This is a genomic window from Pseudoxanthomonas sp. Soil82 (genome assembly GCF_040446535.1).
GTDB lineage: Bacteria > Pseudomonadota > Gammaproteobacteria > Xanthomonadales > Xanthomonadaceae > Pseudoxanthomonas > Pseudoxanthomonas kaohsiungensis.
Map to the genome: position 1 here is coordinate 337610 of NZ_JBEAAK010000002.1, position 220708 is coordinate 558317.

Genomic DNA, 220708 nt, shown 5'->3' on the forward strand with positions numbered 1-220708 from the left:
AGCAGCGCGGCCACCTCGGCGAGCACGCGATCGCCCTCGGCGTGGCCGTTGACGTCGTTGATGGTCTTGAAATGGTCCAGGTCCAGCAGCGCCACCGACAGCGGCAGGCCCTCGCGTTCGGCCCGCTCGATCGCGGCGGCCAACGCCACCGCGTATGCACGCCGGTTGGGCAGGCCGGTCAGCGGATCGGTGCGGGTCTGCTCGGCCAGGTCGGCGTTCTGCTGTTCCAGCAGGTCCGAATACTGGGTCAACTGCTGCTCGTACCAGTCGCGGTCGCGCATGTGGCGGTCGAGCTCGCGCGCGGCCCGGCGCAGTTCGATCAGGTGCGCGGCCTGGCGCGCCAGCGCGCGCAAGGCTTCGGCCTGGCTCCCGCTCAGCGTGCCCGGGCGGTCGTCGAACACGCACAGGCTGCCCAGCGGCAGGCCCTCGCCGTCCAGCAGCGGCACGCCCGCATAGAAGCGCACGCCCAGCTCGCCGGTGACCGCCGGATGGTCCACGAAACGGGCATCGCGCAAGGTGTCCTCCACCAGCATCAGGCGTCGTGGCTCGAGGATGGCGTGGGCACAGAACGATTCGTCGCGCGGGGTCTGCTCGGTGTCGAACCCGTAGCGCGCCTTGAACCACTGCCGGTCCGCGTCGACCAGGGTCACCGCGCCCCTGCCCGTCCCGGCGAGGGTGGTGGCCAGCCTCACCAGGTCGTCGAAGGCCTGGTCGGGCGGCGAGTCCAGCAGGCGCGTGGCGCGCAGCGCGGCCAGGCGTTCGGCTTCGTTGTCCGGCTTGGCGGGTCTGAGCATGCGTCCCCCGGGGATTGGTGGGCGCAAGTATGCCAAGCGCGGCGGGCGCCGGCGTCAACGGCGCGCACGCGCTGCGCTCAGTGCACGACCAGCACCGGCACCGGGCTGAGCGCGATCACCTTCTGCGTCACCGAGCCGACCAGCAGGCTCTTCAGCGCGCCCTTGCCATGGCTGCCGATCACGATCATGTCCGCCTTGGCGGCCTTGGCTTCCGCCAGCAGGGTGGGCACGATGTCGCCGGTTGCGGTGCGCTCCTGGAACGGCAGCCGCGTGCGCTTGAGCAGCGGCCGCAGCGGCGCCAGCGCGGCCTCGAACTGCGCCTGGTAATAGCGGTCCGGCCCGGCCTTGCCGAACTCCTTCTCGGCGGCCTTCGACAGCCGCGGCACGACGTTGAGGACATACAGCTGCGGCGTGGCCTTCAGCGCCTTGGCCAGCTTGGCCACGTGGCGCACCGCCGCCGCGCCGATCGCACTCTCGTCCACCGCCAACAGGATCTTCATGGCCTGCTACCTCCGTCGGGACTGTCGGAAGGATGGTAATGCGGACTGCGCCCGCCGCCTTGATCCGCATCAAGCCCCGGGCCGCGGCCCGGCACCCCTACCAGTCCTGCCGGCCCGGCAGCAGGCCCTGCAGCTCGGCCTCGGTCAGGTTGCGCCACTGGCCGGGCTTGAGCGCGCCGAGCTTGACGTTGTCGATCCGCACCCGTCGCAACTGGGTGACCCGGTAGTCGAACGCGGCCGCCATCAGCCGGATCTGCCGGTTCAGGCCCTGCTCGAGCACGATCCTGAAGCCGAACTTGGCGATCCGCGTGGTCCGGCACGGCAGGGTCATCTGGCCGTGGATGCGCACCCCGCGCGCCATGCCGCGCAGGAATTCGTCGGTCACCGGCTTGTTGACCGCGACCAGGTACTCCTTCTGGTGGCGGTTCTCCGCGCGCAGGATCTCGTTGACGATGTCGCCGTTGCTCGTCAGCAGGATCAGGCCTTCCGAATCCTTGTCCAGGCGGCCGACCGGGAAGATCCGCTGCTCGTGGCCGACGAAGTCCACGATATTGCCCTTCACCGACGACTCGGTCGTGCAGGTGACGCCGACCGGCTTGTTCAGGGCGATGTAGACGTGGCGGCGCTTGCCGGCCTTGGCCGTACGCGCCTTCAGCGGCTGGCCGTCGACCAGCACGGTGTCGCCCTCGCCCACCACCGCACCGACCCCGGCCGGCTGGCCGTTGACGGTGACGCGGCGCTCGAAGATCAGGCGGTCGGCCTCGCGGCGGGAACAGAAGCCGGTTTCGGCGATGTGCTTGTTGAGGCGGACGGTCATGGCGCCATTATCGGCGATGCCGCGCCTGCACAGGCGCGGCGATGGCCGCCGGCTTCTGCGTCGATGGCGCGGCGGCCACTGTGAAATCGAGAAGCAGGCCGAGCGATGGATCGGCCGGCGCCGAAGGGCCGACTCAGCCGTGCGGCTTCGGCGGTCCCTTGCGGTGCGGCCTGGGCGCCCCGGCACCCGGCTTGCCCGGCCGGGCGCCGGGCGGACGCGGGCCGTGCGGACGCGGACCCGGCCGGAACCCGGCCTTCGGCGCGTCGGCCGACGGCGCATGGCTGCCGTCCCAGCGGCTGATCCGCAACTGCTGGCCCACCACCCAGGTCTTCTGCAGGTGCGACATGACCTCCGGCGGCATGCCCTCGGGCAGGTCCAGGATCGAGTGGTCGTCATGGATGTCGATGCGGCCGATGAAACGGCTCTCCAGGCCGGCCTCGTTGGCGATCGCACCGACGATGTTCCCGGGCTTGACCCCGTGCATGTGCCCCACTTCGACCCGGTAGGTCTCCATGCCGGCATCGGGAGCGGCGCGCGGTGGCTTGGGCGTGCGTGGCGGGCGGGCGCCGAACTCGGCGTCGTGCGCACGCGGCGCTCGCGGGGCGAAAGCGTCGCCCGGGTCGCGCGCCGGATGCGCCCGGCGCTCGCGCTCCTGGAACGGGCGCGGCTCGCGCTCGGCGCGGGCCGGGCGCGGCGGCGGCTCGTCGCGCGCCTCCAGCAGCAGTGGCGTGCCGCCCTGCAGCAGCTTGGCCAGCGCGGCGGCGATCTCGCTTGCGGCCACGTCGTGCTCGCCGGCGTAGCGGTCCACCAGCTCGCGGTAGTCCTCCAGCCCGCCGCTTTCCAGCACGCCGGAGATCTTCTCGAAGAAGCGCGCCACGCGACGGTCGTTCACCGCCGCCACCGACGGCAGCCGCATCTCCTCGATCGGCTGCCGGGTGGCGCGCTCGATCGCGCGCAGCATGCCCTTCTCGCGCGGGGTGACGAACAGGATCGCCTCGCCGCTGCGTCCGGCACGGCCGGTGCGGCCGATCCGGTGCACGTAGCTCTCGGTGTCGTACGGGATGTCGTAGTTGAGCACGTGGCTGATGCGCTCCACGTCCAGGCCGCGCGCGGCCACGTCGGTGGCCACCAGCACGTCGAGCTTGCCGTCCTTGAGCTGCTGGATGGTGCGCTCGCGCTGCTGCTGCTGGATGTCGCCGTTGATCGCGCCGGCGGCCACGCCGCGCGCCTGCAGCTTCTCGGCCAGCTCCTCGGTGGCGGCCTTGGTCCGGGCGAACACGATCATCGCGTCGAACGGCTCGGCTTCCAGGATGCGGGTCAGCGCATCCAGCTTGTGCATGCCGGTGACGAACCAGTAGCGCTGCCTGATGTTGGCCGAGGTGGTGGTCTTGGCCGCGATGGTGACTTCGGCCGGATCCTTGAGGTAAGTCTGGGCGATGCGCCGGATCGGCGGCGGCATGGTCGCCGAGAACAGCGCGACCTGGCGGTTCGGCGGGGTTTTCTGCAGCACCGCCTCGACGTCGTCGATGAAGCCCATCCGCAGCATTTCGTCGGCTTCGTCCAGGACCAGGCACTGGAGCTCGGACAGGTCCAGGGTGCCGCGGTTGAGGTGGTCGATCACCCGGCCCGGGGTGCCGACCACGACCTGCACGCCGCGGCGCAGGGCCTGCAGCTGCGGGCCGTAGCCCTGGCCGCCGTAGATCGGCAGCACGTGGAAGCCCGGGATCCGGGTCGCGTAGCGCTGGAACGCCTCGGCGACCTGGATGGCCAGCTCGCGCGTGGGCGCCAGCACCAGCGCCTGCGGCCGGGGGCGGGACATGTCCAGCTTGGCCAGCACCGGCAGCGCGAACGCGGCGGTCTTGCCGGTGCCCGTCTGGGCGGTGCCGAGCACGTCGCGCCCGGCGAGCAGCGCCGGGATGGTCGCGGCCTGGATCGGCGAGGGCGATTCGTAGCCGACGTCGGACAGCGCGGCCAGCAACGGCTCGGGCAGGCCGAGGTCGCCGAAACGCGGCGCGGCGGGGGATTCTTGGTCGGGGGCTGACATCCGAAGGCTCCGGCGGCGCGCCAGGGCGGCGCGGCGAACGTGCGGAAAAAGGGGCCGGCTATTGTGCGCCCATGGCCGGGCCTTGTCGCGCCGGAGATGAATACGCCCCCCGGCGCCGTTCAGCCGCCTTGGCCCTCGTCCACGCGTGCCGCATCGGACGGCACCGGTTCGGCGGCCACTACCGGCGCCTCGACGGCGCCGGTGGCCGATACGCCGACCGGCGCGGCGACGGGCGCGTCGGCGGGCGGCCCCTCGGGCAGTTCGTTGAACTCGGCCAGCGGGCTTTCCGCCGGGCAGTCGTCGTCGGGGAAGCCGAAGTCGCGCCGCAACTGCAAACCGCAGGTGTTGAGCGCGTGGACCTGCCCCTGTTCGCGGCATTGCTCGTCGAACGCACGCACCCACGCATCGCGACGGCGCATGAAGTCGTCACCGCACTTGTCCAGCAGGCGCACCCGGTCCAGGTCGTCTTGGGCGGCATTGTTGCCGTCGAGCCCGTACAGGCGCAGTTCGTCGCCGGTCAGCAGGCGCAGGCTGCGGTTGGGCACGGTCTTCATCACGTCGGCCAGCAGCGGCGAAGCGCCGTTGCGCTCCAGGTACTCGCGCACGGTGGCGTACACGGCCTGCAGCTCGGTGTTGAGTTCGGTCCGGCTGGTGGCGGTGGAACTGAGCCGGATGATCCGGTGGATGCCGACCTGGCCGGCCAGGCGGCGGCTGTCGCCGCCGGCCAGTACGAACACGCAGGCACTGTGGCAGACCGAATCCTCGCGTACCCAGATCGTCCAGCGGTTGGCGCCGATCCAGTCGCCCACGCGGATCGCGTCCTCGACCTGGCCACCGGTGGAATCCAGGTCCAGCACGCGGCTGCCGATGCCCAGGCTGTCGGCGACCCGGGTCACCCGTTCGACCAGCGCCGTGAAGTCGCTGGCGACCTTGCCGCGGTAGCGCAGGCGCAGCGCGTCGCCGGCCAGGCACGGTTCAAGCAGGTGGCGCAGGTTGGCGCGGCTCGGCACCGTGAGCGTTTCGCCGTCGCCGTGCCGGTAGTCGAGCCCGCAATCGATCCACGCCTGGCCGGACGACAGCTCGAGCGGCGACCAGTCGGGCGCCTTGCCCACCGGCGGTACGGCTGCGGCGGGCACCGGGGCGGCCGGAGGCTGCGCCGGCGGCGTGGCCATCGGCGCGCGGCTGACCGCCCCGCCCTCTTCCGGCGAGGCGACGGTCTGCGTCTTGACCGCGTCGGTCGGCGCCGGTGGCGGTTCGCGTCCGCAACCGGCCAGCAGGCCGACGCAGGCGAAGAACAGGCAGGAACGCAGGAGGGGCATCACGGACCATCAAGACGGGCGACGCCCCAGTCTAGGCGCAGCCCCGCCCGTGCGGACAACCTGCGATGAACGCGGCGCGATTCAGTGCAGCAGCGGCGACAGCACCAGCACCAGCCCGGCCATGGATACGACCCAGGCCAGCGAGCGCACGTAACGGATCGCCCCCAGGTACAACGGCACATAGGCCACCCTCGCCCAGAAGTACAGCTGCACGCCCAGCACACTGTTCTCGTCGGCGCGGCCGGCCACGGTCACGGCCAGCACCGCGGCGGCGAAGAACGGGAAGGTCTCGAGGAAATTGCGGTAGGCGCGTTCGCTGCGCCCGGCCACGCCGGTCAGCGGCGGCGACGAATCGCGCGGTCCGGTGTTCCACGCCAGCCCGCGCTGGCGGGTGACCAGGGCGTCGGCCAGCAGCAGCTGGACCAGTCCCAGCACGATGGCCCACACCAGGAACTTCAACTCGATGCCCATTTGCGGCCTCCACCGGATTCGGCCGCAGCGTAGCAGGTCCGCAGGCCGCGCCAGCCGTCGCAGCCCTGCGGGCGCGGATCGGCCGCGGCGAATAGCCGCAACTGCAGGGGACCAGACCGGGTATCCCAAGCCGGGTCGACGCAACGATCCCGCGCCCCACCGCTCTTCGCGCTTGCGGCGGCTCAGGCGGCCGCGTCCGGCGGCGGTTGCGGATCCACCGCGCCGGCCCACCCCAGCGCCGCTTCGACCTCGTCCTCACCGAAGCTGCGGATCTCGGTCTCCGGGAAGAACTTCGCCGCGAAACCGGTCACCGTCGCCAGCCAGTGCCGGTCGGTCACGATCGCGCCGCGCGCGAAGCGGTCGAACTGCCCGATCTTTCCCAGCGTGTAGCGCAGGTCATGGGCGATCGCCGCCGGAGTGACGCCGGTGAAGCCGCGCAGGTCGCAATACAGGCCGATGCGGGCGAACCGCGCCAGTCGCGCCTCGATGTCAGCGATGCAGCGCTCGTAGTCCGCCGCGGTCAGGGTGCCGGTGAAGCGGTAGGCGCCCAGTTGCGGCGGCGATGGCAGGATCTCGAACATGGTCAGGCTCCGGGCCAGGGCCCGCCCAGCGTACGGCATTCGGTCGCGGCGCCGCGACGGACCCTTGCCATGTCCTGAACATGCGCGGATGCAACGTAGCCGGCGCCCGTCGATACGCGGCGCCCCCATCCGTCGTATCGGCAAGGGCCAATAACGGTCCGCCAGCAGAGGAGCTGCAGCATGCCTTACATCGATGGCTTCGTGATCGCCGTTCCCACCGCCAACAAGGAGGAGTTCCTGGCGCACGCGCGCCAGTTCGATCCGATGTTCCTGGAATTCGGCGCCACGCGCGTGGTCGAAGGCTGGGGCGATGACGTCCCGCACGGCAAGGTCACCGACTTTTTCCGCGCGGTGGCTGCAAAAGACGACGAGACGGTGGTGTTCTCGTGGGTGGAGTGGCCGGACAAGGCCACCCGGGATGCCGGCGTGAAGAAGATGATGGAGGATCCGCGCATGGACCCGAACGCCACGCCGATGCCGTTCGACGGCAAGCGCATGATCTTCGGCGGGTTCGACCTGTCCCTGGAACTGACCGGCTGACCACCGCACGCGCGGCCGGGGCGCCATGGCTGCACCGCGCGCCCCGGTGCGGCTAGAGTGGCTCCTGTCCTACACGACACGGAGCCTGCGATGACCCGGACCGGCGGCTGCCGCTGCGGTGCGATCCGCTACACCCTTTCGGCCGAGCCGCTGGCCACGCGCCTGTGCTGGTGCCGCGATTGCCAGTACTGGGCGCTGGGCAATGCGGCGGTGAACATCATGGTGCCGCGTGCGGCGGTGGCCGTGGCGGGCACTCCACGCCATTACGACAGTGTTGCCGACAGCGGCAACGCGATGCGCCGCTCGTTCTGCGGTGATTGCGGGACGCATCTGTTCAGCGAATCCAGCGGCAACCTGCTGAAGATGGTCGTGCGGGTCGGCACCCTCGACAACGCCGGCGGCATCGCCCCGACCATGGTGATCTGGACCGCGTCGGCACCGGCCTGGGCGCATATCGATCCCACGTTGCAGGCCTTCCCGGGGCAACCGGGCTGACCCTGTCGAAGGCGGCGGCGATCGTGCCGCCGGCTAGCGGACGCGCACGCCGAAACCGTTCGCGAACTCGGCCTCGTCGAGGTTGCCGTCGCCATCGCGGTCCATCGACGTGAAGCGCATCTCGGCGGCGTCGCGCAGTTCGTTCTCGTCCAGCTTGCCGTCGCGATCCAGGTCGGCGACCACGATCCGCTCCGATGCCGACGGCCCGTCCTTGGCCAGGCGGCCCAACACCGCATCGAGCTCCGCGGCGGAGAGGCGCTGATCGCCGTCGGCGTCCAGCACGGAGAAGACGTCGCCGTCGTATTCGTAGCGGCTGACGACGCCGTCGCCGTTCGCATCCAGCGCCGTGAACCCGGCCGCCGGGGTCACGGGCGGCGGCGATGCTTCCTGCGCCGCCAACGGCAAGGCCGGTGCGAGGACCAGCAGGAGGACGGTGCGGCGGGCGAGGCTCATGGAAGGCGCTCCAGTGACGGTTCGCCGGCAGCATAGGCATGCCCCCGCGGATGGCGAAGGGGACTTTGGACCTATGCGGCGGTCGGCGAACCGGGGCCGTCGGCGGGCATCCTTCCGCGACGGGCGGCGACCTCCCCCGCCCCGCGTGGGACCGGCGTCGGCCCGGTCAGGCCATCGGCAGCTTCAGCCCCTGCTCGCGCGCGCATTGGCGCGCGACCTCGTAGCCGGCATCGGCATGGCGCATCACCCCGGTGCCCGGGTCGTTCCAGAGCACCCTTGCGATGCGCCGGTCCGCATCCTCGCTGCCGTCGCAGACGATGACCACGCCCGAATGCTGCGAATAGCCCATCCCCACGCCACCGCCGTGGTGCAGCGACACCCAGGTCGCACCACCGGCGACGTTGAGCATGGCATTGAGCAGCGGCCAGTCCGACACCGCGTCCGAACCGTCCTTCATCGCCTCGGTCTCGCGGTTGGGCGATGCTACCGAGCCGCTGTCGAGGTGGTCGCGGCCGATCACCACCGGCGCCTTCAGTTCGCCGTTGCGGACCATCTCGTTGAATGCCAAGCCCAGCTTGTGGCGCAGGCCCAGGCCGACCCAGCAGATCCGCGCCGGCAAGCCCTGGAAGCTGATCCGCTCCCGCGCCATGTCCAGCCAGCGGTGCAGGTGGGCGTCGTCCGGAATCAGCTCCTTGACCTTCGCGTCGGTCCGGTAGATGTCCTCCGGATCGCCGCTCAGCGCGACCCAGCGGAAGGGACCGACCCCGCGGCAGAACAGCGGCCGCACGTACGCCGGCACGAACCCGGGGAAGTCGAACGCGTTCGCGCAGCCCTCGTCGAAGGCCATCTGCCGGATGTTGTTGCCGTAGTCCACGGTCGGGATGCCGCGCGCGTGGAAGGCCAGCATCGCTTCCACGTGGGTCCGCATCGAAGCCTTGGCCGCGTCGCGCACCTTTTCCGGCTCGCTGTTCTGCGCCGACAGCCACTGCTCCACCGTCCAGCCGACCGGCAGGTAGCCGTGCACCGGATCGTGCGCGCTGGTCTGGTCGGTGACGCAGTCCGGGCGCACGCCGCGACGCACCAGCTCGGGCAGGATCTCGGCGGCGTTGCCCAGCAGCGCGATCGATTTCGCCTCGCCTGCCGCGGTGTACCGGGCGATGCGCGCCAGTGCGTCGTCCAGGTCGGCCGCCTGCTCGTCGACGTAGCGGGTGCGCAGGCGGAAATCGATGCTGGACTGGCGGCATTCGATGGTCAGGCTGCTGGCGCCGGCCAGCGAGGCGGCCAGCGGCTGCGCGCCGCCCATGCCGCCCAGGCCGGCGGTGAGGATCCAGCGCCCCTTGAGGCTGCCGCCGTAGTGCTGGCGGCCCATCTCCACGAAGGTCTCGTAGGTGCCCTGGACGATGCCTTGGGAGCCGATGTAGATCCACGAGCCGGCGGTCATCTGCCCGTACATCATCAGGCCCTTGCGGTCGAGCTCGTTGAAGTGCTCCCAGGTGGCCCAGTGCGGGACCAGGTTGGAATTGGCGATCAGCACCCGCGGCGCGTCGGCGTGGGTGGGGAACACGCCGACCGGCTTGCCCGACTGCACCAGCAGGGTCTCGTCGTCGCCCAGGTCCCTGAGCGTGGCCAGGATCGCGTCGTAGCTGGCCCAGTCGCGCGCGGCGCGGCCGATGCCACCGTAGACGACCAGGTCCTCCGGGCGCTCCGCCACGTCCGGATCCAGGTTGTTCTGCAGCATCCGGTACGGGGCTTCGGTGAGCCAGCTGCGGCAGTTCAGCTGGGCGCCGCGCGGGGCGCGGACGACGCGCGATGGGTCGTGGCGTGGATCGTGGCGCAGGTCGGACATGCCGGGGAACCTCCAATGACAGGCCGGCATTATCGCAGGGCGCCGCGCGCGGGCGTCGGGCCTGTCCGCGCGATGCGGCGGCGGCCGAATCCGCGTCGGTATGGCCCCTCAGGGTTCCGGCGGTGCCGGCCGCGCCTCCGAGGCGGCCCGCTGGCGCTCGAGCTCCTCGCGCTCGCGCTCGGCGGCCTGGCGCCGCTGCTCGAACTCCTGGCGCATGCGTTCGGACTCCGCCGGGTTCGCTGCCGCCGCTCGCTGCCGCTCGGTCCTTGCACGATCGGCTTCGAGCCGCTGGCGGTTGGCGTCCACGGCCATGCCGATCCGGTCCTGCTCGGCCCGGCGCGAAGCGGCATCCTGGTTGCGCTGGGCTTCAGCGGCGGCTTTCTGCTGCCGCTCCAGCGCGCTGTCATTGGCGACCGGTGGTACCGCGGGCGTGCCGTAGCGATTGGGCGCCACCGACTGTGCCTGGGTCAGGAATGCGGATCCGCCCAGCAAGAAAACGAGCAGCGCCCGGGTCGCGGTGCCAGCATGGCGACTGCCCGACGGGGCCCGGCGTGATGAATCGTGCTTCGTGTCCATACGGCATTCATACGTGCCACCCGCTTAGGCCGCGATGAAGACACGCGTACCGCTTCAGCCGATGCTCATGCCGGTGGACAGGCGGTGACGCGCCCGGCGTGGAACGCCTCGACCTGCGCCGCCTCCACCGGCCGGGGAGCCAGGCCGTCGTCGAACACGACGCGCCAGGTCCCGTCCTCGACGCGCTGCCAGACCGAGCTGAAGCGCCCGAGGCGGTACTGGCCGCTGGCCACGTCCTGGTAGAGCGCCGGGCCGCTGGAAGACACGATGCTGGCGTCGCCACCGGCATGGACGTGTTCCGGATACCACCACAGCCGGGTTTCGCGCCCGACGATGAGCCCGGCCCATGCGTCGAGGATTTCGCGCTTGCCGCGCTGCGGATTGGGGCGGGTCACGCCGAAAACGGCGAGCGGGTGCAGGTGCGCCGCGAATGCGGCGGCGTCGTGGTCGGCCACCGACTGCGCGAAGGACAGCTCACGCGCCCAGACTTCGCAGCGGGCGACATCGGCCGGGGTTGGCGGCGCGACAGCCTGCGCCGTGGGCGCCAGCACGAGCAGCGCCAGGCCGGTCCACCGGAGCGCTGCGCCGCCGACCGACATGGATCAGCGATCCGGCGGGACGAAGATCTGGCCGTGGCCCTGGCACGAGGAGGCCTGGTTTTCGCGCTTGAGCCGGCTGCCGGTGCCCTGCAGGCAGTTGTCCTTGGTGGCGGGCTTGGGCCCGACCTCCCGGTACATGGCCGAGAAGCGCATCACCGGCCGGTCGTCCAATGTCGCTTCGACCATGCGGCTGCGGCGCTCCGTGCGCTGGCCGGCGTTCTGCGTCGCAGCGCCTTGCGCAGGCGCCGCCGGTGCGTCGACCCGCAGCGGCGCAGCCTCCTGTCGCGCGGGACTGCCCAGCGAAGCCTGGGCCTCGGAGAGCGGCACAAGGGCGAGCACGGCAACCAGAACGGGCATGGGCTTCAAGGCGGCATCTCCTGGGTTCCTGGCCCGAGCATCCGCGCCCGGGCTGGACAGGTCAAGTCCCTTCGCATCCGGTGTCATGTGCATTGCGCGCGGGTCTGCCAAGCTGTGACGGTCGTCGCCAAGCGTTGCCCCATGTCCGATCGCCCGCTCCGCCTTGCCAGCCTCGTCCTGCTGCTGTCGCTGTCCGCCTGCGCCGCGCCGCCCCGGCACCATGCCCCGCCGCCGCCTTCTGCCGCCCCTGCGCCTTCCACCCTGTTGCTGGTGTCGATCGATGGCCTGCGTGCCGACGCGCTGGGCCGTGGCGACACTCCGCACCTCGACCGGCTGGCGGCCGGTGGCGTGCGCGCGCAGTGGATGCGGCCGTCGTATCCGGTGCTCACGTTCCCGAACCACTACACCCTGGTGACCGGCCTGCGCCCGGACCACCACGGCATCGTCCACAACTCGATGAACGATGCCGCCCTCGGCCGCTTCGTCGTCGCCGACAACGACGCAGGGCGCGTGCCCGGCTGGTGGCAGGGCGTGCCGTTGTGGACCAGCGCCGAACGGGCCGGCATCGCCACCGGGGTGTGGGCCTGGCCGGGGGTGACGGCGCCGCGCGACGGCGTAATGCCGCGGGATTGGCAACGGTTCGATGCGGGGGTTCCGCTGGAGGCGCGGGTGGAGCGCATCGCCGGCTGGCTTGGCACGAGCGGACGCCCCCCTCCGGGCCTGCTCGCCGTGTACCTGGAGAACGTCGACGGTGCCGGCCACGACCATGGTCCCGACGCGCCTGAAACCCGTGCCGCGATCCGCGCGGCCGACGCGATGGTGGGCGCGCTGCTTGCGCGGCTGGAGGCGGCCGGCCTGGCGGAGCGGACCAACGTGCTGGTGGTGTCGGACCACGGCATGGCCGAGGTGCCGGAGGGCCACTACCTGGCCGTCGAGGACATGGCGTCGATGGAGGAAGCCGAAGTGGTGAGCATCGGCCAGGTGGTCGGCCTGGTCCCGCGGAGCGGCCACGAAGCGCAGGTCACCGCGCGCCTGGTTGGCCGCCACGCGCACTACCAGTGCTGGAACAAGGCCGCGATCCCGGCGCGCCTGCAGTACGGCAGCCATCCCCGCGTCCCCCCCATCGTCTGCCAGATGGACGAAGGCTGGAACGCACTGCCGCGCGCGACCGTCGACAGGCGCAACGCCAGCGGCACGCATGACCGCGGCGCGCACGGGTACGACCCGGACTCGCCGGCGATGCGCGCGGTGTTCATCGCCGACGGCCCGGCGTTCGGCGACGGCGTGGTGCTGCCGCCATTCGACAATGTCGATGTCTATCCGCTGCTGGCGCGCCTGCTGGGCATCGCCCCGCAGCCGAACGACGGCGACCCGCGGACGCTGCTGCCGGCGCTGCGGCAGCCATGAAGGCACCGGGGCGGGCGGCACCGGCGGCGGCGTGCGGTGCCCCCGCCAGCGATGTCCGAAAACGGCCAGTCCGCTGCCACCGGTGGTGCTAGCCTGCTCGCATGTCGAACCGGCCCGCCCCGCTTGCCTCCTCCAGCGCAGCCCTGCCCCCGCTGCGCATCTGCGAACGCGCGCGGCTGAGCCGGGATGCGCGTTTCGACGGACTGTTCTTCACCGCCGTGCGCAGTACCGGCATCTACTGCCGTCCGGTGTGCCCGGCGCCGGCCCCGAAGCCGCAGAACGTGGACTACTACCCGAGCGCGGCGGCGGCCGAGTCGGCCGGCTTCCGTCCGTGCCTGCGCTGCCGCCCGGAACTGGCGCCGGGCGACGGCGCCTGGCGTCGCGGCGACGAAACGGTGGCGCGCGCGCTCAAGCTGATCGACCAGGGCTTCCTCGCCGGGCGGTCGCTGGCGGAGCTGGCCGAACGCGTGCACCTGGGCGAGCGCCAGCTGCGGCGGCTGTTCGTCGAACGCCTGGGCGCCGCGCCGATCGGCGTACATGGCACGCGGCGCCTGCTGTTCGCCAAGCAGCTGCTGACCGAAACCCCGTTGCCGGTCACGGAAGTCGCGCTGGCGGCGGGCTTCGCGAGCCTGCGCCGCTTCAATGCCGCCTTCCTTGACGCCTACGGCATGGCACCGCGCGACCTGCGCCGGCGCGCGCCGGAAGAACAGCCGGTCGGCGATGCCACCCAGCCGCTGGTGCTGCGACTGGGGTACCGGCCGCCGTACGACTTCACCGCCATGCTCGATTTCCTGCGCGGCCGCGCCTTGCCCGGCGTGGAGCGGGTGGATGCGCGCAGCTATGCGCGCGTGATCGGGTCGGCGGCCGCGCCCGGCTGGCTGCGGATCAGCGCCTGGCCCGCCGGGCGTGCCGAGCGCAGCCATGCGCTCAAGCTCGAACTGCGCGGCGCCGCGCCCGCGCAACTGGCCGACATCGTCCAGCGCGTGCGCCGCATGTTCGACCTCGATGCCGATCCGAACGCCATCGCCGCTGCGCTGTCGACCGACCCGCGACTGCGTCCGCTGCTGCGCAAGCGGCCCGGGCTGCGCCTGCCCAGCGGCTGGGACGGCTTCGAGATCGCGGTGCGCGCGGTGATCGGCCAGCAGGTGAGCGTCGCCGCCGCGCGTACGTTGACCGCGCGGCTGGCGCAGCGCCATGGCCATGTGCTGGACGCACCGCTGCTGGACGGCCTGACGCACCTGTTCCCCACCCCCGCCGCGCTGGCCGACGGCGACCTCGACGGCCTGGGCCTGACCGGCGCGCGCGTGGCCACGGTGCGCGCGCTGTCGGCCGCATTGCTCGACGGACGCGTGGGCTTCGAGCCCGAACAGACGCTGGACGATTTCGCCGCCGCCTGGAGCGCCCTACCCGGAATCGGCCCGTGGACGGCGCAGTACCTGGCGATGCGCGCGCTCGGCCATCCGGATGCGTTTCCGGCCGAAGACCTGGTGTTGCAGAAGGCCGTGCCCGGCGATGGTAGCCGGCTGACCGCGCGCGGCCTGCGCGAACGCGCCGAGGCCTGGCGCCCCTGGCGCGCCTACGCCGTGATCCACCTCTGGCGCGATGCGATGGCATGGCCCACACCCGCGGAGAAACCATGATGGGCACGATCCACTATCGCCGCATCGCCAGCCCGGTGGGTGCGCTCACCATCGCCGCGTCCGATGCGGGGCTGCATGCGATCGAGTTCCCAAGCAACCGCCACCCGCAACCCCGCGGAGGCTGGCGCGAAGGCGACCATCCGCTGCTGGACCAGGCGCAGGCGCAGCTGGGCGAATACTTCGCCGGCAAGCGCGAAACGTTCGACCTGCCGCTGGCGCCGCGGGGCACGCCGTTCCAGCGCGAGGTGTGGTTCGCTCTGGCGTCGATTCCCTACGGCCAGACCGCCAGCTACGCGCAACTGGCCCTGCGCGTGGACCGTCCGGCGGCCACGCGCGCGGTCGGCGCGGCCAACGGCCGCAACCCGCTGCCGATAGTGCTGCCCTGCCACCGGGTGATCGGTGCGGACGGCTCGCTCACCGGTTTCGGTGGCGGCCTGCCAACCAAGCGCTTCCTGCTGGAGCTGGAGGGCGCGTTGCCGAGGGAAACGCCGGCGACCGACCTGTTCTCCTGAGGTTGCGCGGCTGCGGCCGCGGTTGCCGTTGCGACCTCAACTGCAACTGCACTGCAACTGCGAAAAGCATCTTGCGGCGTTGGCTCCGGAAGGAGTCCGCCGTTGCCGCAGGGGATGGCCCACCCTTCGGGACGACGTCCTGTCTTTACGAAGGGCCGTGGCACATCCATGTGCCACTTGGGCCATCCCCTGCGGCAACGACGGCCGTCGGCGGCGTCCGGGTGGGTGTCTTCGGCGACGTCCTTCAAAGCGGCAAGACCATAGCTTGTTGTCCATGACGCCAGCGGCCCCCTCCCAACGAGCAGGACGGTGTCGGTGTCGGTGTCGGTGTCGGTGTCGGTGGCCGTGGCCGTGGCTGTGACCACCGAGGATTCTTCGTGCAGGACGAAGTGACGAGCCGGAACCCCACGGAAGTCCGTCGTTGCCTGGGGGAATGGACCAAGTGGCACATGGATGTGCCACGACCCGAGTAAAGACAGGATGTCGTCCCGAGGGATGGGCCATTCCCCCAGGCGACGGCGGACTCCCTCCGAAGCCCGCGCACCCCACTGCAGTTGCTACTGCATCCGCTCCCTCAGGCTCAGCCCGCGTCCACGGCCTGCCGCAATGGCGCCAGGAACTCGCGCGCCCGCCCCGCGGCCGCCTCCGGATCCGCCGCATCGGCCAGCATCGACACCAGCGCGCTGCCGACCACCACGCCATCGGCGTCGACCGCCATCGCCGCGGCGCTGGCGGCATCCTTGATGCCGAACCCGGCCACCACCGGCACCTTCGCCGCGGCGCGCAGCTCCTGCAGCCGGCGACCGGCAACCTGCGTGTCCAGGCGATCCGCTCCGGTCACGCCGGCGTAGCTGACGTAGTAGAGATAGCCTTGCGCGTTCGCGCTCAGCATCGCCGCGCGCGCCGGCGAGGTCGTCGGCGAGGCCAGCATCACCAGGGCCAGGCCGGCGGCATCGAAGGCCTGCTGGAATTCGCCCGCCTCTTCCGGCGGCAGGTCGACCAGCAGCACGCCATCGACGCCGGCGGCGACCGCCTCGCGGGCGAAGCGCGCCGCGCCGCGGATCTCCAGCGGATTGAGGTACCCCATCAGCACCACCGGCGTATCGGCATCGCGCTGGCGGAAGCGGCGCACGCATTCGAACACGTAGCCGGTACCCGCACCACGCGCCAGCGCGCGCTCGGAGCTGCGCTGGATCACCGGGCCGTCGGCCATCGGATCGGAAAACGCCACGCCCAGCTCGATGACATCGGCGCCGGCCTCCACCAGCGCGTGCATCACCGGCACGGTCGCTTCCAGCGACGGGTCGCCGGCGGTAAAAAAGGGGATCAGGGCCTTGCGGCCGGCGGCGCGCAGTTGCGCGAACTTGTTCTCGAAGCGGCTCATGGGTGGCCTGTGGGTCCGGGGTCGCGCCTGTCGGGGCACGGGTGGACGCCTGTTCGCCAGGCGTCGCGTTGGGTGGCGGCGTTGGAGGGGGATCGGGTCGCCGATGAATCGGCTCCTACAAGGTGATGCCTTCGCGTGCGGCGATGGTGTGCACGTCCTTGTCGCCACGACCGGACAGGTTGCACAGCACCAGCGCATCGCGCGGCAGCTCGCGCGCCAGCTTGATCGCCTGGGCGACCGCGTGGCTGGATTCGAGCGCCGGCAGGATGCCCTCGGTCCGGGTGAGCCTGTGGAACGCGGCCAGCGCCTCCTCGTCGGTGACGCCGACGTACTCGGCGCGGCCGCTGTCCTTCAGGAACGCGTGCTCGGGGCCGACGCCCGGATAGTCCAGGCCTGCGGAGATCGAGTGGGTTTCGATGATCTGCCCGTCGTCGTCGCAGATCACGTAGGTGCGGTTGCCGTGCAGTACCCCGACCCGCCCGGCAGCCAGCGACGAGGCATGGCGCCCGGTCTCGATGCCGTCGCCCGCCGCCTCGGCCCCAACAATCCGCACCGGGGCGTCGTTGAGGAAGGCATGGAACAGGCCGATCGCGTTGCTGCCGCCGCCGACGCAGGCGGTGATCGCGTCGGGCAGGCGGCCGTAGTCGGCCAGCATCTGCGCCCTCGCCTCGCGGCCGACCACCGCGTTGAAGTCGCGGACCATGCGCGGATACGGATCCGGGCCCGCGACCGTGCCGATGATGTAGAACGTGTCCTGCACGTTGGTCACCCAGTCGCGCATGGCCTCGTTGAGCGCGTCCTTGAGCGTGGCCGAACCGCTGGTGACCGGGACCACGGTCGCACCGAGCAGCTTCATCCGATAGACGTTGATCTTCTGCCGCTCGATGTCGGTGGCGCCCATGTAGACCACGCACTCCAGGCCCAGGCGCGTGGCCACGGTGGCGCTGGCCACGCCGTGCTGGCCGGCGCCGGTCTCGGCGATGATCCGCTTCTTGCCCATCCGCGAGGCCAGCAGCGCCTGGCCGATGGTGTTGTTGATCTTGTGCGCGCCGGTGTGGTTCAGGTCCTCGCGCTTGAGCAGGATCTGCGCGCCGCCCACTTCCCGGCTCAGGCGCTGGGCGTGGTAGATCGGGCTGGGGCGGCCGACGTAGTGCTTGAGGTCCTTCTCGAAGGCGGCGATGAACTCCGGGTCGACCCGGGCCGCGTCGTAGGCGGCGGCCAGCTCCTGCAGCGGGCCGACCAGGGTCTCGGCGACGAAGCGGCCACCGTGGCGGCCGAAGTGGCCGGCGGCGTCGGGATAGGCGTGGTAGTCGGCAGGCGACGGCATGAAGAGTCCGGAGGGGCGCTACGGGATGTCAGCCTAGCGCACGATTCATCGCCTGGAAACCGATACTATTGGCACGACTCTTCAGGAAAAGTCACATGTCGCGGACCCTGCCCCCGCTCAACGCCCTGCGCGCCTTCGAGGCGGCGGCCCGGCTGGGCAGCCTGAGCCGGGCGGCGGCCGAACTGCACGTCACCCACGGCGCGATCAGCCGCCATGTCCGCAGCCTGGAAGAGGCGCTCGGCGCGCCACTGTTCGAGCGGGAGGGGCGCGGCCTGGCCCTGACCGCGCGCGGCCTGCGCCTGCGTGATGCCGCCGGCGATGCGTTCGCCACCCTGCAGGCGACCTGGGGAGCGCTGCAGCGTGCGCGCGAACCGGCGGCCGCGCTCGTGCTGGGCTGCCCGGGCAGCCTGTTGGCGCGCTGGGCGATCCCCCGCCTGGAGCGGCTGTCGGCCGAGCTGCCGGCGCTCACCCTGCACTTCTCCGCGCGCGAAGGCTTCGATCCGGCGCTGTCCGGACTGGATGCGGCGCTGCTGCTCGGGGAAGCGCCGTGGCCCTCGTCCTGGCAGGTGCATGCGCTGGCGCCGGAGCGGATCGGTCCGGTCCTGAGCCCGCGCCATGCGCAGCTGGCGGCGTTGCAGGACGCGCCGCCTTCGGCATTGCTGGGCGCGCCGCGGCTGCACACACGGTCGCGGCCGCAGGCATGGCCGCGCTGGTTCGCCGCGCACGGCCTGGAAACTGCCGATGCCAACGCCGGCACCGGGTTCGAGCACCTGACCTACCTGCTGGAGGCTGCCGTGGCCGGGCTGGGGGTGGCGATCGCGCCGCTGGAGCTGGTCCAGGCCGACCTCGACCAGGGCCGCCTGGCCGCGCCCTGGGGCTTCGTCGAAACAGGCGGGCAGTGGGCCCTGTGCACGACGCGCGGCAGCGACGACGCGCGGATCCCGGCGCTGGCAGCGTGGCTGCGCACGGAGCTGCAGCCAGGCCGGTGAGGTGTCCGAACGGTGCGCGGGGCTGGAGACCTGCCCGGCTCAATCGAGCTCGGCGCAGTCGGCGCGGCGCACTTCGGCGACGAACCGGCGCATCTTCTCGCCGTCCTTGATGCCCGGCGACACCTCGATGCCGCTGGCCACGTCGACCGCCCACGGCAGGGTGGCGTGGATCGCGTCGAAAACGTTGTCCGGCGTGATGCCGCCGGCCAGCACGAACGGCCGGTGCAGGCCGGTCGGAATGCGGCTCCAGTCGAACGCCTTGCCGGTGCCGCCACCCTTGCCCCCGCCATGGCTGTCGAACAGGAAGCCATCGGCATGGGGCCAGCGCTGCTGCAGCGTGCGCGCATCCCAGGCGTCGCCGTTCGCCATCGGGATCGCCTTCATCCAGGGCACCCGGAACGCGCGGCAAAACGCGTCGTCCTCGTTGCCATGGAACTGCAGCACCGACGGACGCAACTGGCGCACCACCTCGCGTACCTCGGCGGCGGAATTGTCGCGAAACAGCGCGACCACGCTGACCATCGGCGCCAGCGCCAGCCGCAACTGGCGCGCCTCGACGGCGGTCAACCGGCGCGGGCTGTCGGGGGCGAAGACGAAGCCGACCGCGTCCACGCCGAGTTCGCCGGCCAGGCGCACGTCGCCGGGGCGGGTCAGGCCGCAGAACTTGATCCGGGTTCTGTACAGCGTGCGGTTCACAGGCTCACCTCCTCGGGCAGGCCCCATTCTCGTGGATACAGGGGGTGCAGGAACACCAGCCCCTGCGGCGGCGCGGTCGGGCCGGCCAGGGTGCGGTCGCGCCCGGCCAGCAGGCGGGCGATCCAGCCCTCGTCACGCACGCCCGCGCCCACTTCCAGCAGCGAGCCCACGATATTCCGGACCATGTGATGGAGGAATGCGTTGGCCTGGACTTCGATCTCGACCACCTCGCCGACCCGGCGCACCAGCACCTCCTGCAGGTCGCGACGGGCGTGCGGCGCCTGGCAGTGCACGGTGCGGAAGGCGCTGAAGTCGTTCTCGCCCAGCAGCGCCTGGGCGGCGCGGTGCATGGCCTCCGCATCCAGCCGCCGCCGCTCCCACGCCATCATGTGCCGATAGAGCGCCGGCCGGACCTGGCGGTTGACCAGCCGGTAGCGGTAGCGGCGCGCCCGCGCCGAGAAACGCGCGTTGAATTCCAGCGGCACCGGCACGCACCAGCGCACGCACACGGCCGGCGGCAGCCGGCCGGTGACGCCCAGGGTCCACGCGCGCGGATCGCGCTGCGCGGTGCTGTCGAAGTGCACGACCTGGCATTCGGCATGGACGCCGGCATCGGTGCGACCCGCACAGGTCACGGTGATGGCCTGGTCGGCCACCGAGGACAGCGCGGCCTCGAGCGCGGCCTGCACGGTCGGCGGCCCGGACGGCCCCAGTCCCTGCCATCCCTGGAAGCCGCTGCCGTCGTACTCGACGCCCAGCGCATAACGCATGGCTGACGCTTCCCGCTCAGCCGATCTCGCGCAGCAGCTGCGCCGCTTCGTCGCGCGCGGACGGGTCATGTCCGGCGGCCACTTCGTGCAGCAGCGAGCGCGCGGTCTCCACGTCGCCCAGGTCCAGGTAGGCGATCGCCAGTTCCAGGCGCTCGCGGCCAGCCGGGGACGGATTCAACGAAGCCAGGCCGATCCCCGCGCCCGCGGCGGCACCGGTGTGCCATGCCGGCACGGCGCCGTCGTCGGGATGTGCCTGGGCCGGGTAAGAGACGTCTTCCGGTGCGTGGTGTGCCTCCTCCGGGGCGTCGACCGCCAGCGCCGGGTCGGACGCCGGTTGCGGCAGCGCCGCGGCCAGCGCCGCGGCATCGAAACCGCGGCCACGCGAAGACGGAATCGGACTCGGCTTGGGCCGGCGCGCGAACCACCAGGCCAGTGCGGCGAGCACCAGCAGGCCGGCACCGGCCCACAGCCAGGCAGGGGCGGCGGAATCGCCACCCTGGGCGGCGCTGGCGGCGTTGGTCCGCGCCAGGGTCTGCTGCGCGGCCGCCAGCTCGCTGTCCTTGAGCTCGATCAGCTTGAGCTGCTGCTGCTGCATCTTCTCCAGTTCCTCGACCCGGCTGCGCAGCTCCGCCAGTTCCGAGTCGCGCGTGGCCAGGTCTTCCTGGGCCTGGCGCAGTTGTTCGTTTGCCAGCATGTCGCCCTCGCCACCGGTACCGAGTCCGGATTCTGTTGCCTGGGTACCCGACGCCGCGACCGCCGGTGCGATTTCGAGCCGCGCACCGGAAGGCGCATTGGCCGACGGCGCCGCCGGGCTGTCGGCAACCGACGCGGTCGCCGTCGCCGCGCCTGCCTCGGCCGGTTGCAGGACCGGCCGCGCAGCCTGGCGCCACTGCGCGGTCTGTTCGCGGACCAGGGCCGCGGCGCCGGCCGCATCGGCCTGGCCGAAATCGGCATCGCCGGGCATGCGCAATTCGGCCCCTGCGCGGACGCGATGGATGTTGCCGCCGATGAACGCCTCGGGATTGGCGCGCAGCAGGGCCACCATCGCTTCGTTGATGGTGCGTCCGCCGCGGTCCATGCCGGCGGCGACCTGGGACAGGGTCTGGCCACGCTCGACCCGCACCAGGAGCTCCCCGGGGGCGGCGGGCGCGACGGGGCTCGCCATGGCGCGGGGCGCGGTGGGCGCCGCCGGCGCGGGGGCGACGGGTTCCGCGGGCACGGCCTCGGCCTCGGCGGCTACGGCCGCCGGCTGCGGTTCGCGCACGATCGCATCGGAAGGCATCGCGCGCGGCGCCTCGATCACCGGCGCTTCGATCGCCGCGGCGGTCTGCGGTGCGGACACCAGGGCCGAGTATTCGCGGACCAGCCGGCCCTGGCCCCAATCGACCTCGACCAGGAAGCCCAGCGACGGCACGTCGACCGGTGCGCTGCTGGTGACGCGGACCACCGCGCGCCCCTGCGCGTCGGCGACGATCTCGAACTGCAGGTCGCTGACCAGGCCCGAAGGCGGCTGCAGGCCGACCCGGGCGAAGGTTTCCGGCGAAGCCAGCCGCGCGCGCGCGTTCTCCAGCTCGCCCGGCTCGTTGGAGATGATCGGGATCTCGGCCAGCAGCGGCTGGCCGGGCGCCGACAGCACCCGGATCTGGCCCAGTCCGAGCGCCATCGCGCCGCCGCTGAGCAGCGACAGGCCGATGGCCAGCAGCCAGTGCCATGGGCGCGTGGCGCCCGGTCCCCTGATTCTCATGCGGCGCACTATAGCGGACACCCCGCCTGGTTAGCAGCCGACCCCCGGCACCCGGCCAGGAGGTCGCCCGGCGGCCGGTGCCGTCGTAGAGCGGGGCTCGCCCCGCTGCGCTTGCCGTTATGTCGCCATCGAGAGCAGCGGGGCAAGCCCCGCTCTACATGATGGCGCCGGATCGCTGCCTGGGCCGGGCCGCGCTCAGCCTTCCTGCGCGACCAGCTCGGCCACCTGCACCGCATTGAGCGCGGCGCCCTTGCGGATGTTGTCCGAGACGATCCACAGGTTCAGGCCGCGCGGGTGCGAAAAGTCCTCGCGGATCCGGCCGACGTAGACCGCGTCGTTGCCCGAGGCATGGGTCACCGGGGTCGGGTAGCCCCCGGCCTTGCGCTCGTCGACCACTTCCACGCCGGGCGACTGCTCGAGCAGCGCGCGCGCGGCCTCGGGGGTGACCTTCTTCCTCGTCTCGATCGCCACCGCCTCGGAGTGGCCGAAGAACACCGGCACGCGCACGGCGGTCGGGTTCACCTGGATGCTGTCGTCGCCGAGGATCTTGCGCGTCTCCCAGACCAGCTTCATCTCTTCCTTGGTGTAGCCGTTGTCCTGGAAGTCGTCGATGTGCGGGATCAGGTTGAAGGCGATCTGCACCGGGAAGCGCTGCGGGTCGGCGTCCTGGAAATTGAGCAGCGCGCCGGTCTGGCGGCCCAGCTCCTCCAGCGCCGAACGGCCGGCGCCGGACACCGACTGGTAGGTGGCCACGTTGATCCGCTCGATGCCGTACTCGCGGTGGATCGGCGCCAGCGCGACCAGCATCTGCATGGTCGAGCAGTTGGGGTTGGCGATGATGCCGCGCGGGCGCTGCTTCGCCGCCTCCGGGTTGACCTCGGAGACCACCAGCGGCACGTCGTCGTCGTAGCGGAAGGCCGAGGAGTTGTCGATCACCACCGCGCCGGCGGCGGCGAACTTCGGGCCGTACTCCTTGGAGACGCTGCCGCCGGCCGAGAACAGGGCGATATCCACGCCCGTGGGGTCGAAGGTGGCCAGGTCGCGCACCGGCACCTTGCGGCCGCCGAAGTCGACCTCGCCGCCGGCCGATCGCTCCGAGGCCAGGGCGACCAGCTCGCCGACGGGGAACTGGCGCTCGGCCAGGATGGACAGCATGGTCTCGCCGACTGCGCCGGTGGCGCCAACGACGGCGACGGTGAAACGACGTTCTGCAGTGCTCATGGGTGTTCTCGGTTCCGTTCTGTAATCGGGATCGTTGGATGCGGTGTCGCGCGGTGCGCGCGTGCGGGCCGGGTTCGGGGAACCTCTTCCGGGGATGCGGCTCGGCTGTGTCGTCGAGCGCCTGGGAGGTTCCCTACCGTTTGCCGGCCGCGGTTTTGCCCGCGCCGGTAATGCCGGCAGTGGCGATGGTCGTTTTCTTGGCGGTGACCGGCGTGGGCGGATTGCCCGCGTTCGGGCCGAACCCCAGCGCGGCGACCAGGTTGTCCGCCGCCAGCTGCACCATCGCCCGGCGCGTGGCCAGGCTGGCGCTGCCGATGTGCGGGGTCAGCACCACGTTGCGCAGCGCCAGCAGCTCCGCACGCACCGCGGGCTCGCCTTCGTAGACGTCCAGTCCGGCCGCGGCCAGGCGGCCGTTGGCCAGCGCATCGGCCAGGGCCAGTTCATCGACCAGGCCGCCGCGGGCGATGTTCACCAGCGTGGCGGTGGGCTTCATCTTCGCCAGTGCGGCGGCATCGATGATGTGGTGGCTGGCCGCCGAGTACGGCAGCACCAGCACCAGGTGGTCGGCCTGCGCCAGCAGTTCGTCGAATCCCACGTGGCGCGCGCCGACCTGGCGCTCGACTGTTTCGGGCAGGCGCGACCGGTTGTGGTACAGCACCTTCATGCCGAACCCGTGGTGGCCGCGGCGGGCGATGGCCTGCCCGATCCGGCCCATGCCCAGGATGCCCAGCGTGCTGCCATGGATGTCGGCGCCGAGCATGGTCGAGAACGACCACTGCTTCCATTGCCCCTCGCGCAGCCAGCGCTCGGATTCGGTGATCCGGCGCGCGGCCGCCATCAGCAGGGCGAAACCCAGGTCGGCCGTGGTCTCGGTCAGCACCTCGGGCGTGTTGGTCGCGATGATGCCGCGCGCATCGAGCGCATCGATGTCCAGGTTGTTGTAACCGACGCCGACATTGGCGATCGCGCGCAGTCGCGGCGCGGTGGCCAGCTCGGCCGCGCCAATGCTTTCGTTGAGGGTGACCAGCGCGCCGTCGGCGTCGCGCAGCGCCGCGGCCACGTCGGCCGGCGCGTGTTCGGTGACCGTCGCCACGGCGTCCACGTCGCAGTGCGCGGCCAGCTGGTCGACGATGTCGTCGAACAGCGGCTGCGACACCCAGACACGGGGACGCGCGACGGCCATGGCCTAGTCCTGCCCGCCTTCGCCCAGGCCGGAACCGGCCGGGATCCGCGGGGCGACCTCGCCGACATCCCCGCACTGGGCGCGGTGGCGCAGGGCCTGGTCCATCAGCACCAGCGCGACCATCGCCTCGGCGATGGGGGTGGCGCGGATGCCGACGCAGGGATCATGGCGGCCGGTGGTGACCACTTCGACCGGATCGCCGTGCACGTCGACCGTTGGCCCGGGCAGGCGCAGGCTCGACGTCGGCTTGAGCGCGATCGAAGCCACCACCTGCTGGCCGGTGGAGATGCCGCCGAGGATGCCGCCGGCATGGTTGCTGGCGAAGCCCTCCGGCGCGATCAGGTCGCGGTGCACGGTGCCCTTCTGCGCGACGACGTCGAAGCCGTCGCCGATCTCCACGCCCTTGACCGCGTTGATGCTCATCAGCGCGGCGGCCAGGTCGCCGTCGAGCTTGCCGTAGATCGGCTCGCCCCAGCCCGGCGGCACGCCGTCGGCCACCACGGTGACGCGCGCGCCGACCGAATCGCCGGACTTGCGCAGCGCGTCCATGTACGCCTCGAGTTCCGGCACCTGTGCCGCATGCGGCCAGAAGAACGGGTTGCCCTCCACCGCGCTCCATTCGAAGCCCGCGGGCCTGACCTCGCCGAGCTGGGCCAGGAAGCCGCGCACGGAGACGCCGTAGCGCTGGCGCAGCCACTTCTTGGCGATCACCGCGGCGGCCACGCGCATGGTGGTTTCGCGCGCCGAACTGCGGCCACCGCCGCGAGGGTCGCGGATGCCGTACTTCTGCCAGTAGGTGTAGTCGGCATGGCCGGGGCGGAACTGCGCGGCGATGCTGGCGTAGTCCTTGCTGCGCGCGTCGGTGTTGCGGATCAGCAGCGCGATCGGCGTGCCGGTGGTGCGGCCTTCGTAAACGCCGGACAGGATCTCGACCTCGTCGGCCTCGCGCCGCGCGGAGGTGTGGCGGCTCTTGCCGGTGGCGCGCCGCTCCAGATCGTGGGCGAACTCCTCCGGCGCGATCTCCAGCCCGGGCGGGCAACCATCGACGACGCAGCCGATGGCCGGGCCATGCGATTCGCCGAAGGTGGTGACCGACAACAGCTTGCCGAAGGTGTTGCTGCTCAAGACGCCGCTCCGCGGAGGGGAACCGGTGGGAAGACGGGCAAGGATCGCATATCGGGCGCCACTGCTGCAGTGCGGCAGGGCTGGCGGAAATGTTGCCTTGGCAACGGTTTTCCGCAGGCCACGTACGCCAGGAGCAAATGCGCGGACTCCGGAAGGGCGTCCGCCGCCGCATGGGGGATGGCCCACACCCCCGTGCGCTGGCGGACGCCCTTCCGGAGCCCGCTCTCCTGCTTCTAGACCATGGGAAGCAGGCGGTACGGCCGCAGCCGACGCACCACCTGCCCGCCTCAACCCCGCGCCGCAGCCAGCTCGGCGATGCGCGCGTTGTGCGCGATCAGCTCGCGGCATTCGACCGCGAAGATGCCCATCTGCCCGACCTTGAACTCGATCCAGGCCAGGTCCAGCTCCGGCAGCAGCCTGACCAGGTGCCGCTCCGATTCGCCGACCTCGCAGATCAGCAGGCCGTCCTGCGACAGGTGCAGCGGCGCGTCGCGCAGGATCTTCAGCACCAGGTCCAGCCCGTCCGGGCCGGCACGCAAGCCCAGTTCCGGCTCGTACGAGTACTCGCGGGGCAGCGCGTCCGTCTCGTCGTCGGTCACGTACGGCGGATTGGTGACGATCAGCTCGTAGTGGCGCCCGGTCAGCCCGGCGAACAGGTCGGACTTGAGCAGGGTCACGTTGTCGGCGTGCAGGCGCGCCTTGTTCTCGGCGGCCAGGGCCAGCGCGTCGTCGCTGATGTCCACGCCGTCGACCTGCCAGTCCGGGTTGTGGTGGCCCATCGCAATGGCGATGCAGCCCGAGCCGGTGCACAGGTCCAGCGCGTGGCGCACTTCGCGCCCGCCCAGCCACGGCTCGAAGCCCGACTCGATCAGCTCGGCGATCGGCGAGCGCGGCACCAGCGCGCGCGCATCGCTCTTGAAGCTCAACCCGGCGAACCAGGCCTCGCCGGTGAGGTAGGCGGCCGGTACGCGCTCGTCGATGCGGCGCTGGAACAGGGCCAGGATCCGGTGCTTCTCGCGCGTGGTCAGCCGCGACTGGCCGTAGACCGGGCTCAGGTCGTGCGGCAGGTGCAGCGCGTGCAGGACCAGCTGCGTGGCCTCGTCCATCGCGTTGTCGTAGCTGTGGCCGAAGGTCAGGCCGGCCTCGTTGAAGCGGCTGCCGCCGTAGCGGATCAGGTCGATGATCGTGTGCAGCTCAGCGGCCGGATCGGCGGTCATGGCGCGGCGCCGCGCATGGCGGCCGGGTCGGAAACGGGCCGCGATTATAGGCCATCGACGGCCCGCACCCGCCCCTGCCGCTATCATGGCCGGCACGAAAACCCTTTCCGGACGCTGGACCGCATGTTCAACCGCACCTTCGGCTACATCCTGGTCGCCGCACTGGCCGCCGGCCTGGGCCTGCTGGCAGCCTTCCATTTCCTCGGCGCCGAGCGCGCGCCGGAGGCGCCGCCGCTGCAGGCGGTGACCCTGCTGCCGCAGCCGCGCGAGCTGCCGCCGTTCAACCTGCGCCAGTCCGACGGCACGCCGCTGGTGCCGGGCGAGCTCGCCGGGCATTGGACCCTGGTGTTCCTGGGCTTCACCTTCTGCCCGGACGTGTGCCCCACCACCCTGGCCGAACTGGCGCAGGCGCAGAAGCAGTGGGAAGCGCTGCCCGAATCGACCCGCCCGCGCGTACTGTTCGTGTCGGTGGACCCGGAGCGCGACACCCCTGGCAAGGCCGGCGAATACGCCCACGCCTTCCACCCGGACACCCTGGCCGCGACCGCCGACGTGCCGGCGCTGGAGAAGTTCGCCACCTCGATCGGCTTCGTCTTCATGAAGGTGCCCGGCAAGGGCTTCGACCAGAACCCGCAGGACTACAGCGTCGACCACTCGGCCAATATCGCCTTGCTCGATCCGCAGGGCCGCCTGGCCGGGCTGATCCGCCCGCCGTTCAAGCCGGCGGCCATCGCCGACGACCTGGCTCGCCTGACCTCCGCGGACCGCGCGCCATGAGCCTGCTGACCACGCTGAGCTGGGCCCTGCCGCACCGGCTGCTGTGCTCGATCGCGCGCAGCGCCGCGTATTCGGAGAATCCCTGGCTCAAGCAGCGCTTCATCGACACCGTGGTGCGCCGCTTCGACGTCGACCTGGCCGAGGCGGCGCAGCCGGACCCGGGCGCCTATCCCAGCTTCAATGCGTTCTTCACCCGCGCGCTCAAGCCGGGTGCGCGCACCCCGGATCCGGATCCGCGCGCGCTGCTGATGCCGGCCGACGGGCGGATCAGCCAGCTCGGTGCGATCGAGGCCGACGGCCGCATCTTCCAGGCCAAGGGCCAGTCGTTCACCGCCGCCGAGCTGCTCGGCGATGCCGAGGCCGCGCGCGTGTTCGCCGGCGGCAGCTTCGCCACCGTGTACCTGTCGCCGCGCGACTACCACCGCGTGCACATGCCCTGGACCGGGGTCCTGCGCGAAACGGTGCACGTGCCCGGCCGACTTTTCAGCGTCGGCCCGGCCGCCGTGCGCGGGGTGCCGCGGCTGTTCGCGCGCAACGAGCGGCTGGTTTGCCATTTCGACACCGACTTCGGACCGATGGCCTCCGTGATGGTCGGCGCACTGCTGGTCTCGGGTGTGGAAACGGTGTGGAGCGGCGAGGAGATCCCCGCCTACGGCGACGACGTCACCCGCAAGGACTGGCGCGGCAAGGGCATCGTGCTGGAGCGCTTCGCCGAGATGGCGCGGTTCAACTACGGCTCCACGGTGGTGGTGCTGTTGCCGCCGGGCGCGGCGACGCTGGCACCCGGCCTGGCGGCCGAGTCACCGGTGCGGCTGGGGCAGGCCCTGGCGTATCGACCCTAGACGCCGGTCCGTCCGCGGCGCGGGCGCACTGGCGACGCCCTTGCGGGCCGACACCCGGTCGCCCATGAGGATGGGCTCCTACAGGGAGTGCAGCGGCTTCTCACCATGTGGGAGCCGATTCATCGGCGACCCGACTGCGTCGGCACGGACGACGCCCCGTTGGTCGGATGCCCGCGGTCGCCCATGAGGATGGGCTCCTACAGGAAGCGCGGCGGCTTCTGGCCATGTAGGAGCCGATTCATCGGCGACCCGACGGCGTCGGCATGGACGACGCCCCGTTGGCCGGATGCCCGCGGTCGCCCATGAGGATGGGCTCCTACAGGGAGCGCGGCGGCTTCTGGCCATGTAGGAGCCGATTCATCGGCGACACGACGGCGTCGGCACGGACGACGCCTCGTTGGCCGGATGCCCCGGTCGCCCATGAGGATGGGCTCCTGCAGGAAGCGCGGCGGCTTCTGGCCATGTAGGAGCCGATTCATCGGCGACCCGACGGCGTCGGCACGGACGACGCCCTGTTGGTCGGATGCCCGCGGTCGCCCATGAGGATGGGCCCCTACGATCCGCAGCCTTCCAGCTTCAGTTGCTGGCCCTGGCGCACGCTGTAGGCGGGCGCCTTGAGCCCGTTGGCCCGGGCCAGCGCCTTGACTTCGCAGTCGTAACGCTGGGCGATGCGACCGAGGGTGTCGCCCTTGGCCACGCGATGGGTACGCGTCCTGGCCTTGGCCGGGGCCGGGGCCAGGGCCGGCGCGGCGACCTCGCCCGGCAGGCTCACCAGGTCGCCCACCGCGACGTTGCCGGCCGGCGTGTCGCTGACGATGGCCGCATTGACGTTGGCCGTCACCAGCGCGCGGGCCAGGTCGGCACGCGGGCCGTGCTCGCAATGGCGGTGGTACAGGCCGACGATGCGCGTGGTCGCGCTGAGCACGGTGCCGGCCGGGATCCAGGCCTCCGCTTCATAGCGCGGATTGAGGTTGCGCAGCGCGCGCATGTAGCCGTCGCGGTTGCCGCTGTTGCCCAGGCACACGGTCAGCTCGTAGATGCTGGCCGGGCGCGTGAGCCTGAGCTGCGCCGGCTGCGCATCGACCTTCGGGAAGACCACGCCGTACTGGCGCGGGTGCAGGTAGATCCACGCCGCGGCGATCACCATCGGCACGTAATCGCGGGTCTCGGCCGGGAACTGGTCGTAAACCGAGGCGTTCCAGAAGCCGGTGCCGCCGCTCTGCCGGTGCACGCGCAGCGCCCGGCCTTCGCCGCCGTTGTAGCCCGCCAGCGACAGCTCCAGGTCGTTGTTGAGCTGGCGCAGCCGCTCGTTGAGGTAGGCGGCGCTGGCCATGGCCGCGCTGCGCGGGTCGTAGCGGCTGTCGAAACCGCTGTCGTCCGGGCCGAGCCCGAAGCGGCGCCCGGTGGCCGGCATGAACTGCATCGGCCCGGCGGCGCCGGCGCGCGAGACCGCATGCACGCGGCCGTTGGATTCCTTGGCCATGATCCCGAACAGCAGCGCCTCCGGCAGGCCGCGGCGTTCGAACTCCGGCCACATCAGGTGGCGCATGGTCCGGTAGTTCTCGTAGCTGGTCATCAGCTGCGGGCGCATGTCGGTCAGCCAGCGGCGGATGCCGGCCTGAACCGCCGGGTTGAACTGGACCATGCGGTCGAAGGTGTGGCGATGGTCGTCGCCGAGCAGCCGCGCCGCGCGCGCGGCCTCGGGGATGTCGGCGGCCAGCGCGGTATCGGCCTCAAGCAGGCCTTCCTCGCCGGGATCCTCGTCCAGCTCCTCGCCGGCGGCGTCGACCTCGGCCTTGAGCAGGCGCTTCCAGGTCGCCAGCACGTCCGACAGCGGGCAGCCCTTCTGCTTCACGCAGGCGTCGACCACGTCCTCCATGTCCTCCAGCGCCGCGTTGCTCTCGGTGGTGCCCTTGGGATCGCCATTGGCGGCCAGCACCAGGGCGTCGCGGTAGCGCTGCTCGGCGGCGGACATGCGCTGGACCAGCGCGTCGGAGGCGGCCCTGTCCTTGGCCGAGACCCGCTGCGCGTGGGCGGCGGGAACGATGCACAGCAATGCGGCGGCGGCCAGCGGCCAGTATTTCGGAAGGCGGGGGGACATCGTGGTTGCAACGGACGAAGCGACCGGCAGGGTAGCCGCGGGGGACCTCATGCGGCAACCCGCGACGCGGGCGCGCGCCTCCGGCTAGCCCTGCCGCCGGCCGTGCCGCTAGGATCGGCGGCGAGCCAGACCTTCCTCACCAGGACATACGCATGGACCCGATCCTGCTCGGCAAGGGCCTCACCGACGACATTCCGGTCACCCTGCTGCCGAAGTATGGCAACCGCCACGGCCTGGTCGCCGGCGCCACCGGCACGGGCAAGACCGTGACCCTGATGACCCTGGCCGAGGGCTTCTCGCGGCTGGGCGTGCCGGTGTTCATGGCCGACGTGAAGGGTGACGTGGCGGGCCTGGCGGTGGCCGGCGACGGCAACGAGAAGGTGCTTCAGCGCGCCGCGCAGATCGGCGTGGCCGACTACGCCCCCGGCGCCAGCCCGGTGGTGTTCTGGGACCTATACGGCAAGCTCGGCCACCCGGTGCGGACCACGGTCAGCGAGATGGGCCCGACCCTGATCGGCCGCATCCTGGAGCTGAACGACACCCAATCGGGCGTGCTGGACATCGTATTCAAGCTCGCCGACGACCGCGGCCTGCTGCTGCTGGACCTGGATGACCTGCGCGCCCTGCTCAACCTCGTCGCCGAGGAGCGCAAGGCGGTGTCCAGCGAATACGGCCTGGTCAGCGCGCAGTCGGTCGCGGCGATCCAGCGTGCGCTGCTGCGCCTGTCGCAGGACGGCGGCGAAGGTTTCTTCGGCGAGCCGGCCCTGGAGCTGGCCGACATCATGCGCGTGAACCACGACGGCCGCGGCGTGATCGGAATCCTGGCGGCCGACCAGCTGATCCTCAAGCCGCGCCTGTACGCAACGTTCCTGCTGTGGCTGCTGTCGGAGCTGTTCGAGAACCTGCCCGAAGTCGGCGACCTGGAAAAGCCCAAGCTGGCCTTCATCTTCGATGAGGCGCACCTGCTGTTCGACGATGCGCCGGCGGCGCTGCAGCAGCGCATCGAGCAGGTCGTTCGCCTGATCCGCTCCAAGGGCGTAGGCGTGTATTTCTGCTCGCAGTTCCCCGACGACGTGCCCGACAACATCCTCGGCCAGCTCGGCAACCGCGTGCAGCACGCGCTGCGCGCCTACACGCCGCGCGACCAGAAAGCGGTGAAGACGGCGGCCGAGACCTTCGTCCCGAACCCGAAGCTGGACGTGGCCGCGACGCTGGCGCAGCTGGGCACCGGCGAGGCGCTGGTGTCCACGCTGCAGGACAAGGGCGTGCCCTCCCCTGTCCAGCAGACCATGGTCGCGCCGCCGCGCTGCCGGATGGGTGCGATCAGCGAGGCCGAACGCAACCAGGTCCGCGCCGCCAGCCCGCTCGGTCCCCGCTACGACCAGGCGGTCAACCGCGAATCGGCCACCGAGATGCTCGCCGCACGCGCGCAGGCCGCCGCCGACGGCGCGCAGGCGCCGCCGGCCCGGCGCGGCGGCGGCAAGCAGGCGCCGGCGCAGGAGGAAGGCGGCTTCGGCAAGGCGGTGAACGACGTGCTATTCGGCACCGGCCGCCGCCAGGGCGTGATCGAGGCCTCGAGCAAGCAGGCCGCGCGCACCATCACCAACCAGATCGTGCGCGGCATCCTCGGCGGGCTGTTCGGCGGCAGGAAGCGCTGAACCGCGCCAGACCGCCCGGCCATGACGACCTCCCCGCGCCGCCTCGCGTTCGCGCTCGCATTGGCCGCCACCGTTCCGGTCGCGGCGCCGGCCAGCGATGCCCCTGATCCCCCGGCGGCCTCGGTCCCAGGCCTGTTCTTCGGCACCCTGCCCCTGGCCGGCTGCGCCGGGGCCGACGTCCTGCTGGAGCTCGGCGGCGATCATCGCTATGCCTTGCAGGCGCATTGCCGCGCCACCCTGGTGGATTTGCCGGTCGAGCGCGGCCAGTGGTCGCTGGAATGGAACGGCACGTGCGTACGGCTTGTTCCCGAAGGCGCCTTGCCTGGCGCGGGCCCGCGGCCGCGCGAGTTCGCGCTCGCCCTGGACGACCTGATGGTGCTCACCGAGGGCAGCTGCATCGAACCGGTGGACGATCCGCGCGGGCGCAGCCTCCACCGCGCGCACGAGGTCGAATGAACGTGGCGCGTCGCGTGCGTGCTGACCGTGCCAGCGGCAGGCGCTAGGATCACGCCCCTTCCGCTGATCCACTCCATAACGCATGAGCCGCTGGCGCCCGCCCCCCGAGAAAAGCACCGCCCTGATCACCCGCGGCGGCCACGACCGGCTCAAGGCCGAGCTGGACGACCTGTGGCGGGTCCGGCGCCCGGAAGTGGTCAAGGCGCTGGCCGCGGCCGCGGCCGAGGGCGACCGTTCGGAGAACGCCGAATACACCTACCGCAAGAAGCAGCTCGGCGAGATCGACCGGCGCGTGCGCTACCTGAGCAAGCGCGTGCCGGCGCTGCGCGTGGTCGACGAGGCGCCCGCGGACCGCGACGCGGTGTTCTTCGGCGCCTGGGTCGAGCTGGAGCGGATCGACACCGGCGAGTCGAGCCGCTACCGCATCGTCGGCCCGGACGAGACCGATGCGTCGACCGGCTGGATCAGCATCGATTCGCCGCTGGCGCGCGCGCTGCTGAAGAAGCGCGTGGACGACGAAGTGGAAGCGCAGCTGCCCGGTGGCCCGGCGCGCTTCGCGGTGGTGGCGGTCGAGTACGGCGATTGAACGGGCTGGTGCGCCGGAGAGGCGATGGCGATGGCAATGGATAGGCCGCCGATCGTTGGGCGCGCGGGGCCGGACCCGCGTAGAGCGGGGCTTGCCCCCCTGCGTGTGCGTCGGAAAGGCGGCAGCGGGGCAAGCCCCGCTCTACGGATGCGGCGCTGAGCAGCGGGGCAAGCCCCGCTCTACGGAAGCCGCCGGACCTGGCGCGGCGAAGCTCAGACCAGGCGCAGGCCCAGCGGCGAGGTGTCGCCGGTTTCGGCGTACTCGACCTCGCCGTACAGGTCGTGCTCGTCGCTGCCCATGATCCGCACGTCGACGAACTCGCCGACCTGCAGGCCGGCGTCGCGGCCATCCTGGATCTGGACCACGCCGTCGATCTCCGGCGCGTCGGCCATCGAGCGGGCGATCGCCAGCTCGCCGTCGAGCAGGTCGACCAGGCAGCGCTGCACGGTGCCGACCTTGGCCTCCAGGCGCGCGGCGGAAATCTCGCCCTGGCGTTCCATGAAACGGGCCAGGCGTTCCTGCTTGAGCTCTTCGGGCACCGGGTCGGGCAGCGCGTTGGCCGCCGCGCCGTCGACCGGCGAATAGGCGAACGCACCGACCCGGTCCAGCTGCGCTTCGTCGAGGAAATCGAGCAGCTCCTCGAACTCGGCCTCGGTCTCGCCGGGGAAGCCGACGATGAAGGTCGAACGCAGGGTCAGCTCCGGGCACATCGCGCGCCAGCGCTGCACGCGCTCCAGGGTCTTGTCGACCGCGCCGGGCCGCTTCATCAGCCTGAGCACGCGCGGGCTGGCGTGCTGGAACGGGATATCCAGGTACGGCAGGACCTTGCCTTCGGCCATCAGCGGAATGACATCGTCCACGTGCGGGTACGGGTAGACGTAGTGCAGGCGGGTCCAGGCGTCGAGCTCGGACAAGCCCTCGCACAGCGCCTTCATCCGCGTCTGGTACTCGCGGCCGCGCCAGGTGCGCGCGGCGTACTTCAGGTCCACGCCGTAGGCCGAGGTGTCCTGCGAGACGACCAGCAGCTCGCGCACGCCGCCCTTGACCAGTCGCTCGGCCTCGCGCAGCACCTCGTCGACCGGGCGCGAGACCAGGTCGCCGCGCATCGACGGGATGATGCAGAAGCTGCAGCGGTGGTTGCAGCCCTCGGAAATCTTCAGGTAAGCGTAGTGATGCGGGGTCAGCTTGAGTCCGTAGTCCGGCACCAAGTCCAGGAACGGGTCGTGCTTCGGCGGCAGCGCCTTGTGCACGGCTTCCATCACGCTGCCGTAGTCCTGCGGACCGGAGACCGACAGCACGTCCGGATACTGCTCGCGGATCAGCGCCGAGCGCTTGCCCAGGCAGCCGGTGACGATGACCTTGCCGTTCTCGTTCATCGCCTCGCCGATCGCATCCAGCGACTCGGCCACGGCCGAGTCGATGAAGCCGCAGGTGTTGACCACCACCACGTCGGCGGCGTCGTAGCTGGGAACGATGTCGTAGCCCTCCACCCGCAGCTGGGTGAGGATGCGTTCGGAATCGACCAGCGCCTTCGGGCAGCCGAGGCTGACGAAGCCGACTTTGGGGTTCTGCAGGGACATGGGAAGAACTCGGGAGGAACGGGCTGCCGCGCATGGGCGGCCCGGCGTGGCCGGGCGCGGAATTATACGCGGCGCCCCGCGGCCCCCGGCGGGCGCCGGGCGCGGCGTTCAGGATGGGCCTGCCGCCCGGCGCCTCCACCGGCGCTGCACCGCGAGCGCCTACACTGGCGCCCCACCCGACCGGAACGCAGGCATGGGCCAGTGGATCGAGCTAGACACCCCGCAAGGCGCAGTCGCCGCCTGGCAGGCCGAACCGCCCTCGTCGCCGAAGGCCGGCCTGGTCGTCGTCCAGGAGATCTTCGGCGTCAATGCGCACATTCGCGATGTCGCCGACGGTTACGCCGCCGAGGGTTACGCCGTGCTGGCGCCGGCCTTCTTCGATCCGGTCGAGCGCGGCGTGGAGCTGGCCTATGACTCCGCCAGTTCGCTGCGCGGCCGCGAGCTGGTCGGCCGGCTCGGCCTGGATGCGGCACTGGACATCGTCGCCAGCGCCGCCGCGCACCTGCGCTCGCGCCTGGCCGCCTTGCACCAGCCCGAGGCGGTCGGCACGGTCGGCTACTGCTGGGGCGGCACCGTGGCGATGCTGTCGGCACTCAGGCTCGGGCTGCCCTCGGTCAGCTACTACGGCGCGCGCGACCTGCCCTTCCTGGAGGATCAGGCGCTGACCACGGCGCCCAGGGCGCCGGTGATGTTCCACTTCGGCGAACACGACGCCTCGATCCCGCCATCGGCGGTCGAGGCGCACCGGCGCGCCCTGCCGGCCATGGCGGTGCATACCTACCCGGCCGGGCATGCGTTCAACCGCGACGTGGATCCGGACGCCTACGGCAAGGGCAGCGCCACCCTGGCGCGGGCCCGGAGCCTGGCCTTCTTCGCCGAGCACCTGCGATGAGCGCCGGGTTCGTCCTCGATCCACGCCTGGCCGCCGACAGCGTGTTCATCGCCGATGGCCCGCTGTCGCAGGTCCGGCTGATGGACGACACGCGCTTTCCGTGGCTGCTGCTGGTGCCGCGCGTGGACGGCGCGGCCGAATGGATCGACCTGGACGGCGGCCAGCAGCGCCTGCTGCTGGCCGAGCTCAACCAGGCCAGCCAGCTGCTGCGCGCCGAGCCGGGAGTGGAGAAGGTCAACATCGGCGCGCTGGGGAACATCGTCCGCCAGCTGCACGTGCACATCGTCGGCCGCCATGCGGGCGACGCCGCCTGGCCAGGCCCGGTGTGGGGCAGCGGCACGGCGGTGCGGCACGCGGCCGACGCGCTGGCGCAGCGTGCGGCGATGTGGCGTTCACGGCTAGGATAGGCGCCCCGACCCCGACCACCGACCACACCACGCCATGGGCTCCAACGTCTTCGCCGCGCTCGTCCTGATCGTCCTGGGCCTGTTCTTCCTGGCCCGCAACCTGGGATGGATCGACAGCGGCCTCGGCAGCCTGCTGGCGACCTGGTGGCCGGCGGTGCTGGTCGCCGTCGGCGTCGGCATGCTGCTGCGGCGCAAGTAGCCGGGAAAACCGCGGCACGAGGGCCGGCCTCCACGCGGCCACGGTGCCGTCCGGCAGGTCGAAAAGCTGACTTCCGGCACCTGTTCCGGAGACGGCAGGCATCGACCATGGCACCACACCCTGCCGAGGTCGCCACGATGCATCGCCGCCTGATCCCCGCCCTGGTCCTGATCGCGCTGGGCAGCCTGTTCCTGCTGGACAACCTCGGCCTGGACATCGATGCCGGCCGGCTGCTGGCGACCTGGTGGCCGGCGCTGCTGATCGCCGCGGGCGTCGGCAAGCTGTTGCCGGCCGGGCACGCGGCCCGGACCGGTTGACCCGTTCGTCGCCGGGCGGCCGACGCGCGCGTTCATCGCCCACCGCGCCGGCGACGAGCCGGCGGCCTTCGCCGGCCTGGCATGCAAAGGGCGCGGATATCCGCGCCCTCCTTCGTTGCCCGCCGCGGCGGGCCGCTCCGCCTCAGGTGCGCGGCAGCGTGACTCCGGTCTGTCCCTGGTACTTGCCGCCGCGGTCCTTGTACGAGGTCTCGCAGACATCGTCCGCGTCGGACTGGAAGAACAGCATCTGCGCCACGCCCTCGTTGGCGTAGATGCGCGCCGGCAGCGGCGTGGTGTTGCTGAATTCCAGGGTCACGTGGCCTTCCCACTCCGGCTCCAGCGGGGTCACGTTGACGATGATCCCGCAGCGCGCGTACGTGCTCTTGCCCAGGCATACCACCAGCGTATCGCGCGGGATGCGGAAGAACTCGACCGTGCGCGCCAGGGCGAAGGAGTTAGGCGGGATGATGCACTCGTCGGCCTCGATATCCACGAAGCTCTTGGGGTCGAAGTGCTTGGGATCGACGATCGTCGAGTTGATGTTGGTGAACACCTTGAACTCGCGCGAGCAGCGCACGTCGTAGCCGTAGCTGGAGGTGCCGTAGCTGACGATGCGGTTGCCGTCGGCCGCATGCTTGACCTGGCCCGGCTCGAACGGCTCGATCATCCGGTGCTGCTCGGCCATGCGGCGGATCCAGCGGTCGCTCTTGATGCTCATGCGCTATTCCCTGGGCCGCAGCGGCCCGTGACCGCGGAATTGTAGAGCGGGGCTCGCCCCGCTGCCCACCCGCCGCAGCCCTGGCATGCGCCGTCGCGGCGCGAGCGTCGCTGCCACGCCCCCCCCCCCCTGGGCCGGATATCAGGCCAGGCTCGAGGCGATCGGGATGGAGGCCCGCGGCCGCCCCGCCAGGTGCGCGGCCAGCGCCTGCGCGGCGGCCAGGTAGGCCTGCGCGGGCGCCGAGTCCGGCGCGGCGGCGACCACCGGCGTGCCGGCGTCGCCCTGCTCGCGGATGCGCAGGTCCAGCGGCAGCGACCCCAGCAGCGGCACGCCGTACTGCGCGGCCATCGCCTGCCCGCCGCCCTGGCCGAACAGGTGCTCGGCATGGCCGCAATTCGAGCACACGTGCACGGCCATGTTCTCGACGATGCCCAGCACCGGCACGTTGACCTTCTCGAACATCTTCAGCGCCTTGCGCGCATCGAGCGTGGCGATCTCCTGCGGCGTGGTCACGATCACCGCGCCGGCCACCGGGATCTTCTGCGCCAGGGTGAGCTGGATGTCGCCGGTGCCCGGCGGCAGGTCGACGACCAGGTAGTCCAGGTCGCCCCAGCGGGTGTCGGTGAACAGCTGGGTCAGCGCCGAAGTGGCCATCGGTCCGCGCCAGATCATCGGCGTGTCGGTGTCGACCAGCAGGCCGATCGACATCGCCTCCACCCCGAACGCGCGCATCGGCTCGATCGACTTGTCGTCCGGGCTCTCCGGGCGCCCGGACAGGCCGAGCATCGCCGGCACGCTGGGGCCGTAGACGTCCGCGTCCAGCACGCCGACCCGGGCGCCCAGGCGCTGCAGCGCCAGCGCCAGGTTGACCGCGGTGGTCGACTTGCCAACGCCGCCCTTGCCGGAACCGACCGCGATCACGTTGCGCACGCGCGGCGCGGGCGACAGGCCGGGCTGGACCGCGTGGGCGGCGATGCGGGTGCGGACCTGGATGGCGTTCGGCGCGAGCGGCACTCCGAGTTGTTCCGCGGCCAGCACCGCCTGGGCGCGGATGGCCTCGAGCGTGGCGCCATCCAGGGCGTAACCCAGCTGCAGGTCGAGGCTGCAGTCCCCGCCATGCATGCGCACATCCCAATGCGCGCGGGGCGGGGCCAGAGGCAGCTGCGAAACAGGGTCGATGTGCGCCTGCAGGGCGGTGGTCAGGGCTTTCAGACGGTCCATTCCTTGGGGCCTAGCAGATAGGTAGGTCGTCATTGTGACAAATGGCGCGCAAATGGATTCAAACGGAATTAAAAGCATGTTAAGTTCCGCCCGGACCTACCGCATTATGTCTGCGTTCAGGTTCAGCCAGGGGTTGGCTTTCTAAAAATTTCAATGACTTAGGGGATTCTCGTGATGCGAACGCATGACGCTGTTCACAAGCGCAACCGTCTGTAGGCTGCCTTGCTCACCGCCCTCATCCTGCCCGTAGCCGGCCAAGCCTTGGCTCAGGAAGAGACCCAGGAAAAGCAGCAGACCCAGACAGCGGAACTCGACCGCGTCACGGTCACCGGCTCGCGCATCGCCCGCGTCGGATTCGTCACCCCGGCGCCGGTCACGGCCATCAACGCCGAGGAGATCCGCGCAACCGGCGCCGTCAACATCGGCGACCTGATGACCAAGCTGCCGCAGCTGTCGCCGAACTATACCCTTGGCAACTCCACCCGCTTCATCGGCACCGCCGGCCTGGGCCTGCTCGACCTCCGCGGCATGGGCACCGCCCGCACGCTGGTGCTGGTCAATGGCCGCCGCCATGTGGGCTCCAGCCCTGGTTCGACCGCGGTGGACGTCAACACCATCCCGGTGGAATGGATCGAACGAGTTGAAGTGATGACCGGCGGCGTGTCGGCCGTCTACGGCGCCGACGCGGTGGCCGGCGTGGTCAACTTCATCATGAAGAAGTCGTTCGAAGGCTTCGACCTGCGTGGCCAGGGCGGCATGGCCAGCGAAGGCGACTTCAACCGCTCCTTCGCCAGCTTCTCGGCAGGCGACAGCTTCGCCGACGGCCGCGGAAACGCGGCGTTCTCGATGGAATACAGCAAGCAGGACCGTTTCGGTCGCGGCAACCGCGACATCGGTCGCGAGTACCTGGTTTCGGTACCGAACCCGAGCTACGACCCCACCCAGCCCCCGAGCCAGAGCAATCCGCAGACCGTGGTCAGCGGTCCGGGTGGCAATCACTCGATCTCCTACGGCGGCACCTTCACCATCGGCACCTTCAACCCGGCCAATCCGGCTACGTGGGGCAATCGCTACCTGTTCAATCCCGACGGCACCTTCCGCCGTAACCGTTACGACGGCACCGTCGTCAGCGCCACCTCCTGCGTGGACTGCGACTTCGCCGACCTCAACGCCGTGGCCGACCTGCAGCCTGCATTCGACCGGTTCAGCACGAACTTGATGTTTAACTTCGATCTGAACGAGAACCACCGGATGTTCTTCGAAGGCAAGTACAGCAAGACCGAGTCCCAGTTCTACGGGCAACCGGCGTTCGACCAGCCGATCCGCATTCGCCGCGACAACGCCTACGTCTCCCCGCAGTTGGGCGCGCTGATGGACGCTTCCGCGCTCACCGTGCAGGACGGCCAGAAGATCCTGCAGGTCTCGCGCTTCAACGTCGATGCGGGCCGGCGCGGCGAGAACATCGAGCGGCAGACTGCACGCGCCGTATTCGGCTTCGAGGGTTACCTGGGCGACTGGAACTACGAGGCTTCGGCCAACTATGGCCAGACCACCATCGACCGCCTCAACATCAACAACCGCATCAACGAGCGCTGGCATGCCGGCATGGACGCCGTGCGCGACCCGGCGACCGGCAACATCGTGTGTCGCACGACCCTGAACCCGAGCGCGATCAACCCGCATACCAATGCGATCTATTCCTCGTTCGCACGCACTGGCTGCGTGCCGTTCAGCACGTTCGGCAACGGTGCGGTGAGCCAGGAGGCGGCAGCTTGGTTCAACACCAATTCACTGAACACTTCCAAGCTCCAGCAGACCGTCCTGGAAGCCTCGATCGCGAATAGCGCAGTGTTCTCGCTGCCGGCCGGTGACGTCGGCTTCGCGGCGGGCATCGAGTATCGCGAGGAGAAGAGCCAGGAGAACACCGATCCGCTCGCCGCGCTCGGCCTGACGTTCCTCAATGCGATCCCCAGCCGGGGCGGCAAGTACGACGTCAGCGAGTTCTACGCCGAAACGTCGGTTCCACTGCTGGCCGACCTCCCCGGCGTCGACATGCTGTCGCTGGACCTCGCCGGCCGCTTCTCCGACTACAGCACCATCGGCAACACCTTCACCTGGAACGCCGGCCTGAACTGGCAGATCATCGATTCGCTCCGCTTCCGCGGCACGCTGGCGCATGCCGTGCGCGCGCCGAGCATCGGCGAGCTGTACAACCCGCAATCGCAGAACTTCGCCACCATCGCGGATCCCTGCAACTACCAGGCCACCAACACCAACCGTCCGTCCACCGCCAAGGACCCGGCCCTGCGCCAGGCCAACTGTTCGGCGCTGGGCATCCCGGTCGGCTGGGTCGACACGTACAGCGCAAACCGCCCTGGCGTGAGCGGCGGCAACCCGGACCTGGCGGAGGAGAGCGCCGACAGCTGGACCTTGGGCCTGGTATGGCAGCCTGAGTTCATCGAAGGGCTGGGCGTCGCCGTGGACTACTGGAACATCCGCCTGGAGGATGCGATCGGCGCGGTTACCGCGCAGACCAACGCGACCCGTTGCGTCGATTCGCCCGGCGGCATCGACAACGAGTTCTGCAGCTTCATCACGCGCGCTCCGACTGCCGGCTACACCGACTCGCAAGGGCGCGTGTTCCCGGCCTACAGCATCACCAACTGGGTGGCTCTGAACGAGAACCTGGCGAAGTCCCGCCGCGTTGGTGTCGACCTGGAAGTCGACTACAGCTTCGGCCTGCTGGGCGGCAACACCCAGCTGCGCTTCGTCGGCACCCGCCTGATCCAGTCGCGCGAGTGGCCGTTCCAGGACTTCCCGGAAGAGTTCAACGAGTACGTCACCTACGTGACCGATCCGCGTTGGCGCGCCAACTTCGAGACCGGCTACACCTGGAACGACTGGCGGGCCACCTGGACCATGCAGTACGTCGACGGCAACCTGCGCGTCACCCCGGCCAGCTATAACAGCAATCCGGGTTCGGCCGCGCCGATCGCCAACGGCTCGTACACCTACCACAACTTCCAGTTCGGCTATACGTTCCCGGGCGAAGACAGGCTCGACGTCTACCTGGGCGTGGACAACGCGTTCGACAAGGATCCGCCCCTGAACTACTTCGGCGCCGACATCGGAAGCGCGATGTATGACAGCGTGGGTCGCTACATGTACATCGGCGCGACCTACCGCTTCTGATCCCATCAATCGCGAGCGTTGCCCGGGGCCCGGCGAAAGCCGGGCCCTTTTTTGTCCGTGACGCCTCCATACGCAGGCGGATGCGGTATAAACGCAGGTGCCCTACAGGCACACGCCGCACCGATCAACCGAACGCCCCTCGGGAGGGGACCATGCGCATTACCCTGTTCGCCCTGCTTTCGGCCACCTTGCTGGCCGCCCCCATTTCCGCCCTCGCCGCCGACCCGGTGGTCGGCCGCTGGAAGACCGTCGACAGCGAGACCGGCAAGCCCAAGTCGATCGTCGAGATCACCCAGGCGCCCAATGGGGCCCTCAGCGGCCATATCGTCGAGCTGCTCAACCCGAGCAAGCCCAATCCGGTCTGCGACAAGTGCAGCGACGACCGCAAGAACAAGCCGATCACCGGCATGGAGATCATCCGCGGCATGAAGGCGTCCGGCAGCGGCAAGTACGCCGGCGGCACCATCCTCAAGCCCGACGAGGGCAAGGTCTACAAGTCGAAGATGGAACTGGTCGAGGGCGGCAAGAAGCTGGAGGTGTCCGGCTGCATCGCCTTTATCTGCAAATCGCAGACCTGGCTGCGGCAGTAGTCCCGCCCCGCCAGGCGTGCCTGCGACCCGGCTTCGGCCGGGTCGTCGCTTTTCCGGGGGCATGGGCCCGTGCGTCGCCAGTGGCGGCGGGCCCCGCACCGGCCGCGTGCGATAATCCCCGCCCCCTCGCATCGTGCCCGCCATGACCCGCCCTGCGCTCGTCACCAACGCCCTGCCCTACGCCAATGGCCCGCTGCACCTGGGCCACCTGGTCGGCTACATCCAGGCCGACATCTGGGTGCGGGCGCGGCGCATGCGCGGGGACACGGTGCACTACGTGTGCGCCGACGACACCCATGGCACGCCGATCATGCTCGCCGCCGAGAAGGCCGGGGTCACGCCCGAAGCCTTCATCGCCGGCATGCAGGCGAGCCATGAGCGCGACTTCGCCGCGTTCGGCGTGGCGTTCGACCATTACGACTCGACCAACTCCGCCGCGAACCGCGAACTGACCGAGCAGTTCTACGCGCGCCTCGAGGCCGGCGGCCACATCACGCGGCGCAACGTGGCCCAGTTCTACGACCCGGCCAAGGGCATGTTCCTGCCCGACCGCTACATCAAGGGCATCTGCCCCAATTGCGGGTCGCCGGACCAGTACGGCGACAACTGCGAGGTCTGCGGCGCCACCTACGCGCCGACCGACCTGAAGGAGCCGAAGTCGGTGCTGTCCGGGGCCACCCCGGAGATGCGCGAGTCCGAGCACTTCTTCTTCGAGGTCGGGCGCTTCGAGGGCTTCCTGCGCGAGTGGCTGGCCGGCGACGTGGCCCTGCCCGGGGTGAAGGCCAAGCTGATGGAGTGGCTGGACGCCGATGGCGGGCTGCGCGCGTGGGACATCTCGCGCGATGCCCCGTACTTCGGTTTCCAGATCCCCGGCCAGCCGGGCAAGTACTTCTACGTGTGGCTGGACGCACCGATCGGCTACCTGTCCAGCTTCCGCACCCTGTGCGCGAAGAACGGCGCGGACTTCGATGCCATCCTCCAGGCCGGCAGCGACGCCGAACTGCACCACTTCATCGGCAAGGACATCGTCAACTTCCATGGCCTGTTCTGGCCGGCGGTGCTGCATGGCGCCGGCCTGCGCGCGCCCACCCGCCTGCACGTCAACGGCTACCTGACCGTGGACGGAGCCAAGATGTCCAAGTCGCGCGGCACCTTCATCATGGCCCGCACCTACCTGGACGTGGGCCTGGCACCGGATGCGCTGCGCTACTACTTCGCGTGCAAGTCCTCCGGCGGCGTCGACGACCTGGATCTCAACCTGTCCGACTTCGTCGCCCGCGTGAACAGCGACCTGGTCGGCAAGTTCGTCAACATCGCCAGCCGCTGCGCGAAGCTGCTGGAGACGCATTTCGGCAACGTGCTGTGGGCCGCGCCGGCGCTGGCCGCGGACGCCGAGGCGCTGGGCGACGCCTGGCGCCAGCGGGTCGAACTGCTCGGCAGCGTCGGCGCACATACGCACGACGTGGCCGCCGCCCTTTACGCGGAGGACAACTTCGCCGCGGTGGCGCGCAATGCGATGGCCGCTGCCGACCAGGTCAACGAGTACATCGCCCAGGCGGCGCCGTGGGCGCTGGCCAAGGACCCGGCGCGGCGCGACGAACTCCACGTGGTGCTGGGCACCGCGCTGCAGGCGTTCGCCGACATCGCCGGCGTCCTCAAGCCGATCGTGCCGTCAACCATCGGCCGGGCCGAGGCCTGGCTGGGGGTGGAGCTGGCGGTGGACCGCCGCATCGACCTCGATGGCCGCACCCTGCCCTCCGGCTACGTCCCGCTGTTCACCCGTATCGACCCCAAGCTGATCGACGCCATGACCGACGCCTCCAAGGACACCCTCGCCGCCGCTCCGGCCCAGCCCGTCGAGGCGAAGAAGGCCGATGCGAAGAAGCCGGAAGCCGCGCCGGCGCCTGCGGGCGAGGCCACGGCCCACATCGGCATCGAGGATTTCGCCAAGCTCGACCTGCGCATCGGCAAGGTCGTCGAATGCGGCTTCGTCGACGGCTCCGACAAGCTGCTGCGTTTCCTGCTCGACGCCGGCGAGCTGGGCCAGCGCCAGATCTTCTCCGGCATCCGCGCCAGCTACGGCGAACCGGAGAAGCTCGTCGGACGCAACGTGGTGTTCATCGCCAACCTCGCCCCGCGCAAGATGCGCTTCGGCGTGAGCGAGGGCATGATCCTCTCCGCCGGCTTCGACGGCGGCGCGCTGGCCCTGCTCGACGCCGATCCCGCGGCGCAGCCTGGCATGCCCGTCCGCTGAAGCGGACGTTCCTGGCGTTGCGGACGCGCCGCGGGCAGGCAGCGCCGTTGTCGCGGCACCACATCCACCCTGCCCCCAGGCACCCGTGCGCCGGCGACACCATGGATCTGGCCCTGGTCGACTTCGACCACACCGTCACCACCTGCGACACCTACGCCCGATTCCTGCGCGGCATCGCCACCCCGGAGCAGCGTGCGGGCGAAGCCTGGCGGGTCGGACCCTGGCTCGCCGGCTACCGGCTGGGCCTGGTGTCGGCCACCGCGCTACGCACGCGCGTGACCCGGCTGGTCTTCACTGGCGGCGATCCGGCGGCGGTCGCCGCCGCCGGCCGGCGCTATGCCGACGAAGCGCTGCCTGGCCTGCTGCGTCCCTGGATGATGGAACGCATCGCCTGGCACCGCGCGCGCGGCGACACCCTGGTCCTGGTATCCGGCTCGCTCGACCTTTACCTGGCCCCCTGGTGCCAACGACATGGCATGGAGCTGCTGTGCAACCGGCTCGAAGCGACCGAGGGACGCCTCACCGGCCGCTACCTCGGCGGCGATCGCGGCGCGCACAAGGCCGCCGACATCCGCGCACGCTACGACCTGTCGCGGTACCGGCGCGTCCACGCCTATGGTGACAGCGCCGAGGACCGGCCGATGCTGGCCCTGGCGCACGAACGCTGGTACCGCGGGCGTCGCCTCGCCTGACGCCCGCGGATCGCCCTGCGGCGGCGGCGCGCTGGTGGATAATGCAGCGCCGGCGTGACGCCGGACACGACGTCGCCGCCGCCCCATGACCACGCCTCCCATCGCCGCAACGGACCTGGTCGAGCGCCTCGACCGCCTGCTGCCGCAGACCCAGTGCGGCCAGTGCGGCTACGCCGGCTGCCGTCCCTACGCCGAAGCGATGGCCAGCGGCGAGGCGGGCATCGATCGGTGTCCGCCCGGTGGCGACGCCGGTGCGCGCGCGCTTGCGCATGTGCTGGCGGTGCCGGAGGCGCCGTACGACCGGACCCGTGGTGAGCACAAGCCGCCGCAGGTGGCCGTGGTGGTGGAGGCCGACTGCATCGGCTGCACCAAGTGCATCCAGGCCTGCCCGGTCGATGCGATCATCGGCGCCAACAAACTGATGCACGTGGTCCTGGACCCGCTGTGCACCGGCTGCGAGCTGTGCGTGCCGGCGTGCCCGGTGGACTGCATCGTGATGGAATTGCGCCCGGACGCGGCCTGACCCGTCCTGGCTGGAGATCCCGCTGCCGCGCGCGACGCGGGCAAGGCCGGCTCCTACGAAGAGGTCACGGCCTGCAGGCCGAGCAGATCCGCTCGACGGTGTAGCCCTTCGCGCGCAGCTTCTCGACCACGCCATCTTCGCCGAGCAGGTGCAGCGCGCCGACCACGACCAGGGTGTCGTCGTCCTTCCGTGCCAGGCGCTGCTCCAGCTTCGGCAACCATGCGTCGTTGCGCTGGACGTTGATGCGGCGGTACAGCGCCGGATAGTCGCGCTTCATCTCCGCGGCCATTTCCTTCCACATGCGCTCCGCATCGCCTGCACGCCAGGCCGCATGCAGGTCGCGGTAGCGATCCTGGCCTTCGCCTGCCTGCTGCAGCGCGTCGGCCAGCATCTGCCGCTGTTCGTCCAGGCTCATGCCCGCGAGCACCGCGATCTGCTCGTCGCCGCGTTCCAGGCCCGCGGTCGGCTTGCCCGCGCGCGCGGCGCCGTCCATGAAGTGGCGATCGAGTCCCAGGGCCGGATCCAGCCCCTGCTTGCCCATTTCCATCAGGGCGATGGTCAGGCCGATGAACCACGGGTCGAACGCCGCCAGTCGCGCCAGCGGCAACTGGTTGGTCGCCGCGTAGCCCTGCAGTTTCCCCCAGAGCACCGGCCCGAGGTCCTGCTCGAGGGTGCCGGCACGGGTCCGCATCGCCGCCTGCGCCATCCTCGCCGGCAGGTCCGGCGCGTTGGCCTCCTCCGGCGCCAGTTCGAACACCAGCCCTTCGGCGTCGGCGAAGGCGGCGTCGACATCGGCGGACAGCGGGTAGTCCTCGCGCCTGAGCAGGTGGAAGGAACCGAGCAGGTACACCGCATTGTCGGCGTCGGAGACCTTCCAGAGCAGGGGAACCGGCGGACCGGCGTGGGCCGGCGCGGCACCGGCGAGCAGCAGCGACAGCGCGGCCGCCAGTCCGCTGACGAAACGCTTCAGTGGCATCGCGTGGAGACTCCCAGAGGCCGGCCGGCGCTCACTGCACCGGCAACTTGTAGTTCTTCTCGCCCGCATCGATGGCCAGGTCGAGGCGGTTGCCCGCCGGCGGCAGCGGGCAGGTGGCGAACAGCGTGAACGCGCAGGGCGGGTTGTAGGCACGGTTGAAGTCGAGCACGACCTTGCCGTCGGCCTCGGGCCATTCGGCCTCGAGGAACCGCCCGGCCGGGTAGCTGCCGTGGCCGCTCGTCCCGTCGGCGAAGACGAAGAACAGTTCGCGGCCCGCCTCGCCCAGCGCTTCGAGCCGGAAGGTCCGTCCGTCGCGCTCGAACTCGACCACGCCGGGGCTGGGCGAATCGCTCTGGGTGCCCACGATGTCGGCGATCGGCAAGGTCTTGCCGGGCGGGTGCGGCACGAACCGGGCCTGGATCCGCCAGGACGGATCGGTCGGCCAGTAGCTCAGCCCGCCGAACTGCAGCCGGGTACTGGCTTCGGCATGCCTGACCCGCAGCGCATGCCGGTCGCCGCGCTTGAGCAGGGTGACCAGGCCCTTGCCTTCGTCGAAGCCGATCACGCCCGGCTCCGGATCCTGGTCGCTGGGAAGCGCCACGCGGCCCTTGAGCGGCTCGCCGTTGAAGGTCAGGGCGACCCCGCTCTCCGGCGTGAACCACCACTTGCCGGCATCGTCGCGCGTCACCATGCCCATCTTCTCCGGGCCGAACGCGAAGCGCACGCCGTTGCCGATGCGCGCGCCACTGCCGATGTAATGCGCCTTGAGCTCGAGCCAGTGCAGGCCGACCAGGCTGGTCCAGCCATCGGGCCGCAGCAGGTCTTCCACCCGCTGGTTGCGCCAGGCCTGCTGCTCGGCCATGAACGCCTGGTCCACCTTCGGCGCGGCCTGCCGGTCCGCATCGCCGCCGCCCGATCCACCGCAGCCGGCCAGCATCGCCGGCAGCATCGCCATCCCCATGGCGACGCCGACCCACCTTCCGAACCTCATCTTCCCCTCAGGAACCATCGATCCATCTCCCCCAGGCTGAAGCGCGCCCAGGTCGGGCGGCCGTGGTTGCATTGCCCCGAGCGCTCGGTGGCTTCCATGTCGCGCAGCAGGGCGTTCATTTCCGGCACCGTCAGGCGCCGGTTCGCACGCACCGCTCCATGGCACGCCATCGTCGACAGCAATTCGTCGCGTGCGGCGGCGACCCGGCGCGTGGCGCCGTGTTCGCGCAGGTCGGCCAGTACGTCGCGCAGCAGGCCCTCCGGCTCGGCATGCGCCAGCAGCGCCGGTACGCTGCGCACGCTCAGCGCCTGCGGACCGCTGCGGGTGACGTCGAAGCCCAGTTCGGCCAGGGTCGGCGCTTCGCGTTCGGCCACGTCGGCATCGCGCTCGCCCACCGCCAGCACCAGCGGCACCAGCAACGGCTGCGCACGCAGGCCGATGCCGTCGTGCGCGGCCTTGAGCCGCTCGTAGCCGATGCGCTCGTGCGCCGCATGCATGTCGACCACCACCAGGCCTTCGGCGTTCTCGGCGAGTATGTAGATGCCATGCAGCTGCGCGACCGCATAGCCCAGCGGCGGCACCTGGCCATCGCCGGCCGGCAGCGTGGCGTCCTGGCGCGGCATGGCCGGCGCGAATGCTTCCGGCGGCGCCTCCGCCCTGCCGTAGAGCGCCGCGTAGGCGCCTGCCGCCTCGTCCACGCGCAGGCCCAGCGACTGCGGCTGCGGCGTCCACGCCGTCATCGTCGCCGCGCCCTGGATCGCACCCGCGGATCCGAAGGCGGGCGATCCGCCTGCCGCCGGTGCGCCCGGCATGGAGGCGACATCGGTGCCCGCGCGGGTCTGCGCCAGCGCCTCCTGCAGCGTGCGGTAGACGAAATCGTGGATCAGCCGCGAATCGCGGAAGCGCACCTCGTGCTTGGCCGGGTGCACGTTGACGTCGACGCGGGTCGGATCGAGTTCCAGGAACAGTACGTAGGCCGGCTGGCGGCCGTGGAACAGGACGTCCTGGTAGGCCAGCTTCACCGCATGGGCCACGCTGCGGTCGCGCACCGAGCGGCCGTTGACATAGAGGTACTGCTGGTCGGCGCTGGAGCGCGAGTAGTGCGGCTGCGCGATCCAACCGTGCAGGCGCAGGCCGGCGCCGCTGTGGTCGATGCGCAGCGCGCTGCGGGCGAAGTCCTCGCCCAGCGTCTCGCCCAGGCGCGCGGCGGCGTCGAGGTCGCCGGCCTTGTAGCGGCGCGATGGCTTGCCGTTGTGGCTGACCCGCAGCTCCACGTCCGGGCGCGCGAGCGCGAGCGACCGCAGCCACTCTTCGATGTGGCCCAGCTCGGTGCGCTCGGCGCGCAGGAACTTGCGCCGCGCCGGCACGTTAAAGAACAGGTCGCGAACCTCGACGGTCGTGCCCGGCGCGTGCGCCTTCGGCGCGATCTCGCCCACGCGGCCGCCATCGACCTGCAGCGACGCGCCATGTTCGTCGCCGGGCCGGCGCGAGGCGAGCTGGAAGCGGCTGACCGAGGCGATCGAAGGCAGCGCCTCGCCGCGGAAACCCAGCGTCGCCACCGCCTCCAGGTCGTCGAGCGAGGCGATCTTGCTGGTGGCATGCCGGCTGACCGCCAGCGGCAACTCGTCGGCGGCGATGCCGCCGCCGTCGTCGCGGATCCGGATCAGGCGGACGCCGCCTTCCTCCAGGTCGATGTCCACGCGGCGCGCGCCCGCATCGAGTGCGTTCTCGACCAGTTCCTTGACCACCGAGGCAGGTCGTTCGACGACCTCACCGGCGGCGATCTGGTTGATGAGGGTGTCCGGAAGCGGTCGGATCGGCACGGCGTCGCGGCGTCGGGCGCCGGATCGGAAGACATGCGCGTGATGATAGCCGCAGGCGGGTCGCGGCGGTTCGCGGAGCGGCGCCCGGGGCGTTGCAGTAGCGGCGCTTGCGCGCGACACGAAGCCGCCTGCCCGCGGCGAACCAGGCGCCCCGGCAGGACGCCCGAGGCCATGGGAACAGCCAGGGCAGCGGCATCAGTCGTCCCGCGCATGCGCGGGCGCGCACGCGGTCAGGGGGTGCCGCCCCCGGCCATGGCCACGCTTTCGGCCTCGGCGCGCGCGGCGAACAGCGTGCCCGGTGGCGGCTGCCGGGTGAAGAAGGTATTTATCCCGTCGACCACTGCGCCGGCGACCTTGCGCTGGTAGGCCGGGTCGATCAGCCGCTTCTCTTCCTCGGCGTTGGAGATGAAGGCGGTCTCCACCAGCATCGCCGGCATGTCCGAGGTCCGCAGTACGGCGAAGTTGGCGCGCTCGATGTTCGGCTTGTGGTTGTTGCCCACCCGCTTCAGGCCGCCGAGCACATGGTTGGCCGCATCCTCGGACGCACGCATGTGCCCGCTCTGGGCCAGGTCGAGCAGCACGCCGGCGAGCACGTTCTCGGTCTGCTGCAGGCGCACCCCGCCGACCAGATCGGCGGCGTTTTCCTTGTCGGCCAGCCAGCGCGCACGCTGCGAGGAGGCGCCCTTGGTCGACAGCACGTAGACCGACGAGCCTCGCGCGCTGCGGTTCTCGGCCGCGTCGGCGTGCAGCGAGACGAAGATGTCGGCCTTGGCCGCGCGCGCGCGCTGGGCGCGCATCGGCAGCGGGATGAAGACATCGCTGTCGCGCACCAGGAAGGCCTTCAGCCCCGGCGTGGCGTTGATCTGGCGCGCCAGTTCGCGGGCCATGGCCAGGGTCACGTCCTTCTCGCGCTTGCCGGTCGGGCCGATCGCCCCGGGATCCTGGCCGCCATGCCCGGCGTCGATGGCCACGACCAGCGGGCGCATGCCGGCGGCGGAAATCGACGGACGCGGCGCCACCGGAACCGGCGCGGCGGCGGCGACGGGGTTGGCCTGCGGCGGCGCGCTGGCGACTGGCGGGGTTTGCGTGGCAGCCACCGCGGGGCCCGGCGCCGCTGCGGCACCTGCCGCCGTGGCCGGCGAGCGGCCTTCGAGGATCGCCTGGGCGGAGGCGGCGGCCACGGGTGCGGGCACCGTCTGCGGCGCGGCGGGCGCCGGGGTCGGCGGGCGGTTCAGCGCTTCGGTGACCTGCGCGGTCAGCAGGGCGGTGGCGCGTGCGGCTTCGGCACGGCTGTCGGCCGATGCGGCGGCCGATGGCGTCGTCGCTGCGGCAGGCACGACGGCCGGCGCCGCCGCAGTCAACGCCGGGGCGCCGTCGCCGGGCCATTCGATCAGCAGCCGCGCGCCGTCGCGCGAGGGTTCCATGCGCAAGGGCAACGCGGCCACCGGCGCGGCCAGCTCGAAGACGATGCGAAGCGTGCCGGGCACCGGCTGTCCGGTGCGCACGGAGGTCACCACGCCGGCCGGGGCCGGCAGGCGCATGCCACGGGCCGCCTGCGAATCCGGCAGGTCGACCACGAGCCGGTGCGGTGCGGTGAGCGACAGGGTGCGGTACTGGCCGGCGCCTTGCAGCTGGATCTCGGCGCGGGTTCCGGTGGCGCCCTGCTCGAGTCCGACCGCGCTGACCTGGCCGGCCCAGGCGGCGCCGCAGCACAGCAGCGCGGCGAGCACGAGGCCCACGCTCAACCATGGCTGGATCCGGGACGTCCCCTGGCGCATGGGCCGGATTCAATCACCGTGCGCCAAGGAATGCAAGTATTTTTCCCTTAATAATCCGGAGCCTGAAGGATGTTCCTAGGGTCAGCCGGCAGAAAGGGGCTGCAACCCGGCTTTTTTCCGCAAGGCCTCCAGCCATGCACGTCCGGTCGCCGTCCCCGCCTCCAGCCCCGCCTCGCGCCCGGTTCCGGCCTGGGCCAGGTCGATCCGCAGGTCGGGCGCCGGCAGCGCCTGGCCGCCGCGCTCGGGCCATTCGATCAGCCAGAGCGTCGCCTCGTCGCCATCCAGGCCCAGGAAGTCCAGCTCGGCGGCGTTGCCGATCCGGTACAGGTCGAGATGCCAGGCCTCGCCGCCCGGTATCGGATAGCGCTCGACCAGGGTGTAGGTGGGACTGCGGATCGGCCCCTGCACGCCGAGTTCGCGCAACAGCGCGCGCGCCAGTGTGGACTTGCCCGCGCCGAGCTCGCCGCGCAGGTGGACCACCGCCCGGGCCGGCCGCGTGCCGGCGAGCGCGCGGCCCAGGGCCTCGGTGGCCTGGCTGTCAGCGAGCGGGATCGACATCGGTGTCCTCCGGGTTGGCATGGCGACGCAGCCAGGGCAGCAGGTCGGAGGGCAGCATTCCGCGCTGCCCGCCTTCGGTGGCCGCGGCATCCCCGGCGAGGGCATGCAGCAACGCGCCGGCACAGGCCGCATCGAAGGCAGCGAGCCCCTGCGCCCGCAGCGCCGCGATCGTACCGGTGAGCAGGTCGCCCATGCCGCCGGTGGCCATGCCGGGGTTGCCCGCCGCCAGCACGCAGGGCAACTGCGCCGGTGCGGCGATGACGGTGCCGGCGCCCTTGAGCACGACGGTGCAGCGGTAACGTTCGACCAGTGCGCGCGCCGCGGCGAGTCGATCGCGCTGCACGGTCGCGACGTCGGTGCCGAGCAGGCGCGCGGCTTCACCGGGATGGGGGGTCAGGATCGCGTCGTCGAGCGCGCGGGGCGTCGCCGCCAGCAGGTTGAGCGCGTCGGCGTCGAGCACCCGCGGCGCGGCGCTCGCCAGCACGCGGGCGAACAACGCCCTGCCCCACTCTCCCTGCCCCAGGCCCGGCCCGCAGGCGATGACGGCGACGGGTTCGAGCATCGCCGCGAATTCCCCGGTTCCTTCCACACCGCGCACCATCGCTTCCGGGCGCCTGGCCAGCAGCGCGGCGACGTGGCTTTCCCGCGTGGCGACCCGGACCAGCCCGGCGCCGGCTCGCAACGCCGCCTCGGCGCACAGGACGATCGCGCCCCCGCCGCCATGGTCGCCCCCCACGCACAGCACACGCCCCGATTCACCCTTGTGCGTGTCGCGATGGCGCGGGCGCAGCCAGCGGCGCAGCGCGGCGGCGTGCAGGCGCCGTGCACAAGGCGGTGCCGCATCGGCATGCGCAGCGGCATCGATCTCCAGCGTATCGAGCAGCAACTCTCCCGCATGGTCCAGCGCCGTGCCCGTATGCAGGCCAGCATGGGCGACGATGAACTGCAACGTGCATTGCGCATGCACCGCCCTGCCCGGTGCACTGCCACGATCGGCGTCGATGCCGCTGGGCACGTCCAGCGCGAAAACCGGCACGGCCGAGGCGTCCAGCGCCTCGATCAGCGCGGCCGCGTCCGCGCGTGGCGCTTGGTCCAGGCCGATGCCGAACAGCGCATCCACCAGTACGTCGGCATCGTCCAGCGGCGTGGGAAACAGGTCGACCCGGCCGCCGGCGGCGACGTAGTCGGTGCACGCACGTTGCGCCAACGCGGCGCGCGGCCCGCCGCCGGGCGGGTGCACCACGCGCACGCGTCGCCCGGACTGCAGGGCGAGCCGCGCCAGCACATAACCGTCGCCGCCGTTGTTGCCGCTGCCGCAGGCGACGGTGATCCGCTGCGCCTGCGGCCAGCGCTGCAGCAGCACGCGCCATGCCGCCCGGCCGGCACGCTGCATCAGCGCATAGCCGTCGCCGCCCAGCGCCGCGGTGGCGAGGCGGTCGATCTCGCGCGCGGCGCTGGAGTCGTACAGGGCGGGCATGTCGGGCATCGAGGCGATTCTAGCCGCGCCGCGCCTGGCGCAGGCGCCGGCGCGCGCCATCCCTATAATTCCGCCATGGATCCCGTCCCGCCTCCTCCGGTGCCCGTGGGCGCCGGCGCCGATCCGGCAACGATCGCCCGGCGCGTGCGCGAGCTGGCCGCCGGGCTCGGCTTCCAGCGCTGCGGCATCGCCGGGATCGAGCTGGGCGCGGACGAGGCGCACCTGCGCGACTGGCTGTCCGAGGGCCTGTACGGGACGATGGACTGGATGGCCGCGCACGGGCAGAAGCGCTCGCGGCCGCACGAGCTGGTCCCGGGCACGCTGCGCGTGATCTCGGTGGGCCTGGACTACGGCCGTCGCGACGACGAGGAAGCGTGGGAAACGCTGGCCGACGGCGCGCGTGCCTACGTGGCGCGCTATGCGCTGGGACGCGACTACCACAAGCTCATGCGCAACCGCCTGCAGAAGCTGGCCATGCGCGTGCAGCAGGAGATCGGCCCGTTCGGCCACCGGGTGTTCGTCGATTCGGCGCCGGTGCTCGAGCGCGCGCTGGCGCGCAACGCCGGCCTGGGCTGGATCGGCAAGCACACCTGCCTGATCGACCGCGACGGCGGCTCGTGGTTCTTCCTCGGTGAGATCTACGTCGATCTCCCCTTGCCGGTCGACGAGCCGGCGAGCGCGCACTGCGGCACCTGCACCCGCTGCATCGACATCTGCCCTACCCAGGCGATCCTGGCGCCCTACCGGCTCGACGCGCGCCGCTGCATCGCCTACCTGACCATCGAGCACGAGGGTCCGATCCCGGAGGAACTGCGCCCGGCGATCGGCAACCGCATATTCGGCTGCGACGACTGCCAGCTGGTCTGCCCCTGGAACAAGTTCGCCAGGCGCACCGACGAGCCCGACTTCCGCGCGCGCAACGACCTGGATACCGCATCGCTGCCGCAGCTGTTCGCGTGGGACGAGGACGAGTTCCTGCGCCGCACCGAGGGCAGTCCGATACGCCGCAGCGGCCACGAGCGCTGGCTGCGCAACCTGGCCGTGGCGCTGGGCAACGCGCCTTCCACGCCGGAAGTGCTGGCCGCGCTGGAATCGCGTCGCGACGACCCCTCGCCACTGGTGCGCGAACACGTCGCCTGGGCGCGGGCGCGGCATGGCGTGTCTGGCTGAGCGAAAGGCCCGCGACGTCCAGAGTCAAAGGCGATCGCTTCGGGGGAGTCCGCCCACTCCCTGGAGCGAATCCCAATCGAAGGCACAAACCCGGACGCGCCCGAAGGCCGCCTTCGCGTGGGGGCAGGGTACGAGTGGCACATGGATGTGCCACGACCCTTCGTAAAGACAGGATGTCGTCGCGGAGGGGCGGACCCTGCCCCCAGGCGAAGGCGGACTCCTCCCGAAGCCGACGCCACATGCCTTGTCCTTTGCCGTTGCGGTTGCGGTTGCGGTTGCGGCGATTTCCCCCAGGCCAGCGCACACCCATACCCCGCCCGCGCTATCCTGTCCCGCCGCCCCGCGCGTACCGATGCCCGAGCAGAATCCCGTCCTGACCCCGAGCCAGCTCAACACGCTGGCGCGCGACCTGCTGGAAAGCGCTTTTCCGCTGGTCTGGGTCGAAGGCGAGCTGGGCAACATCACCCGGCCCGGCTCCGGACACCTGTATTTCACCCTGAAGGACGCGCGCGCGCAGGTGCGTTGCGCGATGTTCAAGCCCAAGAGCCAGTGGCTGAAGTTCGTGCCGCGCGAAGGCCTGAAGGTGCTCGGCCGCGGGCGGCTGACCCTCTACGAAGCGCGCGGCGACTACCAGCTGGTACTGGACCACATGGAGGAAGCCGGCGAAGGCGCGCTGCGTCGCGCGTTCGACGCGCTGAAGGCGCGACTCGAGGCCGAGGGCCTGTTCGATGCCGCGCGCAAGCGGCCGCTACCGGCGTGGATACGGCGCCTGGCGGTGATCACCTCGCCCACCGGCGCGGCCGTGCGCGACGTGCTGAGCGTGCTGTCGCGCCGCTTCCCGCTGCTGGAAGTGGAGATCCTGCCCAGCATGGTCCAGGGCGAAACCGCCGCGGCGCAGATCACGGACCTGCTGCGCCGCGCCGGCGCCAGCGGCCGTTACGACGCGGTGCTGCTGGCACGCGGTGGCGGCTCGCTGGAAGACCTGTGGGCGTTCAACGACGAGCGCCTGGTGCGCGCGATAGCCGCCTCGCCGGTGCCAGTGGTCTCGGCGGTGGGGCACGAAACCGACTTCACCCTGGCCGACTTCGCCGCCGACGTTCGTGCGCCCACGCCCTCGGTGGCGGCCGAACTGCTCGTGCCCGAACGGCGCGACCTGCAGGCGCGGCTGGCCGCGAACGCCGCGCGCCTGCTCTCGCTGCAGCGCCAGCGCCTGCGCCAGGCGATGCAGCGCGCCGACCGCGCAGAACTGCGCCTGCAGGCGCAGTCGCCGCACGCCAGGCTGCGCCTGCTGCGTCAGCGCCACGGCGACCTGCTGCGCAGGCTGCACGCCTCGTGGCGCGAGCGCCAGCAGCAGCGTGGCGCGCGCCTGCGCCATGCAGAAGCGGTGCTGCGCGCGCACCATCCCAGGCGACGGCTCGCGCTGTTGCAGGCCCGCTTGCAACGGCTACAGACGCGCCCGCAAGCGGCCATCGCCCGCATCCTGCAACGCGACACGCTGCAGCTGCGTGCGCTGGCCCGTTCGCTGGAGGCCTGCAGCCCGCTGGCCACGGTCGCGCGCGGCTACGCGATCCTGGCCCGCGAGGACGACGGCCGCCTCGTCCGGTCCGTGGCGCAGGCCGCTCCGGGCGACCGCCTGCAGGCGCGCCTGGCCGACGGCACGCTGGCACTGACGGTCGATGCGGCGACACCCGGCCTACCCGACCCTGCCCCATAGCCGCCGCGCGACCGGCGGCCCGGCCTCCCGCCCCGCCCGATCCCTGGAGCGCGTCGTGGCAGGCCACGCGACGCGTAATCGGGCGGTCATCCCGACGTAACGGCACCTGCATCCGCGCGACGGAGGATGGGCAAAACCCGGAGCCGGACGCATGCGCTACGCCCTCGTCACTGAAACATGGCCGCCGGAAATCAACGGCGTCGCGTTGACCGTGCAGGCCCTGGCCCATGGGCTGCTTGCGCGCGGCCATGCGGTGGAAGTGGTGCGCCCACGGCAACCCGGCGACTGCCACGACCCGGCCGGCGAACGCTCCGACGGCGCCCTGGCGACCCTGCTGATGCGCGGCGCCGCGCTGCCGCGCTACCCCGGCCTGCGCTTCGGGCTGCCGGCGATGCGCGCGCTGGGCCGGCATTGGCGCCAGTCGCGGCCGGATGCGGTGTACGTGGCCACCGAAGGCCCGCTGGGATGGTCCGCGGCGCGCGTCGCCGCCCGGCTGGGCATCCCGGTGGCGACCGGCCTGCACACCCGCTTCGACCAGTACATGCGCGACTACGGGATGCCCTGGCTGGAAGGCACCGCCCTGGCCTGGATGCGGCGCTTCCACAACCGCGCCGACGCCACCCTCGTGCCGACCCTGGAGCTGGCCCGGTTCCTGCGGGCGCACGGCTTCGAGCGCGTGGTCCGGCTGGCTCGCGCGGTCGACACTGCGCAGCTGTCCCCGGAAAGGCGCGACGAAGCGCTGCGCGCGACGTGGGGCGCGGGTCCGGATACGCCCATTGCGATCCACGTCGGCCGGATCGCGCCGGAGAAGAACCTGGCGCTGGCGGTGCGCGCATTCCGCGCGATCGGCCGGCAACGCCCGGACGCACGCTTCGTCTGGGTCGGCGACGGCCCGGCGCGCGACGCGCTGGCCCGCGAGAACCCCGACTTCATCTTCTGCGGCGTGAAGCGCGGCGCCGAACTGGCGCGGCATTTCGCCAGCGGCGACCTGTTCCTGTTCCCCAGCCTGAGCGAGACGTTCGGCAACGTCACCCTCGAATCGATGGCCAGCGGGCTGGCCACGGTGGCGTTCGACACCGGCGCGGCGCGCGAACACCTGCAGCACCAGGTCCACGGTGCGCTCGTCGCGGACGAATCCGGCTTCATCGACGAAGCGGTGCGACTCGCCGGCGACCACGACCGCCTGCGCGCCATGGGTCGCGCCGCGCGCGCCGCGGTGCTTAAGCTGCGCCCCGAGCAGGTGGCGGCCGAGTTCGACGCATTGCTGGCAGGGCTGGCCCGGCAAGGAGACCGCGATGCCGCACTCGCCGCCTGACCGACTCCCCGCGCTGGCGCCTTCGCGCCGCCGTGCCGCGCGCCTGCGCGCCCGCGACCGCGGCTGGTGCGTGCGCGCCAACCGCTGGGGGGCGCGTGGCGCGGTACGACGCTACTTCGCCACCGTCAGCCGGCTCGGTGACGGGGTGTTCTGGTACTCGCTGATGGCGATGCTGGTCGTCGTCGATGGCATGGCCGGCCTCGCCGCCTCGACGCACCTGGCCGCGACCGGCGTGGTGGCGCTGACCCTGTACCGGCACCTCAAGCGCTGGACGCGGCGGCCGCGCCCGTTCGCCGCCGACGGCCGCATCCGTGCCTGGGTCGCGCCACTGGACGAGTTCAGCTTCCCGTCCGGCCACACCCTGCATGCGGTCGCGTTCACCGTCGTCGCACTGGCCTACTACCCGTGGCTGGCGGCGCTGCTGGTGCCGTTCACCGCCTCGGTGGCGGTGTCGCGGGTGGTCCTGGGCCTGCACTATCCCAGCGACGTGCTCGCCGCCACGGCGATCGGCTCGGCGCTGGCCGGCGTCTCGCTCGCGCTCGGCACGCTGCTGTCGTTGTAGGAGCCCATCCTTATGGGCGACCCGGCGACGCTGCCACAGGCAACACGCTCGTGGTTCCGACGCCCCGGTCGCCCATGAGGATGGGCTCCTACAGCGGCTCGAAACCCTCCACGCGCGCCCGTACCAGCGACGGTGCGTGCTGCCCGGACCAGTCGCGGTCGTTGGCGACCTGGGCACGCCCGCGCGTGGCTTCGAGCAGGCCGAAATCGAGTTCGGCGATGGCCCAGGCCTCGTCGCCGCGCGTCCGCGCGAGGATGCCGTCGTCGGGAAAGCCCGCATCCATCGGCGCGTACACGGTGGCCTCGCCGGTGTTCTCGTCCAGGGCCGGACTCCAGGGGGAGCGGCCGGCAGTCACCGCCTGGACGACGAAGAGGCGGTTCTCGAGCGCGCGCGCCAGGCAGCCGACCTGGACCCGGGTGGCGCCGGCGGCGGTGTCGGTGCAACTGGGCACCAGCAACAACCGCGCCCCCGCTTGGTACTGCGCGCGCACCGGCAGCGGGAACTCGCTGTCGTAGCAGACGGAGATCCCGCAGCGGACGCCATCGATCTCCGCCACTTTCAGCGCGCCACCGCCCTCGATCACGCCGACCGCCTTCTCGAAGCCGGTCAACTGCAGCTTGTCCTGCCACAGGTGGCCGCCCCCGGGCGCGAACAGGTCGCTGCGGTTGCGATAGCGTCCCCCGGCCTGCGCGAGCAGGAAGCTTCCGGCGACCACGTACATGCCGGTGTCGCGCGCGATGCCGGCGAACAGCTCGAGCCAGTCACCGCGCAGGGACTGGATGGCGGCCAGCGAGGCCCGAAGGTCGCCATGGACCGCCGGCGGGAACAGCGCCGCCAGCTCCAGCGACAGGTACTCCGGCAACACGGCGACCCGCGCTCCGAGGCTGGCCGCCTCGCCGAGCAGGCGCCGCTGCTTGTCCGCGAACTCAGCGAAGTCGGCGGGGCGTCCGACCGGATACTTGCATGCCGCGACTTTCATGCCGCTTCCTCCTTCCAGTCGCGCAGCCAGACCGTGAGCGCGTTCTCGACCTCGCCGCGCCCGGCTTCGTTCCAGGCCAGGCGCATCGCCATGCCCGGCTGCCGGACGTAGCCGCGCTTGCGCCAGAACGCGTCGTTGCCACGGTGGCCCGCGGGCCGCCGCGGGTCGTCGTCCACGCGGTCGACCGCGCAGAACGCGGTCCAGCGGAACCGCCCCAGCGCGCGCGCATGCGCCTCGCGCCGGTCGAAGAACGCGTGGCCGAGGCCGCGTCCGCGATAGGCCGGCAGCAGCACCGATTCGCCGAAGTAGAACACCTGCTCCACCGGCATGCCTGCTGCGCGGAACGGTGCCGAGAACGCCTCGCCATCGTCGGCCAGCGGCAGGCCGGTGGACGCGCCGACCACGCGACCTGCGTCCAGCGCCAGCACGAACACGCTGTCGGGCGAATGCGCGTAGGCCGCCAGGTAGTCGCGCTCGTAGGCGACATCGCCCTCGTAGAGATAGGGCCAGTCGCGGAACACCGCGAGGCGCAGACGGGCCACGTCGTCCAGCCACGGCGCGATGTCCGCACCGCGGCAGTGGCGTACTTCAGGAGTCGCAGGCATGCGCGGATTCTATCCGTCGACGCGGTTGCGGCGCGCGGCGCGTCGGGCCTGTCCGGGACTGACGCCCGCCGCACAACCTGCGCATGCCGCGCCCTGTGCGGAAGCCATCGCCGGCGACACCGGCGCCGGGCGCGCGACGGCATCGTCTGTGCCGAAGGTGTCGCGTCGCGGGCAAGCCCGACCCGGCGAGTCAGCGCGCGGGCGCCAGCCTGCCGAGCGCCGCCGCCATCTCCCACGACTTCAACCCCCGCGGCCCGAGATGGTGCGCGAGCACCGACCGCAAGGGCAGGCGCAGGCTGGCCAGGTCGGCGGCTTCCGGCCGTTCGTCCAGCCCCAGCGCCAGCAGCGCACGTCCGGTCGCGGCCGCGCTGCGCTCGCCCTGCCCGCGATCGGTGAGCAGGCGCCTCGGGCCGTGCTCGGGGTCCAGCCGGTAGCGCGCGGCCGGATCGATCGCCTCGCCGTCGCCATCGCAATGCAGTTCGAAGCCCACGCCGAGCGCATCGAGCAGGTCGCGCTCGAAGCGGCGCAACGTCCATGCCAGCGGTTCGCCGCCGCGCAGACGCTCGCGGGTGCGCGCGTAGGCGGCACTCAGGCCGGGCAGCGGGTCCTGCCGCGGCGCCAGGCGCAGCACCAGCTCGTTGAGGTAGAAGGCGGCCAGCAGCGCGTCGCCGGCCAGCACGGGCGCGGCGTCCAGCGACTCGGCCGCGCGCAGCTGCGCCAGTTCGCCGGCGAGCACGGCATCGAAGCGGATGTGCTGCAGCGGCTGCAATGCGGCGCGCAGCACCTGACGCCTGGGCGAATGCACGCCACGCGCGACCAGGCCGATGCGGCCGTGGCCGTCGCCCAGCACTTCCACCAGCAGGCTGGTCTCGCGCCAGGGCCGCGCGTGCAGGACGAAGCCGGTCTCGCCTTCGATCCGCATCCGGGCTCCGGTGAGGCGCGCCGCGCCTCAGTTGTCGCCGTAGCCGAAGGCCTTCAGCGCGGCTTCGTCGTCGGACCAGCCTTCACGCACGCGGACCCAGGTCTCCAGGAACACCTTGCGGCCGAACAGGCGCTCCATGTGCTGGCGCGCCTTGCTGCCGATCTCGCGCAGGCGCGTGCCGCCCTTGCCAATCACGATCGGCTTCTGGCCTTCGCGCTCGACCCACACCACCGCGCCGATCCGCAGCAGCTCGCCGTCCTCGGCGAAGCGCTCGATCTCCACCGTGGTCGCGTACGGCAGCTCGTCGCCGAGCTGGCGCATCAGCTGCTCGCGGACCAGCTCGCCGGCCAGGAAGCGCTGGCTGCGGTCGGTGATCTCGTCGTCCGCGTACACCGGCGGTGCCTCGGGGACCAGCTTGAGCAGGTCGCCGACCAGCGCCTCCAGTCCCTTGCGCTTGAGCGCCGAGACCGGGTGGATCGCGGCGAAGTCGCGGCCCTCGCTGACCTGGGCCAGGAACGGCAGCAACGCGCTCTTGTCCTTGAGCCGGTCGACCTTGTTCACCGCCAGCACCACCGGGATGCCGCCGTCGCGCAGGACGTTGAACACCAGGGTGTCCTCCTCGTCCCAGCGCCCGGCCTCGACCACCATCAGCGCCGCGTCGACGTCCTCGACCGCGCCGCGCGCAGCCCGGTTCATCACCCGGCTCATCGCCGACGCCTTGAACCGGCCCTCGCCACGGTGCAGCCCCGGCGTGTCGACCAGCAGCAACTGGCCGCCCTCGACCGTGGCGATGCCCAGCAGCCGGTGCCGGGTCGTCTGCGGACGGTTGGAAACGATGCTGACCTTGGCCCCGACCAGCGCGTTGACCAGGGTGGACTTGCCGACGTTGGGCCGGCCGATCACCGCGACGCTGCCGCAGCGGTGGGAATCTTGGATGGGTTCGGAATTCACGTGGTGACCGCTTATGGCTGCCGGGGCGAAGGCTCCAGCCGTTCCAGCACCGCCGCCGCCGCCGCCTGTTCGGCCAGCCGGCGCGAGGTGCCCTGTCCCTCGGCGATGACCGCGGGCTCGCTCAGGGTACACCGTGAGAGGAAGACCTTGGCATGGTCCTCGCCGCTCTCGGAGACCAGTTCATACGCCGGCAAGGGCTTCTGCCGCGCCTGCAGCCATTCCTGCAACCGGGTCTTGGCGTCCTTTTCGGGCTTGCCGACCGGCAGCGCGGCCAGTGCCGGCTCGAACCACGGCACCACCACGCGCCGGCAGGCTTCGTACCCGGCGTCCAGGTAGATCGCCGCGACCACCGCCTCGAGCGCGTCGGCCAGGATCGAATCGCGCCGGAAGCCCCCGGACTTGAGCTCGCCCGGGCCCAGGGTCAGGCGCTCGCCGAGCTCGAGGCGGCGGGCGATGGCAGCCAGCGAAGCCTCGCGCACCAGTTCGGCCCGGGCGCGGGTCAACACGCCTTCATCGGCCCCCGGCCAGCGCTGGTACAGGGCCTCGGCGGCGAGCAGGTTGACCACCCCGTCGCCGAGGAATTCCAGCCGCTCGTTGTGCGGCGTGCCGGCGCTGCGATGGGTCAGCGCCTGCGCCAGCAGCGACGGATCGGCGAAGCCATGGCCGATCCGGTCGCGCAATACCGTGCGGTCAGTCCCCACCACCACGCCGGGTGAGTTCCTGGGTGCTGTCGAAGCGGCCGACCACGTCCAGGTTGCCGACCAGCGGCCGGCGGACCTCGTAGTTCACCCGCATCTTCCAGCCGCCCTCGGTGCGCTCGAACTTCACGTTCTGCGGCTTCACGTTCTCGGAGTAGTTGATGTACAGGCGGCGGAAGAACAGGTCCTGGACCTTGGCCGGGTCCATGTCGGCCACGCCCGGCTCGTTGGCCAGGCCCTTCATCGCCGAACGTACCGAGTAGTACTCCTGGTACATCGGGAACAGCTTCATGCCGACGTAGGCGGCGAAGCCCACCACCGCCAGCACCACCAGGAACCCCAACAGGCTCAGACCGCCTTGCTTGCGCTTCATTGCCATTCCCCTTGAATTCGGCTGCTTGAATCCGGATGCACGGACGGATGGCAGTTGTATGCCAATCCCGCTCCGCGTTACTTGATCGGCGTCCCGATCCGCGAAGGATCGAAACTCCCCCTGCAGAACCACCCCTCGCAGTTCAGCCAGATCAGGAACGCCCTGCCCCGCAGGTTCTCCTCGGGCAGGAAGTGGGTCTGGGCCCAGAACCGGCTGTCCTCGCTATTATCACGATTGTCGCCCATTACGAAATAGTGGCCGGCCGGGACCGTCCACTCGCCCTGGCCGGCCGGGTTGGCCCGGTCCAGCCACTCCAGCACCTTGTGCTCGCGCCCGGGCAGCTTCTCCAGCAGCAGGGAAGCGCCGGTCATCTCCGCGCCACGGCCCTGGCCGATGAACTCGCCCAGCTTCTCGTACTGCACCGCCTCGCCGTTGATGTACAGGGTGTCGCCGTGGAAGCCGATCCGGTCGCCCGGCAGGCCGACCACGCGCTTGATCCAGTTCTGGTCCGGCGCATGGGGCGGCTTGAACACGACCACGTCGCCCCGCACCGGCTCGCCCAAGGCGACGAACTTGTGGTTGTTCACCGGCAGGCGCAGGCCGTAGGCGAACTTGTTGACCAGGATGAAGTCGCCGATCAGCAGGTTGGGCATCATCGAGCTGGACGGGATCTTGTACGGCTCGGCGACGAAGCTGCGCAGCACCAGCACCACCGCCAGTACGGGGAAGAAGGCGCGCGAGTAGTCGACGACCATCGGCTCCTCGGCCAGCAGGCCGTCCCTCTCGGCACGGCGCCTGGCGAAGAACAGGCGGTCCAGCAGCCAGATCAGGCCGGTGGCGAAGGTCAGCACGACCAGGCCGAGCTCAAACCATTTCATTCGTAGTCCTTGGCGACGGGAACGGGAACACGGTAACGACCAGCGACGGAAGCGGCGGCTGCGCGCGGGACGGCGCCCGCGCCGGACTCACTTGCTGTCCACCTGCAGCACGGCGAGGAAAGCCTCCTGCGGGATCTCCACCCGCCCGACCTGCTTCATCCGCTTCTTGCCTTCCTTCTGCTTCTCCAGCAGCTTCTTCTTGCGCGAGATGTCGCCGCCGTAGCACTTGGCCAGCACGTTCTTGCGCAGCGCCTTGACCGTGGTGCGCGCGATGACCTGCGAACCGATCGCCGCCTGGATGGCCACGTCGAACTGCTGGCGCGGGATCAGCTCCTTCATCTTCTCGGTCAGCTCGCGGCCCCGCCGGTCGGCGTGGGTGCGGTGCACGATGATCGACAGCGCGTCGACGCGGTCGCCGTTGATCAGCGTGTCCACGCGAACGAACGGGCCGGCCTCGAAGCGCAGGAAGTGGTAGTCCAGCGAGGCGTAGCCGCGGCTGACCGACTTGAGCTTGTCGAAGAAGTCGAGCACCACCTCGGCCATCGGCAGCTCGTAGCTGATCTGCACCTGGCTGGCCATGTAGGTGATCCCCACCTGCACGCCGCGCTTGTCCTCGCACAGTTTGATGATCGCGCCGATGTAGGCTTCGGGCGTGAGGATGTTGGCGCGGATGATCGGCTCGCGGACCTCGTCGATCAGGTTGGCCTGCGGCAGCTTGGCCGGGTTGTCCAGCGGCATCACCGTGCCGTCGGTCTTCAGCACTTCGTAGACCACGGTCGGCGCGGTGCTGATCAGGTCCAGGTCGTATTCGCGCTCCAGGCGCTCCTGCACGATCTCCATGTGCAGCATGCCGAGGAAGCCGCAGCGGAAGCCGAAGCCCATCGCCTCCGAGCTCTCCGGCTCGAAGCGCAGCGCCGCATCGTTCAGGCGCAGCTTCTCCAGCGCCTCGCGCAGGTCGGGGTAGTCCTCGGCGTTGACCGGGAACAGGCCGGCGAACACGCGCGGCTGCATCTCCTGGAAGCCGGGCAGCGGCTTCGGCGCCGGGTCGCCAGCCAGGGTCAGGGTGTCGCCGACCGGGGCGCCGTGCACGTCCTTGATCGAAGCGGTGATCCAGCCGACCTCGCCGGCGCGAAGCGCGGCAAGCTCCTTGCGCTTGGGGGTGAACACGCCGACCTTGTCGACCTCGTGCGTGCGCCCGGTCGACATCACCAGGATCTTGCTCTTGGCCTTGATCTCGCCCTGCATCACGCGCACCAGCGAGACCACGCCCAGGTAGTTGTCGAACCAGGAGTCGATGATCAGCGCCTGCAGCTTGTCGGTGTCGCGCGGCACCGGTGGCGGGATGCGGTGGACGATGGCCTCCAGCACCTGGTCCACGTTCAGGCCGGTCTTGGCGCTGACCGCGACCGCGTCGTCGGCGTCGATGCCGATCACCGCCTCGATCTCGGCCTTGGCCTTTTCGATGTCGGCGGTAGGCAGGTCGATCTTGTTCAGCACCGGCACCACTTCCAGCCCCTGCTCCACCGCGGTGTAGCAGTTGGCGACCGATTGCGCCTCCACGCCCTGGGCGGCGTCGACCACCAGCAGCGCGCCTTCGCACGCGGCCAGCGAGCGGCTGACCTCGTAGGAGAAGTCGACGTGCCCGGGCGTGTCGATGAAGTTCAGGAAATAGGTGTTGCCGTCCTTGGCCTTGTACGGCAGCGAGACGGATTGGGCCTTGATGGTGATGCCGCGTTCGCGCTCGATCGGGTTTGAATCGAGCACCTGGGCTTCCATCTCGCGCGCCTCGAGGCCACCGCACAGCTGGATGATGCGGTCGGCCAAGGTCGACTTGCCGTGGTCGACATGGGCGATGATGGAAAAATTGCGGATGAACCGCATCGAATCGGAAGACATGGGGGAGCGGCGGTCTCGGCCGTCGTCGGATAACGGCGGATTATCGCACGCCGGGGCCGGTTGCAGGCCCGGCCTGCCTGCCGCCGGGCGCGCCACGGCGGTGGAGGCGCCGCCACGGGCGCCCCGACCGCCATCGCGATGCCTCAGGAGGCGACGGTCAGGGCGACGAAGCTGGTCTGGCCCGAGGGGCTGCGGACCAGCAGCATCACCGCATCGCCGGCACCGACCCCGCGCAGCTGCCGCTCCAGTTCGGCGACGCTGCCGACCGGGGTGCGGCCGACCCGCAGGATCGCCATGCCCGGCTGCAGCCCGGCCTCGCGCGCCTCGGCGCTGTCCACCGCGGTGATGCGCACGCCCTCGCCCGCCTCCAGGCCCAGCTGGTCGCGCGACCGCGCGTCCAGTTCGGCCACGCGCAGGCCCAGCTGCGACACCGCCGAGGCCGTGCCCGGCGTCGCGTCGCCGCCGTCGGCCACGCTCGCCACGCGCTGCGCGTCGCTGGGCAGCTCGCCCAGGGTGACGGTCAGCTCGCGCGGCTTGCCGTCGCGGACCACGCCGACCTTGGCCCGGGTGCCCGGCGGCAGCATGCCGACCATCGGCGGCAGGTCGGAACTGGTGGCGACCGGACGGCCGTTGACCGAGACGATCACGTCGCCGACCTCGATCCCGCCCTTCTCCGCCGCGCTGCCCGGCTCGACGCTGTTGACCAGCGCGCCGTCGTTGCTGGCCAGGCCCATCGCCCGCGCCTGCCCGGACTGGATGCCCTGGATCTGCACGCCGAGCATGCCGCGGCTGACCTTGCCGTTCTTCTTGATCTGGTCGACCGCGCCCATCGCCAGGTCCATCGGGATGGCGAAGCTCACGCCCATGTAGCCGCCGGAGTTGCTCAGGATCTGCGAGTTGATCCCGACCACCTCGCCGGAGGTGTTGAGCAGCGGGCCGCCGGAATTGCCGCGGTTGATCGCCACGTCGGTCTGGATGAAGGGCACGTATTGCTGGCCCGGGCCGCCGGTGCGGCCGATCGCGCTGACGATGCCGGCAGTCACCGACTGGTCCAGGCCCAGCGGCGAACCGATCGCCACCACCCACTGGCCCGGCTTGATCGCGCCGGAGCGGCCCTGGCGCAGGGTCGGCAGGCCCTTGCCCTCGACCTTGAGCAGGGCCACGTCGTAGGTCTCGTCGCTGCCGACCAGCTTGGCGGTGAATTCGCGGCGGTCGGACAGGCGCACGGTGATGCTGTCGGCGCCGTCGACCACGTGGTGGTTGGTCAGGATGTAGCCGTCGTTGGAAATGATGAAGCCCGAACCGACCGAGCGGCCCGAAGGCGCGTCCGGTCCCGGACGGCCAGGCTGGCCGGGCATGCCGGGGAAATCCGGACCGAAGAAGCGGCGGAAGATTTCCGGCAGCTCCTCGTCGCCGGGCATGCCGCCGCGACCGGCATAGCGGGCCGGAACCCGCGCCTCGATGTTCACCACCGCCGGGCCGACCTGCTCGACCAGGCGGGTGAAATCGGGCAGGCCGGTGACCAGCGGCGCGGACGGCGCCGCAGGCGTGGCGGCCGGCGCGGCCTGGGCCACGGGCGACGGGCTGGCCTCGGGCGCGCGGGCGCAGGCGGCCAGCGGCGCGGTCAGCACCAGGGCGGCAAGGAGACTGGGACGGACACGGGAATTCATCGGGATCAGGCCTTCAGGGCAGTGGAAGTTCGGCCACGGTCATCCGGGCCGCGTAACGCGGAAACAGGGTGAACAGCAGGCGCGACGCTCGCGCGGCGGGCACCGGCCCGGGCAGTCGGGCCGCTCAGCGCCCGCCGCCTTCATCCGGCGGTGCCGGCAGGGCGTCCGGATCGATGGCTTCGGGCGCGGCCGGTGGCGCCGGCAGGCTCGGCTCGAATGGATAGAACGCGCGCGCCGAACCGGATTCCTCGAAGCTGGCGGTATAGCCCGAGCTGGCCCCGGGCATCGCCGCGCGCGGCCACGGCCGGGCCTGCAGCGGTGCGGAAGACGCGAACGGATCGCTGGGCAGCAGCGGTGCGGCGGCTACCGCATCCGGTGCCGCCTGGATTTCCGGCACTGGTGCCGCCCCGGTCGACTGTGCCGGGCGGTTCGGCCGCGCCTCGGCCACGGCGGCGACCATCGGCCCCACCGGTTCACGCTGCACGCGCGGCGTCACGGCCGGACGCGGCGTCGATGGCACCGGGTCGGCAACGACCGGGCTGCGTGCCGGCGCGACCTCCGCCAGCACCGCTTCGGTGGAAGGCAGGGCCTGCACCGCCAACGCGGGCGCGGCGACCGGCGCCTGTTCGGGCGCACCGGGACGCCCGACCAGCATCGCCACCGCCGCGACCGAGGCCGCCAGCGCCGCGCCACCGCCCCAGCGGGCGATGGCGAACCGACGACCGCCACCGGCGGCAGCCTGCACGGACGCATCGGGGGAGGCCGCGATCGCCGCGGCCACCCGTGCGCCCAGGTCCGGGGCGGCGGCGCGGGCGACCCGCCCGCGCAGGACGTCGCCGCACAGCTGCCAGCGCTCGAAGCTGCCGGACAGCTCGCTGTCGTGCTCCAGCCGGCGCAGCAGGAAGCGCGCCTCGTCGGGCGAGAGCTCGCCATCGACCAGCGCCGACAGCTGCTGGCGGGCGTGGAGTTCAAGCTTGTCGATGGCGGGGCGTGGATCTTGGCTCATGGGCGGTTTCGCTCGCGGGTAGCACTTTGGACATCAAGCAACGGTCGAAGTTCGAGGTCGATGGCCTCGCGCGCCCGGAAGATGCGCGAGCGCACCGTTCCGATCGGGCAATCCATCTTCTGCGCGATCTCGTCGTAGCTCAGGCCCTCCACCTCGCGCAGGGTGATGGCGGTCCGCAGTTCCTCCGGCAGCGCGTCCACCGCCTTCATCACGGTCCGCTCCAGCTCCTCGCGCATGGCTTCGCGCTCGGGCGTGTCGTTGTCGCGCAGGCGCGCGCCGGTCTCGTACTGCTCGGCGTCGCTGGCGTCGATGTCGTCCGTGGGCGGACGGCGGTTGTGGGCGACCAGGTGGTTCTTGGCGGTGTTCACGGCAATGCGGTGCAACCAGGTATAGAACTGGGCGTCGCCGCGGAAATTCCCCAGCGCGCGGTAGGCGCGCATGAAGGTCTCCTGGGCCACGTCCTGGCATTCGCTCCAGTCCGCGATGTAGCGGCCGATCAGCCCGGTGATCCGGTGCTGGTACTTGCGCACCAGCAGGTCGAATGCGGCGCTGTCGCCACGCTGCACGCGGCGGACCAGTTCGAGGTCCAGCTCCTGGGTCGGATCCTTCGGCGTTCCTTCGGCCATGCCGGGCCACACTCCTGTCGTCCCGGCGTTCCGGGCCTTGTGACCGCCGTGGCCGGAAAAAGTTCAGCGGCCGGCGGAAGCCGCTGTCCGGATGGGCCGGACGGGGGCGTCGTGCCCGTCCGCGCGCCGCGCCGCGCCACCCGCAGGCGCTTCATGCGTGACCTTAACCGCGCGCCCAGTATGGTCGGGCACGCCGCCGTCCGCGATGGGCCGGATCCCGGGATCGGGATTTGACGCCGCCGAAACAACCTCGGGATGATAGCGGCCTACTCCATACACAACCGGATGGTCAGGCCATGCTCCCAGGCTTCGATGGACTGCGATTCAGCCACTGGCAAGCCGCGCAGCGCGACGACGGCGTGGTGGTGCTGTCGCTGGACCGGCAGGACGCGCCGGTCAATGCGCTCTCGCAGGACGTGCTGATCGAACTGGGCGACATCCTCGAGCGGCTGGCGATCGACCCGCCCCAGGGCGTGGTGTTCCGCTCGGCCAAGCCCTCCGGCTTCATCGCCGGTGCCGACCTGAAGGAGTTCCAGGACTTCGACCGCAAGGGCACGGTCAACGACGCCATCCGCCGTGGCCAGGTCGTGTTCCAGAAGGTCGCCGAGCTGCCCTGCCCGACGGTGGCGGCGATCCACGGCTTCTGCATGGGCGGCGGCACCGAGCTGTCGCTGGCGTGCGACTACCGGGTGGCGAGCAATGATCCGTCCACCCGGATCGGGCTGCCCGAGGTCAAGCTGGGCATCTTTCCCGGCTGGGGCGGCAGCGCCCGCCTGCCGCGCCTGGTCGGTGCGCCGGCGGCGATGGACATGATGCTGACCGGCCGCACGCTGTCTGCCGCGGCCGCGCGCGGCATCGGCCTGGTCGACAAGGTCGTCGAACCGGCGCTGCTGGAGGACTCGGCGGCGGCGCTGGCGCTGAAAGGCACGCAACGGCCGTTCAAGCAGCGCTTCATGGGCTGGGCGACCAACAGCTGGCTGGCGCGGAAGATCCTTGCCCCGCAGATGGCCAAGCAGGTCGCGCGCAAGGCCAAGAAGGACCAGTATCCGGCGCCTTACGCGCTGATCGGCGTGTGGGAGCGCGCCGGCGGCAGCGGCATCCAGGCCCGGCTCGATGCCGAACGCAAGGCGGTGGTGAAGCTGGCCGGCACGCCGACCGCGCGCAACCTGATCCGCATCTTCTTCCTGACCGAGCGGCTCAAGGGCCTGGGCGGAAAAGACCATGGCATCCGCCACGTGCACGTGGTCGGCGCCGGGGTGATGGGTGGCGACATCGCCGCCTGGTCGGCCTACAAGGGCTTCGAGGTCACCCTGCAGGACCGCGAGCAGCGGTTCATCGACGGCGCGCTTGATCGCGCGCAGGAACTGTTCGCCAAGCGGGTGAAGGACGAGGCCAGGCGCCCGGCCGTGGCCGCGCGCCTGAAGGGCGACCTGGCCGGCGCCGGCGTGGCCGAGGCCGACCTGGTGATCGAGGCGATCATCGAGAACCCGGAAGCCAAGCGCGACCTGTACCAGGTGCTCGAGCCGCGGATGAAGGACGACGCGCTGCTCACCAGCAACACCTCCTCGATCCCGCTGGACGAACTGCGCGAGCACATCGCCCGCCCGGACCGCTTCGCCGGCCTGCACTACTTCAACCCGGTGGCGCAGATGCCGCTGGTGGAGATCGTCCAGCACGACCGCCTCGATCCGGCGGTGGTCAAGCGCCTGGCCGCGTTCTGCAAGGCGCTGGACAAGTTCCCGGTGCCGGTCGCCGGCACGCCGGGGTTCCTGGTCAACCGCGTGCTGTTCCCGTACATGCTCGAGGCGGCCACCGCCTATGCCGAGGGCATCCCCGGCGTGGTGATCGACAGGACCGCGGTGAAGTTCGGCATGCCGATGGGCCCGATCGAACTGATCGACACCGTCGGCCTGGACGTGGCCCAGGGCGTGGGCGCGGAGCTGTCGCCGTTCCTCGGCCTGCAGGTGCCTGCGGCGCTGGCTTCGGTCGAGCCGGGCAAGCGCGGCAAGAAGGACGGCCAGGGCCTCTACAAGTGGGAGCAGAACGAGAAGGGCAGCAAGCCGGTGAAGCCCGAAGCGCCTGCCGGCTACCAGGCACCGTCGGACCTGGAGGACCGCCTGATCCTGCCGTTGCTCAACGAGGCGGTGGCATGCCTGCACGATGGCGTGGTCGCCGATGCCGACCTGCTCGATGCCGGGGTGATCTTCGGCACCGGTTTCGCGCCGTTCCGTGGCGGCCCGATCCAGCACATCCGCGCCACCGGCGCCGAGGCGCTGGTCGAGCGGCTCAAGGCACTGCAGGCACGCCACGGCGACCGCTTCGCGCCGCGTCCCGGCTGGGACAATCCGCTGCTGCGGCAACCGGTGGAGTAGCCGACGTTCCGCGTAGAGCGGGGCTTGCCCCGCTGCAGTTTTGGATGCCCGTGCCGGGGCAGCGGGGCAAGCCCCGCTCTACTCGACGCCGGCCTCGGCCAGCATCCGCTGCAGGAAGGCGACCTGCGCGTCGCGCCGGTCGGGGCCGTCGTAGCGACGCACCACCCACCACTCATGCGCGGTGGTCGACTCCCCGGGCGCCAGGGTCGCGTACGGAGCGTGCACTTCCAGCTCGAGCACGCCGGTGTCGGCCATGCCCGGGCGCCAGTCCAGGTAGAGCTCGACCTGGCCCTGGTCCGGATGGATCCGCGCCAGCGGCTCGAGCTCGAAATGGATCAGGAAGGCCTGGCCGGCATTGAACCCGGCGATCCAGCCGGCGCGCGGCTGGATGAAGACCTTGCCGCGCCGACCCTGGCGGCCATCCGAGGGCGGCAGCAGCTCCAGCGAGAACAGGCCGTCGGCGGCGCTGCTGACCAGGCCGTCGAAGCCGTCGCCGGTATCCGAGCGTACCCGCACCCCTTCGCCATCGGCGGCGACCGGCACGAACACCCGCGTTTCCGGGTGCACCCGGGTGTTGAACCAGATATCGCGCGACACCGGCTGCTTGCGCACGTTGCGCATCTCCACCGCCAGCTCCGCGGTATCGGGGCGGTCCGGCGCGATCGAGAAGGACTGCTGCAGGCGCACGCCACTGACCGGGCTGGCGGCGCCTTCCAGCACCAGCCGGGTGTCCTCGTGCGCGATCACCTTCGCCGGCGCATGCGCCAGCCACGGATCCGGCGGCCATTGCGCGGCGGCCTTGCGCCGTGCCGGATTGAGCGCCTGGTCCAGCCACCAGCCGGCCTGCGGACCGGCCCAGACCTCGTGCCCCAGGTAGGGGATGTTCTCGCCAGCGGCGCTCACCTTCGGATCCGGTTGCGACGTCACCGCTTCGCCGATGCGCAGCAGGTTCGGGGCCCCGGGCAGCGAGAAGTGCAGCACGCGTCCGCCCAGGCGCGGCGATATCTCCATCTGCAGCTTCGGGCTTTCCAGCCGCACCACGCCCGGCGATGCACCGGTTTCATCCGCGTGGGCAGGGGACGCGCCGGCGGCCGCCGCGAGCAGGACCACGGCCAAGCGCAACATGGGTCGCATCGCACTCTCCCGCTATGTTCCGTCGGGGGCACGCCGGCGCGCGGCGGCGTTCACATCGTCTGGGTCGGCTTGTCGGCGTTGAGCGTGCCGGCCAGCAGGGTCTCGATCCGGTTCTTGACCGCCTCGCCCTCGGCGCCTTCGGGGAACTGCACGCCGATGCCGGCGGTGCGGTTGCCCTGGGCGCCGGCAGGCGTCACCCAGACCACCTTGCCGGCGATCGGCAGGCGGTCGCTGGAGTCGGGCAGGGTCAGCAGCAGGAACACCTCGTCGCCGAGGAAGTAGCGCTTGGGCGTGGGCACGAAGATGCCGCCATGCCGGATGTAGGGCATGTAGGCGTTGTACAGCGCGGCCTTGTCCTTCACCGCCAGCGACAGGATGCCCTGGCGCCCACTTGCAGCACTCATCGATTGTCCCCTTTGCCCGCCTGCTGGCGCGACGCGTCGCGCCAGGCCAGCAGCAGGTCAGCCATCACCAGGTCGGCGCGTACCGTGCTGCGCAGCAGTTCGCGGGCACGGTTGGCGTCGTCGAACCAGGCCGCCAGCTTGTTCAATCGGTCCGGATCGGTCAAGCCGGCCGGGCTCCGGGCCCGCTCCAGCACGTGCTCGGCGGCATGCCGGAGGCGCTCGACCGCGAGTTCGTCGGCGCTCCAGCGCAGCGCGGTCTCCAGCGGGTCGGCGCGCCCGGCCTCCACCGCGGCCAGGTCCGCGGCGATCCCGCGCCGCAGCGCCAGGCCGTCGCCCCCAAGCCACTCGGCGGCCAGGCCCGGATGGCCACCAGCGGCGTCCAGCGCCTCGGCGGCGGCCTGGGCGTCATGCCCCTGTTCGCACAGCCAGGCCAGCGCCTCGTCGCGTGGCGGCAGGCGGAACTCCAGGCGCTGGCAGCGGCTGCGGATGGTTGCCGGCAGTCGCGCCGGGCGCGCGCTGACCAGCCACAGGTAGCGGGCCGGCGCCGGCTCCTCGAGCGTCTTGAGCAGCGCGTTGCAGGCCGCGGTGTTGAGTGCGTCGGCGGGCTCGACCACGGCGACCTGGGCGACCCCGTACTGGGGCGTCAGCGCCAGTTGCTGGCCAAGTTCGCGGATCTGGTCGATCACGATCTCGGTGCGTAGCCGCGTGCCTTCCTTGTTGGGCACGAACGACACCACGTGCAGGTCCGGATGCGTGCCTGCGGCGATCAGCGCCCGGGTGCGGGCCTGCGCACTGGCGTCTCCGCCGGCGGACAGGATGTGCGCGGCGAGGCGGTCGGCAACCGCGCGCTTGCCCAGGCCGGCCGGGCCGCACAGCAGCAGCGCGTGGCCCAGGCGGCCGGCGGCCAGCGACGCCAGGGCCTGGTCATGGGCGCGCTGCTGCCAGGGGGCCATCGACGTGCTCACCGCGGCGGCGACTCCAGCCATTGCTCAACCGCCGCTGCGACCGCCAGGCCCACCTCGCGCGGCGGCAGCGCCGCGTCGATCACCCGGAAACGCTCCGGCTCGGCGGCGGCGCGGCGGCGGAACCCGGCACGCACGCGCTCGAAGAAGTCGTCCTGCTCGCTCTCGATCCGGTCCGGCCATAGGTCGCGGCCACTGGTGCGCGCGCGCCCCTCGCGCACGTCCAGGTCCAGCAGCAGCGTCAGCCCCGGACGCAGGCCGACCGCACGCCGCTCCAGCGCCGCGATCCAGGCGGGGTCCAGGCCGCGGCCATCGCCCTGGTAGGCGTAGCTGGAATCGGTGAAGCGGTCGCTGACCACGAACGCGCCGCGCTGCAGCGCCGGCCGCACCACCTGGCGCACGTGCTGGGCGCGCGCGGCGAATGCCAGCAGCAGTTCGGCCTCGGCGCACAGCGGCTCGTCCTCGTCGCCCTCGCCGCGCAGCGACTGCCGGTTGTCGAGCATCAGCGCGCGGATCTTCTCCGCCAGCGGCGTGCCGCCGGGCTCTCGGGTCAGCACGACTTCATGGCCCCGCTGCAACAGGACGTCGCGGATCGAGGCGATCGCGGTACTCTTGCCCGCGCCCTCCCCGCCTTCGAGGCTGATGAAGCGCGGGTGGGTCAGGATCGCCTCGGTCATGGCGACTCCGTGGACGCCGGCACGTCGCGCTTGCCGGCATCGGCCTTCGGCGCCGGACCGGCACTTTCCGGTGCGGCCGCACCCGTGTCGTTGCCGGCCTTGCCAGGCGGCGCCGCGCTCCCGTCGTTGCCCGCCTCGCCAGGCGATGGCGCGTTGTTGCCCGCCTTGCCAGGCGATTGCGCCTTGTTGTCCGCCTTGTCAGGCGATGGCGCCTTGTTGTCCGCCTTGTCAGGCGGACAGCGCCGCCGCTGGTAGCAGTCGACCGCGGCATTGTGTTCGGCGTAGGTGGCCGAGAAGACGTGGCTGCCGTCGTTGCGCGAGACGAAGTACAACGCGTCGCCCGGCGCCGGATCGACCGCCGCCTGCAGCGCGGCGCGGCCGGGCATGGCGATCGGCGTGGGCGGCAGGCCCGGCCGGGTGTAGGTGTTGTAGGGCGTGTCGGTGGTGAGGTCGCGCTTGCGGATGTTGCCCGCGTAGGTGCTGCCCATGCCGTAGATCACGGTCGGGTCGGTCTGCAGCAGCATGCCCTTCTGCAACCGCCGCGAGAACACGCCGGCGATCTGCGGGCGCTCCTGCGCCTGGCCGGTCTCCTTCTCCACGATCGAGGCCAGCACCAGCGCCTCTTCGGCGGACTTCAGGGGCACGTCAGGCGCGCGCGACTCCCAGGCCTGCGCCAGTGCCTGTTCCATCGCCGCGTGCGCGCGGCGCAGGATGTCCAGGTCGCTGTCGCCGCGCTGGTACAGGTAGGTCTCCGGCAGGAAGCGGCCTTCCGGATGCTGGCCGGGATGTCCGAGCGCGGCCATCAGCGCCGCGTCGTCCATGTCGCCGGTCTCGTGCCGCAGCGGCTGCGCGGCGGCAAGGGCGGCGCGCAGCTGGCGGAAGTTCCAGCCTTCGACCAGGGTCACCCGGTACTGGAGGACGCGGCCATCGCGCATGCGCTGCAGCAGTTCGCGCGGGGTCAGCTCCGGCGTCAGCGCGTACTCGCCGACCTTGAGCCGGCCTGCGGCGTCCATCTGCCGTGCCAGCAGGCGCCATTCCAGGTCCCGGCCGGCATCGACGCCCGCCTCACGCAGGCGGGCGAGCACCGTGGTGAATCCGTCGCCACGCTCGATCCGCACGCTGTCGGCGGTGCCGGCGCTGGCGACCGGTGCGTCGGCGAAGCGCTGGTAGTGCATCCAGCCCCACCCGGCCGCCGCGGCCACGGCGAGCAGCAGCAGGCACAGCAAACCCAGGCCCCAGCGCAGTGCGCGTCTACGTCCGCCAGCCACGTCCACCTCGTCGATCGTGTTGCCGTCCAGCATACCGCGCCGGCGCGGCGGGCTCGCAGGCGCTCATGCCGACGGGTCCAGCGCCCGCAGCAGGCCGCGCGCCTTGGCCCGGGTCTCGTCGAGCTCGCGCGCAGGTATCGAGTCGGCGACGATGCCTGCCCCGGTGCGGAACACGGCATCCCTGCCCTGCACCTCGGCGCTGCGGATGAGGATGTTGAGGTCGAGGTCGCCGTCGCGGCCGAGCCAGCCGATCGCACCGGTGTAGGCGCCGCGCGGCGTACGCTCGAGCTCGGCGATGATCTGCATGCAGCGCACCTTCGGGCAGCCGGTGATGGTCCCGCCGGGATACACCGCGGCGATCACCTCGCCCGGCGTGGCGTCCTCGCGCAGGATCCCGCGCACGTTGCTGACGATGTGGTGGACGTGGGCGTAGCTCTCCACCGTCATCAGTTCGTCGACCTGGACACTGCCCGGTTCGCAGACCCGGCCCAGGTCGTTGCGTTCCAGGTCGATCAGCATCACGTGCTCGGCGCGCTCCTTCGGATGGCCGACCAGTTCGCGGATCCGGGCCGCATCGTCATCGCCCTCGAAGCGCGGACGGGTGCCGGCGATGGGCCGGGTCTCGACCACGCGCCCGCGCACCGAGACCAGCCGCTCCGGCGAGGAACTGGCCACCGCCCAGCCGTCGCCGGCGAACAGCCCGGCGAACGGGGCGGGGTTGGCCTGCCGCAGGCGGGCGTAGAGCGCAGCCGGGTCCAGCGGCGCGTCGAAGCGCGCCTGCCAGCCGCGCGACAGGTTCACCTGGAACACGTCGCCAGCGCGCAGGTAATCGAGGATCCGCTCGACGCCCTCGAGGAAGCGCCGGGGTTCGTCTTCCACGATCGACGCCGGCGGCTGCCAGCCCGGCAGCGGCGGCAGCGCGCGCGCGCCGGCGATGTCGCCGGCGATCGCGGGGAGCAGCGCCGCATGCGCGGGCTCGGCCACGGCGATGCATTCGCCGCTGGCGCGATCGCGCAGGATCGCGGCCGGGCAGCGCAACGCGAGCGCCAGCGGCCGATGGCCGGCCGGTCGCATGGGCAGCGCGAGCACCGGCTCGACCTGCGCGGCCAGCTCGTAGTCCATCAGCAGCGCCCAGCCGCCATGGAAGGGCCAGCGCGGCTCCTCGGCCACGGTGCGCAGCGGGCGCCACGCCGCGTCCAGCGCCTCCAGGAACGTGCCCGCCAACGCCTGCCCCGCCAGGTCGCGGGTAACGCCGTCCGGATCCAGCCGCAGGCCACTGCCGTCGCCGGCCAGCAGCAGGTCCCAGCGGCCCTGGACGGTGCCGGAAGCGACGGACTCCAGCAGCAGGGGATAGCGCGACGGTGCCTGCCGGTGCAGCGCCAGCAGGTCGGTGTCGGCAGGGAGCGGAAGGAAATGCAGCATGCAGGCCTGTGGGATGGCGGGCGGACGCGGAAACAGCTCGAGCCGGTACCGTTCCGCCAAGGCCGGCGGCGCCGGCTACCAGGCGGCGCCAGCCCCGGGCGCGACGGCTCGCCCGTCCGCGGCGGCCGTCATCGCCGGTCGATCCCGTTCAGAGCCGCCTGAACACCAGGGTGCCGTTGGTGCCGCCGAAGCCGAAGCCGTTGGACAGCGCCACGTCGATCCGCTTCTGGCGCGCCACGTTGGGCACGTAGTCCAGGTCGCAGCCTTCGCCGGGCTCGTCGAGGTTGATGGTCGGCGGGATGATGTCGTCGCGCAGCGCCAGCACCGAGAAGATCGCCTCGACGCCGCCGGCCGCGCCGAGCAGATGCCCGGTCATCGACTTGGTCGAGCTGACCATCATCCTGTAGGCGTGGTCGCCGAAGGCGCGCTTCATCGCCAGGGTCTCGGCCAGGTCGCCCAGCGGGGTCGAGGTGCCGTGCGCGTTGAGGTAGTCCACCTGCTCGATGTTCAGGCCGGCGTCCTTGAGCGCCGACAGCATGCAGCGGGCGGGACCGTCGCCATCCTCGCTCGGCGCGGTCATGTGGAACGCGTCGGTGCTGGCGCCGAAACCGGCGAGCTCGCAGTAGATGCGGGCGCCGCGCGCCTTGGCGTGCTCGTACTCCTCGATCACCAGGATGCCGGCGCCGTCGCCCATGACGAAGCCGTCGCGGTCCTTGTCCCACGGACGCGACGCCCGCGTGGGGTCGTCGTTGCGCGTGGACATGGCCTTCATCGAGCAGAAGCCGCCCATCGAGGTCGGCGAGGAGCCGCGCTCGGCGCCGCCGGCGACCATCACGTCGGCGTCGCCGTACTGGATCATGCGCATGGCCATGCCGATCGAATGGTTGGAGGTGGCGCACGCGGAAACGGCGGAGAAGCCCGGCCCCTTGAGCCCCTTCATGATGCTCAGGTGGCCCGGCAGCATGTTGATGATGGTGCTCGGGATGTAGAACGGGGAGATCTTGCGCGGACCGCCCTCGATGAACTTCTCGGTCTGCTGCTCGATGCCCAGGATGCCGCCGATGCCCGAACCGATGATCGCGCCCACGCGCTCGGCGTTGGCCTCGGTGATCTCCAGCCCGGAGTCGTCCAGCGCCATCAGCGCGGCCGCCATTCCGTAGTGGATGAACGCGTCCATCTTCTTCGCGTCCTTCGGATTGACGTACTGGGCGATGTCCAGCCCGCGCACCTCGCCGACGATGCGGGTGGCGAAGCTGGACGCATCGAACGAGGTGACCTCGCCGATGCCGGAGCGGCCGTTGACGATCCCGTCCCAGCTGCTGGCCATGTCGTTGCCCAGCGGCGAGACCATGCCCATGCCGGTAACGACGACGCGACGCTGACTCATAGACGGCTCCCTGCTTTGCTGCGGTATGGATTCTTCGAAGCGTTGCCTGTTGCGGCGCCACCTGGCGCCATGGCGCCAGACGCGCACGGGGCCGCACGCAGCGGCCCCGGTTGTATTGCAGCTCCGCGGGCCGGCGAGCGGCCCGTGGTCGCGACGCGCATCAGCTCTTGACGTGCGTCTTGATGTAGTCGATCGCCTGCTGGACGGAGGTGATCTTCTCGGCCTCTTCGTCCGGGATCTCGCACTCGAACTCTTCTTCGAGCGCCATCACCAGCTCGACGGTGTCGAGCGAATCGGCGCCCAGATCGTCGACGAACGATGCGCTGTTGGTCACTTCCTCTTCCTTGACGCCGAGCTGTTCGACGACGATTTTCTTGACGCGCTCTTCGATGGTGCTCATGGGTTTGCTGCTCCAGGCGGAGTGGTTGTCGATACGAGCCGCCGGCGATGCGGCGGCACTGGGTTCACTGTCCACAGGGCGGATAGTGTAGTCAAAAGCCGCGGCAGCGGGCACTGCCCTGCAACCGCAACCAGATCAAAAGCTTACGCGGCTTTTGAAATCCTTCATCTTGGCTCGGCGCCCGGCGGCGCTCAGGCCATGTACATGCCGCCGTTGACATGCAGGGTCTCGCCGGTGATGTAGCCGGCATCCGGGCCCGCCAGGAACGCGACCGCGCGGGCGATGTCCGCCGGCTCGCCGAGGCGGCCCAGGGCGATCTGGCCGAGCATGGCGTTCTTCGCGTCCTCGGGCAGGTCGCGGGTCATGTCGGTGTCGATGAAGCCGGGAGCCACGACATTGACGGTGACGTTGCGGCTGCCGATCTCCTTGGCCAGCGACTTGGAGAACGCGATGATCCCGGCCTTGGCCGCGGCGTAGTTGGCCTGCCCGGCGTTGCCGGTGGCGCCGATCACCGAGGCGATGTTGACGATGCGACCCTTGCGCGCCTTCATCATGCCGCGCATCACCGCCTTGGACGTGCGGTAGACGCTGGTCAGGTTGGTGTCCAGGATCGCCTGCCAGTCCTCTTCCTTCATCCGCATCAGCAGGTTGTCGCGGGTGATGCCGGCGTTGTTGACCAGGATCGAGACGGGGCCGAAGTCCTTGGCGATGGCATCGATCAGCGCCTCGACCGCGGCCGCGTCGGTGACGTCCAGCTTGCGGCCGTGGCCGCCGGCGCCGGCCAGGCGCGCGCCGATCGCCTCGGCGCCGCCGTCGCTGGTGGCCGTGCCGATGACGGTGGCGCCACGCGCGGCCAGTTCGTCGGCGATGGCCGCGCCGATGCCTCGGCTGGCGCCGGTGACCAGCGCGACTTCACCGCTCAGGGGCAGGTTGCTCATGTGGACCTCGTGTTCCGGTTCGGGGGCGGGCCGGGCATGGCCACGGCCGCGCCGCAGGGTATCAGCGCCAGTCGGCCAGTGCCGATTCGAAATCGCCGACCGCGCCGATCGCACGCGCGTCGAGCGACTTGTCGATGCGCTTGGCCAGTCCGGCCAGCACCTTGCCCGGGCCGCATTCGGCGACGCGGGTGGCGCCGTGCGCGGCCAGCGCCTGCACGCAACCGGTCCACTGCACCGGCAGGTACAGCTGGCGCACCAGCGCATCGCGGATCGCATCGATGCCGGCATGCGACTGCGCGTCGACGTTCTGCACCACCGGCAGCGCCGGCACGCGCCAGGCCATGCCGGCCATCGCCTCGGCCAGGCGGTTGGCGGCCTCGCGCATCAGCGGCGTGTGCGAGGGCACGCTGACCGCCAGCTTCACCGCCTTGCGGACGCCGCGTTCGGCCAGCAGCGCCAGCGCGCGGTCGACCGCGGCCGCGTCGCCGCCGATCACGATCTGCCCGGGCGAGTTGTAATTGGCCGGCACCACGACCTGGCTGCCGGAGGCCTCCTCGCACACCGCGCGCACCACGTCGTCCTCGGCGCCGAGCACCGCGGCCATCGCGCCGGTGCCCGCGGGGGCGGCGTCCTGCATCAGCTGGCCGCGCAGGCGCACCAGGTGCGCGCCATCCTTCAACGACAGCGCGCCGGCGGCGACCAGTGCGGTGTATTCGCCCAGGCTGTGCCCGGCCAGCAGCGCCGGCTGCGCGCCGCCCTGCGCCTGCCAGGCGCGCCACACCGCGATGCCCGCGGCCAGCAGCGCCGGCTGGGTGTACTCGGTGCGGTTGAGCATTTCCTCGGGACCGCCCTGGGACAGCGCCCACAGGTCGGTGCCGGCGCCGTCGGAGGCTTCGGCGAACGCATCGCGGACCTGCGGGTGCAGTTCGGCCAGTTCGGCGAGCATGCCCACGGACTGGGAGCCCTGGCCGGGGAAAACAAAAGCGAGCGTCGGATCGGTCACGCGCAGTCGCACAGCGGGAAAGAGCGGCGATGATACGGGCGATCCGCCGCGTTTGTCTGTACTTGGCCGTATGTGCTGGCGCGGCTGGGAGCCGCCGGACGGATGGCCGGAAAAGGCGAAGGCCGCGCACCGCGCGACCTTCCGGAAAACACCAGGCGGCGACCAGAGTGGTCGCGCGCGATTCAGTAGCGCAGCAGCGCCGAACCCCAGGTGAAACCACCGCCGAACGCTTCCAGCAGCAGCAGCTGGCCGCGCTGCACGCGGCCGGAACGCACCGCTTCGTCGAGCGCCAGCGGCACCGAGCCGGCCGACGTGTTGCCATGGCGGTCGACGGTGACGATCACGCGGTCCATCGGCATGTCCAGCCGCTTGGCGGTGGCCTCGATGATGCGCAGGTTGGCCTGGTGCGGGATCAGCCAGTCCAGGTCGTGCTTGTCGAGGCCGTTGGCCTCGAGGGTCTCGTCGACCACCGAATCCAGCGCCTTGACCGCGTGCTTGAACACGTCGTTGCCGGCCATCTGGATGCGCACGCCGGCATTGGGCTCGTTCTCGCTGAAGCCGGCGGACACGCCCACAGGGCAGCGCAGCAGGTCCTTCTTGCTGCCGTCTGCGTGCAGGTGCGTGGACAGGATGCCGGTCTCGGCGTCGGCCTTGAGCACCACTGCGCCAGCGCCGTCGCCGAACAGCACGCAGGTGGTGCGGTCGGTCCAGTCGACCATCCGCGTCAGGGTCTCGACCCCGACCACCAGCACGGTCTTCGAGGTGCCGGTGCGCACGAACTTGTCGGCCACGCTCAGCGCGAACACGAAGCCCGAGCAGGCCGCGTTGACGTCGAACGCCGCGCAGCCGGCCACGCCCAGCTTCTGCTGGATCAGGCAGGCGGTGGACGGGAACACATAGTCGGGCGTGGTCGTGCCGACCACGATCAGGTCGATCTCGTCGGCGGCGATGCCGGCGGCCTCGATCGCCTTCAGCGCGGCCTGGTAGCCCAGGTCGCTGGTGGTCTGGCCTTCGGCGGCCACGCGCCGTTCGCGGATGCCGGTGCGCGAGTGGATCCATTCGTCGCTGGTGTCGACCACCTTGGCCAGGTCGTCGTTGGTCACCACCTTCTCCGGCAGGTAGCTGCCGGTTCCGGCGATGCGCGAATAGATCCGCTCGCTCATGCGCGTTCCCGCTGGAGGCTCCGCGGAGCCGGGATATTCAGTAACGCAGGCGCGGCGCGCGCCGGCAGCGCGCGCCGCCGGTCACGCTCAGTCTTCTTCGACGACCGAAGACTTGGTGGCGATGACCTTCTTGCCGCGGTAGTAGCCGTCGGCGGTGACGTGGTGGCGCAGGTGGGTCTCGCCCGTGGTCGGGTCGGTCGCCAGCTGCTTGGCCGTCAGCGCGTCGTGCGAACGGCGCTGGCCACGGCGGGACGGGGTGACACGGGATTTCTGCACAGCCATGGGATTGCTCCAAACTCGTTAGATTGCGTGTTCTTGTGGGACCTGCAAGCCACCCGCCGGTGTTATTCCAGGGCGCCTTCGGCGGCGGCGCGGCCGTCTACTTCTTCTTCAGCGATGCCAGCGCCGCGAACGGGCTGGCCGCCTGCATTTCCTCTTCGCCCGCCGACCAGGTCCGGTCGACCGGTGCGGCGTCCGGCGCCAGCGGCACCACCGGCACGGCCAGGACCAGTTCGTCCTCGACCAGGTCGGCCGGCCGCAGCAGGCCGTCCTCCGGCACCAGCAGCGCCTCGTACCCGGGCGGCAACGCGGCCTCGTCGGCCTCGTCGCGGATCAGGCCGAGCCGCTGCACGGTCTTCACCGGGAACACGAACCGCTCCAGGCTGCGCTGGCACACCAGCGGCAGGCCTGCTTCGATCGACAGCTCGACGTAGGGCACCTGCAACGCATCCTGGCCGAACTCCAGCGCGAAGCGGCATTCGCCTTCGCTGTCGGCAAGACTGCCACCGAGCCGGGGCATCGCCGACAGCGGCAAGGACCCTTCGAACTGCCGTCTCGCAGCGACCATGCGCCAGGCATCCAGTGTTTCGGGAAGCTGCACGACGGACGCACCTGCGGACATAAGCCGCTGAATGTTAAGGATCCGGCCGCGACCTGTCAAACCAGGCAAGCGGCCGCCATACAGCATTGCCGCCGCGCCGGCCCGGGCCGACACTGGCCTGCCCCGCCGGTGCCCCGTCCATGCTGATCCTGGCCTCCACCTCCCCCTACCGGCGCGAGCTGCTGCAGCGGCTGCGGCTGCCGTTCGAAACCGCCCGCCCGGAGGTCGACGAGACCCCGCTCCGGGGCGAGAGCCCCGGCCAGCTGGTCCGCCGCCTGGCCCGGGCCAAGGCCGACGCGGTGGCCGCCCGCCATCCCGGGGCCTGGGTGATCGGCTCGGACCAGGCCGCCGACCTGGACGGCCGGATCCTCGGCAAGCCGGGGGGACGCGAGGCCGCCCTCGCCCAGCTCGCCGCGATGGGCGGGCGCAGCGTGCAGTTCCACACCGCGGTCTGCCTGCGCCGAGGCGACCACGAACTGGCCGCGGTCGACACCACCCGGGTCCGCTTCCGCGCGCTCGCCGCCGCGGAAATCGAACGCTACGTCGACGCCGAGCAGCCGTTCGACTGCGCCGGCAGCTTCAAGTGCGAGGGCCTGGGAATCGCCCTGTTCGAGGCGATCGAGACCCATGACCCGACCGCCCTGGTCGGCTTGCCGCTGATCGCGCTGGCCGGGCTGCTGCGCCAGGCCGGCTACGCGGTGCCCTGAGCCGGCTTCAACCGCCGGCGCCCGGCGCCACGACGACCAGCGGGCACCAGCGGTACGGATGCGGCTGCGTGCCGATCCAGCTCTCGCGCTGGACGCAGGCCGCCGGATCCAGCTGCAGCCCGTAGCGCGCCAGCACCGGAGCCGCATCGGCCACGATCGCTTCGTTGGCCCGGTCCGTGGCCAGCACGCGATCGGCCGCCAGCGCCAGCCGGCAGCGGCCACTGGGCGACTGCGCGGGCTCGACCAGCTGCAGGCTGCGGCTGCGCCCGGCGAGCCGGCGCAGCAGCGGGCAGTCGCCGGCATCGAGCCCCAACCGCCCGGCCCAGAGGTTGCGACGGTCGATGCTGTCGGCGCGCCGGTCCACCACCACCGGCAGGATCGCGGCGATGCCTCCGCCCCCGCTGCGCGCCAGCTCTCCGATCCGCGCCACATAGGCCGGCGATTCCGGGAAATTGGAACCCACCGACGCATAGGCCGGACCCGGCGGCAGGTACGGGATGCGCCAGGCCTGCGGCTCGCCGCCCACCAGCAGCACCGTGCCGACCGGTGGGCCGGGCGGGGCCTGCACGCGGAAGGCGGTGCGCGACCAGCCGGCGTGCCCCCAGTCGTTCCACCCGGCCAGCGCGACCAGCGAGGCCAGCACGATCGCCACGGCCGCGCCACGCGCGGCCGCGCGCGCCGGCAGCAGGTAATGGAGCAGCAGCCACAACACCAGCGGCGCCAGCAGCTCCAGCACCACGAGGTAGCGGTGGATGCTGAACATCGCCAGCCACACCACGAACGCCACGGCGAAGAACACCGCAAGGATGCGCCGCACCGCCGCCTCGGCCGCAGGCGCAACCGCCCGCCCATCGCGCCGCACCAGCGCCCAACGCACCAGCGCACCGATCGCCGCCAGGTACAGCAGCGCCCAGGTCACCTGCAGCAGCGCGATTTCGCTGACCAGGTACGGATTGGCGGTGAACAGCAGCGGCCGCAGCAGCGCCTCGCCCCAGCCCTGCGGCAGCCAGCGCGTGTCGGCGACCGCCACCGGCGTCGCCAGCGGCGCCTGGAACCACGCATTGAACTGCGGGAACAGCGGATTGCCGAACGCGCTCCACACCCGGTAGAGCCACGGCCCGGCCAGGACCGCGAACGTGGTCAGCGCCACCAAGGTCAGCCACGTGGCCATCCGCAGCCGCGCGCGCCATGGCTGTGCCGGCACCAGCATGGCCACGCCAAGCGCCACCGCGTAGATCGCATTGGTCAGCTTGAACGCCACCGCCATGCCCAGCAGCACGCCGGCCAGCGCGACCGGGCCGCTGCGCCATCGGCCATCGGCGCGCGGCATTGCCAGCGCCAGGGCGCCGAGCACCAGCACGGCGGTGCTCGCATCGCCCATCGTGTTGCCCAGTTCGGACAGGAACGCGGCGCTGGCCAGCCCCGCCAGCGCCAGCAGCGGCGCGAGCCAGTCGCGCCGCGGATCGGCGGCCAGCGCGCGCCAGGCGATCCAGGCCACCGGCAGGAACGCCAGGCCGTGCAGCAGGCCCAGCAGGATCCCGGCCAGCGGTGCCGGCGCGTGCTGCACGAGCAGGAAGTACGGCACGTCCAGCAGCGGCACGAAGTAGCTCTGCATCTGCGCCGGCGCCAGGTCGATGCCGAGCCGGCCTTCGAGCAGCGCCCAGGCGTTGTGGACGTGGTAGTTGCGCAGGTCCCAGTTCGCATCCTGTCCGCGCAGCAGCGACACCAGCGCGCATAGCAGCGACACCGCCACCGTCGCATTGACCACGCCGCGGCGGGTGCCGAAGCCGAAGCGGTGGCGCAGCCGCGCGCGCACCGGGGCCAGGCGCGTACCCAGCCCGCGCAGCCACGCCACTCAGCGCACTCCTTCGCCGGCCGGGACGGCCAGCGCTTCGCGCCCCGCCCCGCCTGGCGCCCGCAGTCGCCCGCGCGTGGCCGGGATGGCGAGGTAGGCCAGTCGCTTGGCCTCGATCCGGCCGCGGGTGACGGTATCCAGCACCAGGCCGCAGGCCAGCAGCACCGCCGACAGCAGCACCAGCGCCGAGCACAGGATCGCGGTGGGGAAGCGCGGCACCAGCCCGGTCTCGAAGTAGGTCACGAACAGTGGGATGGCCAGCAGCACCGACAGCAGCAGGCTGGCGCCGGCGCCCAGCGAAAAGAACAGCAGCGGCCGCTCGGCCTTGAACAGGCGCACGATGGTGGCGAGGATGCGCGCGCCGTCGCGGTAAGTGTTGAGCTTGCTGGTCGAACCTTCCGGCCTCGCGCCGTAGGCGGTCGGCATCTCCGCCACCGGCATCCGCAACTGCAGCGCGTGCACCGCCAGTTCGGTCTCGATCTCGAAACCGGCCGCATGCGCGGGGAACGACTTCACGTAGCGGCGCGAGAACACCCGGTAGCCGGACAGCATGTCGTCGAACGTGTCGCCGAACAGCCGTGCCACGCAGCGCGTGAGCAGCCGGTTGCCGAAGCGGTGGCCGGCACGGTACGCGGCCGGATCCTGGTCGACGCGCGCACCGACCACCATGTCCAGGCCCTCGTCCAGCAATCGCTGCACCAGCACCGGGGCCGCCGCCGCGTCGTAGGTCGCGTCGCCATCGACCATCACGTAGACGTCGGCTTCGATGTCGGCGAAGGCGCGGCGGATCACGTTGCCCTTGCCGCGCAGCGCGACCGCGTGCACCTGCGCGCCGGCGGCCCGCGCGATGGCCGCGGTCGCATCGTCGGAGCGGTTGTCGAACACGTGGCAGCGCGCCTGCGGCAGGCTGACGGCGAAGGCGGCGACGACCGCGGCGACCGTCGCCGCTTCGTTGTGGCAAGGCACCAGCAGCGCTATCCGCAACGGGCCGGCAGGGGCGCCGCCGCGGGAAGGATCGTGTGGGGTGTCCTGCATGCCGAGGCGTTCCGTCGTCGAGTGGGGGCGCATGTTACCCGCCGCCGCCGCCGCGGACGATCCGCACCGGCTGCGCCGGCCAGTCCTCGACGCTGCCGTCGGTGCCGTGCAGGCGCAGGCCAAGCCAGCGCCGCCCAGCCTGGCTGGCCGGCAGGTCGATCTCGGCGCGGAAGCCGACGTGCGGCTGGTGGGGATCGCGCGACTCCGGGAAATGGCCGCGGACGTTGAATGCCGATCCGTAGTCGGCTTCGGCGACCACCGCGCCATCGAGCAGGATCTCGACCCGCGCCAGTCCGGCGCCCTCCTTGAACGCCCAGCCGTCGACCTGGAACCTCGGAGGCCGCACCTGGTCCGGCAGGGGCGCGTCGATCCAGGCCAGGGCCGGGGTGACGCAGGATTCCGTTCCGGCCGGCGGGTGTTCGCGCGCCGGCAAGCGCAGCAGCAGGAAGCGCTGCGCGCCATGGTCGACCAGCACGCTGCGCGCCGGCGGCAACGGACCCAGCCGCCGGCACAGCGCATGGTAGCGGCGCAGCAGGTCGCGGAAGGCAACATCGCCCGGCGCCAGCACGAGCAGGGTCTGCGCCTGCGGCGCCGCATCGCGCTGCAATCCCCACAACTGCAACTGCGGGGCGCGGCCGTGCGCATGGTTGAGCGGGTGGTCGAGCACTTCGATATCCGGGTCGCCGAGCAGGAAACCGAGCTGGGCCCCGACCTTGAAGTCGTCGGCCAGCAGGCGCGTGCCGGCCGGCATCGTCTCCAGTTCCTCCCGTACCACGCGGGCCAGCGCATCCCAGCCGGCGAAATTGCGCGGATAGTGCTTGGAACCGGCGCTGGCCAGGCGCAGCGACGGCGAAGCCACCATCGACAGCCACGCCAGGGCGGCGCACAGGCCCAGGGCCGCACCCACCCAGGTCAGGCGCCGCCAGAACCGGGGCCAGCCACCGACCAGCATCGCCGCCGCCGGCAACAGCGCCAGGTAGGCGGGCACCGGCCAGTGGAAGCTGACCCGCTCGTTGTCGGTGACGAAGCCGAGCAGGAAGATGCCACCCAGCACCACGGTGCCGAACAGTGCCAGGAAGCGCCATTGCGGACGTGCCGGCCGTCGCTTCCAGCCGGTGAGCCAGCCGGCCTGGAGCATCGCCCAGCCCAGCAGCGGCGTGACCAGCAGCGCCTGCAGCGGCACGAACGCCAGGCCGCCGGCATGCAGCGCCCAGGGATGTCGCTCCACCAGCTGGAAGCGCAGGCCGGCCTCGCCGTTCTCCAGGTTCCAGAACAGCAGCGGCAGCCAAGCCAGCAGGCCCACCGCCACCGCCACCAGGGCGCGCGGATCGCGCAGCAGGCGCCGGCCCTGCGGCAGCCACAGCATCACCATCGCGCCGACCACGACCACCCCGGCGAAGCGGTAATGGCTCAACGCACCCAGCGCCAGGCCGAAGGCCAGCTCCACCGCGGTGAACGGGGTGGGCTCCTGCAGCATCCGCGCACCGGCGTGCAGGCACAGCACGGTGGCCAGCGCCATCGGTACGTCCGGCAGCGCCAGCACGCCCAGCGTGCCCACCAGCGGCAGCAGCACCGCCAGGGTGCCGGCGCGCCAGCCATGGATCGCGCCGAACCAGCGCCGCCCGATCCGCGCCACCCACCACGGCACCAGCGCACCGATCACCAGGAACGGCAGGCGCACCGCGAGCGCGTTCTCGCCGCCCAGCGCGGTCCCCAGCCGGACCAGCCACGCGGTCATGCCCGGCAGGTCGGAATAGGCCGACGCCAGGTGCCTACCTTCCTGCCAGTAGAAGGCCTCGTCGACGAACAGCGGCAAGCGCGCCGCCACCGCGAGCTTGAGCGCACAGGCCAGCGTCCACCAGAAGAAGAAGGCGCGACGCGCGCGCTGCTCAGCCTCCATCTCTACCGCTACACTCCAGGTTCGAAACCCCAGGGACTTTCCAGACGATGACGCGCACCGCGGAAGCATCGGCCCCCATCCTAACCGACGCACTGCGCGGCTCGCTGTCACAGGCCCAGCGCCAGGTCAACGCACTGGTGCTGGGCAAGCCGCAGGAAGTGCGGCTGGCCTTCGTCGCGCTGCTGGCCGGCGGCCATGTCCTGATCGAGGACCTGCCTGGGCTGGGCAAGACCACGCTCGCGCACGCGCTGGCGGCGACCGTGGGGCTGGGCTTCCAGCGCATCCAGTTCACCTCCGACCTGCTGCCGGCCGACGTGCTCGGCGTCTCGGTCTACGAGGCCGGCTCGCGCCAGTTCCAGTTCCATCCCGGCCCGGTGTTCACCCAGGTACTGCTGGCCGACGAGATCAACCGCGCGCCGCCGCGCACGCAGAGCGCGCTGCTGGAAGCGATGGCCGAACAGCAGGTCACCGTCGATGGCACCACCCACCCGCTGCCCGATCCGTTCTTCGTGATCGCCACCCAGAACCCGGTCGACTTGTCCGGAACGTTCCCGCTGCCCGACTCGCAGCTGGACCGGTTCCTGCTGCGCTTCTCGCTCGGCTACCCCAACGCCGAATCCGAACGCGCGCTGCTCACCGGCGCCGACCGCCGCGAGCTGATCGCCCAGGCGGTGCCGGTGCTCGGCGACGGCGAAGTGCAGGCGCTGCGCCGGGCCGCCGAGCAGGTCCACGCCAGCGAGGCGCTGGTCGGCTACGTGCAGGCGCTGCTGGCGCGCAGCCGCCAGCTGCCCGGCGTGCGCGTGGGCCTGTCGCCGCGCGCCGGCCTGGCCCTGCTGCGCGCCGCGCGCGCCTATGCACTGCTGCTGGGGCGCGCGCACGTGCTGCCGGAAGACGTGCAGGCGCTGTTCATCGCCGTGGCCGGGCACCGCCTGGTCGGCGAGGCCGAGGCCGGCAGCGGCGCGGCGCTGGCCAAGGCGGTGCTGCACGCGGTGCCGGTGGACTGATGCGGCAGGCCTTGCGCGACCTGCGCCACTGGCTGCAGGCGTTCGAGCGCCCGCGTGCGCCGGAACGGATGCCGGTGCGGATCGGCCGCCGCCGCATCTACGTGCTGCCCACCGCCTTCGGCCTGTTCTACGGCGTGCTGGTGCTGGCGATGGTGCTGGGCGCGTTGAACTACAACAACAACCCGGCGCTGATGCTGGCCCTGCTGCTGGGCGCTTCCGGCCTGGCGAGCCTGATCGCCGCCCACCTGCAGCTGTCGGGACTGCAGGCCGAAGCGCTGTCGGCCGAACCGGTGGCCGCCGGCGAGCTGCTGTGGCTGCGCCTGTCGCTGGCCGCCCGCGACGGCCGCCGCCGGCGCGGGCTGCGCGGCGAGCTCGACGGCGCCAGCGCCTTCACCGGCACCGGCGAGGACGGCACCGCCGAGCTGACCCTGCCGCTGCCGACCCGCCGGCGCGGCTGGCTCGAACCCGGGCGCCTGCGCCTGTCGACGACCCAGCCGCTCGGGCTGGCGCGCGCATGGACGCGGGTCTGGCCGCAGCAGCAACTGCTGGTCTATCCGCGCGCCGAGGCCCATCCGCCGCCGCTGCCCGACAGCGGCGGCGACAGCGAACACAGCCGCGTGCATCCGCTGGGCGAGGAACCGCACCAGCTGCGCGCGTACCGCAGCGGCGACGCGCCGCGCGCGATCGCCTGGAAGCACAGCGCGCGCCGCGACAGCCTGGTGGTGCGCGAGTACGAGCGCGCGCTGCAGCAGGACGTCCTGCTGGACTGGAACGCCGTGCGCGCGCTGCCCTACGAGGCGCGCATCTCGCGCCTGGCCGCCTGGGTCGACCAGGCCGAACGCGAAGGCCGCCGCTACCGCCTGCGCCTGCCGGGCCAGCCCCAGCTCGGCCCTGGCCGCGGCCTGGAGCACCACCACGCCTGCCTGCGCGCGCTGGCGCTGCTGCCCGACGCATGAGCCGGCCCGCGCCCGTTCCGCCGCCGCTTCCCGCCGATCCGCAGCCGGTGCTGCTCGACGGCGGCAGCCGTGCCTGGGCGCTGGCCGCGGCCGGCCTGGCGCTGCTGCCGCTGCTGCTGACCCTGCCGCCGCAACTGGGCGCCGGCTTCGGCGTGCTCGCGCCGGTGGTGGCCCTGCTCGCCTGGCGCCGGCCCCTGCCCGGCTGGCTGCGCGGCGCGATGGCGCTGGCGGTGGTCCTGGCGGTGGTCGCGGTCATGGGCACCCGCCTGGGACGCGACACCGGCAGCGCCCTGCTGGCGGCGATGCTGGCGATCAAGCCGGCCGAACTGCGCAGCCTGCGCGACGCGCGCAGCCTGGTCGGCTTCGCCCTGTTCGCCCCGTTCGCCGCGTTCCTGCTCGACCAGGGACCGCTGGTGATGGGCCTGGCGCTGGCCGCGGTGCTGGCCGGCCTGCTCACCCTGCAACGCCTGGCCGACCTGGAAGCAGCGGTGCCGCCGTCGCCGCTGCGGCAGCGGCTGGGCACCATCGGCCGGCTGGTGGCGATCGGCGTGCCGCTGGCGCTGATCGCGTTCTGGCTGTTCCCGCGCCTGGCCTCGCCGCTGTGGGGCGTGCCCGAGCGCGCCATCGCCACGCCCGGCCTGTCCGACAGCATGAGCCCCGGCGGCTGGCTCGACCTGATGGCCGACGACACCCCGGCGATGCGCGCGCAGTTCCAGGGCCCGGCGCCGCGGCTGGAGCAGATGTACTGGCGCGGACCGGTGCTGCTCGACTACGACGGCCGCACCTGGACCCGCAACCGCTGGCTGGAATCGCTGCCGGTGCCGGCGGTGGAGCCCGGGCCGGTGCAATGGCGCTACCAGCTCGACCTGGAGGCGACCGACCGCCGCGACCTGCCTGCACTGGACCTGGCCATCGACGCGCCCGACGGTACGCGTGCGTTGCACGGGGCCAGCCTGGAAACGCTGCAGACCCTGTCCGGGCCGACCCGCTGGCAGCTGCAGTCGGCCGCGCCGCTGCGCTTCGAGCCGCAGCTGCGCGCGCTGGTGCGCCAGCGCGCGCTGGCGCTGCCGCCCGACCACGATCCGCGCACCCGCGCGCTGGGCCGGCAATGGCGCGCCGAGGCCGGCGCCGACGACCAGGCCATCATCGACCGCGCGCTGGACATGGTCCGCCGCGACTTCATCTACACGCTCGACACCGGCCTGCCCGGGCGCAATGCGGTCGACGAGTTCCTGTTCGACACCCGCCGCGGCTACTGCGAGCACTTCAGCTCGGCCTTCACCGTGCTGATGCGCTCGGCCGGCATTCCCGCGCGCGTGGTCACCGGCTACACCGGCGGCTACCGCAATCCGTTCGGCGACTACTGGATCGTGCGGCGCATGGATGCGCATGCCTGGGTCGAGGTCTGGCTCGACGGCCGCGGCTGGGTGCGGGTGGATCCGACCGCCGCGGTCGCGCCCGAGCGCATCTACGACACCCTGGAGCAGCGCGCCGGCAGTGCCGGCGGCGACCTGGGCATGCTGCGCCTGGACGGTATCGGCGACCTCACCGACTGGCTGCGCCGCGGCTGGAACGACCTGGTGCTCGGCTTCGACGCGCGCCGCCAGCAGGAGCTGCTGAGCCCGCTGGGCCTGCACCGGCTCGAGCCCTCGCAATTGCTGCTGCTGTTCACCGCCGCCGCGGCGCTGGCGCTGGCCGGCATGGTCTGGCTGCTGGCCCGCGGCGAGCGCGAACGCGACCCGCTGCTGCGCGCCTGGCACCGGCTCGGCCGCCGCTACGCGCGCCTGGGCCTGGGCCGCGCCCCGCACGAACCCGCGCTGGCCTGGGCTGAACGGGTCAGCGCGGCGCACCCGCGGACGGGCCAGACCCTGCTCGCGCTCAGCCAACGTTTCGCCGATGCGCGCTACGCTGGCCTCAACGGGGGAACACGCCAGCTGGTGGAAGACCTGCGGCGGCACCGCCCCTGAACCTTCGGAGGCTGCCATGTCTGTCCGCGATCCCTTCACCGTCGTCCTCGCGCTCGCGGCGGTCGCGCTGCTCGGCGCCTGTGCCAGCGCACCGCAACCGCTGCAGGGCAATTTCCTCGCCGTCACCCCCGAGCAGGCCGTCGCCGGCCAGCAGATCGGCGCCGCCGTGCGCTGGGGCGGCCGCATCGTCGAGACCAAGCCCGGTCCCGACGGCACCTGCTTCCAGGTGGTCGCCACCCCGCTCAACGCCACCGGCCGCCCGGACAGCGACAACGCCGATGCCGGCCAGGGTCGCTTCGTCGCCTGCCGCGCCGGCTTCTACGACCCGGCGATCTTCACCCCCGGCCGCGACGTGACCTTCGTCGGTCGCGTGCAGAGCACCGAGACCGTGCGCATCGGCGAATACGACTACCGCCTGCCGATGGTCGCCGCCGACGTGGTCTACCTGTGGCCGGTGGTCAGCGAGGTCCGCGTCGTCGCCGATCCGTGGGGCCCCTGGGGACCCTGGGGCCCGTGGGGTCCATGGGGCGGCCCGTGGGGCCGCTGGGGCTACTGGGGCTGGTAAGCCGGCCGCCCGCAGCACGAACGCATGCGAAAACGCCGCCCCGGGCGGCGTTTTTTGTTGGCCGATGACGACGTGGGACCCATTCGCCGGCGACCTGCAACCGCGACGGATGGCTTCCTGTAGGAGCCGATTCATCGGCGACCCGAGGGCGGCAGGGATGCGACGTTCAACGTCGCCCTGATCGAGGCCCTCGCGTCGCCCATGAGGATGGGCTCCTACAAATGCAACGTCGCGCGCCGCTCAGGCGGCGCCGAAGTGGCCCAGCGGCGCGCCGGCGAGCAGGTGCAGGTGCACGTGGTACACGGTCTGGCCGCCGTGGTCGCGGCAGTTCATCACCACCCGGTAACCGTCCTTCGCCAGGCCCTCGCGCCGCGCGTATTCGGCGGCGGCCAGCATCAGCCGGCCGAGCAGTCCGGCCTGGTCCGGCGTGGCGTCGTCGAGGGTCGGGATCGCCTCGCCCTTCGGCACGAACAGCACGTGCACCGGCGCCTGCGGGGCGATGTCCTTGAAGCCGAGGATGTCATCGTCCTCGTAGACGACGGTGGCGGGAATTTCGCGGCGGATGATCTTGCCGAAGAGGGTGTCGTTCATGGGATGCCCGGTTGCTCGCGATGGCGGAGAAGCCTGTGCCCCATTGTAGGAGCCCATCCTCATGGGCGACACGAGGGCCTGGATGGTGCGACGTTGAGCGCCGCGTCCCTGCCGGCCTCGGGTCGCCGATGAATCGGCTCCTACAGAAAGCGGCCGTCACGCGTGGACGGCATCGGACGCCACTGCTCCTGTAGGAGCCCATCCTCATGGGCGACGCGAGGGCCTTGATCGGGGCGACGTTGAACGTCGAGTCCCCGGCGTCCCCGGGTCGCCGATGAATCGGCTCCTACAGAAAGAGAGGCGTCCCAGGTCGCGATGCATCCTGACCGTCACCGCGCGCGTGCGCGATGTCGCCGGACCGGCGCCTACAGCGGCATTTCGCCGCGGGTGCCGAAGGCGTGCGAGAGGGTGCCGCGGTCGACGTATTCCAGTTCGCCGCCCAGCGGCAGGCCCTGCGCCAGCCGGCTGGGGCGGGCGCCGTGCTGGCGCGCCAGCTGGGCCAGGTAGTGCGCGGTCGCCTCGCCTTCCACGGTGGCGCTGGTGGCCACGATCAGTTCGGTGACCTCGCCGGCGGCCAGCCGCGATGCCAGCGCATCCAGCCCCAGCTCACGCGGGCCGATCCCGTCCAGCGGCGACAGCCGCCCCTGCAGCACGTAGTACAGCCCGCGGTAGCCGGTGGCGGTCTCGATCGCGAGGCGGTCGGCCGGCGATTCGACCACGCACAGCTGCTGGCGGTCGCGGCCGGGGCTGGCGCAGGTGGCGCACACCTCGGTTTCGCTGAAGTCGCGGCACTGGCTGCAGTGGCCGATCTTCTCCACCGCCTCGGCCAGCACCTGCGCCAGCTGGCGGCCGCCGTCGCGGCCGCGCTCGAGCACGTGGTAGGCCATGCGCTGGGCGGTCTTGCGGCCGACTCCGGGCAGCACGCGGAAGGCCTCGATCAGCTGTTCGAGCAGGACGGACATGGGCGATGCAGGCCTGGATGGCGAGGGCGCTGGCGGGCGTCGATCCCGGCGCGGGCACCGGCATGGCCGGCCCCCGCGACCGCACGCGCCCGCAGGTCAGAACGGCAGCTTCATCCCCGGCGGGATCGGCATGCCGGCGGTGGCCGCGCCCATCTTCGCCTTGGACTCGGTGTCGACCTTGTTGGCCGCGTCGTTGAACGCCGCCGCCACCAGGTCCTCGATCATCTCCGCGTCCGGCTCGGTCAGCAGGCTCGGGTCGATGCGCACCTTGCGGCACTCCTTGGTGCCGGACAGGGTCACGCTGACCATGCCGCCGCCGGCGCCGCCGGTGACCTCGAGCTGGGCCAGTTCTTCCTGGGCGCGCTGCAGGTTCTCCTGCATCTTCTGCGCCTGTTGCATCAGCTGGGCGATATTGCCGCGCATTTCGTCAGTTCTCGTCTACGGGTCGGATGGAATCGGGCACCACGCGGGCGCCGTGCTGTTCGACCAGGCGCTTGACCGCCGGATCATTGAGGAAGGCCGCCTCGGCCGCGCTCTGGCGCGAGTCGCGCTCGCGGTCGCGGCGCGCGTTGAGGGTCTCGGCCTGGACCGCCTCGCCGGTCTGGATCACCACCTGAGGTTCGGCGCCGAGCGAAGCGGCCAGCGCCGCGGCCAGCGCCCCGATCGAGCGCTCGGTGCGCAGGTATTCGAAGCCCGGCGCCAGCACCAGGGTCAGCACGCCGTCGGCATGCGAGACGAAGGCGGTGTGCGCGGCCAGTTCGCGTGCCGGGCCGCGCAGGTCGCAGGCGGCCACGCGCCGCAGCCAGTCCTCGGCGTCGTCGATGGCCGCGCCGGGGCGGGACGCACGGGGCGTCTCGTTCGAGGCCAGGTTCGTGCTGGTCGGCGCGTTCGCCGGGGTGCTCGCCAATGCGTGGGCGGTCGTGTCGGCTGTCCTGTTGGCCGATTCGTTTACCGATGCGTTCGCCGCCACGCCAGCCGGCGACGCCGTGGCGGTGTCCGCCATCACTGGCGCCGCGGCGCCGGGCGCGCGCGGCGGCATCACGATGCCGTGGTCCAGCGCCTGCGCGGCGGCCGGCAGTGCATGACCGGTGGCCGGACGCGCCGCCTCCGGGGTCGCAACCGCTGACGTGCGCGGCGCCGACGGCACCTCCCACGGCGGCGGATCGGACGCATCGGCGACCGGCCGGGCCGCGGCCTTCGGCGTGGCGGCGTCCGGGCCAGCGGCCTTCGGCGATGCCGCGGCCACCGCAGCCGGCGTGGCTGCCGCAGCCGCCTGTGGCGCCGCCGCCACCTTGCTGCCCGCCGCGGCCTGCGCACCCGCACCCGCCCCGGCGCCCTGCCCGCCCGCCAGCGGACCAGCATCGGCCTCCGGACGGAACGCCAGCATCCGCAGCACGCTCATCTCGAACCCCACCCGCGGCGCCGGCGCCAGTTCCAGGTCGCGGCGGCCGTTGACCGCCATCTGGTACCAGAGCTGGACCACCTCCGGGCGCACGCGGCCGGCATAGGCCGCGACGTCTATTCCCTCGTCCTCGCGCACCGCGCCGGGCACCAGCTGTTTGACCTGGATCCGGTGCAGCGCCTCGGCCAGCGCGTCGAGCACGTTGCCCCAGTCCGGGGCGAACCCGGCCAGGGTCTCGACCGTGGCCATCAGCCGGTCGCCGTCGCCGTCGGCCAGCGCATCCAGCAGCGCGGCGACCTGGGTGCGGTCGACGCTGCCGAGCATGGTCCCGACCACGTCCTCGCGCAGCGCCCCGCCGGCGTAGGCGATGGCCTGGTCCAGCAGCGACAGCCCGTCGCGCAGGCTGCCGTCGGCCGCCCGCGCCAGCTGCCGGATCGCCGCCGCATCGGCCTCGATCTGCTCGGCGGCCAGGATCTTCGTCATCTGGCCTTCGATCTGGCCCTCGTCCAGCCGCTTGAGGTTGAACTGCAGGCAGCGCGACAGCACCGTCACCGGCAGCTTCTGCGGATCGGTGGTGGCGAGCAGGAACTTCACGTGCCCCGGCGGCTCCTCCAGGGTCTTGAGCAGCGCGTTGAACGCCGCCTTGGACAGCATGTGCACCTCGTCGATCAGGTACACCTTGTACTGCCCGCGCGAGGGCATGTACTGCGCGTTCTCGATCACCTCGCGGACGTCGTCCACGCCGGTATTGGAGGCCGCGTCGATCTCCAGCAGGTCGATATAGCGCCCGGCGTCGATGTCCATGCAGGCCGCGCAGACCCCGCACGGCTCGGCGCTGGTGCCCTTCTCGCAGTTCAGCGACTTGGCGAAGATCCGAGCGATGGTGGTCTTGCCCACCCCGCGGGTGCCGGTGAACAGGAAGGCGTGGTGGACCCGCCCGGTGTCCAGGGCATTGCCCAGCGCGCGCACGACATGTTCCTGCCCGACCAGCTCGGAAAACCGCTTCGGGCGCCACTTTCGGGCCAGGACCAGGTAGGACATCGGAGGACCGTTTCGACCAGGACCGGCATTGTGCCACGGCGGCCACGAACCCCGGCCCAACCCGCGCCGGCACCGCCCCCGCGCTTGTGGCAAGTGCCCGCGGGCGCTAGAATTCGCGCCCCTGACCGGGCTCCGAGCGAGCCCGGCCCAGGTTCCGGAGAGGTGTCCGAGTGGTTGAAGGAGCACGCCTGGAAAGTGTGTAAGCGTCTAAACCGCGCTTCGGGGGTTCGAATCCCCCTCTCTCCGCCAGATACGCAAAAGGGCTCCCGCAAGGGGGCCCTTTTGCGTATCTGGCGGAGAGAGGTGACTTAGATTCGAACCCCCCGGTTCGACCACCCGCGCAGCGGGTGGACACGACGGCGAAGCCGTCGCCCCGAAGGGGCAAGGCGCGAAGCGCCGCAGTGAATCCCCCGCTCTCCGCCCGCCCGATCGGAACAGAACCTCACCCCATTCTTGCCGAGATAACGCCACCGCGCCTGACGTGGGGGCCGTGGCGGCGAGAAGGCCAGCTCACAGACCGGCATTTTCCTAGGGACGGAGTGGGCAAAATCGCGCGACGGCCCACTAGCAGGCATGTAAGCTTCTGCCTCAGCACCCTGAGTGCCGGCCTACCCATTGGAACCGCGAATGATCGACACCATCTGGGGCACTACCACCAAGCCCATAGCGAGCAAACAACTCGCAGAAGCGCTTGAGAAGATCAATAACCTAGAGGGCACCCTTTACATCGGCTACCCGGTGATAGGCACTCCGGATGGAGCGTATCCGTTTGATGCGCTGTTGCTTAGCCCTACCAAAGGGCTGGTCACCTTCCATCTTGTTGAAGGCAAAACCTTGGATGACTACGTATCGGTTCTTGACGAGAACTACAATCGACTTCAAGCCAAGCTTTTGCACTACAACGCGCTCACGAAGAAGCGCAAGCTAGCTGTACAAATTTCTACGATTGCCTTTGCTCCGGCAATCAACGTAGACGCCCATGAAACCGACGACGACCACCCCCTAGTCGGCATCGACTCCCTGCCAAACGCGCTCGAACAAGTCGCCTGGGAAACGCCCGAGCTTTACGCCGCATTGGCCTCGACTATTCAGGCCATCTCAAGCATTCGCCGCGGAAGAAAGCGTAGAGAAGTTAAGAAGGCGGACTCTCGCGGCGCCCGTCTTAAGGGCGTCGAGGACTCAATAGCGAATCTTGACTCCCATCAAAGCGCCGCCGTCATCGAGACGGTGGACGGTGTCCAGCGCATTAGAGGACTGGCGGGCTCAGGCAAGACAATCGTCCTCGCGCTCAAGGTCGCTTATCTCCATGCCCAGCACCCTGACTGGAAGATCGCCGTCACCTTTAATACCCGCTCGCTCAAAGGCCAATTCGAGCGACTCATTAACACATTCGTCAACGAACAGACGAATGAGGAACCAGACTGGGATCAGATCGAGATCATCAACGCGTGGGGCGCGCCTGGCGACAAGCAGCGGGACGGCGTCTATCACAAGTTCTGCGCACTAAATGGACTCAACTATCTCGATTTTAAATCTGCCGAGAACGAATTTGGCCCCAAGAAGAGCTTTGAAGGAGCATGTGAGAAAGCGCTGACCGAGGCGAAGAGCATCAAGCAGGTGTTTGACGCGATTCTTGTAGATGAAGCCCAAGACTTTTCGCCAAGTTTTCTGCGACTTTGTTATGCATTTTTGAAGCCGCCGAAGCGCCTGGTCTATGCATATGACGAACTGCAAAGCCTTACGAGGAATTCACTTCCTGCGCCGGAGGAAATCTTCGGCAAGAAGGCAAATGGCGATCCAGTAGTGACCTTTGCCACGCCAGCCGCCGGCGTGCCTCGCCAGGACATTATTCTCGAAAAGTGCTATCGCAATTCGCGCCCCCTACTTGTCACCGCCCATGCGCTGGGATTCGGCATCTACCGTGAGCCCCAAGGACTCATCCAAATGTTCGAGCAAAAGGAGCTTTGGCAGGACGTTGGATACCGTGTCCACAGTGGAACCCTAGAGGACGGAAAATTCGTATCCCTGGAACGCACTGAAGAAACTAGCCCAAAATTTCTTGAGTCCCACTCTCCCATCGAAGACCTGATCCAATTCAAGACCTTTGGCTCGGAGGAGGAACAGACTGAATGGCTTGTAAGCGAAATCCGAAAGAACATCCACGAAGATGAGCTAAATGCCGATGACATCATCGTTATCAATCCGGACCCGGTGAAGACAAGAAATGCCGTTGGCAAAGCACGGGCATTGCTCCTCAAAGGCGGGATCAATTCTTGTATCGCAGGCGTAACCAACTCAGCAGACGTGTTTTTTGAAAGCGACTCCGTAACCTTCACGGGGGTGTTCCGAGCAAAAGGCAATGAAGGCGCCATGGTCTACGTAATAAACGCGCAGGATTGTTGCTCGACATTCCTACCCAGCGAACTCGGAACAGCCAGAAACCGCCTTTTTACGGCCATTACTCGTAGCAAAGCGTGGGTTCGAGTTCTAGGGATAGGACCCAATATGGCGAAGCTTGAACAGGAGTTTGCCCGAGTCAAAGAGCATGAATTTCGCCTAGAATTCAAGTACCCGAACGAGGAGCAGAGGAACAAGCTTCAGATCATTAATCGCGACATGACCGCCGCAGAGCGAAAGCGCCTTCAGCAAAAACTTGGCGAAGGAGCGAGCTTCATTGAAGCCCTCGAAAGCGGAGAGATTGAACTCGAAGACCTATCTCCGGACCTCATTGATCGGCTGAACAAGGTTCTGAAGGGACGATAAGTCATGAATTCGGAACAGGTCCGCGCACAGATCGAGAGCATCACCACGCTACTTGTAGAGTGCAGCTTATGCGATGAGCAAAATTATCCATCGATCAAGTCGGCGGGCACCCACACCCTCATCACCATTCCAAACGACCCAGACCTCTCAATAGCCCTAAAAAGCAGCATCGACTACCGGGAGATCTATCGTCGACTTGAGGAAACGCGAGCATTCAACTTCCGAATGCTGGATGGGGCCATCGTACAACTGCTCTATGACTTCGCCGGCAATGAACTGGCCGGGCATAGACTTTCATACTTCCCGTCACCCTCGCTAGAACCTTTTCAGAATGAGCCCGAGCTTTATGAGGACGATGAAGTCTATGCCGACATTTTGAGAAAGAACGTCGTACCCTTCCCCATACGCTTCGACTATTCGTCTGATGACGCCAAGCATGTCGACATGCATCACGCAAGATCACACCTTACGCTGGGGCAGTATCAAAATTGTCGAATCCCAGTATTCTCACCCATCACTCCGATCATATTTGTAAAGTTCTTGCTCAGAAATTTTTATAACACGGCTTACTGCGCATATGAAGCCAGAATTGCCATCCCCATGACCTCCTTCGCTTCTTGCATTACTGACAACGAGCAGAGCATTCCACACCTCGTCCTAAATCGGCAGGCGGCATAGAGGTGGCAGGAACGGGGTCAGGTTCACTTACCAGATGAAGCTGTGTGTGCTGACCGGTGAGGTTTGGCCGGTTCCGGCGAAGCCTGGGGCCTTGACCTCGAGGATGGCGCGAGAGGCGTCATTATCGAGGGCGCGTTGCGACTGAAGGCAGGAACTAAACCTAGCCCCGTTCCACTTGTGTCATGCCTTCAGGCGGCCCTTGAGGAATTTGCCAGCCCTTCCCTTGAGTTCGCTCCTGTTAAAGAGCTTCCCCTGGAACTGGAAGTCCTGATCAATCCGGACGATGAGCAGCTGCTCGAAATCCCCTTGACTCTTCACTATCACCCGATCGCTGGACTTCTCGGGGGAGATGGTCTTCACCTCAACGAGCTTCCCATTGATCGTGCCATCAGATCCGGCCTTGTGGGTGCCGTGGCGACGAAGTCCGAACTTGATCTCGGCATAGATTTCACCAAGCTCGCCCCAGACCTGCAAGTACCTGCCGGTGTTTTCAAAGTGGCGTATGGCACACTCAACAAGGTCTTGGAATATCTCCGTTTGCTGCAAGATGCTGTAGGGAAACCCTTCTCTGCTCGCAAACGGCTCACTTGGCTCTATGGAATAAGCGTCATCTTCCGGCGTGTCATTGAACTGGGAGTCAACCCAGTCTCGGTCAACATACTTCCACTGCCACGGTGCTACTCCGCACCCAGCAGCGTCGGCTATTTCCTCGGCGCTATAGCCAAGCTCCCTCATCTCATAAAGAAAATCCCAATCACCCATAATCATTCGCCTCGCCCAACTATCAACGCCCCCGCGAGCGTGCGGCACTGAGTCTGGATGACTATCTAGAAAGGCGTCAATCGATCGCCGAAGAACGGGGTGAAGAACGCGGACAGGATCACTTCCACAGAAACTTCACCGCTTCAACCCCGCCACAATCTCCGAAACACCAAGCCCGATCTCCAGCTGCACGCGCACGTAGTCGCGCTCCTTGCGCGACAGCGGGCGGCCGACCTCCAGGCGGACGTCCTCCGCCTCCAGGATGCGCATGATCCGGGGGAGCGCCGAGCCGATGGCGTCCTGGCCGTAGCCGGCTTCGCGCAGGGCGGTGCGGATGAGGGATTCAGCGTCCATGGAGCGTCCGGAAGTGGGTCGGGCGCCGCATTGTGCGCCATCGGCGGAACAGGGGTCGGAGCGCGCCGCCCTCATCGCAGCCGCTCGCAAGGCTTTGAGCCTTGCGCGCAACCCTCCGAGCCTTGCGCGCAAGGGTCCAGGCCTTGCGCGCAAGCCCCAAAGCACCGCCGCCGGAGCTCCCGGGCATCGACGCCGGGGCTTTTTGCCCCGACCGCGGGGCTCCCCAGCATCGACGTCGAGGCTTTTTGCCCCGCCCCCGGAGCTCCCGAGCCTCGAAGCCGGCCCTTTTTTCCCCGACCGCGAGGCTCACCAGCCCCTGCAGCGGGGCTTTTCAGCCCGATCGCGCAGCCCCCGGGCACCGACGCCGGGGCTTTCAGTCTCGCCGCCGGTGCTCCCCAGCCCCGCCGCCGTTGCTTTCCGCCCCGATCACGTACCTCCGGCACTCCGGTCACCGACATTCAGTAACCCTTGCAACGACCCAGGCGACCCGACGGCGTGCCCGCCACCCCACCCGCCTCCCCGTCTACCCCGCCCCCGGCCTTTTCCTACCCACCCGTCAGGAAATTCCTACCCCGCACCGCGCCCTCCACCGATAGCCCGGCATGCCCGCCCACGCCAGCGTGTCCCCGCCGGCCACTCCCGGCCGGCCCACTGACAAGGACGCTGCTGCCATGACCCAGAACCTGATCGACCTGAACCTGTCCGCCGAATCCCTGGCCGCGATCGACGCGGCACTGGCCACCCTGGAGACCGAGCTGGCGCCGCTGCTCGGGCTGGACCCGGAGCTGCGCCGCGACCTCACCAAGATGGGCGCCAAGTCCGAGGCGTTCTGCCGCCAGGCGGTGGCCGCCTTCAGCGAGCACGCCCAGGTGTTGCCGCGCAATTTCGACGTGGCCGCCTACCGCGGCGACCTGGCCGCGCTCGACGCGCTGCGCCCGCGCCGGCAACGGCTGGAACGGCTGCGCGAACTGCTCGAGCACACCGAGATGGCGCTGGGCAGCGACCTGATGACCGCCTCGCTGGAGGGCTACGCGGTGCTGAAGGTGTCGGGCAAGAGCGCCGGCCTGGACAACCTGCGCCAGGCGCTGTCGGCGCGCTTCCGCAGCCGCCGCGGCGAGGCGGCGCAGCCGGCGGCGGTCGCGCCGATGTAAAGCGTCGTCGCCGCGTTGCTCGAACAACGCCCCGGTTCGCCGGGGCGTTCTTCTTTGGAGACCGGAACCGGAACGCACGTTCCCGCTGCACTCCCCGAAGTCCACGCTGGCCCCGGCTTTTGCGCCGGTGACGAAACCCGGCCTCAGCCAGCCTCGGGCAGCGCGTCCCCCGCCCTGCGCGGGAGCAGGATCTCGAAGCAGGTCCTGCCATCGCCGGATCGCGCTTCCACCGCCCCTCCGTGGGCCAGCACCACTTCCCGCACGATGAACAGGCCCAGTCCCATGCTGGTGGCTTCGCCCGTCGCGGCCGCCGTGGGCCCTCTCTTCAACGGGTCGAACAACGCGGCCTCGGAGCCGGCCGGAAGCGCGGGCCCGCGGTTGGTGACCGCGATGGCCAGGTGCTGCGGCTGGCCGACGATCGAAATCCCGATCTCCGACTCCGGATCGCCGTACTTGGCCGCGTTGGTCACCAGGTTGTGGATCGCCTCGCGCAGTCTTGACGCGTCGAAGTGCCCCCTGGCGGAGCCCTCGTGGTCGAGGGAGATCGCCACGTCCGGCAGCGCGGCCCGCAGGATCTCCGTTTCCTCCCGCAGCTCATCGCGCAGGTCGCACTCGCGCCGATCGATGGACATGCCTACGCCCAGGCCGCTGCGGCTGTACTCCAACAGCTCGTCCAGCAACCGGGTGGTGCGCGCCGCACCGCTGGCGATGCGTTCGACCAGCGGGGCGAGCCGGGGATCCTGGAGCTTCGTCGCCAACACGTCGGTGGTCAGCACCACCGCGGCCAGCGGGCCGCGCAGGTCATGCCCCAGGGCACCGAGGAAGATGTTGCGCCACTTGTCGACCTCCGCGGTGAACTCCACCAGCGATTCGGCGAGCGCCTGGTCGATGGCTTCGTTGAAGCGGACCATGTCCTCGATCGAATCGGCGGTCAGTGCCCGGTCGGCGGTCCACAGCCGCAGCACGGACGCGCGCATGGCGCGGTATTCGGCGACCATCTGGTTCACGCCGAACCCGGCCTGGGCCCGCATCCGGCCGTGGCCGGCGGCCGCCGACTCGGGACCTCCCGGCACCGGCGCCCGCCCCTCCGACTTGACCCGTTGCTGGCCGGGCGTCTGCGGCGTGCGCAGATCCCGTACGAAGGCGGCCAGGATCAGTGGTATGTGGTTGCGCAGCGCGGCCGCGTCGAGCTGCATCCCCGGCGTCAGCTGCGTACGCGCGAAATCCTCCGCGGCATCCACGATCCGGGTCGAGTTGGCCTCGATGAAGTCTGCGAGTCTCAAGTGCTGGCCCCTCCAGCAAGCGGCCGCTCCGCCGGCCCGTTGCGATGCTACTTCACGAAGCTATCGCCTCAGGCCACTCGACTGAATCATTCATCGGCGTTTCCACGCCGATCGTCATGCGCGCGAGTCGCGCACCGGAGCGGCGGCGGCGGATCCGGCCGCCGGGCGGCCGCCGCTGCGACCACCGAAGCCAAGGTCCGCGGGTGCCCGAAGCGACCTCAGCCGTCGGGAGGCATCCGCGCATGCTCCTCCAGAGGCAACGCCAGCGTTGCCCACGGTGGGCGCTGGCTGACGAAGAGCGCAGCCTCCGGCATGAAGGCCAGGGAATCGTCGAGGCTGCCCGCGTAAATGGTCACCAGGTCGGGAGCCGACTCCGGCGTGCCGAACAGCAGGCTTCCGCACTCGATGCAGACGTTGCGGACAGCCGGTTCGCCGCTGCCGCCCGTCGTTCGAACCGCCCTGACCGGCCCGGACGCCGCGAACGATGCGCGCGGCACGCCCAGCACCGGTACGCCACCGCTCCCGGACGCACGCTGGCAATCCCGGCAATGGCACACGATCGAGAACAGGCGCGGACCAGGCGACTCGTACCGGACCGCACCGCACAGACATCGACCCGTGATCACCTTGTTCCTCCCTCGCCCCAAAACCCCCGGTCGGCGTCCACCCCGGAACGCGGCGCGACCTCCACGATCGGCCGGGATCGAGCATAACGGGTGCCGAAACCGGGGTCAGAGTGCACTTCTGAAACCCCGGCTCGTCATGCACATTCGGTCGAGCCCGGAAGGTGCACCCTGTCCCGGCCTTCACGCGCACTTAGCAAACCCGCGTGTCCACTCCCCCACAGCCGCGGCACCCTGCCGCCGGCCCTACGGGGAGTCACGCCATGCGCTTGCACCAGCCCGCCGTGCTGATCCTTGCCCTCGCCTGCGCCGCCTGCGGCTCGCGCGATGCGGCCGAACCCGCCGCACCATCCGCCGCCGATGCCGCCGCCCCGACTGCGGCCACGCCAGCCACGCCCGCTGCCGAACCGGCGCCCACGCCCGGCGGCACCGTGGTCACCCCGGACAACTTCGTCCGCGCCGAGTCCGACATGTACATGGCCAACCTGGCCAAGGAAGCCGGCGGCATCGGCAAGCTGTTCCACCACCGCGAACCGGCCTCGATCGACCACCAGACCGTGATCCGCCTCAACCGCGACACGCTCTACTCGCAGGCCGTGTTCGACCTCGACGCCGGACCGGTCACGGTGACCCTGCCCGACGCCGGCGACCGCTTCCAGTCGCTGATGTTCGTCAACCAGGACCACAACACCTGGACCGAATACGGCGCCGGCCCGCACACCGTCACCCGCGACAAGGCCGGCACCCGCTACGTCATGGCCGGCATCCGCACCCTGGTCGATCCCAACAACCCGAAGGACCTCGAGGACGTGCACCGCCTGCAGGACGCGATCACCGTCGCCCAGGAGGGCGGGCCGGGCCAGCTCGAGCTGCCAGCGTGGGACGCGGCCAGCCAGAAGAAGGTGCGCGATGCGCTGCTCGCGCTGGCGAGCACCACTTCCAACTTCAAGGGCGCGTTCGGCCTCAAGGACCAGGTCGACCCGGTGCACCACCTGATCGGCACCGCCGCCGGCTGGGGCGGCAACCCCGACAAGGACGCGATCTACCTGGCCGTGACGCCGCCGAAGAACGACGGCGCCACCGTCTACCGCCTGCGGGTCAAGGACGTGCCGGTCGACGCGTTCTGGTCGGTGAGCGTGTACAACGCGCAGGGCTACTTCGAGAAGAACGACCTCGGTGCCTACACCGTCAACAGCCTCACCGCGAAGAAGGAAGCCGACGGCACCGCGGTGATCCAGTTCGGCGGCTGCGACGGCCAGGTCCCCAACTGCATCCCGGTGGTGTCCGGCTGGAACTACACCGTGCGCCTGTACCGCCCGCAGCAGGCGATCCTGGACGGCAGCTGGACGTTCCCAGAGGCCGAGCCGGTGTAAACGCGGGTAGCGCCGGAGAAGAACCGGGGCGGCTTTCAACTCTCTTCAAGCCTGCCTGTCGCGATCTTCACTTTGCGCCGTGCGCGCGGGCGGCTACGGTCGCCCTCCCGCCCTCGCGATCCGGCCTGCCCATGCGTTCGCTGCTGTCCGCGCTCTGCCTCCTGCCCGCCGTCGCCTGCGCCACCGCGCCGGCCGGCGACCTCGACCTGCCGGCGCCGCCGCTGCGCTGGACGCCGCCGGCGCTGGCCAGCGACCAGTACGAGTCCTCGCCGGTGTTCTCGCCGGAGGGTGGCGAGCTGTTCTTCTTCCGCGCGCCGCCGGCGTTCGACCGCTACCGGCTGCTGTATTCGCACTGCCGCGACGGGCAATGGGGCGCGCCGCGCGAGCCTGCGTTCGCCGGCCCGGCCACGGCCCTGGAAACCGATCCGGCCTACAGCGCCGATGGCGCCTGGCTCTACTACGCCAGCGACCGCGCCAGCGCCGGCGACCTGGACATCTGGCGCGTGCGCCGCGACGCCAGCGACGGCTGGGGCGCGCCGGAGCGGCTGCCGGCGCCGGTGAACAGCGCGCAGACCGAACTGCTGCCGCGGCCGCAGGCCGACGGCAGCCTGCTGTTCGGCTCGGCGCGCGAGGGCGGCGCGGGCGGACGCGATGTGTACCGGGCGACGCCGCGCGCCGATGGCGGATGGGACGTGGCGCCGTTGCCGGCGCCGGTCAACACGCCGGCCGACGAATACGAGGCCGACCTGTCCGCCGACGGCCGCGTGCTGGTGGTGGTCGCCCATCGCGGCGCGCGCTCGCACCTGTACGTGTACGACCGCCAGGGCGAGGGCTGGCGCGAACGCGGCCGCGTGCCGGCCCGCAGCGATGTGTTCCAGGTCGGACCCTTGCTGTCGCCGGACGCCAGGCGCCTGCTGTTCGCGCAGGCCGATGGCGAGCGCTCGGGCGAGTTCTTCCTGGTCGAGCTGGACGCCAATGCCGATGCGCGGTGGCCGCCGGCGTGCGTGGGCTAGCCCGCTGTCGCACGTCGGCCTGTCATAACCGAGGCGGAGGACTGCCCGCTCTCCCAACCGGGGAAGCGAGAGTCCCGGTTCCCGTCACCGCCCCTGGTAGAAGTCCAGCGGCACCAGCTCCACGGCCCAGCCGCCTTCCTCGCCGATCGTGGCGGCCGGATGCATCGACGCGATCGCCAGCGCCTCCTCCTCGCTGTCGGCCTCGATGACGAACAGGCCGCCGACCACTTCCTTGGCCTCGCTGTAGGGGCCGTCGCTGACCTGGGCCTTGCCGCCGCGCGGCCGCAGGGTCTTGCGCGCGTGCGGTTCGCCCAGCGAGGCCGACACCAGCATCCTGCCGGTGGCCTGCATCTTCGCGTCCAGGGCCGGGCACTGGCTGACGAGGGCTTCGACCGCCTCGGGCGTCATCGCCGCGAAGGCGTCGGGGGAGTAGTAGGCCAGGCCGAGGTATTTCATGGGAACTCCTTGGAGGGGATGTTGTAGCGACGAGGCGCCGGCCGCGGAATCGACAGGTCCGTCGCGATCGCCACGCGCCGGCCGCCCGCCACCGGCCTTGTACCCCGGCGGCCACGCGCCGGCCAGCCGCCCTCCCCGCGCGGGCCCGGCGCCGGTATGCTCGCCGTCCTGGGAGCCACATCGAGGACATGCCTGCCCTGGCCGGGGCGGCGCGTCCCTGCCCAGAGGGGAACCGCATGCAGAACGCCACCTACACCCCGCGCATGGAAGGCCTCGACGCCCTGCGCGGCTTCGCCCTGTTCGGCATCTTCATCGTGCACATGCCCGAGCTGTTCGAGCTGTACTGGGCGCACCCGGCGACCGATCCGCTGCAGCTGGCCGTGCACGACGCGGTCTGGCTGGTGTTCGCCGGCAAGGCGTTCGCGCTGCTGGCGCTGTGCTTCGGCGTGAGCTTCTTCATCATGATGGACCGCGCCGCGCGCCGCGGCGTGGACTTCACCGGGCGCTTCGTCTGGCGGCTGGCGCTGCTGGCGGCGATGGGCCTGCTGCACGGGCTGTGGTACCGCGGCGACGTGCTCGAGGTGCTGGCGGTGATGGGGTTGTTCCTGCTGCCGTTCTACCGGGTGCGCTCGAACCGGGTGCTGCTGGCGGTGGCGGTGTTCTTCCTGCTGCAGCCGCTGATGCTGGTGCGGATTGCATTTGCGCTGGGCGGCGCCGGCTGGGCCAACCAGCCACTGGGCTACTGGAGCGCGACCATCCCGCAGGTGTACCTGGACGGCGGCTTCCTCGACACGCTGCGCATGAACGTGGTCGACGGCCACGGCTTCAAGTGGCTGTTCATGTACGAGTCCGGGCGGCTGAGCCAGATCGTGGGCCTGTCGCTGGTCGGCATGGTGCTGGGGCGGATCGGCTTCTTCAGCCGGCCGGAGGCGTTCGCGCGGGCGCGGGTGGCGGCGCTGCTGGTCGCGCTGGTTGGCGCGCTGGCGCTGTACTTCGGTCGCGAGCCGCTGGCGCAGCTGGTGCCGGCCAGCGCGGCGATGGTGATGCCGCGCGCGCTGGCTGGCGCGGTGCTGGGCAGCCTGTTCGACCTGGCGGTGATGGCGGTGCTGATGCTGGCCTTCACCACCGCGTACTACGGCGGCGCCGGGCGAGCGCTGGGCGTGCTGGCGCCGGCCGGGCGCATGACCCTGACCCTGTACGTGCTGCAGTCGCTGCTGTTCGTGCCGGTGTTCTACGGCTACGGCCTGGGCCTGCACGCGAGCATGACCCAGGTGCAGGCGCTGGCGTTGGGACTGGTGGCGTTCGCCGCGCAGGTGGTGTTCGCGCACCTGTGGTTCCGGCGCTTCTATTACGGGCCCCTGGAGTGGCTGTGGCGTGCCGGCACCTACCTGACCCTGGACGTGCCTTTCGTGAAGCGGCGCGGGCGGGTGGAGGAAGGAGTGGCGGCGTGAAGACCGCGGCGACCATGCGGGCCCGATGGCGGGCCGGAACGATCCCGGGCTGAACCGCGCGAACGTCGCGAACGGCCGTCGCCATGGCGGCGCGTCGGCGGGATCGGCTAGAATTCGCGTCCCGCGTGAGCGGTGGCCGCCGCAGGTGGCCCCGCCCCGCCGGATCCAGGGATCGCCCCGCGCGACCCGCACCTATGGTGGCCCCGTCGGCCCCTCGCGACGCTAGATCGAAAATCCCGCCAGGGCCGGAAGGCAGCAACGGTATCGATCGACGCGGGCGCCGAGGCCAGCCGGCGGGGCCGCCACCTTTTTGGGGCGCACCCCGGCGCTAACCCGATGCAGGATGGCCCGGGCCGTCGCCACGGCGTGCGTAAAGGAGAGGCTTGCGCGCTTCCCCGCCCCGCGCGCCGGGAAAGCGCAGCGGGGCGAGCCCCGCTCTACGAGCAGCGCATCGACGTAGAGCCGGGCTTGCCCGGCTGCCGGCAGCGTCGGGAAAGCGCAGCGGGGCTAGCCCCGCTCTACGAACAGCGCATCGACGTAGAGCCGGGCTTGCCCGGCTGGCGGCAGCGTCGCGAGCGCAGCGGGGCGAACCCCGCCTCCCGGGTGTTGACACAATTCCATAATTCCGAAATTATGGAATTATGGAAACCCGCACCGCCCTCGCCGCCCTCGGCGCGCTCAGCCACGAATCACGTCTCTCGGCCTTCCGCGCGCTCGTGCAGGCCGGGCCCGATGGCCTGGCCGTCGGCGAACTGCGCGAACTGCTCGACCTGCCGCCGGCCACGCTGAGCGCGCACCTCAACGTGCTGCGCGCGGCGGCGCTGGTCCGCGACGAGCGCGAGGGCCGGGTCATCCGCGTCCGCGCCAACTACCTGCAGATGAACGCCCTGGTCGCCTACCTGACCGAGAACTGCTGCGCCGGCGCGGCCGACTGCGGCCCGGCCGCCACCTGCACCCCGAAGAAGAAAGGAGCCCGTGCATGAACCGCTTCCACGTCCACCTCAACGTCGCCGACCTCGACGCCAGCATCCGCTTCTACTCGGAGCTGTTCGCCGCGCAGCCGGCGGTGCTCAAGCCCGACTACGCCAAGTGGATGCTCGACGATCCGCGGGTGAACTTCGCCATCTCCACCACCGGGCGCGCGCCGGGCATCGACCACCTCGGCTTCCAGGTCGCCGATGCCGAAGGCCTGGCCGCACTGGGCCGGCGCCTGGACGCGGCCGGCGGCACCGTGGTTCCCGAAGAGGCCACGGTGTGCTGCTACGCGCAGTCGGACAAGCTGTGGACCGAGGACCCGCAGGGCACGCGCTGGGAAACCTTCCACACCACCGGCGAGGCCACCACCTACCACGCCGGCGAGGCCGCCTGCGCCACCGACGGCGCCAGCTGCAGCCCGGACGTGGCCGCGATCAAACCGCGCCCGGCCGGCACCACGTCCTGCTGCAGCCCGCAGTCCGGTTGCTGCTGAGCCATGGACCTGCGCCCGGCCACCAGCGACGAACACGCCGCGATCCGCGGCCTGCTGCGGGACTCACGTTTGCCGGTCGAGGACCTCGACACGGCGGCGATTGACTTCATCGTCGCCTGCGAGGGCGGCGCGCTGGCCGGCGTGGTGGGGGTCGAAGCCTTCGAGGGCGCCGGCCTGCTGCGCTCGCTGGCCGTGCGTGGCGACCAACGCGGGCGTGGCCTCGGCGGCCGGCTGGTCGAGGCCATCGAAGCGCGCGCGGCGGCGCGGGGACTGACGCAGCTGGTGCTGCTCACCGAAACCGCGGCGCCGTTCTTCGCCCGGCGCGGCTACGCCGACATCGCGCGCGAACACGCGCCGGTGGCGGTGCAGTCCAGCACCGAGTTCCGCTCCCTGTGCCCGGCATCGGCCCGGTGCATGACCAGACGACTCGACCCCCACGATGACTGACTCCCGCACCTTCAACACCTTGTTCCTGTGCACCGGCAACTCGGCGCGCAGCCAGATGGCCGAGGCCCTGCTCAACCACCTGGGCCAGGGCCGCTTCCGCGCCTACAGCGCCGGCAGCCACCCGGCCGCGGCGGTGCAGCCGCTGGCGGCGGAACTGATCGCCGCGCTCGGACTGCCTGCGGCCTACCTGCGCACCAAGAGCTGGGACGAGTTCGACATGCCTGGCGCGCCGGTGATGGATTTCGTCATCACCGTCTGCGACAACGCCGCCGGCGAGGCCTGCCCTGTATGGGCCGGGCATCCGGTCCTGGCCCACTGGGGCGTGCCGGATCCGGCCAGGACACCGGACGATCCGAAGGGCTTCAGGGATGCCTGGATCACGCTGCGGCGGCGCATCGAACTGCTGCTGGCGCTGCCGCTGGACAAACTCGACCACCTGGCACGCGAGCAGGAGCTGCGTGCCATCGGCCAGCAGGGGGGCCAGCCATGAAGCGCGTGCTGTTCGTCTGCGTCGAGAACTCCAACCGCAGCCAGATGGCCGAAGCCTTCGCCCGCCTGCACGGCGGCGGCGACGTCGAGGCGCTGAGCGCCGGCTCGAAGCCCTCGGGTCAGATCAACCCGAAGGCGGTGCGCTTCATGGCCGAGCTGGGCTACGACCTCACCGCCCACGCATCGAAGTCGCTGGACGAGATCGACGGCGAGTTCGACGCGGTGGTCACCATGGGCTGCGGCGACAACTGCCCGTGGGTGCCGGCGCGGCTGCGCGAGGACTGGGCCCTGCCCGACCCCAAGCACATGGACGACGAGGGCTACCGGGCGGTGCGCGACGAGATCGGCCGCCGGGTCCAGGCGCTGCTGGCGTCGTTGTGATGGCGCTGGGGCGCAAGCTGCTGGCCGAGTTCCTCGGCACCGCGCTGCTGCTCGCCTGCGTGGTGGGCTCGGGGATCATGGGCGTGAACCTGGCCGGAGGCAACGATGCGATCGCGCTGCTGGCCAACGCCGGCGCGACCGCCGGCATCCTCTACGTGCTGGTCACCGTGCTGGGTCCGGTCTCCGGCGCCCACTTCAATCCGGCGGTGACGCTGGCGATGCGCCTGCGCGGGCAGCTGCGCACGCACGAGGCGCTGGCCTACGCCGGCGTGCAGGTGGTGGCCGCGATCGCCGGCGTGCTGCTGGCCCATGCGATGTTCGACCTGGCGACGCTGCAGCCCGGGACGCGCGTGCGCACCGGGCACAGCCAGTGGCTGAGCGAGGGCGTGGCCACCTTCGGCCTGGTGCTGACGATCCTGCTGGGCGCGCGGCACCGGCCGGCGGCGATCCCGGCGCTGGTGGCCAGCTACATCTTCGCCGCCTACTGGTTCACCGCCAGCACTTCTTTCGCCAACCCGGCCGTGACCCTCGGCCGTGCACTGACCCAGACCTTCTCCGGGATCCGGCTGGCGGACGTGCCCGGGTTCGTGCTCGCGCAGCTGGCCGGCGCGGTGGCGGCCACGTTCGTGGCCAGGCTCCTGGCCGGACGTCGCACGCCCGTCGTAGAGCCGGGCTTGCCCGGCTGATCGGCGCGTCGGTAAAGCGCAGCGGGGCGAGCCCCGCTCTACGCGGCGCGGCAAAACTTCATGCGTGCAACCGGCCCGTCGTAGAGCCGGGCTTGCCCGGCTGATCGGGGCGTCGGTGAAGCGCAGCGGGGCGAGCCCCGCTCTACGCGGCGCGGCGAACCCTCACGCGTGCAACCGGCCGGACGTAGAGCCGGGCTTGCCCGGCTGATCGGGGGCGTCGGTGGAGCGCAGCGGGGCGAGCCCCGCTCTACGCGGCGCGGCAAAACTTCATGCGTGCAACCGGCCCGGACGTAGAGCCGGGCTTGCCCGGCTGATCGGGGGCGTCGGTGAAGCGCAGCGGGGCGGGCCCCGCTCTACGGGGCGCGGCGAACCCCCACGCGTGCAACCGGCCCGGACGTAGAGCCGGGCTTGCCCGGCTGATCGGGGCGTCGGTGGAGCGTAGCGGGGCGAGCCCCGCTCTACGGGGCGCGGCGAACCCTCACGCGTGCAACCGGCCCGGACGTAGAGCCGGGCTTGCCCGGCTGCGCGTTTACGGCGCCGGCACGATCCCCAGCGCATCCGGCTCGTCACCGGTCGGCCAGCGCTCGACCACCGTCCAGCTCGCCGTGTCCACCACGGCGATCTCGTTGCCGCCGCTGATGGCGACGTAGACGCGTTCGCCGGAGGGATCGGCGATCGCGCCGATCGGCAGCGCGGCGCGGCCGAGCATCGTTTCGCGGTACTCGGCGCCGGGCCTGGCCAGCTCGACCAGCGCCACCGGCTTGCGCGAGACGCTGTCGAACACCGCCAGGGTCGCCGCACGCGCGTTGGTGACCAGCGCGTGGCGGCCGCTGGGGGTGAACACGACCCGGATCGGGAAGCCGTCGCTGGCCAGGGTGTCGAGCACGTCCAGGGTCACCGGGTCGTGCACGGTCACCGAACCTTCCTCGCGGTTGCTGACCCACACGCGGCCGTCGCTGGCGACCGCGATTCCTTCGGCCCCCACGCCGGCCGGTTTCTCCAGCACGCTGCCGTCGGCCAGGCCGACGCGCACCACGGTGCCGGCGCCGACCTTGCTGACATAGGCGACGGCGCCGTCGCGCGACAGCGCGACCATGTGGCCCTTGCCCGGGCCAAGGTCGATCGCGCGCTCGACCTTGCCTTCGACATCGACCACCAGTAGCGCATCGCTGCCTTCGGTGGTGACCAGCAGGCGCCGGCCGTCGGCATCGAAGCGCATGCCGTGCGGCCGGGTGTGCGTACCCAGGTCGATCCGGCGCAGCAGCCGGCCGTCGGCGCTGTCGTACACGCCCAGGGTGTTGCCCGGGGCCTGGCGGCCGTACTCGCTGACCACCGCGAGCTGGCCGTCGGGGCTGACCGCGATCTCGTGCGGACCGGGCGCGGTCGGCGCTTCGCCGAGCTTGCGGCCGTCGGCCAGCGACAGGCGCCACAGCGTGTCGGCGGACTTGTTGCCGACCAGCAGTTCGGCGCCCCGTGCCGGCGCGCTACCCGCCTGCGGATCGAAGGCGTGCGCGTCGAAGCCGGGCGCGGCCAGCATGGCCAGCAGCATGGCGGGTGTGGCCGCAAGGCGGCGGAATGGCATGCAGCTCATCGATCCTCCTCCCGTCCGTTGCTTTCGCCGGCGACGGTGGTGTCCGGATGCAGCCATTGCACGTCGCCGTCGGCGTAGCGCTCGTGCTTCCAGATCGCCACCCGCGACTTCACCTCGTCGATCACGAAGCGGCACGCATCGAACGCGGCGCCGCGGTGGGCGGCGCCCACGCCCACCCACACCGCCAGGTCGCCGATCGCCAGCTCGCCGGTGCGGTGCACGCAATGCACGCCGGTGATGGCGAAGCGGGCCGCGGCTTCCTCGACGATGCGCTGGCCCTCGGCCGCGGCGAGCGCGGCATAGGCTTCGTAGCGCAGCCCCAGCACCGGACGGCCGTCGTTGTGGTCGCGCACCCAGCCTTCGAAGCTGGCGTAGGCGCCGGCGGCGTCGTGCAGCAGTCGCGCGCGCAGGGGCTCCACCTCGAAGCGGTCATCGGCCAGTTCGAAGCGGACCACGACCGGGGCGGCAGCGTGCGCAGCCATCTCAGCCTCCCGAGACCGGCGGGATGAAGGCGACCTCGCTGCCATCGGCCAGCGCGTCGTCCCAGCGCGCAAACGCGCCATCCACCGCCACCCGCAGGCGCTCGCGCGGCCAGCCCAGCGCGTGGCGGGCGGCGGCCTCGGCGTACAGCGCGGCCAGGTCCGGCGCGGCGCTGTCCACCACCTCCACGTCCCGGCCCGCAGCCTCGCGCAGGCTGGCGAAGTACAGCAGCCGCACCGTCGCCATCACCCTTCCCTGCCGAAGTCGCGCTTGCCGCCGCGCTTGCCCAGCAGCCTCGCCGGACCCAGCACGATGGCGTGCGACAGCGCCTTGCTCATGTCGTAGACGATGAGCGCGGCCACGGTGGCGCCGGTGAGCGCCTCCATTTCCACGCCGGTGCGGGCGGTGGTGCGGGCGGTGCACTCGATCCGCAGTTCGCGCTCGCCGTGCCAGTCGATGGCGATGCGCACGCCGTCCAGCGGCAGCGCGTGGCAGAACGGAATGAGTTCGTGCGTGCGCTTGGCCGCCATCGTGCCGGCGATCACCGCGGTTTCGACGATCCCGCCCTTGCCCGCACGCAGGCCGCTGGCGCGCAGCTGCGCGGCCACCGTCGCCGGGAACTTCACCCGGCACTCCGCGGTGGCGCTGCGCGCGGTGACGGCCTTGGCCGAGACGTCGACCATGGCCGGGCGGCCATCGGCGTCCAGGTGGGTCAACTGCGGGATGGACGACTTGCGCGTGGCCACTCAACCTCCGATCAGGTACATCTCGATGTGCTTGCGGGGCGCCTGCGGCTGGCTGCGGATCTCGCTGTAGCGGTCGCCGCGGCGCGACCACAGTGCGGCCACATGGTCGGCCAGCGCGGCCGCCCCGCCGGCCAGCGCCGGGCGCAGGTCGTGGCCCTCGCCGGCGAACAGGCAGGTGTACAGGCGGCCGTCGGCCGAGACCCGCGCGCGGTGGCAGTCGCCGCAGAACGGCGCGCTGACCGAGCTGACGAAGCCGACCTCGCCGCCGCCGTCGGTGAAGGCGTAGCGTTCGGCCACCTCGCCGCGGTACTGCGACTGCAGCGGACGCAGCGGCCAGCGCGCGGCGATGCGGTCGCGCAGCTGCGCCGAGGTCACGACCTGCTCGCGGCGCCAGCCGTTGCAGGTGCCCACGTCCATGTACTCGATGAAGCGGACCACATGGCCGCTGCCGCGGAAATGGTCCAGCAGCGGCAGCACCTGGTCCTCGTTGAGCCCGCGCTGGATCACGCAGTTGATCTTGATCGCCTCGAAGCCGGCCGCCTGCGCCGCTTCGATCCCTTCCAGCACCGCGCCGACCTCGCCGCGGCCACCGGACATGGCGGCGAAGACCGGCGGGTCCAGCGCGTCCAGGCTGACGGTCAGCCGGTGCAGGCCGGCCTGGCGCAGCGCATGCGCCTGCGCGGCCAGCAACGAGCCATTGGTGGTCAGGGCCAGGTCGTCGATGCCCGGGACCGTCGCCAGGCGCGCGACCAGGTCGGGCAGGCGCTTGCGCAGCAGCGGCTCGCCGCCGGTCAGGCGCAGCTTGTGCACGCCGATCGCGGCGAAGCCGCGCACCAGGGTCTCGATCTCGTCGAACGACAGCCGCCCGGCCGCGTCGAGGCCGTGGTCGTCGGGGATGCGGTCGGCCGGCATGCAATAGCCGCAGCGGAAATTGCAGGCGTCGATCACCGACAGCCGCAGGTCACGCAGCGGCCGACCGAAGCGGTCCTGCGGCACGGCCGGCAGCTGCGGCGCCAGGTTCATGCCGGCGCCGGCAGCGCGGTGCGCGGTTCGGCCAGCGGCCAGGATTCGCCCGGACGCGCGACCCGGTAGCCGCGCGCCACCATCGCCACCGCATCGGCCTGGCCGGCGTAGTGGTAGAGCAGCATCCGCTTGCGCAGCGCATCGGGGTACTCGCGCTCGAGGTCGTCCAGGCCGGTGTGCGAGGGGTTGCCGTGCAGCGCGCAGTCGTGGGCGATCAGCTCGCCGGCATCGGCGTGGCGGGCGAGCATCTCCGGGATCGGCCGGGTATCGCCGCTCCAGACCACGCTGCCGCGCAGGCGCAGGCCGAAGGCGGTGTCGGGCCAGTGGTGGCGCACCGGGAACACCTCCAGGCGCTGGCCGTCATGCCAGAACGCGTCGCTCACCGGCACCAGCTGGAACGCGTCCCAGAAATTCGCGCCGCCCTCGGCCAGCACGTTGGGGTAGTCGGCCACGCGCCGCTGCAGCAGCGGCACCACCGGCGCGGGCACGTACAGGCGCACGCGGCCGCGCCGCTGCGGATCGAAATAGCTGGACACGAACAGCCGTTCCAGCCCGGCGACATGGTCCAGGTGCACGTGGGTGATGAACACCGCATCGGGCGGGTGGCCGTACAGCGCCTCGAACGCGGTCAGGCCCTCGGCGCCGCAGTCGATGGTCAGCCACGGCCGGCCGTCGCACTCGATGCTGGCCATGGCCGAGCCCAGTTCCACCGCCGACGCGTTGCCGACCCCATGCAGCCGCAGCGTCCACCCGGCCATCAGCAGCCCCGCTTCCAGGCCAGGTCGTAGGCCCGGCGCAGGCGGGCGAAGTCGGCCTCGACTTCGCCGGCGGCGCGCTCGCCGCGCAGCTTGAGCAGCGAGCGTAGCAACCGGCGCAGGTTGGCCTCGCGCCAGTGGGTGGCGGGGATGCGCATGCGGCCGCGGTCGAAATCGATCATCCAGCCGCGGCCGTTGCCGTCGAACAGCAGGTTGTGCGCGTTGAGGTCGGCGTGGTCCAGGCCCTCGCGGTGGAAGCGGGCGACCAGCCTTCCGGTTTCCTCCCAGGGCGCACCGTTGCCGGCCACCAGGGCGCGGTCGGCCAGCGAGCGCACGTCCATCAGCCGCTCCAGCAGGATCGCGGCGCGGTACTGGAAGCCGTCGCGGACGTAGCTGGCCGCCAGCGGGCGCGGCACCGGCAGGCCGCGGCCGAGCAGTTCGCGCATCAGCCGGAACTCGGCGAAGCTGCGCGTGTGCGAGGCCCCGCGCCAGAGGTAGGCATCGCGGCTGAAGCGCGCGGCCAGGCCGCCGCGCAGGTAGTGGCGCAGCACCGCCGGACCGAACGGCGCATCGACGAACCAGGCCCCACCACGCCCGCCCGAGCCCACCGGCCGGGCGCGCTCGCCCCAGGCCGCCGGCGAGAACAGGTCGGCGCCGGCTTGCCGCAGTCGTTCGCGGTCGAAGAGAATGGCCCCGTACCCGCTCTCGGCGCGGTACGGCGTCAGGGCTTCGCTGGCGTCAAAGGCGACCATCCGCACGAGTCTAACAACACCTGCCAGCGATGCGCCCCCCACTCTGCCTGCTGCGCCTGTCCGCCCTCGGCGACGTGACCCACGTCGTACCGCTGGTGCGCACGTTGCAGCGCGCCTGGCCCGGCGCGGAGGCGACGCCCCCGCTGCACTGGATCATCGACCCGGCCGGCTTCCGCCTGCTGGAGGGCCTCGAGGGCGTGGTCTTCCATGTCTACGACAAGCGCAGCGGCCTGGCCGGCATGCGCGCCCTGCGCGCGGCGCTGCCGGCGCAGCCGTTCGCGGCGCTGCTGCAGATGCAGGTGGCGTTCCGCGCCAACCTGCTGTCGGCCTACATCCGCGCCGAGCGCCGGATCGGCTACGACCGCTCCCGCTCCAAGGACCTGCACGGGCTCTTTATCAACGAACGCATCCCCGACCGGCCGGGCATCCACGTACTCGATGCGATCGGCAGCTTCTGCGAGCCGCTGGGGCTGCGCCAGGCCGAGGTCGCCTGGGACCTGCCGGTGCCGGAGGCGGCGCGCGAGTGGGCGCGCGCGCAGTGGCCCGACGACGGCACCCCGGTGCTGATGATCTCGCCCTGCTCCAGCCACGTGCGCCGCAACTGGTATCCCGACCGTTACGCCGCCCTGGCCGACCACGCCGCTTCGCGTGGCTGGCGGGTGGTGCTGTGCGGCGGGCGCAGCGAACTGGAACGCAGCACCGCCGATGCGATCGTGGCGGCGATGCGCGCGCCGGCGCTGGACCTGGTCGGCAAGGACACGCTCAAGCAGTTGCCGGCCCTGCTCGCCCGCGCCGACCTGCTCGTGACCCCGGATTCGGGCCCCATGCACATCGGCAACGCGATGGGCACCCGGGTGCTGGGCCTGCACGCGGCCAGCAACCCGGCGCGCAGCGGCCCCTACTCGGACCGGCGCTACTGCGTGGACCGCTACGACGACGCCGCGCGCAAGTACCTGCGCAAGCCGGCTTCGGCGCTGAAGTGGGGGACCAAGATCGAGCATGACGGAGTGATGGAACTGGTCACCGTGGACGATGCGATCGATGCGTTCGAACGCTACCGCGCCGACCATGGCGGCTGAGCCGATGCGGCTGGCGCACGGGCCGGCCGCTTGAGTGCCGCCACGTCCACGCGGGCGGTGCCGGCCGCCCTGCCCGGCCAGGCCGTCCTCGCCCTGTTCGTGGTCTCCGGCTTCGCCGGCCTGGTCTACCAGTCGCTGTGGTCCCACTACCTGGGCCTGGTCCTCGGCCATGCCGCCTACGCGCAGAGCCTGGTGCTGGCGATCTTCATGGGCGGGATGGCGCTGGGTGCGTGGTGGGTGGCGCGCCGCGGCCGGCACTGGTCGCGCCTGCTGCGCGCCTACGCCATCGCCGAGGCCGCGATCGGCGTGCTGGGCCTGGCCTTCCATCCGCTGTTCCTGGGCTATTTGGGCCTGTCCGAGGCGGTGCTGCCGGCGCTCGGGGGCGGCCTCGCCGGACGGCTGTACCCGTGGCTGGGCGCGGCGCTGCTGATCCTGCCGGCCTGCCTGCTGCTGGGCGCGACCTTCCCGCTGCTCAGTGCCGGCTGGCTGCGCGCCGGCGGCGGCCAGGCGGCGCGTGCCGGCCACGACGCGCGCGTGCTGGGCGGCCTGTACTTCGCCAACAGCCTGGGCGCCGCGCTGGGTGCGCTCGGCGCGACCTTCCTGCTACTGCCGCGGCTGGGGATGCCCGGGGCGCTGGCCGTCGCCGGCGTGGCCAACCTGGCCGTCGCCGCGGTGGCCGCCTGGTTGTCGCTGCGCCATGAACCGTCGCATGTACCCGTGGCGGCGCCCACCGGCCCGTCGCGCGTCGATACGTCCGATGGGCCCGCTGCCGCGGCGGACGGCGCTGGCAGGCCGCAGCGCACGCGGCAGGTGCGCGCGGTGCTGTGGATCGCGCTGGCTTCGGGTGCGTGTTCGTTCGCCTACGAGATCGGCTGGATCCGCCTGCTCAACCAGGCCCTGGGGACCACCCTGCACAGTTTCGAGCTGATGCTGGCCGCGTTCCTGCTCGGGCTGGCGTTCGGTGGCGCCTGGGTGCAGCGGCGCGCGGCGCGCCTGCACGATCCGCTGCGGGTGGCCGCGCTGGCGCAGGTGGCGATGGGCGTGGCCGCGCTGCTTTCGCTGCTGGCGTTCGCCCATTCGTTCGACTGGACCGCGGCACTGGTGCAGTCGCTCTCGCGCACCGACGGCGGCTACCGGCTGTACCTGCTGGGCAGCGCCGTGATCGCGATGGCGGTGATGCTGCCGGCGGCGTTCTTCGCCGGCATGACCCTGCCGCTGTTCACCCTGGCGCTGCTGCGCGACGGCGCCGGCGAGGCTGCGATCGGCCGCCTGTACGCGGCCAACACCCTCGGCGCGATCGCCGGCGTGCTGCTGATGGTGCACGTGCTGGTGCCGCTGGCCGGCGTGCGCGCGGGGATCATGCTGGCCGCCGGCGTCGACGTGCTGCTCGGCTTCTGGCTGCTGGCGCATGCGCGCGGCGAGCTGGCGCCGCGGCGCGTGGGCGGCATGGTCCTGGCCGCCGTCGCCGCGTTCGTGCTGGTGCTCGGCTGGGGGCGGCCGGATCCGCGCGCGCAGCTGTCGGGCGCGTTCCGCACCGGCTTCGCCCGGCTCGACGGCGCGCTGGAGGTGCCGTTCCTGCGCGATGGCAAGACCGCCACGATCGGCGTAGCCCGCTCGCCGGCGCAGGGCACGCTGTCGCTGCTGACCAACGGCAAGTCCGACGGCGCGATGTCGGCCTCGATCGACGGCCCACCCGCTGGCGACGAACTGACCATGGTCACCCTCGGCGCGCTGCCGCTGGCCCTGCACCCGCAACCGCGGCAGGTCGGCGTGATCGGCCTGGGCCTGGGCCTGACGACCCATACCCTGCTCGGCAGCGACCGGGTCGAGCGGGTGGAGACGGTGGAGATCGAGCCGGTGGTGCATGCGGCCGGCGTGCGCCATTTCGCCGCGCGTATCGGCCGCGCGCTCGACGACCCGCGCTCGCACGTCCACTTCGACGATGCGCGCCACTTCTTCTCCAGCCACCGCCGGCACTACGACGTCATCGTTTCCGAGCCGTCCAATCCGTGGGTGAGCGGGGTGGCGAGCCTGTTCACCACGCAGTTCTATGCGTTCCTGCGCGGGCACCTGGCCGAGGACGGGATCCTGGTGCAGTGGCTGCAGACCTACGAGATCGACGACGCGCTGCTGGCGCCGATCATCGCCGCGCTGCTGGAAGGCTTCCCCGATGCGCAGGTGTACCTGGCGCAGGACAACGACCTGGTGGTGGTCGCCTGCCGCCAGCGCTGTCCGGACCCGGATGCGCGACGGCTGCACGCGGGTGCGGCGCTGTCGCGCGAAACCGCACGCGTCGGCCTGGACGGCGATGCGGCGTTGCCGCTGCGCCGGATCGGCGGCCGCGCGCTGCTGCAGACCTACGTGCGTGCGCTGCAGGCGCAGCCGCACAGCGACTTCCACCCGCTGGTGTCGTTGCAGGGCCCGCGCACGCGCTTCCGCGGCGACCGCGCCGATACCCTGCAGCGGCTGGCCGACAACGGCCTGCCGGTGCTGGACCTGCTCGAAGGCCGCACGCCGCCGCCGGCGTCGCAGCCGGCGCGCGCGCTGCCCGGCCACGGCCTGCTGCTGGCGCGCGATCGCGCGATCACGCTGGCCGCCGCACTGCGCGACGGCACCCACGCAAGCACCCTGGCATTGCGCGAACGCGATGCGCCCGCCGCCGAGCCGCAGCTGCAGGCCCTGCTCGGCCTGTCACGCGGGCCGGTCGTCGATCCGGCGACCTGGGCCGGGGCGGCCTCGGCGATGGCGATGGCCACGCTCGCTCCGCTGCCGGCGGCGGACCTGCGTGGGGTCTGGATCGAACCGGCGTGGATCGATCCGGCGCTCCAACCCGAACCGGTACGGCGGATGCTGGCCATGTACGCGGCCGCGGCCGCGCGCGATGCCGCGGCCATGCGCGCCACCGGCGAAGCGGTCCTGCAGCTGCCGCAGGCGCTGCCGGCCGAGGTCCAGGAGCAGGCGCTGCTGGTGGCCCAGCTCGGCGCGATCGGCATGGGCCGCCCGGGCGACGTGGAGCGCCTGCACGCCGGCTACGGCGTGGCGCTGCCGCACAGCCCTGACCTACGCATGGTCAGGCACATGGTGCGCATCCGCGCGCTGGAAGACGTGGACCGCGAGCGCCGCGCCGGTGCGGCGGCGGGCGGCGATCAGGGCGTCGAACCGCCGCGGTAGTCCTGGTACGACTTCTCCTCGACGTAGGCCGAGCCCAGGGCGAGGTTGATTTCCTTCTTCACCCGCGCGCGCTCGTCGTTCTCGAAGTACACGCTGCGGGCCAGGCGCACGAATTCCTCGTCGAACTGGCCGGCTTTCTCCTTGACCCGGATGGCGTCCTCGATGTCCCACAGGCGCTCGTTGACGGCCTTCAGCTGCGCGCGCAGCTTGGCGATATCGCCGCCGGCGGCCGGATGCTGCATCCAGGAGTGCTCCAGCGCGGATAGCTCCTTGCGCACGTTGGCCAGCTTGGCCGCGTCGGTCATGCGCTCGGACTTGATCTGCAGGATCGAGATCTTGTCGAGCAGTTCGCCGAAGGATACGGGGACCTGGATTTCGGACATGGGGCAGGCGCAGGGACGAGGGGCGGCCAGTCTAGCGCCAGGCGGCGGGGTGGTCGCGTGAGGCCCTTGTTGTCCAGGTAGTGCAATCGGCCCCGTCACTCCCGACGCGGCGTGCCGGTGCGTGGGAGCACGAGCCGGGGGGCCAGGCGATCGGGGGCGCGGGAGGGATTCACTCGGCTCCTGCGGGGCCTCGCCCCTCGGGCGGTGGCTACGCCACCGTGTAAAACGCTGCGCGGCCTGTCGAACCCCAGGGTTGCTGCCGAGCACCGAACGCAGTCCTGGAGGCGGCGTTGGAACAACGCATTGAGGACACTGGGGCGTTTGGGCGGGAGGGATTCACTCGGCCCTGCGGGGCCTCGCCCTCCGGGCGGCTTCGCCGTGCAAACCGGCTGCGCCGGTTTGTCGAACCCTTGGGTTCAAATCCCTCCCTGACACGTAGGCTCGGTCGGGGCGCCGCGACTGGGATGATGCGGGTGAAAAGAATTGGCGGAGAGGGAGGGATTCGAACCCTCGAGGCGCTATAAACGCCTGCCTGATTTCGAGTCAGGTACATTCAACCGCTCTGCCACCTCTCCGCGGTCCCCGGCATGGCCGGGGGCGTGAATGATACGGGGCCGGCCCGCGTCCGACAAGCCGTCGCTACCCGCTCAACCCGCGTGGGGTCCCCGCCGATACCGACCATGAAGGGGCCGGCCGCATCGCCTTGCCGGCTGGCCTGTCCGCCCGGATGATCGCGTATGCATCCTTGAAGCCCCAGCCGCCTGGGAAGACATGATCGAATTCGGACACCTGACCCACGTCGGCCTGCGCCGGCAGCTCAACGAAGACACCTATTACGGGGATGGCGAGCTCGGCCTGTGGCTGGTGGCGGACGGGATGGGGGGACATGCGTGTGGCGAGGTCGCCAGCGCGCTGGCGCGGGAAACCATCGTGCGCGAGATCCGCAGCGGCACGCCGCTGACCCAGGCCATCCGCATCGCCGACGAGGAGATCATCCGCGTGTCGCGCCGGCGCAACGATGCGCTGCCGATGGGGACGACCGTGGTCGCCGCGCGGGTGCAGGGCCAACGCTTCGAGGTGGCCTGGGTCGGCGACAGCCGGGCCTACCTGTGGCGCGACGGCAAGCTGGCCCAGCTCAGCCAGGACCACAGCTACGTCCAGGACCTGATCGCGCAGGGCACCCTGACCCCGGAACAGGCGCGCTCCCACCCGCACCGCAACGTGGTCACGCAGGCGCTGGGCGTGACCGACCCCAACCACCTGAACGTGTCGACCATGGCCGGGGAACTGCGCCCGGGCATGCAGCTGCTGCTGTGCAGCGATGGGCTGACCGAAGAGGTGGACGACCGGCACATCGCCCAGACCCTCGGCGAACCGGACTGCAGTGCGCAGGAATGCGTGGACACGCTGGTCGCCGCTGCCCTGGACGGCGGCGGTTCGGACAACGTCACCGCGGTGCTGGTGCGCTGCCAGTAACCGGCCGTCGCGGCCGTCCCGGCTCAGCCGACGGCCGCTTCCACCACCAGCGGCTCCACCACCTCGTCCCACAGCGTGCGGCCGGCCTTCTTGCGCAGGGTCGCCAGGCGGCGCAGGTGCGCCTCCTGCTCCTCGGCCGCGGCCACGATGCGCGGGCGCTCGCCGGCCACCGGCATGAAGCTCACCACGGCGGCCGGTCGCGAGGCCGGCTGCGAGTCGGCGAAACCGATCTCTTCCTGCCCCGACGTCAGGGCGACGTAGACGTCGGCGAGGATCTGCGCATCGAGCAGCGCGCCGTGCAGCTGGCGATGGGAGTTGTCCACGCCCAGCCGCTTGCACAGCGCATCGAGCGAGTTGCGCTGCCCGGGGAAGCGCTCGCGCGCCAGCAGCAGGGTGTCGACCACGGTGGCGCGGTCGAGGATGCGTCCGTAGTGGCTGCCGGCGCGCGACAGTTCCGAGTCGAGGAAGCCCAGGTCGAATGCCGCGTTGTGGATGATCAGTTCGGCGCCGTCGATGTACTCGAGGAACTCGTCGACGATCTCCTCGAACACCGGCTTGTCGGCGAGGAACTCCAAGGTCAGCCCGGTGACTTCCTGGGCGCCGGGCTCGAAGTCGCAGTCGGGCTTGAGGTAGCGGTGGAAGTTGCGGCCGCTGGGGCGGCGTTCGAGCAGTTCCACGCAGCCGATTTCGACCACGCGGTTGCCCTTCTTCCATTCCAGCCCGGTGGTTTCGGTATCGAGGATGATCTGGCGCATGCGCGGTCAGTGTACCGCGCCGGCGTCGCGCACCTGCTGCGCCGCCAGCCGCGCCAGCTCGTCCACCCGTTCGTTGTCCGGGTCGCCGTTGTGGCCCTTGACCCAGCGCCAGTCGATCCGGTGGCGCGCGGCAGCGGCGTGCAGCCGTTCCCACAGGTCGCGGTTCTTGACCGGGTCGCCGCCGGCGGTCTTCCAGCCGCGCCGCACCCAGCCCGGCATCCATTCGGTGATGCCCTGGCGCACGTACTGCGAATCGGTCTGCAGCATCACTTCGCAGGGCTCGCTCAAGGCTTCCAGGCCCATGATCGCGGCCATCAGCTCCATGCGGTTGTTGGTGGTGCCCGGCTCGCCGCCGGCGAGCTCGCGCTCGTGAGCGTTGTAGCGCAGCAGGGCCGCCCAGCCGCCGGGGCCTGGATTGCCCAGGCAGGCGCCATCGGTGTGGATCTCGATCTTCTTCATTGCATCCCTGTGATTGCATTCATGCCGCGGGCGCGGTGCCGTGGCGCCAGGCCACCGGCGCGGGCGCGACCGGCGCCAGTCCGCGTTTTTCCGCCACGATCACCCGGCACGCGCGCAACGGCCAGGCCGAAGCCTGGGCGCCCCTCGGCGGCGCCATTCGCCAGCCGGGGCCGATGAAACACGCCATGTCCACCTGCATCCCCTGCGAACGCAGGTGCTGCTGCCATGCCGCGCGCGCGGGCGGAAGGTCGCGCGGCCGCCGCAACCGGTACGGGCTCCATGGATTGACCAGGAACAGCCACAGGCGACCGCCATCGACCAGCACGCGCGCGCATTCCTCCACCAGCGCGGCGGCACCGCGCGGCCCCGGATGCTGGAGCACTACGTCGCCCAGGCACTCGTTCGGCAGGGGCAGCGGCAGGCCGCAGCGCACGGTGCCGCCGTAGCCGGCGCCGCGCTCGTGGAGCAGCAGCCCGCGGGGTGGTGGTCGGGGCCAGTCGTCGGCGGCGACCGAAGACTCCGGCGCCAGCCACAGCCACGGGCGCGCCGGGCGGCTGGCCAGCTGGGCGGCCAGCCAGCGTCGCTCCTCGGCCAGCAGCCACTGCGCCTCCCTTCCGCTGAACCGGAGCGAGGCGCCGGGTTGACGGCTGGACACGACGGCGGGCATGGTCGCGATTCTATGCGACTCAGTGCATTGCCCGCATTCGAGGACAACTACATCTGGGTCCTGCGGGACGCGCGGCGCGCGCTCGTGGTCGACCCGGGCGACGCTGCGCCGGTGCTGGCCGCGGCCAGCGAGGGTCTGGAGCCGGCGGCGATCCTGCTGACCCACCACCATCCCGACCATTGCGGCGGAGTGCCGGCGCTGCTGGAACGCTGGCCCGGGCTGCCGGTGTTCGCGCCGGACGACAGCCGCATCGCGCTGGATTGCGAACGGGTCGGCGAAGGCTCGCGCCTGGAGCTGCTCGACCAACACGTGCGCGTGCTGTCGGTGCCGGGCCACACCCGCAGCCATGTCGCCTACGTCGTGCACGGCCACCTGTTCTGCGGCGACACGCTCTTCAGCCTCGGCTGCGGTCGGATGTTCGAAGGTACCGCCGCGCAGATGCACGGATCCCTGCAGCGCCTGGCCGCGTTGCCCGGCGACACGCGCGTGTGCTGCGGGCACGAATACACCCTGGCCAACGCGCGCTTCGCCTGCGAGGTCGAGCCGGACAACGCCGCCTTGGCCCTGCGCCGCGCCGAGGCCGTGCGCCAGCGCGCGTCCGCCGTTCCCACCCTGCCCACTACCCTCGCCAGCGAACGCGACTGCAATCCCTTCCTGCGCTGCGACACCGCGACGGTCAGGGATGCGGTCGCGCACCGGCTCGGCCGTGCGCCTGCCGACGAGGTGGAGACTTTTGCCGCGCTGCGCGGCTGGAAGGACGAATTCCGCGGATGACCCCCGATCGCCTCGCTTTGCCCGCCCTCCTGCTGGCGGCGGCCCTGATGCTGCAAGGCTGCGCCACAGCGCCTTCGGCGCCTGCCGGCAAGGAATCCGGCACGGGCGCGGGTGCCGGCACGCCTGCCGGGACGGCATCCGCCCACGCCCCCCCGCAAGCAGGCGTGGGCGACACCGCCACGCGCGCGCAACCACCCACCGAGGCCGCCTCCGCGCCGGGCGCCGGGCCCGCTCCGGCGGACAGCGGGCTGGCGATCTACGAAGCGTTCCTGGCAGGCCTGGCCGAACCCGGTTGCGACAACGCCCAGGCGCGCTGGCGCAAGCACTTCGCGCATGCACCTCGGCGCCTGGGCCAGGTGGATTCGGACACCCTGATGCTGTTCGGCTTCGTCGTCGATTCGCTGCGCGAGGCGGGGCTGCCCACCGAATTCGCGCTGGTCCCGTTCATCGAGAGCGGCTATGCGCCTGGCGCCAGGAGCAAGGCGGGCCCGGCCGGGATGTGGCAGTTCATCCGCGTGACCGCGCGCCACCACGGGATCCGTATCGAGCCGGGCTATGACGCGCGGCTGTCGCCGGCCGAATCCACGCGCGCGGCGGTGCAGTACCTGAAGTCGCTGCACCAGCGCTTCGACGGCAACTGGCGGCTCACCGCGATGGCGTACAACGCCGGCGAATATCGTGTACTGAATGCCCTGCGCAAGAGCGGCGCCGAGGCGGCGACCGCCACGCCCGCCATGCTGAAGGGCCTGGCGCCGGTGACCTACGCCTATGCCGAGAAGCTGCACGCGCTGGCTTGCCTGGTCGAGGAAGCGGGCGAACAGCCACGGTGGCGCGCTGGCCTGGACCAACCGGTGGCGCGGCTGCAGGCGCGCCCCCTGGAGGGTGCGCGGTCGCTCGATGCGTGGGCACGCAGCCATGGGCAGGACGCCGCCACCCTGCGCCGGCTGAACCCCTCGCTGGCCGGGCGCTGGCCAAGCCGCGGCGCACCCTGGGCCCTGGTTCCGGCGAACGCGGCGGCGCCGGCATCGACCGTCGACGCCGGGCCCGTGCCGGACGACGCGGAACAGGCGGCAACGCAGGCCACCCATACCGTGCGCAAGGGCGACTCGGCCTGGAGCATCGCCAAGCGCTACGGCGTCAGCACGCGGCACCTGCTGGAACTCAACGGCCTGCAGGCGACCAGCGTGCTACGCCCGGGCATGGTGCTGCGAGTGCAGTGACGTCCAGCAGCATGCATCGCAGGGACAACCGGCAACCGTGCAGCGTTGCGCCCGCTCCGCGATCGCGATGGCCGGCCAAGAACGTAGAAGGGCGCGGAGACATGCTCCGCGCCCTTCGCGTCGCCAGCCATCGTCGCGTCCGCCGGTCGGCGAACGCGGCGATGCGGTCAGCCGGTCAAAGCTGGCTTTCCTCGACCTGCACCTCGAAGCGCTTGCGCACCTCGCGCACATAGGCTTCGGCGGCCGCGCCACCGTCGATCTGCTCGAACTGGTTGCGCAGCATGTCGCGCTGCTGCGCCTGCAGTTCCGCCGGGTCACCCGGATGCACCGCGGTGACGCTGAACAGCGCCTGGCGCCCGTCGGGCAGCGAGAAGCGGCCGGCCGCCGGCTTGCCTTCGCCCGGGGCGGCCACGGCGAAGATCGCCCGGTTGGCCTCGGGCGACGGTGCCGGAACGCCGCGCGGAAGGCCCGGCAAGGGCGCGGTTTCGGCACCCACCGACGTGGCCACCGCACTCATCGTTTCGCCCGACTGCAGGCGCTTGACCAACGCGTCGGCGGCGGCGATCGCGGCCTTCTCGCGACGGTCGGCGCGGATCGCAGTGATCACCTGGTCGCGCACCTCGGCCAGCGGCCGCGGCTGTTCCGGCGTATGTTCGAGCACGCGCACCACCACGCTGTGCTCGGGACCCAGCTCGATCGGATCGCTGGCGGTACCGTCCTGGATCATGGCCTCGGAGAAGGCGGCCTTCTTCACCTCCGGCGATGCACCGATGCCGACGGTGTCGTCGCGGGTGAACGGACCGAGCTTCTGCACCGGCAGGCCGACCTGTTCGGCCGCCGGGGCCAGCGACGACGGGTTCTGGTAGACCAGGTCGGTCAGCCGGCCGGTGAGGTCGCTGAAGGCGCGCTCGCGGTCGGCCTGGGCCTGTTCGCGCGCCAGCTCCTCGCGAGCCTGCTCGAACGGCACCTGCGCGCCCTGCTTGAGCTCGCGCAGCTGCAGCACGTGGAAGCCGAAGTCGGTCTTCACCGGGCCGCGCACCTCGCCCGGCTGCATCGCGAACAGGGCCTCCTCGAACGGCGCCACCATGGCGCCGCGCTCGACCCAGCCCAGGTCGCCGCCGCTGTCGCGCGAACCGGGATCCTCGGAATTTGCCTTGGCCAGCGCGGCGAAATCGGCCCCCGGCGCCTTGGCCTCCTCCGCCAGCCGCTGCGCCTTTTCTTCGGCGGCCTTCAGCGCGGCCGCATCGGCACCGGCGTCCACGCGCACCAGGATGTGCGATGCCAGCCGCTGCTCCGGTTCGACGAAACGCGCTTTCTCTTCGTCATAGCGCTTGCGCAGCGTGGCCTCGTCGGCCGGCGCCGGCGCCGGCAGGCGGCTGCCGTCGACTTCCACGTACTCGATGGTGACGGACTCTGGCCGGGTGAAATCGGCCGGATGGGCGTCGTACCACGCCTTGATCTCCTCGTCGCCGACCGGAGCGGTGTCCTCGGGCGTGGCTGGCAGCAGCGCCAGTTCCACGTCCCTTTTCTCGCCGGACAGGCGCACGATGCGGTCGAACTCGGCATCGGTCACGAACGCGGACGTACCCACCGCCAGCGGGATCAGCGACTGCTGCAGCGATTCGCGCACCAGTTCCTGGAACTGCTCGGGGGTGCGCGCGGGCACCTGCGAGGCCAGCGCCAGCTGGTAGCGATTGGGGTCGAACTTGCCGTCGACCTGGAAGGCCGGGATCGTGGCGATGTACTCGCGCACCGCGTCGTCGCCGACGACCACGCCGGCGCGCTCGGCGGCCAGCTGCAGCGCCTTTTCGTCGATCAGCTGGTCCAGGACCCTGCGCTTGTTCTCCACCGTCTCGAACGTGCGCGGATCGAACGCCTCGCCCTGCTCCTGGCGCTGGCGCATGCGCTCCTGTTCGAAGCGCTGGCGGAACTCGTTGACGCCGACCTCGCGGTGTTCCCAGAACATCGACACCGGCCACCAGCCGGGCGCGCCCTCCCACCATTTCGGCGGCGCCTTGACCTGGGCCACGTTGTTGGCACCCACGCCACCGAGGTAGCTGTGGTCGATCACGAACAGGAAGGGAACCATCAGCAGCGCGATGATGATCGTGGCGACCCATCCCGATGTCCGGTCGCGAAGTTTCTGCAGCATTGTGCGGCCCAGTCAGATAAGCGTTGGAAGACAAGCGGCGCAGTGTAACCCGACGCGGCGCCCTAGTCGGCGTGCGCGGCCGGGCCAGCCGCAGGGCGGCATCCGCGCCGTTCCGGGCCCGAAAAGAGAAAGGCCCCCGCTTTCGCGGGGGCCTTCCAGATAGTGGCGGAGTGGACGGGACTCGAACCCGCGACCTCCGGCGTGACAGGCCAGCATTCTAACCGACTGAACTACCACTCCGCATCGAGACAGCTATTGTACGTTGGCAGCGGCATCCGCGCTAGACCATCGAACAAATTTTTTACCGCGCCGCACCGAAAAACTGGTGGGTGCTGAGGGTTTCGAACCCCCGACCCTCGCCTTGTAAGGGCGACGCTCTACCGCTGAGCTAAGCACCCGGGTGCATGCACCCTGCCCTTGGCGGCGGGTCGATTAGTTTACAGCGTCCTTCAGGGCCTTGCCAGCCTTGAACGCGGGGTTCTTCGAGGCCTTGATCTTGATGGTCTCGCCGGTCTTCGGGTTGCGGCCGGTACGGGCCGCGCGCTTGCGGACCTGGAAGGTCCCGAAGCCCACCAGCGTCACCGCGTCGCCCTTCTTCAGCGCCTTGGTGATGCTGTTGACGACCGCATCCACCGCGCGGGCGGCCTCGGCCTTGGTGACTTCGGCTTCGATGGAGACGGCATCGATCAGATCGGTTTTGTTCATTCTTCTTTGCTCCCTGTGCGGCGGCGCCGCGAGATGGGTGACCGGGCCCGCGCCATGCCGGGCGACCCCGTTGGTCCGGTGCCACCGCGCAGCCTCGGCCGCCGGCGGGTGCGCCCGTTATACAGGGCGCCGGGCCCCTGCGGCAAGCCGGAAATGCAGCAACGGCGCGGGTTTTGACCCCGCGCCGTTGCATTCGCATCACCGTTGCTCAGTGCTTCACGCCGGCCTGGTCTTCCGCGGGACGCTGGCGGCGGCCGCCACTTCTGCCGCCGCGCGTGCCGGCTTTCCCGGCCACCGGGCGCAACGGCCGTTCCAGGGCCAGGTCGAGCACTTCGTCGATCCAGCGCACCGGGACGATCTTCAGGCCGTCGGTGACGTTAGCGGGGATGTCGGCCAGGTCCTTGCGGTTCTCTTCCGGGATCATCACGGTGCGGATGCCGCCACGCAGGGCGGCCAGCAGCTTCTCCTTCAGGCCGCCGATGGCCGTGACCTTGCCGCGCAGGGTGATCTCGCCGGTCATGGCGATGTCGGCCCGCACCGGCACCTTGGTCAGCGTGGATACGAGCGCGGTGACCATGGCGATGCCCGCACTCGGACCGTCCTTGGGCGTGGCGCCGTCCGGCACGTGCAGGTGCACGTCGTGCTTCTGCAGGAAGTCGACCTCGATGCCCAGCGCCTCGGCACGCGCGCGCACCACCGAGAGCGCTGCCGACGCCGATTCCTTCATCACGTCGCCAAGCTGGCCGGTCAGGATCAGCTGGCCCTTGCCGGGCACCAGCGTGGCTTCGATCTGCAGCAGGTCGCCGCCGACCTCGGTCCAGGCCAGGCCGGTGACCAGGCCGACTTCGTTCTGTTCCTCGGCGCGGCCATAGTCGAAGCGGCGCACGCCCAGGTACTTGTCCAGGTTCCTCGCCGAGACCTGTACCACCGCGGCCTTCGCCTTGCGCGCGGACGTCTTCTTGGCCGCCTTCTTCACCGGCTGCGGACCGCGCAGCGCGATCTCCTTGACCACCTTGCGGCAGATCTTGGCGATCTCGCGCTCCAGGTTGCGCACGCCGGATTCGCGCGTGTAGTAGCGCACGATGTCGCGCACCGCATCCTCGGCGATGGCCAGCTCCTCCGGCTTGAGGCCGTTGGCCTTCAGCTGCTTGGGCACCAGGTAGCGCAGCGCGATGCTGAGCTTCTCGTCCTCGGTGTAGCCGGGGATGCGGATGACCTCCATGCGGTCCAGCAGCGGGCCGGGGATGTTCAGCGAGTTGGAGGTCGCCACGAACATCACCTCGGACAGGTCGAGGTCCACTTCGAGGTAGTGGTCGTTGAAGGAATGGTTCTGTTCGGGATCGAGCACCTCGAGCAGCGCCGAAGACGGGTCGCCGCGGAAGTCCATCGACATCTTGTCGATCTCGTCAAGCACGAACAGCGGGTTCCGGGTGCCGACCTTGTTGAGGTTCTGCACGATCCGCCCGGGCATCGAGCCGACGTAGGTGCGGCGGTGGCCGCGGATCTCGGCCTCGTCGCGCACGCCGCCCAGCGACATGCGCACGAACTTGCGGTTGGTGGCCTTGGCGATCGACTGGCCCAGCGAGGTCTTGCCCACGCCCGGCGGCCCGACCAGGCACAGGATCGGCCCCTTCATCTGCTTCACCCGCGACTGCACCGCCAGGTATTCGAGGATGCGTTCCTTGACCTTCTCCAGGCCGTAGTGGTCGGCATCGAGCGTGTCCTGCGCGGCCTTGAGGTCCTTCCGCACCTTGCTGCGCTTCTTCCATGGCACGCCCAGCAGCCAGTCCAGGTAGTTGCGCACCACCGCGGCCTCGGCCGACATCGGCGACATCTGCTTGAGCTTGTTGAGTTCGGCGCGCGCCTTGGCTTCCACAGCCTTCGGCATGCCGGCCTCGGCGACGCGGCGCACCAGCTCCTCCAGCTCGCCCGGGGCATCGTCCAGGTCGCCCAGCTCCTTCTGGATCGCCTTCATCTGTTCGTTGAGGTAGTACTCGCGCTGGCTCTTCTCCATCTGCGACTTGACCCGGCCGCGGATGCGCTTCTCCATCTGCTGGACGTCGATTTCGCCCTCGACCAGGCCGACCAGCAGCTCCAGCCGCTCGCCGACGTCGGCGCTTTCGAGCAGGCGCTGCTTGTCGGCCAGGCGCACGCCGATGTGGGCGGAGATGGTGTCAGCCAGGCGGCCTGGATCGTCGATTCCCGACAAGGTCTGCAGCAGCTCCGGCGGCAGCTTGCGATTGGTCTTGACGTACTGTTCGAACAGCCCGGTCAGGGTACGCGCCACCGCCTCCACTTCGCGGTCGCTGCGGCCGCTGCCGGCCTCGACCAGTTCGCCGCGCCCGTGCAGCGCGCCGTCGCGCTCGGCGATGCCGTCCACGTGCACGCGCGAGGTACCTTCGACCAGCACCTTGATCGTGCCGTCGGGCAGCTTAAGCAACTGCAGGACCTGCGCCAGCGTGCCGATCGCGTAGAGGTCGCCGGCATCGGGGTCGTCGGTTTCGGCGGACTTCTGCGCGACGAGCAGGATCTGCTTGTCGGCCTCCATCGCCTGCTCCAGCGCGCGCATCGACTTGTCCCGCCCGACGAACAGCGAGATGACCATGTGCGGGAACACCACCACGTCGCGCAGTGGCAGGACGGGCAGCTCCAGGGCGTCGGATCGGTGGCGGGACATGCAGGCTCCGGGGGTGTGGGGATGACGGCAGCGGCCGTCCTGCCCCCGTTATGGGGTCAACCCGCGGGCGTTGCAAGAAGCGGCCCTGTTTTCCTTTTGCATCAACCGGATAGAAGAAGCCCCGGGCGCTGCCGGGGCTTCTTCAACTTCCTGAACAAAACTCGACCTACTCGGCCGATGCCACCTTAGGCGTGGCCGGCGGCGTTTCATAGATCAGGTAGGGCTCGGTCTTGTGCTCGATCACCGACTCGTCGACCACCACCTTGCTGACATTCTCCTTCGACGGCAGGTCGTACATCGTGTCCAGCAGCACCGACTCGACGATGGTGCGCAGGCCGCGGGCGCCGGTCTTGCGCTTGAGCGCCTTGCGGGCGATGGCCGCCAGGGCGTCCGGCCGGAACTCCAGCTCCACCCCTTCCATCTCGAACAGCTTGCGGAACTGCTTGGTGATGGCGTTCTTCGGCTCGGTCAGGATCTTGACCAGCGCCGGCTCGTCCAGCTCCTCGAGTGTCGCCACCACCGGCAGGCGGCCGACGAATTCGGGGATCAGGCCGAACTTGATCAGATCCTCGGGCTCGACTTCGGCCAGGAGCTTGCCGGTGTCGGCCTTGCGCGCCTGGCTCTTCACCTTGGCGCCAAAGCCAATACCGCCAGCCTCGGTGCTGCGCTGCTGGATGATCTTGTCCAGCCCGGCGAACGCACCACCGACGATGAACAGGATGTTCTTGGTGTCCACCTGCAGGAATTCCTGCTGCGGGTGCTTGCGCCCGCCCTGCGGCGGCACGCTGGCCACGGTGCCCTCGATCAGCTTGAGCAGCGCCTGCTGCACGCCTTCGCCGGACACGTCGCGGGTGATCGACGGGTTCTCGCTCTTGCGCGAGATCTTGTCGATCTCGTCGATGTAGACGATGCCCTGCTGCGCCTTGTCGACGTCGTAGTCGCACTTCTGCAGCAGCTTCTGGATGATGTTCTCCACGTCCTCGCCGACGTAGCCAGCCTCGGTCAGCGTGGTCGCATCGGCGATGGTGAACGGCACGTTGAGCAGCCGCGCCAGCGTCTCGGCCAGCAGCGTCTTGCCCGAGCCGGTCGGGCCGACGAGGAGGATGTTGGACTTGGCGAGCTCGACGTCCTCGTTGCGCTGCCGGCTCTCGATCCGCTTGTAGTGGTTGTACACGGCGACGGCGAGCGTCTTCTTCGCCCGCTGCTGGCCGATCACGTACTGGTCCAGGACCTCGAGGATCTCGCGCGGCTTGGGCAGCGAGCTGCGGGCGGACTGGGCCTTCTCTTCCAGCTCCTCGCGGATGATGTCGTTGCACAGCTCCACGCATTCATCGCAGATGAACACGCTCGGGCCCGCGATCAGCTTGCGGACCTCGTGCTGGCTCTTACCGCAGAACGAGCAGTAGAGGATCTTGTTGCTGTCGCCGGAACGGCCTTGGCGGTCTTCACTCATGCTTCGTGTGTCCAGTATCGCAGCCCGCGTGAGACGGACTCCGGTTCGAGAATAGCACAGGGCCGGAACCGCGCCAGCGGCGCTCCGGGCCTTGCGGAACGGGGGGCGGGACGGCCGCTGCGGACCGGCCCGCGAAGGGGGTGCCCAGCGGACTCAACCGGCCTGGATCGACTCGTCCGAGCGGCGCTCCAGCACCTCGTCGACCAGGCCGTACACCTTGGCCTCGGCGGCACTCTTGAAGTTGTCCCGCTCGGTGTCACGGGCGATGGTCTCGATCGACTGGCCAGTGTGGTAGGCCAGGATTTCGTTCAGCCTGGCGCGCATGCTCAGGATCTCGCGCGCGTGGATGTCGATGTCGGTGGCCTGGCCCTGGAAGCCGCCCAGTGGCTGGTGGATCATCACCCGCGAATTGGGCAGCGCGTAACGCTTGCCACGCGCGCCGGCAGCCAGCAATACCGCGCCCATGCTCGCCGCCTGGCCGACGCAGATGGTGCTCACGTCCGGCTTGATGTACTGCATGGTGTCGTAGATCGCCATGCCGGCGGTGACCAGGCCACCCGGCGAGTTGATGTACAGGCTGATGTCCTTCTCGGGGTTCTCGGCCTCCAGGAACAGCATCTGCGCGATGATCACGTTGGCGACGTGGTCCTCGACCGGGCCGACCAGGAAGATCACCCGCTCCTTCAGCAGGCGCGAGTAGATGTCGTAGGCGCGCTCGCCGCGGCTGGTCTGCTCGACCACCATCGGGACCAGGTTGAGGGCTTTGGTCGGGATCATGCTCATCGGTGCGTACGCTCCTGGGCGTGCCTGGATTCAGGGGTCTCGGCGCCCGGAGTTCCGGGGCCCTCGGGCAGCATAGCGGTCGCGGCGGTCTGGCCGTACCCGCCGCCGCCATCATCCCCGGATCGCTTCCTGGAACGACAGCGGCGTGACCGTGTGCTGGGCGCGCTCGGCGATCCAGTCGATCACCTGCTCTTCCATCACCCGGTTCTGCAGTCCCTGCATCAACTGGGGGTCGTTGCGGTACATCTCAATGACCTGTTCGGGCTGCTCGTAGGTCGAGGCGATCAGGCGCAGGGTTTCGTTCACGCGCTTGGGGTCCAGGCGCAGGTCGTGGCGGCGGGCCACCTCGCCGACCAGCAGGCCGGCCAGCACGCGCTTGCGCGCCGGCTCCAGGAACGCCTCGTGGGCGTTGCCGGGAACCTGGCCGGGATCGCGGCCGCTGCGGCGGACCTGATCCAGCTGCTGGGCGAGCATGCCGCGGGCCTCGTTCTCGACCAGGCGCGGCGGAAGTTCCACGTGCGCCCAGGTGGAGGTCAACTGCTCGCCGACCTCGCGGCGCAGGCGCGCCATCAGCGCACCCTTGAGCTCACGCTCCAGGTTGCTGCGGATGTCGTCACGGAACTTGTCCATCTGCCCGCTGCGCACCCCGAAGCTCTTGATGAACGCCGCGTCCACCTCCGGCAGAACCGGCTCGGAGACCTGGGCCAGGGTCACGTGCACCTGGGCGGTCTTGCCGGCCAGCTGCGGCTGGCGCCAGCCTTCCGGGAAGGCGACGTCGATGATGCTTTCCACGCCCGGCTGAAGTCCGGCCAGCGCGCTCTCCAGCGCGGGCAGGAGCTGGCCCGAGCCGATCACCGCGCTGAACTGCTCCACGCCCTCGGCGGGCTGGCGGAAATCCTCGAACTGGGTCCACAGCGCGCCGGCGACCAGGTCGCCTTCCTTCGCCGCGCGCTCGACCTTGTTCCAGGTGCGGCGCTGCAGGCGCAGGTTCTCGATCATCTGGTCGATGTCGGCGTCGGTGACCTCGGCGGTATTGCGCACGACGGTGAGCTTGGTCACGTCCACATCGCCGAAGTCGGGCACCACCTCGAAGGTAGCGACGAACTCCAGGTCGCCCTCGCCGGCGCGGTCGATGCGCGGGTTGCCGGCCAGCCGCAGGTCGTGCTCGCGTACCGCGGAGTCGAAGGTCTGGCGCACCAGGCCACCGAGCACCTCGGCCTTGACCTGCTCGCCGAAGCGCTGCTCGATCACCTTGGCCGGGATCTTGCCCGGGCGGAAGCCCTTCATCTTCGCCGTGCGCGCGATCTCGCGCAGGCGGCCGCTGACGCCGGACTCCAGCTGCTCCGCCGGCAGGCTGAAGTTCATGCGGCGCTCGAGGTTGCCGGTGGATTCGACGGAAACTTGCATGGTGGTCTGGCTCCTGCGGCCGGGGCTCCTGCCCGCGGCGGAAATCGACGATGTTTTGTAAGGGAGGAACCGGCGATCCTGCCGGCCCTGGGGAACGCGCTAGTTTCGCCTATCGCCCGCGGCTGCGCCAGCCTGCGCGTGCGGCCGGCATTGACAGCCCCGGCGCGCTTTCCGGACAATAGCCGGCCTTCCAGGGAGCCTCCGGGCACCCCGGGAGCCGGGCCCGGCGGGCCGCAGTTGGAGGCGATGCCGGACCGACCCAGCACACCGGGGTATAGCGCAGTCTGGTAGCGCGCCTGCTTTGGGAGCAGGATGTCGGGGGTTCGAATCCCTCTACCCCGACCATCCCCGTCCGGCAGGCGATGCGGCTCCGAGTTGTGCGCCCGTAGCTCAACCGGATAGAGCACCGGCCTTCTAAGCCGGCGGTTGCAGGTTCGATTCCTGCCGGGCGCGCCATCCGCGGCGCCGGGCGGGTACAGGTTTTCAGTGGTGGCTGTAGCTCAGTTGGTTAGAGTACTGGATTGTGATTCCAGTGGTCGGGGGTTCGAATCCCCTCAGCCACCCCACTCGTTCGGACACGGCGCATGCCGTGGAGCTTGCCAGGAAGGCGTAATCCGCTAGAATGCGCAGCTCGGTTGTACTTGAGTTGTTCGGGGCCGTTAGCTCAGTTGGTAGAGCAGCTGACTCTTAATCAGTAGGTCCAAGGTTCGAATCCTTGACGGCCCACCATCCCGAAGAAAGCGCCCGGCCCGTCCGGGCGTTTTCGTTTCCGGGCTTGCCCTGCCCTGCGGTTAGAATCGCGTGCGGCCCTGCGAAAGTGGCGGAACTGGTAGACGCACTGGATTTAGGTTCCAGCGGGTAAAACCGTGAGGGTTCGAGTCCCTCCTTTCGCACCACGCCGGGAATGAGTCAAAGCGCCCGCGACGAAAAACGAGCCGTCGCGAGTTGCGCCCTGGAAGCGCTGGGCTTTTAAAGCCCCGCCACCCCACCTTGAGCACTCGCGGACGCGGCAAGACCACCGCAACCTTCGTCGCTTCCGCCTTCGGCAACGCACCATCGCCGACCACGCTGCCGAAGCACCCGGCTCTTCTGGCCCTCCCCGCCCACCATCCCGCCGCCGTGTATCCTTGGCCCCATCCATAGACGGAGCACGTACCCATGCGCAGCGGCAATCCCGCCCTCCAGGAATCCACCTTCCTTGACCTCGGCAGCGGCCGGGTGGTCACCGGCGGCGACACCGGGACGATGACCATCAACGGCACGGTCAACAAGACCGGCCTGATGCTGCTGCTGGTCGTGCTCACCGGCGCCTTCTCGTGGCACCAGACCTTCGGCGCCGACGGCGCGGTCAACCCGTCGATCGGGCTGTACGTGTGGGGCGGCGCGCTGTCCGGCTTCGTGATCGCGCTGGCGACCATCTTCAAGAAGACCTGGGCCCCGGTGACCGCGCCGCTGTACGCGATCGCCCAGGGATTCTTCCTGGGCGCGATCTCGGCCATGTACGAGGCGCGCTTCAATGGCATCGTGATGCAGGCGGTGCTGCTGACCTTCGGCACGCTGTTCGCGTTGCTGTTCGCCTACCGCAGCGGCCTGATCAAGGCCACCGAGAACTTCAAGCTCGGCGTGGTCGCCGCGACCGGCGGCATCGCGCTGGTCTACCTGGCGACGATCGTCCTGGGCTTCTTCGACATCCGGATCCCGATGATCCACGAGTCGGGCATCGTCGGCATCGGCTTCAGCCTGTTCGTGGTGGTGATCGCGGCGCTGAACCTGGTCCTGGATTTCGACTTCATCGAAAACGCGACCGAGAAGGGCGCGCCCAAGTACATGGAGTGGTACGGCGCCTTCGGCCTGATGGTCACCCTGGTGTGGCTGTACCTGGAGTTCCTGCGCCTGCTGTCCAAGCTGCAGTCACGCTGATACCCGCCGAACCTGCCGGAACGGGGCGCCCGAGCGCCCCGTTTTCGTTTCAAGGCCACCTGGCTTCGACCTGCCCGTGTCAGCCGGCGTTCCGCCCGCTGCAAGCATCAAGCGCGCCTAGAACGGCTGGCCCTGGCCGGGTCGGCTCCAAAGGCCCAGCCAGGCAACGGTCATCCTTGGGCCGTAGTCACTCGGCCGGCGTCGCCACGACCGCCACCTTGTTCCGCGCCGGCCACAGCATGAACACGATGGCCGACAGCGCGAGCAGCCAGCAGTAATACACGCTGCCGGCCAGGGCCAGCGGCGATACCGCCGCCAGCGATGCCGCCAGCAGGATCTGCGCGCCATACGGCAGCACCCCCTGGACGACGCAGGCGAAGATGTCCAGCACGCTGGCGGCCCGTCGCGGGCTGATGCCGTGGCGCTGCGCGATGTCCCGGGCGAGGCTGCCGCTGACCAGGATCGCGACGGTGTTGTTGGCGGTCAGTGCGTCGGTGCCGGCGGCCAGCGCGGCGATGCTGAGTTCGCCCGAACGGCGGCCGGCATGGCCACGCGCGAACTTCGCGATCCTCTGCGCCAGCCAGTCCAGGCCACCGGTGGCCTTGATCAGCGCCGCCAGGCCACCGATCAGGATCGACAGCAGGGTGATCTCCACCATGCTCTCGAAGCCGGCGTAAATGTCGCCGGCGAATTCCACCGCGCCGTAATCGGGCGCCACCGCCAGCCCGAAGCCGCCGGCCACCACCAGGCCGATCCCGAGCACCAGCACCACGTCGAGCCCGGCCACGGCCAGAGCCAGCACCAGCAGGTACGGCAGCGCGAGCCAGGGCGAGACCTCGGCCGCCTCCGGCGCGGGCGCGCTCTCGCCCAGCCCGGCCAGCAGCACCAGGGTGGCAATCGCCGCCGGCGCGGCGATCTTCAGGTTCTCGCGGAACTTGTCGCGCATCTGCGCACCCTGGCTGCGGGTGGCGGCGATGGTGGTGTCGGAGATGATCGACAGGTTGTCGCCGAACATCGCCCCGCCCAGCACCGCGCCCAGCACCAGCACCCGGTCGAGCCCGGAGGCGTCGGCCACGCCCAGCGCGATGGGGACCACGGCGGCGATGGTGCCCATCGAGGTGCCGATCGAGATGGAGACGAACGCGGCCACCAGGAACAGGCCGGGCAGGACCAGGGCGGGCGGCAGCGTACCCAGGCCCAGGGCGACCACTGCGTCGACCGCGCCGATCCCCTTGGAGACCATGGCGAATGCGCCGGCCAGCAGGAAGACCAGGCACATCAGCATGATATTGCCGTCGCCCATGCCCGCCAGCAGCGTGGGCTGCGCTGGCACGCCGCGTCGACGCGCCAGCCACAGGCCCAGCGCCAGGGCCGGCAGGATCGCCACCGGTGCGCGCAGCTGGTAGAAGCCCATCGGCTCGCCCTGCGCGGTGTAGTACAGCCCGGCGCCGAAGAACAGGGCCAGGAACAACAGCAGGGGGGTCAGCGCCAGCGCGCTGGGACGGACGGACATGGGCGAGCCTGCGGATGCGGGGCTGCGGAGTGTGCGCCGCATCCGCCGGGCGGCCAACGCCACGGATGGCACACCCGCCAACAAAAACGGGACGCTGTGCGTCCCGTCGTTGCGTTGCCGCGGGCGGTCCGGCCCTGGCCGGCGGGGCTCAGAGGCGGCTGGCGATCGCCTTGGCGAAGCCCATGGTGGTGCCGGTGCCGCCCAGGTCGCCGGTCAGCGAGTCCTTGGCCGCCATGGTGGCGACGATCGCCTTGCGCAGGCGCTCGGCATTCTGCGGCTGGCCGATATGGTCGAGCATCTGCGCGGCCGCCAGCAGCAGCGCGCAGGGATTGGCGATCCCCTTGCCGGCGATGTCCGGCGCGGTGCCGTGGACGGCCTCGAAGATCGCCGCGTGCTCGCCGATGTTGGCGCCCGGGGCCAGGCCGAGGCCGCCGACCAGGCCGGCGCACAGGTCGGAAATGATGTCGCCGAACAGGTTGGTGGTCACGATCACGTCGAACTGCTCCGGACGCATCACCAGCTGCATGCAGGCGTTGTCGACGATCATTTCCTGGAACTCGATGTCCGGGTACTGCGCGGCCACTTCGCGGGCCACGTTGAGGAACAGGCCGGAGGTCGACTTGATGATGTTGGCCTTGTGCACGGCGGTGACCTTCTTGCGGCCGGTGCTGCGGGCCAGCTCGAAGGCGTAGCGCACGATGCGCTCGGAACCCTTGCGGGTGATGCGGGTGCCGGAGATCGCGGTCTGGCCGTCGGCCGACACTTCCTGGCCCTCGGCCAGGTAGGCGCCCTCGGTATTCTCGCGGACCGTGACCAGGTCGATGTTCTCGTAGCGCGAGCGGGTGTTGGGGAACGAGATCGCCGGGCGCACGTTGGCGTACAGGTCGAAATGCCGGCGCAGGCTGACGTTGATCGAGGTGAAGCCGCCGCCGATCGGGGTGCTCAGCGGGCTCTTCAGCGCCACCTTGTTGCGCGCGATGGAGTCCAGGGTCTCCTTCGGCATCAGGTCGCCATGCTTCTCGAGGGCGACCACGCCGGCGTCGGCGAATTCGTATTCCAGGCCGGCGCCCAGCTGGTCGAGCACGTGCAGGGTCGCGTCCATGATCTCCGGGCCGATGCCGTCGCCGCGGATGACCGTGATCTTCTGGGTCATGGTGGAAGTGTTCCGGGAACAGGCGCACGGACCCGGTGGCGGGCGCGGCGCGTGGGGAGGGGAAAGTTTGTGCTGAAATTATGCCCGATCCGCGCTGAATCCCCCAAGATCGACCTTCGGAGGGCCCGGCGGGACAGCCCGGCCCGCCCGCCTCACCCGTGGTCGTGGGCCGGCGCGGCGGCCTGGGCATCGCCGGCCTCGAGCCGGTCTAGGAAATCCACCGCCCGCCGCAGGTGCGGGATCACGATCGAGCCGCCGACCACCAGGCCGACCGAGAACGTCTCGAAGAACTCGTCGCGGCTGACCCCGGCCTCCTTGCACTGGGCCACGTGGTAGCTGATGCAGTCGTCGCAGCGCAGCACCAGCGAGGCAACCAGGCCCAGCAGTTCCTTGGTCTTCACGTCCAGGGCGCCGGCCTGGTAGGTTTGGGTGTCCAGGGCGAAGAAGCGACGCACCACCTGGTTGGGTTCGGCCAGGATGCGCTGGTTCATGCGCTGGCGGAACTCGGTGAATTCGCGCACGCGGTCCTGGCCGTCGTCCCCGTTACCGGCGCTCATGCCGAACCCTCCGCCTGACCGTCCGGTCCGTGCCCGTCCAGCAGCGGCAGCAGCTGGCCGGCGCGATGCAGCGCCATCATGTCGTCGTAGCCGCCGACGTGGACCTCGCCGACGAAGATCTGCGGCACGCTGGTGCGGCGCGCCAGGTTCACCATCTTCTCGCGCTGGTCCGGGTCCAGGTCGATGCGGACCTCGGTCCACTCCCGGCCCTGGCTCCTGAGGAAGTTCTTGGCGGCCACGCAGTACGGGCAGATGGCGGTGGAATAGAGGGTGATCGGGGGGGCAGAGGCAGTCACGGGAAACTCCGCGGGACGAATGGGGTCTGTAGCGAATATGGTAGCGGCGCCGTCGCAGGCAGCCTCCACGAATGGAACACAGCGGGTTAACCACCGATTCACACCCGCCGGCGGCGCCGCCCCCATCCTCCTTCCGGATCCGGAGAACCCGTCTTGCGCTACCTGCTGCTGGCCGCCGCCCTGACCCTGACCCTGGCCCCGATGCGTGCGCCGGCCCAGGAAGACGCGCGCCTGCCGGACATCGGCTCCTCCGCCGGCGAACTGCTGAACCCGGCCAAGCAGGCCGAGTACGGCGGGATGATGCTGCGCGAGCTGCGCAACTACGGCTACCTGCTCGAGGATCCGCTGCTCGACGACTGGCTGCAGTCGATGGGCAACCGGCTGGGATCGAGCAGCGACCGGCCCGAGCAGCCGTACACCTTCTTCATGCTCAAGGACCGGCAGATCAACGCGTTCGCCACCCTGGGCGGCTACATCGGCATGAATGCCGGCCTGGTGCTTACCGCCCACCGCGAGGACGAGGTCGCGGCAGTGCTGGCCCACGAAGTGGCGCACGTCACCCAGCAGCACGTGCTGCGTGGGGTCGAGCGCGCGCAGCGCGACCAGGTCCCGATCCTGCTGGGCATGCTGGCGGCGATCGTCGCCGCCCAGGCGGCGGGCGGCAGTTCCTCCGGCGAGGCATCGGAGGCGGCCATCGCCAGCGCGATGGCGCTGATCCAGCAGAACCAGATCAACTACACCCGTTCCAACGAATCGGAAGCCGACCGGCTGGGCATCCGCACCCTGTCCCGCAGCGGCTACGACGTCGATGCGATGGCGGACTTCTTCGAGCGCATGTCGTTCGCCATGCGCGGCAATTCCGGCGGGTACTCGGTCCCCGACTACCTGCGCACGCACCCGGTCACCACCACACGCGTGAGCGAATCCAAGCAGCGCGCCGAGCAGCTCAAGCGCGGCATGGTCACCGCCACCACCTCGGTGCCGGGCGGCGGCGAACGGGTGGAACGGATGGATCCGCGCAAGGTCCAGGCGCCGCCTTCCGCCACCGTCAATCCGTTGCTGCCTTCCGGCTTCCGCTTCGACCCGTTCGATCCGGTCGCCGAGCCGGTCGGGAGCCAGTTCGCCTGGGCGCAGGAGCGGCTGCGGGCACTCACCGCCAACACCCCGGATGCCGCCATCCGCGAGTACGAATCGCTGCGGCGCTCCAGCCCGGACGGACTGACCGACCCGCAGCGCTACGGGCTGGCGGTAGCACGGCTGGCACGGCAGCCGGCGGCGGCGGCGGCCGAGCTGTCCGCGCTGCTCGACCGGCATCCGGACAGCCTGTGGGTGGCGCTGGCGCTGGGCGAGGCCGAATCGCGCTCGGGCCGCGCCGCCCAGGCCAACCAGCGCTTCGACGAACTGCTGCGGCGGATGCCCGGCAACCGCCCGGTGGCGCTGAGCTACGCCCGCGTCCTGGTCGAACAGGGCGGCAGCGAGGCCGGCCGCCGTGCCCAGGAAGTCCTGCGCCCGCTGCTGGCCCGGGCTGGCGCCGACCCGGTGTTCCAGCAGACCTTCGCCCGCGCGAGCGAACTGGCCGGCGATACCAGTCGCGCCGCCGAAGCGTATGCCGAGGCCGCATTCCTGAATGGTCGTCCGGAACAGGCGCTGATCCAGCTGGAGACGCTCAAGAAGCGCGGCGACCTGGACTACGTGACCCGGTCCCGGGTCGACGCCCGCATCGCCGCCATCACCCCGACCGTGCTGGAACTGCGCCAGCAGGGCATCCGCGACCCGGACATGGAGCGGCGCTGACGTGGCGGCGGCTCCGGCCCGCTGCCAGTGTCACAATTCGGTCATCGGACGGTAGTCTAATCCCGCCGTCGCCCCCATCTGTCGGGAATACCGTGCAGAAGCAGATCCTGATAGTCGATGACGAGCCCGCGATCCGGGACATGGTCGCCTTCGCCCTGCGCAAGGGCGACTACGCGCCGGTCCATGCCGGCGACGCGCGCGAGGCGCAGGCGGCCATCGCCGACCGCGTCCCCGACCTGATCCTGCTGGACTGGATGCTGCCGGGTACCAGCGGCCTGGACCTGGCCCGGCGCTGGCGCCGCGAGGCGCTCACCCGCGAGGTGCCGATCATCATGCTCACCGCCCGCGGCGAGGAGAACGACCGCGTCGGCGGCCTCGAGGCCGGCGTGGACGACTACGTGGTCAAGCCGTTCTCCGCGCGCGAATTGCTGGCGCGGATTCGCGCGGTGATGCGCCGCACGCGCGAGGACGACGAGGACGGCAGCGTGGCGGTCGGCGCGCTGCGCATCGACGGTGCCGCGCACCGTGTGTTCGCCGGCGAGGCGGCCGTGCCGATCGGCCCGACCGAGTACCGCCTGCTGCACTTCTTCATGACCCATCCCGAGCGTGTCTACAGCCGCGCCCAGCTGCTCGACCACGTCTGGGGCGGCAGCGTGTACGTGGAGGAACGCACGATCGACGTGCACATCCGCCGCCTGCGCAAGACCCTGGAGCCGTTCGGGGTGGAGAACATGGTGCAGACCGTGCGCGGCGCCGGCTACCGGTTCTCCACCGCCACCTGACCGACGCAGGACGAGCCGACCCCGGATGAACGACCGCCTCGCCACGCCACCCTCGCGCAACCGGGACACGCCCACCAGCACCGATCGGATGCCGCCGGACCTGCGCGCGGCCTGGCGCCGCACGCTGGTGGTGCTGGCCGCGCTGCTCTGCGCGGCCGCGCTGCTCGGCCTGGCGGTGGGACAGGTGGGCTGGGTGCTGGCGATCACCGCCCTGGGCGTGCTGGTGTGGCACTACTGGCGGCTGCGCAGGGTGCTGCTTGGCCTGACCGCGCGGCGGCGCTGGGAGCCGGCCCGCGGCACCGGTGCCTGGAACGAACTGGACCACCTGCTCCACCGCAGCCAGGTCGAGATGCGCGCGCGCAAGCGCCGCCTGCTGGACATGCTGCGCGCCTACCGCGCCGCCGCCGCCGCGCTGCCCGATGCGGTGGTGGTGGTCGAGCGCAACACCCAGCGCACGATCTGGTTCAACCGCGCGGCCACCGACCTGCTCGGCCTGCACCATCCGCGCGACCTCGGCGCCCCGGTGGTCGAGCGCCTGCAGCCATTGCCGCTGGCGCGCTGGCTGGCCGCCGGCCGCAATGCCGAGCCCATGCTCGACGCGCCGTCCCCGGTGGACGAGCGGATGCGGCTCAACCTGCGCCTGATCCCGTACTCGGAGGACTACTGGCTGCTGGTGGCGCGCGACGTCAGCAAGCTGCTGCGGCTGGAACAGATGCGCCGTGACTTCGTCGCCAACGTCTCCCACGAGCTGCGCACGCCGCTGACCGTCGTCCACGGCTACCTGGACATGCTCGACCCCGCCGATTACCCGCCGTGGCAGCCGATGCTGGCGGAGATGCAGAAGCAGTCGCAGCGGATGACCCGCCTGGTCGAGGACCTGCTGGCCCTTTCGCGGCTGGAAGCGCGCGACAGCCTGCCCGAGGAAAACGTGGCGATGGCGCCGATGCTGGCTACCCTGCGCCGCGAGGCCGAGGCCTACAGCCAGGGCCGGCACGCCATCGAGGTCCACGACCAGGCCGGTTGCGACCTGCTCGGTTCAACCCAGGAGCTGCACAGCGCGTTCTCCAACCTGGTGACCAACGCGATCCGCTACACCCCGGCCGGCGGGCGGGTGCGGGTGGACTTCGCGCGCACCCCCGAGGGCGGCGCGGTGCTGTCGGTGCGCGACACCGGCTACGGCATACCCGAGGCGCACATCCCGCGCCTGACCGAACGCTTCTACCGGGTCTCCAGCAGCCGCTCGCGCGAGAGCGGTGGCACCGGCCTGGGCCTGTCTATCGTCAAGCACGTGCTGGGCCTGCACCAGGCCCGCCTGTCGATCGAGAGCGAAGTGGGCACCGGCAGTGTCTTCACCTGCCATTTCGGCCAGGACCGGGTGCAGCCGCGCCAGGAAGACCCCCTTGCCCTGCCCGCCGCCGGGCAGCCCACCTGCTGAGCCGCTACGCTACCTGCACGCATGGACAACGACCGACCACTACTCCCTCCGCATGCCGCGCACGACGACGAAGCCGGCGCCGACGCGCTGCGCGACCCGGCGCTGTACCTCAACCGCGAGCTGTCGCAGCTGGATTTCAATTTCCGCGTCCTGGCCCAGGCGCAGGACCCGCAGGTGCCGCTGCTGGAGCGGCTGCGTTTCCTCTGCATTTCGTGTACCAACCTCGACGAGTTCTTCGAGATCCGCGCGGCGACCGTGCGCCACGCGCTCGACCTGGGCCTGCCGGCGCAGTCCGACGGCCTCGCGCCGGCGCAGCTGCTGGACCTGATCCACGACCGCGCCGCCGAACTGGTCGACGCGCAGTACCGCTGCTGGAACGAGGTAATCCGGCCGGCCCTGGCCGATGCCGGCGTGGGCGTGCTCGGCCGGAAGAGCTGGAACGCGCGCCAGCGCCGCTGGCTGCGCGCCTACTTCCGCAACAAGGTGATGCCGGTGCTGTCGCCGCTGGGGCTGGATCCGTCCCATCCGTTCCCGCGCATCCTCAACAAGTCGCTCAACGTGGTGGTGGTGCTGGAGGGGATGGATGCGTTCGGCCGTCCCAGCCACCTGGCCATCGTGCGCGCGCCGCGCTCGCTCAGCCGCATCGTCGAGCTGCCGCCGAGCCTGGCCGGCAAGGGCAAGCAGGCGTTCGTGCTGCTGTCCTCGATGCTGGCCGCGTTCGTGGACGAGCTGTTCCCGGGCATGACCGTGCGCGGCGCCTACCAGTTCCGCGTCACCCGGAACTCCGAGCTGGTGGTCGACGAGGACGAGGTCGACAACCTGGCCTCGGCGCTGCGCAGCGAGCTGGTCGGCCGCGGCTACCGGCCCGCGGTGCGCCTGGAGATCGCCCACGACTGCCCCAAGCCGATCGTGCGGACCCTGCTGCAGAACTTCGAGCTGGGCGAGAACGCGGTCTACTACATCGATGGCCCGGTCAACCTCAACCGGGTGATCCAGGTCCACGACCTGGTGCAGCGCCCGGAGCTGAAATTCCCGCCGTTCTCGCCGCGCAACCGGCTGGAGGACGAGAACGTGTTCAAGACCGTCGCCCGCGGCGACGTGCTGCTGCACCACCCGTTCGACTCGTTCTCCGGCGTGCTGGAGATGCTGACGCAGGCCGCGTCGGACCCCGACGTGCTGGCGATCAAGCAGACCCTGTACCGCACCGGCAAGGATTCGGCGATCGTCGACGCGCTGGTGCAGGCGGCGCGCAACGGCAAGGACGTGACCGTGGTGGTCGAGCTGCGGGCGCGCTTCGACGAGGATGCCAACCTGGGCGTCGCCGACCGCCTGCAGGAGGCCGGCGTGCAGGTGGTGTACGGCGTGGTCGGGTTCAAGACCCACGCCAAGATGCTGCTGATCGTGCGCCGCGAAGGCCGCCGCCTGCGTCGCTACGCGCACCTGGGCACCGGCAACTACCACTCGGGCACCTCGCGCGCCTACACCGACCTGGGCCTGCTGACCGCCGATCCGGAGATCGGCAACGACGTGCACCTGCTGTTCCAGCAGCTGTCCGGGCTGGCGCCGTCGATCCGGCTCAAGCGGCTGCTGCAGTCGCCGTTCACCCTGCACAGCGGGATCCTCGCGCGGATCGAGCGCGAGACCCGGCTGGCCGCCAGCGGCCGCCCGGGCCGGATCATCGCCAAGATGAACGCCCTCAACGAACCGCAGGTCATCCGCGCCCTGTACGCGGCATCGCAGGCCGGCGTGTCGATCGACCTGATCGTGCGCGGCGCCTGCACCCTGCGCCCCGGCATCCCGGGCGTGTCGGACAACATCCGCGTGCGCTCGATCGTCGGCCGCTTCCTCGAGCACAGCCGGGTCTACTGGTTCGGCAACGACGGCAAGCCGGAACTGTACTGCGCCAGCGCCGACTGGCTCGAACGCAACCTGCTGCGGCGGGTGGAGACCTGCTTCCCGATCCTGGATCCGCGGTTGGCGGAGCGGGTCCAGCGCGAGGCGCTGCAGAACTACCTGGCGGACAACCTCAATGCATGGGAGCTGGGCGCCGACGGGCGGTACCGCAAGTGCGCCCCCGGCGAGGGCCAGGCGGCCTACTCGGCACAGCAGGCGCTGCTCGAGGCGCTCTAGGACGGCCGCAGCGGGAGGGTGCGGCCATCCGCTAAGATTCGCGCCATGCCGAGCTCCGCACAGTCCCGCGCCGCTTCCCGCCCCCAGGTCCAGGACGGCGACGCGCTCGCCGCGATCGACCTGGGGTCCAACAGTTTCCACATGGTCCTGGCCCAGCACATGCTGGGCCAGCTGCGCGTGGTCGACCGCCTCCGCGAGACGGTGCGCATGGCCGACGGACTGGACGGCAAGGGCGGCCTGTCCGCGCCGGCGAGGCAGCGCGCGCTGGACTGCCTGGCGCGCTTCGGCCAGCGCCTGCGGGGGGTGCCGCGACTGCACGTGCGCGCGCTGGCCACCAACACGGTGCGCCAGCTGCACGATCCGCAGGCGTTCCTGGGCCCGGCCGAAGCCGTGCTGGGCTATCCGATCGAAGTGGTGTCCGGCCGCGAGGAGGCGCGCCTGATCTACCTTGGCGTGGCCCATGCGCAGCCGCCCAAGCCCGGGCAGCGGCGCCTGGTCATCGACATCGGCGGCGGTTCGACCGAATTCATCATCGGCAGCGGATTCGATCCCATCGAACGCGAGAGCCTGCAGGCGGGCTGCATCGCCAGCACGCGCCGGTTCTTCCCCAACGGCCGCCTGTCCAAGAAGAAGTGGAACTCGGCGTTGACCGAGATCAGCGCCGAGTTCCAGCAGTTCGCCGGCCTGTACCGCGCGCTGGGCTGGCAGGAGGCGCTGGGCTCGTCCGGGACCCACAAGTCGATCGGCGAGATCTGCGCGGCGATGAAGCTGACCAAGGGCGCGATCACCGCCGAGGCGCTGCCGCAGGTGCGCGAGCGGCTGCTGCAGGCCGACAGCATCGACCAGATCGACCTGCCCGGCCTGTCCGGCGAGCGCCGCCCGATCATCGCCGGCGGCGTGCTGGTGCTGGAGGCGGCCTTCCACGCGCTGGGGCTGCAGAAGCTGCTGGTGAGCAAGGCGGCCATGCGCGAGGGCATCCTCTACGACATGCTCGGCCGCGGCGGCGCCGACGACCCGCGTGATGCCTCGGTGCAGGCGCTGATCCAGCGCTACGGGATCGACGAGACCCAGGCCGCGCGCGTGGAAGGCACGGCGATGCGCCTGTTCGAACAGGTGGCCGACGACTGGGCGCTGGAGGACGACGATGCGCGCATGCTCGGCTGGGCCGCGCGCGTGCACGAACTGGGGCTGGCCGTGGCGCACAGCCAGTACCACGTGCATGGCGCCTACGTGCTCGAGCATTCGGACATCGCCGGCTTCTCGCGGCAGGAACAGCAGGTGCTGGCCGCACTGGTGCGCACCCACCGCCGCGGCGTTCCCAAGACCGCCTTCGACGCCCTGCCCGACCGCCTGCTGCTGTCGGCCAGGCGCAAGGCCGCGCTGCTGCGGCTGGCGGTGCTGCTGCACCGTGCCCACGACGGCGACCAGATCCCGACGCTGGAGCTGTCGGCCCAGGGCGATCGCCTGACCCTGGTCCTGGACCGCCACTGGATCGATGGCCGGCCGCTGCTGCGCGCCGACCTGTTGTCGGAGAAGGACGGTATGCCGGGCCTGGGCATCGACTTCCAGCCGATGGTGCTCTGAGCCAGGAAGCCTGCGCGGCATGCCGGCCCGCTTGCCCGCCACCGGAGGGGCGTGCGACGCGGGCGGGGCGCAACGCCCACCCCGGCGCCCCTGCGATCACGCCCAACCCCATTGTCCAGCCCGGCGCGTTTGCAACTCCCGTCCAACCCACGGGAGTCCGCCATGCGCCGTACCGCAACGCCCCACCCCCCGGCCCGCCCGCGCGCCGTCCTGCTGATGCTGGCCCTGGCAGCGGCCCTGGCCGCCTGCCGCTCGACCGCACCGGCGGACCGCACCGATGCGGCTGCATCCGCCGGCCCGGCGATCGCAGCGACCGGCGCCGCCGCGATCCCGCCCGCGCAGGCACAGGCGATCGCCGAATCCAGGGCGCGTACGCGCCATGCGCTGGAGAAGGAAGCCGCGCGCGCCATCGTCCAGGCCTCGGCACCGCCACCGCCGCCCACGGCCGATGCGGCCATGCAGCGCGCCTTCGTCGCGCCCGCTCCGGCCACCGCCATGCACATGCCGTTCGCGGCAACGGAACCCGCCAACACCGAGCGCTACGAGAACCGCGACGACAACCCGGTGCAGCGCACCGGCGAGCAGCCGGTATCGACCTTCTCCATCGACGTGGACACCGGCAGTTACGCCAACGTGCGGCGGATGCTGCGCCAGGGCGTGCGCCCGCCGGCCGACGCGGTGCGCGTGGAGGAGTTCCTCAACTACTTCAGCTATGGCCACCCGGTGCCGGCGTCGCGCGAGGTGCCGTTCCGGGTGACCACCGAGCTGGCGCCGTCGCCCTGGAATCCCAAGCGGCAGCTGCTGATGGTCGGGATCAAGGGCTACGACGTGCCCAGGGCCACGCTGCCGCCGGCCAACCTGGTCTTCCTGGTCGACACCTCCGGTTCGATGGAATCACCCGACAAGCTGCCACTGCTCAAGCAGGCGTTCGCGCAGCTGGTGCCGCAGCTGCGCCCGCAGGACCGGGTCTCGATCGTCGTCTACGCCGGTTCGGCCGGCCTGGTATTGCCGCCGACCCGCGGCGACCGCCACGACGAGATCCTGGCCGCGCTCGAGCGCCTGCAGGCCGGCGGCAGCACCAATGGCGGCGACGGCATCGCCCTGGCCTACGCGACGGCGCGGCAGGCCTTCGTCGACGGGGGCGTCAACCGGGTCCTGCTGGCCACCGACGGCGACTTCAACGTCGGCACCGTGGACCGTGGCGCGCTGGAAACGCTGGTCGCCGACCAGCGCCGGTCCGGGATCGCGTTGTCCACGCTCGGCTTCGGCCAGGGCAACTACCACGACGCCATGGCCGAGCGCCTGGCCGACGCCGGCGATGGCAACCATGCCTACATCGACACACCGGAGGAAGCGCGCAAGGTGCTGGTCGAACAGATGCAGGCCACGCTGCTGACGATCGCCAACGACGTGAAGGTGCAGATCGAGTTCAACCCGGCGCAGGTGGCCGAATACCGGCTGATCGGCTACGAGAACCGGATGCTGGCGCGGGAAGACTTCGCCAACGACCGGGTCGATGCCGGCGACATCGGCGCCGGCCACGAGGTGACGGCGCTGTACGAGATCGCGCTGGCCGGCTCCGGCGGCGAACGGCTGCCGCCGTTGCGCTACGCAGCCGCCGCGCAGGGCAGTTCCGCGCGCGACGGCGAACTGGCCCACCTGCGCCTGCGCTACAAACTGCCGGGCCAGGAGCGCAGCCGCCTGATCGAGACGCCGGTGCTGCGCTCGTCGCTGCAGCCAGAACCGGGCGCCTCGCTGCGCTTCGCCGCGGCGGTCGCCGCGTACGCCGACCTGCTGCGCGGCGGCACGAACGTGGAAGGCTGGGACTGGGACGACGTGGCCGCGACCGCGCGCGCCACGCTGGGCGAGGACCGCTGGGGCCTGCGCCGGGAATTCGTCGAGCTGGTCGAGTCGGCGCGCCAGGTCACGTCGGCCGAATCGGAGCCCCCGGCGGCCATCGCAGCGGACTGAGGACGCTACGGCCACGCAGGCGATGCGTGGCCTGTCCACGGGCCCAACCGCATCATGCTCCACGAGCAAGGGGCATGCGGGCACGTGGCAGCAACAACTGCAACTGCCACGGCCACTGCAACCTCAACCACGAACGCGTCGGCTTCGGAGGGGGCCACCGCGCCCCGGGGCCATGGCCCACCCTTCGGGACGACATCCTGTCTTTACGAAGGGCCGTGGCACATCCATGTGCCACTTGGTCCATGGCCCCGGGACACGGCGGCCTCTGGAGGTTTGGGGTTATGGCTTCGATCATGCGCCGACCGGACCCGGCCCATGCAGCACGATCCAATGCGACGGCTTGGGCTCCGCTTGCGTCGAGCGAAGCAACTACCTGCACGCGCCCGAGGGCGGCGTCCTGTCGCATTGGGGGTCAAGCGGCCATGGATGGCCGCGGCCGCGAAGTGAGGCAGGGATGCCGGCCTGAGCGGTGACCCCCAATGCGGCAGGGCGCCGCCGCCCACCGAAGCCCGCGCCCTGCGGTTGCGGTTGCGGTTGCGGTTGCGGTTGCGGTTGCGGTTGCGGTTCATGTTGCTGTTGCGGTGGCCGCAAACCCCATCCTGCCCGCCAGGCCTCGACGCCAGCTCAACCCAGCAGGTGCTCCAGCACCGCCATCCGCACCGCCACGCCGTTGGCGACCTGGCGCAGCACCCACGACTGCGGGCCGTCGGCGACCTCGTCGGTGATCTCCACGCCGCGGTTGATCGGCCCCGGGTGCAGCACCGCCGCATCGGGCGCCGCGCGGCGCAGGCGCTCCACGGTCAGTCCGTAGTGGTCGTGGTATTCCTCGAGCGACGGCACCAGGCCCTCCTCCATCCGCTCGCGCTGCAGGCGCAGCATCATCACCGCGTCGACCCCTTCGAGCATCGCGTCGAAATCGGTGCCGACCACGCAGCCGCCCGTGGTCGCCTCGTCCGGAAGCAGCGGCCGCGGGCCGCAGATGCGGATCTCGCCTGCGCCGAGGGTACGCAACGCCTGCAGGTCCGAACGGGCCACGCGCGAATGCCGGACGTCGCCGACGATCAGCACCTTCAGCTTCGAGAAATCGCTGCCCTTGGCCTGGCGCAGGGTCAGCATGTCCAGCAGGCCCTGGGTCGGATGCGCGCTGCGGCCGTCGCCGGCGTTGACCAGCGCCGTGCCCTCGCCGGCCACGTCGGCCAGGCGCTGCACTGCGCCGTCTTCGGGGTGGCGGATGACGAAGCCGCGAACACCCATCGCCTCCAGGTTCTTGAGCGTGTCGCGCGCGGTCTCGCCCTTGCGGGTGGACGAGGTCGACGCGTCGAAGTTGAGCACGTCCGCGCCCAGGCGCTGGGCGGCGAGCTGGAACGAACTGCGCGTGCGCGTGGACGGCTCGAAGAACAGCGTGCACACCGCGCTGCCGGCCAGCACCGTGCGCTTGCCGACCCGCCCGACCGCGGCATCGCGGATCTGGCCGGCACGGTCCAGCAGCTGCAGCAGGGTGCTGCGCGGCAGGCCTTCCAGGGTCAGCAGGTGGCGGAGGCGGCCGTCGGAGGCGAGTTGTGGCGTCATTGGGTGGCGTGCTCGGGGAGTGGGCGGAAGCGTGCTAGAGCGGCGTGGCGTCTTCGGGCGCGGCGAGCCAGCGTTCGACGATGACCGCCGCGGCGGCGGCGTCGAGGGTGGCCGCATCGCGGCGGCGGCGATTGCCCGCGGCGCGGTCGCGGGCGAAGCGCTGCGCCGCCTCCACCGAGCTGGAGCGCTCGTCGACCATCACCACCGGCAGGCGGAAGCGCGCCTTCAGCTCGCCGGCGAAGGCGCGCGCGCGACGACGGATCGGCTGGTCGCCGCCGTCCAGCGTCATCGGATCGCCAACCACCAGGCCGGCCGGGCGCCAGTCGCGGTGCAGCCGTTCGATCGAGGTCCAGTCCGGCCCGCCTTCGCGCACGTCGACCACCGCGACCGCGCGCGCACCACCCAGCGCGCTGCCGACGGCCACGCCGATCCGGCGCGCGCCGACATCGAAGCCGAGCACGATCGCATCGGCCGCGGGATGCGCGGGCACCGGCGCGGAAGGCTCAGGCATGTCCGCTGTAGTCGGCCAGCATGAACAGGTCCACGCCGATGCGCCCGGCGGCGGTCTGCCAGCGGCGCTCCAGCGGCAGCTCGAACAGCAGTTCGGGGTCCACCGGCGCGGTCAGCCAGGTGTTCTCGCCCAGTTCGTACTCCAGCTGCCCGGCGCCCCAGCCGGCGCAGCCCAGGGCGACGACCGCATGGGCCGGGCCCTCGCCCGCCGCCATCGCCTCGAGGATGTCGCGCGAGGTGGTCAGGTACAGGCCGTCCGCGACCTGCAGGCTCGAATCCCATTCGCGCCCGCCGTCGTGCAGGACGAAGCCGCGTTCCTGGTGCACCGGGCCGCCATGCAGCACCGTGCGCGCGCACAGTGCCTCGTCGTCGCTGCCGATGCCCATCTGCGAGAGCACCTGGCCCAGGGTGTATTCCGAGGGGCGGTTGACCACCACGCCCATCGCGCCCTGCTCGTCGTGCTGGCAGATCAGGGCCACGGCACGCGAGAAGTTCGGGTCGGACAGCGCCGGCAGCGCGATCAGCAACTGGTTGGACAGGTTTTCGTCGGGGAGGGACATGCCGCCATTCTAGCGCCGGTGCGCCGGCCGCCGCCTGAGGCTTGGCATAATCGCGGGGCCGCCCCCTTCGAGCACGCCATGTCCGGCTATTGCGATTCCGCCCCGGGCCATCCGCTGCACGGCCCGTACCACGACACCGAGTACGGCGTCCCGCAGCGCGAGGAGCGGGTACTGTTCGAGCGCCTGCTGCTGGAAATCAACCAGGCCGGGCTGAGCTGGGAAACGATGCTGAAGAAGCGCGAGGGTTTCCGCCGCGCCTACGACGGCTTCGACGTGGACGCGGTGGCCGGCTACGGCCCGGCCGATCGCGCGCGCCTGCTGGCCGACCCCGGCATCATCCGCAACCGGCTGAAGGTCGAGGCGGCGATCCACAACGCGGGCGTGATCCGCGGCCTGCGCGATTCCCATGGCGGGTTCGCCGCGTGGCTGGACGCCCACCATCCGCTGGACAAGGCCGGATGGGTCAAGCTGTTCCGGAAGACCTTCCGCTTCACCGGCGGTGAAATCACCGGCGAGTTCCTGATGAGCCTGGGCTACCTGCCCGGCGCGCACCGCGAAAGCTGCCCCGTGTACGCGCGGATCGCGACGATCCCGCCCCCCTGGATGTCGTAGAGCGGGGCTTGCCCTGCTGCTTTCCGGCTGCTGCTTCGCCAGGCGTGGGTAGCCGGGCAGAGCCCGGCTCTACGAGGGGCGCGGCTCCGTGCCTGTTGGCGCTCTCGTAGAGCGGGGCTTGCCCCGCTGCCTTTCCGCCTGCTGCTGCTCCAGGCCTGGGCAACCGGGCAGAGCCCGGCTCTACGGGCGGGCTACACCCCCATGTACCGGTGCGGGCGGTGGTTGAACATCAGCACCAGGCTCAGTACGACCGCGCCGACCGCCGAATACAGCACCTTGGCCGGCGAGAGCACGAAGAACGCCGCGAACATCAGCACCGTATCGAATGCCAGCTGCACCTTGCCGGCGCTGATCCCGCGCTCGCGCTGCAGGTACACCGCCAGCACGCCGACGCCGCCGAGGCTGGCGCGGTGCCGGATGAAGAACAGCACCCCCAGGCCGCACAGCGCCCCGCCCACCAGCGCCGAGTACAGCCCGGTCATGTGCGACCAGCCGGCCCAGCGCGGCAGCAGGTCGCTGAGCAGGCCGCAGGCGCCGACGGCCAGGAACGTCTTCAGGGTGAACTCCCAGCCCATCCGCCGCACCGCGATCCAGTAGAACGGCAGGTTCACCAGCACGAACAGCAGGCCGAAGTTCCAGCCCAGCGCGTAGTGCAGCAGGAAGGAGACGCCGGCCATGCCGCCGATCATGAGCCCGCCCTGGGCGAACACGGCCAGGCCGAGGGAAGCCACCAGCGTGGCCAGGACCATGCCCTGCACGTCCTCGGCCAGTGAGTGGTGGTACGCACGGTCGTCGGCCGGGGTGCCGGCCGAGTCGGGGGGCGGGGTCAACGGGCCGGCGGTGACGACGGCGCCGTCCTCGGGCAGGGGAGCCTGCCCGGGCCGGAGGTCCGGATCGGTGGGGTTCACGTGGAGGGTGCCGCGGTGGGGTGCGCCATTTTAGGCGCTTCCCACGCCCGCGTGAGCGCATGGCGGCCAGGCGGCCAGGCCCCGGCCGGGTCGGATGACCGGCCAGGCGATCGGACGGGCGCCGGAAACGACGAAGCCGCCCGGAGGCGGCTTCGCGGCGTTGGGGGTCGCGCGACGGATGCCTCAACGCACCTCGGCGATCTCGACCCCGTCCAGGCCCTGGGCCAGGGTGCGCGCGTCGCCGCCCTGGGAAAGCTTGATCCGCAGGCGCACCTCGTTCTGCGAGTCGGCGTAGCGCAGCGCGTCCTCGTAGGAGATCTCGCCGGCCTGGTACAGCTCGAACAGGCTCTGGTCGAAGGTCTTCATGCCCAGGTTGGTGGACTCCTTCATCACCTCCTTGAGCTTGTGGATCTCGCCGTCGCGGATGTAGTCCTGCACCAGCGGCGTGCCGAGCAGGATCTCCATCGCCACGCGGCGGCCCTTGCCGTCCGGGGTCGGGATCAGCTGCTGGGCGACCACACCCTTGAGGTTGAGCGACAGGTCCATCAGCAGCTGGCTGCGACGGTCCTCGGGGAAGAAGTTGATGATGCGGTCCATCGCCTGGTTGGCGTTGTTGGCATGGAGCGTGCAGAGCACCAGGTGGCCGGTCTCGGCGAAGGCGATGGCATGGTCCATGCCCTCGCGGGTACGCACCTCGCCGATCATGATCACGTCAGGGGCCTGGCGCAGGGTGTTCTTCAGCGCGTTCTCCCAGCTGTCGGTGTCGATGCCGACCTCGCGCTGGGTGATGATGCAGCCCTCGTGCTTGTGCACGAACTCGATCGGGTCCTCGATGGTGATGATGTGCCCGGTCGAGTTCTGGTTGCGGTAGCCGATCATGGAGGCTAGCGACGTCGACTTGCCGGTGCCGGTGGCGCCCACGAACAGGATGATGCCGCGCTTGGTCATCGCCAGCGTCTTGATGATCGGCGGCAGGTTGAGTTCCTCGACCGTCGGGATCTTGGTCTCGATCCGGCGCAGGACCATGCCCACCTGGTTGCGCTGGTAGAAGCACGAGACGCGGAAGCGGCCGACGCCGGCCACGCCGATCGCGAAGTTGCACTCGTGGGTCTTCTCGAACTCCTCGCGCTGCGCCGGCGTCATCACGTTCAGCACCAGGTCGCGGCTCTGCTGCGGGGTGAGCGGCGTCTGCGTGATCGGGCTGATCTTGCCGTGCAGCTTCATCGACGGCGGCATGCCGGCGGTGATGAACAGGTCCGACGCCTTCTGGTGCGCCATCAGCTTGAGGAACGAGGTGAAGTCGATGGTGCTCATGGCGTGCTCCTGGTCCTGGTGCCTGGTCGGCGTTCCCGCTGTGCGACGGCCTGTTACTCGAACAGGCGCTTGTCCTTGGCGTATTCCTTGGCCTGGTTGCGGGTGATCTGGCCGCGCTTGACCAGGTCCTGAAGGTGCTGGTCGAGGGTCATCATGCCGTACTGCTGGCCGGTCTGGATCGACGAGTACATCTGCGCGACCTTGTCCTCGCGGATCAGGTTGCGGATGGCCGGGGTGCCGACCATGATTTCCCAGGCCGCGGTGCGGCCGCCGCCGACCTTCTTCAGCAGCGCCTGCGAGATCACCGCGCGCAGCGATTCGGACAGCATCGAACGGACCATCGGCTTCTCGCCGGCCGGGAACACGTCGATGATGCGGTCGATCGTCTTGGCCGCCGACGAGGTGTGCAGGGTGCCGAACACCAGGTGGCCGGTCTCGGCCGCGGTCAGCGCCAGGCGGATGGTTTCCAGGTCGCGCAACTCGCCGACCAGGATGTAGTCCGGGTCCTCGCGCAGCGCCGAGCGCAGCGCCTCGTTGAAGCCGTGCGTGTCGCGGTGCACCTCGCGCTGGTTGATCAGGCACTTCTGCGAGGTGTGGACGAACTCGATCGGGTCCTCGACGGTGAGGATGTGCCCGTACTCGTTCTTGTTGATGTGGTCGACCATTGCCGCCAGCGTGGTCGACTTGCCCGAACCGGTCGGGCCGGTGACCAGGATCAGGCCCTGCGGCTGCTGGATCAGCTCGCGGAAGATCGGCGGGCAGCCCAGGTCCTCCAGGCTCAGCACGTCGGAGGGAATGGTGCGGAACACCGCGCCGGCGCCACGGTTCTGGTTGAACGCGTTGACGCGGAAGCGGGCCAGCGAGGGGATCTCGAACGAGAAGTCGACCTCGAGGAACTCCTCGTAGTCGCGCCGCTGCTTGTCCGACATGATGTCGTAGACCAGCGCGTGCACCTGCTTGTGGTCCAGGGCGGGGATGTTGATCCGCCGCACGTCGCCGTCGACCCGGATCATCGGCGGCAGGCCGGCCGACAGGTGCAGGTCGGAAGCCTTGTTCTTGACCGAAAAGGCCAGCAGCTCGGCGATATCCATGCGCGTGATCCCCCGTGATCCACAGATCAGTCGATAGCCCGAGCGATCCGCCCGGGCTGGAACGATACATCCCCGCGGGGCAGTATAGCGCTCCCGCCGCTGCCGCCAATGGCCCGCCCGTCCATGCCCGCCGACCGCCTGCGAACCGTGCTGCAGCGCATCCAGAACGCGGCCGACGCGGCCGGGCGGCCAGTCCCGGTCCTGCTCGCGGTGTCCAAGACCCAGCCGGCCGACGCGGTGGCCGCGCTGGCCGGCGCCGGCCAGCAGGCCTTCGGCGAGAACTACGTGCAGGAGGCCGCGGCCAAGCGCGCGGCGCGGGCAGCCGATCATCCGGACCTGCAGTGGCACCTGATCGGCCACCTGCAATCGAACAAGGCCGCGCTCGCGGCCGAGGTGTTCGACTGGGTGCAGAGCGTGGACCGGGACAGCGTCATCGCCGCCCTCGCCCGCCACCGGGCGCCGCAACGGCCACGGCTGAACGTCCTCATCCAGGTGAACGTGGAGGGCGAACCGGGCAAGGGCGGATGCCCACCCGGGGCGATCGCCGGCCTGGCCGAACGCGTCGCCGCCGAGCCGCGCCTGGCGCTGCGCGGACTGATGTCGATCCCGGTGCCGCACGCCGACCCGGAAGCGCGGCGGCCGGCCTTCGCCCGGATGCGCGCCCTGTTCGACGACCTGGCCGCGCGCCACCCCGGGGTCGATACCCTGTCGATGGGCATGAGCGACGATTTCCCGGTCGCGATCGCCGAAGGCGCGACCATGGTGCGGATCGGCACCGCGCTGTTCGGCCCGCGCCCGCACTGAACCGCCTTCCTCTCCTCCCGAACCCGGATTTCCGATGACCGCCCCCCACCCCGCGTCCGACTCCCTGGCCTTCATCGGCGGCGGCAACATGGCACGGAGCCTGATCGGCGGGCTGGCCCGGCGCGGTGTCGATACCCGCACGATCCGCGTCGCCGAGCCGGTCGCCGCGTTGCGCGAGGCGCTGGTCGCGGACTTCGGCGTACAGGCGTTCGAGCGTGGCGGGGACGCGGTGGCCGGTGCCGGCCTGTGGCTGCTGGCGGTGAAGCCGCAGATGATGCGCGCCGCATGCGAGCCGCTGGCCGCGGCCGCGCAGGCGCAGCGCCCGCTGGTGGTGTCGATCGCCGCCGGCATTCCGGTGGCGCGCCTGCAGCAGTGGCTCGGCGGCGGCCTGCCGGTGGTGCGCTGCATGCCCAACACGCCCGCCCTGCTCGGCGCCGGGGTCACCGGCCTGTACGCGGGCGAAGGCGTCGATGCATCGCAGCGCGCCCGTGCGGACGAGCTGCTGTCCAGTGCCGGTGCGACGGTCTGGATCGACGCCGAACCGCTGATCGATGCGGTGACCGCGGTCTCCGGCAGCGGGCCGGCCTACGTGTTCCTGCTGGCCGAAGCCCTGGAAGCGGCCGCCGTCGCCGAGGGCCTGCCCGCGGCCGATGCGCGCACCCTGGTGGTGCAGACCCTGCTCGGCGCCGGCCGCATGCTTGCCGAGGCCGGCGAGGCGCCTGCCGAACTGCGGCGCCGGGTGACGTCCCCCGGCGGCACCACCCAGGCGGCGATCGAAGCGTTCCAGGCCGGCGGCTTCGAGGCGCTGGTGGCCCGGGCCGTGCATGCCGCGCGCGAACGCGGCGCCGCGCTGGCCGCGGCGGGCGACGCATGAGCGGCGGCGCCCGGCGCGGTGCGCTCCTGTCCCTGGTCCTGGCGCTGGGCCTCGCCGGCTGCGGCAACCCCGCGCCCGAACCGGCCCGTTTCGTCCCTCCGCACCCGAGCACGACCGACCTCGAGGGGCCGCTGCGCGCCCGCTACAACCTGTTGCCGACGCTGGCGCTGGGCGAGGCGGTGGCGCGCGAATACGGGGTCGAGCGCGACGCCGGCACCGCGCTGCTGGTGGTGGCGCTGCGACGCCCCACCGCCGACGGCGACGAGACCGGCGCCGTCGGCGAGGTCAGCGCCGAAGTGGTCGACCTGGCCGGCCGGCGCCAGGCCGTGGCCATGCGGCCGGTCGCCACCGGCGAGTACGTCGACCACGTCGGCACGGTCCGGGTCGGCGCGCACGACACGCTGCGCGCGCGCATCGTGGTGGTGGTCGACGGACGCCGGCAGGAGTTCGACTTCCAGCGCAGTTTCTGAGCGCAGGGTTTGCATCCCGCGGCAGCGCTGGGTATTTTCGGACGGGAGGGGCCGTTCCGGCGCCATCGGCGGGCGGCCCAGGGGAGCAAGCAACGTGCGGGCGCGAGGGATCGCGCCGGCCCCGCATCCGTCCGGGCCAGGTGGCCACGCCACCCGCGCGCCATCCGGGGACAAGGGTCCGCTTCGCGGACCGGGGGAAGTGCCATGAACAAGTTCCACCTTCTGGGCCTGCTAGCGATCGCGTGGGCCACACCGCAGGCGTCGGCGCAGGACGCCACCTGCCCTGCCCTGCCCGCCGGCTCCAACCTGCACTGGCAGCAGCAGGCCGGCAACGGCTTCACCGTGTGCCGTGCGCTGGACGGCGAGCGGCAGGTGATCGGAGTCATGCTGACCTCCTCGCCGACGGTCAACCTGCAACGCCGCAACCGCGAGGAAGAAGGTTCCATCGGCGCGCACGAGGTGCACTGGTACCAGCCGGAGATCGCCGTCTCCACCGGCGAACGCAAGCGCGTGACCATCGTCGAACTGGGCGATGACCGCTACGCGCAGGTGTGGGTGGACGCCGCCAACGACGCCGAGCTGCGGCAGTTGCTCTCGCTGGCCGAAGGCATCGCCCTGAACTGATCGCCGCCGGGCCGGACGATCGCCCGGCCCGCGACGCCCGGAACGCGCGCCGTTCCGGCGCGCGTTCCGGCGCGTGCCATTGCCCTCAGAAGCGGCCTTCCTGGAAATCGACGAAGGCCTGCATCAGCTCCTGCCGGGTGTTCATCACGAACGGCCCGTGCCGCGCGACGGGCTCGCGCAGCGGGATGCCGGCCACCAGGATCAGGCGCGCGCCCTGGCTGCCTGCGCGCAATGCCAGCCTGCTGCCGCCGCCCAGCACGCCCATCGCGTGGGTCTCCAGGGGACGGGCCCCATCGCCGTCGCCCACCGTTGCCGCGCCCTCGAACACATAGGCGAACGCGTTGTGGCCCTCGGGCAGTGCGTATTCCCAGGCCACGCCCGGCTCCAGTGCGATGTCCAGGTACAGCGGGTCGGTGGCCGGCTGCACGATCGGCCCGACCGTGCCGCCCACGCGTCCGGCGATCACCTTCACCTCGACCCCGTCGGCCGGGCGCACCACCGGGATCTGCTCGGGGGCGAATTCCTGGTAGCGCGGATCGGTCATCTTCTCGCGCGCCGGCAGGTTCACCCACAGCTGGAACCCGCGCATGCGGCCCGATTCCTGTTCCGGCATCTCCGAATGCACCAGGCCGCGGCCGGCGGTCATCCACTGCACGCTGCCTGGGGTCAACAGGCCCTCGTTGCCGTGGTTGTCCTTGTGCCGCATGCGCCCGTCGAGCATGTAGGTCACCGTCTCGAAGCCCCGGTGCGGATGGCTCGGGAAACCGGCGATGTAGTCCTCGGCCTTGTCGGTGCCGAACTCGTCCAGCAGCAGGAACGGGTCCAGCTCGGGCAGCGCCTGCCCGCCGATCACGCGGGTCAGCCTGACCCCGGCGCCATCGGAGGTGGCCTGGCCACGCACCATGCGGATGACATGGGCGGGGGCGGATTCGATCGAAGCGCTCATGGGACGTTCTCCATTTCCGGTAGCACGCAAGATGATGCCTGCGGTGCCGCAACGGAATCGCGCGCGGCGTAACCGTCTGTTCCATCGCCGTGGTCGCGGCGACTCCGCGGCGCGCGCTCAGGCAGGCGGGCGCGGCCGTTCCTGCCGCCAGTACGCCGGCTCCGCGCTTGCCGCGAGCAGCTCGCGCGCGCGCCGCGAGCGCAGGAAGGCTTGCGCCAGCAGCAGGTTGGGCACCCAGCACAGCCAGGCGATGGCCGGATAGGCCACGGTGAACGGGATGCCGGCGAACTGGCTGACCGGAAGGTAGAAGCGCAGCGTGACCGCCGCCAGGGTCAATGCATAGCTGCGCACCATCCAGTCGCGGTGCGCGGCCAGCCGCCGGCGGCGGATCGCGAGCACCGCCAGCGCGGTGGACGCCAGCCAGCACGCCCCCAGCAGCGCGAACCCAGCGGCCGCCACGCGGCCGGTCGAGGCGTGCGGGGCCAGCACCAGCGCGGCCATGCCGCCGGCCGCCACGGCCAGCACGTAGAGCCGGCCCAGCCACCGGTGCAGCTCGAGCCAGCGGTTGCGCAGGCGCGTATGCAGCTGCAATGCGCCGGCAACCAGCGCCGTGCCGCCACCGGCGAAATGCCCCCAGCTCGCCAGCGGCCGCTGCGCGAACATGTCGCGCACCAGCGGGTGTCTCCATCCGGGCACGAACGCCATGGCGAACGCGTAGCCCGCCACCAGCAGCGCCAGCACCGCCATCGCGTACCAGCCGAACCGGCTCCAGCGGCTGCCGCCCATCGCCTGCTCCCCTTGGCCGTCCCGCCAGCCTGCGGCCGGCTCAGGCCACGTAGACCGACTTGATGTTCATGAACTCGTGGATGCCGTGCTCGGCCAGCTCGCGGCCGAATCCCGAACGCTTGGTCCCGCCGAACGGCAGTCGCACGTCGCTGCGCACGATCGCGTTGACGAACGCCGCACCGACCTGCAGCTGCCGCGCCACGCGCTCGCCGCGCGCCGGATCGCCGGTCCACACGCTGCCGCCCAGGCCGAAGGTGGTGTCGTTGGCCACGCGCACCGCCTCGTCCTCGTCCTTGACCCGCAGGATGCTGGCCACCGGGCCGAACAGCTCCTCCTCGTAGGCCGGCATGCCCGGCGCCACCGCATCGAGGATCGAAGCCGGATAGCCGGCGTGCGAGGCGTCCGGTTCGCAGCCCAGCAGCGGCCTTGCGCCGCGCGCGATGCTCTCGCGCACCTGCTTGTGCAGTTCGTCGCGCAGGTCCTGCCGTGCCATCGGCGCCAGGGTGGCCGAGCCGTCGTTGGGATCGCCCAGGCGCAGCGTGCCCGCCGCCTCGACGAAGCGCCGGGTGAATTCGTCGGCGATCGCCTCGACCACGATGAAGCGCTTGGCCGCGATGCAGGTCTGCCCGGCGTTGCCGAAGCGCGAGGCGACCGCGCCGGCGACGGTCTTGTCCAGGTCCGCGTCGTCGAGGACGACGAAGGCGTCGCTGCCGCCCAGTTCCATCACGCACTTCTTCAGTTGCTGGCCGGCGTTGCCGGCGACCGAGCGGCCGGCGCGTTCGCTGCCGGTGAGCGTCACCGCCGCCACGCGCGGGTCGCGGATGACCGCGGCGGCCTGCTCGTTGTCGATGTGCAGCACGCCGAACACCCCGGCCGGCAGGCCCGCCTCGTCCAGTACGCTCGCGATCAGGTCGGCGCAGCGCGGCACGTTGCTGGCGTGCTTGAGCACCGCGACATTCCCGGCCATCAGCGCCGGCGCCAGGAAGCGGAACACCTGCCAGAACGGGAAGTTCCAGGGCATCACCGCCAGCACGCAGCCCAACGGCTCGTAGCGGACGTAGCTGGCGCGGCCCTCGGTGGCGATCGCCTGGTCGGCCAGGTAGCCGGCCGCGTGGCCGGCGTAGTAGTCGCAGGCATCGGCGCACTTGTCGACCTCGGCCAGCGCCTCCTTGCGCAGCTTGCCCATCTCGGCGGTGATGGTCCGCTGCACGTCTTCGCGGCGCCGGCGCAGGGCCGCGCCCACCGCGCGCAGCACCTCGCCGCGCGACTCCAGGCTGCGCTGCGACCAGCCCGGGAACGCCGCCCGCGACGCGGCCAGCACGGCCTCGACCTGCGCCGGCGTCATCAGTTCATGGCGGTACTCGACCTGCCCGGTCGCGGGGTTGATCGTCTCGACAGTCATTGCTTTCCTCGCCTGCACCGCAGCTTGCAGTCTGGCCGCCGCCGCGTTAGTACGCCGTGGCGACGCACCGCGATCGCCGCAGCCATGTCCGTATCAGCCGTTTTCCTGCAGGGCCAGCTGCATGTCGCGCTGGCGGCGCTGCTCGTCGCGGAACATCAGCCACCAGCCGATCACCGCGGCGACGGAGACGGCCATGATCATCAGCGTCGCCAGCGCGTTGATCTTCGGGCTCACGCCCAGGCGCACCGACGAGAACACCTTGATCGGCAGCGTGGTCGAATCGGGCCCCGCGACGAAACTGGCGATGACCACGTCGTCCAGCGACAGGGTGAAGGCCAGCAGCCAGCCGCTCACCAGCGCCGGCGCGATGATCGGCAGGGTGATCAGGAAGAACACCTTGAGGCGGTTGGCGCCCAGGTCCATGGCCGCTTCCTCGAGCGACTTGTCCAGCTCCTGCAGGCGCGAGGACACCACCACGGTGACGAACGACACGGTCAGGGTCACGTGCGCGATCCAGATCGCGACCATGCCCTTGGACGGGATCCCCAGCGCGGCCCCGGCCGAGACCAGCATCAGCAGGATCGACAGGCCGATGATCACCTCGGGCATCACCAGCGGCGCGGTGATCAGCGCGCCGAACACGGTCTTGCCCGGGAATCGGCGGAAGCGGGTCATCACCATCGCCCCGAGCGTGCCGATGGCCGTGGCCGCCGTGGCCGTCCAGAAGGCGATGCGCAGGCTGACCCAGGCCGCTTCGAGGATCTGCCGGTCGCGCAGCAGCTCGCCGTACCACTTGGTCGAGAAGCCCGCCCACACCGTGGCCAGGCGCGAGGAATTGAACGAGTAGACGATCAGCAGCAGGATCGGCAGGTACAGGAAGGCGTAACCGAGCGCCAGCACCGTCCAGCGCAGGATCCGTTGGCCCAGGGTCGGGTTCATGTCAGCCGCCCCTCCATTTCCTTCTGCTGGAACCGGTTGAACACCAGGATCGGCACCAGCAGGATCAGCAGCATCACGATTGCCACGGCCGAGGCGGCCGGCCAGTCGCGGTTGTTGAAGAACTCGCCCCACAGCACCCGGCCGATCATCAGCGTATCCGGGCCGCCGAGCATCTCCGGGATCACGAATTCGCCCACCGCCGGGATCATCACCAGCATGCAGCCGGCCACGATCCCCGCCCGCGACAGCGGCAGGGTGATGCGCAGGAAGGCCTGCCAGGGCTTGGCGCCCAGGTCGTAGGCGGCCTCCAGGAGGCGCAGGTCGAGCTTGACCAGGTTGGCGTACAGCGGCAGCACCATGAACGGCAGGTAGCAGTAGACGATGCCGATGTAGGCGGCCAGCGGCGTGTAGAGGATCCGCAGCGGCGCGTCGATCACGCCCAGGCCCATCAACGCGCGATTGAGGATGCCGTTGGCGTCGAGGATGCCGACCCAGGCGTAGACCCGCAGCAGGAACGAGATCCACGACGGCAGCACCACCGCCATCAGCGCGATGTTGCGCGTGGACGGCTTCATCCGGGCGATGAAGTACGCCATCGGGTAGCCGATCAGCAGGCACAGCAGGGTCGAGACCGCGGCGATCTTGATCGAGCTCAGGTAGGCAAGCACGTACTGCGAGTCGGTGAACAGGGCCACGTAGTTGCCCAGGTTCAGGCGCAGGGTCAGGGCCTTGTCGACGTACTCCAGGATCGGCGTGTACGGCGGCATGGCGATGGCCAGCCGCGAGAACGAGATCTTCAGCACGATCAGGAACGGGATCGCGAAGAACAGCAGCAGCCACAGGAACGGCACCGCGATCACCGCCCAGCGGCCGCCCGGCACGAAGCGCTTGAGGGCGCGTGCTTTCATGAGGTCAGCACCACGCCGTCGTTGTCGCCCCACCACAGCCAGACCGGGTCGCCCCAGGTCATCCCCTCGCTCTCCCAGCGCTTCTCGTTGGCGAAGTTCACCAGCATCTTGATCCCGCTGGGCAGGCGCACGTGGTAGACCGAATGGCTGCCGAAGTAGGCGATGTCCTCGATCGTGCCGCGTGCCTTGTTGTGCGGCTGCGCCGGCTCCGCCTTGGCGATGTCCAGTTTCTCCGGGCGGACCGCGAACGACACCGCCTGCCCCGGGAAGCCGGTGATGCCGTGGCCGATGTGGATCGGCGCCTCGAACGCCGGCGTCTTCAGGGTGACGTAGTCGGGTTCGTCCTCGTCGATGGTCGCATCGACCAGGTTGACCGAGCCGATGAACTCGGCGGCGAAGCGGTTGGCCGGCTGCTCGTAGATCTCGTCCGGGGTGCCGACCTGCTGGATCCAGCCCTGGTCCATCAGCGCGATGCGCGTGGCCATGGTCATCGCCTCCTCCTGGTCATGGGTGACCATCACGCAGGTGACCCCGGAGGTTTCGATGATGTTGACCAGCTCCAGCTGCATGCGCGAGCGCAGCTTCTTGTCCAGCGCGCCCATCGGCTCGTCCAGCAGCAGCAGCTTCGGCCCCTTGGCCAGCGAGCGGGCCAGGGCCACGCGCTGCTGCTGGCCGCCGGAGAGCTGGTGCGGCTTGCGCTTGGCCAGCTTGCCCAGCTGCACCATCTCCAGCATCTCGCCCACGCGCTTGCGGATCGCGTCCTTGGCCATCCCGTCCTGCTTGAGGCCGAAGGCGATGTTCTGCTCCACGGTCATGTGCGGGAACAGCGCGTAGGACTGGAACATCATGTTGATCGGGCGCTCGTACGGCGGCAGGTCGTTCATGACCTCGCCGTCGAGCACGATCCTGCCCTTCGTCGGCCGCTCGAAACCGGCCAGGCAGCGCAGCAGGGTCGACTTGCCGCTGCCCGAGCCGCCCAGCAGGGCGAAGATCTCGCCCTTGCGGATGTCCAGGCTCACGTCATCGACGGCGACGAAGCCGTCGAATTCCTTGCGCACGCCCTCGATGCGCAGGTAGCGCTCGGCGCCGGCCTCGGCCGGGGATCCGTTCGCGCGTTCGTTGCTCGCCGCCATGGCCGCTCCAGGTGGGGGATGGGCGGGCCGCCGCTGGCGGCGATCCGCGCCCGGGTTGCCGTGCAGCCTAGCGGCCGGTCTTCAGCTCGGTCCAGAGCCGGGTGTACAGGCGGTCCACTTCCGGCGGGATGATCGCCAGGGTGAACAGCTTGGCGGCCGTCTCCGGCGGCGGGTAGATGGTCGGGTCGTTCTTGATCGCCTCGTCCACCATGGGCAGCGACGCCGGCACCGGGTTGGGGTAGCTGACGTAGTTGCTGTTGGCCGCGGCCACCTCCGGGCGCAACAGGTAGTCGATGAAGGCGTAGGCGTTATCCAGGTTCTTCGCGTCCTTGGGGATGGCGAGCATGTCCACGAAGATCGGCGCGCCCTCCTTGGGGATGGAGAAGGCGACGTTGACGCCGTTGCCCGCCTCCACCGCGCGGTCGCGCGCCTGCAGCACGTCGCCGGACCAGCCCACCACCAGGCAGGCGCTGCCGTTGGCCAACGCATCGATGTATTGGCTGGAATGGAAGGTCTGGATGTAGGGACGGATCGTCCCGAGCAGGTCGGCGCCCTTCTGGATCACCGCCGGATCGGTGCTGTTGGGATCCTCGCCCAGGTAGTTCAGCGCGATCGGCACCAGTTCGGACGGCGTGTCCAGCAGCATCACCCCGCAGTCCTTGAGCTTGGCGATGTTCTCCGGCTTGAACACCAGGTCCCAGCTGCCGGCGACCTCGGTGCCACCGAACGCGGCGGTGACCTTGTCCACGTTGTAGCCGATGCCGGTGGTGCCCCACAGGTAGGGGATCCCGTAGCGGTTGCCCGGGTCCTGGAGCGCCAGCCGCTCCATCAGCTCCGGGTCGAGCCCGCCGTAGTTCTTCAGGCGCTCCTTCTCCAGCGGCTGGAATACGCCGGCCTGGATCTGCCGGCCGAGGAACTGCAGCGAGGGCACCACCACGTCGAAGCCGGACGCACCGGCCAGCAGCTTGGCCTCCAGCACCTCGTTGCTGTCGAACACGCCGTAGTTGACCTTGACCCCGCGCTCGCGCTCGAAGTTGGGGATGGTGTCCTCGGCGATGTAATCGGACCAGTTGTAGACATTCAGCGTGCCGGCATCGGCCGGCGCCCCGGCCGTGCCCGTCGCCTCGCCCGCCGGCGCCGTGTCCTGCTTGCCGCAGCCGGACAGCGCGGCCACCGCCAGGCCCGCCGCCAGCCAGGCCCTTGCCGCCATCGAACCGTTCAGTTGCCACCTGCTCATCGTCGCTTCCCCCATCTGGGCCCCGCAGGGCCTGTCGGTTGTCAACGACGCCGCCTCGCGGCCGGCGTCCCCGGGTTCCCCTCCCTTCGACCTCCTACCGCATGCCACCTGGTTGTTGCGATGCCCGCCGGACGCCCATGCCCGGCACGGGTTGCCGGCCGCCGCGGCGACCGGCTTCCTGCCCCGTGCTCAGCGGCCGGTCTTGATCTCCGTCCACAGCCGCGTGTAGAGCTTGTCGGTCTCCGGCGAGTTGATCGCGTAGGTGAACAGCTTGGCCTTCACCGCGTCCGGCGGGTAGATCGTCGGATCGTTGCGGATGGCCTCGTCCACCAGCGGCGTGGCCGAAGCGACCGGATTGGCGTACTGGATGTAGTTGGTGTTGTTGGCGGCCACCTGCGGCTCGAGCAGGTAGTTGATGAACGCGTAGGCGTTCTCCGGATGCTTCGCGTCGGCGGGAATGGCCAGCATGTCGAACCACTGCGGCGCGCCCTCGGCCGGGATCGAGAAGCCGACGTTGACGCCGTTGCCCGCTTCCTCGGCGCGGTCGCGCGCCTGGATGATGTCGCCCGACCAGCCCACCACCAGGCAGGTGGTGCCGTTGGCCAGCGAGCTGACGTACTGGCTGGAGTGGAAGTTCTGCACGTACGGGCGGATGCCCTTGATCAGGTCGGCGGCCTTCTGGATCACCGCCGGGTCGGCGCTGTGCGGATCCTCGCCCAGGTAGTGCAGTGCGATCGGGATCATGTCCGACGGCGTGTCGAGCAGGGTCACCCCGCAGTCCTTCAGCTTGCTGATCTTGGCCGGGTCGAACACCAGGCTCCAGCTGTTGGTGACGTCGGTGCTGCCGAACGCGGCGGTGACCTTGTCGACATTGAAGCCGATGCCGGTAGTGCCGGACATGTACGGCACCCCGTACTGGTTGCCCGGGTCCTGCGCGGCGATGGCCTGCATGACAGCGGGATCGAGGTTGGCCAGGTTGGGGATCTTGCTCTTGTCCAGCGGCTTGAACACCCCGGCCTGGATCTGGCGGCCGAAGAAGTTCAGGGTCGGCACCACCACGTCGTAGCCGCTGGAGCCGGCCAGCAGCTTGGTCTCCAGCACCTCGTCGCTGTCGTACACGTCGTAGGTGACCCGGATGCCGGACTGCTGCTCGAAGTTCGGGATGGTGTCCTCGGCGATGTAATCCGAGTAGTTGTAGACATTGAGCACTTTCTCCTCGCCGGCCGCGGCCGTGCCGGTCGAGGCGGCATCCTGCTTGCCGCCGCACGCGGCCAGCACGGCGGCGGCAAGGCCGGCGGCGAGCAGGCGCACGGCCGGAAGGAGCGTCACGGACGGGCGCGGGGCGGGCGTTCGCAGCTTCATGGGGTGCTCCTGGTCACGGTTTGCGGGAAGCCGGCAGCGTACCGCCGCCATGGTCATTTGCCCAGCGCGGCGGCGGTTTCGTCCAGCGCTTTCCAGGCCTTGTCGAACAGCTCGTCCACCTGGCCGCGGGTGATCACCAGCGGCGGCGACAGCAGCATCGAATCGTAGGTGGCACGCAGGATCAGGCCATGGCGCAGGGCGATGTCGCGGCACAGGCCGCCGACCTTGCCGCGCTCCTCGAAGAACGCCCGCCGGCCCTTGTCCGGCACCAGCTCCAGCGCACCCATCAGCCCGGCGATGCGGGCCTGGCCGACCAGGCGGTGTTCGCCCAGCTCGGCCCAGCGCCCGGCCAGGTACGGGGCCACGTCGTCGCGCACGTGCTCGACGATGCGCTCCTCCTGCAGGATGCGCAGGTTCTCCAGCGCCACCGCCGCGCACACCGGGTGGCCCGAGTAGGTCGCCCCGTGAGCCAGCTCGCCGCCGCTGTCCTTGAGCACGCCGGCGACGCGGTCGTTGAACATCGCCGCGCCCAGCGGGATGTAGCCGGAGGTGATTCCCTTGGCCACCGGCATGATGTCCGGCTGGAAGCCGAAGTACTGCGAGCCGAACCATTCGCCGGTGCGGCCGAAGCCGCAGATGACTTCGTCGGCGATGAGCAGCACGTCGTACTTGCGGCAGATCCGCTCGATCTCCGGCCAGTAGGTCATCGGCGGGATGTAGACGCCGATCGCGCCCATGATCGGCTCGCCGATGAAGGCGGCCACCCGCTCCGGGCCCAGCTCCAGGATTTTCTCTTCCAGCCGGCGCGCGGCGACCAGGCCGTACTCGTCCTCCGGCAGGTCGCCGCCGTCGGCGAACCAGAATGGTGGTTCGATGTGGTGGATGTCGGGGATCGGCAACCCGCCCTGCCCGTGCATGCCCTTCATCCCGCCCAGGCTGGCGCCGCCCATGGTGGTGCCGTGGTAGCCGTTGTGGCGGCCGATGAAGATGGTCTTGCGCGGCTGGTCCTGCACCGCCCAGAAATGGCGGACCAGGCGCAGGATGGTGTCGTTGGCCTCCGAGCCGGAGTTCATGAAGAACGCGTGGTTGATGTCGCCCGGCGCCAGCTCGGCCAGCTTGGCGGCCAGGCGGATGGTCGGCTCGGTGGTGCACTGGAAGAAGCTGTTGTAGTACGCCAGCTGCGTCATCTGCCTGGCCGCGGCCGCGCCCAGCTCGGGGCGGCCGTAGCCGATGTTCACGCACCACAGCCCGGCGAACGCATCCAGCAGCCGGTTGCCCTCGGCGTCCCACACGTAGCAGCCCTCGCCGCGGGTGAGCACCCGGGTCCCCTTCTTCGCCAGCGCCGCGTTGTCGTTGAACGGGTGCAGGTGGTGCGCGGCGTCGAGGCGTTGCAGTTCGCGCAGGTCCGTGGCTTGCATGGAAGGTCCGTCGGGTGGCGGGGTCATACGTTGAGCAGCAGGAACTCGCGTTCCCACGAGCTGATCACGCGGAAGAACGTCTCGTACTCCTTGCGCTTGACCGAGATGTACGCGCGCACGAAGCGCGGGCCGAGCAGCGCCTGCAGCTCGGCGCAGCCCTCCAGCCCGTCCAGCGCCTGGTTGAGCGAACGCGGCAGGGCAAAACCCGCGTCCTGGGCGCTGTGGTCCATCGCCGGCATCGGCTGCAGCCGTTCGCGGATCCCGAGCAGGCCGCAGGCCAGGGTCCCGGCCATCGCCAGGTAGGGGTTGGCGTCGGAGCCGGCGAAGCGGCTTTCCACCCGGGTGTTCTCCGGCGTGTCCAGCGGCACGCGCAGGCCGCAGGTACGGTTGTCGTAACCCCAGTGCACGTTGATCGGGGCCACCTGGCCCAGGGCCAGGCGCCGGTACGAATTGACGTTCGGCGCGAAGAACGCCATCGCCATCGGCACGTACTTCTGCAGCCCGCCCAGGTAGTGCATGAACGTGGGGCTGTGCTCGCCCGCCTTGCGGCCGGCGAACACGTTCTGCCCGCGCTTCACGTCCACCAGGCTCTGGTGGATGTGCATCGCGCTGCCCGGCTCGTTCTCCATCGGCTTGGCCAGGAAGGTGGCGTAGACGCCGTGGCGCAGCGCCGCCTCGCGCATGGTGCGCTTGAACAGGAACACCTGGTCGGCGCGCGAAAGCGCGTCGGAATGGGTGAAGTTGACCTCCAGCTGGGCGGCGCCGGACTCGTGGATCAGCGTATCCACGTCCAGCTCCATCGCCTCGCAGTAGTCGTACATCAGGTCGAGGATGGGGTCGAACTCGTTGACCGCGTCGATCGAGTACGACTGCCGCGCCGTCTCCGGGCGGCCGTTGCGGCCGGCCGGCGGCAGCAGCGGGAAATCCGGATCGGTGTTCTTCTGCACCAGGAAGAACTCCAGCTCCGGCGCCACCACCGGCTGCAGCCCGAGTTCGTCGTAGGCGGCCAGCACCCGGCGCAGCACGTTGCGCGGGGCCAGTTCGTGCGGCTGGCCGTCCTTGGTCTGGCAGTCGTGGATGACCTGCGCGGTCGGGTCGGTGGCCCAGGGCACCATCCGCACCGTGTCCGGGTCCGGGCGCAGCAGCATGTCCGAGTCCGACGGCGAGGTCAGCTCGTAGTAATCGTCCGGGTAGTCGCCGGTGACGGTGGTGGCGAAGATGCCCTCGGGCAGGCGCGTGCCGTAGTCGTGGCTGAACTTGTCGGCCGGGATGATCTTGCCGCGCGCATTGCCGGTGATGTCCGGCACCAGGCATTCGACCTCGGTGATCCGCCGCTCCTTCAGCCAGCGCCGCAGCGAGCTCTCCTGCTGGGCGGTGCTGGGCGGCTTGCGGCGGGACGGGCGGGTGCTCATGCGGGTTCCCTGAGGCTGTTGCGGGCACTGGCCGCGCGCCGCGCGGCATAGGCGCGGCAGGCATCGCCGAAGGCGCGGAATATGCCGAGGTAGAACGGATTGCCGGTGACCTGCCATTCCGGGTGCCACTGCACGCCGAGCAGGAAACCGCCGCCGTCGCGGCGGAACGCCTCGATCGCCCCGTCGGGCGCGATCGCTTCCACCACCAGTCCCTCGCCCAGGCGGGCCACGCCTTGCCCATGCAGCGAGTTGACCTGGGCGCTGGTACCGCCGGCGATGCTGGCCAGCAGGCCGCCTTCGGCCAGGCGGATGGCGTGCGACGGCGCGTACTGCACGTCGAGCGGGTCGCCGGGGTTTTCGCGGTGGTCGTTGAAGCCGGTGGCCTCGTGCAGCTTCTGGAACAGGCTGCCGCCGAAGGCGACGTTGACCTCCTGGAAGCCGCGGCAGATCGCCAGCACCGGCAGGCCTAGCGCGACCGCGCGCGGGACCAGGCCCAGGGTGGTGGCATCGCGGGCCGGGTCGTGCAGGTTGCCCTCGTAGCTGGGCTCGTCGCCGTAGTGGTGCGGCTCGATGTTGCTGACCGCGCCGGTCAGCAGCAGGCCATCCAGGCGGGCGAGCCACTCGTCGGCGGCCAGCGGTGGCTGCAGCGCCGGCAGCAGCACCGGGGTGGCCCCGGCCCCGTCGACCACCGCCCGCACGTACTTCTCGCCGACGGCGAGGAACGGGTGCAGGCCGATCTGTTTGCGGTCGGTGGGCAGGCCGACCAGGGGCGGCAGGGCCATGCGCGGAAGGGTCCGGTGGCGTTCGGCCAAATTACCCCGGCCGTTTTATTTTTACAACACGAGGCCTGCCCCAGGGCCCCATGCCCCGCTTTGGTGCACATATCGACCCCTGCTGGCGCCTCTTCCGTTGAGTATTCTTGACGATGCCCGCCCTGCTACTCTCCTCCGGCACCCGCCGAGGCCCGCCCATGAACCACCCATCCGCGCCGTCCGCGCTGCCGCCCGAGGACCTGGCCACCGTGCACGCCCTGGCCGGCCCGGAGGATGCGCACGTGGACCTGCTGCTGCCCGACTGCAATGGCGTGCTGCGCGGCAAGCGGGTGTCGGCCGGGTCGCTGGAGAAGGTCTACGCCGAGGGCGTCTGCCTGCCGATGTCGCTGGTGGCCGCCGACATCACCGGCAACACCGTCGAGGAAACCGGGCTGGGCTACGACATCGGCGACGAGGATCGCATCTGCCGACCGATCCCCGGCAGCCTGCGGCCGGTGCCGTGGTCGCCGCGCCCGGCGCTGCAGCTGCTGCTGGCGATGGAGGACGGCGCCGGCGGCTGGTTCGATGCGCACCCGCGCCGCGTGCTCGAACGCGTGGTCGACCGTTACCGCGAGCTCGGCCTGGTGCCCGTCGTGGCGGTGGAGCTGGAGTTCTACCTGTTCGACCGCCTGGCCGATGCCGATGGCCGCCCGCAGCCCACGCTCAACGCCAGCGATGGCGCGCGCAACGCCAGCACCCAGGTCTATTCGATCGACGACCTGGACGAGAACGCCGGTTTCATCGACGCCGTCGCCCGCGCCTGCCGCGCGCAGCGGATCCCGGCCGACACCGCGGTGGCCGAGTACGCCCCGGGCCAGTTCGAGATCAACCTCAAGCACCGCGCCGACGCGGTCGCCGCCTGCGACGACGCCGTCCTGCTCAAGCGCGCGATCAAGGCGATCGCCCAGCAGCAGGGCGCGCTGGCCAGCTTCATGGCCAAGCCGCTGGCCGGCCAGGCCGGCAGTGGATTGCACCTGCACGTGAGCCTGCTCGACACGCAGGGACGCAACCTCTTCGCCGGCACCCCGCAGGCCCCGGCCGATGCGCTGCGCCACGCGGTCGGCGGCCTGCAGGCCAGCGCGCGCGACAACCTGCTGCTGTTCGCCCCGCACGCGAACAGCTACCGCCGCTTCGTCGCCAATGCCTTCGTCCCGCTCAACGACAGCTGGGGCTTCAACAACCGCACCGTGGCCATGCGCATCCCGCACAGCGACCCGGCCAACACCCGCATCGAGCACCGCATCGCCGGCGCCGACGCCAATCCCTACCTGGTCGCCGCGGCGGTGCTGGCCGGCATGCTCGACGGGATCGAACGTCGGCTCGATCCCGGCGCGCCGGTCACCGGCAATGCCTACGAGCAGTTTCCGTTGCGGACCCCGCACTGGCGCCAGGCGATCGACGACTTCCTCGGCAGTGCGTTCGCCGCGCGCTGGTACGGCGAGTCGTTCCGGCACATCTATGGCCAGCAGAAGCGCAAGGAGATGCTCGACTTCCACGCGCAGGTACCGGACCTGGACTATGCCTGGTACCTGCGCACGGTCTGAGCGGGGCCATGCCCGCCTGCGCCCCGTAGAGCGGGGCTTGCCCCGCTGCTTGCGCGGGCATTGCGACGAAGCTGCGGGGCAAGCCCCGCTCTACGGTGGGAACGCAGCAGCCGGACCCAAGGCGCTGTGCGGAAGGCCGGCGTGAGCGAAGCCGCCTATCCGCCCAGCTGGTACGCCGCCAGCGCCATGCCGCTGCCGCAACAGCCGGCGCTGGAAGGCGCGCTGGAGGATGCCGACGTCTGCATCCTCGGCGCCGGCTACACGGGCCTGTCGGCGGCACTGGACCTGGCCGAGGCCGGTTACCGGGTGGTGGTGCTGGAGGCGCAACGCATCGGCTGGGGCGCCTCCGGGCGCAACGGTGGCCAGGCCATCGTCGGCTACGGCTGCGAGCAATCCCGGCTGGAAGGCCTGCTCGGTCAGGATGCTGCGCGGGTGCTGTTCGACCTCTCGCGGGAAGGCATGGACCTGCTGCGCGCGCGCATCGCCCGCCACGGCATCCCGTGCGACTGGCGCGATGGCCACGCGCACGTGCCGATCAAGCCGCGCCAGGAGCACGAACTGCGCGCCGGCATCGTCGAGATGGCGCAGAAGTACGACTACCCGCTGCAATGGTGGGACCGGCGCCGCCTGCGCGACGAGCTGGAGAGCGACCGCTACCTGGGCGCGGTGTACGACCCCGCCAGCGGCCACCTGCATCCGCTCGAATACGCCTTCGGCCTGGCGCGCGCCGCGCTGGGCGCGGGCGTGAGGATCTTCGAACGGTCGCCGGTGGTGGAGCTGGTTCGCGGCAACCGGCCGCGCCTGCGCACCCCGCATGGGCACGTGGCCGCCGATTTCGCGGTCATCGCCGGCAATGCCTGGCTGCGCGGCGTGGCCCCCGAGCTGGAATCGCGCGTCATGCCGGTGGGCACCTACATCGCCGCGACCGCGCCGATGGGCGAAGATCGTGCACGGGCGCTGATCGCCAACGACATGGCCGTGGCCGACGTGAACTGGGCGCTGGACTACTTCAGGCTCAGCCGCGACCACCGGCTCCTTTTTGGCGGCCGCGCCAGCTACTCCAGCTATCCGCCGCCGAACCTGCGCGGGGTCATGCGGCGGCGCATCCGCGCGGTGTTCCCGCAGCTGGACGACCTGCCGATCGAGTACCTGTGGGGCGGCTACGTGGACATCTCGCTCAACCGCGCCCCGCACTGGGGCCGGCTGGCGCCGAACGTCTACTTCGCCCAGGGCTTTTCCGGCCACGGCGTGGCCAGCACCGGCCTGGCCGGCCGGCTCATCGCCGAGGCGATCGGCGGGCAGTCGCAGCGCCTGGACCTGTTCGCGAAGATCCCCCACGCGCCCTTCCCCGGCGGCCGCGCCCTGCGCACACCGCTGCTGGTGCTGGCGATGGCGTGGTACCGGATGCGCGACGCGCTCTGGTGAGCTGCAACGCGCACGCCGTGGTTGATCACGATCAAGGCCGCGCCGGCAGCGCATCCCTACGCTGTGCGTACCCCCGCATCCACGGCACGCGCATGGCCCTGCTGACCTGGCAAGACGACCTCAACACCGGCATCGAAGTGATCGACGACCAGCATCGCCGGATCGTGTCGATGATCAACCAGCTGCACCAGGCCCAGGCCCGCGGCGTGGCGCTGGTGGTGGCCGACGTGATCGACGAGCTGGTCGACTACACCCTGTCCCACTTCGCCTTCGAGGAAGAGTTGATGGAGGAGGCCGGCTACCCGTTCTGCGCCGCGCACCGCCGGGTGCACGAGGTGTTCACCAAGCGGGTGAGCGACTACCGCCTGCGCTTCCAGGCCGGCGAGGACGTGGTCGACGAACTCAAGAGCATGCTGTCGCGCTGGCTGTTCAACCACATCCGCAACGACGACCGCGCCTATTCCGAGCAGGTGCGCCGGCACCTGGACCGCTTCGCCCGCGAGCACGAGCAGGGCGGCTGGCTAACGCGCACGGTGAAGCGGCTGTTCCATTGAGGGCGGGACAATTCAGGTTGTCCATCCGTTGGCGGGATGCGCTGGCCTCGTAACTTGAGGCTCTGTTCGCGCCGCCACCGGTGGCACGGGCACAGTTGGTTTTGGATGCGTTCTTTGCGTCGGCTCCGGAAGGGGCCGCCGTCCTGCCGCACTGGGGGTCGTCGCTCATGTCGGCGTCCATGCCTCAAATCGCGAGCGCGGCACATCCCTGTGCCGTTCGACCCCCAGTGCGGCAGAACAGCGTCCTTCGGCGCTTCGAGGACAGCGGTTCGTTCTCCCGACCTACAGCGCGGCACCCCACCAGCACGCGTGATCCTGCTTTCACCGAAGGCCGAAGACCCCCGGACGACTCGACAGGTGGAAGCCCCCCATGGCTCCACGGCTCCACGGCCCGACGGCACGACGGCACGACGTAGGCTGCACGACGTCGCACCTGCCCGGCTCTTGCGATCGAAGCCACGACCCTGATGATCACGAAGGACGCCGCACCCTGGGCCTATGTCCCAAGTGGCACATGGATGTGCCACGGCCCTTCGTAAAGACAGGATGTCGTCCCGAAGGGTGGGACATAGGCACAGGGTGCGGCGGCCCCGTCCGAAGCCGGCGCTTCGACGGGGCACGGCGACCCATCCGGAACCGACGCTTGAAAGGGCCCGCTGGCCCGCCCGGATACCGGGTTTCAACCGAACACAGCGGGAACGCGAAGACTCGCGCGCCCCTGCCTGGAGCCACGACGTGCGCCGCTCACTCCGCCGGGCGCGCGCGGACCAGCAAAAGCGCCAGCAGGGTCAATGCCGCCATCGCGCTCAGGTAGGCGCCGACCGCGGCGATGCCATGGCTGCCGGCCAGGCGCGTGGCGATGTAGGGCGCCGGCGATGCGCCGAGGATGCCGGCCAGGTTGAAGGCCAGCGACGCGCCGGTGTAGCGCACCGGCGTCGGGAACATCTCAGCCAGGATCGTTCCGCAGGGCCCGTAGGTCAGTCCCATCAGCCCCAGCCCCACGCACAGGAACAGCAGCACCTGCGCCGGATGGCCGGCGGCGAAAAGCGGCTCGAACAGCAGGCCGAAGGCGATGATCCCCAGCGTGGCCAGGATCATCGCCCGGCGCCGGCCACTGCGGTCGGCGTAGATCGCCGACAGCGGGATGGTCGCGGCGAAGCACAGCACGCCGGCCATCTGCAGCAGCAGGAACTCCTGGCGGCCGTAGCCCAGCTGCGAGGTGCCCCAGCTCAGCGCGAACACGGTCATCAGGTAGAACAGGACGAAGGTGGCCATCAGCGACAGGGTGCCGACCGCCAGCGTGCCGGCATGCCTGGTCAGCACGGTGGCCATCGGCAGGCGCTCGCGCTCGTCGCGCTCGACCGCCTTCTGGAACGCCGGCGTCTCGGTGATCCGCAGCCGCACCCACAACCCGACCAGGACCAGCGCGGCGCTGGCGACGAACGGGATGCGCCAGCCCCAGGCCATGAACTGCCCCTCGTCGAGGACCTGGGCCAGCAGCAGGAAGATGCCGGTCGAACACAGGAAGCCCAGGGGCGCCCCCAGCTGCGGGAACATCCCGTACCAGGCACGCTTGCCCGGCGGCGCATTCTCGGTTGCCAGCAGCACCGCCCCGCCCCACTCCCCGCCCAGGCCCAGGCCCTGGCCGAACCGGCACAGCGCCAGCAGCGCCGGCGCCCAAACGCCGATCTGTGCATAGGTCGGCAGCAGGCCGATCAGTACAGTGGAGATGCCCATGGTCAGCAGCGCCGCCACCAGGGTCGCCTTGCGCCCGACCCGGTCGCCGTAGTGGCCGAACAGCGCCGACCCCAGCGGCCGGGCGAAGAACGCCAGGGCGAAGGTCGCCAGCGACTGCAGGGTGGCCGCGGCCGGCTCGGCGGCCGGGAAGAACAGGTGCGGGAACACCAGCACCGCGGCGGTGGCATAGATGTAGAAATCGAAGAACTCGATCGTCGTACCGATGAGGCTGGCAAACAGGATGCGGCGTGGCGAAGCAGGGGCAGTCATCGGGAAGGGGCGCGACCGGAGTGGGGACGGGCCGATTCTGGCAGAGTCGCCGGTATGGCAAGCGGCCGGCGGCTTCCCGGACCGCCCGCGTCGCCGCCGCGGTGCAGTCCACGGATCCGGCACCCGCGCAAGCGTTGCCCTGCGGCCGCTTGACCGGCAGAATCCGCCTCGCCCCCCGTCGCATCGCGGCCGCAGCCGGCACCGCCCGCCCCCAGCCGCACGCAGAAGCATCCAACGCAGCGCCCTTTACGGGCCCGCGACGCCGCGTGCGTCGCCGCGGCCTGCCCCCCGCCTGAAAAAGCAGAACGGAATCGCCATGGCCTTACGCACCTCTTCCTCCAAGCCCGCGCGCCAGCCTTCCTTCGCGCGCCGCATGATCCTGATGCTGATCGGCGTGGCCGTGATCTTCGGCGGCGTGTTCGCCGTCAAGGCGATCATGGGCAAGGCGACCAACGACTTCTTCGACAACATGCCGCAGCCGCCGGTGGAGGTCAGCACCTTCGAGGCGCGCAGCGAGCGCTGGAGCGGCACCGCCGAGGCGGTGGGCACCCTGGTGGCCGACAACGGCACCGACGTGACCACCGAGGCCGGTGGCGTGGTCCAGCAGATCGCCTTCGAGTCCGGCCAGGCCGTGCGCAAGGGCGACCTGCTGGTGCAACTGAACACCGCCAACGAGCAGGCCCAGCTCAAGGCCCTGGACACCGCCGCACGCCTGGCGATCACCCAGCGCGATCGCTGGCGCGAGCTGGGCGACCAGAAGCTGGTTTCGCGGTCGGAAGTGGACGAGCGCATCGCCGACGCCGCCACCACCCAGGCACAGGCCGACGCGCAGCGGGCGCTGATCGCGCAGAAGACCATCCGCGCGCCGTTCGACGGCGTCCTGGGCATCCGCCAGGTGAACCTGGGCCAGTACATCAACCCCGGCGATCCGATCGTCGGCCTGCAGGCCCTGGACCCGATCCACGTCGACTTCACCCTGCCGGAGCAGCGCATGAACGAGGTGGCCATCGGCGCACCGGTGCGGCTGGAAGTGGACGCGCATCCGGGCCAGGCGTTCGAGGCCAAGGTCACCGCGGTCGAGCCGTCGGTCGACGCGAACACGCGCAACTTCAAGGTCCGCGCCACCCTGGCCAACCCGGCCGGCGTGCTGCGCCCTGGCACCTTCGGCCGGATCGGGTTCGACCTCGGCCAGTCCAGGGAGCTGGTGGTCGTGCCGCAGACCGCTGTGAGCTTCAATCCGTACGGCAATTCGGTGTACGTGGTGATCGAGGCGCCGAAGCAGGCCGGCGCCGAACCGGCGCCGGAAGGCATGCCGCAGGCCACCCACGTGGTCAAGCAGCGCTTCGTCACCACCGGCCCGACCCGCGGCGACCTGGTCGGCATCACCGACGGCCTCAAGCCTGGCGAGGTGGTGGTGACCAGCGGCCTGCTGCGCCTGCGCAACGACGCCGGCGTGACCATCAACAACAAGGTGCAGCCGGCGGCGCAGGCCAGGCCCGAGCCGGAAAACCGCTGACCGACCGCGACGCCCGCCGCGCGCGATGCGCGGGGGGGCGCCCTTCCCTTTCCGGCCGGCTCCCGACGTGGAGCGGCGGAGGACCCGGATGAAATTCACCGACATCTTCATCAACAAGCCGGTGCTGGCGATGGTCGTCAGCCTGTTCATCCTGCTGCTCGGGCTACGCTCGTTCAATGAACTGAACGTGCGCCAGTACCCCGAGTTGCAGAACGCGGTGGTCACCGTCAGCACCGCCTACTACGGCGCCGACGCGGACCTGATGCAGGGCTTCGTCACCACCCCGCTGGAACGCGAGGTGGCCTCGGCCGAAGGCATCGACTACCTGACCTCGACCAGCGCGGCCGGCATTTCCACCATCCAGGCCTACATCCGCCTGGACTACGACGCCAACGAGGCGCTCACCCAGATCGCGGCCAAGGTCAACAAGCTGCGCAGCCAGCTGCCGGCCGAATCCGAGGACCCGGTGATCGACCTGCAGCAGGGCCAGCAGATCGCAGCGATGTACGTGTCCTTCGCCAGCGACCAGCTCGACAACAACCAGATCACCGACTACCTGATGCGCGCGGTCGAGCCGCGCATCGCCACCATCCCGGGCGTGCAGCGCGCCGACATCCTCGGCGCCGGCACCTTCGCCATGCGCGTGTGGCTCAAGCCGGACCGGATGGCCGCGCTGGGCGTGACCGCCAGCGACGTGCACGCCGCCCTGCAGGCCAACAACGTCCTGTCCGCGCTGGGCTCGACCAAGGGCCAGATGGTGGCGGTCGACCTGACCGCGCGCACCGACCTGCGCAACGCCGAGGAGTTCCGCCAGCTGATCGTGCGCGAGCAGGACGGCGCGATCGTGCGCCTGGGCGAGATCGCCGACGTCGAGCTGGGTTCGGAGAACTACGGCACCTCGGTGCGCATCAACGGCGATGCGGCCACCTTCATGGGCATCTTCGTCTCGCCCGACGCCAACTCGCTGGAAGTGATCGAGGAGGTGCGCAAGGTCTGGGACAACGAGATCGTGCCGCAGCTGCCGGAGGGCATCGTCGCCACCATCCCCTACGACAGCACCGAGTCGATCCAGGACGCGATCAACGAGGTGGTCAAGACGATCGTCGAGGCGGTGGTGATCGTGATCGTGGTGATCTTCCTGTTCCTGGGCTCGCTGCGCAGCGTGGTCATCCCGGCGGTCACCGTGCCGCTCTCGCTGGTCGGCGCGCTGTTCCTGATGCTGCTGATGGGCTTCACCATCAACCTGCTGACCCTGCTGGCGATGGTGCTGGCGATCGGGATCGTGGTGGACGACGCGATCATCGTGCTGGAGAACATCCACCGCCACATCGAGGAGGGCATGAGCCCGCACGACGCCTCGATCAAGGGCGCGCGCGAGCTGGCCTGGCCGGTGGTGGCGATGACCACCACGCTGGTGGCGGTCTACCTGCCGATCGGCTTCCAGGGCGGCCTGACCGGCGTGCTGTTCACCGAGTTCGCCTTCACCCTGGCCGGCTCGGTGCTGCTGTCGGGCATCATTGCCCTGACCCTGTCGCCGATGATGTGCGCCAAGCTGCTCAAGCCGCACAGCGCGCATGGCAAGACCCGGCTCGAGTCCTGGCTGGACGCACGCTTCGACTGGCTGCGCAACGGCTACGAGCGGCGCCTGCACAGCGCGCTGGAAACCCGTGGCGTGATCGCGGTGTTCGGCGCGCTGGTGCTGGTCTCGTGCGTGTTCCTGTACATGACCGCGCCCAAGGAGCCTGCGCCGCTGGAGGACGAGGGCTTCATCTTCGCCGTCGGCAGCGCCGACGCGTACACCACCCTGGACTACGTGGAGCGCTACACCGAGGAGCTGGAAGCGGCGGTCAAGGAGATCCCGGAGGTCAACGACTTCTTCCTGTTCAACGGCGGCTTCGGCGGCGGCGGCGGCGCCAGCAACAGCGCCATGGGCGGCTTCGTGCTCAAGCCCTGGAGCGAGCGCGACCGCTCCACCAACCAGGTCCTGCAGCAGGCGCTGCAGCCCAAGCTGTCCTCGATCACCGGCCTGAACACCTTCGCCCTGGTCCCGCCTTCGCTGCCCAGCGCCGGCGGCGACGGCGGCGGCGGCGAGTTCCTGGTGCTGGGTATTGGATCCCTGGAACAGCTCAACGAGCTGTCCGACGCGATCGTGCAGAAGGCCATGGAGAGCCGCCGCTTCATCTTCCTGGACAAGGACCTGAAGATCGACAAGCCACGAATCGAGGTGCAGATCGACCGCGAGAAGGCGGCCCTGCTCGGGATTGACATGCGCACCCTGGCCGCGGACATGGCGGCGATGCTGTCGGGCGGCTACGTCAACCGCTTCGCGATGGAGAACCGCTCCTACCGGGTGATCCCGCAGGTGCAGCGCAGCGACCGCCTCAACGCCGCGCAGCTGGAGAACTACTACACCCGCACCCGCGACGGCCAGCTGGTGCCGCTGTCGACCCTGGTCACGCTGAAGGAAACGGCGCAGCCGCAGACGCTCAAGCGCTTCCAGCAGCTCAACGCGGTGGGGATCATGTTCGCCCCGCGCCCGGGCGTGTCCAAGGGCGAGGCGCTGCGCGTGCTGGAGCAGGCCGCCGCCGAGGTCCTGCCGCAGGGCTACAGCGTCGACTATGCCGGCGAGTCGCGCCAGTTCAAGCAGGAGGGCGCGGCGATGCTGGTCACCCTGGCGTTCGCGCTGATCGCGATCTTCCTGGTGCTGGCCGCGCAGTTCGAGAGCTTCCGCGACGCGCTGATCATGCTGATCACCGTGCCGATGGCGATCTCCGGCGCACTGCTGGTGCTCAACGCGCTGGCGCTGGTCGCCGGGGTGCTGCAGTTCACCGGGATCGAGGCCTTCCCCGGGATGAGCATCAACATCTACACCCAGGTCGGCCTGGTGACCCTGATCGGCGTGATCGCCAAGCACGGTATCCTGATCGTGGAGTTCGCCAACAAGCTGCAGCAGCAGGGCCTGTCCAAGCGCGAGGCGATCGAGCAGGCCTCGGGCATCCGCCTGCGCCCGGTGCTGATGACCACCGCCGCGCTGGTGTTCGCGATGATCCCGCTGCTGATCGCCAATGGCCCGGGCGCGGCCGCGCGCTTCTCGATGGGCATGGTGATCGCCGCGGGCATGACCATCGGCACCGCGTTCACCCTGTTCGTGCTGCCGGCGGTGTACCTGTACCTGGCCCGCGACCGCAGCCGCGCCGGAGCAGCGGCGACGGCCCCGGATGGCGCGGATCCGGCTCCCCAGGTCTAGCCCCGCGCACAGGTGCCCGCCAACGGCGGGCGCCTGCCCCGGCCGCGGATGGCCAAGAGCGTCGTCCCGCGCGTTGCCCATCACGCCTTCGGACATGGGCCGCCACGGACTGCGCGGCGGCGCCGGCTCGCGCCAGCGCCGGCCACGACGGCTGCTGGACTAGCCCGGGGGCGGGCGGCGCAACGGCCGGAGCCGTCATGTCAGGCGCGGCGGGCCAGCCCTCGTTCTCGGCACAGGCCATCGCCTGCTCGGATTGGAGCGATGCCATGAGCACCGTGAAATCCGCACTGACGACCCGATGGAGCTTCATTGTGCGCATGGGACACCCCACACCGTGCGAACCGGCACACTTCGGGCGCAGGAGCGCGTTGCCTCGGCGCCTGTGCGCAGGCACACGCTAGCATTTCCGGTCCGGCGCATGCGCATCCAGGGCGGCAGTTCACGCCCCCGTAACCAGCACAGGTCCACGGTGGATTGGCTACGGTGCAATACCGTATCGGCCTCTCTGCCGCGCACTCCATCCCATCCTCCGCATTGAGTTCGCACCCGTCTCGTCGAGGCGGGTCAAGGCCACGGCCTAGCCCATGGTCCGCCATGCGGATCCGAAGAGGTACATCCCATGCAATCGCAACAGACCCCGTCCGGCGCGCAGCCGGACATCCTCGCCACGTTCGCCCAAAAGGGCACGTTCAAGACCTTCGCAAGCGCCGTCGAGAAAGCCGGACTCACCGACATGCTGGGGAGCCCCGGCCCCTTCACCGTGTTCGCACCCACTGACGACGCATTCGCCAAGATGCCGGCAGGCAAGCTCGACGAGCTGTTCAAGCCGGACAACAAGGAGGAACTGGCGGCCCTGGTGAACTACCACCTCGTCAAGGGGCGCAAGAGCGCGGTCGAGGTCGGCAGGTGGGAGGCAGCGCGCACCGTGCACGGACAGAACGCGCCGATCCAGCTCTCACGCGGCAACCTGACCATCGATGGCGCCAACGTGACTTCGCAGGACCTGGAGTCCAGCAACGGGGTCATCCACGGTATCGACAAGGTCAACCTCCCGCGCAGCAAGAAGAACTGAAGCACGCCCAGGTGGCGGGCAGGATGCCCGCCACCGTCTTCATCCTGGCCGGCTTCGGCCCGCCAGGATCTGTCGCCGACCGCCCAGGGCACGCCACGCTGCCGCCCCCGGGTGCGGACGCGTCCGGATGGCATTCCGCGACAGCGCGCCAACGCGTCGGCAACCTGCGGCCCGCAAGCACCCAATGGCGTCATGCAGTCAGCGCATGCCGTGTCGCACCAGGCTTGTATGTGCCACGCGCGCGGCTCAGCATGGGCCTTCGGCATGCGCGTCGTGCCGCAGTCCCAGGCTCGCGGCGGGTGTCGCATGCAGCATCGCACCGCAAACTTCGCCCTTGCCCTCGCCCTCGCCGCGCTGCCGTGCAGCACGCCTGCACTTGCCGGTGGTGACGGGCAGTAGGAATTCCGGCTCGTGCCCTACGTCTGGGGGGGCCGGCACGCTGGCGCACGAACGCCTGCCGGTGACCGTGCATCCCAGCGCCAGCTTCAGCGACATCTGGAACAACCTGGACTTCGCCGCGATGGCCGCCTTCGAGGCGCAACATGGCCGCCACGGCGTGGTCGCCGAACTGGTCACCCTGCGCCTGTCAGGCTCCGCCGGCATGCCGGTCCCGCCCCTCGGCATCCGCGTGCCGGTCGAACTGGACGGCGACTCCACCACGATGCTGCTGGCCTACCAGTACCGCATGGTCGACGCCGCGCACGCGCACCAGGACCTGGTCGCGGGCGCGCGCTATTGGTCCACGCGCACCGGCTTCGCCTATGCCCTGCCGGCGCCGCCTCCTCCGACGGTGCCGCAGGCCTACGATGCCTCCCAGTCGCAGAGCTGGATCGACCCGCAGCTGGGCATCAAGGGCCGCCGCGATTTCGCCAACAGCGTCTACGTGGGCGCCTGGCTGGTGGCCGGCGCCGGCGAGTCGGACCTGACCGTGGATGCGATGCTGATGGCCGGATACCGCTTCAACGATCGTGTCGCCCCCACTGCCGGCTATCGCTGGATGACGGTCTACTTCAGCAGCGGCGGCTTCACCTTCGACGGCACCTTGCAAGGCCCGGGACTCGGGCTGGAGTACGCGTTCTAGCGTACTGGTCGCGGCCAGGGGAAACGGCCACCGGCCCACGCCCCACGTCCGGCCGGCCTGGCCGGCGGCCTGGGGTATGCTCGCCGGCGCAGGCGCCCGCCCCCGAGGGCGCGGAGCCGCCCCGTGAGCGACGTTGATCCGGAAATCGTGGCCATGCTCGATGCGCTCGAGGCGCGGCTGCCGGGCCTGGTCCAGCAGACCTTCCCCGATGAACTGATGGAAGTGTTCGCCACCGAAGCCGAAGCGATCGCCGAGGCCGCCGGCCCCGAGCATGCCTCGTACGTGGCCGCGCGCCTGCAAGCGATGGCCGCTTCGCTGCCGCTGGCGATGCGCAGCGCCAAGCCCTGGTAGGTGGCCCGCACCGGTCAGCCGACGCGCCCGGTATGCGGGGTGTGGATCAGGTCCGACAGGTCGAAACCCTGCTGCCTGGCCGTTTCCAGATAGCTTGCCTTTACCGCCTCGTCGATTCCGGGCTCGCGCGCCAGCAGCCACAGGTACTTGCGGTCCGGGGAGCCGACCAGCGCGGTCCGGTAGTCCGGATCCAGGCGCAGGATCCAGTAGTCGCCCTTGGTGAAAGGCACCCACTTGAGGCCGTCGGGCATGAAGCTGACTTCAAGCTTGGCGCTGCCGCTGCCCTCGACCACTTCCGCTTCGCCCACCGACTGCTTCACCTCGCCTTCGGCGTCGCGCGCGCGGTTGTCGACCTTCACCTTGCCGTCGGGCTGCAGCGAATAGGTCGCGGTGATGTCGGTGTACTCGCGCGGCTCGTGACGCATCGGCAAGCGCGCGATCTCGTACCAGGTGCCTAGGTAGCGGTCCAGTTCGACGTGGGGGACGGTGGCGGGCGCGTTGGCGTGGTTCATGGTTCGTCTCGGGCGGGGGGAAGGCCCGTTCTAGGGGCGCGCGCGTGAAACCGGCGTGCGCCCGCCGGGTCCAGGCCGCTTCCGCGGCCGCCCGTCAAGGTCCGGGGATGCCGGGCTTTCATGTAAAATCGCGGTTTTTCGGCCGGAAAAGTGCCAACAGCCCTGCAACGGAGCCCGGTACCGGGCCCGACCTTCATCCGCCTGCTGGCCCGGGTCGCGGACGCCGATGTCCCCGCCCCGGGTCCGGCGCTGGGCGAGCGGCTGGGCCAGTGGATCGACTGGACCCGTGCGGTCGCCCTGGCCGGCGCCCTGGACGGTCGTCCGTCGCCTTCCGCGCCCGCCGCGCCGGCGACGGGCCCTGACGGCGATGACGAGGTGGCGCGCACGCGCGCGGCCCTGGCCGAGGCGATCGCCACGGATCTGCCCACGCCGCCGGCCGCGGTCACCGACGCGGACGCCATCGACTTCGCCCCCTATCGCCAGCACTGCCTGGCGATGCAGCGCGCGATGCAGGCCGCGACCGGGCGGCTGCGCGGACGCCTGCGCGACCGGCTCGCGCAACGCTCGCCGGAACTGGCGCGGCTGGCCGAGGTGGATGCGGTGATGGAGCTGACGCTCAGCCCGCGCGAATACAAGCTGCTGGCCGGCGTGCCGTTGCTGCTGGGCCAGCATTTCGACCGCCTGCGCGCCGGTGCGACCGCCCCCGGCCAGGCCGGCGCCGCGTCCGCCGCCTGGCTCGACGTTTTCCATCGCGACATGCAGGACGTGCTTCAGGCCGAACTGGATGTCCGCTTCCAACCGATCGAAGGCCTGCTCGCGGCGCTTCGCACCCCCTGACCTGGATCGACATGCGCACAAGCCCCCTCCACCCCGCCCTCCACGCCGCCCTGTTCCTGGCGGGCCTGGCCGCCGTCGCCTGGGTCGGCGCCGGCTACCTCGCCTTCCACCCGGCCGGCGTGGCGGTGCTGCTGGTGATCGCCGCCTGCTACATCGCTGGCGCGATCGAGCTGTACCGCTACCGCCAGGCCACCACGTCGCTGGCCGCCGCGCTGTCGGACCTGCCGGCCGACGGCGGCGTCCTCGATCCGTGGCTGGAGCGGCTGCACCCGCACCTTCGCCACCCGGTGCGCCTGCGCATCGAAGGCGAGCGCGTGGCGCTGCCGGCGCCGGCGCTCACGCCCTACCTGGTCGGCCTGCTCGTCCTGCTCGGCATGCTCGGAACCCTGCTGGGGATGATGGCCACGCTCAGCGGTACCGGCCTGGCGCTGGAGAACGCCGGTGACCTGCAAGCGATCCGCGGCACGCTCGCCGCGCCGGTAAAGGGCCTGGCATTCGCCTTCGGCACCTCGATCGCCGGCGTGGCCACCTCGGCCGCGCTGGGCCTGCTGTCGGCGCTGGCGCGGCGCGAGCGCCTGCAGGTCGTGCAGCGGCTGGACGCGGCCATCGCCACTTCGCTTCGCACCTACTCGCTGGCCTGGCGCCGCGACGAAGCGCTGCGCGTCCAGCAGCGGCAGGCGGAACTGCTGCCGGAACTGGTCGAGCGCCTGCAGGGGATGGTCGCGGCGATCGAGCGGCAGAACGCGGCCGCCGGCGAACAGCTGCTGGCCGGTCAGCAGGACTTCCATGCCCGCGCGGAGGCTTCGCAGGCACGCCTGGCGGCCACGCTGGAACAATCGCTGAAGTCCGGCGTGGCCGAGAGCGCACGCGCCATCGGCGATGTGCTGCAGCCGGCGGTGGCGGCCACGCTGGCCGGCCTGGCCCGGGAAGCCAACACGCTGCACGACACCGTCTCCGTCGCCGTGCAGCGGCAGCTGGAGGGCATGTCCGCCGGCCTCGCCGGGGCCACGGGCGCGGCCGCGCAGGCCTGGCAGGCCGCCGCGGTCGCCCAGCAGGATGCGAACGCGTCGCTGCTGCGCGAACTGCACGACGGCCTCGACCGCCATGCCGCGGCACTGGAGCAGCGCGCGAACGCCGTGGTCGACGGGATCGCCGCACGCCTGGAGGCCAACGCCGAGGTGGTCGCCAGCGCCTGGCGCTCGGCGCTGGCGCAGCAAGACGAACGCCATGCCGAGCAGGCCGCACGCAACGAGCAGGCGCTGGCCACGGCGGCCGCCGCCTTCGAACGGCACGCCACCGCCATGGTCGGCAACGTGGATCGCTCGCACGGCGAACTGCAGGCACTGCTGGCAGCGCAGGAACAGCAGCGCCTGGCCGCCTGGGCCGAACAGGTCGCCCGCATGGGTGCCGGGTTGCGCCAGGACTGGGAGCAGGCCGGCCAGGCGGTGGCCGCGCGGCAGCAGGCGATCTGCGATGCGCTGGCCGCCAGCGCGAACGACATGGCGGCACAGGCGCAGGCGCATGCCAGCGCCACCATCGCCGAGATCGAACGGCTGGTGGACGCCGCCGCGCAGGCGCCGCGCGCCGCGGCCGAGGTCATCGCCGAGCTGCGCCAGAAGCTGTCCGAAAGCATGGTCCGCGACACCGCGATGCTCGAGGAGCGCACCCAGCTGATCGGCACGCTCGGCACCCTGCTCGACGCGGTCAACCACGCCTCCACCGAGCAGCGCGGCGCCATCGACGCGCTCGTCGCCACCTCGGCCGACCTGCTCGAACGCGTGGGCACGCGCTTCACCGACCACATCGAGGCCGAGACCGGAAAGCTCGGCGACATCGCCGCGCAGGTCGCCGTCGGCGCCACCGAGGTGGCCAGCCTGGGCGAAGCCTTCGGTGCGGCGGTGCAGGTGTTCGGCCAGTCCAACGAAGAGTTGCTCGCGCGCCTGCAGGGCATCGAAGCCGCGCTGGACCGCTCGCTCGCACGCAGCGACGAGCAGCTGGCCTACTACGTCGCCCAGGCCCGCGAGGTGGTCGACCTGAGCCTGCTGGCGCAGAAGCAGATCGTCGAAGACCTGCAGCGCATCGGCGGTCCGCGCCAGGCCGGCAACGACGCCAGCGCCGTCGGGACCGAAGCGGCATGAGCGTGGAGTTCGACGACGCCGGATCCACCGCGCCGGTCTGGGCGAGCTTCGGCGACCTGATGTCGGTCCTGCTCGGCGCGTTCGTGCTGGTGCTGGTCGGCGTGATCGCGGTGCAGGCCGAGCTGTCGGGCCGGTTGGACGCGGAAATGCGCAGGCGGCAGGCCGAGCAGGCGCAACGCCAGGCGCTGGAGCAGGCGCTGGCGGGGCCGCTGGCGGCCGGACGGGTGACCCTGGTCGACGGGCGCATCGGCATACGCGGCAACGTGCTGTTCGCGCTCAACTCGGCGCAGCTGCAACCGCAGGGCCGCGAACTCCTGCGCAGCCTGGCGGCGCCGCTGGCCGCCTACATGGAGGCACGCGACGAGATCCTGATGGTCAGCGGCTTCACCGACGACCGCCAGGTACGCGACGGCAACCGCCTGTTCGCGGACAACTGGGAACTGTCCGCGCAGCGTGCGCTCACGGTGACCCGCGTGCTGGTCGACGAAGGCGTGCCGGCGGCCTCGGTGTTCGCCGCCGCGTTCGGCGCCAGCCAGCCGGTCGGCCCCAATACCGACGAAGAGGGCCGCGCCCGCAACCGCCGCGTGGAGATCGCACCGGTCCCGCGGCGCACGCACGCCCAGCCACCGGCCGCCGCCAGCGATGGACGGTAATCCGGCTCCCGGCGTGCGCCAGCGCCTGGATGCCTGGCGCGCACAGGGCGCCGACCGCGTCGACCCGGTGCGGTTCGCCCTGATCGAGTCGCTCGCCCGCCGTGCCGGCGCGCACGAGGGCCTGGCGCGTCGCCTGCTGGACGAGCGCCTGTCCGGGCTGGTCGAGGACTACGCGCGCGACGTGGCGGCGCCCGTGGCGGCCCATGCCAGCGGATCGCGCGATCCGGCCGCCGCCGGTGCGCTGGCCACGCTGCTGGCGCGGATGCCGCATCGCACGATGGACGGCGACCCCTATCCCGAGATTCCGCTGCTGCAGCAGTTCCGCACGCTCTGGGCCGGCCTGCGCACCGAGTCCCAGCTGCGCCAGTCGCTGGAACCGGTGGCCGGCGACGCAGGCCCGCTCAACTCGGCCGTGCTCGTGCACCGCTCGCTCAACCTGATGCGCACGCTGTCCCCCGGCTACCTGCAGCACTTCATCGCCTACATCGACGCGCTGTCTTCGCTGGAACGGATGCGCCCTGCGCACGCGCCGGCCAACGCGGATACAGGTCCGCGCGCGGAGGCCCCGCGCAAGCCCGCGCGAAGCCGCGCGCGCAGGAAGCCGCGTGGCTGACGCTCAGTCGCCGGCCGGCATCCGCCCCGTCGTCGCATCATCCTGGTCGACGCGGGCGTCGGGCACGTCGATCCGCACGCCGGCCGCTTCCCACGACTCCTGCAGCCAGGGACACGCCGGCATGCTCGGGTCGGGCAGTTCCAGTTCGTTCACTTCCACGATGATCCTCCGTCCGGCTCAGGCGCCGAACAGCCAGAAGGCGCCCAGCGGATGGTGCGCACGGGCGATGAAGTAAGCCTGCAGGAAGCACAGCCCCGCCGCCGCCACCAGCCCGGCGCGCGCCATGGCGCGGCGCTGCGGCCGGAACGCGGCGATGCCCAGTGCCACGTACGCGGCCACCAGGCCCAGCTTCGTCCACAGCCAGCCATTGGCGAACAGCTCGCGCGGCAGGATCGTGAGCAGCATGAGGGCCGCGGTCAGCAGCACGGTGTCGATGGTGTAGCCGAGGTAGCGCACCGGCGCCTGCCGCGGCCAGCGCATGCCCCCCAGCAGCGCCAGCGCGCGCAGTGCGAAGAACGTGCCGCTGGCCATGATCGCGGCGACATGGACGAGCTTGATGTCGGGGTAGAAGGTGAGCATCGCGGCCTGCCGTCAGCCCGGGCGCCCGTCGCGCCGCGGCGACAGGTAGATGCGACCGATGTGCGCCACCCACGGCGACAGCGCCAGCAGCCAACCCACCGCCGCCAGTGCCTGCCACAGGCCCGGGTCCGGAAGCACCTCGGCCAGGATCCGCAACGTGGCCACGACCTGGATCGCGGCGAAGGCGAACCAGGCGATGCCGTACATCTGCAGCGGGCGGCCCGAATGGCCCTGGGTGACGCGGGTCACCATGGCCACCAGCAGGCTGCCGAAGAAGCCGATGAACAACGCGTGCATCGGCGCGCGGCCGAGCATGAACTCGCCGGTGAGCCAGTAGCCCAGGCTCTGCGCCGCGTACAGGGCGAACGTCACCGGCAGCCATAGCGTGCCGATGAACAGCACCGCCAGCAGGCCCGGCATGCGCGCACGCGGCCACCAGCGATACACCGCCTGGCTGCCGAGCGCCAGCAGCGGCATGTCGACCAGCCACAGCCAGGCATGGCCATGCACCAGCTCCAGCGCCAGGTGCGCCAACGACAGCGTCCACATCGCCGCCAGCCACCACAGCGGACGCCAGGCGCGGTATCCGGGCACCGCGTTGGCGGCGAAGAAGGGGAACATCCGGTGCGCGACGGTCAGATACACCGGCAGCAACATGCCCATGCCGCCAAGCCTGATCCCGGCGAACGCCCAGCCGGCCGGCGCCCCGAGTACGAAGGCGATGAACATCACCATGCCCAGCCAGCCCAGCACCAGGGCGGCGAAGCACGAGCGCGCATGCCAGGTGGCGCCCTTCTCGTCCACCAGCAGGCGGCCGAGGATGGCCAGCGCCGCGCTCCACCCGGCGAGCGCCATCCACAGGCCGACGGTCAGCCCGGCGTCCCATCCGGCGGCGCCGAGCAGGATCGCCAGTTGCCCGCCCATCAGGCCCGCACCCACCGGCAGGTAGTGCCAGCGCTGCAGGTCGGGCAGCCCCATCCAGCGCGGGAACACGGTCAGCAGGAAGCCGAAGACGAAGCTGGGCAGCACCAGGTACTGCATCACGAACGCATGCAGCCAGCCCGGCGGGATCGCCAGCGCCGGCAGCGTCCACAGCCCGAACCGCACCGACAGCAGCCACAGCGTCCACCACAGCATCGCCAGCAGGACGTTGGCCGCGCCGATGAAGAACATCAGGCGGTGGGGGGCGTGTGCCAGCCAGGCCGGCGAGGCCTGCAGGCGACGGGGAGCGGGCGGCAGCACGTCGATTCGCATGCCGGCAGTGTGTGGCGGGCGTCGCCGGACCGCCTTGACCCAGGTCAGGCGCGGCGCATCCGGAAGGCGTTGTGGCATCGCACGCCCCCGCCCCGGCCGCCGCGGCCAGCGGGTCGCAGTGCGGCCCCGTCGCACGTCGATGGCCCCGCCGGGCCGGAGGTGCGAAAATCGCGCGTCCACGGCCGCGCCTTCCTGCAGCGGCCGCCACCCCCCAGGATCCCGTGAGAACACCCCCAGGCTTGCAGGCGCTGATCGACGACGGCGTCATCGACGAAGTGCTGCGGCCGCTCAAGAGCGGCAAGGAAGCGGCGGTCTACGTGGTCCGCAGCGGCGGTGAGGTGCGCTGCGCGAAGGTCTACAAGGACATGGCCCAGCGCAGCTTCCAGCAGCGCGTGCAGTACCAGGAAGGCCGCAAGGTGCGCGGCAGCCGCGAGGCGCGCGCGATCGGCAAGGCCACCAAGTACGGGCGCAAGCAGCAGGAGACGGCCTGGAAGAACACCGAGGTCGAGGCGCTGTACCAGCTGCGCGCGGCCGGCGTGCGCGTGCCCGAGCCGTTCGGCTACTTCCATGGCGTGCTGGTGATGGAACTGGTCATCGACGCCGAGGGCTACAGCGCGCCGCGCCTGGGCGAGGTCGAGCTGGAAGCGCGGCAGGCCCGCGACTACCACGCCGTGCTGGTGCGCCAGGCGCAGCTGATGCTCTGCTGCGGCCTGATCCATGGCGACCTGTCGGCCTACAACGTGCTGGTCGGGCCCGACGGTCCGGTCGTCATCGATTTCCCGCAGGTCGTCAGCGCCGCCGGCAACAACGCGGCGCGCACGATGCTGCTGCGCGACGTCAACAACCTCACCGCCAGCCTGGGCCGCTTCGCGCCGGAGCTGCTGGACACCTGGTACGGCGAGGAGATGTGGGCACTGTTCGAGGCAGGCGAGCTGCATCCGGACACCGTGCTGAGCGGCGAATTCACCCCGGACGAAAGCAGCGTCGACCTGGACAGCGTGCGCCACGCGATCAACGACGCCCGCGAGGAAGCCCTGATCAGGCAGCAGGGGCGGGAAGCGGCGGCGGAAGACGACGCTTAGATGAGCTCGAACGGCGGCGGAAGACGACGCTCAGGTAAGCGCGAAGCGGCGACGCAGGACGACGCCCAGCCTCGACGCACCGCGCGGGACGCCGCCCCCGCCCCGCCATGGCGCTTCAGAACCGCTCCCCTGCCGGCAGGTAGCGCCAGCTCCCCGCCGGCATCGCGCCGTCCGGCCCCTTGCCCAGGGCCACGCGCCCGATGCGCAGCCGGCGCATCGAAAGCACGTTCAACCCGACCTGCGCGCACATGGTGCGCAGTTGGCCGCCCTGCACGGCCTTGATCGCGAAACGCAGCCGGTTCTCGCTCTGCCAGCTGACCTTGCACGGCGGCAGGACGCGTCCGGCATACGACAGCCCGTAGGCGAGCCTCTGCAGGCCATGCGGCTTCATCTCGCCCTCGACCTCGACGACGTACTCGTGCTCGATGTCGTCCCGATCCTCGGTCAGCCGGCGCCACACCCGTCCATCCTGGGTCAGCACCATCAGGCCGCTGGCCTCGGCATCCAGCGGCACCAGCGGGGTCAGCCGCAGGAAATGGCGCTTCAGCGGACGGATGCCGGAGGGATCGTGGGCCCAGCGCGTGGCCGGCTCCACCAGCGCGGCGGCCGGCCTGTCGCCGGAAACCGCGTCGTACCCGGCCGGCTTGTGCAGCAGGATCGTGGCCGGCTCCACCGCTTCCAGGGTCGCGGCCGGATCCAGTTCGACCCGCTCGCCGGACACCCGGTGCTGCGGCGCTTCCACCACCTGGCCATCCACCCGCACCCAGCCGTTGCGGATGTACTGTTCGGCGTCGGCGCGCGTGCAGCCCGCCAGTTCGGCGACACGGCGGGCAAGGCGGACCGGTTCGGACATGGCGGGGTTCGGCGGACGACAGGGGCGCGCAGTGTAACCACTGGCGGCGTAGCGCCTTCGTCCCTGCCCGGCCAGCGCCTCAGAAGCCGCCGCCCCAGCGGTGCTGCCACGACACGCCCGCCGCGTCGAAACTGTTGCCGGTGCGTGCGTACACGCCGCTGCTGACGGCGAACTTCAACGAGTTCCTCCGGTCCACCGGCAACGACAGCGAGGCACCGATGCGCCAGTTCTGCTGCAGGTCGCGGTTGTAGCGCCCGTCCACCTGCGAGCGCCCGCCGGCGAAGTAGGTGGCATCCAGCGACCACCATGCGCCCGAGGCCAGGCCCCGGATCAGGTTGCCCTGCACCGCGTACAGCGGATCCTGCGAGCGCGTGGTGCCGCCGTAGAAGCGGTCGTTGTCGGTGTACACGGTGGCGGCGAGCTTGAGCTCGCCGATCCACGGCCCGGCTGCTTTCGACAGCCCCAGCTCCGGCTTGAACGACCAGCGGTTGCTCGCGATGTTGACGATCCGGTCCTCGTCGTACTGTCCCAGCGGCGGCGAAACCTGCAGGCTGGCGCCGACGATGAGTTCCTGCCGCCAGTTGCTGAATTGCGCCAGGCCCAGTGCAGGCGCGCCATGGAAGTTGTAGGAGAGACGCAGCACCGGCCGGCCGAAGCCGGTGACGTTGCGCTCGACCGGCGCGCCCAGGTACTCGGCGGTGCCGCTCAGCCGCGTGTACGGCACGCCGGCATCGAACTTGGCCGAGCGCCCCCACAGCGGGAACGCGTGCGCATAGCCGAGCACCAGGCTGGTGGTGCGCAGCGCCTCGTCGGTGATCGGCACGGAGGAGTCGAAGCTCAAGCCGCCGCGTGTCTGCATCACGCCGGCGACCAGGAAGTTCACGCCCACCGGCACGTTGGCGTAGGACCGCGGCTCGATCTCCTGCGCCGGAAGCCGGCCCGCCACCAGGGCCAGGGCGAACAGGCTTGCGAGGAGGATCGGTGTCCGTGTCCCGGCTCGTGGCGACTCCATCGGTCCCCCTGGGTGGCCCTTGGGCCCGGAGTCTATCCCGGCCCGCGCGCCGGCCGCGACGGACTCAGCTGGCAGCGCCGGGCCGGTCGGCCCCGGCCTGGCACGGTTCCAGTCGCACCACCAGCCCGCGCAGGAACCACTGGGTCAGCGGTCCCACGCCGAACGCGAACACCACCGTTCCCACGCCCACGGTACCGCCGAGCAGCACGCCCACCGCCAACGCGCCCAGTTCGATCAGGGTGCGCACGCGGCGCAGCGGCCAGCCGCTACGCCGGGTCAGTCCGGTCATCAGCCCGTCCCGCGGCCCCGGCCCCAGCTGCGCGCCGACATACAGCGCGGTGGCGAAGGCACAGGCGACCACGCCGCCGAGCATGAACAGCGTGCGCGGCCACAGTCCGTCCGGCGTCGGCAGCCACGCCAGGTGGATGTCGGCGAAGGGGCCCAGCAGCAACGTGTTGGCCAACGTGCCCAGGCCCGGCATCTGCCGCAGCGGAATCCAGGCCATCAGCACCGCGACCGAGGTGATCACCATCACCGTGCCGAACGACAGCGGCACGCGGCCGGCCACGCCCAGGTGGAACACGTCCCACGGCGCCGCACCCAGCGCGCCCTCGATCATCAGCGCGGCGGCCAGCCCATAGACCCACAGGCCGGCCAGCAGGCGCACGATCCGCTCGGGCAGGCGGCCGGCGCGCAACTGCGCCAGCGGCCCGAGGTTGAGTAGTCCGGCCGGACCGGTCATGGCCCGCGCTGGCCGCCGGCGGTCACGGGTCCAGCAGCCCCGCTTCGCGCAACGCGGCCTCCACCAGCGCCTGGTTGCCCGGCTCCAGTTCGGTCATCGGCAGGCGCAGGGTGCCACCGCAATGCCCCAGGCGCGACATCGCCCACTTCACCGGGATCGGGTTGGCCTCGACGAACAGCTGCCGGTGCACCGGCAGCAGCCGCTGCTGGATCGCCATGGCGGTGGCGACGTCGCCGGCGAGCGCGGCCATGCACAGCTCGTGCATCAGTCGCGGCGCGACGTTGGCGGTGACGCTGACGTTGCCATGGCCACCGCAGAGCATCAGCGCGACCGCGGTGGCGTCGTCGCCGGAATAGATCGCGAACCCCTCCGGCGCCTCGCGGACCAGCCACTGCGCGCGCTCCAGGTTGCCCGTGGCCTCCTTGATGCCGACGATGCCGGGCACCTGCGCCAGCCGCAGCACGGTGGCGTGCTGCAGGTCGGCCACGGTGCGGCCCGGCACGTTGTAGAGCACGATCGGCAGGTCACCGGTGGCTTCGGCGATGGCCTTGAAGTGGCGGTACTGGCCTTCCTGCCCGGGCTTGTTGTAGTACGGCACCACCTGCAGCTGGCTGCTGGCGCCGACCTGTCGCGCGTACTTCGCCAGCGCGATCGCCTCGGCGGTGGAGTTGCCGCCGCAGCCGGCCATCACCGGCACCCGCCCGGCCGCCTGCTCCACCGCCACGCGGATGATCTCGCAATGCTCGGCCACGTCCACGGTCGGCGATTCGCCGGTGGTGCCGACCACGCCGATGCAGTCGGTGCCCTCGGCCACGTGCCAGTCGACCAGCCGGCGCAGCGCGTCGTAGTCGACGCTGCCGTCCTCGTGCATGGGCGTGACGAGCGCGACGATGCTGCCGCGCAGGAGAATGGGCATGGGGGTCATCCGGAGGTCGCAACGGTGGAAACGCAGCGATTCTAATGGGGGCGCGGCCGCTTGCGGCGTCTCCACCGCCCGCCCCGCCTGGTTGCCCGCGAAACGAACGACGAAACCCGCCCCCGTCACCGGGGCGCGGGAAAATTACGGCCACCACACGACATTTGCACATCCGACTTACGCCCGCGGGCAGAGCCTGTCGATCCCCGGCATGGTGCCGGCGGGAGAACGCAGATGGCGACCAGGTGGAACGAGGAACAGCAGCAGCGGCAGCAGGACCACGAGCAGGAATGGAATCCGCGCCAGCAGGGACGGCCGGACGAGGAAGAGGAATAGTCCGAGCGTGACCAGGCCCCCGCTCCGGCGGGGGCCTCCGCCGTAGCGGCCTCGACACCGCCCCCGGCGGATTGCACAGTCCGGCACCCGCGGCGGGCCATACCCGCCCTCGCCCGTGCCGCCGACCTCAGTTCCGCGCGGCTTTCTTCTCGCTCTTCTCCGCGCGCTTTTCCTTCAGCGTCTTGGCCGGTTTCTTCTTCGTTTCCTTCTTCTTGTCCAGGCCCTTGGCCATTGCCGCACCCTCCGTCGTGATCGTGGGCGGAGCATGCCATATCTCCCCCCGTCCACACGGCCGCCCGACGGGCCGCACGTGGCGGGCGGGATGGCCGCCGGCGAACCCCGGTCGCGCCCCGCCGGGTGGCCCTTGCCGCCTGCCCGGCCGCAGCCGGACCCCGCGGCGGCGCCCCGGCCCGGTGCTACCATCCCCAGCCCGGGCCCACCTCCTGCAGGTCACGTATGCCTTCCTCCTCCCATGGAAGCAGGCTAGGCCGACTCCTCCAGCAGGAATGCCAGGCTGCGACCGCGGCGCTGGCCGGCAGCGGCGACGTGCATGCGCGGGTGCATGAGGCACGCAAGGCGATCCGGCGCGCCCGCTCACTGCTGGCGCTGGTCGATGCCGATCTGGAAGTCGAGTCTTCCGACGCGTTGCTGCGGCGTACCGGCGACAGCCTGGGCATGCTGCGCGACGCCTATTCGGTCGCGCGTACCGCCGGCAAGCTCGCCAGGCGCACGCAGGACCCGCGTTGGAGCGAGGCCGAGGCCGCCCTGGATGCGCGCGCCGACCGCCTGGCCCGGCGCGAGCTGGCCGCCGACCCCGGCTTCGCCAGCCGCGTGCGCGCCATCCGGCGGGCGGCGAAACAGCTGCAGGCCCTGCCCTGGGACACGCTCGCCAGCGCGGACATCCGCGCAGGCCTGGTCCGGCAGAGCAGGCGCGCCGACAAGGCGGCGCGGCGGGCGAAGAAGCAGCCGCTGCTGCAGAACCTGCACCGCTGGCGTCGCCGGGTACGGCGGCTGCGGATGCAGGTGGACGCGCTGGCGGCGCTGAAGATCAGCCCGCTCGGCTCCGACCCGGCCGTGTCCCGGCGGCTGCACGCGCTCAGCGACGAGCTGGGCTGGCACCAGGACCTGGAGGTGCTGGCCGAGACGCTGCGCCGCATGCGCAGCCTGGCCTGCCGCCAGGCGCTGCTCGGGCAACTGCGCGGCGGCGCGATCGAGCGCGAGGCGGCCTGACCGCGGTCGCCGGCATGCCGACGCTCATTCCCCGAGATTGATCCAGGTCGCCTTCATTTCGGTGTACTTGTCGAAGGCGTGCAGCGACTTGTCGCGGCCGTTGCCGGACTGCTTGTAGCCGCCGAACGGCGCGGTCATGTCGCCGCCGTCCCAGTAGTTGACCCAGACGCTGCCGGCGCGCAGGCCACGCGCCATGCGGTGCGCGCGCGCGAGGTTGGCGGTCCACACGCCGGCGGCCAGGCCGTACTCGGTGTCGTTGGCGATGCGCAGGGCCTGCGCTTCGTCGTCGAACGGGATCACCGCCAGCACCGGGCCGAAGATCTCCTCGCGCGATATCGCGTGTTCCGGACGCACGTCGTCGAACACGGTCGGCTCGATGTAGCAACCGCCGTCCACGGTCTGCAGGCGGTTGCCACCCAGCGCGAGCCGCGCGCCTTCGGCCTGGCCCTTGTCGATGTAATCGAGCACGCGCCGGGTCTGGCCTTCGTCGACCATCGCGCCCATCGGCGCGCCGGGCTCCAGCGGATGGCGCGGCTGCATCTTCCGGCCCGCCTCGACCACCCGCGCGACGAACTCTTCCTGGATGCCGCGCTCCACCAGCAGGCGCGAGGCGGCGGTGCAGACTTCGCCCTGGTTGTAGAAGATGCCCGACGCCGCAGCCTCGGCGGCCTTCGCCAGGTCCGGCGCGTCGGCGAAGACGACGTTGGGACTCTTGCCGCCGCACTCCATGTACGCACGCTTCATGTTGGACAGGCCGGCGCACTGCAGCAGGCGCTTGCCCACCGCGGTCGAGCCGGTGAAGACCAGCCCGTCCACGTCCATGTGCAGCGCCAGCGGCTCGCCCGCTTCCTTGCCGAACCCGGGCACGACGTTGAACACGCCATCGGGGATGCCGGCCTCGGCGACCAGTTCAGCCAGGCGCAGCACGCTCAGCGGCGACTTCTCCGACGGCTTGAGTACCACCGAGTTGCCCATCGCCAGGGCCGGCGCCAGCTTCCACGCGGCCATCAGCAACGGAAAGTTCCACGGAACGATGGCGCCGACCACGCCCAGCGGCTCGCGCGTGACCAGGCCCAGTTCGTCCTGGCCGGTGGGCGCGACTTCGCCATAGACCTTGTCCAGCGCCTCGGCGGTCCAGCTGAAACAGCGGATCGTGGCGGCGATATCGACATTGCGCGCGTCGTCGATCGGCTTGCCCATGTCCAGCGATTCCAGCAGCGCCAGTTCGTCGGCGTGCCGCTCGATCAGCGCGACCAGCTTCTGCAGGGTCTTCTTGCGCTTGACCGGTTTGGCCTGCGACCAGCCCCCGGCCTCGAAGCTTCGCCGCGCCGCGCGCACCGCGCGGTCGATGTCGGCCTGCCCGCCGGCCGCGACCTTGCCCAGCACACTGCCATTGATGGGACTGATGCAGTCGAAGGTGGCGCCATCGGCGGCGTCGACGTACTGGCCGTCGATGAAGGCCTGCGTGCGCAGGGTCAGGCCGTCGGCCATCGCCTGCCAGTCGGCGCGGGTGCGTGGGGTGGTCATGGGAGGCTCCTGATCGTTCGCCAACGCGTCCGCGCGGGCCCGCCGTGCCGGAACGCTCCGGTGCGATGCCTGCCGACGGGAAGTAAGGGAGGAGGCTGCGGCCGCAGGCAGGAGCCGGGGGACATGGACGTCGGCAGGCATCGTGCCGGAGCGCCGACCGCCGCCATTCCCCGCGCAGGCAGCGCGCGCGGAATACAACGGGCCCGGCTCCAGTCCATCAGAACGTCGCCGGCGTATTGGCGCTGACGATCACCGCCTCGTCCTCGCCAACGTTGCGGAAGCGGTGCGGCACCCGGCTTTCGAAGTAGTACGCCTCGCCCGGACCGAGCACGCGCACCTGCGAGCCCACCGTCACCTCGACCTGGCCGGCGATGATCACCCCGCCCTCCTCGCCCTCGTGTTCGATCATCGCCACGCCGGTGTCGCTGCCCGGCGGCATGACCTCGCGCAGGATGCACATCTGCCGCTGCGGACGGTGCTGGCCGACCAGGTAGTAGTGGATCTCGTTGTTGCCCACGTCGGGCAACTCGTCGGCGGCGTAGAACGGCTGCTCCGGCGGGCCCGGGTCCAGGTCCAGGGTGAAGAAGTCGGCCAGCGAGATCGGGATGCCGTCGAGAACCTTCTTCAGCGAGCTGACCGACGGGCTGACCTTGTTCTGCTCGATCAGCGAGATGGTGCTGTTGGTGACGCCCACGCGGCGCGCCAGCTCGCGCTGGCTGAGGTTGCGGGCGGTGCGTACCCGCTGCAGGCGTGCGCCGATGTCCATCCCTTGGGTCGCTCCCGGCCGGGGGGCCCGGCGTGTCATCGGATACTTTACATGCCGCCCCGTCCGGGTCAATTTTTGGCGTAGACTCGGCCACAGCGTTGAATTTTTAAAACGGCGCCTACCCCCTTGGCCGCCGGTACCCCTTGCCCCGGAGCGCCCATGAACCCGCTAGACGACGCCCGCCGCAACGCCCTGGCCGACCACTACGCCGCGCAGAACCGCTCGGCGCCGGCGGCCATGGACGCGTTCTGGATGCCGTTCACCGCCAACCGCCAGTTCCGCGGCACCCCGCGCCTGCTGGCCTCGGCCGAAGGCATGTACTACCGCGATGTCGACGGCCGCCAGATCCTGGACGGCACCGCCGGCCTGTGGTGCTGCAACGCCGGCCATGCGCGGCCGCGGATCGTCGAGGCGGTAGCCCGGCAGGTCGCCACGCTCGACTTCGCCCCGAACTTCCAGATGGGCTCGCCCCTGCCGTTCGTCCTGGCCGAACGTCTGAAGGCGATCGCGCCGCGGCCGCTGGACCACGTGTTCTACACCAACTCCGGCTCCGAGTCGGTCGACACCGCGCTGAAGATCGCCATCGCCTACCACCGCGCGCGCGGCGAAGGCCAACGCGTGCGGCTGATCGGTCGCGAGAAGGCCTACCACGGGGTCGGCTTCGGCGGCATCTCGGTCGGCGGCCTGCCCAACAACCGCAAGTGGTTCGGCACCGGCCTGCCGGGCGTGGACCACCTGCGCCACACCCTGGACATCGGCCGCAACGCGTTCTCGCGCGGGCTGCCGCCGCATGGCGTGGAGCTGGCCGAGGACCTGGAGCGGCTGGTGCAGCTGCACGACGCCAGCACGATCGCGGCGGTGATCGTCGAGCCGATCGCAGGCTCGGCCGGGGTAATCCTGCCGCCGCCGGGGTACCTGCAGCGCATCCGCGAGATCTGCAGCCGCCACGGCATCGTGCTGATCTTCGACGAGGTGATCACCGGCTTCGGCCGCGTCGGCGAGCCGTTCGCCGCGCAGCGCTTCGGCGTCACCCCGGACATGATGACCACCGCCAAGGGCCTGACCTCCGGCTGCGTGCCGATGGGCGCTGTGTTCGTCTCGACCGCCATCCACGACGCCTTCATGCAGGGCCCGGACAACGCGATCGACCTGTTCCACGGCTACACCTACACCGGGCACCCGCTGGCCTGCGCCGCCGCGCTGGCGGCGCTGGACACCTACGAGGAAGAAGGCCTGCTCACCCGCGCCCGCGGGCTGGAGCAGTACTGGGAGGACGGCCTGCACGCGCTGCGCGGCAAGCCGCACGTGGTCGACATCCGCAACTTCGGCCTGATCGGCGCGGTGGAACTGGCGCCGGAAGACGGCAGGCCCGGCGCGCGGGGCTACCAGGTGCTGGAGCGCGCATTCCGCAAGGGCCTGCTGGTGCGCACCACCGGCGACACGGTGGCGTTGTCGCCGCCGCTGATCGTGGAACGACGCCACATCGACGACATCTTCTCCATGCTCGGCGAGGTACTCGACTCCCTGTGACGACGACCCTGCCCACGCCGCACCTGTAGGAGCCGATCCATCGGCGACCCGAGGCCGTCGAGGCCACCGGGAACCCGACCGTACCAGTTGCGTGGGTCACCGATGGAACGACTCCTGCAAAAGGGCAGGGACGGCCAGGCCCGAACCCGGCAACTCCAGCCACAAGACACGCCCCCTCCGCAGACACCCATCCCCGGAGATCCACCATGCTGATCGGCGTCCCCAAGGAAATAAAGAACCACGAGTACCGCGTCGGCCTCACCGCCAGCGGCGCCCGCGAGCTGTCCGCGCGCGGCCACCAGGTGCTGGTCGAACGCGATGCCGGCGTCGGCATCGGCCTGGCCAACGAAGCCTTCGAGGCCGCCGGCGCGCAGATCGTGGACAGCGCCGCGGAGGTCTACGGGCGCGCGGAGATGATCATCAAGGTCAAGGAGCCGCAGCCGGCCGAGTGCGCGATGTTGCGCCCGGGCCAGCTGCTCTACGCGTACCTGCACCTGGCCCCCGACCCGGAGCAGACGCGCGCCCTGCTGGCCTCCGGCTGCACCGCCATCGCCTACGAAACAGTCACCGACGACCGCGGCGGGCTGCCGCTGCTGGCACCGATGAGCGAGGTCGCCGGGCGCATGTCGATCCAGGCCGGCGCGCACGCACTGGAGAAGGCGCAGGGCGGTTCGGGCATCCTGCTCGGCGGCGTGCCGGGGGTGAAGCCGGCCGAGGTGATGGTGATCGGCGCCGGCACCGTCGGCCTCAACGCCGCACGCATGGCGATGGGCCTGGGCGCGCACGTCACCGTGCTGGACCGCTCGCTGGACCGCCTGAAGTACGTCGACGAGCTGTACGGCGAACGCCTGACCACGATCTACTCGACCCGCGATGCGATCGAGGACCGCCTGCCCTATACCGACCTGGTCGTCGGTGCGGTGCTGATCCCCGGCGCAGCCGCGCCGAAGCTGCTGTCGCGCGGCCACCTCAAGCTGATGCGTCCCGGCTCGGTCCTGGTGGACGTGGCGATCGACCAGGGCGGCTGCTTCGAGACCAGCCGGCCGACCACGCACCAGGAGCCGACCTACGAGGTCGACGGGATCATCCACTACTGCGTGGCCAACATGCCCGGCGGCGTCGCCCGCACCTCCACCTTCGCCCTGACCAACGCCACCCTGCCCCATGCGCTGGCCCTGGCCGACAAGGGCGCGGTCCAGGCATTGCGGGATGACGTGAACCTGCGCAACGGGCTCAACGTGCATGCCGGCAAGCTCACCTACCGCGCCGTGGCCGACGCCCTGAACCTGCCCTTCACCCCGGCCGCCGAGGCGCTGTCGCTGTAGGAGCCGGTCGCCAGCGGCGACCCGCGCACGGGCACGGGCACGGGCACGGGCGATGCTCACATGTCCTGGGTGGATGTCGCCCATGAAGATGGGCTCCTACAACAGCGGGGCGCGACTCCGGAGGGACCAGCAGCGATGACCCGACAGCTCCAGCACCACATCGGCGGCCGCGAACAGCCCGGCAACAGCGCCAGGTACGGCAACGTGTTCGACCCCGCCAGCGGCCAGGTCAGCGCGCGCGTGCCGCTGGCCGGCGCCGATGACGTGCAGGCGGCCGTGGCCGCGGCGCAGGTGGCGTTTCCCGACTGGGCGGCGACGCCGCCGCTGCAGCGTGCGCGGGTGATGTTCCGGCTGCGGTCGCTGATCGAGCGCGATGCCGACGCCCTGGCCCGGACGATCACCTCCGAGCACGGCAAGACCCTGGCCGACGCGCGCGGCGAAGTCACCCGTGGCCTGGAAGTGGTGGAGTTCGCCAGCGGCATCCCGCACCTGCTCAAGGGCGAGTACTCGGCGCAGGTGGGGCGAGGCGTGGACAGCTGGAGCGAGCGGGCGCCGCTGGGCGTGGTCGCCGGCGTCACGCCGTTCAACTTCCCGGTGATGGTCCCGCTGTGGATGGCACCGGTGGCGCTGGCCTGCGGCAACAGCTTCGTGCTCAAGCCATCGGAGAAGGTGCCCTCCGCTGCACTGCACCTGGCCGCGCTGCTGCAGGAAGCGGGGCTGCCCGACGGCGTGTTCAACGTCGTCCATGGCGGCCGCGAGGCGGTCGATGCACTGCTGGACGACGCGCGCGTGCAGGCGCTGAGCTTCGTCGGGTCCACGCCGGTGGCCCGCTACCTGTACGAGCGCGGCAGCGCCGGCGGCAAGCGCGTGCAGGCGCTGGGTGGCGCCAAGAACCACGCGGTGGTGCTGGCCGATGCCGACATCGGCCTAGCCGCCGAGGCGCTGCTCGGCGCCGGCTACGGCTCGGCCGGCGAGCGCTGCATGGCGATCTCGGTGGCGGTATGCGTGGGCGACGCGACCGCCGATGCGCTGGTCGCCGCGCTGAAGGACAAGGTCGCCGCGCTGCGCATCGGCCCGGGGATCGACGACCTGGACATGGGCCCGCTGGTCGACGCGGCGCATCGCGATCGCGTCCGTGGCTACATCGACTGTGGCGTGGCCGAGGGCGCGGAACTGGTGGTCGACGGCCGCACCCACGCCTGCACGCGCGGCGACGGCTTCTTCCTCGGCGGCAGCCTGTTCGACCGGGTGACGCCGGCCATGCGCATCCATCGCGAGGAGATCTTCGGCCCGGTGCTGTGCGTGGTGCGCGTGCCGGACTTCGAGGCGGCGCTGGCACTGGTCGACGGCCACGAGTACGGCAACGGCACGGCGGTGTTCACCCGCAGCGGCGGTGCCGCACGCGAGTTCGCGCGGCGGGTGCAGGCGGGCATGGTCGGGATCAACGTGCCGATCCCGGTGCCGATGGCCTTCCACAGCTTCGGCGGCTGGAAGCGCTCGCTGTTCGGCCCGCTGCACATGCACGGGCCGGACGGGGTGCGCTTCTACACGCGGATGAAGACCATGACCGCACGCTGGCCCGAAGGCGCGGCCGGCGCCGAATTCACGATGCCGACGATGCGCTGAGGCGGCGCGGCGCGAAGCATGCCGGCCGGACTCGTTGCAGTCGGCTCCTCCGGCACAGGTCGCGACATGCAACCCTCCCCGCCATGCCCGCGCAGCAGCGTGGACTGCTGGTGGATGGCCGGGCATCGAAGGACTCCGGTCCGGGAACGAGTCCGCCAGCCCTGCCTGCACGGGACGAAGGAACCCGGGATCGCGCGCGGCCGGCACGTCCCGGCGGACCGGTCCGTTCGGCGACCACGGCGATGGCGCCCCGCTTCATGCGTCGCCCATGCCCCCGCCGCTACACTCCCCCGCGTTCGCGTCCGAACCGTGCAGTGGAGTGGCATGACCGACGATCCGCGCCGCGCGCAGCTGCGCCGCATGAAGGCCATCGCCCTGGCGATGCTGCTGGCGATGCTGGCCGGCTTCGTGCTCAGCCACGCGATGGGCAACCAGGGCGCCTGGGCCTGGGTGTCGGCGTTCTGCGAGGCGGCCACGGTCGGCGCGCTGGCCGACTGGTTCGCGGTGGTGGCCCTGTTCCGCCACCCGCTCGGCCTGCCAATCCCGCACACCGCGATCATCCCGCGCAGCAAGGCGCGCATCGCCGACAGCCTGGCGGCGTTCGTGCGCGACCACTTCCTGGAGCCCCAGACCCTGCTGGCGCGGCTGGAGGTGTTCGACCCGGCGGCAAGGCTGGGCCAATGGCTGTCCGGTCCCGAACAGTCGCGCAGGCTCGCCCAGCTGGCCCGCGGCTGGGCGCTGCAGGCGCTGGACCTGCTCGACGAGCGCGCCGTGCGCGAAAGCATCCAGGCCTTCGTGATCGCGCGGCTGCAAGGCTGGAACGCGGCCGCCACCGCCGGCGATGTGCTCGGCCTGCTCACCGCCGACGGCCGCCACCAGGCGCTGCTGGACGAGGCCCTGCGCCGGCTCGGCGCGTACCTGGACGACGAGGCGGTCAAGCAGCGCGCCTCGGGGCTGCTGGTCAAGCACGCGCGCAAGGAATGGCCGCGCCTGGTCGGCACGGTGGACTTCGTCAAGCCGGTGGAAGGCATCGCCGACAACCTGGCCGACCGCATCGCCCGCGCACTGCTGGACGAGCTCAACGAGATCCTGTCCCAGCCCGGCCATCCGCTGCGCCGCGACTACGAGCAATGGCTGCAGGACTACGTGCGGCGGCTGCGCGAAGATCCCGCGCTGGCCGACAGGGTCGAGGCGATCAAGCAGAACCTGATCGGCCACGAGAGCGTGCGGGAGTATGTGCGCGGGCTGTGGGACCAGGTCCATGCCAGCCTGCGCCGCGACCTGGAGCGCGAGGACGGCGTGCTCTCGCGCCACCTGGAGCAGTCGCTGGCCGGGCTCGGGCAGGCGCTGGGGCGCGACGGCGAGCTGCGCGATGCGATCAACCAGCACGTGATGGGCGGTGCGGAGAAGCTGGCGCTGCGCCTGCGCGGCGGGGTCACCGACTACATCGCCCAGACCGTGAAGGCCTGGGACGAGCGCCACCTGGTCGAGCAGCTGGAGCTGAGCGTGGGCCGCGACCTGCAGTACATCCGCTTCAATGGCACCCTGGTCGGCGGCCTGATCGGCCTGGCCCTGCATGCGGTGATCGTCCTGCTCGAACGCCAGCCGTTGTAGGAGCCCATCTTCATGGGCGACACGGGCGTCCGGACAACGTGGAGTCGCCCGTGCCGATGGCGCCGGGTCGCCCATGAAGATGGGCTCCTACAGAAAGCGGCCGGGCGGCCGTTAAGCCGTACAGGGCCCCACTGCGGCCCATCGATCAGAAAAAACCAGGGGGACACACCGATGACCGCACGTCCGACCGTGCTGCTCTGCGACGATTCGCGCGCGTTGCGCATGCTGGCCGCTTCCCAGCTGGAGGAATCCGGCTTCCAGGTGGCCGGCGAAGCCCGCAACGGCCTGGAAGCGTCCGAGCTCTACGCCGCGCTCAAGCCGGACCTGGTCCTGCTGGACCTGGTGATGCCCGAGTGTGACGGCCGTCGCGCATTGGCCGCGATCCTGCAGGCCGACCCCGATGCGCGCGTGGTGATCCTCAGCTCGCTGGGGGCGCAGAACGACATCGAGGAATGCCTGAAGATGGGCGCGCGCTCCTACCTGCAGAAGCCCATCGACCCCGAAGCGATGGAACGCGTCCTGCGCGACGCGCTCGCCTGATCGCGGGCTATCATCCGGACTATCGCAAGGGGACCACCGATGGCTGTCAAATTCCTGGGCCAGTTCCTGATGGAACGCGGCGTGATCACGCCGCAGCAACTGCTGGCCGCGATCGAGGCGCAGCGCGCCTCCAACCCGCTGCTGGGCGAACTGGCCGTGCGCCAGGGCCTGCTTACCGAGGCGCAGGCGCGCCGCATCAACGACCGCCAGCGCGCCGATGACCGCCGCTTCGGCGACATCGCCATGGAGATGGGCCTGCTCGAGCCGGCGCAGGTGGCCGGCCTGCTGATCGCGCAGAAGGCCGGGCGCAAGCTGTTCGGCGAAGTGCTGCTCGAACAGGGCGTGATCGACCTGGAGCGGCTGGAGTCGGAACTGGCCGCGCACCGCGCCGAACAGGACGCGGCCCAGCACGCGCTGGAGGTCGGCGTGGCCGACCATGCGCTGGCCGAGCTGGCCAATGGAGCCATCGCCCTGAGCGGACGACTGTTCCCGCGCATGCTCGACAGCCAGTGCCAGGCGGCCGGCGTACTGGCGCCCGAGGACCTGCAGGTCTGGCCGCACACCGCGCACGTGCGCATCGACGGCGAGCAGCCGATGTTCATCGGCATGGCCTGCGGGCCGGAAACGATGCAGGCGATGGCCTGCGCCTTCCTCAAGATCGGGCCCGAGCGCTGCGACGAAGAACTGGCCCTGGATGGACTGGGCGAGATCGTCAACGTGCTGATGGGGTATGTCGTGCGCAACGTGCTGCCGGACGACGTGCAGTACCGCGCCTTCCCGCCCGACCTGGCGACCCCGGCGGCGCAGCTGGCGGCCGACCGCGACCGCAGCCTGGCGCTGCTGATGAACTCGCGGCTGGGTCCGTTCGTCCTGCTGGTCGGCGACTGACCGGGCGCCGGCACCGCCGGCGCGCTCCGCCTGCCCCGCTGCTATTCTGGGGGCAGGCAGGAGGCATCCCATGGTCACTGCAGCGGATATCCAGGCCGGGCTGGAGCGCAACGAGTTCTTCCTCGAGTACCAGCCGGTGGTCTCGGTCGCCGATGGCCGTTGCGTCGGATGCGAGGCGTTGCTGCGCTGGCGGCGGCTGGGCCGGGTGGTCGGGCCCCAGGAGTTCATCCCGCTGGCCGAAGAAACCGCGCTGGGCGGCCTGCTGACCTACCACACGATCGAAACGGTGGCCCGCGAGCTGGGACCGTGGCTGCTCGCGCGCCCGCACCTGTTCATCGGCATCAACATACCGCCTGCGCTGCTCGGCCGCGGCGGGATCGAATACGCCGCGCAGAAGACCGGCTACGACCAGACCCTGCGCAACCAGCTGGTGCTGGAGGTCACCGAGCGCGGCATCCCCGACGGCATCGGCATGAACGAGATGGAGGAGGCGGCGCGCAGCGGCGTGCGCTTCGCCCTGGACGACGTGATGCTCGACAGCGCCAACCTGGCGGTGCTCTCTCGCTGCAAGTTCCACATCGTCAAGATCGACCGCCGCCTGGTCGCCGACATCCGTCCGGACCAGCCGCGACCGGAATGGCTGGCAGGCCTGGCCGCGCTGCTGGCCGCCACCGACCTGCAGGTGATCGCCGAGGGCGTGGAGACGCCGGCGCAGGCGCAGGTGTTGCGCGAGGCCGGGATCCCGATGGCGCAGGGATTCCTTTACAGCCGCCCGTTGCCGGCGCGGGCGCTGCAGGCATTCCAGGCCTGGCACGAGACGCCGGCCGCCGAACGTGCCCGCCCGCCCGGGCCCTGATCGCCGCGCCCTGCCGTTTCAGCGCAGCGGATGCTGCAGGCGCCAGGCGCGGTGGATGCGCGGATTGCGCCCGAAATCCGGCGGAATGGTCGACGCACTGATCTCTTCGACGTCGGCGAACGCGGCGATCGCATCGCCGTCGAGGCGGAAACGGCGGAAGTTGTTGGAGAAGTACAGCACGCCGTCGGGCACCAGCCGCGCCATCGCCAGCTGCAGCAGACGCACGTGCTCGCGCTGGATATCGAAGTCGTCGGCGCGGGCCGAGTTGGAGAACGTCGGCGGGTCGCAGAAGATCACGTCGTAGCGATGCCGCTCCGCTTCCAGCCAGGCCAGCACGTCGCCCTGCACGAGCTGGTGCGAGGTGCCGCCCAGCCCGTTGAGCGCCAGGTTGTCCGCGCACCACTGCAGGTAGGTCGCCGACAGGTCGACGCTGGTCGTGCTGGCCGCGCCGGCCACCGCCGCCTGCACGCTGGCCACGCCGGTGTAGCAGAACAGGTTGAGGAAGCGCTTGCCGCGGGCCTCCTTCGCCATCCGCCGACGCAGCGGGCGGTGGTCGAGGAACAGGCCGGTATCCAGGTAATCGAACAGGTTCACCCACAGCCGGGCGCCGTTCTCGCCCACGGCGAAGCGCTGGCCCTGCGGCTGGGCATTACCGTACCGATGCCCGTACTTCGAGCCGCCCTTGCCGCGCTCCCGGGTCTTCATCGCCACCCGCTCGGCCGGCACCTTGAACGCCTCGCGCGCGGCGGCCAGCAGCTCGCCGCGGCGGCGGCGCACGTCGGCCTCGGGGATCTCGGCCGGCGGCGCGTACTCCTGCACATGCAGGAAGGTGCGCTGCTCGCCGCCATCCTCGGCGTAGACGTCGATCGCGGCGGCGTACTCGGGAATGTCGGCATCGTAGGCGCGGAAGCAGGTCACGCCCTCGCCGCTGCGCCAGTTCTTCAGCTTGCGCAGGTTGCGCTCGATGCGGTTGGCGACCATCTTCGCGCCGTCGGACAGCTCGCGCGCCACGACCTCGCGCTGCGGCGGACGCACCGGGTCGCAGACGATCAGCGCGCATTCCAGCGCGCCGTTGAACAGCTGGTACTTCCTGGCCGCGCGCAGGCCGGTGGCATGCGCCAGCTCCGCGTCGCCGCAGAGCAGGCTGGCGCGCCAGTCCGGCACCGCGCGGCGCAACGCATCGCCGAGCCGGCGGTACAGGCCGCCATCGGCGGCCAGGCGCCGGTCGTACGGCGGGTTGCACACCACCAGGCCACGCGCCTGCGGCGGAACCGGCAACGCGTCGATGTCGTGGACCTCGAACACGATCGCCGCCTCCACGCCGGCGGCGCGCGCGTTGCCACGCGCAGCAGCGATGGCGTGGCGATCGTTGTCGCTGCCATGGAAGACCGGACGCAACGCGGCCAGGCCCGCCTGCGCGCGCGTGCGCGCTTCGGCCAGCAGCGCATTCCAGCCGGCGGCATCGAAGCCGATCCAGCGCGTGGGCGGAGTGGATGCGGGCTCGGCGGCAGCTGCCGGCGCGATCGCGGCCAGCGACTGCGCCCAGGGGCCCGCATCGACCGCCGCGGCTGCCGACGGCGCGCCGGACGCCGCGGCGACGGCGGCCTGCATCCGGCCCAGGCCCGGCGCCACGTCGGCGGCCATCAGCGCGCCTTCGATCAGCAGCGTGCCGCTGCCGCACATCGGATCGAGCAAGGCGCCGCCGTCGTGGTACAGCGCCGGCCAGCCGCCGCGCAGCAGCACCGCGGCGGCCAGGTTCTCCTTCAACGGCGCTTCGCGCTGTTCGGCGCGCCAGCCGCGCCGGTGCAGCGGGCCGCCGCCCAGGTCCACCGACAGCGTGGCCCGTCCCTTGCGTAGCGACAGGTTCAGCCGCAGCCCCGGCGCGTCGACGTCTACCGACGGACGCTCCAGGCCCTGCGCGCGGAACACGTCGACCACCGCATCCTTGACCCGCTGCGCGGCAAAACGCGCATGGGTGATCGCGGTACCGGAGACGTGCGCGTCCACGGCCACCGTATCGCCCTCACGCAGGTGCTCGTGCCACGGCACCGCCGCCGCACCCTCGTACAGCGCCTGCTCGTCCGGGCAGTCGAACTCGGCCAGTGGCCACAACACGCGGCTGGCCAGGCGCGACCACAGCACCGCGCGCTGCGCGTCGGCCAAGGTGCCTTCGGGATTGGCGCCGGCGATCGTAGCCGTCGCCTTGGCCGCACCCAGCGCGACCAGCTCGTCGGCCAGCAGGTATTCCAGGCCCTTGGCGCAGGAAACGAAGAACTTCATTGGGGAGCGGACTCGCGGACAGGGGGCCGCCGGGCCGGTAGGCGGCCGTCGGGCAGGGAGGATGGAGGGGAATGGTCGGACATCGGGACCGGCGGCGCCACCCCGCGCGCCGGCACGGGTCACCGCGCGGACAGGCTCGGCAGCGGCCAACCGCGTCCGTTCGGCGGAGGCCTCCTCCGGCCGGCCACGGATCAGAGCGACTGCAGCAGCTCGGCGAAGGCGCGCGCGGTGGTGTCCACGTGGGCGCCGAGGCGATGGCTGTCGTCGAGCAGGAGCAACCGGGCCGAGCGCGCGCGCGCCCACTCGATAACGCCGGTCGCCGGGATCAGCTCGTCGTGCCAGGCGTGGACCACGCTGGTGGGCACGCGGGCGGCGTCCAGCGCCGGCATCGGGCCCATGGCCAGCGGCGGCACCATCAGGAACAGCGCGCGCGTGGGCACCTGCAAGGATGCGATCGCCGAGATGTACGCGCCCAGGCTGGAACCGCCCAGCACGACCGGGCCGCCGCGGGCGACCGCGCCTGCCGCGATGTCGACCAGGCGCCGCAGTCGCGCCGGGACGTCGCCGACCGGGCTGATCTCGCGGCGCGCATCCAGGTCGGTGTAATCCGGGCGTTCGGTGGTCCAGCCCAGCCGTTCGGCGGCGTCGGCCAGCGCGGTGACCTTGGTCGCGTCCGGACCGCTTTCGAACCCGTGCGAGAGGATGCAGTGGCCTCGGCTCACAGCGCTTCCACCGCATCGCCCACGCGCACGATGCCGCCTTCGACGATGCGCGCGCACAGGCCGCCGTGGCCGCGCATGGCGTTGTAGCCGCCCGGACCCAGCGCGTCTTCCATGCGTGAGCACGGGTCGCACGATTCGGTGCCTTCCAGCACCAGCCCGCCGACGCGGAAGCGGCGACCCTTGAGTGCCACCAATGGAATCCCCGACACCACCAGGTTGCGGCGCAAGGTGCCCGGCGCGACATGCTCGCGCCCGGCCAGCGCCGCGATCACCGGCAGGTGTTCGGCCTGGATCAGGGTGATGCCGCGCTTGCCATTGCCGCCCTTGTAGCGGTCGCCGGTCAGTCCGCCGCCGGTGCTGGCCCGGGCCGATTCGACCGCGACCATGGCGGTGTCGCGTGCGGGTCGCACGCCGATCCATTCGACCGTGCCGGCACGCGGCAGGGCCGCCATCAGCTTGCCGAGGGGACTGTCCGGTGCGGGGCGTGCGGCGGTGGTCGACATGGCGCGGATGCTAGCATCCCGGCTCACGACAGCCCTGCCCTATCGACCGCGACCATGCCGACTCCGTTCGCACCCGCCATCGTCGACGCGCCGCTGCCCTACGTGGCGCGGCTGGATCCGCGGCCGCTGGCGCAGGTGGACCTGGTCGTCATCCACTGCACCGAACTCCCGGACCTGGCCGCCGCGCGCGAGTACGGCGAGCGCGTGCTCTACGACAGCGGCACCGGCAACAGCGGCCATTACTACATCGATCGCGACGGCACGGTGCTGCGCTACGTGCCCGACGACCGCATCGCCCACCACGTGCGCGGCATGAACCGGCGCGCGATCGGCATCGAACTGGTCAACACCGGGCGCTTCCCGCACTGGCTGGACTCGCGGCACCAGGCGATGGATGAGCCTTACACCGACGTGCAGATCCAGGCGCTGGTCGCCTTGCTGAACCACCTCGCCGACGAGCTGCCGGCGCTGCGCCACATCGCCGGCCACGAGGACCTGGACCGTGAACAGGTGCCGGCCAGCGATGATCCGTCGCTGCTCGTGCAGCGCAAGCTCGACCCGGGCCCGCGATTCCCGTGGGAGCGGGTGCTGGCGGCGGTGTCGCTGCAGCGCCCCCCCGGGTAGCGCGCGCCGCCACACCCCCACCGCCGGTGAACGGCGTCCGGGCCGACCACGGCTTCCCCCGGAACGAACAGGGCGCGCCGGTATAATCGCGGCCTTTCCCGCAACAGGCTGTGCCCGTGCCTCCCGCCCTCGGCCCCGTGGTTTCCGAACTGATCGACCTGCTCGCGCTGGAGCGACTGGAGGACAACCTGTTCCGCGGCCAGAGCCGCGACATCGGCACCAAGTACGTGTTCGGCGGGCAGGTGCTGGGCCAGGCGCTGGCCGCCGCCCAGGCGACCATCGACAACGGCCGCCATGCCCATTCGCTGCACGCCTACTTCCTGCGCGCCGGCGACATCGAACATCCGATCGTCTACGACGTCGACCGCACCCGCGACGGCGGCAGCTTCTCGGTGCGGCGGATCACCGCGATCCAGCACGGCAAGGTGATCTTCTTCTGCGCCGCCTCGTTCCAGGACGACGAACCCGGCGCCGAGCACCAGCTGAAGATGCCCGAGGTGCCGCAGCCCGAAGACATAGCGCCGGCGGCGCCGGTGCCGGCGGAGGTGATGGCCACGCTGCCGACCAAGGTGCAGCGCTGGCTCTCGCGCGGCGGTCCGTTCGAGTTCCGCCACGTGTACCCGCGCGACGAACTCAATCCGCCCAAGCGCCCGCCCTACCAGCAGGTCTGGTTCCGCCTGCGCGAGAACGTGGGCGACATCCCCGCCGAACTGCACCAGGCGCTGCTGGCCTACGCCTCGGATTTCCACCTGCTGGGCACGGCGACGTTCCCGCACGGGATCAGCTACTACACGCCCAACGTGCAGATGGCCTCGCTCGACCACGCGCTGTGGTTCCATCGTCCGTTCCGCGCCGACGAGTGGCTGCTGTATTCGCTCGACAGCCCCAGCACGCAGGGCTCGCGCGGATTGGCGCGCGGCCAGGTGTTCGACCGCCAGGGCCGGCTGGTCGCCAGCACCGCCCAGGAGGGCCTGATCCGCGTGGTGCCCGACCCGGCCAGCGCGCGCGCCGTCCCGGCGCAGGACTGACCGATGCGGCAGATCTTCACCAGCCAGCGCCTGGAAACCGTCGAAGGCGTCGCACGCCTGCTCGAGGAAGCGGGCATCGGCACATACATCAGCCACCCGCGTTCGTACCGCAGCAAGCGCCGCGGCCAGTTCAGCTATTCCGAACCGGTGCCCGCCAACCAGCAGCCGGCGGTGTGGGTGCGCAAGCCGGAGGACCAGCCGCGTGCGCGCGAACTGCTGCGCGAGGCGGGCCTGCTGGCGACCACCCGTTCCTATTCCGGGCTGCCGACCCCGGCGACCCAGGCACTGCCGTCGCGCTTCGAGGAAGGCGGCGCCAACCGCTGGGCCTGGCGCGTGCGCATCGGCCTGCTGCTGCTCATCGCCGCAGTGGCGATGTTCATCTGGTTGGGTCGTCACCGCGGACCACCCGCCGCGCCGCAGGCACTGCCGGCACCCGCGGCGACGCCGGATCGCGCGCCGCCGCCTGCCGATGGAGACGGCGCCGGCGACGAGGAAGAGGACGAGGTCCGCGTGCGGATTTCCCCACCCCCGGCGGGCTGACGCACGCCGCTGCGCTGGCGCCCGTAGAGCGGGGCTCGCCCCGCTGCTCCCTGCGGCCATTCCATGACGCCAAGCCGGGCAGGCCCGGCTCTACGTTGCAACGCCGGGCGGTCGCGCCCTGCCTGCAGCGCCCGTAGAGCGGAGCTCGCCCGGCGGCGACGCCGGACAGTGCGATGACGCCGGCCTGGGAAAATGGCATCGGCGAGGAGGAGGAGGACGAGGTCCGCGTGCGGATTTCCCCACCCCCGGTCGGCTGACGCACGCCGCTTCGCGGCCGCGCGGCACGCGTAGAGCGGGGCTCGCCCCGCTGCCCTTCGCGGCCGTTCCACCACGCAAAGCCGGGCAAGCCCGGCTCTACGTTGCGACGCCACTTACTGCGCGGCTGCGTCCTTCGCCGGCGGCGCAGCGCGGCCCCAGCGACCGTGCTTGTGGCCTTCGCCGTTGCGCTTGGCATGCGCGGCGTCGTACTCGGCCTTGCTGAGGCTGCCGTCGTTGTTGCTGTCGGCGGCCTCGAACCAGTCATCGCGGCGCTGCTTGCCGGCCAGCTCGCGGTCGGCCTTGTCGACGAATCCGTCCTGGTTGGCGTCCATCTTCGCGAAGCGCTCGGCGAACTTCGGGTCGGCGGCGGCTTCGGCCTTGCTGACGCGGCCATCCTTGTCCTTGTCGAGTTCGGCGAAGGGATGGCCGCCCGGACCGCGCTGGCCGCGGCGCGGCATTTCGTCGCCGGCCAGCTTGCCGTCCTTGTTCTTGTCCAGGGCGTCGAACCGCGCGGCCAGGCGCGGATGCGCGGCGGCCTCGGTGCGATCGATCACGCCATCCTGGTTGGTGTCCAGCGGCGCGCGCGCCTTGGTCGGGGCGGCGGGAGCATCGGCCTGGGCGAGCGCGGCGCCAGTGGTCGCAGCCAGCAACGCGGCGGCAAGCAGGAGTGGGGTCTTCTTCACGGGGATCTCCAAAGGTCGTGGACCTCGTTGGCCACGCAAGGAGAACGCCGCCGCGCCGCGCCGGTTGACCGGCCTGCGGCGTCGTTCAGCCGGCGGCCGGCGATGTCCACGCGCGTACCCCTGCGCCGGGCACGGGGGTATGCTGCGGCCATCCGACGGCACCGCCATGGGCAACGACTCCACCCCGACCGACGACCTGCGCCTGTTCCAGACCGGTGGCCATGCCTGCGGCTACTGGCCCGAGCGCAGCGCGCGCGACCTCGTGCTCGACCCGCGCGACCCGCGCCTGCCGGACATCTACCCGCAGGCGCTGGACTGGGGATTCCGCCGCTCCGGCGACCTGGTCTACCGGCCGCACTGCGCGCAATGCCGCGCCTGCGTGGCCGTGCGCATCCCGGTGGCCGCCTTCGAGCCCGACCGCAGCCAGCGCCGCTGCCTGGCACGCAATGCCGACATCCAGACGCGGATCGCGCCGGCGCGGCGCACCGCCGAGCATTTCGAGCTGTACCAGCGCTACCTGGCCGCACGCCATCGCGATGGCGGCATGGATGGCCACGGCACCGTCGAGTTCGACCAGTTCCTGGTCGGCAGCTGGTCCGACACGCGCTTCGTGGAGATGCGGCTGGCCGGCGACCACGGCCCGGGCCGGCTGCTGGCGGTGGCGGTGACGGACCGCGTCGGTCGCGGGCTATCGGCGGTGTATACGTTCTTCGAGCCGGAACTGGCGCAACGCGGCCTGGGCACGCTGGCGATCCTGCGCCAGATCGAATGGGCCCGGCGCGAAGGGCTCGACCATCTGTACCTGGGCTACTGGATCGACGGCCACGGCAAGATGGACTACAAGCGCCGCTTCCAGCCGCTGGAAGCATTCGACGGCAGGCAATGGCGGCGGTTCCGCCTGTAGGGGCCCATCTTCATGGGCGGCCCGGGCATCGGAATCCCGAGAGGGTCGCCTGTGCCGACGGCATCGGGTCGCCGATGACCCGGCTCCTGCGACAACACCCGCGCCGTCATCGGCGCGTGCCAGAATCGGACGCATGCACACTGCCGTCCGCCGCCTGCTCCCGGTCATCGCCCTGATGCTCTCCGCCTGCGCCAGCCACGATGCCGACGGCCCCGGCCAGGCTGCCGCCACCCTGCGCGTGGCCACCTACAACACCTCCCTCTACGACGATGCCGACGGCGGGGTGGTGCGGCGGCTGCAGGCCGGCGACGCGGGCGCGCGCAAGATCGCCGCGGTGCTGCAGCAGGTGCGCCCGGACCTGGTCCTGCTCAACGAATTCGACTACGACCCGGCGGGCGAGGCGGCCGACCTGTTCCAGCGCGACTACCTCGCGCTGCCGCAGCCCGGCGGCGGCGCGGCGCTGCACTATCCGTACCGCTATTTCGCCGCGGTGAATACCGGCGTACCCAGCGGGCTGGACCTGGACCGCAACGGCACGGTCGGCGGCGACGGTCGCGACCGCGGCAACGACGCCTGGGGTTACGGCCTGCACCCGGGCCAGTACGGCATGCTTGTGCTGTCGAAGTATCCGATCGATGCCGGCCAGGTACGCACGTTCCAGAGGCTGCGCTGGGCGGCGATGCCCGGCGCGCGCCGTCCGCTCGACCCGAAGACCGGCAAGCCCTGGCACGACGATGCGGTCTGGGAGCAGCTGCGGCTGTCGTCGAAGTCCCATTGGGATGTGCCGGTGCGCACGCCGGGCGGCATCGTGCACTTCCTGGTGTCGCACCCGACCCCGCCGGTGTTCGACGGGCCTGAGGACCGCAACGGCGCGCGCAACGCGGACGAGATCCGCCTGTGGCGCGAATACCTCTCGCCCGGCAACGCGGCGTGGCTGTGCGACGACGCGGGCCGCTGCGGTGGGCTGCCGGCCGACGCGCGCTTCGTCATCGCCGGCGACCTCAACAACGATCCGGTCGATGGCGACGGCCACCATGACGCGATCGTCGAGCTGCTCGAGCACCCGCGCGTGCTGCGCATGGCCACGCCGCGCTCGGAAGGCGGTGCGCAGAAGGCGCGCGCCTACGCCGAGCAGGGACTGGCCCGGCGCGGCGCGGGCGAGCATGTCACCGGCGATTTCGGCCCCCGGGCCGGCGCGATGCGGCTAGACTACGTGCTGCCCTCCACCGGTTTCGAACTGCGCGGCAGCGGCGTGTTCTGGCCGCGATCGGACGATCCGGCCGCGGCCATCGCCGACGGCAGCGACCACCACCTGGTCTGGGTCGACCTGGCCTTGTAGGAGCCGATTCATCGGCGACCCGATGCCGCCGGCACGGGAGGCTGCCTCGCTCCCAACCCGCCCTGTCGCCGATGAATCGGCTCCTACAACAGCGACGGCGGCCGGCCGCGACTCAGTCGATCCGCACCTCGATCCCGATCGCCGCGGCCGCATCGCGGGCGATGGCCCGCGCCGCGTCGATGTCGCCGGCGCGGGCCAGGGTCACGCCGACGCGGCGATGGCCTTCCACGCGCGGCTTGCCGAACAGGCGCAACTGGGTGTCCGGCATCTGCAGGGCGGTGTCGATGCCGGAGAACACCGGCACGCCGTGCCCATGCGCCAACAGCGCGCAGGAAGCGGACGGGCCGCTCTGCCGGATCACCGGCACCGGCAGGCCCAGGATCGCGCGCGCATGCAGCGCGAACTCGCTCAGCTCCTGCGACACCAGGGTCACCAGGCCGGTGTCGTGCGGGCGCGGCGACACTTCCGAGAACCACACCTGGTCGCTCTTCACGAACAGTTCCACGCCGAACAGGCCCCAGCCGCCCAGGTCGTCGGTGATCGCCCTGGCGATCGCCTGCGCGCGCTCCAGCGCGGTGGCCGACATCGGCTGCGGCTGCCAGCTCTCGCGGTAGTCGCCATCGCGCTGCAGGTGGCCGATCGGCTCGCAGAACGAGGTGCCGCCGGCGTGGCGCACCGTCAGCAGGGTGATCTCGTAGTCGAAGTCGACGAAGCCCTCGACGATGCAGCGGCCGGCGCCGGCGCGGCCGCCGGTCTGCGCGTATTCCCAGGCCGCATCGATTTCCTCCGGCACCCGCACCGTGCTCTGGCCCTTGCCCGAGGACGACATCACCGGCTTGACCACGCACGGCAGGCCGACCAGCGCGATCGCCTGGTGGTACTCCTCGAGCGTGTCGACGAAGCGGTAGGGCGAGGTCGGCAAGCCCAGGGTCTCGGCGGCCAGCCGGCGGATGCCCTCGCGATCCATGGTCAGGCGCGCGGCGCGCGCGGTCGGGATGACCTTCTGGCCGTGGTCGGTCTCCAGCTGCACCAGGGTCTCGGTGTGGATCGCCTCGATCTCCGGGACGATCAGGTCCGGCTTCTCGCGCGCGATCAGGTCGCGGAGCGCGAAGGTGTCGAGCATGTCCAGCACGTGGCTGCGATGGGCGACCTGCATCGCCGGCGCGTCGGCGTAACGGTCGGCGGCGACCACCTCCGCCCCCAGCCGCTGCAGCTCGATGGCGACTTCCTTGCCCAGCTCGCCGGACCCCAGCAGCAGGACACGGGTGGCGTGGGGGGACAGCGGGGTTCCGATGCGGACCATGGGCGGCGTCGAGGCGAGAGAGGGCCGCACAGTGTAGAGCGGGGCCTGTCCCGCTGCCCCGCCCGGCTCCACGGGTCGGCCGCTCCATCACCTGCCCCCGCCCTGCGCGGGCTTCTGCGCGGTTTCCTCGTCGTGGTCGCAGCGGGGCGAGCCCCGCTCTACGACAGCCCGGGCCCTCCCTGGACCATTGACAACTGATATCACAATGATATCTTTTTCTTGCGACCCAGGAGACCCGCCATGAAAGAGCTTCCGATCCGTTCCCTGCCCGGCATTCCCGTCCTCATCGTGGCCCTGCTCGCCAGCGCGGCGGCGGCCTGGCTGTTCTTCACCGGCATGGGCGCCGGTGGCGCGCCGGGCAGCGGCATGCGGGTGGCCGCCTCCGGACTCCTGGTCCTGCTGGTGATCCTGCTGTTGACCGGCCTGTACTCGATCCAGCCCAACCAGGCGGCGGTGCTGAGCCTGTTCGGCAAGTACGTGGGCACGGTCAAGGAAGCCGGCCTGCGCTGGAACAACCCCTTCTACTCCAAGCGCAAGGTCAGCCAGCGCGTGCGCAACTTCGAGAGCGGCAAGCTCAAGGTCAACGACCTGGACGGCAGCCCGATCGAGATCGCCGCGGTGATCGTGTGGCAGGTGGTCGACGCCTCCGAGGCGGTGTTCAACGTCGACGACTACGAGAACTTCGTCCATATCCAGTCCGAGTCGGCGCTGCGGGCGATGGCCGCCAGCTACCCCTACGACCAGCACGACGAGGGCCAGACCGCGCTGCGCAGCCATCCGCAGGAGATCTCCGACCACCTGCAGGCGCAGATCGCCGAGCGCCTGGGCACGGCCGGCGTGGAGGTGATCGAGGCGCGCATCAGCCATCTGGCCTACGCCCCGGAGATCGCCCAGGTGATGCTGCAGCGGCAGCAGGCCAACGCGGTGATCGCCGCGCGCACGCGGATCGTGGCCGGCGCCGTGGGCATGGTCGAGATGGCCCTGCACGAGCTGCAGAAGAACGGCGTGGTC

205 protein-coding genes, 9 tRNA genes, 1 other RNA gene and 2 pseudogenes (2 of these 217 cut by a window edge) are annotated in these 220708 nt (G+C 70.8%); 93 read left to right on the top strand and 124 right to left on the bottom strand.

Annotation, left to right across the window (positions count from 1 at the left end; translation table 11 throughout):
• The 7 genes from ABKA19_RS06990 to ABKA19_RS07020 all read right to left on the bottom strand — a co-directional run.
• On the bottom strand, nucleotides 1–794 hold the 5' portion of the coding sequence (locus ABKA19_RS06990; protein WP_162405386.1) for a sensor domain-containing diguanylate cyclase. Its footprint begins 283 nt before the window's first position; only the first 794 of its 1077 coding nucleotides appear in the window; the start codon lies at nucleotides 792–794; its stop codon lies beyond the left edge, outside the window.
• A gap of 77 nt (nucleotides 795–871) precedes the next feature.
• Nucleotides 872–1294, bottom strand: a complete 423-nt coding sequence (locus tag ABKA19_RS06995; protein WP_353688302.1) for a universal stress protein — start codon at nucleotides 1292–1294, stop codon at nucleotides 872–874.
• A gap of 97 nt (nucleotides 1295–1391) precedes the next feature.
• Nucleotides 1392–2111, bottom strand: coding sequence for a pseudouridine synthase (locus ABKA19_RS07000; RefSeq protein ID WP_162377362.1), 720 nt, complete (start codon nucleotides 2109–2111; stop codon nucleotides 1392–1394).
• A gap of 133 nt (nucleotides 2112–2244) precedes the next feature.
• Complete coding sequence (locus ABKA19_RS07005; RefSeq protein ID WP_353688303.1) at nucleotides 2245–4155, bottom strand: DEAD/DEAH box helicase; 1911 nt, start codon at nucleotides 4153–4155, stop codon at nucleotides 2245–2247.
• A 119-nt stretch (nucleotides 4156–4274) separates the two neighbouring features.
• Nucleotides 4275–5474: a COG3904 family protein gene (locus ABKA19_RS07010; protein ID WP_353688304.1), complete on the bottom strand. Its 1200-nt coding sequence runs from the start codon at nucleotides 5472–5474 to the stop codon at nucleotides 4275–4277.
• A gap of 81 nt (nucleotides 5475–5555) precedes the next feature.
• Nucleotides 5556–5945 (bottom strand): MAPEG family protein, encoded by a 390-nt coding sequence (locus tag ABKA19_RS07015; protein ID WP_353688305.1) that lies wholly within the window; start codon nucleotides 5943–5945, stop codon nucleotides 5556–5558.
• A gap of 182 nt (nucleotides 5946–6127) precedes the next feature.
• Nucleotides 6128–6526 (bottom strand): SpoIIAA family protein, encoded by a 399-nt coding sequence (locus ABKA19_RS07020; RefSeq protein ID WP_353688306.1) that lies wholly within the window; start codon nucleotides 6524–6526, stop codon nucleotides 6128–6130.
• A gap of 180 nt (nucleotides 6527–6706) precedes the next feature.
• Between ABKA19_RS07020 and ABKA19_RS07025 the strand changes: the two genes are divergently transcribed.
• Both ABKA19_RS07025 and ABKA19_RS07030 read left to right on the top strand, forming a co-directional pair.
• Complete coding sequence (locus tag ABKA19_RS07025; protein WP_162377284.1) at nucleotides 6707–7066, top strand: DUF1428 domain-containing protein; 360 nt, start codon at nucleotides 6707–6709, stop codon at nucleotides 7064–7066.
• A 90-nt stretch (nucleotides 7067–7156) separates the two neighbouring features.
• Nucleotides 7157–7561, top strand: a complete 405-nt coding sequence (locus tag ABKA19_RS07030) for a GFA family protein (RefSeq protein ID WP_353688307.1) — start codon at nucleotides 7157–7159, stop codon at nucleotides 7559–7561.
• 33 nt (nucleotides 7562–7594) lie between these two features.
• Here ABKA19_RS07030 and ABKA19_RS07035 read toward each other — a convergent pair whose 3' ends face one another.
• The 5 genes from ABKA19_RS07035 to ABKA19_RS07055 form a co-directional block, all read right to left on the bottom strand.
• Nucleotides 7595–8014: an EF-hand domain-containing protein gene (locus tag ABKA19_RS07035; protein WP_353688308.1), complete on the bottom strand. Its 420-nt coding sequence runs from the start codon at nucleotides 8012–8014 to the stop codon at nucleotides 7595–7597.
• Nucleotides 8015–8180: 166 nt separating this feature from the next.
• The gene (gene hutU, locus ABKA19_RS07040; RefSeq protein WP_353688309.1) at nucleotides 8181–9860 is read right to left on the bottom strand and encodes a urocanate hydratase; all 1680 of its coding nucleotides are present in this window, start codon (nucleotides 9858–9860) and stop codon (nucleotides 8181–8183) included.
• A 108-nt stretch (nucleotides 9861–9968) separates the two neighbouring features.
• The gene (locus tag ABKA19_RS07045; protein WP_353688310.1) at nucleotides 9969–10313 is read right to left on the bottom strand and encodes a hypothetical protein; all 345 of its coding nucleotides are present in this window, start codon (nucleotides 10311–10313) and stop codon (nucleotides 9969–9971) included.
• Nucleotides 10314–10501: 188 nt separating this feature from the next.
• Complete coding sequence (locus ABKA19_RS07050) at nucleotides 10502–11035, bottom strand: DUF4440 domain-containing protein (protein ID WP_353688311.1); 534 nt, start codon at nucleotides 11033–11035, stop codon at nucleotides 10502–10504.
• Between the two features lie 3 nt (nucleotides 11036–11038).
• Nucleotides 11039–11392, bottom strand: coding sequence for a hypothetical protein (locus ABKA19_RS07055; RefSeq protein WP_353688312.1), 354 nt, complete (start codon nucleotides 11390–11392; stop codon nucleotides 11039–11041).
• Nucleotides 11393–11533: 141 nt separating this feature from the next.
• Here ABKA19_RS07055 and ABKA19_RS07060 point away from each other — a divergent pair, with 141 nt between their 5' ends.
• The 3 genes from ABKA19_RS07060 (at nucleotide 11534) to ABKA19_RS07070 (ending at nucleotide 14951) form a co-directional block, all read left to right on the top strand.
• Entirely contained in the window at nucleotides 11534–12799 is a 1266-nt protein-coding gene (locus ABKA19_RS07060; protein WP_353688313.1) for an alkaline phosphatase family protein, read from the top strand.
• Nucleotides 12800–12900: 101 nt separating this feature from the next.
• Complete coding sequence (locus tag ABKA19_RS07065) at nucleotides 12901–14439, top strand: AlkA N-terminal domain-containing protein (RefSeq protein WP_353688314.1); 1539 nt, start codon at nucleotides 12901–12903, stop codon at nucleotides 14437–14439.
• Complete coding sequence (locus tag ABKA19_RS07070) at nucleotides 14439–14951, top strand: methylated-DNA--[protein]-cysteine S-methyltransferase (RefSeq protein WP_353688315.1); 513 nt, start codon at nucleotides 14439–14441, stop codon at nucleotides 14949–14951. The genes ABKA19_RS07065 and ABKA19_RS07070 overlap by 1 nt, the downstream gene beginning before the upstream one ends.
• 580 nt (nucleotides 14952–15531) lie before the next feature.
• Here ABKA19_RS07070 and trpA read toward each other — a convergent pair.
• Both trpA and trpB read right to left on the bottom strand, forming a co-directional pair.
• Nucleotides 15532–16335: a tryptophan synthase subunit alpha gene (trpA, locus tag ABKA19_RS07075; RefSeq protein WP_353688316.1), complete on the bottom strand. Its 804-nt coding sequence runs from the start codon at nucleotides 16333–16335 to the stop codon at nucleotides 15532–15534.
• Nucleotides 16336–16450: 115 nt separating this feature from the next.
• Nucleotides 16451–17662 (bottom strand): tryptophan synthase subunit beta, encoded by a 1212-nt coding sequence (gene trpB, locus ABKA19_RS07080; RefSeq protein ID WP_353688317.1) that lies wholly within the window; start codon nucleotides 17660–17662, stop codon nucleotides 16451–16453.
• 95 nt (nucleotides 17663–17757) lie between these two features.
• Here trpB and ABKA19_RS07085 point away from each other — a divergent pair, with 95 nt between their 5' ends.
• On the top strand, nucleotides 17758–18651 hold the full coding sequence (locus tag ABKA19_RS07085; RefSeq protein WP_353688318.1) for a LysR family transcriptional regulator: 894 nt from the start codon (nucleotides 17758–17760) through the stop codon (nucleotides 18649–18651).
• A gap of 39 nt (nucleotides 18652–18690) precedes the next feature.
• Here the strand turns inward: ABKA19_RS07085 and ABKA19_RS07090 are convergent, their stop codons facing one another.
• The 7 genes from ABKA19_RS07090 to prmB form a co-directional block, all read right to left on the bottom strand.
• On the bottom strand, nucleotides 18691–19347 hold the full coding sequence (locus tag ABKA19_RS07090) for a phosphoribosylanthranilate isomerase (RefSeq protein WP_353688319.1): 657 nt from the start codon (nucleotides 19345–19347) through the stop codon (nucleotides 18691–18693).
• Nucleotides 19344–20117: a tRNA pseudouridine(38-40) synthase TruA gene (truA, locus tag ABKA19_RS07095; protein WP_353688320.1), complete on the bottom strand. Its 774-nt coding sequence runs from the start codon at nucleotides 20115–20117 to the stop codon at nucleotides 19344–19346. The genes ABKA19_RS07090 and truA overlap by 4 nt, the downstream gene beginning before the upstream one ends.
• A gap of 16 nt (nucleotides 20118–20133) precedes the next feature.
• On the bottom strand, nucleotides 20134–21861 hold the full coding sequence (locus ABKA19_RS07100) for a type IV pilus assembly protein FimV (protein ID WP_353688321.1): 1728 nt from the start codon (nucleotides 21859–21861) through the stop codon (nucleotides 20134–20136).
• Between the two features lie 195 nt (nucleotides 21862–22056).
• A complete protein-coding gene (locus tag ABKA19_RS07105) occupies nucleotides 22057–23082 on the bottom strand; it encodes an aspartate-semialdehyde dehydrogenase (protein ID WP_353688322.1) in 1026 nt (341 codons plus the stop codon).
• A 133-nt stretch (nucleotides 23083–23215) separates the two neighbouring features.
• A complete protein-coding gene (locus tag ABKA19_RS07110) occupies nucleotides 23216–24265 on the bottom strand; it encodes a 2-hydroxyacid dehydrogenase (RefSeq protein ID WP_353688323.1) in 1050 nt (349 codons plus the stop codon).
• Between the two features lie 3 nt (nucleotides 24266–24268).
• Nucleotides 24269–25390: a chorismate synthase gene (aroC, locus tag ABKA19_RS07115; protein WP_353688324.1), complete on the bottom strand. Its 1122-nt coding sequence runs from the start codon at nucleotides 25388–25390 to the stop codon at nucleotides 24269–24271.
• A 287-nt stretch (nucleotides 25391–25677) separates the two neighbouring features.
• Nucleotides 25678–26607: a 50S ribosomal protein L3 N(5)-glutamine methyltransferase gene (gene prmB, locus ABKA19_RS07120; protein WP_162377266.1), complete on the bottom strand. Its 930-nt coding sequence runs from the start codon at nucleotides 26605–26607 to the stop codon at nucleotides 25678–25680.
• Nucleotides 26608–26730: 123 nt separating this feature from the next.
• Here prmB and ABKA19_RS07125 point away from each other — a divergent pair, with 123 nt between their 5' ends.
• Nucleotides 26731–27384 (top strand): SCO family protein, encoded by a 654-nt coding sequence (locus ABKA19_RS07125; RefSeq protein WP_353688325.1) that lies wholly within the window; start codon nucleotides 26731–26733, stop codon nucleotides 27382–27384.
• The gene (gene asd / locus ABKA19_RS07130) at nucleotides 27381–28226 is read left to right on the top strand and encodes an archaetidylserine decarboxylase (RefSeq protein ID WP_353688326.1); all 846 of its coding nucleotides are present in this window, start codon (nucleotides 27381–27383) and stop codon (nucleotides 28224–28226) included. Before ABKA19_RS07125 ends, asd begins: the two co-directional genes overlap by 4 nt.
• 553 nt (nucleotides 28227–28779) lie before the next feature.
• Here asd and ABKA19_RS07135 read toward each other — a convergent pair.
• The gene (locus ABKA19_RS07135) at nucleotides 28780–30327 is read right to left on the bottom strand and encodes a transglycosylase SLT domain-containing protein (RefSeq protein ID WP_353688327.1); all 1548 of its coding nucleotides are present in this window, start codon (nucleotides 30325–30327) and stop codon (nucleotides 28780–28782) included.
• Nucleotides 30328–30479: 152 nt separating this feature from the next.
• Between ABKA19_RS07135 and ABKA19_RS07140 the strand changes: the two genes are divergently transcribed.
• The 3 genes from ABKA19_RS07140 (at nucleotide 30480) to greB (ending at nucleotide 33027) form a co-directional block, all read left to right on the top strand.
• Entirely contained in the window at nucleotides 30480–31985 is a 1506-nt protein-coding gene (locus tag ABKA19_RS07140; protein ID WP_353688328.1) for a helicase HerA-like domain-containing protein, read from the top strand.
• Nucleotides 31986–32006: 21 nt separating this feature from the next.
• Complete coding sequence (locus ABKA19_RS07145) at nucleotides 32007–32441, top strand: copper resistance protein NlpE N-terminal domain-containing protein (RefSeq protein WP_353688329.1); 435 nt, start codon at nucleotides 32007–32009, stop codon at nucleotides 32439–32441.
• A gap of 82 nt (nucleotides 32442–32523) precedes the next feature.
• Nucleotides 32524–33027 (top strand): transcription elongation factor GreB, encoded by a 504-nt coding sequence (gene greB, locus ABKA19_RS07150; protein WP_353688330.1) that lies wholly within the window; start codon nucleotides 32524–32526, stop codon nucleotides 33025–33027.
• A gap of 212 nt (nucleotides 33028–33239) precedes the next feature.
• Here the strand turns inward: greB and rimO are convergent, their stop codons facing one another.
• Nucleotides 33240–34607 carry a 30S ribosomal protein S12 methylthiotransferase RimO gene (gene rimO / locus ABKA19_RS07155; RefSeq protein ID WP_353688331.1) on the bottom strand — a complete coding sequence of 456 codons (1368 nt, stop codon included), beginning with the start codon at nucleotides 34605–34607 and terminating at the stop codon, nucleotides 33240–33242.
• A gap of 193 nt (nucleotides 34608–34800) precedes the next feature.
• Here rimO and ABKA19_RS07160 point away from each other — a divergent pair, with 193 nt between their 5' ends.
• The 4 genes from ABKA19_RS07160 (at nucleotide 34801) to ABKA19_RS07175 (ending at nucleotide 36422) form a co-directional block, all read left to right on the top strand.
• Entirely contained in the window at nucleotides 34801–35499 is a 699-nt protein-coding gene (locus tag ABKA19_RS07160) for a dienelactone hydrolase family protein (protein ID WP_162377258.1), read from the top strand.
• Nucleotides 35496–35906 (top strand): HIT family protein, encoded by a 411-nt coding sequence (locus tag ABKA19_RS07165; protein ID WP_353688332.1) that lies wholly within the window; start codon nucleotides 35496–35498, stop codon nucleotides 35904–35906. Before ABKA19_RS07160 ends, ABKA19_RS07165 begins: the two co-directional genes overlap by 4 nt.
• Before the next feature lie 34 nt (nucleotides 35907–35940).
• Nucleotides 35941–36105: a LiaI-LiaF-like domain-containing protein gene (locus ABKA19_RS07170; RefSeq protein WP_202935625.1), complete on the top strand. Its 165-nt coding sequence runs from the start codon at nucleotides 35941–35943 to the stop codon at nucleotides 36103–36105.
• 137 nt (nucleotides 36106–36242) lie between these two features.
• On the top strand, nucleotides 36243–36422 hold the full coding sequence (locus tag ABKA19_RS07175) for a LiaI-LiaF-like domain-containing protein (protein WP_162377360.1): 180 nt from the start codon (nucleotides 36243–36245) through the stop codon (nucleotides 36420–36422).
• 142 nt (nucleotides 36423–36564) lie between these two features.
• On the opposite strand, the gene dcd is transcribed toward ABKA19_RS07175, so the two are convergent.
• On the bottom strand, nucleotides 36565–37140 hold the full coding sequence (gene dcd / locus ABKA19_RS07180) for a dCTP deaminase (protein ID WP_353688333.1): 576 nt from the start codon (nucleotides 37138–37140) through the stop codon (nucleotides 36565–36567).
• Nucleotides 37141–37281: 141 nt separating this feature from the next.
• Complete coding sequence (gene apbC / locus ABKA19_RS07185; protein WP_502945731.1) at nucleotides 37282–38361, bottom strand: iron-sulfur cluster carrier protein ApbC; 1080 nt, start codon at nucleotides 38359–38361, stop codon at nucleotides 37282–37284.
• 222 nt (nucleotides 38362–38583) lie between these two features.
• Here apbC and ABKA19_RS07190 point away from each other — a divergent pair, with 222 nt between their 5' ends.
• The 5 genes from ABKA19_RS07190 to rnfB all read left to right on the top strand — a co-directional run bounded on the left by ABKA19_RS07190 (nucleotide 38584) and on the right by rnfB (nucleotide 45612).
• Nucleotides 38584–41553, top strand: coding sequence for a TonB-dependent receptor domain-containing protein (locus tag ABKA19_RS07190; RefSeq protein ID WP_502945732.1), 2970 nt, complete (start codon nucleotides 38584–38586; stop codon nucleotides 41551–41553).
• Nucleotides 41554–41705: 152 nt separating this feature from the next.
• On the top strand, nucleotides 41706–42143 hold the full coding sequence (locus ABKA19_RS07195; RefSeq protein ID WP_353688334.1) for a DUF2147 domain-containing protein: 438 nt from the start codon (nucleotides 41706–41708) through the stop codon (nucleotides 42141–42143).
• A 142-nt stretch (nucleotides 42144–42285) separates the two neighbouring features.
• Complete coding sequence (gene metG / locus ABKA19_RS07200) at nucleotides 42286–44397, top strand: methionine--tRNA ligase (protein WP_353688335.1); 2112 nt, start codon at nucleotides 42286–42288, stop codon at nucleotides 44395–44397.
• A 101-nt stretch (nucleotides 44398–44498) separates the two neighbouring features.
• Nucleotides 44499–45089: an HAD family hydrolase gene (locus ABKA19_RS07205; RefSeq protein WP_353688336.1), complete on the top strand. Its 591-nt coding sequence runs from the start codon at nucleotides 44499–44501 to the stop codon at nucleotides 45087–45089.
• A gap of 85 nt (nucleotides 45090–45174) precedes the next feature.
• On the top strand, nucleotides 45175–45612 hold the full coding sequence (gene rnfB, locus ABKA19_RS07210; RefSeq protein ID WP_162377249.1) for an Rnf electron transport complex subunit RnfB: 438 nt from the start codon (nucleotides 45175–45177) through the stop codon (nucleotides 45610–45612).
• A 64-nt stretch (nucleotides 45613–45676) separates the two neighbouring features.
• On the opposite strand, the gene ABKA19_RS07215 is transcribed toward rnfB, so the two are convergent.
• The 6 genes from ABKA19_RS07215 to ABKA19_RS07240 all read right to left on the bottom strand — a co-directional run bounded on the left by ABKA19_RS07215 (nucleotide 45677) and on the right by ABKA19_RS07240 (nucleotide 53224).
• On the bottom strand, nucleotides 45677–46657 hold the full coding sequence (locus tag ABKA19_RS07215; protein WP_502945733.1) for a TraB/GumN family protein: 981 nt from the start codon (nucleotides 46655–46657) through the stop codon (nucleotides 45677–45679).
• Nucleotides 46620–47579 carry a DUF1684 domain-containing protein gene (locus tag ABKA19_RS07220; RefSeq protein WP_353688338.1) on the bottom strand — a complete coding sequence of 320 codons (960 nt, stop codon included), beginning with the start codon at nucleotides 47577–47579 and terminating at the stop codon, nucleotides 46620–46622. Before ABKA19_RS07220 ends, ABKA19_RS07215 begins: the two co-directional genes overlap by 38 nt.
• The gene (mutL, locus tag ABKA19_RS07225) at nucleotides 47576–49402 is read right to left on the bottom strand and encodes a DNA mismatch repair endonuclease MutL (protein ID WP_353688339.1); all 1827 of its coding nucleotides are present in this window, start codon (nucleotides 49400–49402) and stop codon (nucleotides 47576–47578) included. Before mutL ends, ABKA19_RS07220 begins: the two co-directional genes overlap by 4 nt.
• Before the next feature lie 230 nt (nucleotides 49403–49632).
• The gene (locus ABKA19_RS07230) at nucleotides 49633–51180 is read right to left on the bottom strand and encodes an N-acetylmuramoyl-L-alanine amidase (protein WP_353688340.1); all 1548 of its coding nucleotides are present in this window, start codon (nucleotides 51178–51180) and stop codon (nucleotides 49633–49635) included.
• 81 nt (nucleotides 51181–51261) lie between these two features.
• Nucleotides 51262–51738 carry a tRNA (adenosine(37)-N6)-threonylcarbamoyltransferase complex ATPase subunit type 1 TsaE gene (gene tsaE, locus ABKA19_RS07235; protein ID WP_353688341.1) on the bottom strand — a complete coding sequence of 159 codons (477 nt, stop codon included), beginning with the start codon at nucleotides 51736–51738 and terminating at the stop codon, nucleotides 51262–51264.
• On the bottom strand, nucleotides 51719–53224 hold the full coding sequence (locus tag ABKA19_RS07240) for an NAD(P)H-hydrate dehydratase (RefSeq protein WP_502945734.1): 1506 nt from the start codon (nucleotides 53222–53224) through the stop codon (nucleotides 51719–51721). Before ABKA19_RS07240 ends, tsaE begins: the two co-directional genes overlap by 20 nt.
• 66 nt (nucleotides 53225–53290) lie before the next feature.
• On the opposite strand from ABKA19_RS07240, the gene queG reads away from it, so the two are divergent.
• The 4 genes from queG (at nucleotide 53291) to ABKA19_RS07260 (ending at nucleotide 57976) form a co-directional block, all read left to right on the top strand.
• The gene (gene queG, locus ABKA19_RS07245) at nucleotides 53291–54385 is read left to right on the top strand and encodes a tRNA epoxyqueuosine(34) reductase QueG (protein ID WP_353688342.1); all 1095 of its coding nucleotides are present in this window, start codon (nucleotides 53291–53293) and stop codon (nucleotides 54383–54385) included.
• A gap of 352 nt (nucleotides 54386–54737) precedes the next feature.
• Nucleotides 54738–56099 (top strand): exodeoxyribonuclease VII large subunit, encoded by a 1362-nt coding sequence (gene xseA / locus ABKA19_RS07250; RefSeq protein ID WP_353688343.1) that lies wholly within the window; start codon nucleotides 54738–54740, stop codon nucleotides 56097–56099.
• 151 nt (nucleotides 56100–56250) lie between these two features.
• Entirely contained in the window at nucleotides 56251–57414 is a 1164-nt protein-coding gene (locus ABKA19_RS07255) for a glycosyltransferase family 4 protein (protein ID WP_353688344.1), read from the top strand.
• Nucleotides 57395–57976, top strand: coding sequence for a phosphatase PAP2 family protein (locus ABKA19_RS07260; protein WP_502945735.1), 582 nt, complete (start codon nucleotides 57395–57397; stop codon nucleotides 57974–57976). Before ABKA19_RS07255 ends, ABKA19_RS07260 begins: the two co-directional genes overlap by 20 nt.
• A gap of 88 nt (nucleotides 57977–58064) precedes the next feature.
• Here ABKA19_RS07260 and ABKA19_RS07265 read toward each other — a convergent pair whose 3' ends face one another.
• The 11 genes from ABKA19_RS07265 to rpoE form a co-directional block, all read right to left on the bottom strand.
• Nucleotides 58065–58955, bottom strand: a complete 891-nt coding sequence (locus ABKA19_RS07265) for a carbon-nitrogen hydrolase family protein (protein WP_353688345.1) — start codon at nucleotides 58953–58955, stop codon at nucleotides 58065–58067.
• A complete protein-coding gene (locus ABKA19_RS07270) occupies nucleotides 58952–59560 on the bottom strand; it encodes a GNAT family N-acetyltransferase (RefSeq protein WP_353688346.1) in 609 nt (202 codons plus the stop codon). The genes ABKA19_RS07265 and ABKA19_RS07270 overlap by 4 nt, the downstream gene beginning before the upstream one ends.
• 190 nt (nucleotides 59561–59750) lie before the next feature.
• The gene (gene recO / locus ABKA19_RS07275) at nucleotides 59751–60482 is read right to left on the bottom strand and encodes a DNA repair protein RecO (protein WP_353688347.1); all 732 of its coding nucleotides are present in this window, start codon (nucleotides 60480–60482) and stop codon (nucleotides 59751–59753) included.
• 27 nt (nucleotides 60483–60509) lie between these two features.
• A complete protein-coding gene (era, locus tag ABKA19_RS07280; RefSeq protein ID WP_353688610.1) occupies nucleotides 60510–61418 on the bottom strand; it encodes a GTPase Era in 909 nt (302 codons plus the stop codon).
• A gap of 26 nt (nucleotides 61419–61444) precedes the next feature.
• Nucleotides 61445–62137 carry a ribonuclease III gene (gene rnc / locus ABKA19_RS07285; protein WP_162377356.1) on the bottom strand — a complete coding sequence of 231 codons (693 nt, stop codon included), beginning with the start codon at nucleotides 62135–62137 and terminating at the stop codon, nucleotides 61445–61447.
• Complete coding sequence (locus ABKA19_RS07290) at nucleotides 62124–62504, bottom strand: DUF4845 domain-containing protein (RefSeq protein ID WP_353688348.1); 381 nt, start codon at nucleotides 62502–62504, stop codon at nucleotides 62124–62126. The genes rnc and ABKA19_RS07290 overlap by 14 nt, the downstream gene beginning before the upstream one ends.
• A gap of 77 nt (nucleotides 62505–62581) precedes the next feature.
• Nucleotides 62582–63382 (bottom strand): signal peptidase I, encoded by an 801-nt coding sequence (gene lepB / locus ABKA19_RS07295; protein WP_162377235.1) that lies wholly within the window; start codon nucleotides 63380–63382, stop codon nucleotides 62582–62584.
• Between the two features lie 87 nt (nucleotides 63383–63469).
• Nucleotides 63470–65263 (bottom strand): translation elongation factor 4, encoded by a 1794-nt coding sequence (gene lepA, locus ABKA19_RS07300; RefSeq protein WP_353688611.1) that lies wholly within the window; start codon nucleotides 65261–65263, stop codon nucleotides 63470–63472.
• Between the two features lie 158 nt (nucleotides 65264–65421).
• A complete protein-coding gene (locus tag ABKA19_RS07305) occupies nucleotides 65422–66948 on the bottom strand; it encodes a DegQ family serine endoprotease (RefSeq protein WP_353688349.1) in 1527 nt (508 codons plus the stop codon).
• Nucleotides 66949–67072: 124 nt separating this feature from the next.
• Nucleotides 67073–67954, bottom strand: coding sequence for a sigma-E factor negative regulatory protein (locus tag ABKA19_RS07310; protein WP_353688350.1), 882 nt, complete (start codon nucleotides 67952–67954; stop codon nucleotides 67073–67075).
• Entirely contained in the window at nucleotides 67951–68580 is a 630-nt protein-coding gene (gene rpoE / locus ABKA19_RS07315; RefSeq protein WP_353688351.1) for an RNA polymerase sigma factor RpoE, read from the bottom strand. Before rpoE ends, ABKA19_RS07310 begins: the two co-directional genes overlap by 4 nt.
• A gap of 296 nt (nucleotides 68581–68876) precedes the next feature.
• On the opposite strand from rpoE, the gene ABKA19_RS07320 reads away from it, so the two are divergent.
• Entirely contained in the window at nucleotides 68877–70952 is a 2076-nt protein-coding gene (locus ABKA19_RS07320) for a 3-hydroxyacyl-CoA dehydrogenase NAD-binding domain-containing protein (RefSeq protein ID WP_353688352.1), read from the top strand.
• Between the two features lie 78 nt (nucleotides 70953–71030).
• Here ABKA19_RS07320 and ABKA19_RS07325 read toward each other — a convergent pair whose 3' ends face one another.
• The 13 genes and pseudogenes from ABKA19_RS07325 to ABKA19_RS07385 all read right to left on the bottom strand — a co-directional run bounded on the left by ABKA19_RS07325 (nucleotide 71031) and on the right by ABKA19_RS07385 (nucleotide 82611).
• On the bottom strand, nucleotides 71031–72077 hold the full coding sequence (locus tag ABKA19_RS07325) for a DUF4380 domain-containing protein (RefSeq protein ID WP_353688353.1): 1047 nt from the start codon (nucleotides 72075–72077) through the stop codon (nucleotides 71031–71033).
• Between the two features lie 59 nt (nucleotides 72078–72136).
• Entirely contained in the window at nucleotides 72137–72490 is a 354-nt protein-coding gene (locus ABKA19_RS07330; RefSeq protein ID WP_162377229.1) for a PilZ domain-containing protein, read from the bottom strand.
• Nucleotides 72487–73455 (bottom strand): DNA polymerase III subunit delta', encoded by a 969-nt coding sequence (locus ABKA19_RS07335; protein ID WP_353688612.1) that lies wholly within the window; start codon nucleotides 73453–73455, stop codon nucleotides 72487–72489. The genes ABKA19_RS07330 and ABKA19_RS07335 overlap by 4 nt, the downstream gene beginning before the upstream one ends.
• On the bottom strand, nucleotides 73452–74129 hold the full coding sequence (gene tmk / locus ABKA19_RS07340; RefSeq protein ID WP_353688354.1) for a dTMP kinase: 678 nt from the start codon (nucleotides 74127–74129) through the stop codon (nucleotides 73452–73454). Before tmk ends, ABKA19_RS07335 begins: the two co-directional genes overlap by 4 nt.
• Before the next feature lie 218 nt (nucleotides 74130–74347).
• Nucleotides 74348–75403 (bottom strand): annotated as a pseudogene (gene mltG, locus ABKA19_RS07345) (endolytic transglycosylase MltG); the annotation flags it as partial.
• Between the two features lie 57 nt (nucleotides 75404–75460).
• Nucleotides 75461–76819 (bottom strand): aminodeoxychorismate synthase component I, encoded by a 1359-nt coding sequence (locus ABKA19_RS07350; protein WP_353688355.1) that lies wholly within the window; start codon nucleotides 76817–76819, stop codon nucleotides 75461–75463.
• A 148-nt stretch (nucleotides 76820–76967) separates the two neighbouring features.
• Nucleotides 76968–78206 carry a beta-ketoacyl-ACP synthase II gene (fabF, locus tag ABKA19_RS07355; protein ID WP_353688356.1) on the bottom strand — a complete coding sequence of 413 codons (1239 nt, stop codon included), beginning with the start codon at nucleotides 78204–78206 and terminating at the stop codon, nucleotides 76968–76970.
• Between the two features lie 160 nt (nucleotides 78207–78366).
• On the bottom strand, nucleotides 78367–78606 hold the full coding sequence (gene acpP, locus ABKA19_RS07360) for an acyl carrier protein (RefSeq protein WP_162377225.1): 240 nt from the start codon (nucleotides 78604–78606) through the stop codon (nucleotides 78367–78369).
• 191 nt (nucleotides 78607–78797) lie between these two features.
• A complete protein-coding gene (fabG, locus tag ABKA19_RS07365) occupies nucleotides 78798–79544 on the bottom strand; it encodes a 3-oxoacyl-ACP reductase FabG (RefSeq protein ID WP_353688357.1) in 747 nt (248 codons plus the stop codon).
• Nucleotides 79545–79605: 61 nt separating this feature from the next.
• The gene (gene fabD / locus ABKA19_RS07370) at nucleotides 79606–80547 is read right to left on the bottom strand and encodes an ACP S-malonyltransferase (protein WP_353688358.1); all 942 of its coding nucleotides are present in this window, start codon (nucleotides 80545–80547) and stop codon (nucleotides 79606–79608) included.
• Between the two features lie 182 nt (nucleotides 80548–80729).
• On the bottom strand, nucleotides 80730–81710 hold the full coding sequence (locus ABKA19_RS07375) for a beta-ketoacyl-ACP synthase III (RefSeq protein ID WP_353688359.1): 981 nt from the start codon (nucleotides 81708–81710) through the stop codon (nucleotides 80730–80732).
• Between the two features lie 87 nt (nucleotides 81711–81797).
• Nucleotides 81798–81992, bottom strand: a complete 195-nt coding sequence (gene rpmF, locus ABKA19_RS07380; RefSeq protein WP_162377221.1) for a 50S ribosomal protein L32 — start codon at nucleotides 81990–81992, stop codon at nucleotides 81798–81800.
• Nucleotides 81993–82089: 97 nt separating this feature from the next.
• Nucleotides 82090–82611 (bottom strand): YceD family protein, encoded by a 522-nt coding sequence (locus ABKA19_RS07385; RefSeq protein WP_353688360.1) that lies wholly within the window; start codon nucleotides 82609–82611, stop codon nucleotides 82090–82092.
• Nucleotides 82612–82730: 119 nt separating this feature from the next.
• Here ABKA19_RS07385 and ABKA19_RS07390 point away from each other — a divergent pair, with 119 nt between their 5' ends.
• The gene (locus ABKA19_RS07390) at nucleotides 82731–83297 is read left to right on the top strand and encodes a Maf family protein (protein WP_162377219.1); all 567 of its coding nucleotides are present in this window, start codon (nucleotides 82731–82733) and stop codon (nucleotides 83295–83297) included.
• 7 nt (nucleotides 83298–83304) lie between these two features.
• On the opposite strand, the gene ABKA19_RS07395 is transcribed toward ABKA19_RS07390, so the two are convergent.
• Genes ABKA19_RS07395 through ABKA19_RS07405 form a run of 3 tightly spaced genes read right to left on the bottom strand, consistent with a single transcriptional unit; the run spans nucleotide 83305 to nucleotide 88087 of the window.
• On the bottom strand, nucleotides 83305–85152 hold the full coding sequence (locus ABKA19_RS07395) for a hypothetical protein (protein ID WP_353688361.1): 1848 nt from the start codon (nucleotides 85150–85152) through the stop codon (nucleotides 83305–83307).
• Entirely contained in the window at nucleotides 85153–86187 is a 1035-nt protein-coding gene (locus ABKA19_RS07400; protein ID WP_353688362.1) for a glycosyltransferase family 2 protein, read from the bottom strand.
• 34 nt (nucleotides 86188–86221) lie between these two features.
• Nucleotides 86222–88087, bottom strand: a complete 1866-nt coding sequence (locus ABKA19_RS07405) for an ArnT family glycosyltransferase (protein WP_353688363.1) — start codon at nucleotides 88085–88087, stop codon at nucleotides 86222–86224.
• A gap of 47 nt (nucleotides 88088–88134) precedes the next feature.
• On the opposite strand from ABKA19_RS07405, the gene ABKA19_RS07410 reads away from it, so the two are divergent.
• The 4 genes from ABKA19_RS07410 to ABKA19_RS07425 are packed head-to-tail and all read left to right on the top strand — an operon-like array spanning nucleotide 88135 to nucleotide 92579.
• On the top strand, nucleotides 88135–89091 hold the full coding sequence (locus ABKA19_RS07410) for an AAA family ATPase (protein ID WP_162377215.1): 957 nt from the start codon (nucleotides 88135–88137) through the stop codon (nucleotides 89089–89091).
• The gene (locus tag ABKA19_RS07415) at nucleotides 89091–90047 is read left to right on the top strand and encodes a DUF58 domain-containing protein (RefSeq protein WP_353688364.1); all 957 of its coding nucleotides are present in this window, start codon (nucleotides 89091–89093) and stop codon (nucleotides 90045–90047) included. The genes ABKA19_RS07410 and ABKA19_RS07415 overlap by 1 nt, the downstream gene beginning before the upstream one ends.
• Complete coding sequence (locus tag ABKA19_RS07420) at nucleotides 90044–92014, top strand: transglutaminase TgpA family protein (RefSeq protein ID WP_353688365.1); 1971 nt, start codon at nucleotides 90044–90046, stop codon at nucleotides 92012–92014. Before ABKA19_RS07415 ends, ABKA19_RS07420 begins: the two co-directional genes overlap by 4 nt.
• A gap of 16 nt (nucleotides 92015–92030) precedes the next feature.
• Nucleotides 92031–92579, top strand: coding sequence for a Slp family lipoprotein (locus ABKA19_RS07425; protein ID WP_353688366.1), 549 nt, complete (start codon nucleotides 92031–92033; stop codon nucleotides 92577–92579).
• 240 nt (nucleotides 92580–92819) lie between these two features.
• On the opposite strand, the gene ABKA19_RS07430 is transcribed toward ABKA19_RS07425, so the two are convergent.
• The 4 genes from ABKA19_RS07430 to dnaX all read right to left on the bottom strand — a co-directional run bounded on the left by ABKA19_RS07430 (nucleotide 92820) and on the right by dnaX (nucleotide 96575).
• A complete protein-coding gene (locus ABKA19_RS07430; protein WP_353688367.1) occupies nucleotides 92820–93170 on the bottom strand; it encodes a histidine triad nucleotide-binding protein in 351 nt (116 codons plus the stop codon).
• A 365-nt stretch (nucleotides 93171–93535) separates the two neighbouring features.
• The gene (recR, locus tag ABKA19_RS07435; protein ID WP_353688368.1) at nucleotides 93536–94132 is read right to left on the bottom strand and encodes a recombination mediator RecR; all 597 of its coding nucleotides are present in this window, start codon (nucleotides 94130–94132) and stop codon (nucleotides 93536–93538) included.
• A 96-nt stretch (nucleotides 94133–94228) separates the two neighbouring features.
• Nucleotides 94229–94555 carry a YbaB/EbfC family nucleoid-associated protein gene (locus ABKA19_RS07440; RefSeq protein ID WP_353688369.1) on the bottom strand — a complete coding sequence of 109 codons (327 nt, stop codon included), beginning with the start codon at nucleotides 94553–94555 and terminating at the stop codon, nucleotides 94229–94231.
• A 4-nt stretch (nucleotides 94556–94559) separates the two neighbouring features.
• The gene (dnaX, locus tag ABKA19_RS07445) at nucleotides 94560–96575 is read right to left on the bottom strand and encodes a DNA polymerase III subunit gamma/tau (protein WP_353688370.1); all 2016 of its coding nucleotides are present in this window, start codon (nucleotides 96573–96575) and stop codon (nucleotides 94560–94562) included.
• Nucleotides 96576–96731: 156 nt separating this feature from the next.
• Here dnaX and ABKA19_RS07450 point away from each other — a divergent pair.
• The 3 genes from ABKA19_RS07450 to ABKA19_RS07460 all read left to right on the top strand — a co-directional run bounded on the left by ABKA19_RS07450 (nucleotide 96732) and on the right by ABKA19_RS07460 (nucleotide 100016).
• A tRNA-Ser gene (locus ABKA19_RS07450) sits at nucleotides 96732–96824 on the top strand.
• A gap of 378 nt (nucleotides 96825–97202) precedes the next feature.
• Entirely contained in the window at nucleotides 97203–99338 is a 2136-nt protein-coding gene (locus ABKA19_RS07455; RefSeq protein ID WP_353688371.1) for a DEAD/DEAH box helicase, read from the top strand.
• A gap of 3 nt (nucleotides 99339–99341) precedes the next feature.
• The gene (locus ABKA19_RS07460; RefSeq protein ID WP_353688372.1) at nucleotides 99342–100016 is read left to right on the top strand and encodes a DUF2290 domain-containing protein; all 675 of its coding nucleotides are present in this window, start codon (nucleotides 99342–99344) and stop codon (nucleotides 100014–100016) included.
• Between the two features lie 180 nt (nucleotides 100017–100196).
• Here the strand turns inward: ABKA19_RS07460 and ABKA19_RS07465 are convergent, their stop codons facing one another.
• Both ABKA19_RS07465 and ABKA19_RS07470 read right to left on the bottom strand, forming a co-directional pair.
• On the bottom strand, nucleotides 100197–100778 hold the full coding sequence (locus tag ABKA19_RS07465; RefSeq protein ID WP_353688373.1) for a hypothetical protein: 582 nt from the start codon (nucleotides 100776–100778) through the stop codon (nucleotides 100197–100199).
• 135 nt (nucleotides 100779–100913) lie between these two features.
• Nucleotides 100914–101132, bottom strand: coding sequence for a polyprenyl synthetase (locus ABKA19_RS07470; protein WP_353688374.1), 219 nt, complete (start codon nucleotides 101130–101132; stop codon nucleotides 100914–100916).
• Between the two features lie 671 nt (nucleotides 101133–101803).
• On the opposite strand from ABKA19_RS07470, the gene ABKA19_RS07475 reads away from it, so the two are divergent.
• Entirely contained in the window at nucleotides 101804–102283 is a 480-nt protein-coding gene (locus ABKA19_RS07475) for a hypothetical protein (protein WP_353688375.1), read from the top strand.
• 143 nt (nucleotides 102284–102426) lie between these two features.
• On the opposite strand, the gene ABKA19_RS07480 is transcribed toward ABKA19_RS07475, so the two are convergent.
• The gene (locus ABKA19_RS07480; RefSeq protein WP_353688376.1) at nucleotides 102427–103566 is read right to left on the bottom strand and encodes a sensor histidine kinase; all 1140 of its coding nucleotides are present in this window, start codon (nucleotides 103564–103566) and stop codon (nucleotides 102427–102429) included.
• A 218-nt stretch (nucleotides 103567–103784) separates the two neighbouring features.
• A complete protein-coding gene (locus ABKA19_RS07485; RefSeq protein WP_353688377.1) occupies nucleotides 103785–104192 on the bottom strand; it encodes a GFA family protein in 408 nt (135 codons plus the stop codon).
• Nucleotides 104193–104452: 260 nt separating this feature from the next.
• On the opposite strand from ABKA19_RS07485, the gene ABKA19_RS07490 reads away from it, so the two are divergent.
• Together ABKA19_RS07490 and ABKA19_RS07495 are read left to right on the top strand one after the other, a co-directional pair.
• Nucleotides 104453–105562, top strand: a complete 1110-nt coding sequence (locus ABKA19_RS07490; protein WP_353688378.1) for a DUF1254 domain-containing protein — start codon at nucleotides 104453–104455, stop codon at nucleotides 105560–105562.
• A 131-nt stretch (nucleotides 105563–105693) separates the two neighbouring features.
• Nucleotides 105694–106575, top strand: coding sequence for a TolB-like translocation protein (locus ABKA19_RS07495; RefSeq protein WP_353688379.1), 882 nt, complete (start codon nucleotides 105694–105696; stop codon nucleotides 106573–106575).
• 84 nt (nucleotides 106576–106659) lie between these two features.
• Here the strand turns inward: ABKA19_RS07495 and ABKA19_RS07500 are convergent, their stop codons facing one another.
• Nucleotides 106660–107031, bottom strand: coding sequence for a YciI family protein (locus tag ABKA19_RS07500; protein ID WP_353688380.1), 372 nt, complete (start codon nucleotides 107029–107031; stop codon nucleotides 106660–106662).
• Nucleotides 107032–107267: 236 nt separating this feature from the next.
• Here ABKA19_RS07500 and ABKA19_RS07505 point away from each other — a divergent pair, with 236 nt between their 5' ends.
• The 8 genes from ABKA19_RS07505 (at nucleotide 107268) to ABKA19_RS07540 (ending at nucleotide 111953) form a co-directional block, all read left to right on the top strand.
• Nucleotides 107268–108482 carry a DUF418 domain-containing protein gene (locus tag ABKA19_RS07505; protein ID WP_353688381.1) on the top strand — a complete coding sequence of 405 codons (1215 nt, stop codon included), beginning with the start codon at nucleotides 107268–107270 and terminating at the stop codon, nucleotides 108480–108482.
• 203 nt (nucleotides 108483–108685) lie between these two features.
• An RNA gene (gene ffs / locus ABKA19_RS07510) (signal recognition particle sRNA small type) lies at nucleotides 108686–108782 on the top strand.
• A gap of 341 nt (nucleotides 108783–109123) precedes the next feature.
• Nucleotides 109124–109465 (top strand): ArsR/SmtB family transcription factor, encoded by a 342-nt coding sequence (locus tag ABKA19_RS07515; RefSeq protein WP_353688382.1) that lies wholly within the window; start codon nucleotides 109124–109126, stop codon nucleotides 109463–109465.
• The gene (locus tag ABKA19_RS07520) at nucleotides 109462–109950 is read left to right on the top strand and encodes an ArsI/CadI family heavy metal resistance metalloenzyme (protein ID WP_353688383.1); all 489 of its coding nucleotides are present in this window, start codon (nucleotides 109462–109464) and stop codon (nucleotides 109948–109950) included. The genes ABKA19_RS07515 and ABKA19_RS07520 overlap by 4 nt, the downstream gene beginning before the upstream one ends.
• Nucleotides 109951–109953: 3 nt before the next feature.
• Nucleotides 109954–110397 carry an arsenic resistance N-acetyltransferase ArsN2 gene (gene arsN2 / locus ABKA19_RS07525; RefSeq protein WP_353688384.1) on the top strand — a complete coding sequence of 148 codons (444 nt, stop codon included), beginning with the start codon at nucleotides 109954–109956 and terminating at the stop codon, nucleotides 110395–110397.
• Nucleotides 110390–110887: an arsenate reductase ArsC gene (locus ABKA19_RS07530; protein ID WP_353688385.1), complete on the top strand. Its 498-nt coding sequence runs from the start codon at nucleotides 110390–110392 to the stop codon at nucleotides 110885–110887. Before arsN2 ends, ABKA19_RS07530 begins: the two co-directional genes overlap by 8 nt.
• Entirely contained in the window at nucleotides 110884–111267 is a 384-nt protein-coding gene (locus tag ABKA19_RS07535; RefSeq protein ID WP_353688386.1) for an arsenate reductase ArsC, read from the top strand. The genes ABKA19_RS07530 and ABKA19_RS07535 overlap by 4 nt, the downstream gene beginning before the upstream one ends.
• Nucleotides 111267–111953, top strand: coding sequence for an aquaporin (locus ABKA19_RS07540; protein WP_353688387.1), 687 nt, complete (start codon nucleotides 111267–111269; stop codon nucleotides 111951–111953). The genes ABKA19_RS07535 and ABKA19_RS07540 overlap by 1 nt, the downstream gene beginning before the upstream one ends.
• 529 nt (nucleotides 111954–112482) lie before the next feature.
• On the opposite strand, the gene ABKA19_RS07545 is transcribed toward ABKA19_RS07540, so the two are convergent.
• The 7 genes from ABKA19_RS07545 to ABKA19_RS07575 are packed head-to-tail and all read right to left on the bottom strand — an operon-like array spanning nucleotide 112483 to nucleotide 117300.
• On the bottom strand, nucleotides 112483–113535 hold the full coding sequence (locus ABKA19_RS07545; protein ID WP_353688388.1) for a Vgb family protein: 1053 nt from the start codon (nucleotides 113533–113535) through the stop codon (nucleotides 112483–112485).
• Nucleotides 113536–113540: 5 nt separating this feature from the next.
• Nucleotides 113541–114026 carry a molybdenum cofactor biosynthesis protein MoaE gene (locus ABKA19_RS07550; protein ID WP_353688389.1) on the bottom strand — a complete coding sequence of 162 codons (486 nt, stop codon included), beginning with the start codon at nucleotides 114024–114026 and terminating at the stop codon, nucleotides 113541–113543.
• A 1-nt stretch (nucleotide 114027) separates the two neighbouring features.
• Entirely contained in the window at nucleotides 114028–114273 is a 246-nt protein-coding gene (locus tag ABKA19_RS07555) for a MoaD/ThiS family protein (protein WP_202935688.1), read from the bottom strand.
• On the bottom strand, nucleotides 114270–114770 hold the full coding sequence (gene moaC, locus ABKA19_RS07560) for a cyclic pyranopterin monophosphate synthase MoaC (protein WP_353688390.1): 501 nt from the start codon (nucleotides 114768–114770) through the stop codon (nucleotides 114270–114272). Before moaC ends, ABKA19_RS07555 begins: the two co-directional genes overlap by 4 nt.
• Nucleotides 114771–115793 carry a GTP 3',8-cyclase MoaA gene (gene moaA, locus ABKA19_RS07565; RefSeq protein ID WP_353688391.1) on the bottom strand — a complete coding sequence of 341 codons (1023 nt, stop codon included), beginning with the start codon at nucleotides 115791–115793 and terminating at the stop codon, nucleotides 114771–114773. It abuts the gene before it with no gap.
• Nucleotides 115790–116551 (bottom strand): MBL fold metallo-hydrolase, encoded by a 762-nt coding sequence (locus ABKA19_RS07570; protein ID WP_353688392.1) that lies wholly within the window; start codon nucleotides 116549–116551, stop codon nucleotides 115790–115792. Before ABKA19_RS07570 ends, moaA begins: the two co-directional genes overlap by 4 nt.
• Nucleotides 116551–117300, bottom strand: coding sequence for a 3-deoxy-D-manno-octulosonic acid kinase (locus ABKA19_RS07575; RefSeq protein ID WP_353688393.1), 750 nt, complete (start codon nucleotides 117298–117300; stop codon nucleotides 116551–116553). The genes ABKA19_RS07570 and ABKA19_RS07575 overlap by 1 nt, the downstream gene beginning before the upstream one ends.
• Before the next feature lie 29 nt (nucleotides 117301–117329).
• On the opposite strand from ABKA19_RS07575, the gene ABKA19_RS07580 reads away from it, so the two are divergent.
• Both ABKA19_RS07580 and ABKA19_RS07585 read left to right on the top strand, forming a co-directional pair.
• Nucleotides 117330–118379 (top strand): glycosyltransferase family 9 protein, encoded by a 1050-nt coding sequence (locus ABKA19_RS07580; RefSeq protein ID WP_353688394.1) that lies wholly within the window; start codon nucleotides 117330–117332, stop codon nucleotides 118377–118379.
• A 30-nt stretch (nucleotides 118380–118409) separates the two neighbouring features.
• Nucleotides 118410–121550, top strand: a complete 3141-nt coding sequence (locus tag ABKA19_RS07585; RefSeq protein ID WP_353688395.1) for a fused MFS/spermidine synthase — start codon at nucleotides 118410–118412, stop codon at nucleotides 121548–121550.
• Here the strand turns inward: ABKA19_RS07585 and ABKA19_RS07590 are convergent.
• A complete protein-coding gene (locus tag ABKA19_RS07590) occupies nucleotides 121526–121933 on the bottom strand; it encodes a DUF6165 family protein (protein ID WP_353688396.1) in 408 nt (135 codons plus the stop codon). The genes ABKA19_RS07585 and ABKA19_RS07590 overlap by 25 nt on opposite strands.
• A 484-nt stretch (nucleotides 121934–122417) precedes the next feature.
• A tRNA-Ser gene (locus ABKA19_RS07595) sits at nucleotides 122418–122508 on the bottom strand.
• Between the two features lie 196 nt (nucleotides 122509–122704).
• On the opposite strand from ABKA19_RS07595, the gene ABKA19_RS07600 reads away from it, so the two are divergent.
• Nucleotides 122705–123409: a PP2C family protein-serine/threonine phosphatase gene (locus ABKA19_RS07600; RefSeq protein WP_353688397.1), complete on the top strand. Its 705-nt coding sequence runs from the start codon at nucleotides 122705–122707 to the stop codon at nucleotides 123407–123409.
• 23 nt (nucleotides 123410–123432) lie between these two features.
• Here ABKA19_RS07600 and dnaQ read toward each other — a convergent pair whose 3' ends face one another.
• Genes dnaQ through ABKA19_RS07615 form a run of 3 tightly spaced genes read right to left on the bottom strand, consistent with a single transcriptional unit; the run spans nucleotide 123433 to nucleotide 125290 of the window.
• Nucleotides 123433–124164, bottom strand: a complete 732-nt coding sequence (gene dnaQ / locus ABKA19_RS07605) for a DNA polymerase III subunit epsilon (RefSeq protein ID WP_353688398.1) — start codon at nucleotides 124162–124164, stop codon at nucleotides 123433–123435.
• 6 nt (nucleotides 124165–124170) lie between these two features.
• Complete coding sequence (rnhA, locus tag ABKA19_RS07610) at nucleotides 124171–124623, bottom strand: ribonuclease HI (protein WP_353688399.1); 453 nt, start codon at nucleotides 124621–124623, stop codon at nucleotides 124171–124173.
• A gap of 19 nt (nucleotides 124624–124642) precedes the next feature.
• The gene (locus ABKA19_RS07615) at nucleotides 124643–125290 is read right to left on the bottom strand and encodes a hypothetical protein (protein WP_353688400.1); all 648 of its coding nucleotides are present in this window, start codon (nucleotides 125288–125290) and stop codon (nucleotides 124643–124645) included.
• Nucleotides 125291–125302: 12 nt separating this feature from the next.
• Here ABKA19_RS07615 and gloB point away from each other — a divergent pair, with 12 nt between their 5' ends.
• On the top strand, nucleotides 125303–126064 hold the full coding sequence (gloB, locus tag ABKA19_RS07620) for a hydroxyacylglutathione hydrolase (RefSeq protein WP_353688401.1): 762 nt from the start codon (nucleotides 125303–125305) through the stop codon (nucleotides 126062–126064).
• Between the two features lie 164 nt (nucleotides 126065–126228).
• The gene (locus ABKA19_RS07625; protein ID WP_353688402.1) at nucleotides 126229–127284 is read left to right on the top strand and encodes a lytic transglycosylase domain-containing protein; all 1056 of its coding nucleotides are present in this window, start codon (nucleotides 126229–126231) and stop codon (nucleotides 127282–127284) included.
• A 175-nt stretch (nucleotides 127285–127459) separates the two neighbouring features.
• Here ABKA19_RS07625 and ABKA19_RS07630 read toward each other — a convergent pair whose 3' ends face one another.
• The 8 genes and pseudogenes from ABKA19_RS07630 to tig form a co-directional block, all read right to left on the bottom strand.
• Nucleotides 127460–129436 (bottom strand): peptidyl-prolyl cis-trans isomerase, encoded by a 1977-nt coding sequence (locus ABKA19_RS07630; protein WP_353688403.1) that lies wholly within the window; start codon nucleotides 129434–129436, stop codon nucleotides 127460–127462.
• Nucleotides 129437–129599: 163 nt separating this feature from the next.
• Nucleotides 129600–129676, bottom strand: a tRNA-Asp gene (locus tag ABKA19_RS07635).
• Between the two features lie 83 nt (nucleotides 129677–129759).
• Nucleotides 129760–129834: transfer RNA gene (locus tag ABKA19_RS07640), tRNA-Val, on the bottom strand.
• Nucleotides 129835–129868: 34 nt separating this feature from the next.
• Nucleotides 129869–130144, bottom strand: a pseudogene (gene hbs, locus ABKA19_RS07645) (non-specific DNA-binding protein Hbs); the annotation flags it as partial.
• Nucleotides 130145–130349: 205 nt separating this feature from the next.
• Nucleotides 130350–132818: an endopeptidase La gene (gene lon, locus ABKA19_RS07650; RefSeq protein WP_353688405.1), complete on the bottom strand. Its 2469-nt coding sequence runs from the start codon at nucleotides 132816–132818 to the stop codon at nucleotides 130350–130352.
• Nucleotides 132819–132984: 166 nt separating this feature from the next.
• Nucleotides 132985–134271 (bottom strand): ATP-dependent Clp protease ATP-binding subunit ClpX, encoded by a 1287-nt coding sequence (gene clpX / locus ABKA19_RS07655; RefSeq protein WP_162378541.1) that lies wholly within the window; start codon nucleotides 134269–134271, stop codon nucleotides 132985–132987.
• Between the two features lie 153 nt (nucleotides 134272–134424).
• Nucleotides 134425–135048 carry an ATP-dependent Clp endopeptidase proteolytic subunit ClpP gene (gene clpP, locus ABKA19_RS07660; protein ID WP_502945751.1) on the bottom strand — a complete coding sequence of 208 codons (624 nt, stop codon included), beginning with the start codon at nucleotides 135046–135048 and terminating at the stop codon, nucleotides 134425–134427.
• A gap of 117 nt (nucleotides 135049–135165) precedes the next feature.
• Complete coding sequence (gene tig, locus ABKA19_RS07665; protein WP_353688407.1) at nucleotides 135166–136461, bottom strand: trigger factor; 1296 nt, start codon at nucleotides 136459–136461, stop codon at nucleotides 135166–135168.
• Nucleotides 136462–136729: 268 nt separating this feature from the next.
• Here tig and ABKA19_RS07670 point away from each other — a divergent pair.
• The 6 genes from ABKA19_RS07670 (at nucleotide 136730) to ABKA19_RS07695 (ending at nucleotide 138381) form a co-directional block, all read left to right on the top strand.
• A tRNA-Pro gene (locus tag ABKA19_RS07670) sits at nucleotides 136730–136806 on the top strand.
• Between the two features lie 34 nt (nucleotides 136807–136840).
• A tRNA-Arg gene (locus ABKA19_RS07675) sits at nucleotides 136841–136917 on the top strand.
• Nucleotides 136918–136950: 33 nt separating this feature from the next.
• Nucleotides 136951–137027 (top strand) — tRNA-His (locus tag ABKA19_RS07680).
• 87 nt (nucleotides 137028–137114) lie between these two features.
• A tRNA-Lys gene (locus ABKA19_RS07685) sits at nucleotides 137115–137190 on the top strand.
• 82 nt (nucleotides 137191–137272) lie between these two features.
• Nucleotides 137273–137357, top strand: a tRNA-Leu gene (locus ABKA19_RS07690).
• Between the two features lie 262 nt (nucleotides 137358–137619).
• The gene (locus ABKA19_RS07695) at nucleotides 137620–138381 is read left to right on the top strand and encodes a Bax inhibitor-1/YccA family protein (protein WP_353688408.1); all 762 of its coding nucleotides are present in this window, start codon (nucleotides 137620–137622) and stop codon (nucleotides 138379–138381) included.
• A gap of 187 nt (nucleotides 138382–138568) precedes the next feature.
• Here ABKA19_RS07695 and ABKA19_RS07700 read toward each other — a convergent pair whose 3' ends face one another.
• The 4 genes from ABKA19_RS07700 to grxC all read right to left on the bottom strand — a co-directional run bounded on the left by ABKA19_RS07700 (nucleotide 138569) and on the right by grxC (nucleotide 141921).
• Nucleotides 138569–139894 carry a Na+/H+ antiporter NhaC family protein gene (locus ABKA19_RS07700; protein WP_353688409.1) on the bottom strand — a complete coding sequence of 442 codons (1326 nt, stop codon included), beginning with the start codon at nucleotides 139892–139894 and terminating at the stop codon, nucleotides 138569–138571.
• Between the two features lie 148 nt (nucleotides 139895–140042).
• Nucleotides 140043–141047, bottom strand: coding sequence for an isocitrate dehydrogenase (locus ABKA19_RS07705; RefSeq protein WP_353688410.1), 1005 nt, complete (start codon nucleotides 141045–141047; stop codon nucleotides 140043–140045).
• A gap of 152 nt (nucleotides 141048–141199) precedes the next feature.
• On the bottom strand, nucleotides 141200–141604 hold the full coding sequence (locus ABKA19_RS07710) for a carboxymuconolactone decarboxylase family protein (protein WP_162377739.1): 405 nt from the start codon (nucleotides 141602–141604) through the stop codon (nucleotides 141200–141202).
• Nucleotides 141601–141921 carry a glutaredoxin 3 gene (gene grxC, locus ABKA19_RS07715; protein ID WP_502945752.1) on the bottom strand — a complete coding sequence of 107 codons (321 nt, stop codon included), beginning with the start codon at nucleotides 141919–141921 and terminating at the stop codon, nucleotides 141601–141603. The genes ABKA19_RS07710 and grxC overlap by 4 nt, the downstream gene beginning before the upstream one ends.
• A gap of 132 nt (nucleotides 141922–142053) precedes the next feature.
• On the opposite strand from grxC, the gene ABKA19_RS07720 reads away from it, so the two are divergent.
• The 6 genes from ABKA19_RS07720 to ABKA19_RS07745 all read left to right on the top strand — a co-directional run bounded on the left by ABKA19_RS07720 (nucleotide 142054) and on the right by ABKA19_RS07745 (nucleotide 151596).
• Complete coding sequence (locus ABKA19_RS07720) at nucleotides 142054–143694, top strand: M48 family metalloprotease (RefSeq protein WP_502945737.1); 1641 nt, start codon at nucleotides 142054–142056, stop codon at nucleotides 143692–143694.
• Nucleotides 143695–143786: 92 nt separating this feature from the next.
• A complete protein-coding gene (phoB, locus tag ABKA19_RS07725) occupies nucleotides 143787–144476 on the top strand; it encodes a phosphate regulon transcriptional regulator PhoB (RefSeq protein WP_162377742.1) in 690 nt (229 codons plus the stop codon).
• Between the two features lie 88 nt (nucleotides 144477–144564).
• Nucleotides 144565–145911 (top strand): phosphate regulon sensor histidine kinase PhoR, encoded by a 1347-nt coding sequence (gene phoR, locus ABKA19_RS07730; protein WP_353688614.1) that lies wholly within the window; start codon nucleotides 144565–144567, stop codon nucleotides 145909–145911.
• Between the two features lie 21 nt (nucleotides 145912–145932).
• On the top strand, nucleotides 145933–148041 hold the full coding sequence (gene ppk1, locus ABKA19_RS07735; RefSeq protein WP_353688412.1) for a polyphosphate kinase 1: 2109 nt from the start codon (nucleotides 145933–145935) through the stop codon (nucleotides 148039–148041).
• A 45-nt stretch (nucleotides 148042–148086) separates the two neighbouring features.
• Entirely contained in the window at nucleotides 148087–149625 is a 1539-nt protein-coding gene (gene ppx / locus ABKA19_RS07740) for an exopolyphosphatase (RefSeq protein WP_353688413.1), read from the top strand.
• A gap of 162 nt (nucleotides 149626–149787) precedes the next feature.
• Nucleotides 149788–151596 (top strand): vWA domain-containing protein, encoded by a 1809-nt coding sequence (locus ABKA19_RS07745; RefSeq protein WP_353688414.1) that lies wholly within the window; start codon nucleotides 149788–149790, stop codon nucleotides 151594–151596.
• Nucleotides 151597–152220: 624 nt separating this feature from the next.
• On the opposite strand, the gene ABKA19_RS07750 is transcribed toward ABKA19_RS07745, so the two are convergent.
• The 3 genes from ABKA19_RS07750 to ABKA19_RS07760 are packed head-to-tail and all read right to left on the bottom strand — an operon-like array spanning nucleotide 152221 to nucleotide 154235.
• A complete protein-coding gene (locus ABKA19_RS07750; protein ID WP_162377745.1) occupies nucleotides 152221–153165 on the bottom strand; it encodes an aspartate carbamoyltransferase catalytic subunit in 945 nt (314 codons plus the stop codon).
• Between the two features lie 34 nt (nucleotides 153166–153199).
• Nucleotides 153200–153676: a Holliday junction resolvase RuvX gene (ruvX, locus tag ABKA19_RS07755; RefSeq protein ID WP_162377746.1), complete on the bottom strand. Its 477-nt coding sequence runs from the start codon at nucleotides 153674–153676 to the stop codon at nucleotides 153200–153202.
• Nucleotides 153669–154235 carry a YqgE/AlgH family protein gene (locus tag ABKA19_RS07760; RefSeq protein ID WP_162377747.1) on the bottom strand — a complete coding sequence of 189 codons (567 nt, stop codon included), beginning with the start codon at nucleotides 154233–154235 and terminating at the stop codon, nucleotides 153669–153671. The genes ruvX and ABKA19_RS07760 overlap by 8 nt, the downstream gene beginning before the upstream one ends.
• 78 nt (nucleotides 154236–154313) lie before the next feature.
• Here ABKA19_RS07760 and ABKA19_RS07765 point away from each other — a divergent pair, with 78 nt between their 5' ends.
• Nucleotides 154314–154847, top strand: coding sequence for a DNA-3-methyladenine glycosylase I (locus tag ABKA19_RS07765; RefSeq protein ID WP_353688415.1), 534 nt, complete (start codon nucleotides 154314–154316; stop codon nucleotides 154845–154847).
• 191 nt (nucleotides 154848–155038) lie between these two features.
• Here the strand turns inward: ABKA19_RS07765 and ABKA19_RS07770 are convergent, their stop codons facing one another.
• The 3 genes from ABKA19_RS07770 to ABKA19_RS07780 all read right to left on the bottom strand — a co-directional run bounded on the left by ABKA19_RS07770 (nucleotide 155039) and on the right by ABKA19_RS07780 (nucleotide 158160).
• Nucleotides 155039–155713 carry a YitT family protein gene (locus ABKA19_RS07770; protein ID WP_353688615.1) on the bottom strand — a complete coding sequence of 225 codons (675 nt, stop codon included), beginning with the start codon at nucleotides 155711–155713 and terminating at the stop codon, nucleotides 155039–155041.
• Between the two features lie 225 nt (nucleotides 155714–155938).
• Entirely contained in the window at nucleotides 155939–157069 is a 1131-nt protein-coding gene (locus tag ABKA19_RS07775) for a PilT/PilU family type 4a pilus ATPase (RefSeq protein WP_162377749.1), read from the bottom strand.
• 53 nt (nucleotides 157070–157122) lie between these two features.
• The gene (locus ABKA19_RS07780; RefSeq protein WP_162377750.1) at nucleotides 157123–158160 is read right to left on the bottom strand and encodes a type IV pilus twitching motility protein PilT; all 1038 of its coding nucleotides are present in this window, start codon (nucleotides 158158–158160) and stop codon (nucleotides 157123–157125) included.
• Between the two features lie 123 nt (nucleotides 158161–158283).
• On the opposite strand from ABKA19_RS07780, the gene ABKA19_RS07785 reads away from it, so the two are divergent.
• The 4 genes from ABKA19_RS07785 to ABKA19_RS07800 all read left to right on the top strand — a co-directional run bounded on the left by ABKA19_RS07785 (nucleotide 158284) and on the right by ABKA19_RS07800 (nucleotide 160932).
• Nucleotides 158284–158964 carry a YggS family pyridoxal phosphate-dependent enzyme gene (locus ABKA19_RS07785; protein ID WP_353688416.1) on the top strand — a complete coding sequence of 227 codons (681 nt, stop codon included), beginning with the start codon at nucleotides 158284–158286 and terminating at the stop codon, nucleotides 158962–158964.
• A gap of 34 nt (nucleotides 158965–158998) precedes the next feature.
• Complete coding sequence (gene proC, locus ABKA19_RS07790) at nucleotides 158999–159838, top strand: pyrroline-5-carboxylate reductase (protein ID WP_353688417.1); 840 nt, start codon at nucleotides 158999–159001, stop codon at nucleotides 159836–159838.
• Nucleotides 159835–160308, top strand: a complete 474-nt coding sequence (locus tag ABKA19_RS07795; RefSeq protein WP_353688418.1) for a DUF4426 domain-containing protein — start codon at nucleotides 159835–159837, stop codon at nucleotides 160306–160308. Before proC ends, ABKA19_RS07795 begins: the two co-directional genes overlap by 4 nt.
• A gap of 204 nt (nucleotides 160309–160512) precedes the next feature.
• Nucleotides 160513–160932, top strand: coding sequence for a hypothetical protein (locus tag ABKA19_RS07800; RefSeq protein ID WP_353688419.1), 420 nt, complete (start codon nucleotides 160513–160515; stop codon nucleotides 160930–160932).
• A gap of 85 nt (nucleotides 160933–161017) precedes the next feature.
• Here the strand turns inward: ABKA19_RS07800 and ABKA19_RS07805 are convergent, their stop codons facing one another.
• The 11 genes from ABKA19_RS07805 to ABKA19_RS07855 form a co-directional block, all read right to left on the bottom strand.
• Complete coding sequence (locus ABKA19_RS07805; RefSeq protein ID WP_353688420.1) at nucleotides 161018–161878, bottom strand: pirin family protein; 861 nt, start codon at nucleotides 161876–161878, stop codon at nucleotides 161018–161020.
• 117 nt (nucleotides 161879–161995) lie between these two features.
• Nucleotides 161996–162664: a DUF2306 domain-containing protein gene (locus ABKA19_RS07810; RefSeq protein WP_353688421.1), complete on the bottom strand. Its 669-nt coding sequence runs from the start codon at nucleotides 162662–162664 to the stop codon at nucleotides 161996–161998.
• A 40-nt stretch (nucleotides 162665–162704) separates the two neighbouring features.
• Entirely contained in the window at nucleotides 162705–164066 is a 1362-nt protein-coding gene (locus tag ABKA19_RS07815; RefSeq protein ID WP_353688422.1) for an NAD-dependent succinate-semialdehyde dehydrogenase, read from the bottom strand.
• A 93-nt stretch (nucleotides 164067–164159) separates the two neighbouring features.
• Nucleotides 164160–165005 carry an ABC transporter permease subunit gene (locus tag ABKA19_RS07820; RefSeq protein ID WP_353688423.1) on the bottom strand — a complete coding sequence of 282 codons (846 nt, stop codon included), beginning with the start codon at nucleotides 165003–165005 and terminating at the stop codon, nucleotides 164160–164162.
• On the bottom strand, nucleotides 165002–165913 hold the full coding sequence (locus ABKA19_RS07825; RefSeq protein ID WP_353688424.1) for an ABC transporter permease subunit: 912 nt from the start codon (nucleotides 165911–165913) through the stop codon (nucleotides 165002–165004). Before ABKA19_RS07825 ends, ABKA19_RS07820 begins: the two co-directional genes overlap by 4 nt.
• Nucleotides 165910–167046: an ABC transporter ATP-binding protein gene (locus ABKA19_RS07830; protein ID WP_162377760.1), complete on the bottom strand. Its 1137-nt coding sequence runs from the start codon at nucleotides 167044–167046 to the stop codon at nucleotides 165910–165912. Before ABKA19_RS07830 ends, ABKA19_RS07825 begins: the two co-directional genes overlap by 4 nt.
• Before the next feature lie 67 nt (nucleotides 167047–167113).
• Entirely contained in the window at nucleotides 167114–168256 is a 1143-nt protein-coding gene (locus ABKA19_RS07835; protein ID WP_353688616.1) for an extracellular solute-binding protein, read from the bottom strand.
• A 216-nt stretch (nucleotides 168257–168472) separates the two neighbouring features.
• On the bottom strand, nucleotides 168473–169645 hold the full coding sequence (locus ABKA19_RS07840) for a polyamine ABC transporter substrate-binding protein (protein ID WP_353688425.1): 1173 nt from the start codon (nucleotides 169643–169645) through the stop codon (nucleotides 168473–168475).
• Nucleotides 169646–169698: 53 nt separating this feature from the next.
• Entirely contained in the window at nucleotides 169699–171063 is a 1365-nt protein-coding gene (locus ABKA19_RS07845) for an aspartate aminotransferase family protein (RefSeq protein ID WP_353688426.1), read from the bottom strand.
• Nucleotides 171064–171086: 23 nt separating this feature from the next.
• Entirely contained in the window at nucleotides 171087–172475 is a 1389-nt protein-coding gene (locus tag ABKA19_RS07850; protein WP_353688427.1) for a glutamine synthetase family protein, read from the bottom strand.
• Complete coding sequence (locus ABKA19_RS07855; RefSeq protein WP_353688428.1) at nucleotides 172472–173257, bottom strand: gamma-glutamyl-gamma-aminobutyrate hydrolase family protein; 786 nt, start codon at nucleotides 173255–173257, stop codon at nucleotides 172472–172474. The genes ABKA19_RS07850 and ABKA19_RS07855 overlap by 4 nt, the downstream gene beginning before the upstream one ends.
• Nucleotides 173258–173445: 188 nt before the next feature.
• On the opposite strand from ABKA19_RS07855, the gene ABKA19_RS07860 reads away from it, so the two are divergent.
• The 3 genes from ABKA19_RS07860 (at nucleotide 173446) to ABKA19_RS07870 (ending at nucleotide 176810) form a co-directional block, all read left to right on the top strand.
• Nucleotides 173446–174831 (top strand): glutamine synthetase family protein, encoded by a 1386-nt coding sequence (locus ABKA19_RS07860; protein WP_353688429.1) that lies wholly within the window; start codon nucleotides 173446–173448, stop codon nucleotides 174829–174831.
• Nucleotides 174832–175017: 186 nt separating this feature from the next.
• Complete coding sequence (locus ABKA19_RS07865; RefSeq protein ID WP_353688617.1) at nucleotides 175018–176256, top strand: NAD(P)/FAD-dependent oxidoreductase; 1239 nt, start codon at nucleotides 175018–175020, stop codon at nucleotides 176254–176256.
• A gap of 92 nt (nucleotides 176257–176348) precedes the next feature.
• Nucleotides 176349–176810 carry a bacteriohemerythrin gene (locus ABKA19_RS07870; protein ID WP_353688430.1) on the top strand — a complete coding sequence of 154 codons (462 nt, stop codon included), beginning with the start codon at nucleotides 176349–176351 and terminating at the stop codon, nucleotides 176808–176810.
• A gap of 744 nt (nucleotides 176811–177554) precedes the next feature.
• On the opposite strand, the gene ABKA19_RS07875 is transcribed toward ABKA19_RS07870, so the two are convergent.
• The gene (locus ABKA19_RS07875; protein WP_353688431.1) at nucleotides 177555–178817 is read right to left on the bottom strand and encodes an MFS transporter; all 1263 of its coding nucleotides are present in this window, start codon (nucleotides 178815–178817) and stop codon (nucleotides 177555–177557) included.
• A gap of 316 nt (nucleotides 178818–179133) precedes the next feature.
• Here ABKA19_RS07875 and ABKA19_RS07880 point away from each other — a divergent pair, with 316 nt between their 5' ends.
• The 5 genes from ABKA19_RS07880 (at nucleotide 179134) to ABKA19_RS07900 (ending at nucleotide 186084) form a co-directional block, all read left to right on the top strand.
• Nucleotides 179134–180333: an efflux RND transporter periplasmic adaptor subunit gene (locus ABKA19_RS07880; RefSeq protein ID WP_353688432.1), complete on the top strand. Its 1200-nt coding sequence runs from the start codon at nucleotides 179134–179136 to the stop codon at nucleotides 180331–180333.
• A gap of 88 nt (nucleotides 180334–180421) precedes the next feature.
• Nucleotides 180422–183580, top strand: coding sequence for an efflux RND transporter permease subunit (locus ABKA19_RS07885; RefSeq protein ID WP_353688433.1), 3159 nt, complete (start codon nucleotides 180422–180424; stop codon nucleotides 183578–183580).
• Between the two features lie 619 nt (nucleotides 183581–184199).
• Entirely contained in the window at nucleotides 184200–184652 is a 453-nt protein-coding gene (locus ABKA19_RS07890; protein WP_353688434.1) for a fasciclin domain-containing protein, read from the top strand.
• A gap of 460 nt (nucleotides 184653–185112) precedes the next feature.
• Nucleotides 185113–185733 (top strand): hypothetical protein, encoded by a 621-nt coding sequence (locus tag ABKA19_RS07895; RefSeq protein WP_353688435.1) that lies wholly within the window; start codon nucleotides 185113–185115, stop codon nucleotides 185731–185733.
• A 123-nt stretch (nucleotides 185734–185856) separates the two neighbouring features.
• Nucleotides 185857–186084: a hypothetical protein gene (locus ABKA19_RS07900; protein ID WP_162377771.1), complete on the top strand. Its 228-nt coding sequence runs from the start codon at nucleotides 185857–185859 to the stop codon at nucleotides 186082–186084.
• 14 nt (nucleotides 186085–186098) lie between these two features.
• Here the strand turns inward: ABKA19_RS07900 and ABKA19_RS07905 are convergent, their stop codons facing one another.
• Complete coding sequence (locus ABKA19_RS07905; protein ID WP_353688436.1) at nucleotides 186099–186596, bottom strand: lipocalin family protein; 498 nt, start codon at nucleotides 186594–186596, stop codon at nucleotides 186099–186101.
• Between the two features lie 150 nt (nucleotides 186597–186746).
• On the opposite strand from ABKA19_RS07905, the gene ABKA19_RS07910 reads away from it, so the two are divergent.
• From ABKA19_RS07910 to ABKA19_RS07925, 4 genes are read left to right on the top strand one after another with little or no spacing between them, the layout of a single operon-like run.
• On the top strand, nucleotides 186747–187433 hold the full coding sequence (locus tag ABKA19_RS07910; RefSeq protein ID WP_353688437.1) for a DUF3348 domain-containing protein: 687 nt from the start codon (nucleotides 186747–186749) through the stop codon (nucleotides 187431–187433).
• An 11-nt stretch (nucleotides 187434–187444) separates the two neighbouring features.
• Nucleotides 187445–189571 carry a DUF802 domain-containing protein gene (locus tag ABKA19_RS07915; RefSeq protein ID WP_353688438.1) on the top strand — a complete coding sequence of 709 codons (2127 nt, stop codon included), beginning with the start codon at nucleotides 187445–187447 and terminating at the stop codon, nucleotides 189569–189571.
• A complete protein-coding gene (locus ABKA19_RS07920) occupies nucleotides 189568–190224 on the top strand; it encodes an OmpA family protein (RefSeq protein ID WP_353688439.1) in 657 nt (218 codons plus the stop codon). The genes ABKA19_RS07915 and ABKA19_RS07920 overlap by 4 nt, the downstream gene beginning before the upstream one ends.
• Before the next feature lie 13 nt (nucleotides 190225–190237).
• On the top strand, nucleotides 190238–190837 hold the full coding sequence (locus ABKA19_RS07925) for a DUF2894 domain-containing protein (protein WP_353688440.1): 600 nt from the start codon (nucleotides 190238–190240) through the stop codon (nucleotides 190835–190837).
• Nucleotides 190838–190840: 3 nt separating this feature from the next.
• Here ABKA19_RS07925 and ABKA19_RS07930 read toward each other — a convergent pair whose 3' ends face one another.
• The 3 genes from ABKA19_RS07930 to ABKA19_RS07940 are packed head-to-tail and all read right to left on the bottom strand — an operon-like array spanning nucleotide 190841 to nucleotide 192670.
• Complete coding sequence (locus tag ABKA19_RS07930; protein WP_353688441.1) at nucleotides 190841–190996, bottom strand: hypothetical protein; 156 nt, start codon at nucleotides 190994–190996, stop codon at nucleotides 190841–190843.
• A gap of 18 nt (nucleotides 190997–191014) precedes the next feature.
• Entirely contained in the window at nucleotides 191015–191416 is a 402-nt protein-coding gene (locus ABKA19_RS07935) for a SirB2 family protein (protein WP_353688442.1), read from the bottom strand.
• Between the two features lie 12 nt (nucleotides 191417–191428).
• On the bottom strand, nucleotides 191429–192670 hold the full coding sequence (locus ABKA19_RS07940; protein WP_353688443.1) for an NnrS family protein: 1242 nt from the start codon (nucleotides 192668–192670) through the stop codon (nucleotides 191429–191431).
• Nucleotides 192671–192891: 221 nt separating this feature from the next.
• On the opposite strand from ABKA19_RS07940, the gene ABKA19_RS07945 reads away from it, so the two are divergent.
• Nucleotides 192892–193752 (top strand): PA4780 family RIO1-like protein kinase, encoded by an 861-nt coding sequence (locus ABKA19_RS07945; protein WP_353688444.1) that lies wholly within the window; start codon nucleotides 192892–192894, stop codon nucleotides 193750–193752.
• Between the two features lie 115 nt (nucleotides 193753–193867).
• On the opposite strand, the gene ABKA19_RS07950 is transcribed toward ABKA19_RS07945, so the two are convergent.
• The 4 genes from ABKA19_RS07950 to dapA all read right to left on the bottom strand — a co-directional run bounded on the left by ABKA19_RS07950 (nucleotide 193868) and on the right by dapA (nucleotide 197275).
• Nucleotides 193868–194605 carry an rRNA pseudouridine synthase gene (locus tag ABKA19_RS07950; protein WP_353688445.1) on the bottom strand — a complete coding sequence of 246 codons (738 nt, stop codon included), beginning with the start codon at nucleotides 194603–194605 and terminating at the stop codon, nucleotides 193868–193870.
• Between the two features lie 79 nt (nucleotides 194606–194684).
• On the bottom strand, nucleotides 194685–195617 hold the full coding sequence (locus ABKA19_RS07955) for a transporter (RefSeq protein WP_353688446.1): 933 nt from the start codon (nucleotides 195615–195617) through the stop codon (nucleotides 194685–194687).
• A gap of 64 nt (nucleotides 195618–195681) precedes the next feature.
• A complete protein-coding gene (gene yczE, locus ABKA19_RS07960) occupies nucleotides 195682–196359 on the bottom strand; it encodes a membrane protein YczE (protein WP_353688447.1) in 678 nt (225 codons plus the stop codon).
• Between the two features lie 22 nt (nucleotides 196360–196381).
• On the bottom strand, nucleotides 196382–197275 hold the full coding sequence (dapA, locus tag ABKA19_RS07965; RefSeq protein WP_202935646.1) for a 4-hydroxy-tetrahydrodipicolinate synthase: 894 nt from the start codon (nucleotides 197273–197275) through the stop codon (nucleotides 196382–196384).
• Between the two features lie 792 nt (nucleotides 197276–198067).
• Between dapA and ABKA19_RS07970 the strand changes: the two genes are divergently transcribed.
• The gene (locus ABKA19_RS07970) at nucleotides 198068–198841 is read left to right on the top strand and encodes a CHAD domain-containing protein (protein ID WP_353688448.1); all 774 of its coding nucleotides are present in this window, start codon (nucleotides 198068–198070) and stop codon (nucleotides 198839–198841) included.
• A 24-nt stretch (nucleotides 198842–198865) separates the two neighbouring features.
• Here the strand turns inward: ABKA19_RS07970 and ABKA19_RS07975 are convergent, their stop codons facing one another.
• Both ABKA19_RS07975 and ABKA19_RS07980 read right to left on the bottom strand, forming a co-directional pair.
• Nucleotides 198866–200368, bottom strand: coding sequence for an aldehyde dehydrogenase (locus tag ABKA19_RS07975; RefSeq protein WP_353688449.1), 1503 nt, complete (start codon nucleotides 200366–200368; stop codon nucleotides 198866–198868).
• A gap of 217 nt (nucleotides 200369–200585) precedes the next feature.
• Nucleotides 200586–201134 (bottom strand): cupin domain-containing protein, encoded by a 549-nt coding sequence (locus tag ABKA19_RS07980; RefSeq protein WP_353688450.1) that lies wholly within the window; start codon nucleotides 201132–201134, stop codon nucleotides 200586–200588.
• Nucleotides 201135–201293: 159 nt separating this feature from the next.
• Between ABKA19_RS07980 and aptA the strand changes: the two genes are divergently transcribed.
• The 7 genes from aptA (at nucleotide 201294) to ABKA19_RS08015 (ending at nucleotide 209513) form a co-directional block, all read left to right on the top strand.
• Nucleotides 201294–202664 carry an omega-aminotransferase AptA gene (gene aptA, locus ABKA19_RS07985; protein WP_502945738.1) on the top strand — a complete coding sequence of 457 codons (1371 nt, stop codon included), beginning with the start codon at nucleotides 201294–201296 and terminating at the stop codon, nucleotides 202662–202664.
• A gap of 206 nt (nucleotides 202665–202870) precedes the next feature.
• The gene (gene ald, locus ABKA19_RS07990) at nucleotides 202871–203989 is read left to right on the top strand and encodes an alanine dehydrogenase (RefSeq protein ID WP_353688451.1); all 1119 of its coding nucleotides are present in this window, start codon (nucleotides 202871–202873) and stop codon (nucleotides 203987–203989) included.
• A gap of 135 nt (nucleotides 203990–204124) precedes the next feature.
• On the top strand, nucleotides 204125–205615 hold the full coding sequence (locus ABKA19_RS07995) for a CoA-acylating methylmalonate-semialdehyde dehydrogenase (protein WP_353688452.1): 1491 nt from the start codon (nucleotides 204125–204127) through the stop codon (nucleotides 205613–205615).
• 324 nt (nucleotides 205616–205939) lie between these two features.
• Nucleotides 205940–207229, top strand: a complete 1290-nt coding sequence (locus ABKA19_RS08000) for a DUF445 domain-containing protein (RefSeq protein ID WP_353688453.1) — start codon at nucleotides 205940–205942, stop codon at nucleotides 207227–207229.
• A gap of 171 nt (nucleotides 207230–207400) precedes the next feature.
• Nucleotides 207401–207769, top strand: coding sequence for a response regulator (locus tag ABKA19_RS08005; protein WP_353688454.1), 369 nt, complete (start codon nucleotides 207401–207403; stop codon nucleotides 207767–207769).
• Nucleotides 207770–207808: 39 nt separating this feature from the next.
• Nucleotides 207809–208657 carry a cyclic di-GMP-binding domain-containing protein, MshE-related gene (locus ABKA19_RS08010; RefSeq protein ID WP_353688455.1) on the top strand — a complete coding sequence of 283 codons (849 nt, stop codon included), beginning with the start codon at nucleotides 207809–207811 and terminating at the stop codon, nucleotides 208655–208657.
• A 70-nt stretch (nucleotides 208658–208727) separates the two neighbouring features.
• Nucleotides 208728–209513, top strand: coding sequence for an EAL domain-containing protein (locus ABKA19_RS08015; RefSeq protein ID WP_353688456.1), 786 nt, complete (start codon nucleotides 208728–208730; stop codon nucleotides 209511–209513).
• Between the two features lie 18 nt (nucleotides 209514–209531).
• Here the strand turns inward: ABKA19_RS08015 and rlmKL are convergent, their stop codons facing one another.
• From rlmKL to ABKA19_RS08030, 3 genes are all read right to left on the bottom strand, one after another.
• Complete coding sequence (gene rlmKL, locus ABKA19_RS08020) at nucleotides 209532–211793, bottom strand: bifunctional 23S rRNA (guanine(2069)-N(7))-methyltransferase RlmK/23S rRNA (guanine(2445)-N(2))-methyltransferase RlmL (RefSeq protein WP_353688457.1); 2262 nt, start codon at nucleotides 211791–211793, stop codon at nucleotides 209532–209534.
• 191 nt (nucleotides 211794–211984) lie between these two features.
• Nucleotides 211985–212515, bottom strand: coding sequence for a hypothetical protein (locus ABKA19_RS08025; protein ID WP_353688458.1), 531 nt, complete (start codon nucleotides 212513–212515; stop codon nucleotides 211985–211987).
• Complete coding sequence (locus ABKA19_RS08030) at nucleotides 212512–213018, bottom strand: MOSC domain-containing protein (RefSeq protein ID WP_353688459.1); 507 nt, start codon at nucleotides 213016–213018, stop codon at nucleotides 212512–212514. Before ABKA19_RS08030 ends, ABKA19_RS08025 begins: the two co-directional genes overlap by 4 nt.
• A 54-nt stretch (nucleotides 213019–213072) precedes the next feature.
• Here ABKA19_RS08030 and ABKA19_RS08035 point away from each other — a divergent pair, with 54 nt between their 5' ends.
• From ABKA19_RS08035 to ABKA19_RS08045, 3 genes are all read left to right on the top strand, one after another.
• Entirely contained in the window at nucleotides 213073–213642 is a 570-nt protein-coding gene (locus tag ABKA19_RS08035) for an N-acetylmuramoyl-L-alanine amidase (protein WP_353688460.1), read from the top strand.
• A 116-nt stretch (nucleotides 213643–213758) separates the two neighbouring features.
• On the top strand, nucleotides 213759–214670 hold the full coding sequence (gene tesB / locus ABKA19_RS08040; protein ID WP_502945739.1) for an acyl-CoA thioesterase II: 912 nt from the start codon (nucleotides 213759–213761) through the stop codon (nucleotides 214668–214670).
• Nucleotides 214671–214673: 3 nt separating this feature from the next.
• Complete coding sequence (locus ABKA19_RS08045; protein WP_353688462.1) at nucleotides 214674–215210, top strand: hypothetical protein; 537 nt, start codon at nucleotides 214674–214676, stop codon at nucleotides 215208–215210.
• A gap of 371 nt (nucleotides 215211–215581) precedes the next feature.
• Here the strand turns inward: ABKA19_RS08045 and ABKA19_RS08050 are convergent, their stop codons facing one another.
• Entirely contained in the window at nucleotides 215582–216151 is a 570-nt protein-coding gene (locus ABKA19_RS08050) for an EF-hand domain-containing protein (protein ID WP_353688463.1), read from the bottom strand.
• Between the two features lie 166 nt (nucleotides 216152–216317).
• Here ABKA19_RS08050 and ABKA19_RS08055 point away from each other — a divergent pair, with 166 nt between their 5' ends.
• Together ABKA19_RS08055 and ABKA19_RS08060 are read left to right on the top strand one after the other, a co-directional pair.
• A complete protein-coding gene (locus ABKA19_RS08055) occupies nucleotides 216318–217055 on the top strand; it encodes an arginyltransferase (protein WP_162377844.1) in 738 nt (245 codons plus the stop codon).
• 133 nt (nucleotides 217056–217188) lie between these two features.
• Nucleotides 217189–218394, top strand: coding sequence for an endonuclease/exonuclease/phosphatase family protein (locus tag ABKA19_RS08060; protein WP_353688464.1), 1206 nt, complete (start codon nucleotides 217189–217191; stop codon nucleotides 218392–218394).
• Nucleotides 218395–218506: 112 nt separating this feature from the next.
• Here ABKA19_RS08060 and purT read toward each other — a convergent pair whose 3' ends face one another.
• Complete coding sequence (purT, locus tag ABKA19_RS08065; protein ID WP_353688465.1) at nucleotides 218507–219697, bottom strand: formate-dependent phosphoribosylglycinamide formyltransferase; 1191 nt, start codon at nucleotides 219695–219697, stop codon at nucleotides 218507–218509.
• 240 nt (nucleotides 219698–219937) lie between these two features.
• Here purT and ABKA19_RS08070 point away from each other — a divergent pair, with 240 nt between their 5' ends.
• Nucleotides 219938–220708, top strand: partial view of an SPFH domain-containing protein gene (locus ABKA19_RS08070; protein ID WP_162377801.1) — the 5' portion only. It continues 105 nt past the right edge of the window; the window shows 771 of its 876 coding nt (coding positions 1–771); the start codon lies at nucleotides 219938–219940; the stop codon falls past the right edge of the window.

What these genes read in the sequence shown, in the direction of transcription:
- ABKA19_RS07825 (WP_353688424.1), bottom strand. Translation starts at nt 165,913, where the DNA reads ATGAAAGCACGCGCCCTCAAGCGCTTCGTGCCGGGCGGCCGCTGGGCG.
- greB (WP_353688330.1), top strand. Translation starts at nt 32,524, where the DNA reads ATGAGCCGCTGGCGCCCGCCCCCCGAGAAAAGCACCGCCCTGATCACC.
- ABKA19_RS07940 (WP_353688443.1), bottom strand. Translation starts at nt 192,670, where the DNA reads ATGCGAATCGACGTGCTGCCGCCCGCTCCCCGTCGCCTGCAGGCCTCG.
- hutU (WP_353688309.1), bottom strand. Translation starts at nt 9,860, where the DNA reads ATGTCCGACCTGCGCCACGATCCACGCCACGACCCATCGCGCGTCGTC.
- prmB (WP_162377266.1), bottom strand. Translation starts at nt 26,607, where the DNA reads ATGACCGCCGATCCGGCCGCTGAGCTGCACACGATCATCGACCTGATC.
- ABKA19_RS07920 (WP_353688439.1), top strand. Translation starts at nt 189,568, where the DNA reads ATGAGCGTGGAGTTCGACGACGCCGGATCCACCGCGCCGGTCTGGGCG.
- ABKA19_RS07575 (WP_353688393.1), bottom strand. Translation starts at nt 117,300, where the DNA reads ATGGTCGCCTTTGACGCCAGCGAAGCCCTGACGCCGTACCGCGCCGAG.
- queG (WP_353688342.1), top strand. Translation starts at nt 53,291, where the DNA reads ATGGATCCCGTCCCGCCTCCTCCGGTGCCCGTGGGCGCCGGCGCCGAT.
- ABKA19_RS07580 (WP_353688394.1), top strand. Translation starts at nt 117,330, where the DNA reads ATGCGCCCCCCACTCTGCCTGCTGCGCCTGTCCGCCCTCGGCGACGTG.
- dcd (WP_353688333.1), bottom strand. Translation starts at nt 37,140, where the DNA reads ATGAGCATCAAGAGCGACCGCTGGATCCGCCGCATGGCCGAGCAGCAC.
- ABKA19_RS07270 (WP_353688346.1), bottom strand. Translation starts at nt 59,560, where the DNA reads ATGCCTGCGACTCCTGAAGTACGCCACTGCCGCGGTGCGGACATCGCG.
- metG (WP_353688335.1), top strand. Translation starts at nt 42,286, where the DNA reads ATGACCCGCCCTGCGCTCGTCACCAACGCCCTGCCCTACGCCAATGGC.
- ABKA19_RS07980 (WP_353688450.1), bottom strand. Translation starts at nt 201,134, where the DNA reads ATGGACATCGGCGCACGCCTGCAGCGGGTACGCACCGCCCGCAACCTC.
- ABKA19_RS07795 (WP_353688418.1), top strand. Translation starts at nt 159,835, where the DNA reads ATGAGCGGCGGCGCCCGGCGCGGTGCGCTCCTGTCCCTGGTCCTGGCG.
- ABKA19_RS08030 (WP_353688459.1), bottom strand. Translation starts at nt 213,018, where the DNA reads ATGTCGACCACCGCCGCACGCCCCGCACCGGACAGTCCCCTCGGCAAG.
- ald (WP_353688451.1), top strand. Translation starts at nt 202,871, where the DNA reads ATGCTGATCGGCGTCCCCAAGGAAATAAAGAACCACGAGTACCGCGTC.
- ABKA19_RS07830 (WP_162377760.1), bottom strand. Translation starts at nt 167,046, where the DNA reads ATGGCGGCGAGCAACGAACGCGCGAACGGATCCCCGGCCGAGGCCGGC.
- ABKA19_RS07105 (WP_353688322.1), bottom strand. Translation starts at nt 23,082, where the DNA reads ATGAGCACTGCAGAACGTCGTTTCACCGTCGCCGTCGTTGGCGCCACC.
- dnaX (WP_353688370.1), bottom strand. Translation starts at nt 96,575, where the DNA reads ATGTCCTACCTGGTCCTGGCCCGAAAGTGGCGCCCGAAGCGGTTTTCC.
- ABKA19_RS07840 (WP_353688425.1), bottom strand. Translation starts at nt 169,645, where the DNA reads ATGAAGCTGCGAACGCCCGCCCCGCGCCCGTCCGTGACGCTCCTTCCG.
- ABKA19_RS07850 (WP_353688427.1), bottom strand. Translation starts at nt 172,475, where the DNA reads ATGAGCACCCGCCCGTCCCGCCGCAAGCCGCCCAGCACCGCCCAGCAG.
- ABKA19_RS07135 (WP_353688327.1), bottom strand. Translation starts at nt 30,327, where the DNA reads ATGTCCCCCCGCCTTCCGAAATACTGGCCGCTGGCCGCCGCCGCATTG.
- ABKA19_RS07425 (WP_353688366.1), top strand. Translation starts at nt 92,031, where the DNA reads ATGTCTGTCCGCGATCCCTTCACCGTCGTCCTCGCGCTCGCGGCGGTC.
- ABKA19_RS08005 (WP_353688454.1), top strand. Translation starts at nt 207,401, where the DNA reads ATGACCGCACGTCCGACCGTGCTGCTCTGCGACGATTCGCGCGCGTTG.
- ABKA19_RS07035 (WP_353688308.1), bottom strand. Translation starts at nt 8,014, where the DNA reads ATGAGCCTCGCCCGCCGCACCGTCCTCCTGCTGGTCCTCGCACCGGCC.
- ABKA19_RS07290 (WP_353688348.1), bottom strand. Translation starts at nt 62,504, where the DNA reads ATGAAGCGCAAGCAAGGCGGTCTGAGCCTGTTGGGGTTCCTGGTGGTG.
- ABKA19_RS07375 (WP_353688359.1), bottom strand. Translation starts at nt 81,710, where the DNA reads ATGAGCGAGCGGATCTATTCGCGCATCGCCGGAACCGGCAGCTACCTG.
- ABKA19_RS07320 (WP_353688352.1), top strand. Translation starts at nt 68,877, where the DNA reads ATGCTCCCAGGCTTCGATGGACTGCGATTCAGCCACTGGCAAGCCGCG.
- ABKA19_RS07905 (WP_353688436.1), bottom strand. Translation starts at nt 186,596, where the DNA reads ATGAACCACGCCAACGCGCCCGCCACCGTCCCCCACGTCGAACTGGAC.
- ABKA19_RS07100 (WP_353688321.1), bottom strand. Translation starts at nt 21,861, where the DNA reads ATGAGAATCAGGGGACCGGGCGCCACGCGCCCATGGCACTGGCTGCTG.
- ABKA19_RS07160 (WP_162377258.1), top strand. Translation starts at nt 34,801, where the DNA reads ATGGGCCAGTGGATCGAGCTAGACACCCCGCAAGGCGCAGTCGCCGCC.
- ABKA19_RS07175 (WP_162377360.1), top strand. Translation starts at nt 36,243, where the DNA reads ATGCATCGCCGCCTGATCCCCGCCCTGGTCCTGATCGCGCTGGGCAGC.
- recO (WP_353688347.1), bottom strand. Translation starts at nt 60,482, where the DNA reads ATGCGGATCGAAGGCGAGACCGGCTTCGTCCTGCACGCGCGGCCCTGG.
- aptA (WP_502945738.1), top strand. Translation starts at nt 201,294, where the DNA reads ATGAACCCGCTAGACGACGCCCGCCGCAACGCCCTGGCCGACCACTAC.
- acpP (WP_162377225.1), bottom strand. Translation starts at nt 78,606, where the DNA reads ATGAGCACCATCGAAGAGCGCGTCAAGAAAATCGTCGTCGAACAGCTC.
- ABKA19_RS07305 (WP_353688349.1), bottom strand. Translation starts at nt 66,948, where the DNA reads ATGAATTCCCGTGTCCGTCCCAGTCTCCTTGCCGCCCTGGTGCTGACC.
- ABKA19_RS07570 (WP_353688392.1), bottom strand. Translation starts at nt 116,551, where the DNA reads ATGGCCGGGTGGACGCTGCGGCTGCATGGGGTCGGCAACGCGTCGGCG.
- ABKA19_RS07070 (WP_353688315.1), top strand. Translation starts at nt 14,439, where the DNA reads ATGGGCACGATCCACTATCGCCGCATCGCCAGCCCGGTGGGTGCGCTC.
- tsaE (WP_353688341.1), bottom strand. Translation starts at nt 51,738, where the DNA reads ATGTCGATCCCGCTCGCTGACAGCCAGGCCACCGAGGCCCTGGGCCGC.
- ABKA19_RS07475 (WP_353688375.1), top strand. Translation starts at nt 101,804, where the DNA reads ATGACCCAGAACCTGATCGACCTGAACCTGTCCGCCGAATCCCTGGCC.
- ABKA19_RS07545 (WP_353688388.1), bottom strand. Translation starts at nt 113,535, where the DNA reads ATGCCATTCCGCCGCCTTGCGGCCACACCCGCCATGCTGCTGGCCATG.
- ABKA19_RS07875 (WP_353688431.1), bottom strand. Translation starts at nt 178,817, where the DNA reads ATGACTGCCCCTGCTTCGCCACGCCGCATCCTGTTTGCCAGCCTCATC.
- lon (WP_353688405.1), bottom strand. Translation starts at nt 132,818, where the DNA reads ATGTCCCGCCACCGATCCGACGCCCTGGAGCTGCCCGTCCTGCCACTG.
- ABKA19_RS07030 (WP_353688307.1), top strand. Translation starts at nt 7,157, where the DNA reads ATGACCCGGACCGGCGGCTGCCGCTGCGGTGCGATCCGCTACACCCTT.
- ABKA19_RS07085 (WP_353688318.1), top strand. Translation starts at nt 17,758, where the DNA reads ATGTCGCGGACCCTGCCCCCGCTCAACGCCCTGCGCGCCTTCGAGGCG.
- fabG (WP_353688357.1), bottom strand. Translation starts at nt 79,544, where the DNA reads ATGAGCAACCTGCCCCTGAGCGGTGAAGTCGCGCTGGTCACCGGCGCC.
- proC (WP_353688417.1), top strand. Translation starts at nt 158,999, where the DNA reads ATGACCGCCCCCCACCCCGCGTCCGACTCCCTGGCCTTCATCGGCGGC.
- ABKA19_RS07465 (WP_353688373.1), bottom strand. Translation starts at nt 100,778, where the DNA reads ATGGGTGATTGGGATTTTCTTTATGAGATGAGGGAGCTTGGCTATAGC.
- ABKA19_RS07885 (WP_353688433.1), top strand. Translation starts at nt 180,422, where the DNA reads ATGAAATTCACCGACATCTTCATCAACAAGCCGGTGCTGGCGATGGTC.
- trpA (WP_353688316.1), bottom strand. Translation starts at nt 16,335, where the DNA reads ATGAGCCGCTTCGAGAACAAGTTCGCGCAACTGCGCGCCGCCGGCCGC.
- ABKA19_RS07935 (WP_353688442.1), bottom strand. Translation starts at nt 191,416, where the DNA reads ATGCTCACCTTCTACCCCGACATCAAGCTCGTCCATGTCGCCGCGATC.
- ABKA19_RS08010 (WP_353688455.1), top strand. Translation starts at nt 207,809, where the DNA reads ATGGCTGTCAAATTCCTGGGCCAGTTCCTGATGGAACGCGGCGTGATC.
- ABKA19_RS07195 (WP_353688334.1), top strand. Translation starts at nt 41,706, where the DNA reads ATGCGCATTACCCTGTTCGCCCTGCTTTCGGCCACCTTGCTGGCCGCC.
- apbC (WP_502945731.1), bottom strand. Translation starts at nt 38,361, where the DNA reads ATGGACCGTCTGAAAGCCCTGACCACCGCCCTGCAGGCGCACATCGAC.
- ABKA19_RS07470 (WP_353688374.1), bottom strand. Translation starts at nt 101,132, where the DNA reads ATGGACGCTGAATCCCTCATCCGCACCGCCCTGCGCGAAGCCGGCTAC.
- ABKA19_RS07220 (WP_353688338.1), bottom strand. Translation starts at nt 47,579, where the DNA reads ATGAGGTTCGGAAGGTGGGTCGGCGTCGCCATGGGGATGGCGATGCTG.
- purT (WP_353688465.1), bottom strand. Translation starts at nt 219,697, where the DNA reads ATGGTCCGCATCGGAACCCCGCTGTCCCCCCACGCCACCCGTGTCCTG.
- ABKA19_RS07110 (WP_353688323.1), bottom strand. Translation starts at nt 24,265, where the DNA reads ATGGCCGTCGCGCGTCCCCGTGTCTGGGTGTCGCAGCCGCTGTTCGAC.
- ABKA19_RS07970 (WP_353688448.1), top strand. Translation starts at nt 198,068, where the DNA reads ATGCCTTCCTCCTCCCATGGAAGCAGGCTAGGCCGACTCCTCCAGCAG.
- ABKA19_RS07440 (WP_353688369.1), bottom strand. Translation starts at nt 94,555, where the DNA reads ATGCGCGGCAATATCGCCCAGCTGATGCAACAGGCGCAGAAGATGCAG.
- ABKA19_RS07550 (WP_353688389.1), bottom strand. Translation starts at nt 114,026, where the DNA reads ATGGCTGCGCACGCTGCCGCCCCGGTCGTGGTCCGCTTCGAACTGGCC.
- ABKA19_RS07000 (WP_162377362.1), bottom strand. Translation starts at nt 2,111, where the DNA reads ATGACCGTCCGCCTCAACAAGCACATCGCCGAAACCGGCTTCTGTTCC.
- rpmF (WP_162377221.1), bottom strand. Translation starts at nt 81,992, where the DNA reads ATGGCTGTGCAGAAATCCCGTGTCACCCCGTCCCGCCGTGGCCAGCGC.
- ABKA19_RS07020 (WP_353688306.1), bottom strand. Translation starts at nt 6,526, where the DNA reads ATGTTCGAGATCCTGCCATCGCCGCCGCAACTGGGCGCCTACCGCTTC.
- asd (WP_353688326.1), top strand. Translation starts at nt 27,381, where the DNA reads ATGAGCCTGCTGACCACGCTGAGCTGGGCCCTGCCGCACCGGCTGCTG.
- ABKA19_RS07845 (WP_353688426.1), bottom strand. Translation starts at nt 171,063, where the DNA reads ATGCAAGCCACGGACCTGCGCGAACTGCAACGCCTCGACGCCGCGCAC.
- ABKA19_RS07710 (WP_162377739.1), bottom strand. Translation starts at nt 141,604, where the DNA reads ATGAGCGCCGGTAACGGGGACGACGGCCAGGACCGCGTGCGCGAATTC.
- ABKA19_RS07460 (WP_353688372.1), top strand. Translation starts at nt 99,342, where the DNA reads ATGAATTCGGAACAGGTCCGCGCACAGATCGAGAGCATCACCACGCTA.
- phoR (WP_353688614.1), top strand. Translation starts at nt 144,565, where the DNA reads ATGCCGCCGGACCTGCGCGCGGCCTGGCGCCGCACGCTGGTGGTGCTG.
- ABKA19_RS07260 (WP_502945735.1), top strand. Translation starts at nt 57,395, where the DNA reads ATGCCGCACTCGCCGCCTGACCGACTCCCCGCGCTGGCGCCTTCGCGC.
- rpoE (WP_353688351.1), bottom strand. Translation starts at nt 68,580, where the DNA reads ATGGCCGAAGGAACGCCGAAGGATCCGACCCAGGAGCTGGACCTCGAA.
- ABKA19_RS07255 (WP_353688344.1), top strand. Translation starts at nt 56,251, where the DNA reads ATGCGCTACGCCCTCGTCACTGAAACATGGCCGCCGGAAATCAACGGC.
- ABKA19_RS07165 (WP_353688332.1), top strand. Translation starts at nt 35,496, where the DNA reads ATGAGCGCCGGGTTCGTCCTCGATCCACGCCTGGCCGCCGACAGCGTG.
- ABKA19_RS07835 (WP_353688616.1), bottom strand. Translation starts at nt 168,256, where the DNA reads ATGGCGGCAAGGGCCTGGCTGGCGGCGGGCCTGGCGGTGGCCGCGCTG.
- ABKA19_RS07145 (WP_353688329.1), top strand. Translation starts at nt 32,007, where the DNA reads ATGACGACCTCCCCGCGCCGCCTCGCGTTCGCGCTCGCATTGGCCGCC.
- ABKA19_RS07810 (WP_353688421.1), bottom strand. Translation starts at nt 162,664, where the DNA reads ATGGGCGGCAGCCGCTGGAGCCGGTTCGGCTGGTACGCGATGGCGGTG.
- ABKA19_RS07140 (WP_353688328.1), top strand. Translation starts at nt 30,480, where the DNA reads ATGGACCCGATCCTGCTCGGCAAGGGCCTCACCGACGACATTCCGGTC.
- ABKA19_RS07350 (WP_353688355.1), bottom strand. Translation starts at nt 76,819, where the DNA reads ATGCTGCATTTCCTTCCGCTCCCTGCCGACACCGACCTGCTGGCGCTG.
- ABKA19_RS07780 (WP_162377750.1), bottom strand. Translation starts at nt 158,160, where the DNA reads ATGGATATCGCCGAGCTGCTGGCCTTTTCGGTCAAGAACAAGGCTTCC.
- fabF (WP_353688356.1), bottom strand. Translation starts at nt 78,206, where the DNA reads ATGAGTCAGCGTCGCGTCGTCGTTACCGGCATGGGCATGGTCTCGCCG.
- rlmKL (WP_353688457.1), bottom strand. Translation starts at nt 211,793, where the DNA reads ATGAAGTTCTTCGTTTCCTGCGCCAAGGGCCTGGAATACCTGCTGGCC.
- clpP (WP_502945751.1), bottom strand. Translation starts at nt 135,048, where the DNA reads ATGATCCCGACCAAAGCCCTCAACCTGGTCCCGATGGTGGTCGAGCAG.
- ppx (WP_353688413.1), top strand. Translation starts at nt 148,087, where the DNA reads ATGCCGAGCTCCGCACAGTCCCGCGCCGCTTCCCGCCCCCAGGTCCAG.
- ABKA19_RS07995 (WP_353688452.1), top strand. Translation starts at nt 204,125, where the DNA reads ATGACCCGACAGCTCCAGCACCACATCGGCGGCCGCGAACAGCCCGGC.
- ABKA19_RS07060 (WP_353688313.1), top strand. Translation starts at nt 11,534, where the DNA reads ATGTCCGATCGCCCGCTCCGCCTTGCCAGCCTCGTCCTGCTGCTGTCG.
- ABKA19_RS07405 (WP_353688363.1), bottom strand. Translation starts at nt 88,087, where the DNA reads ATGGAGGCTGAGCAGCGCGCGCGTCGCGCCTTCTTCTTCTGGTGGACG.
- ABKA19_RS07705 (WP_353688410.1), bottom strand. Translation starts at nt 141,047, where the DNA reads ATGACCCAGAAGATCACGGTCATCCGCGGCGACGGCATCGGCCCGGAG.
- ABKA19_RS07505 (WP_353688381.1), top strand. Translation starts at nt 107,268, where the DNA reads ATGCAGAACGCCACCTACACCCCGCGCATGGAAGGCCTCGACGCCCTG.
- rimO (WP_353688331.1), bottom strand. Translation starts at nt 34,607, where the DNA reads ATGTCCCTGCAGAACCCCAAAGTCGGCTTCGTCAGCCTCGGCTGCCCG.
- trpB (WP_353688317.1), bottom strand. Translation starts at nt 17,662, where the DNA reads ATGCCGTCGCCTGCCGACTACCACGCCTATCCCGACGCCGCCGGCCAC.
- ABKA19_RS07880 (WP_353688432.1), top strand. Translation starts at nt 179,134, where the DNA reads ATGGCCTTACGCACCTCTTCCTCCAAGCCCGCGCGCCAGCCTTCCTTC.
- ABKA19_RS07890 (WP_353688434.1), top strand. Translation starts at nt 184,200, where the DNA reads ATGCAATCGCAACAGACCCCGTCCGGCGCGCAGCCGGACATCCTCGCC.
- ABKA19_RS07455 (WP_353688371.1), top strand. Translation starts at nt 97,203, where the DNA reads ATGATCGACACCATCTGGGGCACTACCACCAAGCCCATAGCGAGCAAA.
- ABKA19_RS07775 (WP_162377749.1), bottom strand. Translation starts at nt 157,069, where the DNA reads ATGAGCACCATCGACTTCACCTCGTTCCTCAAGCTGATGGCGCACCAG.
- ABKA19_RS07750 (WP_162377745.1), bottom strand. Translation starts at nt 153,165, where the DNA reads ATGACGCCACAACTCGCCTCCGACGGCCGCCTCCGCCACCTGCTGACC.
- ABKA19_RS07500 (WP_353688380.1), bottom strand. Translation starts at nt 107,031, where the DNA reads ATGAAATACCTCGGCCTGGCCTACTACTCCCCCGACGCCTTCGCGGCG.
- ABKA19_RS07955 (WP_353688446.1), bottom strand. Translation starts at nt 195,617, where the DNA reads ATGGAGTCGCCACGAGCCGGGACACGGACACCGATCCTCCTCGCAAGC.
- xseA (WP_353688343.1), top strand. Translation starts at nt 54,738, where the DNA reads ATGCCCGAGCAGAATCCCGTCCTGACCCCGAGCCAGCTCAACACGCTG.
- ABKA19_RS07785 (WP_353688416.1), top strand. Translation starts at nt 158,284, where the DNA reads ATGCCCGCCGACCGCCTGCGAACCGTGCTGCAGCGCATCCAGAACGCG.
- ABKA19_RS07865 (WP_353688617.1), top strand. Translation starts at nt 175,018, where the DNA reads ATGCCGCTGCCGCAACAGCCGGCGCTGGAAGGCGCGCTGGAGGATGCC.
- ABKA19_RS07050 (WP_353688311.1), bottom strand. Translation starts at nt 11,035, where the DNA reads ATGTCGGTCGGCGGCGCAGCGCTCCGGTGGACCGGCCTGGCGCTGCTC.
- moaA (WP_353688391.1), bottom strand. Translation starts at nt 115,793, where the DNA reads ATGAACCTGGCGCCGCAGCTGCCGGCCGTGCCGCAGGACCGCTTCGGT.
- ABKA19_RS07265 (WP_353688345.1), bottom strand. Translation starts at nt 58,955, where the DNA reads ATGAAAGTCGCGGCATGCAAGTATCCGGTCGGACGCCCCGCCGACTTC.
- ABKA19_RS07535 (WP_353688386.1), top strand. Translation starts at nt 110,884, where the DNA reads ATGAAGCGCGTGCTGTTCGTCTGCGTCGAGAACTCCAACCGCAGCCAG.
- dnaQ (WP_353688398.1), bottom strand. Translation starts at nt 124,164, where the DNA reads ATGCGCCAGATCATCCTCGATACCGAAACCACCGGGCTGGAATGGAAG.
- ABKA19_RS07125 (WP_353688325.1), top strand. Translation starts at nt 26,731, where the DNA reads ATGTTCAACCGCACCTTCGGCTACATCCTGGTCGCCGCACTGGCCGCC.
- ABKA19_RS06995 (WP_353688302.1), bottom strand. Translation starts at nt 1,294, where the DNA reads ATGAAGATCCTGTTGGCGGTGGACGAGAGTGCGATCGGCGCGGCGGCG.
- dapA (WP_202935646.1), bottom strand. Translation starts at nt 197,275, where the DNA reads ATGCCCATTCTCCTGCGCGGCAGCATCGTCGCGCTCGTCACGCCCATG.
- ABKA19_RS07765 (WP_353688415.1), top strand. Translation starts at nt 154,314, where the DNA reads ATGTCCGGCTATTGCGATTCCGCCCCGGGCCATCCGCTGCACGGCCCG.
- gloB (WP_353688401.1), top strand. Translation starts at nt 125,303, where the DNA reads ATGCGACTCAGTGCATTGCCCGCATTCGAGGACAACTACATCTGGGTC.
- ABKA19_RS07170 (WP_202935625.1), top strand. Translation starts at nt 35,941, where the DNA reads ATGGGCTCCAACGTCTTCGCCGCGCTCGTCCTGATCGTCCTGGGCCTG.
- ABKA19_RS07760 (WP_162377747.1), bottom strand. Translation starts at nt 154,235, where the DNA reads ATGTCCCTCCCCGACGAAAACCTGTCCAACCAGTTGCTGATCGCGCTG.
- ABKA19_RS07975 (WP_353688449.1), bottom strand. Translation starts at nt 200,368, where the DNA reads ATGACCACCCCACGCACCCGCGCCGACTGGCAGGCGATGGCCGACGGC.
- ABKA19_RS07855 (WP_353688428.1), bottom strand. Translation starts at nt 173,257, where the DNA reads ATGGCCCTGCCGCCCCTGGTCGGCCTGCCCACCGACCGCAAACAGATC.
- ABKA19_RS07055 (WP_353688312.1), bottom strand. Translation starts at nt 11,392, where the DNA reads ATGCCCGTTCTGGTTGCCGTGCTCGCCCTTGTGCCGCTCTCCGAGGCC.
- lepA (WP_353688611.1), bottom strand. Translation starts at nt 65,263, where the DNA reads ATGCGGTTCATCCGCAATTTTTCCATCATCGCCCATGTCGACCACGGC.
- ABKA19_RS07805 (WP_353688420.1), bottom strand. Translation starts at nt 161,878, where the DNA reads ATGAGCGCTTCGATCGAATCCGCCCCCGCCCATGTCATCCGCATGGTG.
- ABKA19_RS07325 (WP_353688353.1), bottom strand. Translation starts at nt 72,077, where the DNA reads ATGTTGCGCTTGGCCGTGGTCCTGCTCGCGGCGGCCGCCGGCGCGTCC.
- ABKA19_RS07390 (WP_162377219.1), top strand. Translation starts at nt 82,731, where the DNA reads ATGCTGATCCTGGCCTCCACCTCCCCCTACCGGCGCGAGCTGCTGCAG.
- ABKA19_RS07870 (WP_353688430.1), top strand. Translation starts at nt 176,349, where the DNA reads ATGGCCCTGCTGACCTGGCAAGACGACCTCAACACCGGCATCGAAGTG.
- ABKA19_RS07015 (WP_353688305.1), bottom strand. Translation starts at nt 5,945, where the DNA reads ATGGGCATCGAGTTGAAGTTCCTGGTGTGGGCCATCGTGCTGGGACTG.
- rnfB (WP_162377249.1), top strand. Translation starts at nt 45,175, where the DNA reads ATGACCACGCCTCCCATCGCCGCAACGGACCTGGTCGAGCGCCTCGAC.
- ABKA19_RS07815 (WP_353688422.1), bottom strand. Translation starts at nt 164,066, where the DNA reads ATGACTGTCGAGACGATCAACCCCGCGACCGGGCAGGTCGAGTACCGC.
- ABKA19_RS08060 (WP_353688464.1), top strand. Translation starts at nt 217,189, where the DNA reads ATGCACACTGCCGTCCGCCGCCTGCTCCCGGTCATCGCCCTGATGCTC.
- yczE (WP_353688447.1), bottom strand. Translation starts at nt 196,359, where the DNA reads ATGACCGGTCCGGCCGGACTACTCAACCTCGGGCCGCTGGCGCAGTTG.
- ABKA19_RS07215 (WP_502945733.1), bottom strand. Translation starts at nt 46,657, where the DNA reads ATGCGGGCGAGAAGAACTACAAGTTGCCGGTGCAGTGAGCGCCGGCCG.
- clpX (WP_162378541.1), bottom strand. Translation starts at nt 134,271, where the DNA reads ATGAGTGAAGACCGCCAAGGCCGTTCCGGCGACAGCAACAAGATCCTC.
- ABKA19_RS07820 (WP_353688423.1), bottom strand. Translation starts at nt 165,005, where the DNA reads ATGAACCCGACCCTGGGCCAACGGATCCTGCGCTGGACGGTGCTGGCG.
- ABKA19_RS07860 (WP_353688429.1), top strand. Translation starts at nt 173,446, where the DNA reads ATGAACCACCCATCCGCGCCGTCCGCGCTGCCGCCCGAGGACCTGGCC.
- ABKA19_RS07415 (WP_353688364.1), top strand. Translation starts at nt 89,091, where the DNA reads ATGCGGCAGGCCTTGCGCGACCTGCGCCACTGGCTGCAGGCGTTCGAG.
- ABKA19_RS08045 (WP_353688462.1), top strand. Translation starts at nt 214,674, where the DNA reads ATGCGGCAGATCTTCACCAGCCAGCGCCTGGAAACCGTCGAAGGCGTC.
- ABKA19_RS07230 (WP_353688340.1), bottom strand. Translation starts at nt 51,180, where the DNA reads ATGCGCCAGGGGACGTCCCGGATCCAGCCATGGTTGAGCGTGGGCCTC.
- ABKA19_RS07915 (WP_353688438.1), top strand. Translation starts at nt 187,445, where the DNA reads ATGCGCACAAGCCCCCTCCACCCCGCCCTCCACGCCGCCCTGTTCCTG.
- ABKA19_RS07695 (WP_353688408.1), top strand. Translation starts at nt 137,620, where the DNA reads ATGCGCAGCGGCAATCCCGCCCTCCAGGAATCCACCTTCCTTGACCTC.
- tmk (WP_353688354.1), bottom strand. Translation starts at nt 74,129, where the DNA reads ATGACCGAGGCGATCCTGACCCACCCGCGCTTCATCAGCCTCGAAGGC.
- ABKA19_RS07490 (WP_353688378.1), top strand. Translation starts at nt 104,453, where the DNA reads ATGCGCTTGCACCAGCCCGCCGTGCTGATCCTTGCCCTCGCCTGCGCC.
- tig (WP_353688407.1), bottom strand. Translation starts at nt 136,461, where the DNA reads ATGCAAGTTTCCGTCGAATCCACCGGCAACCTCGAGCGCCGCATGAAC.
- ABKA19_RS07400 (WP_353688362.1), bottom strand. Translation starts at nt 86,187, where the DNA reads ATGCAGGACACCCCACACGATCCTTCCCGCGGCGGCGCCCCTGCCGGC.
- ruvX (WP_162377746.1), bottom strand. Translation starts at nt 153,676, where the DNA reads ATGCCTGAGCCTTCCGCGCCGGTGCCCGCGCATCCCGCGGCCGATGCG.
- ABKA19_RS07615 (WP_353688400.1), bottom strand. Translation starts at nt 125,290, where the DNA reads ATGCCCGCCGTCGTGTCCAGCCGTCAACCCGGCGCCTCGCTCCGGTTC.
- ABKA19_RS07590 (WP_353688396.1), bottom strand. Translation starts at nt 121,933, where the DNA reads ATGTCCGAAATCCAGGTCCCCGTATCCTTCGGCGAACTGCTCGACAAG.
- ABKA19_RS07700 (WP_353688409.1), bottom strand. Translation starts at nt 139,894, where the DNA reads ATGTCCGTCCGTCCCAGCGCGCTGGCGCTGACCCCCCTGCTGTTGTTC.
- ABKA19_RS07065 (WP_353688314.1), top strand. Translation starts at nt 12,901, where the DNA reads ATGTCGAACCGGCCCGCCCCGCTTGCCTCCTCCAGCGCAGCCCTGCCC.
- ABKA19_RS07430 (WP_353688367.1), bottom strand. Translation starts at nt 93,170, where the DNA reads ATGAACGACACCCTCTTCGGCAAGATCATCCGCCGCGAAATTCCCGCC.
- ABKA19_RS07520 (WP_353688383.1), top strand. Translation starts at nt 109,462, where the DNA reads ATGAACCGCTTCCACGTCCACCTCAACGTCGCCGACCTCGACGCCAGC.
- ABKA19_RS07330 (WP_162377229.1), bottom strand. Translation starts at nt 72,490, where the DNA reads ATGAGTGCTGCAAGTGGGCGCCAGGGCATCCTGTCGCTGGCGGTGAAG.
- recR (WP_353688368.1), bottom strand. Translation starts at nt 94,132, where the DNA reads ATGTCCGTCCTGCTCGAACAGCTGATCGAGGCCTTCCGCGTGCTGCCC.
- ABKA19_RS07420 (WP_353688365.1), top strand. Translation starts at nt 90,044, where the DNA reads ATGAGCCGGCCCGCGCCCGTTCCGCCGCCGCTTCCCGCCGATCCGCAG.
- ABKA19_RS07950 (WP_353688445.1), bottom strand. Translation starts at nt 194,605, where the DNA reads ATGTCCGAACCGGTCCGCCTTGCCCGCCGTGTCGCCGAACTGGCGGGC.
- ppk1 (WP_353688412.1), top strand. Translation starts at nt 145,933, where the DNA reads ATGGACAACGACCGACCACTACTCCCTCCGCATGCCGCGCACGACGAC.
- lepB (WP_162377235.1), bottom strand. Translation starts at nt 63,382, where the DNA reads ATGAAATGGTTTGAGCTCGGCCTGGTCGTGCTGACCTTCGCCACCGGC.
- ABKA19_RS07205 (WP_353688336.1), top strand. Translation starts at nt 44,499, where the DNA reads ATGGATCTGGCCCTGGTCGACTTCGACCACACCGTCACCACCTGCGAC.
- ABKA19_RS07745 (WP_353688414.1), top strand. Translation starts at nt 149,788, where the DNA reads ATGCGCCGTACCGCAACGCCCCACCCCCCGGCCCGCCCGCGCGCCGTC.
- ABKA19_RS07540 (WP_353688387.1), top strand. Translation starts at nt 111,267, where the DNA reads ATGGCGCTGGGGCGCAAGCTGCTGGCCGAGTTCCTCGGCACCGCGCTG.
- ABKA19_RS07240 (WP_502945734.1), bottom strand. Translation starts at nt 53,224, where the DNA reads ATGCCCGACATGCCCGCCCTGTACGACTCCAGCGCCGCGCGCGAGATC.
- ABKA19_RS07600 (WP_353688397.1), top strand. Translation starts at nt 122,705, where the DNA reads ATGATCGAATTCGGACACCTGACCCACGTCGGCCTGCGCCGGCAGCTC.
- ABKA19_RS07530 (WP_353688385.1), top strand. Translation starts at nt 110,390, where the DNA reads ATGACTGACTCCCGCACCTTCAACACCTTGTTCCTGTGCACCGGCAAC.
- ABKA19_RS07495 (WP_353688379.1), top strand. Translation starts at nt 105,694, where the DNA reads ATGCGTTCGCTGCTGTCCGCGCTCTGCCTCCTGCCCGCCGTCGCCTGC.
- ABKA19_RS07005 (WP_353688303.1), bottom strand. Translation starts at nt 4,155, where the DNA reads ATGTCAGCCCCCGACCAAGAATCCCCCGCCGCGCCGCGTTTCGGCGAC.
- ABKA19_RS08000 (WP_353688453.1), top strand. Translation starts at nt 205,940, where the DNA reads ATGACCGACGATCCGCGCCGCGCGCAGCTGCGCCGCATGAAGGCCATC.
- ABKA19_RS08035 (WP_353688460.1), top strand. Translation starts at nt 213,073, where the DNA reads ATGCCGACTCCGTTCGCACCCGCCATCGTCGACGCGCCGCTGCCCTAC.
- ABKA19_RS07800 (WP_353688419.1), top strand. Translation starts at nt 160,513, where the DNA reads ATGAACAAGTTCCACCTTCTGGGCCTGCTAGCGATCGCGTGGGCCACA.
- ABKA19_RS07025 (WP_162377284.1), top strand. Translation starts at nt 6,707, where the DNA reads ATGCCTTACATCGATGGCTTCGTGATCGCCGTTCCCACCGCCAACAAG.
- ABKA19_RS08015 (WP_353688456.1), top strand. Translation starts at nt 208,728, where the DNA reads ATGGTCACTGCAGCGGATATCCAGGCCGGGCTGGAGCGCAACGAGTTC.
- truA (WP_353688320.1), bottom strand. Translation starts at nt 20,117, where the DNA reads ATGCGTTATGCGCTGGGCGTCGAGTACGACGGCAGCGGCTTCCAGGGA.
- ABKA19_RS07630 (WP_353688403.1), bottom strand. Translation starts at nt 129,436, where the DNA reads ATGCTGCAGAAACTTCGCGACCGGACATCGGGATGGGTCGCCACGATC.
- rnhA (WP_353688399.1), bottom strand. Translation starts at nt 124,623, where the DNA reads ATGAAGAAGATCGAGATCCACACCGATGGCGCCTGCCTGGGCAATCCA.
- ABKA19_RS07385 (WP_353688360.1), bottom strand. Translation starts at nt 82,611, where the DNA reads ATGTCCGCAGGTGCGTCCGTCGTGCAGCTTCCCGAAACACTGGATGCC.
- arsN2 (WP_353688384.1), top strand. Translation starts at nt 109,954, where the DNA reads ATGGACCTGCGCCCGGCCACCAGCGACGAACACGCCGCGATCCGCGGC.
- ABKA19_RS07515 (WP_353688382.1), top strand. Translation starts at nt 109,124, where the DNA reads ATGGAAACCCGCACCGCCCTCGCCGCCCTCGGCGCGCTCAGCCACGAA.
- ABKA19_RS07010 (WP_353688304.1), bottom strand. Translation starts at nt 5,474, where the DNA reads ATGCCCCTCCTGCGTTCCTGCCTGTTCTTCGCCTGCGTCGGCCTGCTG.
- ABKA19_RS07410 (WP_162377215.1), top strand. Translation starts at nt 88,135, where the DNA reads ATGACGCGCACCGCGGAAGCATCGGCCCCCATCCTAACCGACGCACTG.
- ABKA19_RS07310 (WP_353688350.1), bottom strand. Translation starts at nt 67,954, where the DNA reads ATGAGCCAAGATCCACGCCCCGCCATCGACAAGCTTGAACTCCACGCC.
- ABKA19_RS08055 (WP_162377844.1), top strand. Translation starts at nt 216,318, where the DNA reads ATGGGCAACGACTCCACCCCGACCGACGACCTGCGCCTGTTCCAGACC.